The sequence below is a fragment of the Streptomyces sp. NPDC091376 genome (genome assembly GCF_044757085.1).
Taxonomy (GTDB): Bacteria; Actinomycetota; Actinomycetes; order Streptomycetales; family Streptomycetaceae; genus Streptomyces; species Streptomyces pratisoli.
The window spans coordinates 1-230,686 of the sequence record NZ_JBIVUF010000005.1; the positions used below are offsets into that span (position 1 = coordinate 1).

Genomic DNA, 230,686 nt, shown 5'->3' on the forward strand with positions numbered 1-230,686 from the left:
GGCCGCCGAAGCGCATCGACTCATGGACAGCGGCCAACACACCGGAAAGATCCTGCTGGTCAACGGCTAGAGCCGGCAGGCCGTCCGCCCCTGCTTCCGCGTCTTTCGCGGTGGGCCCGCTGATCACGGGGCTCGGGAATGGGGTGCTTGATCTGGCGACGTCGCAGGTAGCGGCGATTGCGCCGGGAGGAATACGCCTTATCGCCGCCCAGGTGGATCTTGCAGGTCAGGCGCGCCCCGGGAGCGTCCGAGCCCCTCGTCTGGGCGGTGATGCCGGGGCGTGCTTACCTGGCCTTCCTCGGCCTCGCCGCCGCCCTCAGCTGCTACACAAACGACTCGCCCGCCTCACCACATCGGACACGGCCTGAGGCGGCGCCGCGGGGCGCGGGCGCTGAGGTGCGGTGCCAGGGGTCAGCTGCGGCGCCAGGGGTCAGCTGCGGCGCCAGGTGTCGCGGCCCGCCATGCCGAACTGCTTCAGGGCCAGTGCACGGTCCGGGACGACCGCCACGAAGGCGGCGTCCGGTGTTTCCGGGCCGTCGGGCATGAAGTCGTTGAGGTCGTAGTCGAACAGGCCCGTCCACAGCCGGCGCTTGGTGTCGAGGTCCGTGTGGACGGTCGCCGTGCCCCAGATCATCACCCCGTCGCCGCTCTCGTCGACCTGCCAGTGCATCGCGACCGCGGGATTCACCGCGATGTTGCGGGCCTTCACGCTCTTGGTGCTGGTGGAGAACCAGAGCGTGTCGCCCTCCCAGGCCGGGTGGACCGGGACGACGTGCGGTGTGTTGTCCGCGCCCACCGTGGCGATGTGGACCCACGGGGAGAGACGCGCCCCTTCCGCCTTGATCTCGTCGAGCTGCACTGCCGTCCTCCTCGGTCGCCGAAAGAGCACGAGCAGCGTAAACGGCGGGCACCCGGCGAGCCGGGTGCGCCGCGCCCGGGCGCGATCCCCGTACCCACGTGCGGAGCGTGACGGCCGCGGGCTCCACGTCACCGAAAGGGCCCGAGCGGCCCCGTGGATGTGATGCCAGGCATAGGAGCCAGGTCACGTCCTAAGGAGGCTAGTAGCGGCGGGCCGCCCCTCCCCCCGGGAAAAGGGCGCGTGGCGGATGATTCCGGACATTCCTCTTCAGTGGGGGTAGTACGTCACATCTTTGCGCTCCGCTCCAGGCGCCGTTAACCATGGCTGACGTTCCGGGGGAGCAACGCACCGGACCGGTCGGATCCCGTCCCGCCCGATCGTCGCTCTCGCCGAACCGGCCTTCGGTTCGCCCCCACTGATGTCACTCATTGGAGTCCCTCCGTATGACCGCCAACGCTCAGACCAGCACCAGCCGCATCGCCCGCCTTCGCAAGCTCTCCGTCGCAGGCATCGCCACCGCGGGTGCCGCGGCAGCGGCTCTCACGCTGGCCCCCTCGCCCGCCCACGCCGCCGAGCACACCTCGGTGAGCGTCACGGCGGAGAAGGCTGCGGCGGCCGACGCTCCGGCGAAGAAGGCCAAGAAGGCGAAGAAGGACTACGCCGACAACCTCGACGGCTGGATCAACGAGGCCCTGGACATCATGAAGTCCAAGAACATCCCCGGCAGCTACGAGGGCCTGAAGCGCAACATCATGCGCGAGTCCAGCGGCAACCCCAATGCCCAGAACAACTGGGACGTCAACGCCCAGAACGGCACCCCCTCCAAGGGTCTGCTCCAGGTCATCCAGCCGACCTTCGACGCCTACCACGTCAAGGGCACCAAGCACGACCTGACCGACCCGGTCGCCAACATCACCGCCGCGGCCAACTACGCCGCCGACCGGTACGGCTCCATCGACAACGTCGACTCCGCCTACTGACAAGGCACCGGGCAGGCATCCGGACCCGTGACCAGCCCGGGTCCGCTGCCACTTCCCTGAACGCGCACCCGTACGACGCCGGCCTCCGCCGGCGTCGTACTCGTGTTCGGCCAGCCCGTGGCGGGTGCCCCCTTTGCGGTAGCGGCCCAGCAGGGCGATCCGCCGCTGCCCGGAGCGGGAGCCCGCGCGTCAGCACGCGACGGGAGCGATGCACACCGTAGGGCGTCCCGCTCGTGTTGAACGCCGTGCTCGCGGCACAGCTGATCATGCGGCCGTTGTGCTGCAAGGCCGTCGCAATGCCCTCCTCCGGACCTGCTCCGGAGGTGTGGACCAATGGCGTGGACAGGTCGAGACCAGTTGTTCTCCGCGATGTCCCCAACGCCCCCCTGACACGGCACCTGTTGCGCCGCGATGCTGAAGCGCCGATGAGTGCGCAGCAGGCGCACTTGGTCCGCCTTCACCGGAGTTGCCGTGCTGTCAGCTGGATTCACTAGATCTGCGGTCGTCGTGGCGGCGTGTAGCGCCCTGGCGCTGGGCGCCGTCGGGCCGGCCGCCGCCGGGACCGCACCGCCGCCCGAGCCGCTCGCACGGTCGGCGGCCGACATGCTGAGGCCCGTCTCGCCGCCCGCCGCGAGCAATGCGGAGGACACCGGCGCCCGAGGATTCGAGAGCTTCTCCATCGCCGAGGGCGACGGGCTCGAGACCGCCCGCAGCACTCGTCCGCTCGCCCCCGGCGTCGAACTCACCTCGTACGACCGCCTGGAGTCCGACAAGTGGCTGCGGGTCGACGCGCTCTCCGTCGACCTCACCGGCCCCACCAAGGTCGACTACCTCTACCCCGGCAGGGTCGCCGCCCGCAGGACCGTCTCCCAACTCGCCGCCGAGCACGACCCCGGACCGGGCCGCCGCACCGTCGCCGCGATCAACGGTGACTTCTTCGACATCAACCAGACCGGGGCTCCCAGCGGCGTCGCCATCGACGACGGACAGCTCGTCAACTCGCCCGCCACCGGCTACCACCGGGCCGTCGGTTTCGGCCCGGCCGACGCGGGCCGCATCCTGCAGCTCTACTTCGACGGCACGCTGACCCTCCCCGCGGGCGCCCGGCCGCTGGCCGCGCTCAACGCCGCCAACGTTCCCGCGAACGGCATCGGCGCCTACAACGCCCAGTGGGGCGAGGCGGACCGCGCCCTCACCGTCGACGGAGCACAGCGCACCGCCGAGGTGACCGTCGTGGACGGGAAGGTGGCCACCGCGGCCGCCGCGCCCGGCAAGGGACCGGTCCCGGCCGGTACGACCGTGCTCGTCGGCCGGGACACCGGGGCCGACGCGCTCGCCGCGCTCGCCGTGGGCGACCCGGTCACCATGGAGTACCGCCCGCGCGCCGGCACCGGAGACGTGCCGCGGACCGCCATCGGCGCCAACGAACTCCTCGTCGTCGACGGCAAGCCGGTCGACCACGAGGGCGGCGGCAACAACACGGCGGCCCCGCGCACGGCCGTCGGCTTCTCGCAGGACGGCAGCAGGATGCATGTCCTCAGCGTGGACGGCCGCCAGGCCGACAGCGGTGGTACCACCCTGACCGAACTCGCCCTCATGATGCAGCGCGCGGGCGCGTACAACGCCATCAACCTCGACGGCGGCGGCTCCTCGACGCTCGTCGCCCGTGAGCCGGGCAGCGACTCGACGCAGGTGGAGAACAGCCCCTCCGACGGCACCGAACGGACCGTCCCCAACGGTCTCGCCTTCACCGCCCCCGACGGCAGCGGACGGCTCAAGGGCTACTGGGTCGAGACGGCGACGGACCCCGGCTCCGCGCCGACCGCCGACCCGGTCAGGGGCGGCCACCCCGAGCGGGTCTTCCCCGGACTCAGCCGCCGTCTCACCGCGGCCGGATACGACGAGACCTACGGTCCGGCGCAGGGGACGCCGCTCTGGTACGCGGAGAACCCCCTGGTCGGGCGCGTCGGCCACGACGGGGTGTTCACCGCACGGCACAGCGGCGGCACGAAGGTCACCGCCCGGCGCGGCAGCGCCCGCGGCAGCGTCCGGTTGACCGTCCTCGACGAGCTCGACCGGATCAGTACCTCCACCCGGCGGGTCGGTCTCGCCGATGCGCAGGCGTCGGGGCGCTTCGGCGTCATCGGCTTCGACGCGCACGGCACCAGCGCGCCCGTCGAGCCGAGCGACGTCGAACTCGACTACGACCACGCCCTGTTCGCCATCACGGCCGACACCGGCGGCGGCTTCACCGTGAAGGCCCGCACCACACAGGCCGCGGCCGGCCAGGTCAAGGCGACGGTCGCGGGCAGGAGCACGGTCCTCGCCGTCACCGTCGGGCTCGCCGAACAGCAGGAGGCGACCTTCGACGACGCCGACCGCTGGACGTTCAGCGCGGCCCGCGCCTCCGGATCCGTCGCGCCGGTGGCGGACGGACACACCGGCACCGGTCTCGAGATCAGCTACGACTTCACCCAGTCCACCGCCACCCGCGCCGCGTACGCCAACCCGCCCGGGCAGCAGATACCCGTCGACGGCCAGCCGCAGTCGTTCGGAATGTGGATCAAGGGCGACGGGAACGGCGCCTGGCCGACCCTGCACCTGAAGGACTCGGCGGGTTCCGACCAACTGCTGCGCGGGCCCTACATCACCTGGACCGGGTGGAAGTACGTCGAGTTCGCCGTCCCCGCCGGTGTCTCCTACCCGCTGACCGGCTACCGCTTCTACCTCGCCGAGACCGCGGCCGCCCGCTCGTACACCGGAAAGATCGTCATCGACGACCTGACGGCGAAGGTGCCGCCCGCGGTCGAGCTGCCGGACGAGCCGGCGTACCGCGACCCGCTCATCGGCACGGCCGCCGGGGCCGAGGGCAGGGACCGGCGGTTCGCCGTGATGTCGGACGCCCAGTTCGTCGCGCGCAGCCCGGGCAGCCCGATCGTCGCGCAGGCCAGGCGCACCCTGCGGGAGATCAAGGCCGCCCGTCCGGACTTCCTCGTCATCAACGGCGACCTCGTCGACGAGGGCTCTCCCGCGGACCTCGCCTTCGCCCGCACGATCCTGCAGGAGGAGCTGGGCGACGAGCTGCCCTGGTACTACGTGCCCGGCAACCACGAGGTGATGGGCGGGAAGATCGACAACTGCGTGGCCGAATTCGGCCCCGCCCAGCGGACGTTCGACCATGAGGGGACCCGCTTCATCACGCTCGACACCTCCAGCCTCGGCCTACGGGGCGGTGGGTTCGCGCAGATCAAGGAGCTCCGCCGGCAGCTGGACTCGGCTGCCGCGGACCCGCGGATCGGCTCCGTGATGGTCATCCAGCACGTGCCGCCGCGCGATCCGACGCCGCAGAAGGGCAGCCAGCTCGGCGACCGCAAGGAGGCCGCGATGCTGGAGAGCTGGCTCGCCGGCTTCCGCCGTACGACGGGGAAGGGCGTGGGGCTCATCGGCAGCCACGTCGGCACCTTCCACGCCGAGCACGTGGACGGCGTCCCGTACCTGATCAACGGCAACTCCGGTAAGAACCCGGCCACTCCGGCGGACGAGGGCGGCTTCACCGGCTGGTCGCTCGTCGGCTTCGACCGGGTGTCGGAGGTCCAGCAGGCCGCCGCGCGTCGGCAGCCGTGGCGCGGCGGCCCCGACTGGCTGACCGTACAGACCCGGGCCCACGTCGACGGTCTGACGCTCATCGCCCCGGCGGCGTTGCCCGCCGGGCAGAGCACCGCCGTCACGGCCACGGTCGTCCAGGGCGAGGGCACCGCAGCGCGGGAGGTGCCGGTGGGCTTTCCGCTGAGCGCCGACTGGAGCGGTTCGCCGAACGTGTACGTGGGGGACCCCGACCGGGCCAGGCCGTGGCACATCGCCGCGTACGACCCGGCGACGGGCAGGCTCACCGGTCTGCGGCCGGGCACGGGCACGCTCGCCGTGACCGTCAACGGCGCCGGGGCCGAGGCCCGCCTCGCCGTGGCCCGCCGGGGCGCGGGCCTGGCACCGGCCGCGTAACCCTGCGCATCCGGCCCCTGGGGGACCCGGGCCCGTCCCAGCGGACGGACCCGGGTCCCGCTGTGCGCGCGCCGGAAATCCGGATGACCGGAAGTGGCCGCTCTCCGTACTCTCGGCCCCATGAACCCCGCACACCTGCTCAATGTCGTCGATGTCGAGGCGACGTGCTGGGAGGGACAGCCACCGCCCGGAGCGGTCAGCGAGATCATCGAGATCGGGCTGACCGTGGTCGATCTGCACACGCGTGAGCGGGTGGCCCGGCACCGGATACTCGTACGGCCCGCGCGGTCCGAGGTCAGCGCCTTCTGCACCGAGCTGACCGGTCTCTGCGGGGCCGAGGTGGACACCGGCGTCGGGTTCGCCGAAGCCTGCCGGACCCTGGCCGCCGATCACGGTGCCGGGGCGCGCCCGTGGGCCAGTTGGGGCGACTACGACCGTCATCAGTTCACCCGGCAGTGCGCTGCGACGGGCACGGCGTACCCCTTCGGGCACCGGCACACCAACGCGAAGGCCGTCTTCACCGACTCCCACGGCCTCCGTAAGCGACCCGGGATGGCCCAGGCCCTCCGCATCGCCGGGCTTCCCTTGGAGGGCCGCCACCACAGCGGTGAGGACGACGCCTGGAACATCGCGGCGCTGGTGCTGTCGCTGGCGGACCGCGGCGACTGGCCGGCGTAGCGGGTCCGCCGCGCGACGGGCCAGGTGCTTCAACAAGATGACTACTCATGTTGTTGAGTACCCTGAGGGCATCGGAAGGACGGACGGGAGGCGGTGTCATGGCACTGCGGCACGCAGTGCTGGCGGCCCTGCTCGACGGGGAGTCCAGCGGGTACCAGCTGGCCAGGTCGTTCGATCTGGGCATGGCGAACTTCTGGCACGCACTGCCCCAGCAGCTCTATCTGGAGCTGACCAAACTGGAGAAGGACGGCCTCGTCGAAGGCCGTCGGGTCATCCAGGAATCACGCCCGCCGAAGCGGCTGTTCACCCTCACCGAAGCGGGGCTGGCCGAACTGGCGCGGTTCGCCGAGGCCGCCGCCAAGCCGTCCTTCATCCGCGACGACCTGATGGTCAAGGTGCAGGCCGTGGACCACGGACCCGTGGAGCCGGTGCTCGAACAGCTCGACGAGCGGGCCGCCATGGCCGCCGCCAAGATCGACATCTTCGAGCGGTTCCTGCGACGGCTGCGCGGCGACCTCGACGAGGAGACCTTCCTGGCCACCGCGGAACGCGTCGGACCGTATCTGACGTGTCTGCGGGGCCTGCGCTTCGAGGAGGAGACAGCCGCCTGGTGCGCGAGGACGGCCGGCGCCCTGCGGGTACGCAGCGGTCTCGCCCGGGGCGGCCCGCGACCGTGACGTGCCGCCCCGGGCGGCGTCGAGGACCGGGTGCCCCGGATCTGGCGTCGAGGACCGGGTGCCCCGGAACCAGGCGGTGAGTGGCGGGTGTTGAGGGCCCGGGGGTGGCCGGGTCCCGGGGTCAGGACAGCTTCTTGAGGACCTCGGTCGCGACCGCCGTGGAGGAAGCCGGGTTCTGACCGGAGACCAGGTTGCGGTCGACGACGACGTTCGGGGCCCACGGCTCGCCCTCCTGGACCTGCACGCCGGCGTCGGTCAGCCGGTCCTGGAGCAGCCACTTCGCCTTGTCGGCGAAGCCGGCCCCGGTCTCCTCAGCGTTGGTGAACGCGGCGACCCGGTAGCCGGCGAAGGCGTTGGAGCCGTCGGCGTGGGCCGCGGCGAGCAGCGCGGACGAGGCGTGGCAGACGACGGCGAGCGGCTTCCCGGAGCCGAGGGCGTCGATCAGCAGCCGGCCGGATCCCGCGTCGGTGGAGAGGTCCTCCATGGGGCCGTGGCCGCCCGGGTAGAGGACGGCCGCGTAGTCGTCGAGGTTCACCTCCGCCAGCTCGATCGGGTGCTGGAGGGCGGTGAACGCGTCGAGGGCCGCGGCGGTCCTTTCCGCACCCTCCCGGCCGCCGTTGACCTCCGGGGCGAGGCTGCCCTTGTCCACGGTCGGGACGACACCGCCGGGCGTGGCGACGACGATCTCGTGGCCCGCCGCCGTGAAGGCCTCGTACGGGACGACGGCCTCCTCGGCCCAGAATCCGGTGGGGTGCTCGGTGCCGTCGGCGAGCGTCCAGTGGTCGGCGCCGGTCATCACGAAGAGGATCTTCGACATGGGTGGTTTCTCCGAAGGGAGGGGAGGGGCGGTGGGTGACGACAGGACGGTAGACCGCCTCAGTCATAGGTATCCAATGAGGATGTCGATGCCGGCCATAGCCTTTCCGATGGGTCTCGAGGGCGGGCAAGGGCTAGGGTTCCGGTGTGAGCCAGGAGGAATCCGATGCCGGCGCGCCGGGTCCCGGCGCCGCACCCGCCCCGCACGCCGATCTGAATCTGCTGCGTACCTTCCTCGCCGTGTACCGCTCCGGGTCCTTCACCGCAGCCGCGCAGCTGCTGGGGTTGTCGCAGCCCACCGTGACCACCCAGATGCGCGCCCTGGAGCGGCAGTCGGGACGTGAGCTGTTCGAGCGGCTGCCGCGCGGGGTCGCCCCGACGTCCGTCGCCGACGAACTCGCGGCCCGGATCGCCGCGCCTCTCGACGCGCTCGCCGCCGCCACCGGGCACGGCACCCCCGAGGGCGGGCGTCCCGCCGAGCCGGTCCATGTCGCGGGCCCGGCGGAACTGCTCTGCGTCCGGGTGCTGCCGGCGCTTGCGGCCCTCGTCGCCGACGGGGTGCGCCTGCGCGTCACCATGGGCCTGACCGACGCACTGCTCGACGAGCTGCGCGCGGGCCGCCACGATCTGGTCGTCGCGACCAGAAGACCGCGCGGGCGGACCCTCGCCGCGGCTCCCCTCATGGACGAGGAGTTCGTCCTGGTCGCGGCCCCCGTGTGGGCGGAGCGGGTCGCCGGACGCATGGCCACCGACGGGCCCGCCGCACTGCACCCCGTGCCGCTGGTCAACTACGCCGAGGACCTGCCCATCGCCCGGCGGTACTGGCGGCATGTCTTCGGCAGGCGCCTGGCCTGTCGGGCCGCCGTCACCGTCCCCGATCTGCGCGGCGTACTCGCCGCCGTCACGGCGGGCGCCGGCTTCGCCGTGCTGCCCCGCTACCTCTGTCCGGACGAACTCGCCTCGGGCCGTCTCGTGCTCCTCCACGATCCCGACGAACCGCCGATCAACACCTGCTACCTCGTTCAGCGCCCGGGGACCTCGGACAACCCGCACGTCGCACGGGTGCGTGACCGGCTGCTCCAGGCCGGCCGCGACTGGTAGGGGCGCGAGGTCTCCCGTACGCCGTCGACGTCCCGGGCCACGGCCGTCACGGAGCGCCTTGCTCCGCGCCCCGGAAGGTGCGCCGGTAGGTCAGCGGGGACACGCCGATGGACGCGTGCAGATGCTGGCGCAGGGACGTACCGGTGGCGAAGCCCACCCGGCCGGCGATCTCGTCCACGGGCATGTCGCTGGCTTCGAGCAGGTGCCTGGCCCGGGCGACGCGCTGCTGGGTCAGCCAGCGCCCGGGGCTCATGCCCACCTCGTCCTGGAAGCGGCGGGCGAAGGTGCGCAGGCTCATCCGCGCGTGGCCGGCGAGGCCGGCCAGGGACAGCGGCTCGTGCAGGTTCTCCAGTGCCCACTGCCGTGTCGCGGCGGTACTGGTCGAGGACGGCTCGGGCACCGGCTGTTCGATGTACTGGGCCTGACCGCCGTCCCGCCAGGGCGGGACCACGCACATCCGTGCCACCTGGTTGGCCACCTCGCTGCCGTGGTCACGGCGCAGGAGGTGCAGGCACACGTCGACACCGGACGCGGCACCGGCGGAGGTCAGCACGTCCCCGTCGTCGATGAAGAGGACGTCCGCGTCGAGCGCCACCTGTGGGAACCAGCGGTGGAAGATCTCCGCGAGCGCCCAGTGGGTCGTCGCCGGGCGTCCGTCCAGCAGGCCGGCGGCGGCGAGGACGAACGCGCCGGTGCAGATGGACACGATGCGGGTGCCGGGCCGCAGCGACGCCAGGGCGGCGGCGACCGCGGGCGGGAGCGTCTCCGTGATGAATGACGTGTCGAACGGAGGGAGCACCACGGTGTCCGCCTCGGCCAGGACCTCCGGTCCGTGCTCCACGGTGATCGAGAAGTCGGAGCTGGTCCGCACGGTGCGCCGCTCGTCGGCCGTGCAGGTCCGCACCTCGTACCGCCCGCCGGCGGAACCGAAGACGCGGTTCGCGATGCCCAGCTCGAAGGGGTAGACCCCGTCGAGAGCCAGCACGACGACACGATGCACACGACCCATGGCACGATCCTATCGGAAGTTGGCAATCGTGCCATGGTCCGGAACGGCGGAGTGACGGACGCTGGAGACATGAGCGAGACGACGAACACCACAACATCCCCGGTCACCATGCGCGCCATCAGCCAGGACGAGTACGGATCCCCGGAGGTGCTCAGGGAAGTGCGGCTCCCCAGGCCCGCTCCCGGACCGAGCCAGATCCTGGTCGCCGTGCGTGCGGCCGGCGTCAACCCCACCGACTGGAAGCACCGCGCGAGCGGCATGTTCCTCAACCGCCTGCCCCTCGTCCTCGGTTGGGACGTCTCCGGCGTCGTCGAGGCCGTCGGCTACGGCGTCACCCTCTTCAAGCCTGGCGACGAGGTCTTCGGCATGCTCCCCTATCCCTACGGGGTCGGCGCGCACGCCGAGTTCGTGACGGGGCCCGCGCGCGCCTTCACGCACAAGCCGGCCGCCGTCGACCACGTCCAGGCCGGGGCGCTGCCGCTCGCCGCGCTCACCGCCCGTCAGGCGATCGTCGACACCGCCGACGTCCGGCCCGGGCAGCGGGTCCTCATCCACGCGGCCGCCGGGGGAGTGGGCCATCTCGCCGTGCAGATCGCCAAGTCCCTGGGCGCGTACGTGATCGGCACCGCCAGTGCGCCCAAGCACGACTTCCTGCGCTCGCTCGGCGCGGACGAGGTGATCGACTACCGCACCACCGACTTCGTCGACGCCGTACAGGACATCGACATGGTGCTGGACCCGCTGTCCGGCGAGACCCGCGCCCGCTCGCTCGACGTGCTGCGCCCCGGTGGCGTCCTCGTGTCGCTGCTGCCCGGGGACGCCCCGGACGAGGCGGAGCGGGCGGCCCGCCTCGGAGTACGCGTCGAGACCCTCCTGGTCGAGGCCGACCACGCGGGCATGCGCGCCGTCGCCGAACTCGTCGAGGCAGGACGGCTCCGCGCCCACATCGAGGCGACGTTCCCCCTCGCGGAAGCCGCGAAGGCGCACGCCCTGGGCGAGACGGACCGGACCACGGGCAAGATCGTTCTGGTGGTCGAGTAACAGGTCGGCCCCTGACCGCCCCGATCAGGCACCGGGAGCCGGGGTGACGGACGCCGGGACGGCCGCCCCGCAGGTGGCGTCCGTCGCGTCCCGGCCGGGTGCGTCGGGCTCGTGTTCGTCACGGCCGGGTTCGTCATCGGCGCCTTGGTCGGGGTCGCGGCCGGGGTCGCGGTCCGGGTCGGGGTCGGCGTCGGGGGCGCGGTCGCGGTCCGGGTCGCGGTCGGGGTCGGGTGCGTCGCGGCCGGGCTCGGCCGCGTACTGCGCCGCCTGGGTGCGGAACATGGACGCGTACCGCCCGCCCGCCGCGATCAGTTCGTCGTGGGAACCGTGCTCGATCAGCCGGCCCTCGTGGAGGACATGGATCGTGTCGGCATGGCGGACCCCGGACATGCGGTGCGTCACCAGCACGATGGCCCGGCGCGGGCCCGCCAGCCTCCGGATCCGCTCGAAGGCGGCGATCTCCGCCTCGGGATCGAGCGCGGAGGTCGGCTCGTCGACGATCAGGACGCCGTCCGCCCGGCAGTGGTGGGTTCGGAAGTGGGTGCGGGCGAGGCCGATCTTCTGCCATTCGCCGCCCGAGATCTCCGACGCCCCGCGGAACATGCGGGCCAGTAGGGTCCCCAGGCCGTGCGGCAGCCGGCCGACGACCGACGACGCGCCCGCGTACCGCACCGACTCCGCCAACTCCTCCTCGGAGGCGTCCCGGTAGGGGCGCCCGATGCGGATGTTCATCGCGGCGGTCATCGGCCAGCGCTCGAAGTCCTGGGTCAGCAGGGCGACCCGGTCGAACAGCTGGGCGCGGTCGAGGCCGGCCATGTCGACGCCGGCCCAGTGGACGGTGCCGCTCTTGGGCAGCAGCAGTCCGGCGAGGACCTTGATCAGGGTGCTCTTGCCCGATCCGTTCTCGCCGACCACGGCCGTCACGGATCCCATGGGGATCGTCAGCGACACCCCGTCCAGGGCGGGCGTGTCACGGTCGGGATAGCGGTACGTGACACCGTCCATGCGGATCTCGCCGACCCGGTCGGGCACGTCGAGCCCGCCCTCCGGAATGGCGTACCTGCCCGCCTCCTCCAGGAAACGGTCGTGGTCGTGGACGTACAGCGCCTCCTCATGGAGCTGGTTGACGTTCATGACCAGCGCGCCGAGGTTCGCCGACCCCGAGCGCACCGCGATCACGGCCGTGCCGGCCACCGCCAGCTCCATGTGCCCGGCCACGATCAGCCAGACCATCACCCCGTACGTGCACACCATCGCGAGCCCGGACATGCCGGCCGCCAACAGCTCGGTCAGGGCCTTGTTCGTGGCCAGCCGCTTCTGCTCCTCCTCGGCGCTCTCGGCCATGTCCCGGTAACGGTCGAGCAGGAACCGGCCCACGGTGTGGATACGGACCTCCTGCGCCGCGGTGCGCGAGGTGAGCAGGCTGCCGAGCAGCCGGCCGGCCCGTAGGTGCTCGACCCACGCCATCACCGAGACATAGCGCTCCTGGGCCACCCGCATGGCGCCCCAGCCGCGCGGGGCCGCGATCAGCAGCAGCATCGGCAGCAGCGCCGGGTGGAGCACCGTCAGCACCCCGCCGGCCGCGACCAGCGAGATGGTGCCGTTCATCGCGGCCACACAGGCACCGATCATGCGGCGCGCGGAGGCGGCACCGTACTGGGCGACATCGATGAGCCGGCGGAACTCGGGGTCCTCGATGGCCTCCAGCTCCACCGCCGCTGCCGCCGCCAGGTACTCGGTCGTGGCCAGCCGCTCGACCAGCGGCTCCAGCCGGCCGGCCTGTGACGTGGACCAGCAGGCGAGCCCCGCATTGACCACCGCGACCACGCCCACGGTGATCAGCGCGGGCAACGCGGCGTGCAGCCGTTCGACCGGTGTGCCGCCGCCCAGCAGCGCGTACATCACCGCGTTCACCGCGAGCAGCCCCACCGCCGCGGCGACGCCCTGACCCACCTCGCTCACCGCGACCGCGACCAGCGCCGGCCGGTCGGCCCGCCAGGCCCTGCGCAGGGTGCCGCCGACCAGCCGTGGCATCGCGCGCACCGCGGACAGCATCGTCAGATCCAGCCAGGCGCGCTCATGCTCCGCCCAGCCCAGGTCGTAGCGCAGCGGCCCGCCGAACAGCTCCCGCTCGCTCGCCGAGACCGTGGCCTCGGACATCCTCACCCGCCGGAACATCTTCATCCCTGACCCCCTCCCGTGAGCCCATGGATACCCACCCTCCGCGTCAGGTCCCCCGTTCACGCCCGCGCACCCGGCACATACGCATGCGCCTCCCGGTGAACGGCGTCGGCCCACGGCACGTATAGACGAGCGGACCCGGGCCGCTTCCCGGGTCCCGCACAGCTGGTGACACCGTGTCAGTACGACCTTGGGGCCGCGGATGAGGCACGCACGACGCAACCTTCAGCGGATCGCGCGGCTGGCGGCCGTCGGCGGGCTGGTCTGCGGCTCGTTGATGGTCTCCGACGCCATGGCGGGCGAAACACCGGCGCCGCCGCCGGGCGCCGGCGGCACCACGCGGGCCGGCGATGCCACGGCGAGCCTCGTGGAGCGGCTCGGCAGCGCCCGTACCGCGGGCAACTGGACGGGGGCCGACGGCCGTCCCGTCGTCGCCGTGACCGACACGGACGCGGCGGCCGAGGTGCGCCGGGCCGGGGCGGACGCCAAGGTCGTACGCCACAGCATGGACCGGCTCCGCTCGGCCACCGAGACCCTGCGCGAGGCACCCCGGGTGAGCGGCACCGCGTGGTCGATGGACTACGCGTCCAACGAGGTCGTGGTGCACGCCGACACCACCGTCTCCGCCGCCGACTGGACACGCCTGTCGTCGGTCGCCGAGGGCATCGGCGGCTTCGTCCGCATGGAAAGGACCGAGGGGACCTTCACGACCCGGATCAACGGCGCCGCCCCGTTGTTCGGAGGCAACAGCCGCTGCTCCGCCGGCTTCAACGTCACCGACGGCCGCGCCTCGTTCATCCTCACGGCCGGGCACTGCGGTGGCGTCGGCACCACCTGGTTCGAGGACCGCGGGCGGGACGACAGGGTCGGCACCACCATCGCCGCCAGCTTTCCCGGCGACGACTTCTCCCTCGTGAAGTACGAGGACGGCCGGGCCCCCGAACCGGCCGGCGACGCGGGCATCGTGGCGATCGGCGACGGACGCGGCGTACGGATCACCGGAGCGGCCGACCCCGACGTCGGCCAGCAGGTCTTCCGCAGCGGCAGCACCACGGGACTGCGCACCGGGCGGGTCACGGCGCTCAACGCGACGGTCAACTACCCGGAGGGCACGGTCACCGGACTGATCGAGACCACGGTCTGCGCGGAACCCGGCGACAGCGGGGGCCCGTTGTTCGCGCAGGGGCTGGCGCTCGGAGTCACCTCGGGCGGCAACGGGGACTGCACCACGGGAGGCATCACCTACTTCCAGCCGGTGACCAGCGCGATGACGGCGCTCGGGGTGAGCCTGGCCGGACAGGCCGCCGCCGGCGGGGGCGGCGACGGCGCGGGCCCGGAGCAGACAGGCCCGTCGGCTCCCGCCGCCCAGGCGCCCCCACCGGGTGCGGAATCGGGAACCGGAGCGGGAGCGGGAGGAGCGCCCGGAGGCGCCGCGTCGCCGGGAGGCGCGGGCGGACCGGGGATCGTCACCGAGCTCGCCGAGGGCCTCGGGCCGCTCGGCGCGGTCGCCCCGGGCCTCGCCGTCATCGGTACGAGCCTGGTCCTGCTGCTGATCAGCCGCTGGATCCAGTCGGCCCAGGGCCGCAGGAACTACCGCGAGTTCTACTCGCAGACCTGGGCCTGACCCCTGCTCACCCGACGCCGGCGCCCCGCCCGGTGACACCCGCGCCCCGCCCGCTGTGACGAGCATCACCGATGGGTCGCGCTTCTTCAGGGGCACCGGCGGGCGGTACGTTCCCCGCCATGACTGACGATCTTGCGTACGCGGGTGTCGCCGGACAGGCCGCGGCCATCCGCGCGGGCGACGTGTCCGCCCGCGAACTCACCGGGCTGCTGCTCGCACGCATCGAGCAGCACGGCGGCAGCCTCAACGCGTTCACCGTCGTCATGGCCGAGGAGGCGCTGGCCGAGGCCGCCCGCCGGGACGCCACCGCGCCGCAGGACCGGGGCCCGCTGCACGGAGTGCCGGTCGCCATCAAGGAGGAGAACGACGTCGAGGGCCGGGTGACGACCTTCGGCACCGCCGCCAACACCCGGCCCGCGCCCGCCGACAGCGAGGTCGTACGCAGGCTCCGTGCAGCCGGTGCGGTCGTCATCGGCAAGACGAACATGCCCGAGTTCGGCCTGTTCCCGTTCACCGAGTCGGCGGCGCACGGCAGCACCCACAACCCGTGGTCCGCCGAGCACTCGCCCGGCGGCTCCAGCGGCGGCTCGGCGGCCGCGGTCGCCGCCGGTCTGGTACCGGCCGCCCTCGGCGGGGACGGCGGCGGCTCGATCCGCATCCCGGCCGCCTGCTGCGGCCTGTTCGGGCTGAAGCCCACCCGGGGGCGCGTCACCACCTCCCCGCATCCGCACCTGTGGTGGGGGCTCGGCGTACTCGGTCCGCTGACGCGCTCCGTCATGGACTGCGCCCTCGTCCACGACGCGATCCGCGGCCCGGCCGAGGGGGACATGTTCCGGGCCGGCGAGCCGGCCACCTCGTTCACGGCGGCAGCGGCCGCCGAACCCCCGCGGCTGAGGATCGGCTGGTCCACCAAGCCCGCCGCGCTCGGAGTACGGCCCGCACCCGAGGTCGTCAAGGCCGTCACCGACACGGCGGCGCTGCTCGCGCGACTGGGGCACCAGGTCGAGGAGATCGACCCCCACTACCCCGACCCGACCGCGGCGTTCGTGCCCCAGTGGTTCGCCGGGCTGCGCACCGAGGCGTTCGCGATGGACGACTACAGCCGTCTGGAGCGCCGTACCCGTGAGACGGTCCGCCTCGGCGCCTGGGCCCGTCCCGGGGTCACCCGGTGGGCCATGGCCCGGGGCGAGCGGACCGCCGTCAGGGCGAACCGGGTCTTCGAGCACGTCGACGTACTGCTCACGCCGACGATCGCGGGCCTCCCGCCCAGGAGCGGACGGCTGAGCGGCACCGGAACGGTCCGGGCCGCGCTGCGGGCGATGCCGATGATCGCGTACTGCGCGCTGTGGAACGTCACGGGCAACCCCGCGGCCTCGGTCCCGGCCGGGTTCACGGACGACCGACTGCCGCTCGCCGTGCAGCTCGTGGGCCGCCGCGACGACGAGACGACCCTGCTCTCCCTGGCCGCCCAGCTGGAGACGGCCCGCCCCTGGGCCGGCCACACGCCCATGGCCCAGTAGGGCTTCGCCAGTCGTGTCCGGCCCGTCCCGCTCCCGGACGGAGCCGGACGCGCGGTGCCCGGAACGGCTGCCTCCAGGCCTCTCGTCCGCAGACCGGCGTTCACAGGACGTTGCCGGCCCGGCAATCCGCCCTGCCTAGCCTCCCGACGGCGCGATCCCGGCGGCCGTCCGGCCCGCCGGCACAGGACACGACTCGGTGGAGAAACCGTGGAACGTCGTAACTTCCTGCGTGGAGCAGTCATCGGGACCTCGGCAGCGGCCTTCGGCGGCTCGCTGTGGCGGGGCGCTGCCCACGCCGATCCGGCCCAGCCGGGCACCGGGCCCTACGGACCGCTCGGCGCCGCGGACGCCAACGGCATCGAACTGCCCGGCGGGTTCACCAGCCGGGTGATCGCCCGCTCCGGGCAGAGCGTCCCCGGCACCTCGTACAGCTGGCACTCCGCCCCCGACGGCGGGGCCTGTTACGCCGACGGCACGGGCTGGATCTACGTGTCCAACTCGGAACTGCCCCTGATCGGCGGGGCGAGCGCGGTGAGGTTCAACTCCTCCGGTACGGTCACCGGCGCCTACCGCATCCTCAGCGGCACCAACTCCAACTGCGCGGGCGGCGCCACCCCGTGGCAGACGTGGCTGTCCTGCGAGGAGGTCGGCCGGGGCTACGTCCACGAGACGGACCCGTGGGGGGCCAAGGGCGCCGTCCGGCGATCCGCGATGGGCCGCTTCAAGCACGAGGCGGCCGCCTGCGACCCGCAGCGCCAGGTCGTCTACCTCACCGAGGACGAGACCGACGGCTGCTTCTACCGCTTCCGCCCCAACGCCTGGGGCGACCTGTCCGGCGGCACCCTCGAAGTGCTCGTCGGTGACACGGCCGCCACCTCGGGGCCGGTGAGCTGGGCCGTCGTTCCCGACCCGGACGGCTCGCCCACCACACGCAGCCAGGTGGCCGGTGCCAAGCGGTTCAACGGTGGCGAAGGCTGCCACTACGCCGACGGCATCTGCTACTTCACCACCAAGGGCGACAACCGCGTGTGGGCCTACGACGCCGCGGCATCGACCATCGCCCTCGTCTACGACGACTCACTGGTCCCGGACGGCGCCGCCCCGCTCACCGGCGTGGACAACGTCACCGTCGCCTCCGCCGGCGACATGTTCGTGGCCGAGGACGGCGGCAACATGGAGATGTGCATCATCACGGCCGCCGGCACGGTGTCCCCGTTCCTGCGGATCAACGGCCAGTCCGGCTCGGAGATCACCGGCCCCGCGTTCTCGCCCGACGGGGGCCGGCTGTACTTCTCCAGCCAGCGCGGCACCAGCGGCAACACCCTGGGCGGCGGCATCACCTACGAGGTCACCGGGCCGTTCCGCGGCTGACCCGGAGCAGGGGCCACGTTGGTGGACCTCGCACCACCGTGGCCCCGGCGACCGGGCCGTCCTCGCCCAGCATCGTCTCCGGTTCGGCGTGCCGGGCGCCCCCACGCCCCCGCCCCCGGAGCGGCGGAGGCACGATGCGAGGCAGGCATGGTGAGAACGGACCAGTATGCGGTGACCGCGGCCCACGCGGCCCCGGAGCGCCCCGCATAGCGTGACGTCCATGCCCATGCAGCCATGGTTCTCCGACGCCAAGCTCGGAATCTTCCTCCACTACGGCATCTACGCGGTCGACGGGGTACCCGAGTCCTGGTCCTTCTTCCGGGGCGACGTCCCGCACGACCGGTACATGAAGCAGCTCGACGGCTTCACCGCGTCGCGCTACGACCCCGGCGCGTGGGCGGACCTGTTCGCCCGCGCCGGGGCACGGTACGCCGTGCTGACCGCACGTCACCACGACGGCGTCGCCCTGTGGGACACCGCGCACGGCGAGCTGGACGTCGTACGGCGCACGCCGGCCGGCCGCGACCTCCTCGGCCCGTACGCCGCGGCCCTGCGGGAGCGGGGCCTCAAGGTCGGCCTGTACTACTCGCACTCGGACTGGAACCACCCGGACTACGCGAGCGTGGTCCACCCCGAGCCGCCCAACGAGGACGTGCGGACCAACCGTTTCGTGGTTCCGGCGGACGGCGTCGAGGACCCCGGGGCCTGGTCCCGCTTCCTCGCCTACCGCAAGGGGCAGGTCGCCGAACTCGTCGACCGTTTCCGCCCGGACCTGCTGTGGTTCGACGGGGAGTGGGAGCGCAGCGAGGAGCAGTGGCGGATGGGGGAGCTCGCACGGCAGATCCTCGCGGGCAACCCGCAGACCGTGCTCAACGCGCGCATGCTCAGCCACGGCGACTACGCCACTCCCGAGCAGGGCGTGCCGCTGCTGCCGCCGGACGGGCCGTGGGAGCTGTGCCTGACCGTCAACGACTCCTGGGGCTTCCAGCACCAGGACCACAACCACAAGTCGGTGCGGCAGCTGGTGCGCTACTTCACCGAGACGATCGGCGCGGGCGGCAATCTGCTCCTCGACGTCGGCCCGCGCGAGGACGGCACGATCCCGGCCGAGCAGGTCGAGCGGCTCGAAGGGCTCGGGGCCTGGATCGCCCGGCACGAGGAGGCCGTGTACGGCACGGTCGCCGGGCTGCCGGCCGGCCACCACTACGGTCCGAGCACCCTGTCCGCCGACCGCCGCACGCTGTATCTGGTCTGCTTCGACACCCCGCGCGAGTCGGTCTCCCTGCGCGGACTGCGCAACCGGGTGGGACGGGTACGGGTGGTGGGCACCGGCACGGAACTGGCGCACCGTGTCACCGGCGGGCTCGGTGACGTACCCGGTGTGCTGTGGATCGACGCTCCGCAAGCCGGTGACGTCGACGAACAGGCCACCGTGCTGGCCGTCGAACTCGACGGCGAGCTCGACCTCTACCGGGGCACCGGCCGCGACTGAGGACGGCACCGGCCTGGGTGCCGGGAAGCCGGCTGTCCGGTCCGGGGGCCGGGAGCCGGGAGCCGGGTGCCGGGGTCCGGATCAGCCGCCGGCGCGGATCGCGCGCGGGGACGCGCCGAGTTCGCGCCGGCACGCCTTGTTGAACGCCTGCAGGTCCGCCACGCCGACGGCCGCCGCGATCGCGGGAATGGACAGCGTCGACTCACACAGCAGATGCCGGGCCCGTTCCATCCTGCGGCGGCGGATGTAGCCCACGACCGTGCCGCCGGTCTCGGCACGGAACAGCCGGATGAGGTGGTTGTGCGACACCCTGGCCGCCCGGGCCACGTCGGTCACCGTGAGCCGCCCGGCGAGATTCGACTCGATGTACGCGATGGCCGCCGCGGCGGACGCGTGCGGCCGGGGAGCGCCCACGGCGGGCTCGGCCAGTTCCGCGACCCGCCACAGCGCGCCCCACACCTCGGCGTCCGCACGGCGAGGACGGCGCGGAGCGATGGCGATGGCGCCCTGCAGCAGTTCCGACAGCACCGGGGTCAGCGCCCCCGCGTCCTGCAGCACGGGAACCTCCCGCACCTCACCGGTGCCGGGCAGGTCCAGATGCACATACAGATGCTCGGATCTGCCGCGGTAGCGGTAGCGCACCACGGCCCCGGGCGGAACGAGACCGACGTGGCCCGGCCGGATCGTGTGGACGGCGCCGTCGACGGTGAGTTCGGCGGTGTACCGGTACAGATGCAGCTGCCACAGGCCGGGGAGCCGGAACACATCGACATCGCTCGCGGTCCCGTGCACCCCGACCCCGAGCGCCACCACCCTCGGCGGCTCGTCCAGCCGTACCGCCACGGCCCGCCCCGGCACCGTCCAATGACTCTCCGTCACGTGGAGAATCTACCAGTCCGGGGCCGGGGCGGGCCGTGCCGATGTGAGCCCTACGCCAGGGGCTCGATCCAGATGTTGCGGTACCGCACCTTGTTGCCGTGGTCCTGAAGCCGGATCGCCCCGGCCGTGGGCCCCTCGGGCGCGCCCGCGCCGGTCGGTCCGGTGACGGCGACGTCGTCGTGGACCTTCGTGCCGTTCCACACCACCGTGACGCGGGCGTCCTCGGCCTTGGCCCCGTCGCCGTCGAAGCGGGCCGCGCGGAAGTCGATGTCGTAGGTCTGCCAGGTCCCCGGCGCTCTGGCGGCGTTGACGTCCGCGGCCTTCTGTTTGTAGATCGCGGCCGCTTCGTCGTCGGCGGGGGTGACGTCGCCGTAGGAGTCCAGCACCTGGATCTCGTAGCGCTCCTGCAGGTACACCCCGCTGTTGGCGCGGTCCTGGCCCGTCACGTCCGGCGGAAGCTCCGGCAGCCAGAACTCGACGTGCAGTCTGAAGTCGCCGAAGGCCGCCTTGGTGCGGAGGTCACCGCAGCAGACCTCCATCCCGCCCGCGGTCAGCGGCCACTGTGCGGGGCGGCCGTCGCTCTGCTGCCAGCTCGCCCGGTCCGCTCCGTCGAACAGGACGACACGGCTGCCGTGCGGATGGACGGTGATGAGATCGAGGTTGACGTGTCCGGTGTCGCCGGCGTCGTATCTGTAGGTGATGGTGTTCGGCCCGGCACGCAGCGGCAGTTGCTCGGTCCTGGTCGACCAGGCGTGCCAGTCGCCGGTGCTCAGCAGACTCGTCTGCCCGGTCCTGCGGCCGTTGACGTACACGCTGAGGGTCTTGGTGCCGGTGAACGGATGCGGTCCGTTGGCGTAGCGCAGGCCGATGTCGTACGTCCCCTTCCTCCCGGCGACGACCTTGAAGGTGGTGGCCGCCCCCTCGGTCCCGTAGGCGTCGACGAAGCCGCTGCCCGAGTACCCGGGGTGGTCCGTGTCGGTGCCCGCGCCGCCGCTGAGCGTCGCCTCCTCCGCCTCGTGGAGCGTCGTCGGAGGCTGCTTGCCGAGCATGGAGTTCAGCGTGTACCAGGCCTCGGTGCTCCACAGCGTCTCACCGCCGACGGAGCTGAAGGGACGGGGCGAGCGCACGTGCACCACCCGCCCGGGCTTCAGGCCGACGATGTCGAGCGTGACCTTCTTGCGGTCGGCGGACAGGGTGGCCGCCCGCACGGCGAGCGTCTCCTCGTCCACCTTGGGGCCGCCGTAGGAGGGGGTCGGGACATAGCGCCACTGCTCGACCCGGTAGTGCGTGGCCAGTTCCTTCGCCGTCTCCTCGGAGAGCGGCTGGGTGTACTCCAGCTCGAAGCCGTTCGGCTTCGCGCGCATGGCCAGGATGTCGAAGGTGTTGGCGCCGTTGGGGGTCAGCTTCTGCAGGCCGTAGGTGAGCTTGCCCTCCTGGCCCCAGTTGCCGCCGGCGCCGAGGCCGCCCGCGTAGATCGCGCCGTCCGGACCCAGGCTGATCCGGTTGACGCCCGCTTCGAGGCCCTGGGTGTGCCGGAAGACCGCACCCTGGTACTCGCCCTTGACCTTCTCCAGGTAGGCGCGCTGCAGTCCGCCGTAGGTCACGTCGCCGAACACCATCTGCCCGGCGAAGGGGCCCTTGGTCAGCCGGAGCGGTGTGCTGGGCGAGTTGGCTATCTCGTTCTGCGGCAGCCAGAGCACCGGCTGGGTCACCGGCTCGGAGTCGAAGGGCCCGTCCGGATCGGTGTGGTGGTTGAAGAACCGGCCCTGCTTGATGTGCACCAGCTTGGAGGAGGGCAGCCAGCCACCCTGGTTGTCGGTCACGAAGATGTCGCCGTCGGGACCCCAGCCGATGCCGTTGGGCGTACGCAGACCGCCCGCGACGTACGACACCTTGCCGGTCTGCCGGTTCACCTTGATCGTGGTGCCGCGGTTCGGAGCGGGCTGCGGATCCGTCGTCGCGCCGCCGTAGTCGATCGCCACCGACAGATTCAGGTAGAAGTACCCGTCCCGGTAGAGCAGGCCGAAGGCGAACTCATGGAAGTTGCCGCCGAACGGCCAGGTGGCGACCGTCCTGCGGGTGTCGGTGACATCGTCCCCGTCGGTGTCCCTCAGCTCCGTCAGCTCGTGCTTCTGGGAGACGTAGATCGCCCCGTCGACGACCTTGACGCCCATCGGCTCCTTGAGCCCACTCGCCACCTTGTTGGCGGTCACCTTGTCCGGGCCGGTGGTCCCCGTGACATTGCTCAGGAGATGGACCTCGCCCGCCGTGTTGTCCGTACCGCCCCAGGTCGTCACGGCCAGTCGCCCGTCGGCGAGCCAGTCCATCGCGGTGATCTGCGGCTCGAAACCGCTCGGACGCAGCTCGGTCAGGGTGTAGTTCGGATGCACCGCGGTCAGGGGAAGACCGTCACCGGGGGAGTCGGTGCCGCCCTCGCACTCCTTGCGGCCGGGGGCCGTCACCCGTACGACTCCGGCGTCGGTGCTCAGCACGGAGTTCGGCACGACGGCGAAGTCGGCGGCGCCCGGCGGCTTCCAGGCCAGGGTGATCTGCTGGCCGCCGGTACGGTCGAAGTGATCGATGCGCAGCGAGTGATGACCTGCCGTCAGCTCGACGGTGCCGTCCTTGGGCTCCGCTCCGTGCAGGCCGTCGTGATCGATGACCCGCTTGCCGTCGATCAGCAGCCGTGAGCCGTCGTCGCTGGTCAGCCGGAAGGCGTAGGCGCCGTCCCGGGGGACGGTGATGTTGCCGCTCACCTGCGACACGAAGTGGTCGCCGACACCGAAGTCGGCGTCCGAACTCCAGTCGATCGTGGGCATCAGCCTGTCGACGTTCGGCGTCTGTCCCGGCTTGAGATCGCAGATCTCGCTCAACGGGGCCCGCACATCGAAGACGCGCAGAGTGACCCCGGGCTCCTGCGGAGGCAGGTCGTCGAAGGACGCGCGGGGCGCTTGAGCGGCGGCCGGCGAGGACAACACGCAGCCGGCGAGCAGCGAGGCGATGACGATGCCGCTCACGCGTCCGCGAAGCGTACGAAATCGGTGGAAGCCGCGAAGCCGGCGATACGGGCGTGGATTCATGCATCCTCCTGGTGCTCCCGGCGCGGGGGAGCACGTGACGGTGGTGGACGTGGACCACAGCGCGGGGCGATCGGTACGGACCGATCCGGAGGCCGCCGGACGAGCGCGTGCAGAAACCGACGCTCCGACGATTGCGACGCACACCCTAGGAGACTTTTTCCGGCGGTGTCCATACTTCGTCATCACCAAGTACAAAGTTCAGTGCGGTCGGACGGAAGGAAACGGGCTGGAGCGCCAACTACCCTCCTGATACAGGCAAGTCGACGCCCTGCGGCAGGGAGGGCGCCCCGCGCATCCCGAACCGATTCGGACGGTTCCGGTTCCGGGGTCCCGGGCATCTGGGGGGAATGACCGACTCCGCTCTGCATTCCGCGTCGCCGCCGCTCCCGTCCCCCGCCCGTTCCCGCCGCGCGCTGTTCGCCGGATCGGTCGGCAACTTCGTCGAGTGGTACGAGTTCGGCGTCTACGGCTACTTCGCCACCGTCATCGCCGCCAACTTCTTCACCCCCGAGGGCGGCAGCGACGTCGAGGCGCTCGTCAAGACGTACGCGTCGTTCGCGCTGGCGTTCTTCTTCCGCCCGATCGGAGCCGTGCTCTTCGGCCGGATCGGCGACCGCCTCGGCAGACGGCCCACCCTCATCCTGGTCATCGGGCTGATGACGCTCGCCACCACCCTCATCGGTCTGCTGCCCACCTACGCCACCGCAGGCGCGGCGGCGCCCTGGTTGCTGACCCTGCTGCGCGTGCTCCAAGGGCTGTCCGCGGGCGGTGAGTTCGCCGGCGCCGTGTCGCTCATGACGGAGTTCGCACCGCCGGGCCGGCGCGGGCTCTACGGCTCCTGGCAGTCCTTCACCGTCGCCCTCGGGCTGCTCGGCGGCGCCGGGGCGGCGGCACTGCTCGCGACGCTGCTCTCCGACGCCGCGCTCAACGACTGGGGCTGGCGAGTCCCGTTCCTGCTGACGCTGCCGCTCGGCCTGGTCGCGCTGTGGCTGCGGCTCCGGCTGGAGGAAACACCCAGCTTCCGCCGGGCCGAGGCGGAGGCCGCACCCGCTCCGCCGCCACGCCGGAAGGAACTCGCCGGCGCCATCGTGCTGGGCGCCGGGCGCATCATGGGCTGGGCGGCCGCCGGGTACACGTTCCTCGTCGTCCTGCCGTCGTATCTGCAGTCGACGCTGGGCGCGACGTTCCGGGAGGCACTGATCGCCACCGTTCTCGCGAACCTGGGCTTCGCCGCCTCGATCATCCCCGCCGGACTCCTCAGCGACCGGATCGGCCGGCGCGCCGTCATGCTCACCGGGGCCGTACTCGTCGTGCTGCTCGCGCTGCCGCTGCTGAACCTGCTCCAGGACACCGGCGCCTCCACCGCCGCCAAGGGCGGCGCGGTACTGGTCGCCGGGGCCGTCGTCGGACTGATCGCGGGGCCGGGGCCCGCCATGCTCGCCGAGATGTTCCCGACGAAGGTCCGCTGCACCGGCCTGGGCGTGGCCTACGCCCTCGCCAACGCGGTGTTCTCCGGCTGCGCCGGACTCGTTATCACCGAGCTCATCAAGCGCACCGGCAACGCCGACATCCCGGCCTACTACGCGGCGGGAGCCTGCGCCGTCAGCGTGTTCGCCCTGCTGACACTGCGCGGCGACGACCACCGCAGGCCGCTGCGATGAGGGTCGTCGGGCTGATGTCGGGTACGTCGTACGACGCGATCGACGCCGCGGCCGCCGATCTGGTCCTCGAGGACGGCACCCTGGTCCTCACCCCGCTCGGCATGGTCAGCGAGCCGTACTCCGACGAACTGCGGTCCGCGCTCGCCGGGGCGCTGCCGCCCGCGAGAACCACCCTGGCGGAGGTGTGCCGGCTGGACACGCTCATCGGGCGGGCCTTCGCGGACGTCGCCGTACGCGCCGACCGGGAACTCTGCCGGGGCCGGGCCGAGCTGATCGCCTCGCACGGCCAGACCGTCTTCCACTGGACCGAGAACGGCCGGGTGCACGGCACGCTGCAGCTCGGGCAGCCCGCGTGGATCGCCGAGGCATGCGGCCGCCCCGTCGTCTCCGACTTCAGGCCCCGGGACATCGCGGCGAACGGCCAGGGCGCACCGCTGGTGAGCCTGGTCGACCTGATGTGGCTGCGCGGCCGGCCGGGTGTGCCCGCCGCGCTGAACATCGGGGGCATCGCCAACCTCACCGTGCTGCCCGCCGGGGACGGCGATGCCGTCGCGTTCGACACCGGGCCCGGCAACGCGCTCATCGACGCCGCGGTCCACGAACTGACGGCGGGCCGGCTCGCCTACGACGCCGGCGGCGCGCTCGCGGCCGGCGGCCGCGTCCACGAGCCGCTGCTGCTGAGGCTGCTGGAGGAGCCGTACTACCGCATGCCCGCGCCCAGAACGACGGGCAAGGAACTCTTCCACCGCGACTACCTCCGGTCGGCGCTCGCGGGATTCGGCGGGCTCGCCGACCGGGACGTCGTCGCCACGCTCACCCGGTTGACGGCACGGACCGTCGCCGACGCGGCCCGGCCGCTCGGCGCGACCGAGCTGATCGCCTCGGGCGGCGGCACCAGGAACCCCGTACTGATGGAGATGCTGCGCGACGAACTGGCCGGCGTCCCGCTGCGGACGTCCGACGCGCTCGGTCTGCCCGCGGCCGCGAAGGAGGCGTACGCGTTCGCCGTCCTGGGCTGCCTCACCCTCCACGGTCTCCCGGGCAACGAGCCCTCCTGCACCGGGGCGCGGGGAGCGCGCGTGCTCGGCTCGATCACCCCGGGGCGCCAACCGCTCCGGCTTCCCCCGGTGCCGGCACGCGCCCCTCGCGCACTCGTCGTCGCGCCGGGCCCGGCCGTAGCGAACCCGGCGGCCGCGACGGACCACGGGAGCGCGTCCCGGCGGCCGGGCAGCCTCGGCGCCCGCCCTGCGGATCCGGCCGGGCGACCCGATCCGAGGGGGCGGCCCTAACGGCCGTGCGTTGCACTGGTCCCGGCCGCCGGGAGGATGCGAAGCTTTCGACTCAGACACTGCCGCCGCTCACCGACGGGTTGATGCCCCTATGAGACTTCGCCGACTGGTCGTCCTCAGGCATGCGAAGTCGGCCTGGCCGCCCGACGTGGACGACCGCGACCGGCCGCTGGCCGAGCGCGGACTGCGCGACGCGCCCGCGGCCGGACGCTGGCTCCGGGACGCCGACTGCGTCCCGGACCTCGTCCTGTGCTCTCCCGCCGTCCGGACCCGCCAGACCTGGGACCTCGTGGCCGAGCAGCTCCCGACCAGCCCTCCGGTCCGCCACGACCCCCGCCTCTACGGCGCCGACGCCGGCGAACTCCTCGCCGTCGTACGCGAAACGCCCGACACCGTGGCCACCTTGCTGCTGGTCGGCCACAACCCCGCCGTCCAGGACCTGGTGCTCCAGCTGACCGCGGAGGCCCTGGGCGACGCCCTCGACCGGACCCGGGAGAAGTTCCCGACCTCCGCCATCGCCGTCCTCACCCAGCAACGGTCGTGGCCGGAGGCCGCTGCGGGAGGCTCCCTGCTCACCGACGTCGCGGTGCCGCGCGGCGCGGGGACGTGACGACACCGCGGAAGCGCCGTTGCCGTACCGCTCGACTCCAGCACCGGTGGCACGTGAAGAGGGCGGGCGCCGAACGCGCCCGTGACCGTGCAAGGGTCTGCCGGCCCGCCCCGCATCCGCGGTCACGGTCGCTCGAACGCCTGCAGCACCCCGCCGAGCGCGAAGCACAGCGCGCCCAGCAGTGTTCCCCAGTTGGCGATGCCCGCGTTCACCAGGCTGCCGGTGGCGGGCAGGGTGAAGTCGGCCAGGGCCGAGACCATGAACAGCGCGGATCCGAGCTGGTTGACGGCCACGATCCACCAGCCGAGGTCGTGCACGCGGATGCGCGGACGGCCGTGGGACACCTCGACCAGGGCGAGATGCCCGGAGATGAGGAACAGCAGACAGCCGATCATGTCGGGGGCCCAGATGAGCCGGTTCGTCTGCTGCGTGGTGAGCCCGTGGAGGAACGAGTCCAGCAGGTTGACACCGAACACGAGCGTGCCGGCGAAGAGCACGAAGGTGCTGAGCCAGTCGATCCGGATCGGCTCGTAGCTCCACCATCGCCAGTGACCCGACCGCAGCGTGCTCGATGTGCTGCCCGGACGGGGCGCGTTGACCGTCTGGAGCAGTGAGGCGTAGCCGCCGGTGTTGAAGAACAGACCTCCGGCGAAGTAGACCGCGGCACTCGTCGTCGGGCTGTACGACCCGATGGCGAGGGCGGCGCCGAGTGCGAACAGCGAACCGCCGATCGTGAAGGCCGCGGCGGCCGTGGTGTTGAGCCTGCGCAGCCGGTCGAGCGTGGGGCTGTCCGCCGGCCGGGCGACGGCCGACGCGTCCTTGGTGGTCCGGACGGTGAGCGCGCCGCGTTTGCGGACGGCCCGCGACTCCCAGACCGCGATGCCGCCCTCGGCCAGGCGCCACGTCCGTCGTGTCGTGAACGGTCCCGCGCCTTCGGCGATCTCTTCGACGTGACCCACGCGGACCAGCGTACTGATCCCGGTGCCCGGAATGTTCCATGATGTGGGTAAGAGGCTGTGTCGCCGTCTTCGCCCCCAGGGATCGGATCTCTCCCTGCTCAAATGTCCAAGCGGACTTGGACGTTCTGCGCCCCTTCGGCGAGAAACATTGACCTGGGACACCAGCGCTGGATTGGATCGGCAGGCAGAGATCGCAGGATAGAGGTCCGATGACTGTGCCATGTAATCCCACTCCGACGGGAGTTGCAGTGCCGCGTAGACGATCCTCCTCCCGGCTTCTGGGCGCCGTCGCGGCGGCTCTGCTGATGCTGACCGGGCCGGTGCCGGCCGCCCGGGCGTCGGCCGAGACGGACGTCGCGCGCCCCGCCGCCCCGCCTGCCGCCGCCTCCACGGCCGCCGCGCCCCTCACCGTTCCGGCACTCACCGACTGGACCCCCAAGGAAGGCACGTACGCCTTCGGCCGGGGCGCCCGGCTGGTCGTCGACCCGCGCGACGGGGAAGCCCGTCGCGTCGCGACCACGCTCAGCGGCGACCTCCGCGCCGCCGGCCACGGCACCGTGCCGGTCGTGAACGGCGGCGCACGACCCGGTGACATCGTCATCGACGTCGAACCCGCGCGGAAGCGGAGCCTCGGCCGCGAAGGGTACGAGTTCACGGCGGGCCGCGAGGTCGCCATCACCGGCGCCACCGGCACCGGCGCCTTCTACGGCACCCGCACCCTGCTCCAACTCCTCGCCTCCGGCGACCGGATACCCGCCGGACGCACCGTGGACGTACCGCGGTACGCGGAGCGCGGCGTGGGAGTGTGCGCCTGCTACATCCACATCACGCCCGACTGGCTGGAGAACCTCGTACGCGACATGGCGTACAACAAGCTCAACCAGCTGCTCCTCGAACTCAAGGTGAAGAGCGACAAGCACCCCGAGGCCAACACCTGGGGCTACTACACCAAGGACGAGATCCGCAGGCTCGTCGCGCTCGGCGAGAAGTACCACGTCACGGTGATCCCCGAGATCAACTCCCCGGGGCACATGGACCCGTGGATCGAGAACCGCCCGGACCTCCAGCTCACCGACAGCGACGGCAAGCCCCAGCCGTCGCGGCTCGACGTGACCGCCCCCGAGGCGTTCGCGTACTACACCTCGCTGATCGACGAGTACGCCGAGGTCTTCCCCGCCGGCTCCTGGCACATGGGCGCCGACGAGTACATGCTCGGCTCGGACTTCGCCAAGTACCCGCACATCCTCGAATACGCACGGCAGAAGTACGGTCCGGACGCCACACCGCAGGACGCCTTCATCGACTTCGTCAACCGCGTCCACGACTACGCCGCCACCAAGGGCAAGCGCCTGCGCATCTGGAACGACGGACTGACCGGTGACCACACCGTGCCCGTCAGGGCCGGTACGACGGTGGAGCACTGGCTCAACGTGCGCACGAAGCCCAGCGAGCTCATCGCCCAGGGGTATCCGCTGCTCAACGCCTCGTACTCGCTCTACCTCGTCCGTGGCGGCTTCCACATGAACACCAGGTCGCTGTACGAGCAGCGGTGGGACCCCCGCAGCTTCGAGGGCGAGAAGGTCGCGAGCGGCGACGGCATCACCGGAGCGAAGATCAGCCTCTGGCCGGACAACGGCCGCGGCAACACCGAGAACGAGGTCGCCGCCGGCATGTACCTGCCGCTGCGCTACATCGCCCAGACGACCTGGGGAGTCCCCGGCCCCGACGCGACCTACGCCGGCTTCACCGCCCGCGCCCAGGCCGTCGGCCATGCGCCGGGGCACCGCGACTTGACCCGGCTGGCCGTCGCCGAGGGCACGTACACCCTCAGCGACAGCGAGGGCAGGACCGACCCCGCGGGGCGGGAGATCCGCCGCACCGCCGACGGCTACGCCACGCTCAGGTCCACGACCGGCGGCCTGTGCGCCGAGACGCGCAGCGGCAGGCTCACCCTGAACACCCCGCTGCAGCCCGGCACCCCGGTGACCGAGGAGACCTGCGACCCCGCGAACACCCTGCAGCGCTGGCAGCTCACCGCGGTCCCGGGCGGCTACACGCTCACCAACGCCATCACCCGGATGGCCGTTCACGTCACCGAGGACGGCCGCCTGCTCCAGTACCCGCCCGACCAGAAGCGGCCCGCCGTCTGGCGTCTCGCCCCGCACTGATCACGGAGGTCCTCCGCACATGGCCATCAGCAGACGCCTCTTCGTCGGCGCCGTCACCGCGTCGAGCACCTCGTACGCCCTCACGGCCGCGCACGCGACCCCCGCACCCACGGCGGCGCACGCGACCCCGGCGAACGCCGCCCAGGGGGCGGCGGCACCCGTGGAGCCGTACTACCGCATCCCCGTCAGCGCCGGGGACACCCCCGGGCAACTGGTCGCCAAGGCCGCCCGGGTCCGTCCCACCGAGCGGCAGATCGCGTGGCAGCGCCTGGAGCGGACCGCGTTCCTCCACTTCGGTGTCAACACCTTCACCGGACTCGAATGGGGGACCGGCGACGAGGACCCGGACGTCTTCCAGCCGGTCGGCCTGGACACCGACCAGTGGGCCAGGGCGCTGCGCGACGGCGGCTTCACGCTCGCCATCCTCACCGTCAAGCACCACGACGGCTTCGTGCTCTACCCCTCCCGCTACACCCGCCACAGCGTCGTCTCCAGCACCTGGGAGGACGGCCGCGGCGACGTACTGCGCTCCTTCGCCGACTCCATGCGGCGGCACGGCATCAAGGTCGGCGTCTACGTCTCCCCGGCCGACGAGAACCAGTACCTCCACGGTGTGTACGCCAACGGCAGCGCCCGCACCACCCACACCGTCCCCGCCCTCACCGACGGCGACGAGCGGGCGGGCAAGGACCTGCGCACCTTCGAGCTCGAGGCCACCGACTACGGCGCCCATATGCTCAACCAGCTCTACGAGGTGCTCACCGAGTACGGACCCGTCGACGAGGTGTGGTTCGACGGGGCCCAGGGCCGTATCCCGCCGGACAAGGTGGAACGCTACGACTGGGACAGCTGGTACGAGCTGATCCGCACCCTCGCGCCGGATGCCTCCATCGCCGTGTCGGGCCCCGACGTCCGCTGGGTCGGGAGCGAAGGGGGACTCGCGCGGGAGGACGAGTGGAGCGTCGTCCCGGTCAAGGAGAAGGACTACGGCCGCACCGACTACGCGCTCCACTACGAAGCCGCCGACCAGGGCAGCCGCGAGGCGCTGCTGGAGGCGCAGCCGATCGCCCAGTACGTGCAGTGGTGGCCCGCCGAATGCGATGTGTCCATCAGGCCCGGCTGGTTCTACCACGCCGACCAGCAGCCCAAGACGGTGGAGCAGCTGACGGACATCTGGTTCCGCTCCGTCGGCAGGAACTCCGTGCTCCTGCTGAACATCCCACCGGACCAGCAGGGAAGGCTGCCCGACGCGGACGTCACGGTCCTGCGCGAGTTCCGCGAGCGCACCGGGCGCGAGCTGCCCGAGGACCTGGCCGAGGGACGGCGGACCTGGGGTGACGGCAGCAGGACCGCCCGAGCCGTCGACGGCGACCCGGACACGGCGTGGACCGCTCCCGCGCCGTCCCGGGGGACGCTCACCGTCGACCTCGGCCGTGAGCGGGCCGTGGACCGGATACGCCTCGCGGAGGACGTACGGCACGGCCAGCAGGTCGAGTCGGCGGTCGTGGAGGCGCGCACCGCGGACGGCTGGGAACGGATCGCCGCCGTCGGCACCATCGGCGCGAGCCGGATCCTCGTGCTGCCCGCTCCGGTGACGGCCCGTCAGTGGCGGCTGCGGATCGACGGCTCCCGCAGCGCCGCCCGGATCGCCGCGTTCGAGCTCCACCGCTCGCGCGTCTGAGTGCCACCGTGGGTGCCGGCCGGCGATCGTGGCCGGCACCCACGGTGTGTCCGCGTCGCGGCCCGTCAGGGAGGTGGCCGGTCAGGGAGTGGCCCGCGGGCAGCCCGTGAACTCGACTCGACGAGTGGCGGCGGGTGGCGCCGGTACCCGGCGACACGCGGAATGCCGGGCGCCGTCCGGTACGGATCATCGTGGGAACGAAGGACCACACTGGACCCCGGCCGCCGGGCGGGCGGCCGGAACGGAGGGCGGCACGGCGATGAGCTCCCCACTGCCGGACAGGGGGCACGAACGGTCGCACGACCCCGGTCTGCGGAACCTGACCCGGATCACCCTGCGGCCGATCGCGTCGCCGATGCCGCTCGGCTTCTACACCGTGGCGATCGCCTCGACGATCACCGCCTGTCTCCAGCTCGGCGTGTTCGACCCGGGCGACCGCCGGGCGGTCGCGCTGACCATCGTGCCCGCCTTCTTGCTGCAACTCCTCGTGAGCGTCTTCGCGCTGGGCGCGAGGGACGTCATCGCCGCCACCGTGATGGCCAGCTTCGCCGGTCACTGGCTCGCCAACTCCCTCGTGCTGTCGGCGGCTCCACCGGGCGGGCCGGTCGTCCTCGGCGTGCTCAATCTGGTCTTCGCCGTCTTCGCCGTTCTCATGGTCACGGTCATGGGCCGCCGCCGGGCCGTGTGGCTGGTCCTGGTCGTCGCGACACCCTGGTTCGCCTTCTCGGGCGCGTACGGAATCGTCCAGGCCGCATGGCTCGGTCGGGTGGCCGGCTCGATCGGTCTGGTGCTCGCGGTCGTCGCGATGTACACGGCGTACGCGCTCATGCTGGAGGAACTGCGCGGCAAGGAGATCCTCCCCGTCGGACGGCACGGGCAGGCCCACACGGCCGTCGAGGGCGACCTCGCGGACCAGTTGCGCGACCTGGAGCGCCAGGCGGGAGTGCGCCGCACGCTCTGACGCGGAAAGCCGCGACGGAGTGCCGGACTTCCGGCCGGACGGCCGTTCGCGCGAGCGTTAGGAAAGTTTCCTAACCAACCTCTTGACGGTGCGTCGGCTCGTTCACGAAGCTGTGGTGCCATCGCCCCTCACGGTCTCCGTCCCCCCTCCGTCCCCCTCATCGGGAGGCCCCTGTGCGTTTCCGTTCCCGTCTGCTCGGCGCGGCAGGCGCGGCACTGACGGCAGCCGCCGCGGTGCTCGTCGCACCCGGCTCCGCCCAGGCCGCCAATCTGCTGCTCAATCCCGGTTTCGAGACCGGCTCGCTGTCCGGCTGGTCGTGCACCGGCGGGCTGGGCTCCGTGGTCGGCTCGCCCGTGCACGCCGGTACCAAGGCGCTGGCCGGCGCCGCCGGTTCGAGCGACAACGCCCGATGCACCCAGACCGTGTCCGTCCAGCCGAACACCGCGTACACCCTCTCCGGCTGGGTGCGCGGCAACTACGTCTACCTCGGTGTCACCGGCGGACCATCCGTCTGGACGCCGTCGGCGGCCGCGTACACGAAGCTCAGCGTGTCCTTCACGACCGGCTCCACGCAGACCAGCGCCGAGATCCACCTCAACGGCTGGTACGGGCAAGGCACCTATTACGCCGACGACATCTCCCTGGACGGGCCCGGTGGCCCGGTCGGCGACACCCAGCCGCCGTCCGTTCCCGCGAACCCCCGCTCCACGGCGAAGACCGCCGGCAGCGTGAGCCTCGCCTGGGACGCCGCCACCGACAACACCGCCGTCACCGGCTACGACGTCTACCGGGGTTCGTCCCTGGCGGCCACCGTGTCCGGTACGAGTGCCACCGTCGGCGGCCTGGCCGCCTCCACCGCCTACACGTTCACGGTCCGGGCCCGCGACGCCGCGGGCAACACCAGCGGGGCGTCCGCCCCGGTGAACGTCACGACCGACGCCGGCCCGGTCACACCCGGCGTCAACGTGCCCTTCGGGAGTCACTCGTTCCCGTACGCCGTGGGCACCATCAAGGTCTCCGGAAACCAGGCGGCCAACGACTCCAAGGTCGTGGCGTACTACCAGCAGTGGAAGAACGCCTTCCTCAGATCGAACTGCGGCAACGGCTGGTCGGCCATCGCCTCGCCCGACGCCGACCACCCCTATGTCGCCGAGGGCCAGGGCTACGGTCTGACCATCCTGGCCACGATGGCGGGCGCCGACCCGGACGCACGCACCTCGTTCGACCGCGTGCTGAAGTACGTCCTCGACCACCCCTCGGCCATCGACCCCGATCTGCACGCCGCCGAACAGAACAGCAGCTGCCAGAGCGTCAACGGCGGTGACTCCGCCACCGACGGCGACCTGGAGATCGCCTACGCGCTGCTGCTCGCCGACAAGCAGTGGGGCAGCACCACGGGCACCTACGACTACAAGGCGCTCGCGGTGAAGCGCATCAACGCCATCAAGCGCAGCGAGATCGTCTCCGCCACCGGCCTGACCAACCTGGGCGACTGGTCCTCCGGCGGCTACGACGCCATCAGCCGCACCTCCGACTGGCTGCCCGGGCACTTCCGCGCCTTCAGAAAGGCCACCGGAGACGCCTCCTGGGACACCGTCCGGGACAAGCACCAGACCCTCATCGCCCATCTCCAGTCCCAGTACGCCCCGTCCACCGGCCTGCTCCCGGACTTCGTGGAGAACACCACCACCAGCCCCAGGCCCCCGGCCGGCCAGGTGCTGGAATCACCGCTCGACGGCACCTACAACTGGAACGCCTGCCGCGACCCGTGGCGCATCGGTGTGGACGCGCTGACGAGCGGTGACAGCCGTTCGCTCGCCGCCGTCCGCAAGATGAACACGTGGATCAAGCAGTCGACCGGCGGCAACCCCGACAACATCCGGCAGGGCTACCGGCTCGACGGCACCGTCACCACGTCCGGCTCCTCCGTCGCCTTCATCGCTCCCTTCGCCGTGGCCGCCGCCACCGACGCGGGCAGCCAGGCGTGGCTGGACGCCCTGTGGAACAAGCTCAACGCGACCCCGCTCGACGCGGGCAGCTACTACGGCTCCAGCATCCAGCTCCAGGTGATGATCGCCGTCACCGGCAACCACTGGCTCGCCTGACCGGCGGGCAAGGACCGCCCGGGCCCCGTGGTCGCCCGGCTCCCGCCGTACGGCGGGAGCCGGGCTTCCGGCCGTCAGGAGCGGAACGGGTTGCGCAGATACGTCAGGTCCAGTTCACCGGTGTCGTCGAAGTACGTGGACACCAGCAGCGCCGGATCGGTGACGATCGCCCCCGCCTGGAGCGCGCTGCCGTCGTTGCCGTCGTCCCAGGCCCACGGCGCGTGCGCCGCGTCGTCCTTGCCGTTGTCGCCGCGGAACGTGCCCCAGGACGCGTAGGTCTCGGCGTTGCTCCGCCGTTCCCACAGGCTGCCGGCGCCGGCCAGGTCGACGAGCCCGTACGTCGCGTTGCGGTCGTTGCCGCCCGCCGGTACGGCGCCCGCGCCGCGGCTCGGGCGGTAGACGATGCCGTCGCCGCCCGGGAACTGGGCCCCGTCCCAGGCGTAGGCCCCGTGACCGCGGGCCTCCTGGAAGCTCGTCGGGTGCTCGCTCCCGTCGAAGCTCTGCATCACCAGGGTGGCGTCGATGTTCTCCTGGCCGTCGGTGAAGGGGCTGCCCGGCGGCGTGTAGGAGTAGAAGTTGTCGTGGGCGAGCGTGACGACGGCCTCCAGCTTGCCGTACTCGCTGCCGTCCTTGCGCACGACCTCCAACTGCCCCTCCATGTCGTTCTCGTGCGAGAACACGTTCAGCGGGGAGTCCTTCCAGTCCCGGGGGTGGAAGAAGGCGTACGTCAGGTACCAGTGGGTGCTGGTCTCGGACACCGCGTAGTAGACCGTGCCCTTGAGCCCGCCGGCCTGGGCATCGAGGTTGTCCCAGTTGTCGAGCGCGTTCCAGTTGCCGTCATAGTCGACGGGGGCGAGATAGTCCGCCCGGTAGTTCGACGATGAGCTGTCCTGGTAGTGAACGGGCGCCCAGCGGTAGGCGAGTTCGGGATCGCCGGGCGCGGCGTGTGCGGGCGCCGGTGCGAGGAGCACAGCGGCGAGGGCGGCAGCGGACACCGTCGTGAGAGCGGTTCTCCAGCGTGACATGGACACCTCCGGGATGCGGGGACGATCCGTATCCTGGAGGGCGGTTCGCCGAGGCGGCACCGGACGTGGTGAGTGTTCACCCACGCCCCTCCCGCCACGGACCCACCGGTCGTCGCCAGTTCACCCGAGCGGCCGAACTCGCGCGGTGCGTGGGCGGCGAACACCGCACCGGCCTCTACGGTGTGCCATCGGAAGGTGCGGGTGGTGCGTGGTGGCTTCGGGGCGGCAGGACGCGAGAACGACTCAGGACATGGCGGTCACCGCTGCCCGCGCGGGTGACATCGCCGCCGCACGGCTCAAGGAACGCATCTACGCGACCATCACCCTGACCGCCGTCGTCGTGGCCCTCTCCGAGACGGACCATCCCGAGCACCTCGAATCGGCACTCACCGTCGCGGTGACGGCGCTCGGGGTCTGGCTGGCCACGCTGGTCGCCGACGAGCAGTCCCACCGGGCGCTGACCCGGCGCAGCGCGACCTGGGCGGAGATCCGCACGGCCCTGCACGTCTCCAGCCCGCTGCTCCTCACGGCTGTGGGACCGCTGGTGCTGATCGGTGTCTCGGCGCTCGGCGCCCTGGAACTGGAGACCGCACTGCTGATCAGTGCCGGGGTGGAAGTGGCCACCCTGTTCCTGTGGGGCTGGCGGACCGGACTGCGCATGGGCAACGGTCCGCTGAGCGCCCTGATCTCGGGCCTGGTCGACACCGTGATCGGCGTCGGGGTCGTGGCCGTGAAGATCCTGGCAGGCCATTGAGTGTCATATGCGTTGAATCCGGGCGTGGGTACCTGCCGCGGCCCCCTCACCAGCGAGGAAGGTCACAGCCGTCGCCTCTGCTGCTCATCCGTACGACTGGCCTAGCATCCGAGCATGACGGTTCTGCCTGATGACGGGCTTACGCTCGCCGCCGAGTTCCCTGACGCCACCCATGAGCAGTGGCAGCGCCTTGTCGAGGGTGTGCTGCGCAAATCGGGCAAGGACGTGTCGGGTGCGGCGGCCGAAGAGGCGCTGGCGACAGCACTGGACGACGGGCTCGTGGCGAGCCCCCTCTACACCGCGCGGGACTCCGCCCCCGACGCCGGATATCCGGGCTTCGCCCCGTATGTACGCGGCAGCCGGCCCGTCGGCGGCTGGGACGTACGCCAGCGGCACGAGCGACCGGAACCCGCCCGCACCAACGAGGCCCTGCTCGCGGACCTGGAGAACGGTGTCACCTCGGTGTGGCTCGCGGTGGGCGGGACCGGGATCCCGGTGACGGGCCTCGCCCAGGCCCTGGACGGCGTCTACCTCGACCTGGCACCCGTCGTGCTCGACGCGGGTGAGGAGACCGGAGCCGCCGCCCGCGAACTGCTGCGCCTCTACGACGAACGCGGCGTCTCCCGTGACGCCGCGCGCGGCAACCTCGGCGCGGACCCCCTGGGACTCGCCGCCCGTACCGGTCGACCCGCCGACACGGCCACCGCCGTCGAGCTGGCCGGACTGTGCCACGAGGAGTACCCGGGACTGCGCGCGCTGACCGTGGACGCGCTGCCGTACCACGAGGCCGGAGCCTCCGCCGCCCAGGAACTGGGCGTCTCGCTCGCGACCGGAGTCGCTTGTCTGCGCACCCTGACCGCGGCAGGACTCACGGTCGAGGCCGCCTGCCGGCAGCTGGAGTTCCGGTACGCGGCGACCGCCGACCAGTTCCTCACCGTCGCCAAACTGCGGGCGGCGCGCCGGCTGTGGGCCCGGGTCGCCGAGGTGTCCGGTGCCGGCGCCGGGGACGCCGGAGCGCAGCGCCAGCACGCCGTGACCTCGTCGGTGATGATGACCCGGCGCGACCCGTACGTGAACATGCTGCGCACCACGATCGCCTGCCTCGGCGCGGGCGTCGGCGGGGCCGACGCCGTGACCGTGCTGCCCTTCGACCACGAACTGGGCCTCCCGGACGCCTTCGCCCGCCGCATCGCGCGCAACACCTCCTCGATCCTGCTGGAGGAGTCGCATCTGGGCCGGGTCGCCGACCCCGCCGGCGGCTCCTGGTACGTGGAGCGGCTGACCGACGAACTCGCCCACTCCGCCTGGGCGTTCTTCCAGGAACTGGAGCGAGCGGGCGGCCAGGAGCAGGCACTGCGCTCCGGACTGGTCGGTGACCGGCTCGCCGCCACCTGGCAGGAGCGCAAGCGAAGGCTCGCGGGGCGCCGTGAACCCGTCACCGGCGTCAGCGAGTTCCCCCATCTGGCCGAGAAGCCCGTCGAGCGTGAGCCCGCCCCCGAGGCGCCGCGGCACGACGGCGGACTGCCGCGCGTCCGCCGCGACGAGGACTACGAGGCGCTGCGTGCCCGCTCCGACGCGCACCTGGCCGCCACCGGCGCCCGTCCGCGTGTCTTCCTCGCCGCCCTCGGCCCCGTCTCGGCCCACACGGCACGCGTCGCGTTCGCCTCGAACCTCTTCCAGGCGGGCGGGGTCGAGCCGGTGCACGACCCGGTCACCGTGGACGCGGTCACCGCGGCCGACGCCTTCGCCCGCAGCGGCGCGACCGTCGCCTGCCTCTGCTCCAGCGACGCGCTGTACGAGGAGCACGCCGAGGAGGTCGCCAAGGCCCTCAGGGCGGCCGGTGCCCAGCAGGTCTTCCTCGCCGGCAGGCCCGGCGAGCACCCCGGCGTCGACACCTACGTCTTCGCGGGCTGCGACGCCGTGAGCGTCCTGTCCTCCGTCCTCGACCGCATGGGAGTGGCCCCGTGACGCAGATCCCCGACTTCTCCGAGGTCGCACTCGGCACGGGCGGCGAGCCCGCCGGGGCGACGGAGGAGCAGTGGCGCGCCGCCGTGAAGGAGTCGACCGGAAGCAGCGTCGACGACCTGCTGTGGGAGACCCCGGAAGGCATCGGCGTCAAACCCCTCTACACCGGCCGTGACACGGAGGGCCTCGACTTCCTCGGCACCTACCCGGGTGTGGCCCCGTATCTGCGCGGCCCCTACCCGACGATGTACGTCAACCAGCCGTGGACGATCCGCCAGTACGCGGGCTTCTCCACCGCCGAGGAGTCCAACGCCTTCTACCGGCGCAACCTCGCCGCCGGACAGAAGGGCCTGTCGGTCGCCTTCGACCTGCCCACCCACCGCGGCTACGACAGCGACCACCCGCGCGTCACCGGCGACGTCGGCATGGCGGGCGTCGCCATCGACTCCATCTACGACATGCGGCAGCTCTTCGACGGCATCCCGCTGGACCGGATGACCGTGTCGATGACGATGAACGGCGCCGTGCTGCCCGTGCTCGCGCTGTACATCGTGGCGGCGGAGGAACAGGGCGTACCGCCGGAGAAGCTGGCCGGGACCATCCAGAACGACATCCTCAAGGAGTTCATGGTCCGCAACACCTACATCTATCCGCCGAGCCCCTCGATGCGGATCATCTCCGACATCTTCGCCTTCACCTCGCAGAAGATGCCGCGCTACAACTCCATCTCCATCTCCGGCTACCACATCCAGGAGGCCGGTGCGACGGCCGACCTGGAGCTGGCGTACACGCTCGCCGACGGTGTGGAGTACCTGCGGGCCGGGCGGGACGCGGGCCTGGACGTGGACGCCTTCGCGCCCCGGCTGTCGTTCTTCTGGGCGATCGGCATGAACTTCTTCATGGAGATCGCCAAGATGCGTGCGGCCCGGCTGCTGTGGGCCAAGCTGGTCCGGCAGTTCGACCCGAAGAACGCCAAGTCGCTGTCGCTGCGCACCCATTCGCAGACCTCCGGCTGGTCGCTCACCGCGCAGGACGTCTTCAACAACGTCACACGCACCTGCGTGGAGGCGATGGCCGCGACCCAGGGCCACACCCAGTCGCTGCACACCAACGCCCTCGACGAGGCGCTCGCCCTGCCGACGGACTTCTCCGCGCGCATCGCCCGCAACACCCAGCTCCTGCTCCAGCAGGAGTCGGGCACCTGCCGGGTCATCGACCCGTGGGGCGGCAGCGCGTACGTCGAGAAGCTCACGTACGACCTCGCCCGCAAGGCGTGGCAGCACATCCAGGAGGTCGAGGCGGCCGGCGGCATGGCCCAGGCCATCGACGCCGGCATCCCCAAGCTGCGCGTGGAGGAGGCCGCCGCCCGCACCCAGGCCCGTATCGACTCCGGACGGCAGCCCGTCATCGGCGTCAACAAGTACCGGGTCGCCAGCGACGAGCAGATCGACGTCCTCAAGGTCGACAACTCCTCGGTGCGCGCCCAGCAGATCGCGAAGCTGCGCAGGCTGCGCGAGGAACGCGACGAGAACGCCTGCCAGGACGCACTGCGCGCGCTGACCGCGGGCGCGGAGGGAACGGGCAACCTGCTGGAGCTCGCGGTGAACGCGGCCCGGGCCAAGGCCACCGTCGGCGAGATCTCGGACGCCCTGGAGAAGGTGTACGGCCGGCACGCGAGCCAGATCCGTACGATCTCCGGCGTGTACCGCAACGAGGCAGGGGAGTCGCCGTCCGTGGAACGCACCAGGGGCCTGGTGGAGCGCTTCGAGGAGGCCGAGGGCCGCCGTCCGCGCATCCTCGTCGCCAAGATGGGCCAGGACGGTCACGACCGCGGCCAGAAGGTCATCGCCACCGCCTTCGCCGACCTCGGCTTCGACGTGGACGTCGGCCCGCTGTTCCAGACGCCGGCCGAGGTGGCCCGGCAGGCGGTGGAGGCGGACGTGCACGTCGTCGGCGTCTCCTCGCTCGCGGCAGGCCATCTGACCCTCGTCCCGGCGCTGCGCGAGCAGCTCGCGGAGGAGGGCCGCGACGACATCATGATCGTCGTGGGCGGGGTGATCCCGCCTCAGGACGTGCCCACCCTGCTGGAGATGGGCGCCGCGGCGGTCTTCCCGCCCGGCACCGTCATCCCCGACGCCGCCCACGACCTGGTCGAGCGCCTCGCCGCGGCGCTGGGCCACGACGGGCTGTAGCCGCGGATGGCCATCGACCTCGACAGCTACGTGAAGGGCGTACTCGACGGGAAGCGGGCCTACGTCGCCCGCGCCATCACCCTCGTCGAGTCCACCCGCCCCGACCACCGGGCCCTGGCCCAGCGGCTCCTGACGGAGTTGCTTCCGCACAGCGGCGACGCACGGCGGATCGGGATCAGCGGGGTGCCCGGGGTGGGCAAGTCCACCTTCATCGACGCCTTCGGCACCATGCTGACCGGGCTCGGCCACCGGGTGGCGGTGCTCGCCGTCGACCCGTCCTCCAGCCGCACCGGCGGCTCCATCCTCGGCGACAAGACGAGGATGGAGCGCCTCGCGGTGGACCCGTCGGCCTTCGTGCGGCCCTCGCCGTCGGCGGGCACCCTCGGCGGCGTGGCGAAGGCGACGCGCGAGTCCATGGTCGTGATGGAGGCGGCCGGTCACGACGTCGTCCTGGTGGAGACCGTCGGCGTCGGCCAGTCCGAGACGGCCGTCGCGGGCATGGTCGACTCGTTCCTGCTGCTCACCCTCGCCCGCACCGGCGACCAGCTCCAGGGCATCAAGAAGGGCGTCCTGGAACTGGCCGACGTCATCGCGGTCAACAAGGCCGACGGCCCGCACGAGCGCGACGCACGCGCTGCCGCCCGTGAACTCGCGGGCGCGCTGCGGCTGATGACCCCGGCGGATGCGGCCTGGACCCCGCCCGTGCTGAGCTGCAGTGCCCGGGAGTCCAGCGGACTCGACACCGTCTGGGACCGCCTGGAGCAGCACCGCGCCCTGCTCGACGCGGGCGGCAGGCTCGCCGCCAAGCGCCGTGACCAGCAGGTCGAATGGGCCTGGGCGATGGTCCAGGACGAACTCCTTGGGCGGCTGCGTGCCCATCCCGCCGTACGCGCGCTCGGCCCCGGCCTCGAACAGCAGGTGCGTGACGGCGCGCTGACCGCCGCGCTCGCCGCCGAACGCATCCTGGAGGCGTTCGGCCGCGACGGCTGACGACGCACCGGGAGGCGCGGGGGGCCCGCGTCAGCGCGCGAGTGCCAGCATCGCCAGCCGGCGCCAGCTCAGCCGAGGACGGGAGCGCGGCACCCCGGGCCGGTGGCGCGGCACCCGCACCCGCAGCGCCCGCGGCCGGACGGTGCAGCGTACGGGTACGGGCAGGGTGAGCGCCTCGCCGTCCACGCCCACCTGCACCTCCGGCGCGTCGGCGTCCACGACGACCTCGCGGGCGGTGAGCAGCGTGAAGCCGGGCGAGCGCTCGCCGCGCAGCAGGTCCGCCGCCTGCGCGGCGCTGTCCACGGTGACACCCACGATGCCCAGGACGCCCCTGTCCAGACGGTCCCGGCGCGCGACCGACGCCCGGTCACCAGCCCGGTAGGGGTTGTTGCTCACCAGCACGGCCTGCGGTGAGCCGATCGTGACATCCGCCGCCCGCACGGTCAGCCGCGGCCCTGCTCGGTGCGTCAGCACGTCAGGGAACAGCTGAAGGACGGTGCCGACCTTGTCGTCGCGGTACGCGTCGCTCTGCACGACCAGTGCGTAGGCCCCGAACGACGCGTTGTTGACGAAGACCCGGTCACCGATGACCCCGAGATCGACCGTCAGTTCGACCCCGTCGGTCAGGGCGTCCAGCGCCGCCGAGGGATCCTCCCGGTCGAGCCCGAGATCGAGGGCGAAGTGGTTCCGGGTCCCGGCCGGGACCACCAGGAACGGGACCCCGTGCTCCGCGGCGACCCCGGCGACCAGCGCCTGGGTGCCGTCCCCTCCGGCCACCCCGAGCAGATCCGCACCCTCGGCGACGGCCTCGCGGGCGAGCGCCGCGACATCGCTCGGACGGTCCGGATCCAGCATGAACACCCGCGCCCCCGCGCCCTCCGCCTTCTCCCGCAGTCCGAAGCGCTCCACCTTGCCCCCGCCGGAACGGGGATTCATGATCAGGAACGGCCGTGCGGCCCGTCTCGCCGCGACCACGGGCTGAGTCGTCCGCCTGGCGTCGACGGCCAGCGCCTCCCAGCCGGAGCCCACCGCGACCGTTCCCAGGAAGAGGCACAGCACCAGCAGCCACAGCATTCCCGAGCGGATCTGCAGCAGGATCACCACCACCGGGGCGGCCACCGCCAGGACCGCTGCGCAGACGCGCACCGCTCCCCGCCGGGTCAGCGCCCACCACAGCCCCGCGGCGCTCACGACGGTCCCGGCGACCACCTGCACCACCAGCGCGAGGCCCCCGAGCCCGGAAGCGACCAGCAGAACCACCACCGCGGCGGCCGCCAGGATCGCCAGCCGCGCGCACCAGCGCTGGATACGGACCGTGTGTGCCTTCGCGCCGACGCCGTTCATGACACCTCCGGTCCTGACCTTCCTACCGCCATTGCACAACCGCACGGGGCGGCGCGCCTCCCCGCCGGGCGCCGCCGGGGGCGCGTCACCGCGCCGATGGCGATCATGGAAGGCCGCTGGGATCATGAGGGCTGACAACGGACGGCACGGCGGTGGAACGCATGGCCGAGGACGCCCAGCTGCATCCCAGCGGTGACCCGCTGCTTGCCGCGAAGTTCGCGGTACCCGTCGTACCCCCTGCCTTCGTGGCGCGAAAGCGTCTCCTCGACCGGCTCACGGAGGCCACCCAGGGCCCTCTGACCGTGGTCACCGGCCCGGCGGGCGCGGGCAAGACCAGCCTCGCCGCCTCATGGTGGAACGAGGACCTGGCACCCGGCCCCGTCGTGTGGCTCACCCTGGAGAACGACGACCACGCACCCGGTGTGTTCTGGGCCTACGTCCTCGGCGCGTTCCGCTACCACCGGGTGCCGTTGCCCGACGGCGTCGGCAGCCCGTCCAGCGCCGACAACGTCGACCACTCGCTCATCGTGCGCCTCGCTTCGGCGCTGGCCGAACTGCCCGGCCCCGTCGTCCTCGTACTCGACGGGCTCGAGCACACGGCCGCCCACGACGTCGCCGCGGAGCTGGACTTCGTCCTCGCCCACGCCGGACCGCAGCTGCGCCTCGTCCTCCTCGGCCGGGTCGATCCCGCGCTCCCGCTGCACCGCTACCGCGCGGAGGCCCGTATCTGCGAGATCCGCGGCTCCGAACTGGCCTTCACCCCGCGCGAGACGGACCGGCTGCTGCGCTGCCACGGACTGCAGCCCTCCAGGGAAAGCGTGGCCGCACTGACGGAGCGGACCCAGGGCTGGGCCGCCGGCCTGCGACTGTGTGCCCTTGCCATGCAACGGACCGAGGACGCGGAGCAGTTCGCCCAGTCCTTCGCGGCCTCGCAGAACGCCGTCGCCGACTATCTGATGGCCGAGGTCCTGGCCGTCCAGCCCGACACCACCCAGGATCTGCTCATCCGGACCAGCATCCTCTCCCACGTGCATCCGGAACTCGCCGACGCCCTCACCGGACGCGCCGACGGGGAGCTGATCCTCGGCCGGCTCGTCCGCGAGAACGCGTTCGTCGAGCCCATCGGCGACACCGCCTGGTACCGCTGCCACCCCCTGTTCGCGGAGGTCCTCCGCGCCCATCTGCGCAGCCGCAGCCCCGAACTGGGCGCACCCCTGCACCGTGAGGCGGCGCACTGGCTCGACCGGCACGACCGGCTGACCGACGCGCTCGAACACGCCGCCGCCGCGGACGCGTGGACGTACGCGGCGGGCCTCCTCGTCGACCGGCTCGCCGCCGCACGGCTGCTCACCGGCCCGGACAGCCACCGGCTCGAACGGCTGTTCCGCACCATGCCGGACGGGCTGCCCGGCACCGCACCCGCCCTCGCCGCGGCCGCGTGCGCCCTCGCCCGCGGCGACACCGTCGCGAGCCGCAAGCACCTCGCGGGCGCCGGCGAGAACGGTGACGCGACCCCCGAGAGCCGGTTGACCGGGGCACTGCTGCGGCTCCTCACCGACGGCGGGACGCGTCGGCCCGCCCAGGAGACGCCCGACCTCGGCCGTGAGGTGCGCGTCCTCATGGAGCAGGTGGACCGGGACACGCTGGCGCGGCATCCCGAGATCGAGGCGCTCCGCCGCTACGGCCTGGCCCGCGCACACCTCGGCGCGGGCCGCCGCGCCGAGGCACGGGAGGCGTTCACCGCGGCGCTGGCAGCCGCCACGGACGAACAGACCTGGACGGTCCGCCACCACTGCCTGGGAGCCCTTGCCCTGACCGAGGCCGTCGACGGGATGCTGCGCGAGGCCGAGGCGCACGCCCGGGAGGGGCTCCGGGCCGCCGACGAGCACGGCATCCCCGTCGGCCACCGCACCGGACTGTGCCATCTCGCGCTCGCCGTCGTCGCCTGCGACCGTGGCGACCTCACGGGCGCCGGCCGGTATCTCGGCGCGGCGGTCGGGTCCGGCGCACCGGCCTGGGACGCGCTGGGCGCCGCCGAGGCCGCGGTGCTTCGCTCCCGGCTCGAACTCGCCCACGGGCGTACGGCGGCGGCCCTGAGCGAGCTCGACGACGCACCCGTCTCCGCCGGCGGCGCGCCGTTCGCCGAGGGCGAGGCCGCGGGCCGCGTCGCCGTGGCCCGCTCCGCCGTCCACCTCGCCCGCGGCGATCCACCCGCGGCCCTCGGCGCGTTGCGCCGGGCACCACGGACGGGTCCCGCGCACGCGGTCGCCTCCGCGGCCGCCCATCTCGCGGCAGCGGACACCGAGCAGGCCCGCCGGCTGCTCGCCGCGCTCGGCCACGGCGAGGGCGACGGCGCCGGGGAGGGCGACGGCGCCGGCGATGTCTGCCCTGCCGTGCGGGTCCGGGCGCTGCTCGTCGAGGCACAGGCCGCGGCGGCAGAGGACGACAACGCACAGGCCGTGGCGCTCCTCGGCAGGGCCCTGGACACCGCGCGCCCGCAGCAGCTGCGCGCCCCGTTCACGGAACGCGGCCCATGGCTGCGGCATCTGCTCGCACGTACACCCGAACTCGCCGACGCGCACGCCTGGCTCACCGGCCGTCCCGGCGCCGCGGACGGGCGGCGCGGACCGGGCACCGCGGGCGCGTCGCCCGCCGGGCCGCCGCTGCTGGTCGAGCGCCTCAGCAGACGGGAGCTCGACGTCCTGCGGTGCGCCGCACAGCTGATGTCGACCGACGAGATCGCGGCGGACCTGTTCCTGTCCGTCAACACGGTCAAGACGCATCTGAAGAGCGTGTACCGCAAGTTGTCCGTCTCCCGCCGCAGCGAAGCGGTGCGGCGCGCCAGGGACGCCGGCCTCCTGTGACGCCACGCCCCTCGGGCCGTGCCCGGGGCCACCGCCGCCAGGTCGGCGACCAGGTCACCTCATCCGGGTGATGTGCCGACGGCCGTCCGCACCGGACGATGTGTGCACAGCCCCTAGCGCACGGGGAAGTGTCCGCATGCGATACGAGTTCCGCGTCTCCGGTCAGCTGTCCCCGGCCGTCGCCGGTGCGTTTCCCGAACTGGACGAAGCGACGGTGCCGCAGGAGACCGTCCTGTACGGTCCTGTCACCGACGAGGCACACCTGTACGGGCTGCTCGTCCGTTTCCAGGACCTCGGACTGCACGTCGTGGAACTGCGCCGGCTCCCCGACTGACCCGGCCCGGCTCCCCGACTGACCCGGCCCGGCTCCCTGACTGCCCCGGCCTGCGGCCCGGCTCCCGCGCTCCCGGTCCGTCAACCCGTCCGCCGTCAGGCGGCTTCGTCGGCGCCGGCCGTACGCTCCCGCAGCCGCGGATCCCGCTCCGACGCCCTCGCGTACCAGGCCCCGTACCGCTCGCTCAGCCGCACGGCCGTCACCCCGTGCAGCAGCACGCTCAGGGCCACGGTGACGGCGACGACCCGGCCGGGGAGCGACGCCTCGGGTCCGTACTCCTTGACCACGAGCAGTCCCAGGACCAGCGACGCCAGGCCCCGCGGTCCGAACCATCCCACGTACGCCACCGTGGGCAGCCGCAGCCCGCTCCCGACGAGGGCGAGCGCCACCGGCACCATCCGTACGACGGTCAGGCTCAGCAGCGCGTAGACGACGGTCCGCCAGTCCAGGTGCCCCAGCGCAGGCCCCAGCAGCACGGCACCGAACACGAGGAAACTCATGCCCGCGAGCAGCGAGGCGACGTTCTCGGCGAACTCGTGGCTCCGGTCGCCGCCCAGGTCCTCCGCCGACGAACCACGGCGCAGGAACACGGCGAAGGCGATCCCGCCGCACCAGGCGGCGATGAACCCGCTCCCGCCGACGAGGACCGCCAGCCCGTACGACGCCAGGGTGGTGGCCAGGACCAGCAGCTGGCGCCCCTCCCGGCCCACCCAGCCGGCGGAGCGCGCCAGATGCAGCAGCCGGCCGGCCACGGCGCCGGCGCCGAGTCCGAGCAGCGCGCTGAGCACCAGCGAACGCCAGAAGATGCCGGCGAGGCCCTCCTCATGGGCGGCCGTCCCCGGCAGCGCCGCGAGAAGGAGGAGGAACACCGGCAGGATGATGCCGTCGCCGACGCCGCACTCGGCGTTGAGACCGTTGCGTACGACCGGCGGCACCCGCGGCGAGGCGATGGCGGTCCGGCACACCGCCGCGTCGGTGGGCGTCAGGATCGTCGCGACGAGCGCCAGTTCCCACAAGGTCAGCCCGGGCAGCAGGGGCCAGGCCAGCAGCCATCCCGCCGCGATGGTCAGCGGCAGGCCGATCAGGAGCAGCCGCAGCGGCAGAAAGCGTCCGCGGTGCAGCTGCCTCCCACGCAGCTGCAGGGCGTCGGTGAAGAGGACCAGGGCGAGCGCCGCCTCGACCAGGACGAGGACCGGGCCCGCGTCGTGCGCCAGACCGAAGAGATCGAGGCCCGCAGGGCCGATGAGCACTCCGCAGCCGGTGAACAACAGCGGCCCGGTGAGCGCCGTGGTGGAGATCCGCCGCGACACCAGCGCGTAGCCGGCCGTGACCGTCGCCACCGCGACCCCGGTCAGGGCGCTCCCTCCGCTCACGTACCCCTCACCCACCCGACCTGTGGCATCACGGACCGGTTCATCGTCGGTCACACCGTCACGGCCGCCCGGCACCGACACGACGGGACGGCGCCTGCCCCCGGCACGGCCACCGATTCACCCGTGCGGGGTGAGGGAACCGCGCGCGGGCCGTCCCACACTGACGGCGAGCGGACGCCCGGCGTCCGATGGGAACGGCAGGAGGACTGCGATGGACGGCACTGTCTACCTCGCGTACGACTATCCGGTTCTGGGCGCGTTCTGGACCGTGATGTGGATCTTCCTCTGGGTGATGTGGCTGGTGCTGCTCTTCCGGGTGATCATGGACATCTTCCGTGACCACGACATGAGCGGCTGGGCCAAGGCGGCCTGGCTGCTGTTCGTGCTGCTGATCCCGTTCCTCGGCGTGCTGGTCTACGTGATCGTGCGCGGCAAGGAGATGGGCAAGCGCGAGATCCAGCAGGCGCAGCAACAGCAGGAAGCCTTCAACTCCTACATCCGGCAGACCGCCAAGGGCTCCAGCACGGGCGAGGAGCTGGCCCGGCTCTCCGAACTCAAGGCCAAGGGTGACCTGAGCGAGGCCGAGTTCCAGCGGGCGAAGGAAAAGCTCCTGAGCTGACAGGAGCTGAACATCGGCACGAGGGGACATCATGACCGATTCGACCCAGACGACCGGCACGACCGGCACGACGACCAAGCGGGCACCCGCCACGGGCGGCCACCCGGTCCTGGCCGCAGGACTGGCGACCTTCGCCGCGGTGATACTGATCATCGCCGGATTCCTCGATCTGTTCCGGGGCATCATGGGCATCGCCCACGACGATCTCTTCGTCGCGGCGCGAGGCTACGTCTTCCGCTTCGACCTCACCGCATGGGGCTGGCTCCATCTGATCTTCGGAGTCCTCGCCATCGTGGCGGGGTTCGCCCTCTTCAAGGCCGCCCTGTGGGCCCGGATCCTCGGCATCGTCCTCGCGGGCATCCTGGTGATCGTCAACTTCCTGTCCCTGCCGTACTACCCGCTCTGGTCCCTGATCTCGATCGCGCTCTACATCGCCGTCATCTGGGCCCTGTGCGTCGTACGGCCGGACGATCTCTGACCGGACGACCTCTGACCGGACGGGCCCGGCCGGGGCCGTGCACCGACCGCCGTACCCGAACAGGCGTGCCCGCCGCGCGCGGGCACCGCCCCGGGGCTGCAATGGACAGGTGACGGCGACTCCCGACGACTGTCTCGCACGCAACGACTGGATCTGCGGTGAGTACCTCTCCACCCGCCGCGAGATCCTCTGGGACGCGGTCCTCCAGCACCTCCAGCTGACCTTCGTCTCCGTCGCCGTCGGCCTGCTCCTCGCCGTACCGCTCGCCGTCGCCGCCCGCCGTTGGCGCTGGGCCGCCGGGTCCGTCCTCGGCGTGACGACGATCCTCTACACGATCCCGTCGCTGGCGATGTTCTCGCTGCTGCTCCCGCTGTACGGGCTGTCCGCGTCGCTCGTCATCGCCGGACTCGTCCTCTACTCGCTCACCCTGCTGGTACGCAACATCCTCGCGGGGCTGCGGTCCGTCCCCGAGGAGACCCGGCAGGCCGCACGCGGCATGGGATACGGGCCCGTGCGCCTGCTGCTCACCGTGGAGATGCCGCTCGCCCTGCCCGCCGCGATGGCCGGGCTGCGGATCGCGACGGTCTCCGCCGTCTCGCTCGTGACCATCGGCGCCATCGTCGGGTACGGCGGGCTGGGCAACCTCATCTACTCCGGGATGAACACCTTCTTCAAGGCCCAGGTGCTGACCGCCTCGGTGCTCTGCGTGATCATCGCGGTGGCCGCCGACCTCGTACTCCTCGGCGTCCAGCGGCTGCTCACCCCGTGGCTGCGGCAGTCCCGCGGGGCCGCCGCGTGAACACGCTCGCGCAGGCGTGGGACTGGCTCACCGACCCCGCCAACTGGTCCGGCGACAACGGGGTGTGGAACCGGCTCGGCGAGCACCTGTACCTCACCGTGGTCTGCCTGCTCATCAGCTGTGCGATCGCGCTGCCCGTCGCCCTCGTCCTCGGCCACCTCGGCAGGGGCGGCGCGCTCGCCGTGAACGTCTCCAACGTCGGCCGGGCCGTGCCGACCTTCGCGGTCCTGGTCCTGCTGCTGCTCAGCCCCATCGGTTCCTACGGCGACTGGCCGACGATCATCGCGCTCGTGCTGTTCGCCGTGCCGCCGCTGCTGACCAACGCGTACGTCGGCATGCGCGGGGTCGACCGGGACGTCGTCAGGGCCGCCCGCGGGATGGGCATGACCGGCAGCCAGATGCTGTTCCGGGTGGAAGGCCCCCTCGCGATGCCGCTGATCCTCACCGGGGTACGGATCGCCGCCGTCCAGCTCGTCGCCACCACGACCATCGCCGCGCTCGCCGGCGGCGGCGGGCTCGGCCGCATCATCACCGCGGGCTTCAATCTCGCCTCGACCCCGCAGGTGGTCGCCGGCGCGGTGCTCGTCGCCGTGCTCGCGCTGCTCGTGGAAGGGATCTTCGTGGCCGTGGAACGGCTGGCGCCGGCACGGGCGCGGGGGAGGGCGGCATGAGGCGGCTCCCGGCACTCCTCGCCCTCTTCGCCGTGACCGTGCTGACGCCGGCCGCGTGCACCACCGGGCCGTCGCTGGAGGACCAGGGCCGGGTGACCGCCTCGCCCGGCGACAGCAGGCATCTGACGATCGGCTCGGCCGGTTTCACCGAGAGCGACCTGCTCGCCCGGATGTACTCACTGCTCCTCGAACACGCCGGGTACCACACGAAGATCATCTCCGTCACCAACCGAGAGATCTACGAACCCGCCCTGGAGAGCGGCCAGATCGACGTCGTCCCCGAATACGCGGCCACCTTCGCGGACTGGCTGAACGCCAAGGCCCACGGCCCCGACGCGCCCGCCGTCGGCTCGCCCGACCTGGGCGCCACCATGACCGCGCTGCGTTCCCTCGCCGGCGCGCGCGGGCTCACCGTCCTCGACTCGGGCAGGGCCGTCGACCAGAACGCCTTCGCCGTCACCGGGCGGTTCGCCCGCGCCCACGGTCTGAGGACCCTCAGCGACCTCGGCCGATCGGGGCTGCCCGTACGCCTCGCCGCCGGTGACGAATGCGTCCAGCGGCCCTACTGCGCTCCCGGGCTGAAGAAGACGTACGGCATCCGTATCACTGGGATCGACCCCAAGGGCGTGGGAACCACCCAGGCCAAGCAGGCGGTGCAGTCGGGTCAGGACCAGATGGTCCTGACGACGACCACGGACGCCACCCTCGACGAGTTCGGGCTGGTGCTCCTCGAGGACGACAAGCGGCTGCAGAACGCCGACCACATCGTCCCCGTCGTCAACCGCGCACGCGCGGGCGGCCCCGGCGTCACCAAGGTCCTGGACCGGCTCAACTCCGTCCTGACGACGGCCGACCTCGCCCGGCTCAACGAAGAGGTGGACATCAGGCGCAGACTGCCCGACGACGTCGCGAGGGAGTACCTGGAGTCCAAGGGACTGCTGCCGCGGTGAAGCCGGCCTCAGGCGTCGGCCACCGAGTCGAACTCCACCTCGTCCCGCGGCACGCCCTGCGCCTCCGCGTCCACCGAACGGCGCAGTGCCTCATGAAGCTTCGCCGGGGTCAGCACACCGACGAAGCGTGCCCCGTCGACCACCGCGACCCATCCGGCGTCGTGCTGCAGCATCTCACTGAAGGCCTGCTTCAGCGGGGCGCCGAGCGGGACCCATGCCTCCATCCGACGGGCCCGGTCACCGACCGTGCCCCGTTCCCCGGCGACGGACAGGGAGTCGGCCGAGACCCAGCCGTGCAGATCGCCCGCGGCGCTCAGCACCACGGCCCAGCGGGCGTCCTGCGCCCGCAGCCGGCCGGCCGCCGCCGCGGCGGGCTCGTCGAGGCGCGCCACCGGTGGTTCCTCCAGGTCGTCCGCCTCGATCGTGGTCACCGACAGCCGTTTCAGACCGCGGTCCGCGCCCACGAACCGTGCCACGTAGTCGGTCGCCGGGGTGCCGAGCACCGCGCCCGGGGTGTCGAACTGTTCGATGCGGCCCTGCCCGTACACCGCGATACGGTCGCCCAGCCGCACCGCCTCCTCGATGTCATGGGTGACGAGCAGCACGGTCTTGCGCACTGTCGCCTGGAGGTTCAGGAACTCGTTCTGCAGCCGCTCCCGCACCACCGGGTCGACCGCGCCGAACGGCTCGTCCATCAGCAGCACCGGCGGGTCGGCCGCGAGCGCCCTGGCCACTCCCACGCGCTGGCGCTGGCCGCCCGACAGCTGCGCCGGATAGCGCGAGCCGTAGGTCTTTGGATCCAGCCCCACCAGATCGAGCAGCTCGGCGGCGCGGGCCCGGGCCCGCGCCTTCCGCCAGCCGATCAGGGAAGGCACGGTCGCCGTGTTGTCGAGGACCGTCCGGTGCGGGAAGAGACCGACCTGCTGGATGACGTAGCCGATGCGGCGGCGCAGCTTGACCGGATCGGTGCCGGAGATGTCCTCGCCGTCGACGAGGATGCGACCGGAGGTGGGCTCGATCAGCCGGTTGACCATCATCATCGTGGTCGTCTTGCCGCAGCCGGACGGGCCGACGAGCGTGACCAGCTCTCCCTCGCCGACCTCGAAGGACAGGCCGTCCACGGCGGTCGTCCCGTCCGGGTAGACCTTGGCCACGTCCTCGAACCGGATCATGGCTCCACGCTAGGCGCGCGGTGCCGGGGCCGCACACGGGCCGGGGTGGGCAAGGACGGGCCGGGACGCACGCGGGCCCACACGGCCGGGACAGATCCCGGCCGGCTCATCGCGGCCGCCCTCGGTGCGACCCCGCCGCGCCCATGTGATGCACTGGGCTGGCGAGGGAGCACCACCAGGGACACGCACCACCAGGGACACCGAGCAGGAAGAGAGCAGGAGCCGCATTGACCAGCTACCGGCAGCCCGGCCTGGTCCTCACGGACCGCCACTTCACCGTTCCGCTCGATCACGCCGACCCCACCGGGGAGCAGATCGGGCTCTACGGCCGTGAGATCGTCTCCAGCACCCGCGCCGGTGCCGATCTGCCCTGGCTGGTGTATCTGGAGGGCGGGCCCGGCTTCGGGGCGCGGCGCTTCCCCGGCAAGCAGGCCTGGCTGGGACGTGCGGTACAGGAATTCCGCGTACTGCTGCTCGACCAGCGCGGCACCGGGCTGTCCACCCCCGCCAACCGGCAGACCCTTCCGCTGCGCGGCGGGCCCGAGGAGCAAGCCCGCTACCTCGCCCACTTCCGCGCCGACAGCATCGTCCGGGACTGCGAGGCGGTCCGGGCACAGCTGACGGGCGGGGCGCGCTGGACGGTTCTCGGCCAGAGCTTCGGCGGTTTCTGCGCCACGCACTATCTCTCGACCGCGCCGGAGGGCCTCAAGGCGGTCCTCATCACGGGCGGGCTGCCCGCGCTCGACGCCCGCGCCGAGGACGTGTACCGGGCCGCGTACCCCCGCATCCAGCGCAAGAACGAGGCCCACTACGCCCGCTACCCGCAGGACGTCGAACGCGCCCGCCGGATCGCCGAGCACCTCGCCCGCCGGCGGACCGTCCTGCCCGGCGGCTACGTCCTCACCCCCGAGGCATTCCAGTCCCTCGGGATCCAGCTCGGCACCGGCGACGGCAGCCACCAGCTGCACTACCTGCTGGAGAACGCGTTCGTCCGCACGGCGGACGGCGACGAACTCTCCGACACGTTCCAGCAGGGCGTCCTCGCCGCACTGTCGTACGCCGCGCATCCCCTGTACGCCGTGCTGCACGAGGCGATCTACGCCCAGGGCGAGGCGCCCACGGCATGGGCGGCCGAGCGGGTCCGGGCCGATTTCCCGCAGTTCGACGCGGAGAAGACGCTCGCGGGCGACGGTCCGCTGCTCTTCACCGGCGAGTCCGTCCACCCCTGGCACTTCGAGACGGACCCGGCACTGCGCCCGCTGCGTGAGGCCGCCGAAGTGCTCGCCGCCCGCACCGACTGGCCCGGGCTGTACGACACGGAACGCCTCGCGGCCAACGAGGTCCCGGTCGCCGCGGCCGTCTACCACGACGACATGTACGTCGACACCGCCCACTCCCTCGCGACGGCGCGCGCCATCCGGGGACTGCGCACCTGGGTCACCGACGAGTACGAGCACGACGGTGTACGTGCCTCCGGCTCCCGCGTCCTCGACCGGCTGCTCGCCCTGGTCCGCGACGAGGTGTGACGCGGGCGCGCGGCACCGCCCCGGCTACGCTGCCCGTATGACGGATCCTCAGCTCGAACCGATGCCGGACGACTGGGAGCGCGCCCTCGCCGTGGTCGCCCACCCCGACGACCTCGAATACGGCTGCTCCGCGGCCGTCGCCTGCTGGACCGACGCGGGCAAGGACGTCACGTACCTGCTGGCCAGCAGGGGCGAAGCCGGCATCGACACGATCGCTCCCGTCGAATGCGGGCCACTGCGCGAGCGTGAGCAGCGGGCGAGCGCGGCGGTCGTCGGCGTGTCCGCGGTGGAGTTCCTCGGCCACCGGGACGGAGTGATCGAGTACGGCCCCGCGCTGCGCCGCGACATCGCCGCCGCGATCCGCCGGCACCGCCCGGAACTGGTCATCACACTCAACCACCGCGACACCTGGGGCCCCGCGGTCGGCGGCTGGTGGAACACACCGGACCACCGTGCCGTCGGCAGGGCCACCCTGGACGCCGCGGGCGACGCCGGCAACCGGTGGATCTTCCCCGAACTCCTCACCGAGCAGGGCCTCCAGCCGTGGAACGGGGTGCGCTGGGTGGCGGTCGCGAGCTCGTCGACACCGACCCACGCCGTGGACGCGACGTCCGGACTGGAGCGCTCCGTCCGGTCCCTGATGGAGCACCACACCTATCTGGAGGTGCTGACGGACAAGGACCCGGAGGACTACTGCAGGGAGTTCCTGACCGGCAACGTCCGTCAGCTCGCCCCTCGTTTCGGAGGCCTGCCCGCGGTCGGATTCGAGCTCTTCCCCCGCCAGTAGCACGACACGGCCGTCGTCCGCGGCGGGCGGGGCGCGGGCGCCGTTTGCCCGCGGGGTCCCCGGGTAACCGCCGCGAGAGCGTCCTCGGCGAGGGGAACGATGCGATGAGCGACACGGGTACGTCTTCGACCGGGACCATCACCACCAAGGTTCCCGCCAGGCTGGACCGGCTGCCCTGGTCCCGGTGGCACTGGACGATCGTCATCGGGCTCGGCACCGTCTGGATCCTCGACGGGCTCGAAGTCACCGTCGTCGGCAACGTCGCCGGCCGGCTCGCCGAGGACGGCAGCGGACTGGCCATCACCGACGCCCAGGTGACCGGGGTCGCGGCCGCGCTGTACGTGGCGGGCGCCTGCGCCGGAGCGCTGTTCTTCGGATGGCTCACCGACCGGTACGGGCGCAAGAAGCTCTTCCTCATCACGCTCGCCGTCTACCTGGCGGCCACCGCCCTGACCGCCGTGTCGACCTCGGCCTGGTGGTTCTTCCTGTTCCGCTTCCTCACCGGCTTCGGCATCGGCGGCGAGTACGCGGCCATCAACTCCGCGATCGACGAACTCATCCCCAGCCGGTACCGGGGCCGTGTCGACCTCATCATCAACGGCAGCTTCTGGCTCGGTGCCATGGCGGGCGCGCTGCTGTCCGTCCTCGCCCTGAACACCGACATCTTCCCCAAGGACATCGGCTGGCGGCTGACCTTCGCCCTCGGCGTCGTCCTCGGCCTCGTCATCCTCCTCGTACGCCGCAACGTCCCCGAGAGCCCTCGCTGGATGTTCATCCACGGCAAGGACCGGGAGGCGGAGGAACTCGTCACCAGGGTCGAGCGAGAGGTCGAGGCGGAGACCGGGAAGCCGCTGCCCGAGCCGGAGACGTCGATCACCATCGCCCAGCGGCACAGCATCGGCTTCGGGACCATCGCCGAGACCGTCTTCCGCTCGTACCCGAAGCGCGCCGTGCTCGGACTCTCGCTGTTCATCGGGCAGGCGTTCCTCTACAACGCCATCACCTTCGGCTTCGCGTCGATCCTGATCACCTTCTTCGACGTGCCCACGGGCGTGACCGGCTACTACTTCACGGTCATCGCCTTCGGCAACTTCCTCGGCCCGCTGGTCCTCGGTCCGCTGTTCGACACCGTCGGGCGCAGGCCGATGATCGCGGGCACGTACATCGGCTCCGGCGTCCTGCTGTTCGCCACCGCCTGGCTGTTCGACGCCGGACGGCTGAACGCGGTGACGATGACGGCGTGCTGGTGCGTGGTGCTGTTCTTCGCCTCGGCCGGAGCCAGTTCCGCGTACCTCACCGTGAGCGAGATCTTCCCCATGGAGACCCGGGCCATGGCGATCGCGTTCTTCTACGCCGTCGGCACGGCGGCGGGCGGGATCTCGGGGCCGCTGATGTTCTCCGAGCTGACGTCCAGCGGGGTGGTCGGCGACACCGTGCTGGCGTTCTGCGTCGGCGCGGCGCTGATGACGGCGGCCGGGCTGGTCGCACTGTTCCTCGCGGTGAGGGCCGAGGGCCGGTCCCTGGAGTCCATCGCCACCCCGCTCTCCGCCCAGGCGGCCCTGCGCCCGACGGCGGCCCCCGCGACCACCCCGCCGGGCCGGGCCGGCACCGGGCGGGACTGAGTTTCACACCTGGGCCGGCAGCCGGGCCCCGCGCGGTCCGAGCGGCCCCCGCACCGGGATGCGGCCCCGGGCGACCGGCCCGGAGACCGCGTCCTCCGCCGGGAGGACCAGCAGTCGGGTCGTCCCGCGCGTGCGGTCGGTGGCGTACGTCGGCCGGGGGGCGTGGACGTCTGCCGGGTCATCGGTGGGCGGCCGGAGCCGTCAGAACGCCTACGCGGCCGAGGCGGTCAGCCGCTCAGACATGTGCGAGTCATGCAGGAAGGAGTTGGACGACTCCCACCCACGGGAAGTCGCCCGTCCTCTGAGTCGCGCGAACGCTCCAGCGTCCTGCGGGCACAGGAATCTGGGCCTGCTCCGGTAGTCCTCCCCGGTCCGGGTACTCCACGGTGAGGTCCACTCCGGCTACGGCGGAGTCCAGGAGTACCGCCGATCCATCCGTCTCCCACACCCCGCAGTCTTCCCAGTCGGTGGCGGGGTCGTCCAAGACGGCCCTCGCGGCCTCGAGGAGCTCGGCGTCCGAATCAGCGGCGAGCGAGCGCACGAAGACATTCTGCTCGGAGAGGTAGCAGGTCGTGGCCGGCTCGTCGGCCAGCACCAACCCCGAGGCTTCGGCGCCAACGCCGATGATCCCCGCCAAGCTCTCCACATCACACGCGCGGTCGTAGTCGTCGGGAACGTCAGTCCCGCCGACGATGATCCCGCCTTCCGTGCAGCCACCCCACTGGTCCACGGCAGAGGCCGGGATGACGATCAACGGGCCGCCCATCGACGCCACCCAAGCGAGGTCGGCGTGGAGGTGTCGAGAGTTGTTGCGAGATGCGGTCATGTGATCAGTCTGCCCTGTCGACTGACAGTGCCTGAGGCGCGATGCCGCACCGACGAGCACGTGTGTGACTGGTCGAGAGATGTGTCACCCGCGTCAGCCCGGCGAGCCGCCATCATGTTGCGACGGTCATTCCGGATCGCGGCGGCGCCCTTGCCGCCTGGCGTCGGCGGCTGCCCCGTCCTCGTGGGCTCCGTCGGTCCCCGCACCGTCCTGCGCCGCGTCCGCGTCCGGCTTGAGGGCACGTACGAGCAGCACTCCGGCGACGATCACGGCGATGCCGAGCCAGGTCGGCCCCGAGCCGAGGGAGAGCATGAGGATGCCCACGGGTACGAGATAGCCGGCCAGCGGAATCATCAGGGCGCCCACCGAGGTCGGGCTGCCGCGGGTCGCCGTGCCGCCGGCGATCCGTTCCCGTACGACACCGGGGTACCACTCGGTGAAGCGCAGCGCGACGATGATCGCCCCGATCTGGATGAGCCAGTTCGTCCAGATGTTGTCGCTGTCGCGGAGCACGAGGTCCCCGTAGAGGCCGGAGACCGCCGCCACGAGGAAGGCGAGTCCCCACACGGCGGTGATCACGTAGTTGGTGTGCATGAACCCGCGGGTGTGCCACAGCTCGCGGGGCACCTGCTCGCGTGCGTACTGCACGGTGAACGGCACGCGGACCGCCATCGAGCCGAAGGCGATGGCCACGAGTGCGAAGTTGGAGAGTTCGCCGGAGTAGGTCTCCAGCCACCGGAGGGTGCCGTCCGAAGCCACCGCCCCGACGATCGCGAGGGCCGCGAAGAAGGCGACGTCGGCAACCTCGAGGATCTTCAGCGACGTGCCCGGGCGCCGCAGCCGGTCGAGGACGAGCAGCATCACGGCGATCGCGAGGGCGATGCCGACGGAGAACTCGAACCGGCCGGGACCGACCAGGACCGAGAAGACGATCCACGGGAGCATTCCCACGATGGGGTTGTCGAGGAAGCCGGCGAGTCGGCTTCCCGCCTCGGTGCCTGCGCCGGCGTTCATGAACACGCCCTTCCGGAGACGGCCTACTGTCCAGACTGCGCCCTGACGTGCCGCCGCGCGAGGCGGGCCCCGGCGGACGACGCCGCCCGACGGCGTCTGTGGGACGCGGCCGAATCGTGGCCGGTCCGGCGGTTCACAGAAGGGCAAGCGACCGCTTAGTATGCGCTGCGAGCAGTCGTACGCCCCTACACACCGCGGAGGCCCCGAATGCAGGCATGGCGAGTGCACCGGAACGGCGAGCCGAGCGAGGTGATGCGCCTCGAAGAGGTCGACCGGCCGGAGCCCGGCGAGGGCCAGGTCCTGCTGAAGGTGCGGGCCGCGAACATCAACTTCCCCGACGCCCTGCTGTGCCGCGGCCACTACCAGGTGACGCCGCCGCTGCCCTTCACCCCGGGCGTGGAGATCTGCGGGGAGACCGAGGACGGACGCCGCGTCATCGCCAACCCGGCTCTGCCGCACGGCGGACTCGCCGAGTACGTCGTGGCCGACGAGGCCGCTCTGCTGCCCGCGCCCGAGGCGCTGGACGACGCCGAGGCCGCCGCCCTGCACATCGGTTACCAGACCGGGTGGTTCGGGCTGCACCGCCGGGCGAACCTCCAGGAGGGCGAGACCCTCCTGGTGCACGCGGCGTCGGGCGGAGTCGGCAGCGCGGCCGTGCAGCTCGGCAAGGCCGCGGGCGCCCGCGTCATCGGCGTCGTCGGCGGACCGGACAAGGCCGTCGTCGCCCGTGAGCTGGGCTGCGACGTCGTGCTCGACCGGCGCTCCGACGACATCGTCGCCGGCGTCAAGGAGGCCACCGGCGGCCGTGGCGCCGACGTCGTCTACGACCCCGTCGGCGGCGACGCCTACGCCAAGTCCGCCAAGTGCGTGGCCTTCGAGGGCCGCATCGTGATCGTCGGCTTCGCGAGCGGCGCCATCCCCAGCCCCGCGCTCAACCACGCCCTGGTGAAGAACTACTCGATCGTCGGGCTGCACTGGGGGCTCTACAACCAGAGGGACCCGCGGGCCGTACTGCGCTGTCACGAGACCCTGACCGAGTACGCCGCCAAGGGCCTGATCAAGCCGCTCATCAGCGACCGGGTCGCCTTCGGGGACGCCGCCGACGCCGTCCAGCGCGTCGCCGACGGGTCCACGACCGGCCGGCTGGTCGTCCTTCCGGAAGGAGCCGCGGCATGACCGACGCCGCCGAACTGCGCACGCGCACCCGCGCGCTGCTGGCCGCGCACCCGCCCGCCGAGACCGGCCGCACCGACTTCCTCAAGGCCCGTTTCGACGCCGGACTCGCCTGGGTGCACTACCCCGTGGGGCTCGGCGGCCTCGACGCGGCACGCTCGCTGCAGGCCGTCGTCGACGCCGAACTGGAGGCCGCGGGCGCCCCGGACAACGACCCCCGCCGGATCGGCATCGGCCTCGGCATGGCCGCGCCCACGATCCTCGCGTACGGCACCGGAGAGCAGAAGCGGCGTTTCCTGCGGCCGCTGTGGGTGGGCGAGGAGGTGTGGTGCCAGCTGTTCAGCGAGCCCGGCGCGGGCTCCGACCTGGCCGCACTCGGCACCCGCGCGGTGCGGGACGGCGACGACTGGGTCGTCGACGGCCAGAAGGTGTGGACCTCCAGCGCCCACCTCGCCCGCTGGGCCATCCTCATCGCCCGCACCGACCCGGACGCGCCCAAGCACCGCGGCATCACCTACTTCCTCTGCGACATGACCGATCCGGGTGTCGAGGTCAGGCCGCTGCGCCAGATCACCGGCGAGGCCGAGTTCAACGAGGTCTTCCTCACCGGCGTCCGCATCCCCGACGCCCACCGTCTCGGCCCGGTCGGCGACGGCTGGCAGGTCGCCAGGACCACGCTGATGAACGAGCGCGTCTCCATCGGCGGCATGCGGCTGCCGCGCGAGGGCGGAATGATCGGGCCCGTCGCCCGGACCTGGCGCGACCGGCCCGAACTGCGCACCCACGACCTCCACCAGCGCCTGCTCACCCTCTGGGTGGACGCCGAGGTCGCCCGGCTCACCGGTGAACGGCTCCGCCAGCAGCTCGCCGCCGGCCAGCCGGGACCCGAGGGGTCCGGGATGAAGCTCGCCTTCGCTCGGCTCAACCAGGAGATCAGCGGGCTGGAGGTGGAACTGCGCGGCGACGAGGGCCTGTTGTACGACGACTGGACCATGCGCCGCCCGGAGCTGGTCGACTTCACCGGCCGCGACGCCGGCTACCGCTATCTGCGCTCCAAGGGCAACTCGATCGAGGGCGGCACGAGCGAAGTGCTGCTGAACATCGTCGCCGAACGCGTGCTCGGGCTGCCCGCCGAGCCGCGCAACGACAAGGACGTCGCCTGGAAGGACCTCGCGCGATGAGCACACAGCCCGACCTTCTTTACTCCGAGGCCGAGGACGACCTGAGGGCCGCCGTACGCTCGCTGCTCACCGACCGCTCCGACCACACCGCCGCCCTGGCACGCGCCGAGTCGGGGGCACCGTACGACGAAGGACTGTGGCAGTCCCTCGCCGCCGGTATCGGCGCCGCGGGGCTCCTCGTCCCCGAGGAGCTCGGCGGCCAGGGAGCCGGTCACCGTGAGGCCGCGGTCGTGCTGGAGGAGCTCGGCAGAGCCGTCGCCCCGGCGCCGTACCTCACCAGCTCCGTCATCGCGACCGAGACGCTCCTCGCCCTCGACGTCGAGGACGCCGATGTCGCCGAGCTGATCAAGGGACTGGCCACCGGCCGGACCGCCGCGGTGCTCGCCGTCCCGCTCTCCGCCTCCGCCGGCGCGGACCTCCCCGACGGCGGAGGCGCGCGCGGAGTGGCGGACGCCGCTGCCGCCGACGTCCTGCTGGTCCTGCGGCCGGACGGGCTCCACGCCGTCGAGCGCGGCGACGCCACGGTCGAGCCCCTCGTCCCGCTCGACCTCACCCGGCCCCTCGCCTCCGTCAGCACCGCCGAAGGCACGGGCATCCGCCTCGCCGACGCGCGGACGGCACGCACCGCCGTACGCCGCGGCCTGCTGGCCGGGGCCGGACTGCTCGCCTCGGAACAACTGGGCGTCGCCGAGTGGTGCCTGGAGGAGACCGTCCGCTACACGCGTGAACGGCACCAGTTCAACCGGCCCGTGGGCTCGTTCCAGGCGCTGAAGCACCGGATGGCACAGCTGTGGCTGGACGTCGCGGGCGCCCGCGCCGCCGCCAGGAACGCCGCCGACGCGCTCGCCGCCGCAAGCGCCGAGGCACCCCTCGCGGTCGCCGTCGCCCAGGCCCACTGCTCCCGGGTCGCCGTGCACGCCGCCGAGGAGTGCGTCCAGTTGCACGCCGGTATCGGTATGACCTGGGAGCATCCCGCACACCTGCGTCTCAAGCGGGCCAAGGCGGACGAGATCGCGCTCGGCACGCCGGGCCGCCACAAGGAGGTGCTGGCGGAACTCGTCTCGCTGCCCGCCCCTCGATGAGCGGGTAAGGGGCAGTGAACTGCCCACCCCTTTACATGCTGTTTAATTGCGTACCGTTCGCAACAACAGTTGATCTTCAGTAGGGGTGTGGGATCCATGACCGCCCGTTCGATACGCGGCACGGCCGCCGCGACCCTGGCCACCATCGTGGCCACCACCGCGGCGGCCTGCTCGAACCCGGGCAGCGCCGGACCGGGGGCCGCCAAGGACTCCGCCGTCGTCGGCATCGCGTACGAACCGGAGAGCCTCAGCCCGCTCCTGGGCTACGGCAAGGACGGCAACTCCAAGATCTTCGACGGGCTGCTCGCCTTCGACGGGGCGATGAGGCTGAAGCCCGCGCTCGCCGTCGCGCTGCCCGAGGTCGCCGACGACGGCCTGACGTACACGTACCGGCTCCGCAAGGGCGTCACCTTCAGCGACGGGAAGCCGTTCACGGCGAAGGACGTCGTCTTCACCTACCGGACGATCCTCGACAAGAAGACCAACAACCCCAACAAGACGGAGCTCGACGCGCTCAAGGACGTCAGGGCCGTCGGGGACGACACCGTCGTCTTCACCCTCAAGTACCCGTACGCGCCCTTCGCCGAGCGCACCGTCCTCGGCATCGCGCCCGAGCACGTCGCCGCGAAGCAGGACGTCAACTCCGGCCCCTTCACGACCCGCCCCATCGGCACCGGGCCCTACGTCCTCACCGGGTGGTCCCGGGGCGAGAAGCTCAGCTTCAAGGCCAACCCCGGCCACTGGGGCGGAGCGCCCGCGGTGAAGAGGTTCACCATGGCCATCATCAAGGACGACGACGTACGCGCCACCCGGTTGCGGGCCGGCGACCTCGACGGCGCCATCCTGCCGCCCAACCTCGCCAAGGGCTTCAACGCCGACGGGAGCAGGAAGACGTACGAGGCGACGACGTACGACTACCGGACGGTGACCCTCCCGACCCACAACGAGGTCGCCGGCGACACGGCCGTACGCCGGGCCCTCGACATCGCCGTCGACCGGGGAACGATGGTCGACAAGATCCTCGAAGGGGCCGGAACGCCCGCCTACGGACCCGTGCCGACCTCAAGCGCATGGTTCGCGAAGGGCACCGAACGCCGCCACGACCTCGCAGGCGCGAAGAAGATCCTCGACGAGGCCGGCTGGAAGCCCGGCCCGGACGGAATCCGCGTCAGGAACGGCGTCCGCGCCACCTTCCCGCTGTGGTATCGCTCCGGCGACAAGCTGCGTCAGGACCTCGCCCTCGCCTACGCCTCCGACGCCAGGAAGGCCGGCATCGACATCAGGACCCAGGCCGGCACCTGGGAGGTCATCGAGCCACGGATGAAGGACGACGCCGTCCTCGCGGGCGGCGGCTCGCCGGGCGACCCCGACTTCGACCAGTACCTGCTGCTGAAGTCCACCCTCGGCGGCGACGGCTTCAACAACATGGCCCGGTACGACAACCCCGCCGTCGACCGGGCCCTCGAAGCGGGCCGCAGGACCGACGACAAGGCCGCGCGGAAGGCCGCCTACGACACGATCCAGCGCGAGCTCGCGAAGAACCCCGGCTACACCTTCCTCACCCACATCGACCATGTGTACGTCGTCGCCGACCGCTGGGACGGGCTGTCCACCCAGGTCGAACCGCACGACCACGGGCTCGCCTCCGGCCCGTGGTGGAACGTCGAGGACTGGAAGCCGAAGAAGTGACCCGCCGCCCGAGGGGACTTCCCTGGGCGGCGATGGCCCGGATGACGGGACGGCGGGCGCTGTCCGCCGTCCCCGTCCTGCTGGCCGTGACCTTCGCCGTCTTCGCCGTCGCCGCGGCCTCCCCCTTCGACCCGGTCAAGGCGTACACCGGCACCGCCGGACTCACCGCCTCCCAGGAGAACCTCGACCAGATCCGCGCCAACCTCGGCGTCGACCAGCCGCTCCTCTCCCGCTGGTGGCACTGGCTGACCTCGGCGCTCGCCGGTGACCTCGGCGACTCCAGCGTGCTGCGCCGGCCCGTCGCCGAGGTCATCGGTGAACGCCTCGCCTGGTCCGCGCTGCTCGCCGCCGCGGCCTTCGCGCTCGCGATCCTGCTCGGCACCGCCCTCGGCGTGGCGGCCGCCCGCCGCCGGGGCGGACCGCTCGACCGCGCGGTCGGCTCCGCCGCGTACATCCTGGAAGCCGCACCCGCCTTCTGGCTCGGGCTGCTCGCCATCTGGTTCTTCGCGCTGGAACTCGGCGTGCTCCCGGCCGGCGGCCTCACCGACACCGCCGACGACACCGTGACCCCCGGCCAGGTCGCCACCCACCTGGTGCTGCCCGCCGCCGTGCTCGGCATCTCCCAACTGCCCTGGTTCTTCCTCTACGTACGCCAGGGAGTCGGCGACGCGCTCGACGAGGACCCGGTACGCGGCGCCCGTGCCCGCGGTCTCGGCGAACTCACCGTCCTGCTCGGCCACGCGCTGCGCTCCGGCATGCTGCCGATGCTCACCCTGATCGGCTCCCGGATCCCCGAACTCATCACCGGCGCCCTGCTCGTCGAGACGGTCTTCAGCTGGCCCGGTATCGCCGCCGCGACCGTTCAGGCCGCCACCTCCGTCGACTTCCCGCTGCTCGCCGCGCTCACCGTCCTGGCGACGGCCGCGGTGCTCTTCGGGAACCTGCTCTCCGATCTGCTGTACGGGCTCGCCGACCCGAGGGTGGGCTTCGATGGCTGAACTCGCATGGCGCTCACGCGGCCGGACCCGGCGCTCCACGCGCACGGTACGGGTCCTGGCCTCGGCCGCGATCGTCACGGCCGTCGTCCTGGCCGTCCTCGTCGTACCGCCGCTCGTCCGGCTCGACGAGCAGGCCGTCGACTTGTCGATGAAGCTGCAACCGCCGTCCTGGGAACATCCATTCGGCACCGACGACGTGGGCCGTGACCTGCTGCTGCGCTGCGTCTACGGACTGCGGGTCTCCCTGCTCGTCGGTCTGGTCGCCGCGATCGTCGCCACCGTCGTCGGCACCGCCGTCGGCGCGGCGGCCGCGGCGCTCGGCGGCTGGACCGACCGCCTCGTGATGCGCGTCGTCGACGCCTTCGCGTCCGTGCCGCATCTGCTCCTCGGCATCTTCATCGTGGCCATGTTCCGGCCGGGGGTGTGGCCCGTGATCGTGTCGGTGGCGCTCACGCACTGGCTCTCGACCGCCCGCATCGTCCGCGCGGAGGTGCTGTCGCTGCGCGCGCGGCCGTTCGTCGACGCGGCGATCTCCGGTGGCGCGTCACGGTGGCGGGTCACCGTACGCCATCTGCTGCCGGGGGTCCTGCCCCAGGCGGGCCTCGCCGCCGTCCTGATGGTGCCGCACGCCATGTGGCACGAGTCGGCGCTGTCGTTCCTCGGCCTCGGCCTGCCCACCCATCAGGCCAGCCTCGGCAACCTCGTCCAGACCGCGCGGGGCTCGCTGCTCGCCGGCGACTGGTGGCCGACGCTCTTCCCCGGCCTCTTCCTGATCGTCCCGACCCTCGCCGTCGCCGGTCTCGCCGCCGCCTGGCGTGACCGGTTGAGCCCGCGCCGCCGATCGGAGCTGATGCTGTGACCGTCCTGTCCGTGCGCGGGCTGTCCGTGCGCTTCCGGATGCGCGGCGGACGGCACGTCGCCGCCGTCACCGACGCGTCCTTCGACCTCGCGGCGGGGGAGTGCCTGGCACTGGTGGGGGAGAGCGGCTGTGGCAAGTCGGTGCTCGCCTCGGCGCTGCTGGGGCTGCTGCCCGGCAACGCGGAGACGGCCGGGTCCGCCGTCGTCGACGGCATCGACGTCCTCGCGGCGGACGAACGCACCCTCGCGCGTACGGTACGGGGCCGGCGCATCGGGCTCGTACCGCAGAGCCCCGCCGCGCATCTGACGCCCGTACGGACGGTACGCGCCCAGCTGGAGGAGACGCTCCGGGCGCTCACCGGCACGCGGAGGAAGGAGCTCCCGGCCGCCACCGAGGCCGCGGCCGCGCGGGCGGCCTTCCCGCCAGGACACCTCGACGCGTACCCGCACGAGCTGTCCGGCGGGCTCGCCCAGCGCGCCGCGACCGCGATGGCGCTCATCGGCGACGCCCCGCTGCTGCTCGCCGACGAACCCACCACCGGGCTGGACCGGGACCTCGTCGACCGCACCGTCGACGAACTGCGGCGCCACGCCGACGACGGCCGGGCGCTGCTCATGATCACCCACGATCTCGCCGCGGCCGAGCGGATCGCCGACCGCGTCGCCGTGATGTACGCCGGCCGCATCGTCGAACTCGCGGACGCCCCCGCGCTCTTCGGCCGGCCGGGCCCCCGCCATCCGTACACCCGGGGCCTCCTCGACGCCCTGCCCGAACGCGACTTCACTCCTGTCCCGGGCCTGCCGCCCGCCCTCGACGCACTCCCCGCCGGCTGCGCCTTCGCGCCCCGCTGCCCCCGGACGACCGGTGCCTGCGGGACCACACCGCTCCTCACCGCCGGCCTGGCCTGCCACCACCCGGTGACCCTCGTGGAGAGACGCCATGCTTGAACTCGACCGCATCACCGCCGGATACGACCGCCGCGCCCCCGTCGTCCGGGACGTGTCCCTGAGCGTCGCGCCCGGCGAGGCCGTCGGACTGCTCGGGCCGAGCGGATGCGGGAAGTCCACGCTGGCGCGGGTCGCCGCGCTGCTGCACCGGCCGGACGCGGGCCGGGTCGTGCTCGACGGCGAGGAGGTCCGCGGATGGCGGCACCGCGCGCCGCGGGGCCTGCGCACCGCGATCGGGGTGGTGTTCCAGCAGCCGAGGATGTCCGCGGACCCCCGGCTGCGGCTGCGCGACCTGATCGCCGAGCCCCTGCGCGCCACCGGCCGCCGTACCGAGGCCGCCGGCCGGGTGAGCGAACTGGCCGCCGCCGTGGGGCTCACGGACGACCTCCTGACCCGCCGCCCCCACGAGGTCAGCGACGGACAGCTCCAACGGGCCTGCCTCGCCCGCGCTCTCGTGCTGCGCCCGCGCTGGCTGGTCTGCGACGAGATGACCGCGATGCTCGACGCGTCCACCACCGCGGCCCTCGTCGGGGTCGTCGAGGACTACCGCACGACGACCGGCGCGGGCCTCCTCGCCGTCGGCCACGACCGCACCCTCCTGGAGCGCTGGTGCGACCGTACGGCCGACTGGGCCGAGCCCGCACCCACCGCTGCCGCACGCGTACCGGTCCACCTCGCCCGAACAGGGCCCCGGTTGAGCGCCGGATGACGGATGGCCGAACTCTTACCCGCGTCCTGCCCGCGGGAGGGGGACGGCACGGATACTCGCCATGTCCTCGCACTCCCGCCCGCACCACAGAGCCCGGAGGCACCATGGCCCGCACCACCCGTCGCCGTGCCGTCACCACCCTCGCCGCCGCCTTCGCCGGAGCCGTCTCCGTCGCCACGGGCTCCGTACCCGCCCAGGCTTCCGGACACCCCGGCGCGGTACGACCGTTGCGGCGGGCGCACGCCCACAACGACTACCTCCACGCCCGCCCCCTGCACGACGCGCTGGACCACGGCTTCACCAGCCTGGAGGCCGACGTCTTCCTGGTCGACGGGCAGCTGCTCGTCGCCCATGAGCCGGCGCAGCTCGACCCCACCCGCACGCTCGCCCGGCTCTACCTCGATCCGCTGCTGGCCCGGGTCAGGGCCAACCACGGCTGTGTGTACCGCGGTTACCACCGGCCGGTGCAGCTCCTCATCGACCTCAAGAACGACGGCGCGAACGCCTACCTCGAACTCCACCGCCAACTCCGCGACCACCGGCGCATCCTGACCACCTTCGCCCACGGAGCCGTTCGCCCCGGCGCCGTCACCCCCGTCATCTCCGGCGACCGTGCCGCCCGCGCCCCCATGGAGGCACAGCGCGTCCGCCACGCCTTCTACGACGGACGTCTCGACGATCTCGCCGCCCCCGCCCCGGCACCCGCCTCCTTCATCCCGCTGATATCCAGCAACTGGACCCACAGCTTCACCTGGCAGGGCGACGGCCCGTTCCCCGACGCCGAGCGGGCGCGGCTGAACTCCATCGTCTCCACCGCCCACGCCCGCGGTCAGCGCATCCGGTTCTGGGCCACACCCGACGCCCCGGGCCCCGCCCGCGACGCCCTGTGGACCGAACTGCTCGCCGCCCACGTCGACCACATCAACACCGACGACCTCGCGGGCCTGCGGCAATTCCTGCGTGCCTACGACCGATGAGCCACCATCGGTAACCCCCTGGTCAACAACCGATTTGACGACCACCCGATCGGCGGACACGCCATTCGTCCGTCCGGCGCCTCCACTCCGCCACACTGGCGCCCGAATGCCGCACACTCCGGGTGCGGCGGAGGGAGGCCGGCCATGGCAATTTCGATCTCGGTGGTGCTTCTGCTGCTCGTCCTCGCGGTGATCTTCCTCCGCAACGGCGGGCTGAAGCTCTCGCACGCGCTGGTGTGCGCCCTGCTCGGGTTCTTCCTCGCGGGCACGAGCATGGCGCCCACCATCCAGGACGGGGTTTCCGCCACCGCCGAGGTGGTCGGCAAGCTCAAGCCCTGACCCGCCGCCCCGCGCCGCTCCCGCAGCCCGGGGCTGCGGGCGACAGGGCGCCTCTCCCGGCGTTCAATGGAACGTATGCATGCCGCGAAGGCCGTGCGACCGAGCCGCAGCCGCTCACTCGCCGTAGCGGGCCTGGCCGTACTGCTCACCGCGGCAACGGCCCTGGCCTCGGGTGCCGCCGACCCGGTCCCCTCGCCCAGCCCCACGCCGCCTCCGACGGAAGCCGCCCCGAAGCCACCCCCGGACCAGCCGCCGCCGCTGCTCACACAGGCCGATGTGGACCGCGCCGTCGCCCGCCTCGACGGCGTCGTGAAGGACCTGATGAAGCGGACCGGCGTACCCGGAACCGCCGTAGGTGTCGTGTACAAGGACCGGGTGGTGTACCTGAAGGGTTTCGGCAAGCGGCACGTCGGCGAACGCGCGGCCGTCGGTCCCGACACGGTCTTCCAGCTGGCGTCGCTGTCGAAGCCGGTCAGCTCCACCGTCGTCGCCGGGGCCACCGGCGACGACACCGCCGTCTGGGACGAGCCGGTCGCCGCGCATCTGCCCGGCTTCGCCCTGAAGGACCCCTGGGTGAGCCGCCACGCCACCGTCACGGACCTCATGTCCCACCGCAGCGGACTGCCGGACCACGCCGGAGACCTGCTGGAGGACCTCGGCTACGACCAGGCGTACATTCTCGGCCATCTGCGCCACGAGCCCCTCGCCCCGTTCCGCGCGAGCTACGCCTACACCAACTTCGGGTTCACCGCGGGCGCGGAGGCCGTCGCCCGCGCCAAGGGCGTCAGCTGGCAGAAACTCAGCGAGGACACGCTCTTCGGCCCCGCCGGCATGAACTCCACCAGCACCACCTTCGCCGACTACGCCAAGGCCCGGAACAAGGCCGTCGGGCATGTGAGGAACGCCGACGGCACCTGGCAGGCGAAGTTCGTCCGGGACGCGGACGCACAGGCACCGGCCGGCGGCGTCAGCTCCACCGCGTCCGACATGACGCGATGGCTGCGGCTCCAGCTCGCCGACGGCAGGCTCGACGGCCGGCAGATCGTCGACGCCGAGAACCTGGAGCACACCCATCTGCCGGAGATCGTCTCGCAGCCACCGACCTCCCCGGCGGGCCGCACCGGCTTCTACGGCCTGGGCTGGAACGTCGGATACGACGACCGCGGCCGGCTCCGGCTCAGTCACTCCGGCGCCTTCGACCTCGGCGCCAACACCAATGTGACCATGCTCCCCGGGGAACAACTCGGCATCATCGTCCTCACCAACGGCCGCCCGGTGGGCCTGGCCGACTCCGTCGCCGAGGACTTCTTCGACACCGCCGAGTACGGGAAGCCCACCCGGGACTGGCTCCCGCTCATCGCCGCCCTCTACGCGCAGGAGGACCGGGCAGCGGTCTCTCCCACCGACTATGCCGAGCCGCCCGCCGTCCGCGAAGCGGCACGCCCCGACAGCGCGTACACCGGGACGTACGACAACGCGTACTACGGAAAGGCCGTGGTCACCACGGACGAGGACGGGCTCGTCCTCGAACTCGGCCCCGCGCCGAAGCGGTACCGCCTCAGCCACTACGACGGCGATACCTTCAGCTTCGCCACCACCGGGGAGAACGCGGTCGGCCGGACCGGCGTCACCTTCACCTTCGGGGAGGGCAAGACCGCGGACAGGCTCCGCGTCGAGTACCTCGACGAGACGGGCCTCGGCACCTTCACACGCCGCTGAACCGCTGAACCGTTCAACCGCTGAACTGGTGAACCGCTGAACCGCCGACCGAGCAGTGGCTCCGGGACCCATGGCACGTTGTTGCACGGTCATGAAGGACCCATGAAACCCCTCGCGTCTCCATGGACACTTCACGAAGTCGGCTCTAGCGTCGGACCGTGGCGTAACTGACGAATCGTCAACAAGGAGCGGCATTGTCCCGACGAGCGCTCTCCCGCGCACTGGCCCTGATCCTGGGCGTGGCCGTGTACGCCGTCACCGTACCGGCCCCCTCCGCACAGGCCGACGAGATCCCCAAGGCCCCCGGCCACCGCCTCGTGAGCGCCTACGAGGGAGCGCCCGCCGCCGCCCGCCCCGTTCCGGGCACGCCTTCGCCGCAGCATCCGTATCTCGCGCCCAACGGCCGCAGCGGCATGCACGCGGACGCGGCCGGCAGCGGCACCCACCCCTTCCCCGGCCCGCTCGGCGACCAGCCGACCGTGACCAGCGAGCAGATCGCCCCGCTCGGCGGCGAATGCGCCACCGCCACCTTCGACTCGGCCGGCCGCCTCGTCACCGTCTGCGGCACGTTCTCCGGCTTCCTGCTGAAACTCCTCGATCCGCGCAGCCTGGACACGCTCGCCGAGTACCAGCTGCCGCAACGCCCCTCAACGGTCGAGGCCATCACCCGCCTCGACTTCTCGAAGATCTTCAAGGACACCTCGGGCGGCGCCTACTTCTACCTCGACGACCAGGACCGGGCCGTGCTCGCCGACTCACGCGGACACCTCCTGCGCGTGGCGCACCAGCGGTCGCCGGACGGCTCCTGGCTGTTCGTGGTCGAGGACGACTGGGACCTGACGCCGTACGTCCCGCACGACTGCGTCAGCTGGACCAACCTCCACCCCAGCGGCGTCTGCGACCCCGTCACCTCCGTGATGCCCGACTGGCAGGGCCGCATCTGGTGGGTCACCCGGCTCGGCCGCGTCGGCACCGTCGACCCGGAGACCTCGGCCGTCCGCTCGGTGCGGCTGGCGGGCGAGGAGATCCAGAACTCCTTCTCGGTCGCGCAGGACGGCGTCTCGATCGTCTCCGACCACGCCCTCTACAGCTTCGCCGCCGCGTCGGACGGCACCCCGCGCATCCAGTGGCGCCAGACGTACGACCGCGGCACCGGCACCAAGCCCGGGTCCGTCAACCAGGGTTCGGGCACCACACCGGACCTCTTCGGCGACGGCGACCGCTACGTCGCGATCACCGACAACGCCGACGACCGGATGCACGTCCTCGTCATGCGGCGAGGCACGGACGTCCCGGCGCAGCGGCGGCTCGTCTGCAAGGTCCCCGTCTTCGGCTCGGGCGCCTCGACGACCGACAACTCCCTCATCAGCTGGGGGAACAGCCTCGTCGTGGAGAACAACTACGGCTACGAGAACCCCCTGTCGCTCACCTTGGGCCGCAGCGTCGTCGGCGGCGCCACCCGCATCGACGTACGCGAGGACGGCAGCGGCTGCGACACCGTCTGGGAGAGCGACGTCCGCTCACCCTCCACCGTGCCCAAACTGTCCACCGCGAACGGGCTGCTCTACTTCTACGAGAAGAGGCCCCACCGCCTCGGCATCGACGCCTGGTACCTGACCGCCGTCGACTTCCGCACCGGGCAGCGCCGCTGGAGCCGTCTCACCGGCACGGGAGCGCGGTACGACAACAACTGGGCGCCCATCACCATCGGTCCCGACGGCACGGCGTACGTGGGCGTCTTCAACGGCATCGTCGCCGTCCGGGACCGGCAGGCCCCGGGCGACGGGGGCTGAGCGGGGGCCCGAACCGCGGATGCCCGGGGCCGGATCAGGGTGGGCCCCGGGCATCCGCCCGCACATCAGGTGATGTTCGGCATCTCGCCCTCGGTCGTCGTGACGTCGATGACGGCGAACGCCGCGCCCTGCGGGTCGACGACGGCCGCGAATCTGCCGAAGGGGCTGCTCATCGGCCCGAACACCGGCTTGCCGCCCAGCTTCTGCGCGGTCGCCACCGCGGCGTCGCAGTCGGGGACGGTGAAGTACACCTGGATGTAGGAGGGGACCTCCGGCGGGAAGTCCTCGTCGGACATCTTCATGCGGCCCAGTACGGGGTCCGCGCCGAGATCGAAGAGCTTGAAGTCGATGCGCTCGTCCTCCAGCTTCTTCGCGCCGTAGCCGAAGACCGCGGGGAAGAACGCGTCGGACTTCTCGGGCTCACGCGTGAACACCTCGGCCCAGCAGAAGGCACCGGGCACGTTCGTCGCCTGGAAGCCTTCGTGCGTGCCGGACTGCCACAGGCCGAACGTGACTCCGGCGGGGTCCCGGGCGATGCACATGGTCCCGAAGTCACCGACCGCCATGGGCTCCATCAGCACGGTGCCACCGCTGCGCCGGATCTTCTCGGCGGTGGCGGCGGCGTCCGGCGACGCCAGGTAGAGACACCACTGCGAGTGGGCGTCCTGCCCCGGCATGGGCGGGACCACGGCGGCGACCGCCTTGCCGTCCACGTACGCCTCCGTGTAGTCGCCGTACTCCGACGCGTTCTCGCCGAAGGTCCAGCCCAGGACCTCGCCGTAGAAGGTCTTCGCGCCCTCCACGTCGGTGAACATCGCGTCGGCCCAGATCGGGGCGCCCTCGGGTGCTGCAGCCATGACGATGACTCTTTCTGCTGTCCGGTGGGAGGTCCTACGGGCAACGCTAGTCAGCGCGCCCCCGTCGCGCGCGGTGACGCCGCTGCTCACACGCGGGAGAAGACCCCGATGCCGTTCGGCACCGGCCGCTCCGCCCCGCCGCTCGGATGGTTACGCACCGTGATCGAGCCGGCTCCGGGAGCCCGGGTGACCAGCGTCGACGAACCTCCGCCGTCCAGACTGAACGCGTCGGCCGACCCGGCCTGCCGCATCACGGCGGCCAGCTCGGAGATCGTCAGCCCGGTCCGGAACTCCGGGGCGCCGTCCAGCGCGAGCAGCAGGAGCGTGCGCCCCTCGTCGGCGATCCCGGCCGCCGAGCGCACCGCGGCCGTGTCGGCGTCGAGCCCGGGCAGCGGCGCTCCGCCCCGCAGGACCGGATAGCCGCCCACCGCGAACCGGTACGGCTGTCCCGAGCGTGCCTCGACGAGCCGGTGCCGGATCGTCACGGCGTCACCGACACGCAGCTTCCGCAGCTCCACCGCCCCCGCCTCCCGGCCGACCAGCACTTCGGTGTCCGCGGCGATGGGACCGCCGCCCGGGGTGGCGGCGGCCGAGACGACACGTCCGCCGCGCACGGTCACCTCGTGCGTCACCGTGCTGCACGGCGCCGCCCGGTCGGTGTCCGTACCGCAGGTCGCACGGACCCGCGACACCGAGCCCCAGTCGGAGGTGAACGCCCCGACCGAACCCACGGGCAGCGCGTACTGGTTGAGTCCGCCGAGGGCCAGCTGCCCGCCCGGCGTGCGCAGACCGCCGTCGAGGGCCAGCCTGCCGAGTCGTGCCCGGTGCTCGCCGTCCACGCCGATCACCTCACGCGTGGAGGTACCGGGCGGCAGCACCGGACCGAACCGCTGCCCGTCGGGGACGGCCGCCTTGAGATCGTGGCCGTCCGCGATCGCGGGCCCCACCGAGGCTCCCGTCGCCTGGACTCCGGGATGCTGGGTCTCGGTGATGTTGAAGAAGTCGCCGTTCACCCCGCCGACCGCGCCCCTGCCGCCGGCCATCGTGGACAGCGTGGCCCGCGCACCGACCACGCCCGGATACAGCAGGCCGACCGCAACCCGCGGATCGTTCAGGTCCACCGACAGCAGATGGGCCCTCGTGGGGCCCTTCGACGCCGCGATGTCGAACTGCCGGTACCGGACTCCCGGCGCGAGCCTCGTCCAGGCTCTCTCCCCGGCCGCCGCCGGGGCGGCGGCCACGAGCCCGGTGGCGGCCAGGACGCCCCAGGCCACCAGCAGGCCGAGCACCGTACGGAACCGAGCATGACGTGCCGTCACTGCGCCCCCAACTGTCCGGTCGACTCTCCCGATTCACCGCAGAGTTGACCAGACGCGGGAGGGCTACGAGCCGACCAGCCGCGAACGGATCAGAAATCGCACCCCTTCGGGTGCCTCGAGCGAGAATCCGCTGCCACGGCCCTCGACGACGTCGACGATAAGGCGGGTGTGCCGCCACGCCTCGTACTGGCTCGCCGACATCCAGAAGGACACCGGCTCGGTCACTCCTTCGACCGACAGCCGCGCCAGCAGCACATCCGAACCGCCGGTCCTGAACTCGCCCTCCGGATAGCACATCGGCGCACTGCCGTCACAGCAGCCACCCGACTGATGGAACATCAGCGGACCGTGGACGGCCCGCAGCCGCCGCAACAGCTCGGCGGCCGCGGGGGTGAGCTCGACGGGCGGAGATCCGTTCGGGTCCACCATCGGAACCCCCTCTCGGCGTGTCGGTGCCTCAGCCAACACCGCGCAACGTTGCGAGGCGGTTGCATGCCCCGTCCCTCGCGTGCAGCCGGCCGCGGGGTACGTCCCCGACGCGGGCCGTCAGCCCTCCAGGCGCTCCAACAACCCCGGCAGACCGGCGAAGGAATCCACGACGTGGTCCGGCGAACCCGACGCGGCCCGGTGCGTTTCGGGGAGGTACTTCCCCGTCCTCACCAGAACGCCGGCGAGTCCGTGGCGCTGGGCGGCGAGCACGTCGGACTCGATGTCGTCGCCCACCATGAGGGTTTCCGAGGCATCGGCACCGAGATGGGCCAGGGCCGCGGCGAAGAAGGGGCCCGCGGGCTTCCCCGTCACCTCGGCCTCGACACCCGCCGCCCGCTCCAGGCCCGGCAGGAAGGCGCCCGAGTCGAGCTCGAGCCCCGCCCCCGTACGCCAGTACAGATTGCGGTGCATGGCCACCAGACGGGCGCCCCGCTGGAGATGGGCGAAGGCGCGGTTGAGTGCCGCGTACCCGAACTCCGGGCCCGCGCCACCGATGACGACCACGTCGGCGACACCCTCCTCGTCCGGGCCCATGAGGGTGACACCCGCGAAGTCCTCCCCGATGTCGCCGCTGTTGAGCAGCAGGCAACGCGCCCCGGGGAAACGCTCGGTGAGGTACGCGGCGGTCGCGACGGGAGCGGTGAGGACGTCCTCGGCGGTGACCGGGAAGCCGGCCTCGGCCAGCGCCGTCGCGATGGAGTTCCGCGTGCGTGAGGTGGTGTTGGTGAGCAGCGCCAGGCGAAGGCCCCGCTCCCGCAGTCGCTCCAGCGCCGTGACCGCGCCCGGAAGGGGCTCCCAGGACACCGTGAGCACACCGTCGATATCGATCAGGACCGCGCCGACCCGCTGCATGAGGTGACGGTACCGAGGGCCGGTGGGAGGACCAAGCAGATCCGCCGCGCCCGGCCCGCGACCGGCCCCCGCCCGGCCTGGGGCCGGGCATGCGTCCGCGGTGTGAGCCCGGCTCGGGACACGGGCTCACACCGCGGGTCTCAGGTGCCGACCCGGCCGTCCGTCACGGCGCGGGGTCGAGCACGACCGGCAGCTCCACGAGGCCGCGGAAGGCCGGGAACGGGACCTCCATCCACTTCGGCCCCGCCGAGGGGTCGGCCGGCGCGATCCTCGGGAACCGGCTGAACAGACCGGTGAGGGCCAGTTGCATCTCCAGCCGGGCCAGCGGCGCGCCCAGGCAGTAGTGACTGCCGTGGCCGAACCCCAGATGCGCGCTCTGCGCGTTCCCCGGTCGTGTCACGTCGAACTCGTCCGGGGAGTCGAACTTCAGCGGGTCGCGGTTGGCCGAAAGGAGCGCGATCTGCACGAGGGCGCCCTTCGGGATCCGCGTACCGCTGATCTCCAGGTCCTCGGTCGCGAACCGGAACGTCGCGCTCTCCACCGAGCCGTCGTAGCGCACCAGCTCGTCCACGGCGGGTCCGACCAGCTCCGGGTTCTCCTGCACGGCTCGCAGCTGTGCGGGATTGGCCAGGAAGTGGTACACGGCGTTGCCGATGAGGTACGCGGTCGTCTTGTGGCCCGCGAACATCAGCAGGAACGCCGTCGAGACCAGCTCGTTCTCCGTGAGGCCGCCGTCCTTGTCCTGAGCCTCGGTGAGCGCGCTGAGCAGGTCCTCGCCCGGGCTCCTGCGCTTGCGCGCGATGAGCTCCGTGAAGTAGGCGTGGAGATCCTCCTCCGCCTTCTGCTGGGCCCGCTTGGACTCCTCGCTGAAGCCCGTCTGCGCCACCGTGGTGGACAGCCGCTGCATCACGGACCGCTCCTCGGGCGGTACGCCGAGCAGCTCGCAGATCACGGTGATCGGCAGCGGGAACGCGAACGCGGGCAGCAGGTCCACCGGCTCCCCGGTCGGGCATGCGTCGAGCAGCTTCCCGACGATGTCCTGGATCTTCGGCCGCAGCGCCTCCACACGGCGCGGCGTGAACTCGGAGTTGACGAGCTTGCGCAGCCGCGTGTGCTTGGGCGCGTCGGAGTTGAGCATGTTGTCGTCCAGCGCCACCGACGAGTCACCGAAGATCCTCCGGTAGGCGTCCATGGCCCCGTACATGTCCTTGCTCAGCCGCGGATCGGACAGGGCGGCCCTGGCGTCCTCGTACCGTGTGATCAGGTACGTCTCGATGCCGTGCGGCGGTTTCATCGGGCATACGGGCGCGGTGTCCCGTAGGTGTGCGTAGACCGGGTGCGGGTTCCGCCGGAACTCGGCGGTGCACTGCTCGGCCGCGGCGACGGGGTTCTGCGTGGTGGTCACGGACGGCTCCTGAGGTCGAAGAGGGCCTCGGCGTTGCCGCCGAGGATGCGCTGCTGCGACGCCTTGTCCACAGGCAGCTTCTCGATCATGCGGATGAGGTCTTCCAGCGGTGCGGACATCGGCGGCGAGTCGCTGCCGAAGAGCATCCGCTCGGGCCCCAGGACCTCCGCGTTGAGACTCAGGTGCGCCGGGCTGAACGGGCTGGTGTCGACGTACATGCGCTGCAGTGCGGCGCCGGGGTCGGCCGACCGCGGGCTCGACGGCGGGGGACCGCCCGCCGGAGCGGCGGGCCGCCCCGACGGCGCTCCCGACGGAGGGCCTGAGGGCGCCCCCGAGGGCGCGCCCCCGCCCCAGTGACGGGGGCGCGCCGCCGTCTGCAGGCGCTCCGGCAGCAGCGCCATCGCGCCGCCGCCGGTGGCGCCGATCAGCCGCAGACCGGGGTACCTGTCCAGCCATCCCGCGAACGCGATCATGGCCATGGCCGTGCCGACATCGCCGAACCGGCCGATCTGCTCGACGAAGCCGATGTCGTCGACCTGCTCCGTGCCGATGGGTTCGGCCGGGGCGTGGACCATGACCGGCACTCCCGCCTCGGCGGCCATCGCGAAGAAGGAGTCGGACCGCGGCGAGCCGAGCAGCTCGCCATGGACGCTGGAGGGGGTGATCAGGCCGACGAAGGCAGGGTCGGACAGGGTCTCCCTCACCCCCTCCAGATGATCGTCGTCGCCGAACGGGTTGGCGTAGACGTATCCGCGCAACTGGTCGGGGAACGAGGCGATCAGCCCCGACATCCAGGCGTGGAAGCCGCGGAGCCGGTCACGCGGCTGCTTGAAGTTGTCCACGCCCGGGACCCGTGCCATCGCGCCGGCGCCCACCGGGCTGCCGATGATGGTGAGGTCGATCCCGGCCTGGGCCCGTGCGGCGAGCATGCCGTCCACGTCGGTCAGGCTGGGGGGCATGGGGAAGCGTTCGGCCGCCTCCGGTGGGGACAGATGTCCGTGGATGTCGATGATCATGTGTGGCTTCCCGGTTTCGGTGTGAGGGCGCGGGTGACCGCGGCACAGTCCTCGTCGCCGAGTCCTTGCTCGGTGGCGCGGACGTGGGTCTCCGCCGCCGCGGCGGCGAGCGGCAGACGCAGTCCGGCCGCCTCTGCCTGCTCAGAGGCGAGCATGAGGTCCTTCGCCATCAGGCGCAGCCGGAAGTCCGGCTCGTCGAAGCGCCCGGTGGCCAGGCGCCTGGACTTGAACGCCATGACCGGGGAGGCGAAGCCGCTGCCCGCGATCGTCTTGAGAACGAGCCGCTTGTCGAGACCGGAGGCGGCCGCCAGTTCGGCGGCCTCGGCCAGGGCCTGCACCTCTATACCCATGAGCAGGTTGAGGAGCAGTTTCATCCGCATGCCGGAACCGAGTGCGCCCAGATGGACGACCTCCTTGCCCAGCATCTCCAGCAGCGGCCGGCCGGCGGTGAACACCCGCTCCTCGCCGCCGACGAACAGCCGCAGCTCGCCGTCGCGGGCGTGCTCCCGGTTGCCGAGCATGCCCACGTCCATGACGGAGGGCGCGTTCCCGGCGATGCGGACGACCTCCTCGGGGGCGACGGTGCTGGCGCAGATCAGGGCGCCGGGGTAGTCGCCCCTGGCCAGGACCCCGTCAGGGCCGCGCAGTACGGTGCCGAGGGCGTCGCCGTCGGCGACGGTGCAGATCGCGGCGCTCGTTCCCTCGACGGCTTCGCTCGGACGGGCCGCGGCGAAGGCGCCGGCCCTGGCGAGCGGTTCTGTCCGCTCGGGGGTACGGTTCCAGACCCGTACCTGAATGCCCTGGTCGAGAAGGCGGGTGGCAAGGCCCGTGCCCATCGTGCCGAGGCCGAGGACGGCGACGGGGCCGTTGGTGGTGCGCGTCATGACGTCTCCTTCACGGTCTCCTTGACGACCCGGAACCGCAGCGACTGCGTCGAGTCGACCCATTTGCGAAGCGGGGCCACCAGTGCGCGGTGGTCCTCACTCTGCTGCCAGGCGAAGAAGTGTTCGGGAGTCTCCCATTCGCTGGTGATGACCCACTGGCGGGAGTCGTCAACGGGCTCTCCCAGCCTCTCGATGATGTGACCGGGAGTTCCGGCGACGGATTTCCGGAGCTTCTCGTACATCTCCAGGAATCCTTGCTCGCCGCCCTCGATCACACGGACCGCGAAAACCACGGACAACCTTTCGGCCATCTGGCCGTTCTGCACAGTGCCCATGTCTCCTCCTGATGGTGAGATCTGGCAGGACACGCTTTCTAAGGACTCATGGCGCCAGTAGCCACGCAACTCCAATGGGTGCACGACCCAGTGGGGACAAGGGCTTTCCCTTACTGGTTAGACCGTCCGAGTGAGTACGGAAGGCCCCCTGGGCGGGGCGGATTTGAGCTGGGCCGAACGTGCTTACGGGTGCGGGGGACGGCCCGTCGATCGAGGCCCTTCAGGCGATCGGAACCCGGTTGTAAGCCGTTGGGGGCACATTCCCCGGCGCATCGGGAGGACACGTTCCCGCGCATGCGACGACGTGATCAAGAGGGCGTATGAACTGCTTACCGCTCGTGGTGTACAGGCGCGGGCATTCGGCAGTTCCTCGACCACTCCCGGGAGTCGTAGATGTCCGTAGCCGCATCCCCAGGAGGGCCGGATCCCGCGCTCGGCAGGGCGCGCTCCGTTCCCCGGACCCGGACGCTGTCCCGGTCCCGGGGCTACGTGTCCTGGCTCCTCGGAGCGCTCCTGGTCCTGGGGCCGGTCCCGGCGGCGGTGGCGGCCCCCGCCGACCCGAAGCCGACGACGACCGGACCGACGAGGGCCGAGGCGACGACGGCCGAGAAGAAGGCGGCCGAGAAGAAGGCGGCCAAGACGGACGCGTCCAAGGCGGACGCTGCCACGACGACGAAGCCGAGCGCGGAGAAGCCGAGCGCGAAGAAGCCGAAGCCGCGGCCCAAGGCCGCCGCGCTTCCCCTCGACTGCTCGGGCAACACCATCTACGCCCTGCAGAACGGCGCCAGCGCCTCGGACGCCGGCACCCTGCTCGCCCTCAACGCGAGCACCCTCGCCGGTCCCACACCCACCGTGACGGCGACCGTCGTCAGCAAGATCCCCCAGGGCGGCATGACCAACGCCCTCGGGATCCTCCCGGGCGGAACCGGCGCGTATCTCGTCAACCGCACCGGCAACGCGTCGTCCATCGTCGTCCACGGGTACGACGCCGCGAGCGGCACCTGGACCAAGTACGCCGGGACCACCCCCGGTGACGGCGTCGTGGTGGTGGCCGGCGCGATCGACCCGGCCAGCCGCATCTACTACTACGCCGCCCTCGGCACCGGCACGACGACCACCCCGGGCAAGGTCTCCGTCTACGGTTTCAACACCCAGACGAACACCGCGATCCCCGGCGTGATCGCCACCTTCGACCTGCCCATCACCAGCCGGTTCAGCGCCAACGGGGACATCGCCTTCGACGCGTCCGGCAACCTCTACATCGTCACCTCGGCGAACAGCTCCAACAACGCGGCCATCGGCGTCGTGCCCGGACCGCTCCCCACCACCGGCTCCGCCACCGGGGTCGCGCTGACCGACACGCTGCTGACCACCATCAACAACCCCCAGCAGCGTCAGTACAACGGGATCGCCTTCAACAACAACGGCGAACTCTTCATCGAGTTCAGCTCACCCGCACCGTCCACCGCGACCTTCCTGCAGGCCGTGAACCCCAACAACGGCGCGCTCATCGGTCAGGCGAAGCAGCTTTCGGACACCACCTTCGCCTCCGTGGACCTCGGTGCCTGCTCGACCAATCCGACGCTGACGCTCCAGAAGAACATCGCCGGCCGGTTCGCCACGTCGACCACCTCGAACGACCAGTTCGAACTGTCGATCACCGGCGGCGGCATCAGCAGCGGCAACACGGCCACCACCACCGGCAACACCACCGGCGTCCAGTCACCGGCCGCCGGACCCGTCATCGGCGTCGCGAACACGACGTACACGCTGACCGAGACCGCCGTGTCCGGCGGCAGCCTCGACAACTACACGTCGACCTACGCCTGTGTCGACACGGCCAACGCCGACGCACCCGTCACCTCGGGCACGGCCACCTCGTTCGAACTGCACTTCCCCGCCACCCAGCAGGGGGCGAACAGTCCCCGCATCCTGTGCACCTTCACCAACACACCCGAACCGGCGGCCCCTTCGCTGACGTTGGCGAAGTCGGTGGAGCCGGTGTCGGTGACCGCGGCGGGGCAGGTGGTGACGTACCGGCATGTGGTGACGAACACGGGCAATGTGACGTTGTCGGGTGTGGCGGTGAGCGAGACGGTGTTCTCGGGGACTGGTACGGATCCTGAGGTGTCGTGTCCGGGGACGTCGCTGGCTCCGGGGCAGTCGATGGAGTGCACGGCGACGTACAGCGTCACGCAGGCGGATGTGAACGCGGGGGAGATCGAGAACACGGCCGAGGCGACGGGCACTCCGCCGTCGGGCCCGGCGGTGACGGACACCGCGAGCGCGTCCGTGACCGCCCAGCAGACCCCGGTGCTGTCACTGGTGAAGACCGTCGTCGGGGACGGCGGCCCCTTCCGTTCCGGCGAGATCCTCACGTATTCGTACCTGGTGCACAACACGGGCAATGTGACACTGTCCGCCGTCGACGTGCGCGACACCGTGTTCACGGGGTCGGGCCCGGACCCGGAGATCTCGTGCCCCGACACGGTCCTGGCTCCCGGTGAGTCCGTGACCTGTACGGCGACGTACACGGTGACGCAGGCGGACGTCGACGCGGGCGAGATCGAGAACACGGCGGTGGCGACGGGCACTCCGCCGAGCGGTTCTGCGGTGGACTCGAACGAGTCGTCGGCGATCTTCACCCCGCAGCGGAATCCGGCCCTGTCGCTCGTGAAGTCGGCGACCCCGCCGGCCGTGACCGCGGCGGGCCAGCAGGTGAACTACTCGCTGGTGGTGACCAACACGGGCAACCTGACGCTGTCCGCCGTGGGGGTCACCGAGTCCGCGTTCAGCGGTACCGGCCCGGCGCCGCAGATCTCCTGTCCCGGTACGGCTCTCGTCCCGGGCCAGTCGATGACGTGCACCGCCCCTTACACGGTGACGCAGGCGGACATCGACGCCGGGGAGGTCGAGAACACGGCCGTCGCGACCGGCACCCCGCCCACGGGACCCGCCGTCACGGCAACGTCGGACGAGACCGTCACCGCCGACAGGAATCCTTCGCTGATGCTGGCGAAGTCGGTGGAGCCGGTGTCGGTGACCGCGGCGGGGCAGGTGGTGACGTACCGGCATGTGGTGACGAACACGGGCAATGTGACGTTGTCGGGTGTGGCGGTGAGCGAGACGGTGTTCTCGGGGACTGGTACGGATCCTGAGGTGTCGTGTCCGGGGACGTCGCTGGCTCCGGGGCAGTCGATGGAGTGCACGGCGACGTACAGCGTCACGCAGGCGGATGTGAACGCGGGGGAGATCGAGAACACGGCCGAGGCGACGGGCACTCCGCCGTCGGGCCCGGCGGTGACGGACACCGCGAGCGCGTCCGTGACCGCCCAGCAGACCCCGTCGATCTCGCTGGTGAAGACCGTCGTCGGGGACGAGGGGCCGTTCCGGGTCGGTGAGGTGCTGACCTACACCTTCGTCGTCACCAACACCGGCAATGTGCCGCTCACCGCCGTGAACGTGACCGACATCGCGTTCTCCGGCTCGGGACCGGCGCCGGAGGCGTCGTGCCCGGGCACGGCACTCGGCCCGGGTGTCTCGATGACCTGCACGGCGACCTACACCCTGACCCAGGCCGATGTCGACTCCGGCTCGGTGACGAACACGGCACGTGCGACGGGCACTCCGCCCTCCGGGCCTCCCGAGTCGAGCCAGTCCTCCGCTCTCTTCACCCCTCAGGTGAATCCGGCCCTCGCACTGACGAAGTCGGCCGAACCGGAGATCGCGACCGCCGTGGGGCAGCTCGTCTCCTACGACTTCGAGGTGACCAACACAGGGAATGTGACGCTGAGCCAGGTCGAGGTGACCGAGACGGCGTTCTCCGGGTCGGGACCGGCTCCCCAGATCTCCTGCCCGGGCGGATCGCTCGCCCCGGGAGCGTCGGCGCAGTGCACCGCGTCCTACGTCGTCACCCAGGCCGACTTCAACGCGGGCTCGGTGACCAACACCGCACATGCGACGGCCGTGCCACCGAGCGGCCCCGCGGTGACGACGCCCCCGGCCAGTGCGACCGTCACGATGGAACAGGCTCCGGCCCTGACCCTGGTGAAGTCCGCCTCGCCCACCGAGGTGACGGACGCCGGGCAGGAAGTGGACTACTCGCTGCTGGTCACCAACACCGGCAATGTGACGCTGACCGCCGTGGACGTGGCCGAGACCGCGTTCACGGGATCGGGGGCCAACCCGGCGGTGTCCTGCCCGCGCACCACGCTGGCGCCGGGGGAGTCGATGCGGTGCACGGCGACGTACACCGTCACCCAGGCCGACATCAACGCCGGCGCGGTGACGAACGGAGCGCTCGCCACGGGCACCCCGCCGACCGGTCCCGCGGTGACGGCCACCGCCACGGACACCGTGACCGCTCATCAGGTTCCCGCGCTGTCGCTGGTGAAGACGGTGGCGGGGGACGGCGGTCCGTTCCGCTCGGGTGAGGTGCTGACGTATTCGTACCTGGTGCGCAACACGGGCAATGTGACGCTGTCCGCCGTGGACGTGTCGGACATCGCCTTCTCGGGTTCCGGCACGGCCCCGGAGATCGAGTGCCCGGACGGCGCGCTGGCCCCTGGTGCGTCGGTGACGTGCACGGCGACGTACACGGTGACGCAGGCGGACGTCGACGCGGGGCAGATCGAGAACACGGCGGTGGCGACGGGTACGGTGCCGGGCGGTTCGTCCGTGGACTCGAACGAGTCCTCGGCGGTCTTCACCCCGCGACGCAACCCGGCGCTGTCGCTGCTGAAGTCGGCCTCACCTCCCGTCGTGACCGCTGCCGGCCAGCGGGTGGACTACTCGCTGCTGGTCACCAACACGGGGAACGTGACGCTGTCCGACGTGGACGTGGCCGAGACCGCGTTCAGCGGTTCCGGCTCCGCTCCCGAGGTCTCGTGCCCCGACACGACCCTCACCCCCGGTGAATCGATGACCTGCACGGCCGAATACACGGTGACGCAGGCCGACGTGAACGCCGGAGTCGTCGAGAACACGGCCGTCGCGACGGGTACCCCGCCCACCGGTCCCGCCGTCACGGCCACGTCGAACGAGACCGTCACCGCCGACCGGCTTCCCGCCCTGGCGCTGGTGAAGACCGCGACCCCCTCCGTGGTGACGGCCCCGGGTCAGCGCGTGGACTACCGCTTCGTGGTCACGAACACGGGGAACGTGACGCTGTCCGCCGTGGACGTGTCGGAAACGGCGTTCACCGGATCGGGAGCGGCGCCGCAGGCGGACTGCCCCGAGGGCGGGCTGGCCCCGGGGCAGTCGAAGACGTGCACCGCCTCGTACACCCTCACCCAGGCGGATGTGACCGCCGGAGCGCTGACGAACGCGGCTCTCGCCACCGGGACCCCGCCCACCGGGCCCCCGGTGACGGCCACCGCGAGCCAGACGGTGATCAGCACGTTCGCCCTGATCGCGGACCTGACCGTGGCGAAGACGGCATCCCCGGCCACGGTGACCCGTCCCGGCAAGACCGTGGACTACACCTTCGTGGTGACGAACACGGGGAACGTCGCACTGGCGAACGTGACGGTGAACGAGACCGCGTTCACCGGATCCGGCCCACGGCCCGACATCTCGTGCCCCGGCACCGCCCTCGCGCCGGGTGAGCGGATGACCTGCACGGCGGACTACGAGGTCACCAAGGAGGACATCCGCGCGGGCTCCGTGAGGAACACGGTCACGGCCACCGGCACACCGGCCGGCCTTCCCCCGGTGACCTCGCAGCCGTCGAGCGCCACGGTGACCACCTCCGGGCATCACGGTGCGGTGCTGAAGCTGAAGAAGTCGGCCTCACCGAGCAAGGTCACCCGGCCCGGCAAGCGGGTCGAGTACCGCTTCGTCGTCGAGAACACCGGCACGCAGGCCCTGACCGATGTGCGGGTGGACGAGACGGAGTTCACCGGGAAGGGCCGCGATCCCGAGGTCTCCTGCCCCGGCACCTCCCTCGCGCCGGGTGAGCGGATGACCTGCACGGCGTCCTACGAGGTCACCAAGGGCGACATCCGGGCGGGCTCGGTGAAGAACACGGCCACCGCGACGGGCACGCTGCCCGGAGGCTCCGAGGTGACGTCGAACCGGTCGAGCGCCAAGGTGACCACGTCGAAGGGCCACGGCGACCACGACCACGATTCCCACGACGACGATTCCCACGACAAGAAGCGGCCCGACCACCACCGGCCTTGACACCACGGCCTGACCACCACCGGCACGGACAAGGGCCGGGTCCTCGACACACGTCGAGGACCCGGCCCTTGTCCGTCCCGTCGCGGCCCGGGCGGCCTGACACGGCGGCGAAGACGCCGTGTCAGGGCCGGGCCCGTCAGCCGTTCAGCGCCGCCGTCACCACGGACCGGGCCTCCTCCTGTACCTGCGTCAGGTGTTCGGCCCCGAGGAAGGACTCGGCGTACACCTTGTACACGTCCTCGGTGCCCGAAGGGCGTGCGGCGAACCAGGCGTTGGCCGTGGTCACCTTGATGCCGCCGATGGCCGCACCGTTGCCCGGAGCGTGCGTGAGCACGGAGGTGATCGGTTCTCCGGCGAGGGTGTCGGCCGTCACCTGATCGGCGGAGAGACGGCCCAGTACCGCCTTCTCCTCGCGGGTCGCGGGGGCGTCGAGGCGCGCGTACGCGGGCGCGCCGAACCGGTCGGTGAGAGACGCGTAGTGCTCGCTCGGCGTCCGCCCGGTCACGGCCAGCATCTCCGAGGCGAGCAGGGCCAGCAGGATGCCGTCCTTGTCGGTGGTCCACACCGAGCCGTCACGGCGCAGGAAGGACGCCCCGGCGGACTCCTCGCCGCCGAAGCCGATGGTGCCGTCGGCCAGCCCGTCCACGAACCACTTGAAACCGACCGGTACTTCGACCAGTTCACGGCCGAGGTCGGCCGCCACCCGGTCGATCATCCCGGACGACACCAGCGTCTTGCCGATGCCGGTTCCGGCCGGCCACCGGTCCCGGTGGTCGAAGAGATAGGCGATGGCGGTGGCGAGGTAGTGGTTGGGGTTCATCAGCCCGCCGTCGGGGGTGACGATGCCGTGCCGGTCGGCGTCGGCGTCGTTGCCCGTGGCCACCTGGAAGCGATCGCGCCCCTCGATCAGCGACGCCATCGCGTACGGGGAGGAGCAGTCCATCCGGATCTTGCCGTCCCAGTCCAGCGTCATGAACCGCCAGGTGGGGTCGGTGTGCGGGTTGACGACGGTCAGATCGAGGCGGTGCTCCTCGGCGATGCGGCCCCAGTACGCGACGGACGCGCCTCCCAGCGGATCGGCGCCGATGCGCACTCCCGCGGCCCGCACGACGTCCAGGTCCAGCACGGACGGCAGGTCGCGCACATAGGCGCCGAGGAAGTCGTACCTCCCGGTGGTCGGCGCGGCCAGCGCCCGGCTCCAGGGCAGCCGCCGTACGTCCTTCAGCCCGCCGGTGATGATCTGGTTGGCACGCTCCTGGATCCAGCCGGTGGCCTCGGAGCCGGCGGGCCCGCCGTTCGGGGGGTTGTACTTGAACCCGCCGTCGGCCGGCGGATTGTGCGAGGGCGTGACCACCACGCCGTCGGCCTGGCCGGAGTCGCGCCCGCGGTTGTGCGCGAGGATGGCGTGCGATACGGCCGGGGTGGGGGTGTAGCCGTCGGCGGCGTCGATGAGCAGGGTGACCCCGTTGGCCGCGAAGACCTCCACGGCGGTCACCCGGGCGGGCTCGGAGAGCGCGTGGCTGTCGGCGCCGAGGAACAGCGGCCCGTCGGTGCCCTGTTGGGCTCGGTACTCGCAGATCGCCTGGCTGGTCGCGGCGATGTGGTCCTCGTTGAAGGCGGTGGCGAGGGAGGACCCCCGGTGTCCCGACGTGCCGAAGGCGACACGCTGGGCGGGGTCGGCCGGATCGGGGTGCAGGGCGTAGTACGCGGTCACCAGCCGAGCCACATCGATGAGGTCCTCCGGCCGGGCCGGCTGTCCCGCGCGCTCGTTCGGCATGCGCCCACTCCTTCGCGTCACTCGGTGCGATCAGTGCACGAGTCATGATCGCCTGTCGGTCGTGTTTCGTCCGGTTGCCCCTCCGCGGGACCCTCCGGTGAAGCCTCCAGGCAGACATGCCCACCGTGGGCACGTACACCCGTGGCGGGTGGCGGTTCTCCCGGGCCGGCCGCCGGCCCCGGGACCGGTCAGGCGCTCTCGTCCGTCGCCCGCAACTGCGAGGTATTCAAGGGTTGTTGTGAGAACTGGTGGAGCACGGGGCGTTGACCAGTGCGCATGCGGCTGCCAGACTCGCGGGGCGGTAATTGGTTTAGACCACCTCCGTTATCCGTGTGTGCCCATTGGAGACACCATGAGAACGAGCAGGATCGCGTGGGGCGCCCCGCTCGCGGCCGCGTTCACCGCCGCCGCCCTCGGGCTGGGCGACCTGACACCGCCGTCCGACGTCGCGCCACTTCCCGTCGCCTCGGCCCTTCCCGCCGTCGTACCCACTCCGCAGTCCCTGGCCCGTGCCGGCGAGGACATCGTTGTCACCCGCCGGGTCGTCCTCGTCGCCGACGAGGACACCGACCCAGCTGCCCGCGCCCGTCTCGTCGAGGTCCTCAAGGCCCACGGCGCGGCACGCGTCGACGTCACCGCCCCCCTCAAGTCCGCCCCGGCCTCCTCGCGGGATCTCACCGTGCTGCTGGGACCGGCGTCCCGGCCGGACATCGCCGCGGCTCTGGGCGCCACGCGCGCCCCGGCACAGGCCGAGGGCCATGCGATCCGGGTGGGCGCCGGCCGGCACGCTCCCGGCGTGGTGGCCCTCGGAGGCCATGACGCCGCCGGGCAGTTCTACGCGGTGCAGACCCTGCGCCAGCTCTTCCGTCCCGCCACGGGACCCCGCTGGAAGATTGCCGGCGTCCGCGTCAGCGACCATCCCTCCATGGCCCTGCGCGGGACGATCGAGGGCTTCTACGGGCAGCCCTGGACCCACCAGGAGCGCCTGGACCAGATGGACTTCTACGGCGACGTGAAGGCCAACACCTATGTTTACGCGCCCAAGGACGACCCGTACCACCGCGGCAAGTGGCGGGACCCGTACCCGGCGGACAAGCGATACGAACTCGGCGAACTCGTGCGCCGCGCCGGTGAGAACCACGTCCGGTTCACCTTCGCCGTCTCTCCCGGCGAGTCGATCTGCTACTCCGACCCCGCCGACCGCGAGGCGCTCAAGGCCAAGCTCCAGGCCCTGTACGACCTCGGCACCCGTGCGTTCTCCATCCCGCTGGACGACATCAGCTACACCAAGTGGAACTGCGAGGGCGACGCCACGAAGTTCGGCGCCCCCGGGCGTGCGGCCGCCGCCGCGGCACAGGTCGATCTGCTCAACGACGTCCAGCGGAACTTCATCGCCACCCACGAGGGCGCCCAGCCCCTCCAGATGGTGCCCACCGAGTACGGCGACCTGACCGACACCGCGTACAAGCAGACCATGCGGGCCGAACTCGCCCCCGAGGTCGTGGTGATGTGGACCGGCACCGACGTCGTCCCGCCCAGCATCACCAACGCACAGGCGGACGCGGCGTCCACGCTCTTCGGCCGCAAGGTGTTCGTCTGGGACAACTATCCGGTCAACGACTTCGGCAACACCAGCGGCCGACTGCTGCTCGCCCCGTACGACAAGCGCGAGGCCGGTCTGTCCGAGCATCTGAGCGGCATCGTCGCCAACCCGATGAACCAGCCGTACGCGAGCAAGGTCGCCGTCTTCGGCGCCGCCGACTTCGCCTGGAACGACCGCGCGTACCGGGCGGCTTCCAATCGGTCGCGGGCGATGTCCTATCTCGCGGGCGGTGACCGCAGGGCGACCGAGGCCCTGCTCGTCCTCGGCGACCTCGAACATCTCGCGCCCACCTTCGGCTCCACCCCCTGGCAGAGCCAGGCACCGCGGCTCGCCGCCGAGGTCTCGGACTTCTGGGCCGCCTGGGACGGCGCCGACCGGGACAAGGCGATCCGTTCGCTGCGCGGCTACGCACAGGAGATCCAGCGTGCGCCGGCCGTCATCCGCGGCGGCGCGGTGCAGCGGGGGTTCGTCGCCGACGCCGGCGCCTGGCTCGACGCCACCGAGCTGTGGGGCCGGGCGGCGGTGAGGATGATCGACGCCCTCGCCGCCAGGAACGACGGCGACAAGGGCCGGGCCGACAGCCTGGTGGCCGAGTCCCGCGCGCTCCAGAGCCGGGCCAGGGCCGTACGGACCGTCCCGGCCCGCAACACCTGGGGCGAGGTCCAGCCCAAGGTCGGGGACGGCGTTCTCGACGCGTTCCTGGCGCAGGCCGACGTACGGATCAGCCTGTGGGACGTCGCCGGAGGCGGCCACAACCTCGCCCTCGCCGGTACCGCCACCGCGTCCGGTGTGGAGCAGGACCTCGACCGGTTCGCGGCGGCCAAGGTCAACGACGGCGACCCCGGCAGCCGCTGGGCGTCCGGATACAGCGACGACTCCTGGGTGCAGATCGAGCTGCCGGCCCCGGCGCGTGTCGCCGCGGTCACCCTCGCGTGGGAGTCCGCCTGCGCGTCGGAGTACGCCGTGCAGACGTCGACCGACGGGACCGCCTGGACGACCGTCGCCACCGAACGTCCGGAGTCCTGCGGCAACGACGTCGTGCGACTGCCCTCCGGGAGTGAGCCGGTCCGCTACGTCCGGATGCAGGGAGTCAGGCGCGCGACGACCTGGGGCTATTCGATCTACGAGTTCGGCGTCCACGGCGCCGTCGATCCGGGTGATCGTGGCCGGTGACGGAGCCGGGTGATCCGGCCGGATGATCAACGTGCCGGTGGCCGTCGACCCGCGGGTCGGGCACGGCCACCGGCCGGAGCGCGTCATGAAGAGCCAGAGCGCATCATGAAGAGATGGCGAAGGCGACGATCCTGACCGTCGACGACGATCCAGGGGTCTCCCGGGCCATCGCCCGCGACCTGCGGCGCCAGTACGGCGACCGGTTCCGGGTCCTGCGCGCGCCCTCGGGTGACGAGGCCCTCGAAGCCCTGCGCGAGCTGAAGCTGCGCGGTGACCCGGTGGCCGTGATGATCGCCGACTACCGCATGCCCGCGATGAACGGCGTGCAGTTCCTCGAAGCGGCCATGGACCTGTTCCCCCGGGCGCGGCGGGTGCTGCTGACCGCGTACGCCGACACGGGGGCGGCCATCGACGCGATCAACGTGGTGGACCTCGACCACTACCTCCTCAAGCCCTGGAGCCCACCGGAGGAGAACCTCTACCCCGTCCTCGACACCCTGCTGGACCTGTGGGACACGGCCCCCGACCCGGACGCTCCCGAGACCCGCCTCGTCGGCCATCGCTGGTCGGCGCCCTCCTTCGCCGTGCGGGAGTTCCTCGCGCGCAATCTCGTTCCCTACCGGTGGATCGCCGCCGACGAGCCCGAGGGCACGGAACTGCTCGAAGCGGCCGGCCTGACCGCCGCGGACGTCCCGCTGGTGATCACCACCGACGGGAAGGCGCTGCACGCCCCCACCGAGGCGGAACTGGCCGAACGGGTCGGCCTGAACACCAGCCCCGCGTCCGACTTCTACGACGTCGTCGTCATCGGGGCGGGCCCGGCGGGCCTGGGAGCCGCCGTCTACGCCGCCTCGGAGGGCCTGCGCACCGTGCTCGTCGAGCGCAGCGCGACCGGCGGACAGGCGGGCCAGAGCAGCCGCATCGAGAACTACCTGGGCTTCCCCGACGGGGTGTCCGGAGCGCAGCTGACCGACCGGGCGCGCCGGCAGGCCGCACGCTTCGGTGCCGAGATCCTGAGCGCGACCGAAGTGGTGGCCCTGGAGGCGGCGGGAGCGGGACGCGTGCTGCGTTTCGCCGACGACACCTCCATCGGCGCGCACACCGTCGTCCTGGCCACGGGTGTCTCCTACCGCCGCCTCGCCGGGGCGCACCTGGACTCCTTCAAGGGCGCGGGCGTCTTCTACGGATCCGCCTCCTTCGAAGCCGCCAACTGCCGGGGCGACGACGTGTACATCGTGGGCGGCGCCAACTCGGCGGGCCAGGCCGCCGTCTACTTCTCGCGCTACGCGGGGGCCGTCCATCTGGTGATCCGCGGCCCGGACGTCGCCCGGTCGATGTCCCACTACCTGATCCAGCAGATCCAGGCCGTCCCCAACATCCGCATCCGCACCTGCACCGAGGTGATGGCCGGCGACGGCTCGGATCACCTGGAGAAGCTGACCCTGCGCGACAACCGCACCGGAACCGTCAGCACCGTCGACGCCTCCTGGCTGTTCGTGTTCATCGGCGCCGAGCCGCAGACGGACTGGCTGGACGGCCTGGTGGCGCGCGACGGCCGCGGATTCGTCCTCACCGGACCGGATCTGCCCGCGGCGAGCAGCCGGTCGCCCCGGTGGCCGCTGACGCGCGCTCCGTACCATCTCGAAACCAGCGTCCCCGGAGTGTTCGCCGCGGGGGACGTACGCGCCGAGTCGGTCAAGCGGGTCGCCTCGGCGGTGGGTGAGGGAGCGATGGCCGTCACCCTCGTACACCGCTACCTGGAGGCGCAATGACCGCCTCGACGTCCCGGAGCGCGCTGAGCCCGGACGAACTGCGCACCCTCTTCCTCTTCGAGGCGCTCGACGACGAGAAGCTGTCCTGGCTCGCCGAGCGCGGACGGGTCGAGGTGCGGGACGCGTCGACCGATGTGTACACGCAAGGCGAGAGCGCGACCTGCTTCTTCGTGCTGCTGAGGGGCGCGGTCGCGCTCAGCCGCCATATCCACGGCGACGACATCGAACTCAGCCGGACGGACCAGCGGGGCGCCTACGGGGGCGCCACCCAGGCCTATCTCGGCGACCGGGTGGACCAGGTCTACTCCCACTCGATGCGCGCGATCACCGACGCGGAGTTCTTCGTACTCCCCGCGGCGGAGTTCGCCACCGCGCTGCGCACCTGGTTCCCCATGGCCCTGCACCTCCTGGAAGGGCTGTTCCTGGGGACACGCGCCATCGACGTGATCGTCGGCGAGCGCGAACGGCTCCTGGCGCTCGGTTCGCTCACCGCCGGGCTGACCCACGAACTCAACAACCCCGCCGCCGCGGCCGTCCGGGCCACCGACACCCTGCGTGACCGGGTGGCCAGGATGCGGCACAAACTGGCGCTGGTCGCGGACGGCCGGATCGACGGCACACGCCTCCATGAGCTGGTGGAGATGCAGGACGCCGCGGTGCGGCGGACGCTCCAGGCACGGAAGCTGTCGGCGATCGAGGCGGCGGACGCCGAGGACGAACTCGGCGACTGGCTGGAGAACGCCGGTCTGGACAACGCCTGGGACATCGCTCCCGTCCTGGTCTCCGGCGGCATCGACCCCGCCTGGCTGGACGAGGCCACCGAGGGGCTCACGGACGAGAACCGCCTCGCGGCCGTGGGCTGGCTCAGCTACACCGTGGACACCGAGCTGCTCATGGGGGAGATCGAGGACGCGGTCCGGCGCATCTCGGGACTGGTCGACGCGGCACGGCAGTACTCCCAACTCGACCGCGCCGCGCAGCAGCCCGTGGACATGCACGAACTCCTCGACGCCACCCTGGTGATGTTCCGGGCGAAGATCCCCGGCGGTGTCCAGGTGGTGAAGACGTACGACCAGGACATGCCGCACGTCCTCGCCTACGGTGCGGAGCTCAACCAGGTGTGGACCAACCTGATCGACAACGCGCTCGCCGCCATGGGCGACAGCGGTACCCTCACGCTCGCCACCTGGCACGACGAGGACTGTGTGCACGTAGAGGTGCGGGACACCGGGACGGGGATCGACCCCGAGGTCCGGCCACGGATCTTCGAACCGTTCTTCAGCACCAAACCGGTGGGCGAGGGCACCGGGCTGGGACTGGACATCTCCTACCGGATCGTCGTCGACAAGCACGGCGGAGACATCCGCGTCGAATCCCGCCCCGGCGACACACGCTTCCGCGTCTCCCTGCCCCTCGCCCGGCACGCGGCCGCCGAACCGTCCTGAGAGCCGAGAAGCCCACACATGGCGATCACCTGCGCGTGGCGCGAGCCTGGGGAGGAGGGCCCTTCGGCGAGCACCGGCGGCCGGAGCCCCGACAGCAACCGAAATCGACGACCGAGAGCGATCGAGGAGCGGCGCCATGGCGGACGACCGGATTCCCGGGATCGACCCCACCTCGCACCCCAGCGGCGACGGCTGTGCCGAGTGCCTGGCGGGTGACGGGCCGGGCTGGTGGATGCATCTGCGGCGGTGCGCCGAGTGCGGGCACATCGGCTGCTGCGACTCGTCCCCGTCCCAGCACGGCACCCGCCACGCGGTCGCATCGAGCCACCCGTTCCTCACCAGCTTCGAACCGGGCGAGAACTGGTTCTGGAACGCGCAGACCGAGGAGTACTTCGAGGACGGCCCCAAGCTCGCCGGCCCCGACTGCCACCCGCTCTCCCAGCCCACTCCCGGACCGGCGGGCGCCGTCCCGCCCGACTGGGAGCGGCACCTGCACTGACACTGACACGGTGTGTTCCACGCGGAGGTGACGTCGCCATGGCCCGGCCGATCATCGTGGGGGTCGACAGATCTCCGGAGAGTGTCGCCGCCCTGGAGTGGGCGGCCGAGGAGGCACAGCTGCGCGGAAGGCCCCTCCAGGTGCTGCACGCGTGGGCGTGGCACCCGCTGCCTCCGGCGTCCGTGCCGGCCGGCACCAGCGAGCACGAGTGGGCCGAGGGGGTGCTGAACGAGGCTCTGGAGCATGTTTCCGGGATCTTTCCCGGGCTCCCGGTGGAGGGGGAGCTGGTGTCGGGGGCCGCGCGGGACATGCTCGTGGCGGCCTCGTCGAGGGCGGAGATGCTGGTGATCGGATCCCGTGGCATCGGGACGCTGACCGGCTTCCTCGTGGGTTCCGTGGGCCTCGCCACCGTTGCCCGTGCGGAGCGACCGGTGACGCTCGTCCGCCCGGCCGCCGGCGCGGGCGCGGCGGAGACCGCCGGTGGCGGGGCGCCGCCCGTCGTCGTCGGGCTGGACGCGGCCCATCATGTCGACCCGCTGATCGAGTTCGCCTTCGAGAGCGCCAGGGTCCGCGGTCTCGCCCTTCGGTTCGTGTACGCCTTCAGTGCCCCGACCATCCATGAGCGCCTGGCCGGTGACCTCGAATCGCCCTACGGCCATGTGCTCAGGCAGGAGCGGGAGCAGGCGCTGGAGGCCGCGCTGAGCGGCTGGCGCCACAAGTACCCGGAGGTCGCGGTGGCCGAGGCGGCCGTACCGGGCAAACCGGCCAGGGTGCTCCTCGAAGCCGCGCGGGAAGCCCGCCTGCTGATGCTCGGGCGGCCGCGGCGCCCCGGCCGTCCGGGGACGCACGTGGGCCCGGTCGTCCATGCGGCGCTGCACCACGCCCCGTGCCCCGTGACTGTGGTACCCCACGACTGATCCACGCTGCGCGCCTGTCACTGTGGTGCCCCACGATTCATCCGGACTTCGCGCCCGGCGGGAATGGAGCGCCGGTCCGCGTTGTCGAAGACTCCGGGGGTGTCGGGAGTGCTGGGCCGGTAGGGGGCCGGCGAGGGGCTGGGAGAGGGGCAGCATGCTGGAGGCGGTGGGCCTTTCGGCCGCCGAGACCGAGGTGTACGGCGCGCTCGTCGTCGCCGTCACGTCGTCGGCACGGGAGATGTCCGCGACGACGGGCCAGGACGAGAGGAGCGCGGAACGGCTGCTTCTCGCGCTGGAGGAAAGGGGCCTGGCCCGCGGGGTGGAGGACAGCCCGGGGCGTTACGCGGCCAACCCGCCCGATGTGGCGCTCCTGCCGCTGCTGGATCGTCGCGCGGACGACCTCGACAAGGCCCGCGCCGCGGTGAACGAGCTCATGGAGAACTACCGCCGTAGCGCCTGGAGCCGTGACGCCGGCGAGGTGATCGAGATCATCAGCGGGGCCGGGGCGCTGCGCCAGCGACTGCGGCAGGTGCAGGACAGTGCCCGCCACGAGCTGCTGTGGTTCTGCAAGGCGCAGTACGTCGCGATGCCGTCCGGCACGAATCGCTCGGAGTTCGACGCACTGGCCCGGGGGGTGGGCTACCGCGTGCTGTACGAGCAGGCGTTCTTCGACGACTCCGGCTCGGTTGACAACGTCGTCAGGGCCGTGCGCGCCGGGGAGGCCGCCCGCGCGGTGCCCGCGCTGCCGCTGCGGATGGCGATCGCCGACCGGAGTCTGGCCATCTGCCCCCTGGCGCCGGACGGTCCGGCAGGCAATCCGCGTGACGTGAGCACGGCCGTCGTCCGCGGCAGCAGCCTGGTGGAGGCGCTCGTCGCCCTGTTCGAGCGCTACTGGGAGGTCGGCGCCCCGCTGCGGGTGACCCCGGAGGGCCAGATCGGCGGGACCGTTCTGTCGGCGGACTCAGCCGCGCTGACCCCGGAGGACCAGCACCTGTTGTCGCTGATGGTCGCCGGCATCACCGACGATTCGATCGCCGGGCAGCTCGGCGTCAGCAAACGCACCGTCCAGCGGCGCATCCAGGGTCTGATGAACCTCGCCGGTGTCGCCACCCGGATGCAGCTCGGCTGGCATGCCGCGCGCCGCAACTGGCTCTGAGCATGCGAGATGCGGCCGGCGAATCCGCCGGCCGCACCCCTCCGGGCGGCTCCGTGATCTCCCGCCCCCACGCGGGTGATCACGTCACCCACGCCGCCCGGGGCCTTCGGCTACCGCACGCCGAACGCGCGGACCACCGTCTGGTCGACGTCGTTGCCGCTGCCGTCCCAGGCCTTGACGCGCAGGGAGACGGAGTCCGCGTGGCGGAGCACGGAACGGTCCAGCCGCACGTCGTACGTCCCGTTCCCGTTTCCGATCTTCGAGACCGGCACCTGGACCCAGTGCGCGCCGTCGTCCGTCGACGCCCAGACGCGCATGCCCGCGATGCGCGCGCCCGTCCAGCCGTCCTGATGACGCGCCGTCACCCGGAACTTCGCCGACGACGAGCCGTCGATCTCGTTGCGGATGTCGACCGGTACGTCGTAGTCGAGCATGACCAGCGGCATCAGCTCCCGCTCGCCCGCCGCGGGCGGCGCCGACCGGAACGACCACGAGGTGTCGGTCCGCGTCGAGTTCGCCCAGGAGGGCGAGGTGCGGGAGGTCTCCAGCCGCAGCCGGTAGGAGCCCTTGTCGGACCCGGCGGGGAAGGCGCCCCACGGCCGGGCCTGGTCCGCGACCTCGGTGCCGTCGCGGTAGAGCCGGGTGCGTACCGTGTCGGTCTCGTCGTCACCGGCGAAGGCGTAGTGCCCGTCGCCGTCGGCGAACTCCGCGAGCCGCAGGTCGAAGGTGTCGGCCGCCCGCACCGAGCGGAAGCCCGGGTTCCCGGCCGGTGCCGTCGGCCGGACCACCGATCCGTACCAGTCCTCGCGCAGCCGCTGACCGGCGGCGTACTGGTGCAGCCCGCTCGTCATCCCGCCGCCGAGGGAACCCCAGGTGTTCCATGGGGGCTTGTGCGTGACCCTCTCGAGCCACACGGTGTCGCCCGCGCTGACCGTCTCCGTCCGGGTGGACGGCAGCTTCACGTGTGCCTGGGCGTCCAGCGAGAACGACGTGCCCTGCCAGGGACGCCAGGCGAAACGCTGCTCGCCGGTCCAGCTCTCGGCACCCGGCCGGTGGTAGCGGGCCTCGACCGTCGCCGTCGGAGTGTCGGTCACCTGGTAGGAGAGCCGGGACCGCACCGCTTCCTTCTCGACGAGCGCCAGGTCGTAGAGGTACGGGCTGGAGGACGTTCCCGACAGCTCCAGCGTCGTCTCCCGGTGTCCCTGCCGCTTCAGCCATGCCGCGAGTGCCTCGCCCTGCTCCTGCGGGACGCGCATGGTGATGAGCGGGTCGCGCTCGCCTCTCGGGTCCCACGGCTGCCACACGGGCCCCGGGAACTCGTTGATGATCATCAGGGCCGCGGCCCCGGTCTTCGCCACGGCCGCCACCTGGTCGGGGAACGCGCCGGTGGTGCGCATCAGGACCGCTTTGCCGCGCAGGTTCTTGCCCGGCAGCGACTCGGGCTCGACGAGGACGAGGGGCAGCCTGCGGGTGCCGTCCACAGCAGGCGAGTAGTTGAACAGCACCGGGTTCAGCTCGGGAGCCCCCGTCCCTGGGACCCGGGCCATCAGCCGGGGCGCGACCATCCGCCACCGGGAGTAGAACTCGAAGGTCCCCTTCGCGGCCCGGGCGGTCGGAGTGGCGAACACCGTGCGGACCGAGTCGAACTCCACCGTCGTGCTGGCGATCTTCCGGGTGCCGACGGCCCGGTACGCCCCGAAGTGGATCATTCCCTGCTGTTCGGACGCCTTGGGCGTACGGACCTCGATCGGCTTCGCCGTACGGGCGTCGAGGACGACCTCCATGTCCCGGTCGAGCTTCAGCTCGGGCCGCAGCACCTGGGTGAGGTTCCAGCCCTTGACCGTGTCGCCCGGCACCAGCGCCTTGAGGAAGTAGGTGTCGGCCGGGAGCGTCACCTCGACCGTGCCGTCCCGGGTGAACGCGAACAGGTCGTAGCGGTGGTCGGAGCCGTACATCTCGAGGACCGGCACCGCCGCGGGGAGACCTTCACGGTCGGTGAAACGCAGCGTCAGCTTCCGCATCGCGCCCCTGACCGTCATCGAGACAGCCGTGTGCACGGCGGCCGTGCCGTCGTCCGGAGTCGCCGTCAGATAGCCGGAGTAGCGGCCCAGCGGCAATCCGGCGGCGCGAGCGGTCACCGGCACCCGCACCGTCTCGCCCGGGGCGACGGTGACCGACGACGAGCCCGCCGTGAAGGCGCCCGTCGGCGCGGCCGTACCGTCGTGGTCCTTGACCTGCAGCGACAGCGCCAGCCGCACCGGCAGCTCCGAGACGTTCGTGTACGAGACGTCCCGCGTCACACCGGCGCCGTCGGGCTCCTGGATACCGAGGTTCACCGTGCCGGTGGCGACGACACCGCGGCCGAAGGCCCCGGCCACGTCCAGCCGGCCGCCGCCCTGCTCGTCCACGCCCTGACCCGCGACCGTCTTCGACGAGCCCACGAGCGCGTTCTTGATGGCCTCCGGCGTCCACGCCGGGTGGCGCTGCGCCAGCAGCGCGGCCGCACCGGCGACATGCGGAGTCGCCATCGACGTTCCCGACGCGGCGGTGTAGAGATCGCTCTCCGGGCTGCCCATGAGCGTGCCCGCCGCCCGTGCCGCGACGATGCCGACACCCGGCGCCGTCAGGTCGGGCTTGACCGCGTCGGCCGCGCCGACGGGGCCGCGGCTGGAGAAGTCGGCGAGCGAGTCGTCACGGTCTACGGCGCCCACGGTCAGGGCGCTCGGGGCCGTGCCGGGCGAGCCGACCGTCTGCGTGCCCGGGCCCTCGTTGCCCGCCGCGACGACGAACAGGGCGCCGGTCTCCTCGGTCAGCGCCTCCACGGCCGTGACCAGCGGATCGTCGTCGGACGCCGGGCCGCCGAGGCTCATGTTGACCACGCGTGCGCCCGAGCGGGCCGCCCACTCCATGCCGGCCAGCACGTCGGAGTACGAGCCCGAACCGGTGTCGTCCAGCACCTTGCCGATCACCAGATCGGCATCGGGCGCGACGCCCTTGCGGGTGCCGTTCGCCCCGGCGCCCGAACCGGCGATCGTCGCCGCCACATGGGTGCCGTGGCCGACGAGGTCGCGCGTGCTGTCACTCGCGCTGAAGTTGCGTGTCTCGCCCACCCGGCCCGCGAGGTCGGGATGGGCGGTGTCGATGCCCGTGTCCAGAACGGCGACCTTGACGCCCTTGCCGGTCACGCCGGTCTTCCAGACCTCGGGGGCGCCCACCTGCGCCACGCTGCGTTCGAGCGAGACCTTCACCTTGCGGTCGAGCCAGATCTTCTCCAGGCCGCCGGCCAGCCGGGGCGCGGTCGAGCCGGTACGGGCCTTCTGTGCACCGCGCGCGCCCGCCGCCTGCGAGTCCTCGTCCGGTGTGCCCCTGACGGCCTTCCAGAAGTCGTCGAGTTCACCCTTCGCCGCGTCGACCGCGACACCGTCGACGCTGTCGAGCACCCGCCGGCGTTCCACCCCGGCCGGCGCCTGCTGCGCGGAGAGCCGGGCCGACGCGCCGTAACGCAGCAGCAGCGGCAGCCGCTTGGCGTGGGAGTCGTCGTATCCCTGCTCGATCAGGCCGGTGACGTCGAAGAGCGCGGCGTCCAGCTGCCCGGAGGACAGGTACGGGACGGCGTTCACCGGGGTGACATGGATCCGGCCGTCGACCTCACGGGTGCTGAAGCCTCCGTTCCGGCGGCCAGGTGCCGGAAGGACACTGGCCACTTGGCGGCCGTCCGCGTAGCGGCTGACCGTGACACGGTCCCCGGTGATCAGTGTGACCGTGTGGACGGAGGAACGCTGGTCTCCCGACGGCGCGGCTCGGCCCGGTCGGGGCTGCTGCGCGGCGCCGGGTGCGGCCGTGCCCACCAGGACGGCCGTGAGGGCGGCGATCGCCACCGAGCGGTGGCGCGGCGAGCTCGTGGCGAGCCGCAGCCATCTGTTCGTTGATCTCATGGACGGAAAGAGTGGCGGCGCGGGAGCGGCCAGTCAGCCACTGGTGCCTGTCCACCCCGCGCCAAGTCACCTTTACGCCATGTCGACGGACACCTCCTACGAACCGACCCTGCGTTTGTTCCACACGTCGAAGCCGACCGCCGCCAGCAGCACCAGCCCCTTGATCACCTGCTGGTAGTCCGTGCCGACGCCGACCAGCGACATGCCGTTGTTCAGCACGCCCAGCACCAGCCCACCGATGACCGCGCCCAGCACGGTGCCGACCCCGCCGCTCATCGAGGCTCCGCCGATGAACGCCGCCGCGATGGCTTCGAGTTCGAAGTTCACGCCCGCCTGCGGGACGCCGGCGTTCAGCCGGGCCGCGTACACGACTCCGGCCAGGGCGGCGAGCATGCCCATGTTCATGAAGACGAGGAAGGTGACCCGCCTGTCCTTGACACCGGAGAGCTTCGCCGCGGCCTGGTTGCCACCGAGCGCGTAGACGTGGCGGCCCACGACCGCGTTGCGCATCACGAAACCGAAGCCGATGAGCAGCGCGGCGAGCAGCAGGAGGACCACGGGCACGCCCCGGTAGCTGGCGAGGGTGAGCGTGAAGGCGAGGACGGCGGCGGCCATCGCCACGCATTTGGTGAGGAACAGCGAGCGTGGCAGGACGTCGAGTTCGTAGCTCTGCTGCCGTCGGCGGTCGCGTACCTCCTGGGCCACGGCGAAGACGATCAGCGCCAGCCCGAGCAGCAGCGTCAGATTGTGGTAGTTGGTCTGCGGACCGACCTCCGGGAGATAGCCGGTGGAGATCTCCTGGAAGCCCTCGGGGAAGGGGCCGAGGGAGCGCGACCCGAGCAGGATCTGCGTACCGCCCCTGAAGAGCAGCATCCCCGCCAGTGTCACGATGAACGACGGGATGCCGACGTACGCGATCCAGAACCCCTGCCAGGCGCCGGCGGCCGCCCCGATCGCGAGCGCGATCACCAGGGCGAGCACCCACGGGACGTCGTGCTCGACCATCATCACCGCGCACGCGGCCGAGACGAACGCCGCCAGCGAGCCGACCGACAGATCGATGTGACCGGAGATGATGACGATCATCATCCCGATGGCGAGGACCAGGATGTAGCTGTTCTGGAGGACCAGATTGGTGACGTTGTTCGGCTGGAGCAGCACGCCGTCGGTCCAGATCGCGAAGAGCGCGACGATCAGCGCGAGCGCGATGAGCATGCCGTACTGGCGCATGTTGCGGCGCATCGCGTCCAGCAGCAGGCCGGCGATCGCGGTCCTTCCCGGTGCCTCGGAAGGGGGCGCGCCGTGCGGAGTCTCGGTGGTGACCGGGCCCATTTCTGTTACCTCTTGTCCATGGTCATATGGCGCATCAGCACTTCCTGGGTGGCCTCGGCCCGGGGGATCTCACCGGTGAGGCGGCCGGCGGCCATGGTGTAGATGCGATCGCACATCCCGAGCAGCTCGGGCAGTTCGGAGGAGATGAAGACGACGGCCTTGCCCTCGGCGGCGAGCCGGTCGATGACCGTGTAGATCTCGTACTTCGCCCCGACGTCGATGCCGCGCGTCGGCTCGTCGAGGATCAGCACATCGGGCCCCGCGAAGATCCATTTACTGAGGACGACCTTCTGCTGATTGCCGCCGGAGAGCCGGCCGACCTGCTCGAAGACGGTCGGGGCCTTGATGTTCATGGTGCGGCGGTAGGACTCGGCGACCCGGGTCTCCTCGTGCTCGTCGACGACACCACGCCGGGACACCTTGGGCAGCGCGCTCATGGTGATGTTCCGGCCGATGGTGTCGATGAGGTTGAGGCCGTAGTGCTTGCGGTCCTCCGTGACGTACGCGATGCCGTGTCCGACCGCCTCGGGGACGGTCCGGGTACGGATCTCCCGGCCGTCCTTGAGGACGGTGCCGCTGACGCCCCGTCCGTAGGAGCGTCCGAAGACGCTCATCGCGAGTTCGGTGCGGCCCGCGCCCATCAGTCCCGCGATCCCGACGATCTCGCCCCGCCGGACCTGGACCGAGACACCGTCGACGACCTTGCGCTGCTGGTCGATGGGGTGGTGCACGGTCCAGTCGCGGACTTCGAGCGCCGGATGCGCCCCGGTGTCACCCTCGTACGGAGTCCGCTCGGGGAAGCGGTGGTCGAGATCGCGCCCGACCATGCCCCGGATGATCCGGTCCTCGGTCGTCGAGTCGGCGCGCACGTCCAGGGTCTCCACGGTGCGGCCGTCCCGGAGGATCGTCACGGAGTCCGCGACCCGCGCGATCTCGTTGAGCTTGTGCGAGATGATGATCGAGGTGATGCCCTGATGCTTCAGCTCCAGGATGAGACCGAGGAGTTTCGCCGAGTCCCCGTCGTTGAGCGCGGCGGTCGGCTCGTCGAGGATCAGCAGCTTCACCTCCTTCGAGAGCGCCTTCGCGATCTCCACGAGCTGCTGTTTGCCGACGCCGATGTCGGCGACCCGCGTCTGCGGATGCTCGTTCAGCCCGACCCGCTTGAGCAGTGCCGCCGCGTGCTTCAGTGTCTCGTTCCAGCTGATCACCCCGCGCCGTGCGTGCTCGTTGCCGAGAAAGATGTTCTCGGCGATCGACAGATAGGGGACCAGGGCGAGTTCCTGGTGGATGATGACGATGCCGCGCCGCTCGCTCGCGCGGATGTCCTTGAAGGCGCAAGCCTCGCCCCGGAAGCGGATCTCGCCCTCGTAACTGCCGTGCGGATGCACACCGCTGAGGACCTTCATCAGGGTCGACTTGCCCGCGCCGTTCTCCCCGCAGACGGCGTGGACCTCGCCCTCGGCGACGGTGAGGGTGACGTCGGAGAGCGCCCGGACCCCGGGGAAGGTCTTGACGATCGAGCGCATCTCCAGGACGGGCGCAGTCACTTCAGGTCACTCGCCTCGATGTAGCCCGAATCGACCAGGACCGACTGGTAGTTGGTCTTGTCGACGCTGACCGGGTCGAGGAGGAAGGACGGCACGACCTTGATCTCGTTGTTGTAGGTCGTGGTGTCGTTGACCTCGGGCTTCTTGTCGTTCAGCACGGCGTCGGCCATCTGCACGGCCTGCTTGGCCAGCGCCCGGGTGTCCTTGTAGACCGTCTGCGTCTGCTGGCCCGCGATGATCGACTTCACGGACGCGACCTCGGCGTCCTGGCCGGTGACCACGGGGTAGGGCTTGGCGGCAGTGCCGTACCCGTCCGACTTCAGCGCGGACAGGATCCCGATCGAGATGCCGTCGTAGGGGGAGAGGACGGCGTCCACGGAATCGGAGCCGTATGCCTTCGTGAGCAGGTCGTCCATGCGCTTCTGGGCGGTGCCGCCGTCCCAGCGCAGGGTGGTGACCTGCTCCAGCTTCGTCTGGCCGCTCCTCACGACGAGCTGCTTGCTGTCGATGTACGGCTTGAGGGTCTTCCACGCGCCCTGGAAGAAGTAGCGGGTGTTGTTGTCGTCGGGCGAGCCGGCGAACAGCTCGATGGTGAACGGCCCCTTCTTCGCCCCGTCCTTCAGCCCGAGCTTGTCGACGATGTACGTGGCCTGGAGGACGCCGACCTTCTCGTTGTCGAAGGAGGCGTAGTAGTCGACGTTCGGCGAGCCGAGGATGAGCCGGTCGTACGAGATCACCTTCACGCCCTGGTCGGCGGCCTGGCGCAGGACGTCGGACAGCGCCCGGCCGTCGATCGCCGCGACCACCAGCACGTCCACACCCTTGGTGATCATGTTCTCGATCTGCGAGACCTGCTGGTCGACGTCGTCCTCGCCGTACTGCAGATCCGTCTTGTAGCCGAGCTTCTCGAACTGCTCGACCATGTTCCTGCCGTCCGCTATCCACCGCTCGGACGACTTGGTCGGCATGGCGATGCCGATCGTGGAGTCCTCGGCGGACTTCTCCTGCTTGCTGCCGCCCGTGCCGCTCTGGCCGCAGGCGGCCAGAGCGAGGACGAGAACGGAGGCGGTGAGGGCGGTGGTCGCGGCTCGGTACGTACGCATGGCGTTCAGTCCTTCTCGGGGAGGGTGACGGGGAATCGGTGGAGCTCGCCGGGCAGGCGGGAGCCGAGCGGGGACATCCCGCCGTCGGCGCCGTGCCGGGCCAGCAGATCGAGGACGAGCCGCCCGCGCCGCACCCGCTCCCGGGCGGTGGCCAGCGCGATGTCGCGCAACTGGGCCCCGTACGGGTAGATGCCGGGGGAGCGGGACAGGCCGAACTTCAGGTAGAGCGGTGCGCCTCGCCGGATCAGCTCGGCCGCCTCGTACATCCGGATGTAGCCGCCGAGGTCGTCGGGGGCCTCGACGTAGAGGTCCATGGGGGCGCGGCTGACCCGGCGGATCTCGGTGAGATGGTCGAGGGTCAGGTCGGAGGGGATGTTGAGGGAGTCGGCGCCGAGCCGTTCGTGGACGGCGTACGAGGCGGGATTGACCGGGCCGATCAGCGCCGACACCTTGAAGGTCGTCTCGGCCGGCACGACGCCCGAGACCCGCAGCCGGTGCAGCGTCCACAGCACGCCCTCGTCGGCGACGAGCAGGCAGCGTACGCCCAGTTCAACGGCGCGCAGGGCGTCCTCGACACAGCCGGCGAGCGCGTCATGGCCACGGGAGCGCAATCCGGCGCCGCCCGAGTCGGTACGGGTCGCGGCGCCGATGTCCCAGGTGCCGCGCGGGCCGGTGAACAGGCAGAGCTCGATGCCGTGTTCGGCGCAGGCTTCCACCATCTCCGTGATCTCGGCGTCCGTGAGCATCCAGACCCCGCTGCCCTGACTGACCCGGTGCACCGGCAGGTCGTGGCGAGCGCTCTCCTCGAGGACGACGGCCAGCGCTTCGGGCCCCTCCACGGACGGGATCTCGGTGCGCCAGGTGCCGCCGTCGGGGAAGGCGTGGGGTGAGGTGTCGGCGGGGTCGTTGTCCGGCGCGGGATGGCCGATCCGGGCGAGCGCGTCGGCGCCGGGGCGGCGCGGGGTGAGGGAGGGGGCTGTCACGGGACTCCTATGTTCGATATCTCGGACATGGTTCGGATCGTCGAGGGGGCGGCGGTACGGAGTCGTCGCAGGCCGCCGTGCCGCGCGGACGGGACGCGCCGCGCGGACGGGACCTACGGGCGCAAGAGCACCTTCCCCGCCTTCGGGTCTCCGCTGCCGACGAGGGCGATGGCCTCGTCGAACCGCTCCAGCGGATACTCGTGCGTGATCAGCGGAGCCGGATCCAGCAGTCCGATGCCGAAGGCACGTACGGCGTCGGCCCAGGCGGACGACGACGCGCCGAAGACGCTCCGTACCGTGAGCTGGCTCAGCGAGAGCCGGACGGGATCGATCCCCGCGGCCCCCGGCGCGAACATCCCGGTCAGGACGACCCGTCCGCCCCGGCGGGCGAGCAGGCACGCGTCCTGTGCGGTGGTCGGCGCGCCCGCCGTCTCCACGACCAGGTCGTACCGTCCGGCGTGTGCCACGGCCTCCTCGGGGGCGCGCGCCTCGTCCGCGCCGAAGCGCAGCGCCTGCTGGGCGCGGGTCTCCCGTGGGTCGATCGCGGTCAGCACGGCGGGGGAGTGCGCGGCGAGGAGCTGCACGGCGAGCAGGCCGAGCGTTCCCGCGCCGACGACCGCGATGCGCTCCCCGGGCCGCGGTGCCCCTGCCCGTACCGCCGCGGCGATCACCGCGGCCGGCTCCAGCAGGGCGGCGGCCCGCAGGTCCGCGTCGTCGGCGAGCGGGTGCAACAGCCGGGCGGGAACGGTGAGATGGTCGGCGAAGGCGCCGGGCAGGGTGAAGCCGGTCTCGTCGTATCCGCTCGTGCAGAGATTGGTGTCGCCCTCGCGGCACCGCTCGCAGACTCCGCACGCGCGGAATCCCTCGGCGACCGTCTTCCGTCCCGCCAGGGCTGGATCGACCCCCTCGCCCACCGCCTCGACCGTTCCGGACCACTCGTGGCCGGGCACCACCGGGTAGCGGACGTAGTCCGCGTCGCGACGGCCCTGGTACACCTCGCGGTCGCTCATGCAGATCCCGGCGGCGGCGACCCGGATCCGCACCTCGCCCCGCCCCGGTTCCCGCCTCTCGCGCCGCACGAACCGGAAGACGCCCGGCTCGTCGACGACGATCGCGCGGCTCACTTCGGCGCCCTCTTCTCCCAGCCGTCGGCCCACAGGTCGAACCGCGCCTGCTGCTGGGGGAACTCGGCCGCGGCGTCCTCGTCGAACTCGACGCCGAGGCCGGGCGCGTGGGAGACCTCGAAGTAGCCGTCCACGACCTGGGGCGCCCCGCGCACCACCTTCTTGATCTCCGCGTCCGCGAAGTCGTTGAAGTGCTCCAGGATCTTGAAGTTCGCTGTGCAGGCGGCGAGTTGAAGCGAGGCGGCGGTCAGGACCGATCCGCCGACGTTGTGCGGGGCGACGAGCACGTAGTGCGTCTCGGCGGTCGCGGCGAGCTTGCGCGCCTCCAGGATGCCGCCGATGTGGCCGACGTCGGGCTGGATGATGTCGGCGGCCTGCGACTCGAACAGCTCGCGGAACTCGATCCGGTCGTGGACGCGCTCCCCGGTCGCGATCGGCATGTCCACCTTGGCGGCGACCTTCTCCAGCGCCTTCAGATTCTCCGGCGGCACCGGTTCCTCGAGCCACGCGGGCCGGAACGGGGCCAGCTCGCGAGCCAGGCGCACGGCCGTCGCGGGTGAGAAGCGGCCGTGCATCTCCAGCATCAGCTCGGTCTCCGGCCCGATGGCGTCACGCACCGCCTCGATCAACGACACGGCGTACCGGGACTGTTCGTGGTCGAGCTCGAAGTGACCCGTTCCGAACGGGTCGATCTTCAGCGCCCGGTAGCCGCGGGCGACGACCTCCTGGGCGGCCTTGTGGTACGCCTCCGGGGTGCGCTCGGTGGTGTACCAGCCGTTCGCGTACGCCTTCACACGGTCCGTGACCCTGCCGCCGAGCAGCTGCCACACCGGTACGCCCAGCGCCTTGCCCTTGATGTCCCAGCAGGCCATCTCCACGACCGCGACACCGGACATCACGATCTCGCCGGCGCGTCCGAAGTCGCCGTACTTCATGCGGCGCACGAGATCCTCGACCGCGAACGGGTCGGAGCCGGCGATGTGGTTGGCCTCGGCCTCGCGGAGATAGCCGACGAGTGCGTCGGTGTGGCCGAGCATGCGGGTCTCGCCGACCCCGGTGAGGCCCTCGTCGGTATGGACGAGGACGTAGGTGAGGTTTCGCCAGGGAGTCCCGACGACATGCGTGCTGATTCCCGTGATACGCAAGGCAGTTGCCCCTCGGGTTGTTCGAAATTTCGTCACACGTTCGAAATCGTGGCGCGACCGTATTCAGGCAGGCGGAGGGGTGTCAATGGTTCACGCAGAAGGTCTGCCGGACCGGGCCGTTGCCCGTCGAACAAAGCTGTGCGTACCCTGTGTTCGCGATACCGGCCACTGGTCGGGGTTTCGAACAAGCGGGGCGGAGGCCGACCATGGGACGACTGGTACCGGCGGTGACCAGAGCACTGGACATCCTCGAGCTGTTCCTCGAAGGCGACGGCACGCTCTCCGCGCCGGACGTCATCCGCAGGCTCCAGCTGCCGCGCACGACCGTGCACGAGCTGCTGACCACCCTCGCCGCCCGCTCCTACGTGGTGCCCGTTCCCGAACAGCCCGGCCGCTACCGCCTCGGCGTCCGCACCTACCAGCTCGGCAGCCGGTACGCGGAACAGCTCGATCTCGCCGCCGAGGGACAGCAGGTCGCCCGGGAGATCGCCGACACCTGCGGCGAGACCGTCCATGTCGCCGTCCTCGAGGACACCGACGTCATCTACATCGCCAAGGTCGACTCCACGCACGCCGTGCGCATGGTCTCGGCGGCGGGCCGGAGACTGCCCGCGCACTGCACCTCGGTCGGCAAGATGCTGCTCGCGAGCCTGCCCGAGCCCGAGCTCGAAAGCCGCTTCGCGGGCCGGGAGTTCACCTCGATGACCCCCAACAGCATCACCGACCCGGACGTGCTGCGCGAAGCCCTCTCCGGCATCCGGGCCCGCGGCATCGCCGTCGAGCACCAGGAGTCCAACCCGGACGTCAGCTGCGTGGCCGCTCCCGTACGCGACAGGGCCGGACGTGTCGTCGCCGCGCTCTCCATCTCCGTACCGATGATCCGCTGGAGCGACGCGCGCGAGTGCGAGCTGGCCGAGCTGGCCGCCAAGGGCGCCGCCGACCTGTCGGTGCGCCTCGGCCACCGGAGCGCCAGATGAAGCCGGTGAGGCCGATGCGGTACGAGGTCGCGGTGCGGGAGCGGGCGTCGCTGGGCGAGGGCCCCACCTGGGACCCGGCGACCGGCCGGATCATCTGGGTCGACATCCTCTCCTCGCGCATCCACACCTACGCCCCGTCGAACGGGCGCCGCACAGTCATGACCGCCGAGCAGCACGTCGGCGCCGCGAAGCCGCGCGCCGGCGGCGGGCTCGTGGTCAACCTCAGGGACGGCGTCGGACTCTACGGCCCCGACGGCGAGCCCTTCCGCTGGCTGGTCCACGATCCGCTGCCCGGCCGCCGCGGCAATGACGCCGCCGTCGCCCCGGACGGATCGCTCTGGGCCGGCACCATGCGCTACGACGAACGCCCGGGCGGCGGAAGCCTCACCCGTGTCGCACCGGACGGCACGGTCACGAGGCAGCTCGCGGACGTGGCCGTCAGCAACGGCACGGGCTGGAGTCCCGACGGCCGGCTGATGTACTACATCGACAGTCCCACCCACCGGATCGACGTCCTGGACCACGACGGCGAACGCGCCCTGAACCGACGGGAGTTCGCCCGCGTCGAGAGCGGCGCCGGATTCCCCGACGGGCTGGCCGTCGACGCCGACGGCTGCGTCTGGGTCGCCCTGTGGGACGGGGCGGCGATCCGCCGCTACACACCGGACGGCGCGCTCGACCGCGTCGTCGAACTGCCCGTACGGCGCCCCACCGCGTGTGCCTTCGGTGGCCCGGAGCTGCGCGATCTCTACGTCACCACGGCCCGCACCGGCCTGGCCCGGCCGCATCCGCTCTCCGGCTCGCTGCTGGTCCTGCCCGCCGCGGGACAAGGGCAGCCCGGCAGGCCCTTCGCCGGCTGAGCGCGGCGCGCGGGCGCGTGCCCCGCGCCGTTCCCCTCAGCCCGGCGGCTCGGTCCGGTCGCGCGGGTGAGTCGTATCTCACCCGGGGGCACGACTTGTCTGTGCAACGAGTTGCATAGAAAGATCTGATCCTGGCGCCCAGCCCTCGACGCCGAGCCGGAAAGGCGGACCCCCCGTGGCCGACCAGCTGCTTTTCAACCCGCGCACCTACGACCCGGAGCACTTCGACCCCGAGACCCGCAGGCTGCTGCGTGCCACCGTCGACTGGTTCGAGGACCGCGGCAAGCGCAGGCTGATCGAGGACTACCGCTCCCGTGCCTGGCTTGCGGACTTCCTGGCCTTCTCCGCCAAGGAGGGGCTGTTCGCGACCTTCCTCACCCCGGCCTCCGCCGCCGAGGGGAACGCGGACAAGCGGTGGGACACCGCCCGCATCGCCGCCCTCAACGAGATCTTCGGCTTCTACGGGCTCGACTACTGGTACGCGTGGCAGGTCACCGTCCTCGGTCTCGGCCCCGTCTGGCAGAGCGAGAACGCCGAGGTCCGCCGCCACGCCGCGGAACTCCTCGCGCAGGGCGAGGTGTTCGCCTTCGGCCTGTCCGAGAAGGCCCACGGCGCCGACATCTACTCCACCGACATGCTGCTGGAGCCCGACGGCCGGGGCGGCTTCCGCGCCCGCGGCTCCAAGTACTACATCGGCAACGGCAACGCCGCGGGCCTCGTCTCCGTCTTCGGCCGCCGCACCGACATCGAGGGCCCGGACGGGTACGTCTTCTTCGCCGCCGACAGCCGGCACCCGGCGTACCACCTCGTGAAGAACGTCGTCGACTCCTCCAAGTACGTCAGCGAGTTCCGCCTCGACGACTACCCCGTCGGCCCCGAGGACGTGCTCCACACCGGCCGCGCCGCCTTCGACGCCGCCCTCAACACCGTCAACGTCGGCAAGTTCAACCTCTGCACCGCCTCCATCGGCATCTGCGAGCACGCGATGTACGAGGCCGTGACCCACGCGCACAACCGGATCCTCTACGGCCGCCCCGTCACCGCCTTCCCCCATGTGCGCCGTGAGCTGACCGACGCGTACGTCCGTCTCGTCGGGATGAAGCTGTTCAGCGACCGCGCCGTGGACTACTTCCGCTCCGCGGGACCCGACGACCGCCGCTATCTGCTGTTCAACCCGATGACGAAGATGAAGGTGACCACGGAGGGCGAGAAGGTCATCGACCTGATGTGGGACGTCATCGCCGCCAAGGGCTTCGAGAAGGACACCTACTTCGCGCAGGCAGCCACCGAGATCCGTGGGCTGCCCAAGCTGGAGGGCACGGTCCACGTCAACCTCGCGCTGATCCTCAAGTTCATGCGCAACCACCTGCTGGACCCCGCCGAGTACGCGCCGGTCCCGACCAGGCTGGACGCGTCCGACGACGCGTTCCTCTTCCAGCAGGGACCGGCCCGCGGGCTGGGTTCCGTACGCTTCCACGACTGGCGCGCCGCCTACGACGCCTACGCGCACGTGCCCAACGTCGCCCGGTTCCGCGAACAGGCCGACGCCCTGTGCGCGTTCGTCACCACCGCCGCCCCGGACGAGGCGCAGAGCCGCGACCTGGACCTCCTCCTGGCCGTGGGCCAGTTGTTCGCGCTCGTCGTCCACGGTCAGCTGATCCTGGAGCAGGCGCACCTGACCGGCTCGGACGAGGATGTGCTGGACGAGCTGTTCGCCGTGCTCGTACGTGACTTCTCCGAGCACGCCGTCGAGCTGCACGGCAAGGACTCGGCCACCGGGGACCAGCAGCGCTGGGCCCTGGCGGCCATCCGGCGTCCGGTCGTCGACGAGGACCGTTCGGCCCGGGTGTGGGAGCGCGTCGAGGCGCTGTCGGGAGCCTACGAGATGGCGCCGTAGCAATACGGCGGCCCGGTCGTCCGCCCGCCCCGACCACGTACCGCGGTATCGCGGTACGTGGTCAGCCGGCGGCGAGGACTTCGTGGGCCGCTCGCTCGCCCGAGCGGACCGCTCCCTCCATCAGCCCGTGCATGAGCGTCGCCGACTCCGTACCGGCCCAGTGGATCCTTCCCGCCGGTTCGCGCAGCGCGCTGCCGTAGTTCGTCAGGGCGCCGGGCGGGAAGTGGGCGACCATCCCGCCCAGCGACCAGGGCTGGTCGGACCAGTCGGTCTCCAGGTACGCGGAGGGCCGGCGCGCCTTGGGACCGAAGCGGTCGGTGAGCGCGCGCAGCCACACCTCCCGCCGCTGCCCGGGATCCAGGCGGCCGAGCCGCACCGCCGCGTCCCCGTAGGCGTAGCTGCTCAGTACGCCTGGGCGTCCCGAACGGGGAGTCTGGTCGATGGTGATGCCGACGGGCGACAGAGGCGCGAGCGTCTGCCCCGACAGCCCCTGGTCCCGCCAGAAGGGTTCGGGGTACGCCGTGATGACCCGGATGATCGCCCCCGGCACCACCCGTTGGCGCAGATGGCTGTGGGCCGCGGGCAGTGGCGGGTCGAACGAGATCCGTCCCGCCAGCGCGGGCGGCGTGGCCACGATGACACGCCGTGCCCGCACCTCGACCGTGTCGGAGACGACCCGGGCATCGGCGGCGCTCCGCCCGATCCGCCGGACCGGGCTGGACAGGCGCACCGCCGCGCCCAGCTGCCCGGCCATCCGGCGGGCCAGCTCGGGAGCCCCGCCGTCCACCAGGTGCGATTCCGTCCTGCGGGAATCGGTGTAGTAGCCGAAGCCACCACCGCCCCGCGCCAGGACGAGTGCGCCCAGCAGCGAGACCTCCGCCGGATCGGCGCAGAACAGCAGGTTCATCGTCGATCTGAGGAGGGTGTGGGCGGTGGCGGAGGGCACGTTGAGCGGGTGGGACAGCCACTGCCCGAGGGTGCGGGCGTCCCACGCCCGTGCGTGCCGCGCCTCCCACGGGGCGTCCGCCGGGAGCCGCCGTGCCATGAGGTTGAGGCGCAGCAACGCCACCCCGAGCGTGGCGAGCGCCGCCGGGCCGGTCTTGGGGACGGTGCCCCGGTAGTGGTGGTTGACCCCGTCGAGGCGCACGATGTGCCGGCCCTCGTCGTACTGGGGATAGACGTCCAGGCCGACCTCCCGGCACAGCTGGAACATGCGCTCCTGGCCCTTGCCCAGCCAGGTGCCGCCCGCGGAGACCACCGTGCCGTCGGGCATCTCCCGGTTCCAGACCCGCCCGCCCACCCGGTCCCGGGCTTCGAGCACCACGACCTCGCGTCCGGCTGCGGTGAGCAGTCGCGCGGCCGCCAGCCCCGCGAGCCCGGCGCCCACGACACACACATCCGCTGTCATCCGCTCCATGACCGACCTCCTCGGTGCAGCATGGCCCGCCGAGGGCCGCCGCACCCGGTGGGTGGACCGGCCGTGCGCGGCCGGGGCCCGTCCGGGTGACCGCCCGACCGGGAACAGTCGACCGGGAACAGTCCCGCACCCCGATGTGGCTCGCACCTGCACGGGACGGACGCCGGGCCGGACGACGGGCCGCGAGGCCCGCCCCCTCGATCGAGCGGAACGCATAATCGCTTCGCCCGATATGATGCCCTTTGTGATCATGTCCGGATGGCTGCGGCGCCGCCGTACCCCCTACGGCACCCGGTGGCAAGCTGCCCGGCTCTCACCGGTGATCCTCACTGTCGTCGTCGCCGGCCTGGCGTTCTCCACCCCGAAGGAGATCGCCTTCAGCCGCCTCCTGCCGGCCGCACCCGCCCTGGCCGCCGCCATGTGGCCCGTGCTCCCCACGATCGTTCTGGGGTTGTTCTGCCTCATGGTCATGATCGGCCTCAGCTTCGTCTACACCGACCTGGGGACGGCCTACACCGGGGCCGCGATCGTCGCCGTCACCGCGGCCGCCGCGTACGCGAGCCATGTCCGGCTCCAGCGGGAGGAGGCGCTCTTCCACATCCGGCTCGTCGCCGACACGGCCCAGAAGGTGCTGCTGCGCCCCCTGCCCCGCCGTATCGCGCACGTGGAGATCGAGTCCCTGTATCTGGCGGCTCAGGAGCAGGCCCGGATCGGCGGCGACTTCTACGAGGCGGCCGACACCCCCTACGGAGTACGGCTCCTCATCGGCGACGTGCGCGGCAAGGGCCTGACGGCGGTGGGCGCGGCCGCGGCGGTGATCAGCTGCTTCCGGGAGGCCGCGTTCGACGAGCCCGACCTGAGGGGCATCGTCCGGCGCCTCGAGATCAGCATCGCCCGCCACAGTGCCGCGTTCCCCGGCCTGGACCTGCCGGAGCGCTTCGCCACCGCTCTGCTCATCGAGATCCCGCGCGGCAGGGGCCACGTCAAACTGCTCAACTGCGGGCATCCCCCGCCACTGCTCGTCCACCGGGGCGAGACCCGCGTGCTGGACCCCACCGCCGCCTCGCCGCCCCTCAATCTGGCGACGCTCATCGGAGCCCACTACTGGGTCGACACCGTCGCCTTCGCCCCCGGCGACCAGCTGCTGCTCTACACCGACGGCATCACGGAGACCCGCGACCGCACGGGCGAGTTCTTCCCGCTGCCGGACTGGATGCGCAGGCAGGACCCGATGCCGCCCCGCGAGCTGATCGAACGGCTGCACCAGGACCTGCGCCACTTCAGCGGCGACAGGCTCGACGACGACATCGCGGCCCTCGCCGTGCGATCCCGGAGCACCCTCCTGTGACGTCCGGCTCAACCCCTACGGCAGGACGGCCGTGGCGGTGCGCACGGAGCGACGCAGACGGGCGGCGTCCTGGCTGGGCGGTGCGCCGAACTGGCGGCGGTACTCCCGGCTGAACTGGGAGGGGTTGTCGTAGCCGACGCGATGACCGACCCCCGTGATGTCGTTCGGGTGGGTGGCGAGCAGCAGCCGGGCCTCCTGCAGCCGGATCTGCTTCTGGAACTGGATGGGGCTCATGGCGGTCACCGCCTGGAAGTTGCGGTAGAAGGCGGAGACGCTCATGCCGGACCGCTGTGCCACGTCCTCGACCCGGAACGGCTGCGTGTAGTGGTCGCGGATCCACCGCACCGCCCGCGCGACATGGCTGAGGCTGCTGTCGGCGAGTCCGAGCTGTCGCACGATGCCGCCCTGCTCGCCGGTGATCAGCCGCCACAGGATCTCGCGTTTGACGAGCGGGGCGAGCACCGCCTGGTCGCGGGGCTCGTCGAGCAGGCGCAGCAGTCGGACCACCGCGTCGAGCAGGGCGTCCGGCGCGTCGCTGACGGCGATGCCGGGCAGCGCGCCGCCACCCGTGCGCGGCACGTCGCCCGGCCCGGACTTCAGCAGCAGCTCCGCGACGTCGGAGGGGTCCAGCGTGAGCCCGAAACCCAGTGCCGGGTGCTCGGTGCTGGCCTCGGTGAAGTGGCCGGTGACCGGCAGGTCGACCGATGCGACGAGATACTGCCCGGCCCGGTACTCGTAGACCCGCTCGCCCAGTGCGAGGCGCTTGGCGCCCTGGGCGACGAGCGCCAGCACCGTTCCGGAGGTCGAGGGCGACGGCGGGTTCGGCTCGTCGACCCTCGAGATGAGCACGCCGTCGATGGCCGTGGTCCAGTCGGGCCGCGCGTGCCGGACCAGAAGGGTGCGGAGCTCGTCGAGGTGCATGCCTCAAGTGCAGCACACACCCGCTCGTCGGCTCCCGGACAGGAGAGGATCGTGCAAGGTCCAGGGAGGCTGCGCGGGCCCGCGAAGGCTGCTGCCGGCCCGCACAGGCCCGCGCCGCTCAGAGAGCCTTGACCGCCGTCTCGAACTCGCTCACGCGCTGGAGCGCGTCGCCGTCCTTTCCGGCGCTCCTTGCCTCGTCGATGCTCCGACCGAACGACGTCACCTGGCCCTGACCGGGCCGTCCACGTCGCGCCCCGTGATTCACCCGTGTGGCGCGTTTGGGTCGACGGTCCGGGTGACCGTGCCGTCTGATGGGTGTGACCGCAACCGCGTTCGAGCGGGAGGTAGCGATGTACACCATGCGCGCCGAGCACCAGACGACGGAGACCGGACCGCGGCTGCTGTGGCACGTGCTCCACCGCGAGGGCCGGGCTCTGTGCGGCCGGGCCATGAGCGCGAACGCGACCGTCACGGCGGACGACAGCTACGACCACGAGGGCTACTGCACCCCCTGCATGGACGCCGTCGCCGCGGCGACGGCGGCGTCCTCCGGCGGCGTACGGCCTGCGGAGCCGAGGGTATGAGCGGGCCGAGGACCGGCGTACATCCTCTGGGTGCCGAGAGCGCAGGGCAGAGCGCCCCCGCCCGGCCCAGGCTCGTCGACCGCTGGCGACAGACGGCGGACCGCAACCTCACCCCCACCAAGCGGTCGCTGATCGTCACATGGGCCTCGTTCGGCACGACCTGGGGCACGGTGCGGCTGATCACCCACGGCATCCGGGGCGGCTGGCTGCCCTGGGGCAACATCTCCGCCGGCGGCCGTCATCTGCACCACTACAACATCGGCATCGCCACCCTCGCAGCCATCGGCCTGATCGCCGTACGCGGTGACGAACGGGCCGTCGGCCACCCCGGGGTCGCCGCTGCCTACGGAGCCGGAACCGCCCTGATCACCGACGAGTTCGCCCTGCTCCTGGACCTGCAGGACGTGTACTGGGCCAAGCAGGGGCGCCTGAGCGTCGACGTCTCCCTGGGCGTTCTCGCCGCGCTCGGCACCTACCTCACCGCCAAGCCTTTCTGGGACGAGATCGCCAAGGTGACGCGCCACCACATCGCCGCCGTCGCCGAGCGGGACCTGGCGTCGGCCACCTGAGCCACCCCCGGAGGGGTGGCTCGGGCGGGGACTCAGGGGCCGGGCGGCCGGGCTGCGGACCGCGTCAGGGGTAGCTCACCAGATTGGCCACGTTGGTGGACGAGTTGGAGGGACCGCCCCGGTCGTTGATCACATGCCGGATCGTGCCGGTCCCGCCGAGTGAGACGGTCACCATGTTGCGGAAGCGCACGTTCGGGTTGTTGGGTGCCTCGATGGCGTGCTCGGCCGCGACACCCGGGTTGACGTTGAAGAAGCAATAGCTGCCGAGCCCGTACGCCTGATGACTGCTGACGGAGTCGGCCACCTTGTAGGCGGTGTAGCCCTGCGTCGAACCGTTCATCCAGGCAGCCTGGTCGGGCGGGTCGTAGGGCATCTCGTTCTGGTAGAAGTACGTGCGCCCGCCGTTGCCGTTCCAGATCGTCTGGTGCTTCTGGAAGTGCTCGACGAACAGTCCGTACATGGAGACGTCGTCACCGTTGACGATCAGGCCGGTGTCCGCCGTGTTGGTGTTCCAGCCGATGCCGGAGCCGTGGTCGCCGCGCCAGATCCACATGTGGTCGCCGATGACATGGTGGCTGTTGACCACCAGGCTCGTGGTGGCCTTGCCGACGGCGGCTCCGCCCACCCGGAAGTACACGTCGTGCAGGGACGTCGGGTCGGCGGCGTGCGAGGCGGAGGCGCCGGCCGGCCCGATCTCCACCAGGGTGCGGGAATTGACCGTGCCCGCGTCGAAGAGGACGCCGGCGATCTTCACCCCGTCGACGTCGGCGACCGTCATGGCCGTCACCCCGTTGTCCGGAACGAACGTGGCGAGACCCAGGCCCAGTACCACCGTGCCGGGCCGCGTCACCCGCAGCGTCTGGTCCAGGTGGTAGACACCCGGTGTGACCAGCAGGTTCTTTCCCTCGGCGAGCGCGGCGTTGATCTGGGCCGCGGTGGCGCCGGCCTTGACCACGAAGAACCGGTCCATGCCGAGCGAGGTTCCCGCGCTGTTCCCGTTCGCCCATGTGGTGGCCGTCGAGTCGGTCCGCAGGGACGGCACGAAGGCCCGGTAGGCGCCGGAGCCGTCGACGTACAGGAACGGCTTCTCACGGACCGTGGGAGTCCGGTCGACGGTCGTGTACGGCGGATTCGGGAAGGTGTTGCCCGGCACGCCCTGGCTGCCGACGAAGACCATGTTCCAGTTGGAGCCCGTCCAGCTGCCGAGCTGTGAGTTGCGGGTCAGCCACTGCTGCTGGGTGCCGGACCGCACCTGACCGTCGATCTTCGAGTCGGCCATGAAGCCGCCGCTCGACCAACCGCCGTCGCTCAGTTCGAGATTGCCGCGCACATGCATCCGCCGGTAGCCGGACGCCTGCGACACCGCCCAGCGGTCCGTGCCGCCCGGGGGGTTGACCGACAGGTTCTCGGCTCCGCGCCAGAAGTTGTGCGTCGCGTTCTGCGGCGGGAACCAGTCGGCCTCGACATGGACCCCTCCGTTGATCGTCACCGAGTCCGGCGACTGGCCCAGGCCCAGGACCTGGGTGTAGAAGCCGACGTTGACATCGTTGTTGTACGCACCGGGCTTGAACAGCACCGCGTAGCGCTGCGAGCCGAACTGATTGGTCTCCTGCTGCTGGAAGATCGAGTTCAGCCGGCTCTGGATCGATGACGACGGCATCGAGGGGTCGAAGACCACCACATGGGGACCGAGGTCCACATCGCCCGGCTGGGTGCTCACCGGCGTCACCTGGAACCGCTGGGCGGCGGTGCCGTTGCAGGTGTACTGCACCAGCTGAACGCTGTCAGCCGTGGACGCGGACGGCACGTCGAGACACTTGCCGCTGTGCCGGTTGACGAAGCGGAACGCGCCACCGCCCTCGTCCACGGGCTGCCACTGCTGGTTGTCGCCGCCGCCGTACGCCCACAGGTGGACGGCGGCGTTGTCGGCGGTGGACACATCGCTCACGTCGACGACCTGGTCGGGGTCGTTGCGGTTGCCGATGCGGACATGACCGTCGGCGGTGGGGGTCAAGCTCCACTGCTGTGCCGTGGTGGTGTTGCAGGTGTACTGCTGCACCGCGGTGCCGTTGGCGGTCGCCGCCGCACGGGCGTCGACGCATTTGCCGCTGCCGGCGTTGACCACGGTGGTCCAGCCGGTGGGTGGTGCGGCCGCCGGCGCCGTGGGTGCGGCGCCGGCGGGGGAGGGAGGCAGCACGACGAGGGCCGTGCAGACGACGGCCGCGGCGGCGAGTGCCGCGGTCAGAGATCGTGGTGCGAGCACGATGACTCCTGTGGGGGGTTGAAGGGGCCGGGAGCGCGCATGCGAGTCGGCGGAGCCGGAGGCGTCCGTGCGCTCAGCGGGGGTTGGCCGCGTGGGTGAGGGTCTCCCAGGCGACGAAGAGGTTGTTCGTACCGGCCGGGCGGTTCCGCTCGGTGAGGGCCTGGGTGTTGGTCATCGCGATGCCCATCCGGCCGTTCAGCGCGTTGAAGCCGACCTCGGTGACCGGGCCGAGGTGGTCGCGGAGGGTCCCGCCGCACAGCCAGCCCGGGGGTGTCTCGCCGAGCTCGTACTTGGCATGGAGGCCGAGCGCGTGGCGCAGTCTCTCCGCGATCTCCGGGTAGAGGTCCTGGCCCTGGATACGGCTGGTCTCGGCGATGTGCGAGATGGCGGAGAGGCCGTAGCCCGTGTGTGTGAGGTCGCGGCAGGTCTCCTGGGAGAGGCCGTTGACGAAGGTGGTCTGGCCCTGCCAGTACCGGACGATCTCGTCGCGGGTGTCGAGGCCGCTGCCGGGTGCCGTCCTCGGCAGGCTGCCGTCGCCGGTGAGGTAGATGTAGGCAGGGACGCGACCGCGGAACTTGCCGACGGCGTTGTCGTACGCGGCGCGGTCCTCCAGGAAGACCGCGATGCCGATCGCGGCCTCGGTCATGCTCAGTTCCCAGTTGCCGTTCGAGTGGGAGCCGCCTGCCACCTCGGGGAGGTAGACGGTGCGCAGCATGGTCCTGAAGCGGTCGATCCGGTCCTGCGGCCAGCCCGTGTAGGTGTAGCGGATGATCTCGGCGGCCCGTGGCCAGGAGGACCCGGCCCAGCCCGTCTGGAGGGGCGCGTTGGAGTTCGTGTGATCCCTGATCACGGCGGACCAGGCGTCCATGATCTCGATCGCCTTCTGGGCGTAGCGGCTGTCACGTGTGACGTACCAGGCCAAGGACAGCGTGTACGCGGCGATGGCGTCCTCGCGTTCGTCCGTGCAGCCGTTGTTGGGGTTCGAGTACGACCCGCACTCCACGACCGCTCGTGGCTTCGGCACGCGGGACAGCGAGGCGTACTTGCTCGCCATCATCTGGTCGAAGGCGCCCTTCCAGGGCTGTGCCCCGGCGTTCACCTTCTCGCGGGTGAAGTCGAGCTGACCGCGGGAGACCAGGACACCGGGGTGGACGAACGTGGCGGGGGCCGCCTCGGCGCGGTCGTTCGTGGGGCCGGCGATCAGCGCGGCCAGGAGGGTGGAGACCAGCAGGGGTACGGCGACTAATGAACTCTTCCTGATGCGCACCGCACCAGGCTTGTTCCGCTTCTTGGGCATGAGATGGACCTTCGTTCAGGTGGATGAACATAGGGGGTTGGTCGATCGGTGAAACTAAAGGTCTGGACCAGAGGCGTCAAGATGGTGCGCGGGTACTTCTGAAGCACTGCCGAAGCCGGCGTGCCAGGCATGTGTTCATCCATGTGAACCTCGGGGCTTCCGGGTTCTCTTCACAACCTGAACCCGCCACCGGCCTCAGGCGGGCCGCCGGGAGCAGGCGAGGGAGTCGAGCGCCACGGAGTCGGCCATGGCCTGCATGCCCTTGTCGTTGGGGTGCAGATGGTCGCCGCCGTCGAAGGACGGGAGCATGCGCTCGGCGTCGTAGGGGCTGCGAAGGACGCGGTCGAAGTCGGTGACGGCGTCGAACTCCCCACTGGTTCTGATGAACTCGTTGACCTGCCGGCGCACCTCCTCGGCTGCCGCGTCCCATTCGTACCAGCCCTTGAACGGGGCGACGGTCGCTCCGACCACGCACGTGCCGGCCGCGTGCGCGCGGTCGATGATCTCGCGGTAGCCGGCGATCATGTCCCGGGCCGTGACACCGGTGTGCGCCTTGATGTCGTTGACGCCCTCGAAGAGGAAGACGGTGCGGACCCCGGGATGGGACAGCACGTCGCGCTGGAGTCTGTTGACGGCGCTCTGCCCGGCGCCGTCGGCCAGGACCTTGTTGCCGGAGATGCCCTCGTTCGCGACGCCCTTGACCGCGGTGGCGTCGCTCGCCCGCAGGCGCCGGGCGAGGTAGTCGGGCCAGCGGCGGTCGAGGTCGGTCGTGGACTGCCAGCCGTCGGTGATGGAGTCGCCGAGGGTGACGACGGCACCGGTCGCCGGCGCCGCGCGTACGGAGACGGCGTCGAGGTAGTACCAGGAGCCCGTCCGCTCGCTCCAGTTGTCGGCGCTCTCCTGCGCCGTGTGGTCGCCGGTGGCGGCGTACGACGTCTGCATCGCCATCCCGTGTCCGGTGGCCGGCCCGCCGGCGGCCGACACGTACAGGCTGATGACGAGGGAGGTCGCGGCCGGGAGCCGCCCGGGGAGCGGGTCGCTCCGGACGGTGTCCCCCGCGGCGACCGTGACCGACCGGTTGCCGCCGAAGGTCAGCTGCCGGTTGCTTCCGGGGACCAGGGCGGCGCCCTCCTTGCGGACGCCGGCGAAGACGCGGCCGAAGGTGACCGGGCGGTCCCCGAAGGCGTTCGAGAGACGGATACGTGCCCCGGTGCCGGCCGCGCTGGTGCGGACGATCAACCGGTAGCTGCGGTCGGGCACGGCCTCGCCCATCCGGTCGGCACCGGCGCCCCAGGTGACGACCTCCTGCGTCGTGGCGGGGGCGGCGACGCCGGGGGCGGTGAACAGCCAGGCAGCGGCGATCACAAGGGCCGTCACGACGGATGCCGTCCGGCGCATACCGGTCACCGCCCCAGGTCGTGCAGCGTGATGGACCGTCCCGGTGCCAGAGTGACCTCCCGGGCGGAATCCCCGTACGAGACCGTGGTCGTACGGCCGCCGACACTGCGGACCGTGACCCTGGTCGGCCGGCCGTCCTGCCACCGGAGGTCCACGACGAAGCCGCCGCGCACGCCGACACCGGTGACCCGTCCGGATGCGGCCCAGGCGGCGGGCAGGGCGGGCAGCAGTTCGAGGTGGCCCGGACGGGAGTGGACCAGCATCTCGATCATCGCGGCCGGTGTGCCGAAGTTGGCGTCGATCTGGAAGATGCCGCGTCCGCGCTCCACCTCGTAGATGTCGAAGAGGTTGGGAGCGGTGCCGTTGCTGCCGCCGATGGAGGGGCGGAGGTTGTTCACGACGAGCTGGTAGGCCTTGTCGGCGTTCTTCAGACGGGCCCAGCACAGGCTGCGCCAGGCGTTGGCCCAGCCGAAGCTCTCCATGCCGCGGGCGGCCAGCAGGGCGGTGGCGCCCTCGACGAGTTCCTCGGGGGTGGAGCCGTCGGGGCGGATCCGGTCGCCGGGGAAGAGCTGGACGAGCGGGGAGAGGTGCCGGTGGGTGGTCTCGCCGAGGTTGTCCGGGGACATCCACTCCTCCAGCCAGCCGGTCTTCGGGCTGACCCGCGGCAGGTACAGCCGCTGCCGCAGGGTCTCCACGGTCTCCGCGTACGCGCCGTCGCGGCCCAGCACGGAGCACGCGGTGCGGTAGTTGTCGAACAGGGTCCGGACGAGTTCCTGGGCGTAGGTGATGCCCTTGGCGTCGAGCGGGCCGTGCTCGGGAGACCAGTCGCTGTCGGCGATGAGGACCTCTTTCGGGGCCCCCGTCTCCGGGTCCTCGACGGTGGTCGTCAGCAGCCGCGCCTCCCAGAACTCGCACGCGCCCCTGAGCATCGGATGGATTCGGGCGAGGTGGGAGCGGCTCTGGGTGAACTCGTAGTGCTCGAACAGCGAGTTGCACAGCCACGCGTTGCCGGCGGGGTGCCACCACCAGCCCATGCCCCCGTGGATGTTGGTGGAGATCGCGACGGTCCAGCCCGCGATCCTGCCGGTCGAGTTGCGGTAGCGGTTGCGGGGGTCGTTGAAGTGTTCGCGGGTGAGCTCTGTCCAGGACGGCAGCTGGGCGAGGCAGTAGTCGGTCAGGGCGTCGAAGCAGTCGGACAGGGCGGTCCGGTCGGCCATCCAGTAGTTCATCTGGAGGTTGACGTCCGTGTGGTAGTCGCTCATCCAGTCGGGGTCGTTGCCGTCCAGCCACAGCCCCTGCAGGTTCAGGGGGAGGCTTCCGCGGGATCCGGCGATCATCAGATAGCGGCCGTACTGCAGGTAGGCGGCCTCGAGTTCGGGGTCGGGGTCGGGGTCCGTGGCGCGAGCCCGGATCCGCTCCCAGGTGTCCATGGCGCGCTGCTGGGCGGTCGAGGTGCCGAGCGAGAGATCCATGCGCGCGAACAGTGCGCGGTGGTCGGCGACATGGGTGTGGAGCAGGGTGGTCGCCGGGTGCCCGGCGGCCCGGAGCACCTTGGTGCGGGCAAGCTTCTGCGGGTCGAGTCCGGGATCGCGGTAGTTCCTTGCCGCGTCGGGCGCGTAGTTGGTGCCGCCGCTGATCACGACGGTGAGGCTCGTGCAGTTCCTGAAGGTGATCCGCGGGCCGTTCACGGCGACGTTGCCGCCGCCGGCGTGGGCCGTGATCGCCGCCCCGTACCGCAGCCCGTTGGGGAAGGCGGCGCCGAAGGACGCGTACCGCCCGGCCGGTGAGCCCGTCGTGGTCTCGCCATGGGTGCCGTCGAGGCTGATGGTGCCGGTGTAGCGACCGCCGCCGCTCTGGGTGAAGTGCAGGACCAGGACGTCGTCGGGCCGGCTGGCGAAGATCTGGCGCCGGTAGGTGACGCCGGAACGGACGTACGAGGCGCTGACCAGGCCCTGACGAAGGTCGAGGGCACGACGGTAGTCGGAGACGGCGGAGATGTCGTGGTCGGGCAGGTCGACGGTCAGCTTCGCCAGGAGCGTGAAGGAGCCGAAGTTCTCGCGGGCGTACGGGAACTGGCCGTCGCCGTCGAGGGTGTCGTTGAGGCCGCCGGTCCAGGTGGTGGCGTCGGTGATGAAGAGGCGCTCCCTGCCGGGGTCGTTGCCGACGAGCGCGCCGAGCCGGCCGTTGCCGATCGGCAGGCCCTGCTCGATCATCGACCCGTCGTCCGCGGGGGCCCGCCACCACAGCGCGGTGGTGTCGTCGTCCGCAGGCACGGTGGACGCGGTGGGCCGCAGCGGTTCGGCGGAGGCGGTGAAGGCGGGCAGTCCGCCGAGGGCCGCGAGCGTGCCGGTCGCGGCGGCGAGGGAGAGCAGGCCACGACGGCTGGGGAGGTGTTCCGGCTGGTCGGTGCGCTGGGTGTCCACGGTGCACTCCGTTCCGGGGGTACGGGCCGATCGGGGGGTAGGGGCCCATCGGGAGGTACGGGGTGTTGCGGGGGTACGAGCCCTTCGAGGGGTACGGGCCGTGCGAGCGGTACGGACAGGCGGGGGTCGCGTCCGGCGCGGGTGCCGGGCGGTGCGGCCGGGGCAGGAGGCGCCGGTGGCCCGGTCCCGAGGACCGGGCCACCGGCAGCCGTTCAGGACGCGTCCGGTACGCGGATCCGGTCGATGTCCGGGGCGTAGCCGTCACCGCTGTCGAAGGTGATGGTGTTGGCACCGGCCTTGAGGGTGAGGGGGAGGCTCACGGTCTCGACGGTTCCCCAGTCCCCGGTGGAGGGGAGCTTGTGGCTGGTGAAGCCGCCGTCGCCCACGGAGATCCGTACGGTACGGGCGTCGCCGCTGACGTAGGCGATGTCGACCACGTACCGCCCGGCCTTGGCGGCGTGGACGCCGTTGATCGCGAGCTTGCCGCCGAGATAGAGGTTGCCGACCTTCTTCCCGCCGGAGCACGAACCGCAGTCGGCGACCGAGGCGTTGCCGCCGAGGGTGTTGCCCGCCGCCTCCGCCTCGTAGGCGGTCTTGGGCTGGGCCGGGCCCTGCGGGGTGACGGTGAACAGCCGGGAGCCGTGGGCGGGCAGTGCCTGGGTGATCCTGTTGTGGTACGTGCCGAGGTTCTCGCGGTTCCACAGGTCGCGGACCTTCGCCTTGCCCGTGAATCCGAACGCGGGCCAGTCGGCGGTCACGGCGGCGGGAGCGTCGCCCAGGTTGAACAGCGCCACGGTGTAGCTGCCGTCGGGGTTCCTCGCGCCCCACACCTGCTGGTCGCCGGCGGGCGTGACCGGCCGGGCCGGGGGCGTGCCGCCCTGGTCGAGCGCGATGACCTCCCGGTTGGTGAGCAGGGAGAGGCCGTACGCGTCGAGGCGGGTGAGGTCGTCGCCGGTGTAGAGCGGCGACTTGGAGATGGCCCACAGCGTCGCGTAGCTCTGCCGCTCGGCCTTGGTGAGTCCGTCCATCTCGCCGTTGCCGACGTTGAGGGAGTCCAGGTCGTTCCAGCCGCCGGGGCCGGCGTGGCGGGTCCAGGCGGGGGCGTCGTCGAAGCGGTCGTCGACCGAGTTCTCCCAGCTGACCAGGGTGTTGCAGTAGCACTCGACGTCGGTGTCGATGCGCCAGCCGTTGGAGTGCTTCTTCCAGTCGGCGACATGACCGATGTCGAGGGACCAGGACAGTTCGAGATGGATGGGGCGCCCGGTGGCGGCGATCGCCTTCTGCCAGGCGGCGACGTCGGCAACGTTGTCGTAGTTCTCGCCGGACTTGAAGGAGCCGGGTCCCACACCGTCGAGCTTGAGGAAGTCGTAGCCCCAGTCGGCGAACATCCGCGCCTGGGAGTCGATGTACTTCTGGGCGCAGGGACGCGAGAAGTCGATCTTGTAGGCGCTGTCCCACCCGTTGGTGGTGCGCAGATCGCCGTGGACGATGTCGGCGGTCGTACAGCCCTCGGCGTTCCAGACCGGGACCTTGCCCTCGCCGTACGCCTCCTTCTCCAGTCCGACGGGGAGGTAGATGCCCGCCTTGAGGCCCTTGGCGTGGATGTGGTCGGCGACGGCCTTCATCCCGCGGGGGAAGCGGACGGGGTCCGCGGCCTGTCGCCCGTACGCGTCGAAGCGGGGCTTCCAGGCCATGTCGCGCCACCAGCCGGCGTCGATGTTGACGTACTCGTAGCCGTAGGCCTTGAGCTTGGCGGCCATCGCGTCGGCCTGCTTGAGGACGTTCTTCTCGGTGAGGTAGCTGTAGTCGCCGTCGGGGTTGAGCCCGGGGTACTTGGAGGACTGCATGCTCCAGCTCGTCCAGCCCATGTACGGCTTGGCCGCGACGCCGGTACTCGTCGTCGTGGGGGAAGCGGGGGCGTTCGCTCCGGCGGGCGCGGGGGCGAGGGTGGTGAGGCCCGCGGCGAGGGCGAGCACGAGCAGTGCCCCCGTGGTGCGGCGGGCAGGGCGTTCGGACACGGCGGAGAGGGGGGATGACCGCATGGGCCGGACCTCCTGGGTCGGGTGACGGGGGTGCGGGGCGGGCGAGCGGGCGGGGGCGTACGACGGGGTGCGGGCCGGGGACGGGAGCCGGGACGGCAGCCGGAGGTGCGAGCAGGGCTGTGACGGGCGGGTCAGCCCTTGCCGGAGCCGATGGTCAGTCCGCTGATGAACTGGCGCTGCAGCGCGAAGTAGACGAGCAGGGTGGGGATCGCGGTCAGCAGCGCACCTGCGGCGATGAGATTGGGGTTGGTGAAGTACTGGCCCTGGAGGTTGGCCAGCGCGGAGGTGATGGGCCGTTTGTCGCCGGACTCGATGAGCGCGAGCGGCCAGAAGAAGTCGTTGTAGATCCAGATCGACTCCAGGGTCGCCAGCGCGGCGAAGGCCGGCCGGCACAGCGGCAGGACGATCTGGAGGAACTGCCGCCATACGGGGGCCCCGTCCACCTGCGCCGCTTCGAGGATCTCCTTGGGGATGGTCTTCATGTAGTTGCTCAGCACGAAGGTGCAGAAGCCGCACTGGTAGGCGACGTGGATGGCGATGATGCCCCAGGCGGAGTTGTAGAGCAGCAGCGAGTCGCTCATCCACGCGGGCAGCGGCACCAGCAGGTACAGGCGGTACAGCGGGGTGATGAGGACCTGGGCCGGCAGCAGGTTCCCGGCGGTGAAGAGCATGAGCAGGGCCAGGTTCCAGCGGAAGTCGAAGCGTGACACGTAGAAGGCGACGGCCGCGGAGAACAGCAGGGTGCCCAGCACCGCGGGAACGGTGATGAGGACGGAGTTCCAGAAGAAGTGCGCCATCCCGGACTGGGCCCAGGCGCCGGTGTAGTTGTCCAGTGAGATCCCGCGGGGCCAGGAGAGGTAGCCGTTGCGGGTCGTGTCGGAGTAGGGCCGCAGTGAGGTGTAGACGGCCCACAACAGCGGCACGAGCCACAGCAGGGCGATGCCGCCGAGCAGCAGATGGCGGCCGGTCTCCCGCCGCGGCGCCGCGGAGCCTCCCGGCGTGCGCGGAGCACGCGGGGCGTCCCCGGTGCGGTGGCGGGGCGGGAGGGTCGTGGTCATCGGTCCTCCTTGCGGAAGTTCTGCACCAGGAAGGTCCCGATGGCGGCCAGCGAGACGGCGAGGAGGACGACGGCGAGGGCGGATCCGTACCCGATGTGACTGGACTCGCCGACGATGTTGTCGGTGATGAGCAGCGACAGCAGCTCCATGCCGGGCTTGCTGCCGACGCCGCCGCCGAGGATGTAGACGACGTCGAAGGCCCGCAGCGACTCCATGGCGGTGACGACGACGATGATGACGTTGACCGGCCGCAGGGCGGGGAAGACCACGCGGAGGAAGGTCTGCCGCTCGCCGGCGCCGTCGAGGGCCGCGGCCTCCTTCAGCGCCGGGTCGAAGCTCTTCAGCCCGGCCAGGTAGAGGATCATGATGTAGCCGGTGTGCCGCCATCCCGAGGCGACGAGGACGGCCCACAGGTTTAGATCGGGATCCCCGAGCCAGTCGATGTGGTGGCCGGGGGCGGCCATGCCGATGATGCCGTTCAGCAGGCCGTTGTCCGGGTTGTAGATGATCTCCCAGATCAGGCCGACGACGGCCGGGGCGAGCACCATGGGCAGGAAGATCGCCGTCTGGTAGACCCTGGTGAAGCGCAACTGCCGGTCGAGCTGGTAGGCGAGGAAGATGCCGAACGGCGTGGGCAGCAGGACGGAGAACAGCAGCCAGATCACGTTGTGCTGCACGGCGGGCCAGAACGGCGGGTAGTTCCCGAAGATCTCCCGGTAGTTGTCCAGGCCGGTCCAGCGGATGTCGGACAGGGCGATGCCGTCCCAGCTGGTGAACGACAGGCCGATGGAGGCCAGGGCGGGCAGCCAGACGAAGACCAGCAGGGCGATCGTCGGAATGCCGATGATCACCGCGAGGAACAGCCGGTCGCCCGCGCCGATCCTGCGGGGCCGCGGGCGGCGCCCGGCACCCGGTGAAGGCCGCGGTGCCGGCGGTCGCGTGGGGGAGTGGGACGGCACGGGGGGTGCGGAAGTCACGGTCGGTCCGGTCCCGGTCAGGCGGTGAAGAAGCGCGAGCGCTGGGACTCGATCTTCTTCAGCAGGGCGGAGCCGTCGTCGGGGTGGCCGAGCCACTCGGTCAGGCCGGGCAGGACGACCGTGGACACGAAGCCGGGGTCGCTGTCGCGGTCGCCGAACTGGGTGATGTGCTTGGCGGAGGCGATGAGTTCGGCGGACTTCTTCTGCAGGTCGTTGTACGAGCCGGTGCCCGCGTTCCGGTGGACGGCGACGTTGCTGGGGTCGACGGCCATGTAGTGGTTCTCCGCCTGCGCGCTGCCCAGGAACTCCAGGAAGCGCTTGGCGCCCTCCTCGTTCTTCGGCCTGCGGCTGAGCATGAAGCCGTCGGTGGGGGCCTCGACGGTGTCCTGGCCGTGGGCGGGGTCGATCTCGGGGAAGGGGAAGAAGTCGATGTCGGCGCGCAGCGTTTCGTCGGTGATCTGCTGGCCGAGGAAGAGCCCGATGACCGCCATGCCCGACTTCTTGTCGAGCAGCGACTGGGCGGCGTCCTGCCAGGAGCGGCCGCCGCCGCCCTTCTGGTAGTACGGCGCGAGCTGTCGCCAGTGGTCGAGCGTGGCGGTGGCGCGCCGGTCGGTCCAGGAGACCTCGCCGCGCATGAGGGACATGTGGAACTCGTATCCGTTCGTGCGCAGGTTGAGGTAGTCGAAGGCGCCGAGGATGCTCCAGCTGTCGCCGCCGCCGTAGCCGGAGGCGATCGGCGAGAGGCCGTCCTTCTGCATCTGCCGGGCGAGGGCGGTGAACTCGTTCCATGTGCGGGGTATCGCGTAACCCCGCTCCTTGAACAGGCTCTTGCGGTAGAAGACGGCCCATGGGTAGTTGTAGAGCGGCACGAAGTAGTACGTGCCGTCCTCGCCGCGCGACAGTTGCCGGGTGGCCTCGCTGAAGCCGGAGCCGATCTTCTCCCACACGTCGTCGAGGGGGCTGCACAGCTTCTTCTTGGCGAAGTACTGCATGCGGTAGCCCGCGAACCAGGTGAACACGTCGTCCGGCGTGCCCTGGAGGTAGTTGGAGATGCTCTTCTGGAAGGTGTCGTGGTCGACGGTGTTCGTCTTCACCGTCAGGCCGCTCTTCTCGCCGAACGCCTTCGTCACCGCGGCGTAGGCGGACTTCGGTGTGGCGTCCGCGCCGTTGGACCCGAAGGTCACGGTCTTCGGGTCGGCCGCCGCGCCCGGTCCGCAGGCGGTCAGCAGGGGCGCGGCCAGGGCGCCGGCACCGACGCCCAACAGCCCGCCCACCACACCGCGGCGTCCGGGCCCGGCGGTGGCCGGCGCCGGTGAAGGATTGCGGCTCTGCAGCGTCATCGCTACTCCTTGTGCGTGTCTGATCTGATGAAGGACTGGATGGCGGTGGCCGCGGCCCCGCGCGCCCACTCCTCGAAGGGCAGCGGACGTGTCCTGACGTCGCATCGCCCGGCGGTGCCGAAGGCGGATGCGGCGAACGCGTCGCGGATCTGCTCGGCGAACAGGTCGTAGGCGGCGAGTCCCTCGCCGGAGATGATCACGCGCTCGGGTCCGAGGAGATTGACCACGGAACCGATCGCACGTCCGATGGCCTCGCCCGCCCGGGCATACACCTCCCTCGCCCCGGGGTCGCCGCGGTGGGCGAGCGCCAGGGCCTCGGCCGCGTCCGCCACCGGTGTCCCGGTGGCGGTCCGTACGTCGCGGACGATCGCCGAGTCGGCCGCGATCGCCTCCACACAGCCGCGGTTGCCGCAGTGGCACTGCGGGCCCGCCGGGTCGAGGGACAGATGCCCGATCTCGCCGGCCACCCCGTGCGCACCGGAGACGACCCGCCCGCCCACGACGAGGCCGCAGCCGATGCCGGCGCCGACCGTCACCAGGGCGAAGTCGGAAAGACCAACTCCCGCCCCGAACCACTGCTCGGCCACGGTCAGCGCGCGTACGTCGTTGTCGACGGTGACCGGCAGTCCGGTGGTCATGGCGACCAGTTCGGCCAGCGGGATCTCCCGCCACTCCAGGAACGGCGAGTACCGCACCATCCCCGCGGCCCGGTCCACGTCGCCCGACACCGCGACGCCCACTCCGCGCACCGGCACACCGAACCCCTCGGCCTCGGCGAGCAGTTCCTGTACGAGACCGGTCATCTCGGCGAGCACGGCCTTGGGTTCGCGGTCGCCGAGCGGTACGTGCCGGGCGACGCGGATCCGGCAGCACAGATCGCTGAGGACGGCGATGATCTCGTCGCCGGTCACCTTGAGCCCGATGAACAGGGCCCGGCCGCCGTCCACCCGGAGCGGGTTCGCCGGCCGTCCCAGCGCGGTCCGTGACTCCTCGTCGACGTCCTCCACCAGGTATCCGGCCTCGATCAGCGGCCGGACCGCCTTGGTCACGGCCGCCGGGGACAGGCACGCGCGTTGTGCGATCTCCGCCCGGGTCAGCGGACCGTGGGACAGCACGATGGTGAAGATCTGAGGGGCGGCCGGCGTATGGGCCGGGAACAGCTCCGGGCGAGGGGTCGGGCGCATGGCGGGGAACCTACGGTCCATTCTTTTCTGCTGTCAATGAAAGAAGCAGGATTCATCGGAAGTTCGAGTTCGCGGCGCTCCGCACCATCAAACAGCAGATGTGCATGGGGCATTGACAGGTGATCCAAGGAGGACTTGGGTGGCGTCTGCACGCGGTACCGCTCTCCCACGTGAGGATCCATGACGGTCGTCTCCCACGCCCCGGACACCGGGCTCTGGCTGCTGAACACCCCGCACACCTCGTACGCGCTGCGGATCGACGAGTCCGGGGCTCCCTGTCACGTGGCCTGGGGCCCGCGGCTGGATCTGGAGCAGGCTGCGGAACTGGCCGCTCCGCCCCCGCCGCCGCACAGCAGCTTCGAAGGCCGGCCGGGGGTGGGCGAGGAACTGCCCGTCGACGGAGGCGCTCGCTTCGGCCCGCCGTCACTTCAGGTCCGCTTCGCCGACGGCACCCGCGGATTCGAATGGCAGCCGGAGGGCCATCGGCTCACCGAGCCGGCCCCCGGAGTGCACGAACTCGAACTGTCCTTTCGCGACCGGGCCCATCCGCTGCGGGTGGCGCTCCGCTACCGGGTCCACGATGACAGCGACGTCATCGAGCGCCGGCTGGTCCTGCGCAACGACGCGGACGCCGCGGTGGAGGTGCTGCGCGCCGATTCGGCGGCCTGGTCACTGCCGGCGCTGCCGGGATACCGGCTCAGCCATGTCACCGGCCAGTGGTCGGCGGAGACTCAGCTGCGCCGGGAACCACTGCCGCACGGCGAGACCGTTCTGACCAGCCGCCGGGGCATCACCAGTCATCACGCCAACCCGTGGGTGATGGTGGACGACGGTTCGGCCACCGAGACCCACGGGCGGGTGTGGAGCGCGGCACTGGCCTGGAGCGGCAGCTGGCGGATCACCGTGCAGCGCACGCCCGACGGCCGGGCCGGGCTCACCGGGGGAGCGGGCCACGACGGTGTCGCCCTGCCGCTGGGCCCGGGCGAGGAGTTCACCACCCCCGTCTTCGCGGGGCTGTACGCCGAGGGCGGCTTCGGCGAGGCCAGCCGCGCCTGGCACGCGTACACCCTGGCCCACGTACTGCCGCACCCCGAAGAGCAGGCGCCGGTGCTCTACAACTCGTGGGAGGCCACCGGATTCGACGTCGACGAGGAGAGCCAGCTGGCGCTCGCCGCGCGGGCGGCCTCCCTCGGCGTCGAGCTGTACGTACTGGACGACGGCTGGTTCGGCGCGCGCCGCAGCGACCGGGCGGGACTAGGCGACTGGACCGCGTCCGCCGACCGCTTCCCCCGCGGGCTCGGGCCGCTGGTCAAGGAGGTCCACCGGCTCGGCATGCGGTTCGGCCTGTGGGTGGAGCCGGAGATGGTCAACCCGGACAGCGACCTGTACCGCGAGCACCCCGACTGGGTCCTGCACACACCCGGCCGTGCCCGTACGGAACTGCGCAACCAACTGGTGCTCAACCTCGCGCGCCCGGACGTCGCCGACTTCACCTACGACTGGCTGACCCGGCTGGTGGGCGACGAGGGCATCGACTTCCTGAAGTGGGACATGAACCGCGCCTTCAGCGAGGCCGGCTGGGCTGACCGGGAGAACGGCTCCGACCTGCTGTGGACGCGCTACGTGCACCAGCTCTACGGGATCATCGACCGGCTCCGCGCCGACCACCCCGGCCTGCGCGTCGAAGCGTGCAGCGGAGGCGGCGGCCGGGTCGATCTCGGCATCCTCTCGCGCACGGACCAGGCATGGGTGTCGGACAACACGGACGCGCCGGACAGGATCTCCATCCAGCACGGCTTCGGCCAGATCTACCCGGCCCGGACCATGGCGGCCTGGGTCACCGACGTGCCGAACCAGCTGACGAGCCGCAGCGTGCCCCTGCGGTTCCGGTTCCATGTCGCGATGGCCGGGCTGCTGGCCATCGGCGGAGACCTCAACGCCTGGTCGCCCGACGACATGGCCGAGGCCGCCGGCCTGGTCGCCGAGTACAAGACGGTACGGCACCTCGTGCAGCACGGAGCTCTCCACCGGATCGGCGAGCCCGGCGGCGAGGGGCCGACGGTGGTGCAGTACACCGCGCCGGACTCCGGCGAGGCCCTGCTGCTGGCGTGGCGGGCCAACGAACGCCACGGCAGCCCTCGTGTCCCGGTCCGCCCGGGCGGACTGGACCCGGCCGCGCGCTATCGCGACACCCGCACCGGGGCGGTGCACCACGGGGCGGTTCTCGCGGGATACGGACTGATGCTGGAGCTGCCGGCGGGGGACTGGTCGAGCACGTCGGTCCATCTGGTGCGGGACCGGGCGTAGCGACCGCCCCGCGGCCGGGTGGACCCGGCACGGTGAGGCCGAGGGAGCTCGGCCGAGTGCCGTTGCGCCCGGCCGGGGCGGTTGCGCCCGGAGCTCGCGACATGCATCACAATCTCCCGGCGCCGGGACGGTCGCGGAGGCCGTCGTTCTGCCTCGACAACAGTGGTTTCGCAACCCAGAGCCACCGACCGCTCGCGGTCCGTACGGCACGTGTTTGTGTCTATGGTCGATCTCCGGCCGTCCGATATTCCGATATCGGCGGCCTTTGTCCTTGCAGTCGACCGAGAGGCAGGCGAGCGGAACCTTGCCGAGTGCCACCTTCCACGCACCGATCCGGAACAAGGTCCCCCGGCAGAGCCGGGGCACCGTCACGACCGCCACCGTCACCGACCCCGCGCTCGTCAAGCGCGCTGTGAAGGCGGCCGCGCTCGGCAACGCGATGGAGTGGTTCGACTTCGGCGTCTACAGCTACCTCGCCGTGACGCTGGGCAAGGTCTTCTTCCCCTCCGGCAATCCCACCGCCCAGCTGCTGTCCACCTTCGGCGCCTTCGCCGCGGCTTTCCTCGTCCGCCCGCTCGGCGGCATGGTCTTCGGCCCGCTCGGCGACCGCATCGGCCGCCAGAAGGTGCTCGCCGTCACCATGATCATGATGGCCGTCGGCACCCTCGCCATCGGCCTGATCCCGTCGTACGCGGCGATCGGCGTGGGCGCGCCGATCCTGCTGCTCGCGGCCCGGCTGGTGCAGGGCTTCTCGACGGGCGGCGAGTACGCGGGCGCGACGACGTTCATCGCCGAGTACGCGCCCGACCGGAAGCGAGGCTTCCTCGGCAGCTGGCTGGAGTTCGGCACGCTCGCCGGCTACATCGCCGGTGCGGGTCTGGTCACGCTGATGACCGCTCTGCTGTCGTCCGAGGACCTGCTGTCCTGGGGCTGGCGCATTCCCTTCCTGATCGCGGGCCCGATGGGCGTCATCGGTCTCTACATGCGGACGAAGCTGGAGGAGACCCCGGCGTTCGCCGCCGAGCTGGAGAAGGCCGCGCGTGAGGAGCGCGAGCGGCCGAAGGTCCCGCTGCGCGACATGATCACGGGGCAGTGGAAGGGCCTGCTGCTGTGCATGGGCCTCGTCCTGATCTTCAACGTCACGGACTACATGCTGCTGTCCTACATGCCGAGCTATCTGACGAGCGAGCTGCACTACGACGAGACCCACGGCCTGCTGGTCGTGCTCGGTGTCATGGTGCTGATGATGATCGTCCAGCCGTTCGCCGGCGCGCTGTCGGACCGTGTCGGCCGCCGCCCGGTGATCGCCGCCGGCTGTGCGGGCTTCTTCTTCCTCTCCGTCCCCGCGCTGCTGCTGATCCGCCAGGGCAGCCTCTTCGCCATCGCGCTCGGCATGGGCGCGCTGGGCCTGCTCCTGGTCTGCTTCACCGCGGCGATGCCCTCGGCCCTGCCGGCCCTCTTCCCCACCCGCGTCCGCTACGGCTCCCTGTCCATCGGCTTCAACGTCTCGGTCTCGCTCTTCGGCGGTACGACGCCGCTGGTGGTCACGGCCCTCATCGGCGCGACGGGCGACGTGATGATGCCGGCCTACTACATGATGGCCGCGGCGATCATCGGTGGCGTGGCGGTGTGGTTCATGGCGGAGTCCGCAGGTCGGCCGCTGCCCGGGTCGCCTCCCGCCGTGGAGACGCAGGCGGAGGCGCGGGCCGTCCGGGCGGCGTAGCCGGGCCGGGCGCGTGGCGCCTGCGACCGCGATGTGATCGGCTCAGGAGTAGCAGGAGCAGGGAGGGAGCAGAACCGGTTCCCGCGGTTCCTTGAGGCCGAGAAGTGCGCGGGGCGAAGGAGGACGCGATGTCGGAGCAGTCAAGAGGCGATGACGTATACCAACCGGAGCATTCGGATGTGAAGAACCCGCCGGTCGACGATCTCGACCTGGAGAACGTGCTCGACGAGCAGGACCTGGACGGCATTCTCGACGAGGGCTATTCGCCGCCGGAGCGACCGCTGGGCGTGGAGAGCTACGGCACCACGGGAGCGGAGCAGATGCGGGGCGCCTCCCTGGCGGACCGGCTGGCCCAGGAGACGCCGGAGGTGGAGCCGCCCGAAGGGGACGGCATCGGTGATCTGCCGACCGACGGTGAACCCGTGGACGACGAGGCCGGGGATGCCCGCACCGGCAGGCTCCGCCCCGAGGTGGACGGCACGGGTGGCACCGTCGACATCCTCGCTCACGACGTCGGCATCGACGGCGGGGCGGCGTCCGCGGAGGAGGCGGCCATGCACACCATCGCGGACGAGGAGGAGGGCGAGGTGGAGGACCTTCAGTGACCTCCAGTGACCTCCACCGGCCCCCGGTGAGCAGGGCCGTCGCCGCGATCGCCGGGTCACGCGCGGCGGCACGACGCTCTCCCGGAGACCGTTTTTAAGTTAATTAGCAATTAATATTGACAGCTTTCGAGGGCGCGGCCACAGTTTCCGCCGTGGCGCCGCCGCCCCGGCGTGATCCCGGGTGGGGCTGCCACGTGGACCCCAACTTCTCGGGAGAATTCAGTGGCTTCGCATCGTGCAGGGTTGGCGCGGGTGCGGCGTACCACGGTGGTGCTCGGCGCCGTGGTGCTGGTCGGGTCGGCAGTACCCGCGGCAGGCGCCGCGGACGACCAGGGCGCGCCGCAGTACTACGACAGCGGCCTCGCCCCCACGCCGTACATGGGATGGAACACCTACTACGGGCTCGGCGCCCCCACGGAGGACCAGGTCAGGAAGGTCGCCGACCACCTCGTCAGCAGCGGGCTGCGCGACAGCGGCTACGACATCGTCTGGCTGGACGGCGGTTGGCAGGCGGACGAGCCGCGCGACCCGGTGACGGGCCGGCTCGTGGCCCACCCCGCCCGCTTCCCCTCCGGGATCCCCGCGCTGGTGACGTACCTTCACCAGCGCGGTCTCAAGGCCGGTATCTACACCGACGCGGGCGCGTACGACGGCGGCAAGTGGTGCGGTCTGGGCAGCCGCGGCCACTACGACGAGGATGCCCGCCAGTTCGCCGGGTGGAAGGTCGACGCCATCAAGGTGGACTTCCTCTGCGGCATCGGGGCGGGGCTCGACCCGGGCCCCGCCTTCAAGGAGTTCGGCGACGCCGTCGCCAAGTCCGGCAGGAAGATGCTGCTCAACCTGTGCAATCCGCTCACCGACGACTGGGGCATGCCGCACACCCCCGAGCAGGACGCGCACAACGCCTTCGTCTACGGGCCCACCACCGCCGACTCCTGGCGCACCGGAACCGACATCGCCTGGGGAACCCCGACGGCGGGCGAGTGGCCCAACGTCCTGCGCAACATGGACGCCAACGCCTGGCACCCCGAGGCCCAGGGGCCGGGGCGCTACAACGACCCGGACTACCTCATCCCGATGCGCAAGCTCGCCGAGGGCGGCTACGAACTGACGGAGGAGGAGTCCACCACGCAGTTCGTGATGTGGGCCGAGATGGCCTCGCCACTGATCATCGGCAGTGACCCGCGCACCCTGCCGAAGTCGATGATCGACACCCTGCGCAACCCCGAGATCATCGCCGTGAACCAGGACCCGCTCGCCATCCAGGGCGTGCGCGTCGCGACCGACACCGCAGGCGACGTCTACAGCAAGGTGCTGAAGGGGGCGGGCAAGCGGGCCGTCGTCCTGCTCAACCGCTCCGACCAGGCGCAGGAGCGCACCGTGCGGTTCTCCGACGCCGGGCTGACCGGCCCCGTCGCGGTCCGCGACCTGCGGGCCCGTGCCTCGCGCGGGACGCACACCGGCTCGTACACGGTGCGCGTCCCCGCGCACGGAACCGCCTTCCTGAAGCTGACGGGCACGGACGACGCCCCCGGTACGCAGCTGCCAGGCCGCGCCTCGGCGAGCCCCGCGCTGGTGCGCGACGGGGACACGCTGACGGTCTTCGCCCGGGGTACGGACGGGAGCCTGCGCGCGCAGAGCGCACGGGGCGGTGACTGGTCCAAGGCCAGGACCACCGAACTGGGCGGCCCGACCCACGGCCGCATCCTCGGCCAGCCCGCCGCGTACGCCTCTGCGGGCGGCAGGATCGACGTCTTCGTCCGCGGCACCGACGACACCGCCTACCGGCGGGTCTACGCGGACGGGCGCTGGGGACGCTGGCAGAGTCTCGGAGGGACGCTGACGGACGCGCCGACCGCCGCCTTCGCCGGCCCCGACGAGTGGACGCTGTTCGCCCGCGGCGCGGACGGGCGCGTGTGGTCACGCGGCCCCGCCTCCGGCTGGACCTCCCTGGACGCGCCGCAGGACCGGCCCTTCTACGGACGCCCGTCGGCCGTGACCGACGACGCCGGACGACTGCACCTGGCGGTGCGCACCGCCGACGACGCCGTGTGGTCGCGGACCCGTGACACGTCCGGCACCTGGTCCGACTGGACGGCGCTCGGCGGCACGACCAGCGGCAGCCCGACCCTGGTGGCCTCGGGCGGCACGGTGCGCCTGTACGCGCGGGCCGGTGACTACACGCTCTGGCAGCGCAGCTGGACCGCTGCGGACGGCTGGGCGGGCTGGACCAAGAACACCGCGTTCGTCAGCGGTGCCTTCGACGGCGCGCTCGGTGCCGTCGCCGGGCCGGACGGCGGCGTGCTCGCCGCCTTCCGCGGGGTGGACGGTCGCGTCCACCAGAGCGCGCTCTGAGCCGCGCCCGCGCTGCTCGACCCGCTCCGCTCCACCAGCTGCGATCGCTCCATCCCGGTGTGCTCCGGGCCTTGCCGGGCCCGGAGCACACCCTCCGGAAGATAAATTAGTAATTATTCTTGACGGCGCGTGGATCTCGGGACAGGCTGTGCCTGCCGCACCCAGAGCCGGGCCGTCAGGGGGCCTCAGCTCCGTTTCGTGGGCACTTAGGGAGTGCACAGATGACCGCCTTCAACGCCACCCGCCGCAGGTTCCTCGCAGGAGCAGGTGCAGTCGGCGCGGGCGCGCTGCTCAGCAGCTGCGTCACCCAGAGCCCGTCCGCCACCGGAGGAAAGTCCGGCGGCCCGGTGACCCTGCAGTCCAACCTCTCCTCCCCGCAGGCCAAGACCGCGATGCAGGCGGTCGTCGCCGCCTTCGACAAGCGCGGCGGCGCCGGGGCACAGCTCAACACCGTCGCGGCGGAGACCTTCCGCACCCAGCTGCCGACCTACCTCACCTCTGCCAACCCGCCGGACGTCTACACCTGGTACCCCGGCTCCGTCGCCGAGTCGTACGCGAAGAAGGACCTGCTGCTCGGCCTCGACGACATCTGGGCCGGACCCGAGTTCGCCGGCTACTCCGACGCGCTGAAGAGGCTGTGCACCTCGGCCTCCAGCGGCACGAAGGTCTTCGTGCCCACCACCTACTACTGGTGGGGGATGTTCTACCGGAAGTCCAACTTCGCCAAGTGGGGCGTCGAGGAGCCCAGGACCTGGGACGAGTTCCTCGACCTGTGCGACAAGCTCAAGAGCAAGGGCGTCGCACCGATCGGCCTCGGCGCCGGCGGCGACACCCCGTGGGTCGCCTCCACCTGGTTCGACTACCTCGACATCCGTGTCAACGGCGCCACGTACCACCGCGAACTCCTCGCCGGAAAGCACCGATTCGACGACCCCGAGGTCCGCAGGGTCTTCGACCGCTGGGACGAGGCGCGCCCGTTCTTCGACCCGAACGGCACGGCGATCCCCTTCCAGGACGCCACCACCGCTCTCCTCCAGGGTCGAACGGGCATGATGCTGATCGGCACCTTCTTCGCCGACGCGGCACCCAAGGACGCCCTGGGCGACCTGGACTTCTTCCAGTTCCCGATCATCGACCCGAAGATCCCGGTCGCCGAGGAGGCGCCCGCCGACGGCTACTTCGCCAGCGCCCGCACCAGGCGCGCAGACGGCGTCAAGGAGCTGCTGCGCTACCTGGCCACCGCCGAGTCGCAGGAGCTCTACATCAAGAACTCCTCGGGCACCGTTCTGCCCACCCACCCCGACGCCAAGGACGCGGGAACCCCGCTGGTCCTCAAGGGCCGCAAGCTCATCGAGAGCGCCACCGATCTCACCCAGTTCTTCAACCGCGACTCCAGCGACGCCCTCCAGCCGACCGCCGACACGGCGCTGGTCCACTACTTGGCCAAGCCGAAGCAGATCGGTTCCATCCTCACCACCTGGCAGCGCGGCGCAGAGAAGATCTGGAGCCAGTGACCATGGCGCTGATCGGCTCCGCACGACGGTCGAGGGCCACCCGGGTGCCCCCGGTGGTCCTGGCCTTCGTGCTCGTCCCGCTGCTCGCCGAGGCGTTCTGGGTCTTCTGGCCGGCCCTGCAGGGCTTCTACCTGTCGCTGACGTCCTGGGACGGCCTGAGCGCACCCGCCTTCGTCGGCCTCGGCAACTTCAGCGAGATGGCGCACGACGCGGTCTTCCGCACCGCCCTGGTCAACACGGTGCTGTGGCTGCTGCTCTTCGGCGGGCTCTCCGCCGCCCTCGGCCTCGGTGCCGCGCTGCTGCTCCAGCAGGAGCGGCGCGGCATCGGGTTCTACCGGGCGGCGCTCTTCCTGCCGGTGGTCTTCTCGCTGGTCGCCACCGCGCTGGTGTGGCAGGCGATGTACCAGCCGGACGGTCTGATCAACAACGTGCTGTCGGCCGTGGGTCTCGGCGGCTGGCGGCACGCGTGGCTCGCCGACCAGGACACCGCCTTCTACGCGGTGATCGTGCCCGCGCTGTGGCGACAGGTCGGCTACGTCATGGTGCTCTACCTCGCCGGCCTCAAGGGAATCGATCCCGTGCTGTACGAGGCGGCCAAGGTCGACGGCGCGGGCCGCCTGCAGCAGTTCCGCCACATCACCCTGCCGCAGCTGCGCAGCGTCAACGCGGTCGTCCTGTCGGTCATCGTCATCGACTCCCTGCGCTCGTTCGACGTCGTCTGGGCGCTGACCCGCGGCGGCCCGTACCACTCCTCCGAACTGCTGAGCACCTACATGTACTCCACCGCGTTCCAGTCCCTGCGCCTCGGATACGGCTCCGCGCTCGCCGTCGTCATCTTCGTGCTCGCCTTCGGCGTCATCGCGAGCTACCTCGTGCGTGCCTTCCGGGAGGCCGACCGATGACCGTCACCCACGCCTCCGCACCCGTCGGCAAGAGCTCCGGAAACGATCCCGCCACCGGCTCCGCCGGCCCGGGGCCGCACCCCCGCCGGCCCGCCCTCGGCAGCCGCGCCCTGCGCACCGCCGGCTTCCACCTCACGGCGGGCACGCTGTCCGCGCTGTGGCTGCTGCCGATCGCCCTCGTCCTGGTCACCAGCACCCGCACCTTCGACGACATCGCCGCCCACGGCGTCGGCAGCCTGCCGCACTCCTTCACCCTGGACGGCTTCCGCCAGGCATGGGTCGACGGCGGCCAGCAACAGGCCCTCATCAACAGCATGCTCGTCACCGTTCCCACCGTGCTGCTCTCGCTCGGCCTCGCCTCCATGGCGGCCTTCGCGCTCAGCCGCTACGACCTGCCGCTGCGGCGAGCCCTGCTGCTGCTCATGCTCGGCGGCAATCTGCTGCCCCCGCAGATCCTGCTGATCCCGGTCTCCAAGCTCAGCGAAGTGATGGGCATCCACGACCAGTTGTACGCCCTGATCGGGGTGCAGGTCGGCTTCGGCGTCGGCTTCTACGTCTTCGTCCTGCACGGCTTCATGCGGGCGATCCCCGACGAGATCCAGCAGGCCGCCGTCATCGACGGCGCGAGCCCCTGGCAGATCTACCGGCGGATCATCCTGCCACTGGCCCGCCCGGCACTCGCCGCACTCAGCGCGCTGTCGTTCACCTGGATCTTCAACGACCTGCTGTGGGCCATCACGGTGCTCCGCACCGACACACAGATGCCGATCACCGCGTCCCTCCTCGGCCTGCAGGGCCAGTACGTGTCCATGTGGAACGTGATCGCCGCAGGGTCGGTGATCGCCGCCGCCCCCACCGTCGCCGTCTTCCTCCGCTTCCAGCGCCACTTCGTCGCCGGACTGAACCTCGGAGCCGTCAAGTGACCCCGCACGACCGGTGGCTGCTGCGCACCGACACCACCACCTACGCCGTCACCCTCGGCCCGGACGGCCACTGGGCCGAGCTCGCCGCCTGGGGCCCGCACGGCGCCGAGGCGGGCCCCTCGCCGATGGACCGGTCGCGGCGCACCCACTTCCTCACCCCCGCCGACGCCGCACCGGCCGAGTACATCCCGTACGGGCTGCGCCCCTTCACCGGCGCCGATCTGATCGCCCAGCACCCGGGCGGCGAACGCGGCAGCTGGTGGAGGTTCACCGGCGCCGCGCCGGACGGCGACCGCGCACTGCGCCTGGACTTCGGCGACGACGTCCTCGGCCTGCGGACGACCCTGTGCTACGAGACCGTTCCCGGCACCGACGTCGTCCTTCGCTGGACGGAGCTGACCTGCACCGGGGACAGCGAGCTGCGCCTGGAACGCTTCGACTCCGCAGCCGTCAACGTGCCCGTCCAGGCGGGTGCCCGGCTGACGTACCTGGCAGGACAGTGGTCGCAGGAGTTCCAGCTGCGGGATGTGGAACTGGCGCGCGGACGCTTCGAGATGGAGAGCACCCAGGGCTCCGCCGGTCACGCGTACGCCCCATGGCTCGCGATCCAGGACTCCGCCGCCCCCGCCGAGGGCGCCACCCCCACCTACGGCATCGCCCTGGAATGGTCCGGCAACTGGCGCATCACCGCCGACGCCGAGCCCGGCGGATCCGTACGGATCCGCGCCGGGCGGGTGCCGCACGAGGGCGCCGTCCGCCTCGCCCCCGGCACCACCCTCACCACGCCCCGACTGGCCTGCGCCTTCAGTCCCGACGGCCTCGACGGACTGGCCCGCGTGTGGCACCGCTACGAGCGCCGGCTCACCGGCGGGCGCATGGACCGGCCCCGCAAGGTCCTCTACAACTCCTGGGAGGCCACCGGCTTCGACGTCGACGCCGCCGGGCAGCTGGAGCTGGCCAAGACGGCCGCGGAGCTGGGCGCCGAACTGTTCGTCGTCGACGACGGCTGGTTCACCGGACGCCACGACGACACCGGCGGCCTCGGCGACTGGGAGCCGGACCCGGCCGGCTTCCCCGGCGGACTCGACCACTTCGTCGACCAGGTCAGGGCGCTCGGCATGGACTTCGGCCTGTGGGTCGAACCCGAAGCGGTCAGCCCGCGCTCGCGGCTCCACGCCGAACACCCCGAATGGGCCTACCGGATCGAGGGCCGACCCGCCACGCTCGTGCGCAACCAGCTCCTCCTCGACCTCGGCCGCACGGACGTCCAGGAGTTCGTCATCGGCACCCTCGACCGGCTGCTCTCCTCCCACTCCATCAGCTACCTCAAGTGGGACATGAACCGGCCGCCCACCGAACGCGGCCGTCCCGGTCACCCGGCCGGCACCGACCCGGAACGCCACGACCTCGACGCCGCCCATGTCGCCGGCTACCTGCGCGTCCTGGACCACCTGCGCAGCGCCCACTCCCACGTCACCGTCGAAGGCTGCGCCGGCGGCGGCGCGCGCATCGAACACGCCACCCTCGCCCGTACCGACGTGGTGTGGCCGAGCGACAACACCGCGCCCATGGACCGGCTGCGCATCCAGTACGGCTACCTCCACGCCCACGCCCCGCACACCATGAGTTCCTGGGTCACCGACGCTCCCGGCATCTTCGACCCGCGGCCCCGCTCCCTCGCCTTCCGCTTCGTCGGCTCCCTCGCCGGCGTGCTGGGAATCGGCGCCGACCTCCGCGACTGGACGCCGGAGCAGCGCGCCGAGGCCGCCCGATGGATCGCCCGCTACAAGGACGTCCGCGACGTCGTCCACCACGGCGAGGTCCATCTGCTCGGCAGCCCCGACGACCCGACCTGCGGCATCCAGTACGAGGAACCGGGCGGCCACCGGCTGGTGGTGACCGCCTGGAACACCGGCCCGCTCGACGGCGCGCCGCTGGTTCCCGGCCCGGCCGCCCGGCTGCGGCTGCGCGGCCTCGACCCGGGCGTGGCGTACACCGACCAGGACTCCGGGACCCGCTACGGCGGCGCGTATCTGCTCCACTCGGGGCTGCCGTTCGCCTGGACCGCCGCACACGACGCGGAGTTGGTCGTCCTGGCCCGGCAGTGACGACAACGGAAGAATCCGAGCACGCACCACCTCCCGACAGGAGACGACCCACCCCATGAACCCAGCGGCTCGCTTCACCCACCGCGTCGCCGTCGTCACCGGCGCCGCATCCGGCATAGGTGCGGCCACCGCGGCACGCCTCGCCGCCGAGGGCGCGGCCGTCGTGCTCGCCGACATCGCCGCCGACCGCGGCGAGGAGACCGCCGCGCGGCTGCGCAAGGACGGCGCGCGCGCCCTCTTCGTCGCCGCCGACACCGCACGCGAGGACGACTGGCGGCGGGTGATGACCGCCGCCCACACCTTCGGGCCCGTGGGCGTCCTGGTCAGCAACGCGTTCACGGTGGAGGTGGCGCCCGCCCACGACACGAGCCTCGCCTCCTGGGAACGGCAGCTGTCGGTCAACCTCACCGGCGCCTTCCTCGGCTTCAAGGCGGCACTGCCCGACCTCCGCGACAACCGGGGCGCCGTGGTGCTCGTCTCCTCCGTCCACGCCCACCGGGGCATCCCCGGGCACCCCGCGTACGCGGCGAGCAAGGGGGCCCTGCTGTCGCTGTGCGGCCAGCTCGCCGCCGAGTACGGACCGGACGTACGCGTCAACGCCGTGCTGCCCGGCCCGATCCTCACCGGCGCGTGGGACCGGGTGCCGCGGGACGACCGTGAACGCAGCATCGCCGAAACCGCGGCCCGCCGCTTCGGCACCCCCGAGGAGGCGGCCGCGGCCGTCGCCTTCCTCGCCGCCGACGAAGCCTCGTACATCACCGGATCGAGCCTGCTCGTGGACGGCGGCTGGAGCGTCGTCAAGGCTTCCGCCTGACGGACCGACAGCGCCGGCCACCGACCGACCAGCAAGAAAGGCAAACACATGACGCCATACGCGCGCCGCGGGGTGCACGGCCAGACCGTGGAGACCCTCGCCCGCCGGGTGCTCAGCGGCGAGATCCCCGAGGGAGCGACGCTCGACATGGCAGCCCTGCAGAGCGAACTGGACGTCAGCCTGACGGCCCTGCGTGAATCGCTGAAGGTGCTCGCCGCCAAGGGCATGGTCGACGCCCGGCAGAAGCGCGGCACCTTCGTCCGCCCCCGATCCGACTGGAACCTGCTCGACGCCGACGTCCTGCGCTGGCAGTTCTCCGAGAGCAGCGGCACCGGCGCCGACCCGGCGCTGCTGCGCAACCTCGGCGAGGTCCGCGGCATCATCGAACCCGCCGCCGTGCGGCTGGCCGCTGCCCGCCGCACCGACGCCGACCTCGAGGCACTGGAGGCGGCACTGGCCGCCATGGGCCAGGAAGGCGGCGCGAGCCACGCCGTCGAGTCCGACCTCGCCTTCCACCGCGCACTCCTCGCGGCCACCCACAACGAACTGCTGGAACGCATGGAGATGGTCATCGAGTCGGGCCTGGCCCAGCGCGACCGGCTCGTGCACAGCGCCCCGCACAGCGGGGACCCCGTACCCAGCCACCGGGCCGTCCTCGACGCCGTACGGGACCGGGATCCGGACGCCGCCGAGCAGGCCATGTGTGCCCTGCTCGACCAGGCGATGCGCGACCTCGACAAGGTCAGCGGCCCGCACGGGAGAGGGGACGAGGGCGAGGACGCGGCCGCGGACGGTGCTGCCGGGGACACGGGTGGCACTGCCCGGGAGACGGGCGGCACTGCCGGAGCCGACGAGGAGAAGGACGGCCGGGCAAAGTGAAGATCGAGCGCGTCGAGACCTTCCTCGTCCCGCCCCGCTGGCTGTTCTGCCGGATCGAGACCGACGACGGTGTCGTCGGCTGGGGCGAACCCGTGGTCGAGGGCCGGGCCGAAGTCGTACGGGCGGCCGTCGATGTCCTGTCGGAGTACCTGGTGGGCCAGGACCCGCTGCGCATCCAGGACCACTGGCAGGTGCTGACCAAGGGCGGCTTCTACCGTGGCGGGCCCGTGCTCTCCAGCGCCGTGGCAGGCATCGACCAGGCCCTGTGGGACATCGCGGGCCGCACCCTCGGCGTACCGGTGCACACCCTGCTCGGCGGGCCCGTCCGTGACACGGTCCGCGTGTACGCCTGGGTCGGCGGCGACGAACCCGCCCAGATCAAGGACGAGATCACCGCCCAGGCCGAGGCGGGCTTCACCGCCGTCAAGATGAACGCCGCCGGGCGCACCGCACCGCTCACCAGCCCCGCCGAGACCGCCGCGGTCGTCGAACGGGTCGCGGCGGCACGCGAGGCCCTCGGTCCGTACCGTGACGTCGCGATCGACTTCCACGGCCGGTTCAGCGCCGCCAACGCGCGCCGCGTGCTCCACGAGATCGCCCCGCTGCACCCGCTGTTCGTCGAGGAGCCCGTCCTGCCCGACCAGGCTCGTCTGCTCCCGGGGCTGGTGTCGGCCTCGTCCGTCCCGCTCGCCACCGGTGAACGGCTCTACGGGCGCGCCGACTTCCTCCCCGCACTGACCGCGGGCATCGCCGTCGCCCAGCCCGACCTGTCGCACGCCGGCGGGATCTCGGAGGTCACCCGGATCGCCTCGCTCGCCGAGACCTTCGGGGCCCAGCTCGCGCCGCACTGCCCCCTCGGCCCGATCGCGCTGGCCGCGAGCCTCCAGGTCGCCTTCGCCACGCCCAACTTCCTGATCCAGGAGCAGAGCCGCGGCATCCACTACAACAAGGAGGCCGACCTGCTGTCCTACCTCGTCGACACCGAACCCTTCCGCTTCGTCGCCGGCCAGGCGCACCGCACCCCACTGCCCGGACTCGGCATCGCCGTCGACGAGGACGCGGTTCGCGCGGCCGACCGCTCCGGCCACGCCTGGCGCAACCCCGTCTGGCGGCACGCCGACGGCTCCTTCGCCGAATGGTGAGCCCCGCCGTGAACGCCGCGGCGAGCCCGGGGGAGCGCGGCACCCGGCTTCCGTTGTCCGTCGTCACCGACCCGGAACGCGGCGGCCGCTGGACCTCGCTGACCGCCGGCGGCCGCGAATGGCTCTGGCACCGCGACGAGCCGCGCCGCGCCCGCGTCCAGCCCGGCGACGCCTTCGCCGACGCCGGGGGACTGGAGGAGTGCGTACCCACGGTGCGCGGGCTCCCCGACCACGGGGACGCCTGGTCACGGCGGTGGCGTCGGGACGGGGACCTGGACGTCGTGGAGTGCCCCGACTTCCGCCTGGCCCGTCGTATCCGCGACGACGCCGGCGCGGCCGTCGCCGACTACACGCTCACCGCCGAGCCGGGTTACCGCTTCGTGTGGGCCGCCCACGCCCTGCTCGACCTGTCCCCGGCCGCCCGGATCGGCATCGACGGCCCCGCCGTGACCCGGCTCCACCCGGACGAGGGCGCGCGGTGGGTCACCGGCGCCTGGCCCCGCGTCGACGGCATCGCGCTGGACCGGCTCGGCCCGGACGACGGGACCGCCGTGGGCGCCGTCGTCCTCACCGCGCGGGTCTGCGTGCACGACGGCTCCGACACCCTGCACATGTCCGTGGAGGCCGACGGCCCGCCGGTGTCCGTCGCCCTGTGGCGAAACCTCGGTGGCTTCCCCCGGGACGCGCCGTACCGCTCCGTCGGTGTCGAGCCGATGCTCGGCCGCGTCTTCGACCGCACGGCGGCCGAGGACGGGGACACGGCCGTCGTCCCCGCGTCCGGCGAAGCCGCCTGGCGGCTCACCGTCACCGTGACCCGTCGCGCTACTGAGCATGGCGCCGCCGACCACCGCGCCACTGACCACTGCGCCGCCAACCACCGCACCACCCGCTGAACACACCACCACCAGAAGGGACGTCGGATGGACCTGCTCGCCGCGCTGCGCGCCCACCGGCTGCTCGCCATCGTCCGCGGCAGCGACCCGGACGCGGCGCTGAACACCGTCCTCACCCTCGCCGAGGAGGGCGTCGCCCTCATCGAGGTCTCCCTCACCGGACGCGACGCGCTCGACGTCATCGCCCGGGCACGCGCCGCCCTCGGCCCGGACGCGCTCCTCGGCGCGGGCACCGTCCTCACCGCCGACGACGCACGGGAAGCCCACAAGGCCGGAGCCGCCTTCCTCGTCACCCCCGCGGTCAGCGACGGCATAGCCACCGGCCGGGAACTCGGACTCCCGGTGCTCGCGGGCGTGATGACCCCCACCGACGTCCTCCAGGCACTCCGGCTCGGCGCCGACGCCCTCAAGCTCTTCCCGGCCGGCAGCGCCGGCGGCCCCGGGTATCTGCGCGACCTGCGCGGCCCCTTCCCCGACGTGCCCTTCGTGCCCGTCGGGGGAGTGGACGCCGGGGCGGCCTCGGCATACCTGCGAGCCGGCGCCACGGCCGTCGGTGTCGGCTCCCCGCTGACCGGCGACGCCGCCTCGGGAGGCAGCCTCGCCGCCCTGCGCGCGCGGGCCCGTGAGTTCCTGGACGTCGTCCGTCCGCAGGCCCGCCCGTGACCGCGCCCACGGTCCTCGCGACCGACCGCCTCGAACTCGGCGAGGGCATCCGCTGGACGGACGGCCGGGCCGTACTGACCGACATCCTCACCGGCCGGCTCCTGTCCGCTCCCGACGACCCCGCCGCACCGCACCGGCTGATCGCCCAACTGCCCTGCCCGCTGGGCGCGGTGGCCCCGGTCGAGGGCCGGGCCGGCCACTGGATCGCGGCGGCGGGCACCGGTATCTGCCGCATCGACGACGCCGGGCGAGCCGACTGGATCGCCCGCCCCGAGGACGACGCTCCGGTGCCGATGCGGATGAACGACGGCGTCGCCGACCCGCACGGCCGCTTCTGGGCGGGCAGCATGGCGTACGAGGCGACCGAGGACGCGGGATCCCTCTACCGCGTCGACCGCGACGGCGGCGTCACCCGCGTGCTGCGGGACATCACGGTGCCCAACGGCCCGGCCTTCAGCCACGACGGCACCCTCATGTATCTCGCCGACAGCGCCCGGGGCATCATCCGGCGCTACCCCGTCGACCCGGCCACCGGCGACCTGGGCGCGCCCGAACGCTTCGTCACCTTCGGCACGGGCAGCCCCGACGGCATGACGACCGACTCCGGGGGCGGCCTCTGGACCGCCGTCTGGGGCGTCGGACAGGCTCACCGCTACCACCCCGACGGCACTCTCGACCGGATCGTGGAGCTGCCCGCCGCCCAGCCCGCCGGGTTGTGCCTCGGCGGCCCCGACGGGCGCACCCTCCTCGTCACCAGTGCCCGCATCGGCCTGCCCCGGCCGCGGCCGCTGGACGGCGCCGTCTTCGCGTTCCGCGTGGACGTACCCGGAGCGGCGGCCGCGCCGTACCGCCCGGCGGACACCACGGACCCGGACCGCGCGTACTCCGGCGCCGGGGACTCCGCCGCCACCGGGGCCCGCGCGGCCGGAACCTGCGCGGCGACCGGGGACCTCCTGCCGTGACCGGGGACACCGAGGCCATGGCGCACGCCTACGACAGCGCGCACGCCACCGACACCGTGCACCCGGTCCAGGCCGTCGACAGCGCCGACAGTGCCGACAGCGTTGAGGAGCCCGCCATGAGCGCTCTCTTGCCACTGCGCCCCGGCCCCGTGGTCTGCGTCGGCGAGACCATGGCCGCCCTCGTCCCCGAACCCCTCGGACCGCTGGAGGACGCCGACCTGCTCCGCGCGGACATCGCGGGCGCCGAGTCCAACGTCGCCCTCTACCTCGCCGACCACGGCATTCCCGCCCGATGGGTCTCCGCGGTCGGCGACGACCCCTTCGGCCGTCGCGTCCGCGACCGGGTCGCCGCGGGCGGAGTCGACGTCAGCGGCGTCCGTACTGACCCCGAACGGCCCACCGGACTGCTCCTCAAGGACCCGGGCGAGCACGGCACCCGCGTCCACTACCACCGCCGCGGCTCCGCGGCCTCCGCCCTCACCCCCGACCTGCTCGACGACCCGGCCCTCGCGGGCGCCGCACTCCTCCACCTCAGCGGCATCACCCCGGCCCTGTCGCCCGGTTGCCACGCCCTCGTCGAGCGGGCGCTGCGGCCCGACCGCCCCTGTCCCGTCAGCTTCGACGTCAACCACCGCCCCGGCCTGTGGACCGGTCGCCGCGCCGCCGACGTCCTGCGGTCGCTCGCCGACCGGGCCGACGTCGTCCTCGTCGGCCTGGATGAGGCCCAGACCCTGTGGGGAGAGGCGGTGACCGACGCCCTCGCGGTCCGCGAACTCCTCCCCGGTCCCGGGATCCTCGTCGTCAAGGACGGCGCCAGGGAGGCCACTGCCTTCGTCGGCACGGACACCCACACCGTGCCCGCCCTCACCGCCCGCGTCGCCGAACCGGTCGGTGCCGGCGACGCCTTCGCCGCCGGATTCCTCAGCGGCCTGCTGCGCGACCTGTCCGCGGAACAGGCCCTGCGTCTCGGTCATCTGACGGCCGCCTCCGCCCTCCGGGTCGCCGCGGACCACGGACCCCTTCCGGCCCCCGCGGTGCTCACGAGGCTGCTCGCCGCCGACGACGAGACCTGGCGCGCCGCCAGGATCGACTGACCTCCCGGGCTGCCCGTACCCGAGGGGCAGCACCCCGGCCCACCCCGGCCCACGGGCAACTGCGGTCATCGTGCGGGCTGTTCCGCGGTGCGGCTCCACCGACATGACACAGGTGCCGGGCGCAGTCCCGTACGAGCAGCGGACCGCAGGCCGTCGTCGGCGCGACGACGACGGGCGGTCACCCGGACCGCTTCCCCGGCGGGCGCGATGGTGGCGCCGTCGGCCCACCTCCGTGCGACCGGAGGAGGAACGTCCTCCGCCGCCTCCGTCGGGGCTCCTCCACCCGCCCGCCAGGACATGCCGTGGCGATCACGACGACCGCCCCGACCAGCACCGCGGGAAGCACCGGCGCCCACAGCGGCGCGAAGCGCAGCAGCAGGGCCCCGGCCGTGGCTCCGACCAACAGGGCGCCCAAGCGCGCCGCGCCGTCGGCGACCCCGGCGAGGCGGGGCGGCCTGCCCGTCGTCAGACTGCGGACGACGGTGGTCAACGTACCGGTCAGGTACGTGGTCGACGCACCACGCACACCGGAGCCGATGGTGATCGCACTCTGCATCCCCATCGCCGCCGCGGCAGCGGCGAGAAGCAACGCGGCGGTGTACGGGCCCGGGTCGCCGCCGGTGGCCGGCCATCCACCGGCCACGCAGGCCAGGAGCGCCAGTTCCGCCGCCACGAGCAGACTGGTTCGCCGATCCCAGCCGGCGCTGCGTCGGGCCTGCCCGGCGCTGCCCGCCGCCACGCCCACGGCGTAGCCTCCGACGGCGACCGCCGCGCTCACCAGGAGCTGACCGTCGGGGGTCGCGATGCCTCGGCCCAACTGCACCAGGTTGCCCGTGACGACGCTGGCGAACGCGCCTCCGAGCCGGATGACGCACACCGCGTCGAGGCATCCGGCCGCCGCGGTCAGCACCAGGAGGAGCCGCAGGACGAGCCGCTGCGGCAGGCTCACGTCCGGCCGGCCCGCCCTCGCCCGGCCGCTCCACGGGTGCATCCGGCTCCTTGTCCCTTCACGCCGCCAGGACAGCACTGTAAGACCGTGGGGCGTTCCCATGGCCGAGGCCGGGATGCCTATCCTCGCCCGGTACGGCAAACGAAGGACAGGTGCACATGGCGGACGGCGGCAGGACGGGCTCAGCGGACGGCGGCAGGGCGGGTTCAAGGGACGCGGACAGCACCTCGCGCGCGTCGGGGTCGGCGTCGGGCTCGGGGGCTGCGTCGGCCTCGCTCAGCGCGCTGGCGCGGGACGCGGTACGACAGCGCATCGTCGACCGGCGCTACCCCCAGGGTTCGCGCCTCGTGGAACGCGAGGTCGCCGAAGAGCTCGGCATGTCCCGCGTGCCGGTGCGCGAGGCGCTGCGCGCGCTGGTCGCCGAGGGGCTGCTGGAGCTGCTGCCGCACAGCGGCGTGCGGGTGCGCCGCCTGGAGCGGATCGACGTGGAGCATCTCTACGAGGTGTGGGAACCGCTGGCCGTCCAGGCCTCGCGGCTCGCGGCGCGGGCTGCGTCCGGCGATCCGGAGGGCGTCGCGAACCTGGAATCCACCCTTCGCCGTGCGGAGCACGCGGCTGCGGAGGACGAAGGGACCCGCGAGGTGGCGGCCCACACGGCGTTCCACGAGGGTGTCGTGGCGATGACGGGCAATCCGCTCCTCGCCCGCACCATGGAGCAGCTGAGCTGGCAGCTTCAGCTGCTGTTCGGTCTGCGGGAGGAGCCCGCGCAGATGCGGGCCCAGCACACGGAGATGTTCCGGCACATCGCGGCGGGCGATGGGGAGGCCGCGGCGGCGAGCACGCTGCTGCATGTGCGCGACAGCAGGTCGGTGGCTCTGCGTTCCCTCTTCGGGAACAAGGACTGAGCCTCTTTGTATACCAACTAGAGTCGGGCGACCCTCTCGGCAATCCCCTCGGCGACCAACTGGAGGGAATCCGCGCAGCTCCTACCGTCGCATCCCTCGACTCCTTGCTCGCTGCCGGATGCTTGGTATACAAAGTGGAGGGTCGTCGTCCCCGACCGCCAGGAGCGTCCATGTGCGTCGCAGCCACACCGCCGCCCTCCAGCAAGCTCACCCGCCGCGGGATACTCGCCGGTGCGGCCGCGCTCGCCGGCACGGTGGCGGCCGTCACCCCCGCCTCGGCGGACCCGCGAGGCGGGCCGGCAGGCGGCCGGGGCGAGGACCGCTGGCCGCGCGGCGGAAACCTGGTCGTCGAGGGCGGTACGGTCCTCGATCCCGCGACCGGCGAGGTCATCGAGGACGCCGTCGTCGTCATCAAGGGCGGGGTGGTCGGCGCGGTGGGCGCGCGCGGAAGGGTCGCCACGCCCCAGGGCGTGACGGTCCTCGACGCTCACGGCCGATGGCTCCTGCCCGGCCTCGTCGACGCCCACATTCACCTCAGCACCGCCGCCGAGGCCCGTGACGCGGTCCGCCAAGGCGCGACCAGCGCCCGCAGCGGGTCGACGAACTTCTACCAGGACATCGCCGTACGGGAACTGGCCCGTCACTCCCCGGCTCTCGCGCCCCGCGTCAAGGCCGCAGGCGTCTTCGTCACCCCCGACCTCGGCGACACCGTGCTGGCCGACCCGGACCTCACCCCACTCGCCCGCCTCGACGACGGCGTGCGCTCCGCCGAGGCGCTGCGCCGGGTCGTGGCGGTGAACCTCGCGCGCGGGGCCGACGTCATCAAGACGCGGGTCAACGAGCGCGCGGGACTTCCCGAGCAGGACCCGTTGGCCCAGGTGTACTCGCACGAGCAGCTGTCCGAGATCGTCGCCGCCGCCCGCCGGGGTGGCAAGGGCGTCCTGTGCCACAGCTACAGCGAGAAGGGCTGCCATGACGCCGTGACGGCGGGCATCCGCTCCCTGGAGCACGGGGCGTTCGTCGGCGAGCGCACGCTGTACGAAATGCGCCGCAGGGCCACGTACTTCACCCCGACACTCACCGCGATCGCGGCCCTGGCCGAGTCGCCGGACCCGGTGCTGGCCGAGCGCGGCCGCACCTACCTGCCCGTCCTCGAGCGGGCGGTACTCGCCGCCCATGAGCTGGGCGTGCCGATCGCCGCCGGCACCGATTCGTCCGGCGGGAGGATCCGGCCCATCGGCCGTGAGGTGGAACTCATGCGCGCCGCCGGGCTGCCGGCGCTCGACGCGATCCGTACGGCCACGACCGGCGCGGCACGGCTGCTCGGCCTGGAGCGCACGGTCGGCCGTCTCGCGCGAGGCTACGCGGGCGACGTGATCGTCGTGGACGGCGATCCGCTGGCGGACGTGACCGTGCTCAAGCGCCCGATCCGGGTCGTCCGCGCGGGTATCGCCCTCTGACCGCGACCGCGACCGCGACCGCGACCGCGACCGCGACGGCTGCGGCCGCCACCCGTACGCCCTGCTCGTGGGGGCCCGGCACTTCATGAAGGCCCGCCACTGAAGGCCCCGGCACCCCATGAAGGCCAGCCATCGCATGCGCCACCCCAGGACACGTGGCCCTGCGAACGCCCGGCGCCCTGAGAACCACCACCCCCTGAAGCCTCCAAGGACGCCCCCGTACGTCCTCCTCGTCATCCCGTCCTCCGTCCTGACCGCCGAAGGAGTCACCATGCACCCGTCCCCGAGTTCCTCCAGCGCCCTGTCCCGCCGCAGCGTCCTCGCCGGCGCCGCGGCCCTCGCCGGAACCACCGCCACGGCGGCCGGTGTCGCCGCCCCCGCGCAGGCCGCTCCCACCGCGGGCCGGGACGGCGACCGGCACGGCGGACGTCCCGCCAGGACGGTCGTCTTCCGCAACGTGCGCCCGTTCGGCGCCCGGACGCCTGTGGACCTCGTGGTCGAGGGAGGCAGGATCACGGACCGCCCGGCGCCGAAGGACGCCGTTGTCGTCGACGGCCAGGGCCGGGTCGCGCTGCCGTCGCTCGTGGACGCGCACATCCACCCGGACAAGACGACGTGGGGCGGATCGTGGGTGACGCGCCGGCCCGCGAGCGGTATCGCCGACTACGTCGCCCAGGACGTGGAGCTGTTCCACAGCCGGCGGCGTTCCGTCGCGGAACGCGCCCACGGCCTGATGGCGCACGCCGTGACACGCGGCACCCGCGCGATGCGCGCCCATGCGGACGTCGCCCCGGCCTACGACCTGGCAGGCGTCGAGGGCGTGGCCACCGCACGGAAACGCCTGCGCCACGCGCTCGACGTCCAGATCGTGGCGTTCCCGCAGCACGGTGTCGTCCGCACCCCCGGTACGGCGGAACTGCTCGAAGAGGCGGCGCGTACGGGAGCCGTCGACATGATCGGAGGCATCGACCCGATCGGCTTCGACCAAGCGCTCGACGAGCAGCTCGACCTGGTGTTCGGCATCGCGGACCGGCACGGCGTCGGGGTCGACATCCACCTCCACGACCGGGGGGAGAAGGGCCTCACGGCACTGCGCGGCATCATCGACCGCACACGGGCCCTGTCCCTCAACGGCAAGGTCACCGTCAGCCACGTCTTCTGCCTCCCCGGCCTCACCGGACGTGAACTCGACTCCGTGGCAGCGGAACTGGGCGACCTCGGCATCTCCCTGACCACCGTGGCGCCGTCCGACTCGCTGGTCCTGCCGATCGCCCGGCTGCGCGAACACGGTGTGCACGTCGGGCTCGGCTCCGACGGCGTACGCGACTCGTGGAGCCCGTTCGGCAACGCGGACATGCTGCACCGCGCCCACCTCCTCGGGTGGGTCACGGACGTCCGCCTCGACGAGGAGCTGACGGACTGCTACCGCGTGGCCGCCCACGGCGGCGCGGACGTGATGGCCCTGCCGCACGCGGACTTCGCACCGGGGGCCCCGGCCGACTTCGTCCTCGTACGCGCCGAGTGCCTGCCCCAGGTGGTCGTGGACACACCTCTGCGGGAACTGGTGGTGCACGGCGGCGTGGTCGTCGCCCGGGACGGCGAGCTGGTCGGACGGGAGTAGCCCGCCGGCGGACCACGACCCTCCGCGACAGGACACCGCGGCTCCGGGGAGCCGCGGTCTGCTGCCCATCCATGACGGCCGCGAACTCGCCGGGAAAGGGCAGAGCGCCGCTTCCCTGCCGCTTTTCCGATGAGCCCATGAAAAGGACGTGGATGGGACGGAGTTTCTGCCCGGTCGTTGTGCGTCGTTGAATTTCAGCGAGGCCGAGCCGGGGCATGATGGCGTTCCGTAAATGCTCGTCGCCGTCCAGCGTGACACGTCGTCATGGAGAGAGCCGAGATGCATTCGCGCGTCACGTGGAGTTGGTCCGCCGCCGGATTCCTTCTGGCCGCCCTCGTCCTGATGCCGGCCTGCGTGCCGGCTCCGGGAGGCGGCACGCACGCCCACCGGTCGCCGTCCCCGACCGGCCTCGCCACGGTCTCTCCGTCGCCCGCCGTGACCGGGCCCGTCTCGGCGGAACTGCGGGATCCGGCTCAGGTGGTGAGCAGGGACGGTCTGCTGCGGACGCGCATCGTGGTCGAGCGGAAGAAGGTCGACCTGGCGGGCCGCCCCTTGTGGGCTCTGACCTACAACGGCCAGTACATGCCGCCCACGTTGCGTCTCAAGCCCGGCGACCGCATGGAGATCACGTTCGACAACAGGCTCGACAAGCAGACCAATCTCCATGTGCACGGGATGCACGTCTCGCCGGCCGGGAACTCGGACAACGTCTTCCTGGCGATCGAGCCGGGCAAGACCTTCCAGTACTCCTACCGGTTCCCGAAGAGCCTCGAACCGGGCACGTACTGGTATCACCCCCACCCGCACCTGCTCTCGGCGGCGCAGACCGCGGGAGGCATGTCCGGCATCATCGTGGTCGACGGGCTCGACGAGTATCTCCCGCCGTCCCTGCGCAACATCACCGAGCACGTTGTCGCGTTGAAGGACTTCCAGATCGTCGGCGATCAGATCAAGACCCAGAACCTGAAGATCGGCGCGCCGACCACACGGACCGTCAACGGCCAGCTGAATCCCCGGATCCGTATCCGTCCCGGTGAGACCCAGTTGTGGCGGCTCGCCAACATCGGCGCCAACATCTTCTACAAGGTCGCCCTGCCGGGCACGAAGTTCCACGTGGTGGCCCAGGACGGATATCCGGTGAACAAGGTCTACTCGGCCGACTCCATCGTCATTCCCGCGGGCGCCCGTTACGACGTGCTCGTCCAGGGCGGACCCGCGGGCACCCGGGAGCTGCAGACGCTCCCGTACAACACCGGCAAGGCGGGGAACCAGTTCCCGCAGGCGACCCTGGCGACCGTCGCGTCCGCGGGCGAACCGATGACCGCCGAGCCCATGCCGACGACGTTCGGGCCCACCGACGACCTGGCCACGGCACCCGTCGCGGGCCGCCAGACGATCACGTACACGGAGAACGCCGCCGGTACGCAGTTCTTCATCAACGGCAAGCAGTTCGACCACAACCGGGTCGACTTCCGGGTCAAACTGAACACGGTCGAGGAATGGACCATCAGGAACAACACCGACGAGGTGCATTCGTTCCACGTCCACACCAACGATTTCCAGGTGATGAGCATCAACGGCAGGCCGCGGACCAATTACGGCCTTCAGGACACCGTCGACGTCCCGCCGCGCGGCACCATGGTCATCAGGTCCCGCTTCCTGGACTACCCCGGAAGGACCGTGCTCCACTGCCACATCCTCAATCACGAGGATCTCGGCATGATGTCGGTACTGCAGATCGACAAGTAGGAACCGACAAGAGCGGCGGCCGCCCCTGGTCGGGGAACGGCGCCTGTCGCGTTCCGCCGAATTCCGATTTCCCGCCGACGGGACAACCATGGTCCCGTAGGCGAACAAGCGAGGACACCGAGAGAGGCCAGGCCATGCGTGCGTCGCTCATTCAGCTTTCCGTGGAGGCGTCCGAGACCGCGGAGGAGCGCAGAAGGCGGGCCGCCGCCCTCGTCCTCGAAAGGGCGGGCGACGACCTGGTGATGCTCCCGGAGATGTGGACGGTCGGAGCCTGGGACTACGACGCGTGGGCAGACGGCGCGGAAGGAGTGGACGGGCCGACGGCCGAGGCCATGTCCGCCGCGGCACGCACGGCTGGAGTATGGCTCCACGCCGGATCGATCCTCGAACGCGACAGTGACGGAACCCTCTACAACACCGCGCTCGTCTTCGACCGCGACGGCGCGCTGCGCGGCCGCTACCGGAAGATCCACCGGTACGGCTTCGACACGGGGGAGGCGGTCGTCCTCGGGGCCGGAAAGGAGATCGTCACCGTTGCGACGGACTTCGGAATGCTCGGCCTGGCCATCTGCTACGACCTGCGGTTCCCGGAACTCTTCCGGTCCCTGATCGATGCGGGGGCGGAGATCGTGGCCGTGCCGGCGGCGTGGCCGGCGGAGCGGCTGGAGCACCTGCGGCTCTTCGCGCGCACCAGGGCGGTGGAGGAGCAGGTCTTCCTCCTCGCGTGCGTGGCCACGGGCGAGCACTGCGGAGTGCGCCAGGCCGGGCACAGCATGATCGTCAATCCCTGGGGCGACGTGCTCGCCGGTACGGGAGACGGGGAGGGGATCGTGACGGGAGAGTTCGACATGAAGGATGTCGCGGCCTTCCGCACCCGCCTGCCGGTGCTCCGTGACCGCGTGCTGGCCGTCGCGGCACCACGGACGCGCTGAGCGGCCCCTGGGCGGGCCGGCTCCCGCCCACGCCCCTGCGCCCCGCCGATGCTCTCGCGGCGCGTGCCTGGCCGAGGGCCGCCGCTGTACGGTCACGGTCGTGAACGGATACGCGGCTGTCTACGAGGTGGTGCGCAACCCCCGCCGCAGCCCTGCCGGCGTGACCGGGCAGGAACACATCGGGACCGTCCACGCGGCGGAGACGGACGACTCGGGGGAACAGCCCGGCCCGGCCACACTCTGCGGCCTGTCAACCGCGGCCATACCGCAGGTGCCCGGCGACCGGCCCACCGAACGGGCGGAGACCTGGTGGCCGCCTGTCAGCGCCATCGTCATCTGCGCGGAATGCGACATGGAGACGTAGGGCATGTCCGATGGGTCGGCGAGCCTGCCGTGCCTCGTCGGTCGACTGCACTGACTCAGTTGACCGGCTCGACTCAGCGAGGGCTCATCAGGGGCGGCGGCCGCGTGCCGGACGGCCGAGTCGACAATCGGCCCTTCGTGGCCCGAGCCACGACCACGTAGGCCCGAGGAGCCGGTGTGCCCGCGCGCCTTCGTGAACCATCGGGTTGCGTGCCGCGTCCTCCTGATGCGCGGCTCGTGCCGGGCGGGCGCTGTGCGAGGGAGAGCAGGGGACGGATGACGGGTGAAACGATCGGTATCGGGCTGGCTGTATTGGTGGGCCTGGTGGGTCTGTGGGCCAGTGCGCGGGAGGCACGGCTGCAGATGAGGCTGAGCCGCCACGGGCTGCGCGCTGAGGGGGTGGTGGTGGACCAGGAGCATCAGCCCGGGGACGACTCTTCGACGCCCGTCATCGAGTTCACCGACCGGCAGGGCCGGCCCGTCAGGTTCCGGCCTCCCACGACGGCGACGGGGCTGGACCGCGGAACCCGTGTACCGGTCGCCTACCTGCCTGAAAGGCCGAAAAGCGCACGAGTGTTCACCTGGAAGTACCGCCTGCATGAGATCGTCGGCCTGTTCTTCGGAGCCATGATCTTCCTCGGCGTCGCGGCCGGGTGCCTGCTCACGGGCTGAGCTTGTTCTCCCCGTCACCGCGGTCACGGCCGGGTACTACGCCGCCCCGAGCTGCCGGCTCGTCGCCTCACGGGCGGGCTGGCCTCGTAGTCGATCCTCGGGACGCTGCCTCGCTGAACACCACGCGGGACAGCGCGGTCAGGCGTACGGCGAGGGGCGCGTCTGCAGGCGCCAGATGACGTCGATGCCCGACTCGCCCGGGGCCGTAGGCCCTTCCGGCACTCGCACGCGCTCGATCTCGAGGAAACCCAAGCGCCGGGCGACGGCTCCGCTCGCGTGATTGGCCGCGTCGTGATGGATCTCGATGCGATCGATGCCGGGCATCCGGCGTCCCGCGTTCACAGCGGCAGCGACGGCCGTGGTGGCCAATCCCTTCCCCGTCCAGGAGTGGTGGAGCCAGTAGCCGATCTCCAGCCCACCGGGTCCGATCCGGCGCATCAGACTGCAGCTGCCGATCGCCACACCGCCCGAGGTGATCGCGTAGTGGTACGCCTGCCCCGAAGCCCACTCCTCCTCGCTCCGGGTCAGAAACTCCTTGCCCTGCTGCCGGTCATGGGTGGCCGCGAAGGGCATCCAGGGGAGCAAGTGATCACGTGACTCGGTGATCAACCGATGCAGTATCTCGATATCCTGCACACGCCAACGGCGCAGCTCCACGTTGTCGGAGCGGAGTATCTCCCCGGGCTGTTCCATGTTCAGGATCCTGACGGAGCCAGGTCCGCCCGACAACGCAATTTCCGCACGCATCTCTTCGGCGAGCTCGTCGTCGGGGTCGGCATCCAGCCAGCGGCGGATGTTGAGCCACTGCGCCGCGACGTACCGGTCCCAGCTGTCCTGATCGACAAGGACCCTCATACGATGCGGACAGCCGGAGCAGCACTCCTCGGACTCACGGCGGCGGGCTCCCGTGTCATGATCGCGCGACCGCGACACTCTCAGGGGCCCAGCCGGTGGAAGGACGACAACATGGTGGCCGAGTTGGCTCCGGGCACGGCCGAGCCGGCCCGCGCGCGCATCCCCGACACCGTGGCCGGGGGAACGACCATCCTGCTCAACGGCACGTCCAGCTCCGGCAAGTCCAGCATCGCCCAGGCACTCCTCGACCTTCTCGACGGCACGTGGTTCCACATGCCCGTGGACGCCTTCCACGCCATGCGCTGCAACCGACCCATAGCCGACGAGGACCTCCAGGCCGAGATCGACCGCACATCCAAGGGCTTCCACCGCGCGGTCGCCGGGATGGCCGCAGGTGGCAACAACGTGATCGTGGACTACCCACTCAGCCGCCGCTGGCGGCTGCTGGACCTCCTCGATCTGCTCGTGCTCGAAGACACCGCCCTGATCGCGGTCCGCTGTCCGCTGCCCGAGCTGCAGCGCCGTGAGCGCGAGCGTGGCGACCGACAGCTGGGACTCGCTGCCATGCAGTACGACGAGGTGCACTCCCACGCACTGCACGACGCCGACGTGGACACCAGCCTCCTCTCCCCGGAGCAATGCGCCCTCCGCATCCGTGACTTCCTGTCGGACCGGCCGCGTCCCACCGCCCTCGAACGGCTTCGGATGACACTGCGATCCTCCGACTGACCTCTCAGCGCATGCGGCAGGAGGATGGCGCGGCGTCTGCTTACGTGACACCCTGACGACCGTGATCATCAGGGTGAGTGAGGCACGCATCCGTCCTGAACGGTTCGAGGCGTTCCGCGACATGATCGTCTCTGCGGTACGCGAGTTTCCCAGTCGTTACCCAGGGCTGGTGGACCACGAGGTACTGCTCGCGCCGCCTGATTCGCTGCTGTACGTCAGTCGCTGGCGCAGCGAAGAGGACTTGGTCGGCTACGCCGGCGAGCACTGGCGTGACCAGCCCGTGGTCCTGCCCGGCGAGGACGAGTACCTCGTTGCACCACTTCAGGTCCGGCACTTCACGCTTGCGCCTCTCGGCTAGGAGCGTGGGCCAGTAAACAACTCCTGGGATGCCGCGCCTCGTGGTGAAGTGCGGCTGCTGAGCGCTGCTCTTGAAAGGCGTGGCTGCCGGGCAGTCGTGATGCGAAAATCAGTCCGCAACTTGATCCACATCCGCGTCCCGGAGGTCTGCATGGACGTCGCCTCGCTGCTGCCGTTGACCACGGCCCGGTTGTCGCTGCGTCTGTTCAATCCCGGCGACGCCGACGACCTGTACGCCTACCAGAGCCTGCCGAGCGTGGCGCGCTACTTGTACCGGCCGGCGCACACGCGTGAGCGCAGCGAGCAGGTTGCCGCCGAGCGCGCGGCGCAGACGGCCTGGCGCGCTGACGGGGACAAGCTGGCGCTCGCTGTCTGCCGACGCGATGAGCCCGGCGTCCTTGGCGAGGTGAGCCTCGCCCTGGCCGATGCCCGCGCCGCCCAGGCCGAGATCGGCTGGACCCTCGACCCAGGTCACCAGGGGCACGGCTACGCGACCGAGGCGGCCGCGGCGCTGGCCGGGTTTGCCTTCGACATGCTGGGCGTGCACCGGCTTTACGCACGGCTGGATGTGGAGAACACCGGGTCTGTGCGGGTCTGTGAGCGCCTCGGGATGCGCCGGGAGGCGCACCTGGTCGAGAACGACCTCGACGGGGATCGCTGGGGCAGCGAGTACATCTACGCGGCGCTGTCCGCGGATCTTGGCAGTCGATCAGGCGATTGAGCTCGACGCCGCCTCCTGTTCGTGATCTTCCATATGGGAGCATCCTGGTATATCTGGTGGGGATGGCCTGTTCGAGGTGGATCCGGCGGCGGTGGTGAAGCCGGAGACCGCGCCGACGGTGGCGGTGAAGAAGACCTTCCGGACCTTCGTCCCCGATCAGGTCCTGCTGCTGCCGCCGTCGCTGGAGGACTGGCTGCCCGAGAACCACCTGGCCCGGTTCGTCGCCGACCTGGTCGACGAGGTGCTTGACCTCGGGCCGATCCTGGCCGACTACACCGAAAAGCGCGGCTACCCGCCCTACGATCCCCGGCTGATGGTGCGTCTGCTGATCTACGGTTACACCACCGGCGTCTGCTCCTCCCGGGCCATCGAGCGCCGCCTGGGACGACGTCACGTTCCGGTTCCTGGCCGCCGGCCAGGAACCGAACTACGCCGGGTACTGCTCCGAGACCAACCTTGAGGCTGCGCGAGAGCGCCAACTCGCCTGCGGCACCGACACGTTCATGGCCACCGGCCGACTCGCCCACAACGGCCAAGTCCCGCCCGCACCCCGCGGACGCATTCCCAAGGACGCCACCCTCAAGGAACGCATGGCCCGCAAGCTGCGGACCAAGCCCGGCAAGGCCGCCTACAGCCGCCGCAAGGCCATCGTCGAACCCGTCTTCGGACAGATCATGACCTGCCAGAACGGCCGCCAGCTCCTCCTGCGCGGCGAAGACGGAGCCCGAGGAGAGTGGCGCCTGCTGGCCGCCTGCCACAACCTCCGCAAGATCTTCCGACGCGCCGGGACCTCCGGACTCGCCGCCCTGGCCAGCTGACCAATCGGGCCTCCCGGGCCCGTCACCAGCCCGATACGGGCCCAACTCCCGACGGCCACGCCCCCGACTGCGCCTCACCAGCGGCGGCGAGGCGGCCAGGACCGATCCCATCGACCAAAGCCTCCAGCCACTTGCCCGTTACAGAGACACGCTCCTAGCGAGTGATCCGCGTTCGGATCACGAGTTCCGAAACACCCCGGCAAGCGACCGGATCAACCACCGGAGGCGGTGGCTGATCCGCTCCTCCTCAAGGGCACCGACAGACGCCGGTCAGGCAGGCGTGCTCCAGCGCTGGTTCGCCCCGCCGTGGCAGTCCCAGACGATCAGCCTCGTACCGTCCGCGGTGCCGCCGTCCGCCGCGTCCAGGCACCGGCCCGTCTGCGGATTGACCAGCGCGCCGCCGCTGCGCTGCCACTGCTGCGCGGCCGAGCCGTCGCAGCTCCTGAGCTGGACGTCGCCGCCGCTCACCGCCATGCACTTGAAGAGCGCACGCACCGTGCCGTCGCCCGCGAGCACCCAGTTCTGGTGATTGACGTCGCCGCACGTCCACAGCTCCAGCGGGGTGCCGTCCGCGCTGCTGCCTCCGGTGATGTCGACGCACTTGCCACCGGTGCTGGTGATCGAGCCCGACGAGGAGTTGCCGATCCCGTCCTCCTGGACGCTGCCGCCCGAGACCTGGGTCACCTTCGCGTACGAGCTGCAGGTGCTGCTCGTCGACGTCCCGCTGACAGCCGCCGTGACCGTGCCGCCGCCGGTGCTCGTGCCGGTGGGCAGGTCGTAGCGGGCCCTGGAGTACGGCTCGTCCCGGCAGGTCGCCGCGTCGTTGTTCCAGTCGAAGTACTCGACCCAGTCGACCATTCCACCGGCGTTGATCCCCGCGCCGGCGCCGACCTGGAGGCTCCCCAGGACGAAGGACGTGCCGGCCGTGGTGTCGGTGACGGTGGCCTGGTACCAGCCGTCCGGAGTGCCGGGGGAGACGCGGAAGGTGTAGCGGTGTCCCGCGGTGAACGCCTGGTTGTAGCGGCAGGTGTAGCCGGAGCCGGTCTCGTCGAAGGTCTGGCAGTAGGTGCCGGCGGAGCCCGGCCGCGCCGCGGTCGCGTCCCACAGCGAGAACAGGAACATGCCGCTGCCGGTACGCCAGCGCTGCTGTCCGATGTATCCGCCCACTCCGCTGCTGAAGCCGAACTGGTGTGCCCAGAAGACATTGCCGCGGCCGGGGTCGGCCTCGACCGTCGTGGCGAAGGTGACGTCGGTCAGGGTGCTGGTCCCCGCCGGGAAGGCGTAGTTGGTGTAGCTGCCGGGGGTCGCCCCGCTCGCCGAGGCGGGGGCGGCGAGTCCCAGGCAGGCGGCGACGGCGAGAACGGCGCTCACACAGAGCGTTCTGGCACGGAGCATGTGCGCTTCCTCCTTGATGGCGATGTGCATGACATTGCCTAAGCGGAAGCGTGGGGTCCTGCGACACCGGTACGGGATGGACTTTCCACCCGGGCAGATGGATTCTTCGGGTCCGGCGTCGAGTCACGCCGACAGTTCAGGGTCGGCGGACCGGAGGGGCGCTGCCAAGACCGTGGGCTGGGTCACTACGGAGACGGACTCGGTGAGGAGCCGGTGCACAGGGCAGCGGCCGGCGGCCGCCAACAGCCTTTCTGTCTGCTCTTGTTCGAGGTCACCGACCAGTCGGATGCTCCTGAAGATCTGCTGTCGCGGGCCGTTGGGGGGATCGACCCGCACCTCCACGTCGACACTCCGCAGCTGGAACCCGTGCCGGTCCGCATACGCCCGGACGGCCATGGAGGTGCACGACCCGAGCGCCGCCAGCACCATCTCCGTGGGAGTGGGAGCCGCGTCCGTGCCGAAGGGCTCCGACGCGTCCGCGGTCAGCCGGTGGGGACCCACCTCGATGGTGCGGACCAGCTGTTGACCTTCACGTACTGAAACGGGGCGTGCGCTCATCGGCCGACCTCTCTCAAGCGGCCGCTCACGGCCCGCTGATCATCCTGTTACAGATAAGACAGAGAAGGTCGCTTCCCTGTGACACCCGCCCCGTTTCCCGGCGCACTCCTGGGGGCTTCTGGCGGAGCCATGGATTCACATTCCGGGCGGGTGTCACAGCGTGTTGTGCCGCACGGACTCTATGGCAAAAGCGTCCTGCCCTCGGCTGAAGGGATCAGTTGTTCATGGACGCCACATAGTGGGACAGCTTGGTCGGATTCAGCACCCACATGAGCCGGTCGATACCCTTGTCCGACGATTCGATGGAGAGAAGGGCCACGGGGTTCTCGCCATGCAGGACGAGAACAGCGGGTTGGCTGTTGGCCTCCACCCATCGAATGCTGGTTTCGGGCCAGAAGCGCGGTGCGAAGGCGGCAAGGTACTTGGAAACATGGGCACGTCCGACGACCGGGATCTTCGATGCCCCGCGCACTCCTCCACCGTCGGCGTAGCTGACGACATCGGTGGCGAGAAGCTCTTCCAGCTGTGACAGATTCCCCGTCTGCGCCGCCGAGACGAATGCCTCCATCAGCCGCCGGTGATCAGCTTGGCTGACGGGCTCCCTGTGCTCGTCGGCCAGGTGCTTCCGGGCACGGCTCACCAGTTGGCGGCAGTTGGCCTCGCTCGTCTCCAGAATGGTCGCGACCTGCTTGTACGGGTAGTCGAACGCTTCCCTCAGGATGTACGCGGCTCGTTCCGTCGGGTTGAGCCTTTCGAGGAGAAAGAGCACCGCGAGTTCGAGCGCTTCCTTCTTCTCGGCGCCGACGTACGGATCCGTGCTCGTATCGATCGGTTCCGGGAGCCAGGGCCCGATGTACGCTTCACGCCGCACCCTGGCCGACTGGGCGAAGTTGATCGCCAGACGTGTGGTGATCGTGGTCAGGAAGGCTGCCGGTTCACGAATGTCGGTGCGGTCGGCATTCTGCCATCGTAGCCAGGCTTCCTGGACGATGTCCTCGGCTTCCACCGCGCTACCGAGCATTCGGTAGGCGATGCCGAAAAGCTGTGGGCGCGCTGCGGTGAACTCCCTCGCGGCCTGGTCGAGCGAGGATGTGCCGTTCCCAGCGTGCATGGTTTCCCTTTCGGCCTCTGGGTTCATCATGCTACAAACCGCGAAACGGCACAGTTTCTACGATCACGGGATCCCCGACGCGGCTGATTGCCTTCGATTCCCAGGGGCACGCGGGCACACTGTTGTCGATCGCGGAAGGCTGGAGCCGGGTGGTGGGCGATGGGGACTCGCCCCGCGATCGTTGTGGAACCTTCCCACACATGACCCCGCGGCCTGCGGGGACGGAACGCAGGGTGACTCCCTGTACGGCCTGCTGCCGTACAGGGAGTCACCCTCGACGCAACGTACGTTCCACGATGGTTCGTTCAGGTATGCCTGACCGTCAGTCAGTCCGCCTGTCCCTCTGTCCGTCTCCGCGCCGATGGTCGGGGGGCGCGGAGACGGACGTCCCACCCCTGATGGGTGGGTGTCTCCGGTTATCCGAACTGGCCGGGCTGGTAGTCACCGGCGGGCTGCTGGTTGATGACGTTGATGCGGTTGTAGGCGTTGATGACGGCGATGAGGGAGATCAGGGCGGCGAGCTGGTCCTCGTCGTAGTGCTTGGTGGCGTTCGCCCAGGCCTCGTCCGTGACGCCACCGGCGGCGTCCGCGATGCGGGTGCCCTGCTCCGCCAGCTCCAGCGCGGCACGCTCGGCGTCGGTGAAGACCTTGGCCTCACGCCAGACCGCGACCAGGTTGAGGCGCAGCGAGGTCTCGCCGGCGGCGGCCGCGTCCTTGGTGTGCATGTCGGTGCAGAAGCCGCAGCCATTGATCTGGCTGGCCCGGATCTTCACCAGCTCCTGCGTCGCAACGGGCAGCGTCGAGTCCGAGACCACTTTGCTCGCCGAGTTGATGTGCTTCAGGATCTTGCCTGCAACGGGGTTACCGAAGTAGTTGAGACGGGCGTCCATGATGAACCTCCTAGGGCGTACTGCGGTTACGCACTATTGACGGGACAGCCCGGCAAGCTGTGACAGGAGGTCGATGTGACCTGGGTCACATCGACTGTCCCGCCTTCTCGGATCGGTGTGAACGGCGACCTCGGACCCGTGACCCGGACCCCCTGACCCGTGACCCGGACCCTCTGACCCGGACCCTGTCGGTCGTGATCACACCGTTCGGCGACCGATGTGATCCATCACCTGAGGTCACAGCCGTGTCCCGGCGTCCTGGGAACGCAACGACAGGTGGCCTGCGCGGAGACGGCGTAGTCTTTCCAGATATCCGGCCGTGCCGTCGAGAGTATGGGCGCGGACGACGATCACCGGTGCCTGATTTACGCGACGAGGCAGCTCCGGGCCACACAAGCTGATCCCGGTATCTGTGGCACGGCTGGCTGATCGGCTCTGCGCATCGGCTCCGAGACCGGAGGTGACGTGATGCCGAACAACGAACCGGCGGGAAACTCCCCGGGAGGACAGGGTCAGCGATCCGAGGCCTGGAAGACCGCGGTCACCGTGATTCAGGAGGCCAAGCCGCCCTCCCTTCCGGAGGGAGCACATGCCATGACTCTCCTCGTCGAGTTTCCCCCCGGAGACCCTGGCACCCCTCCCCACCGCCACTTCGGACCGGCCTTCGGCTACGTCCTGGAAGGCGAGATGCTGTTCGAGCTGGAGGGCGAACCCGAGCGGGTGATCCGCGCCGGGGAGGCGTTTTGGGAGCCCGGCGGCGACGTGATCCACTACCAGGACGGCAACAACCGTACGGACGTGCCGAGTCGGTTCATCGTCACGATGATGTGCGAGCCGGACAAACCCATGCTCGTCCTCGTCGACGAGGACGAGTTGGAGCAACGCAAGGACAGGCGGGCTCCACGCCCCTCCTGAACGGCGCGCACTGCTGCCGGTGTTGTTCTGTGCCTCGTCCGCTTCCCTGCCGACGAGTTCCGCGAGTTCCGTACCGCGAGCGTAAGGGCTCCGTACCGCGAGCGTCAGTCTGCGCACCGCAGGTGTCAGGACGAGCTGCGTACTGCGAGCTGAGTGGGAAGCGTGATGTGCTGTCGCGGTTCGCCGGGATGGGCGATCTCGTCGAGAAGAAGGCGGGCGATCGTGCCCCCGATCTCCTCGACCGGCTGACGCACGCTGGTCATGGCGGGGTGCGCGTAGCGAGCGATGTAGGAGTCGTCAAAGCCGACGACGGCCACATCGTCGGGAATCCGTCGCCCCTGCCGACGCAGCTCCAGCATGGCGCCGGCGGCCATGACGTCCGACGCGGCGAACACGGAGTCGAGGTTTGGATTGCGTTCGAGAAGTGAACGCATGGCGAGCCTGCCGCCTTCCTCCGTGAAGTCGGCCGTGACAATGAGGCGCTCGTCGGCAGCCAGTCCGGCCTCGCCCCGAGCGTCCTTCCACCCCTGGAGCCGGCTGCGGCCGACGTCCATGTCGAGGGGACCCGTGATGGTGGCGGTCGTGGTTCGACCACGGGAGACGAGGTGCCGGACGGCTTCCCTCGCGCCCCCCACGTTGTCGGCGCACGCGTGGCTCAGGGACTCCTCGGGGCCGCGTCGCCCGGCCAGCACCGTGGGCAGTCCGAGGTTCTCCAGGATGCCGGGCAGTGGGTCGTGCTCGTGCACGGAGACCAGCAGCACACCGTCGACCCTCCGCTCCGCCACACTGTCCGTGAGCTGGTCACGCTCTTCCCTGTCACGGACGAGCACGAGCTGGAGCTGTGTCCTGGTGGTCGTCAGGACGGTGCTCACACCGCGGATGACGGCGGAGAAGTAGGGTTCCGCGCCCAGTCTGCTCTCGGATTCCGGGATCACCAGCGCTATCGAGTTGGTACGCCGTGTCACCAGGCCGCGGGCGACCGAGTTCGGTACGTAGTTGAGCTCGGCGATGGCCGCGAGGACCGCTTCCCTGGCCTCGTCACTGACCAGTGTGGAGCCGTTGATGACACGTGAAACCGTGGTACGTCCCACCCCGGCACGCGCGGCCACGGTTTTGATGGTCGGCCGATGCTGTGCCCCCATGCGCCTCTCCTCGTTCACCCCGGCCCTGCGAGCCGCTCGCCAGCGCATTGTGCCAGATGTCCACACGAACGGGACCGGTGCCGGCGCAGCTTCGACAACATCTGTTGGCAACAAAGTGGTTTCACGTTCTTGACACAAGGCTTGTTCAAGAGTCAATCTTCCGTCGTCGGGTGGGAACGTTCCCACCGCGTTTGGGCACGTTCCCATTCTCTGCTTCGGGTCGACCGGCAGGACGGTTGGCCCGTACTCCGGTGCGTCTGCGCCGCCTGGGAGGACACACACATGAAGAGCACCCGGAAGCTGTTGCGTACGAGAGGCACCGCCGTCATATCGGCAGTGGCAGCTCTTGGTCTTCTCTCCGCATGCGGCGGTGGTGACGCCGGTGGGACCGGTGGAGGCGTCAAGGACGGCAAGACCACCATCACCATGGGGCTGTTCGGCGTCATGGGGTTCAAGGAGACGGGACTCCTTGATGAGTACATGAAGAAGAACCCGAACGTGCGGATCGAGGCCGACGTCGCGGGTGACGAGCAGACCTACTACACCGCTCTGCAGACGCACTTGGCTGCCGGCAGCGGCCTGAAGGACATCCAGGGCATCGAGATCGGACGCGCCAAGGAACTCGTCGACACCCAGGCCGACAAGTTCGTCGACCTGTCCGAGGTGCCGGGCACCGACCACTTCCTGCCGTGGAAGCTGAGCCAGGTCACGGGCAAGGACGGCAAGGTCATCGGGCTCGGCACGGACATCGGCCCCATGGCCGTCTGCTACCGCAAGGACCTCTTCGAGCAGGCGGGACTGCCGACCGACCGCGAGCAGGTCGCCAAGCTGTGGGACGGCGACTGGGCCAAGTACGTCGCGGCCGGCAAGCAGTTCAAGGCCGGCTTCAAGGGCGACAAGGTCGCCTTCACCGACAGCGCCAGCGGGCTGTTCAACGCGATGATCTACGGCAGCTCCCAGCAGTTCTACGACAAGGACGGGAAGCTGATCTACAAGGACAGCCCCGTCGTCACCGGTGCCTGGGACCTGGCCTCCGGGGCCGCGACCTCGGGCCTGACCGCGAAGCTGCGGCAGTTCCAGCCCGGCTGGGACCCCGGCCTCGCGAACGGCACGTTCGCGACCACGGTGTGCCCGGCGTGGATGCTCGCCCACATCAGCGAGAAGGCGGGCCCGCAGAACAAGGGCAAGTGGGACGTCGCCAAGGCACCGAAGGGCGCCAACTGGGGCGGTTCCTTCCTCGGCGTCATGGAGAAGAGCCCGGTCAAGGAAGAGGCCAAGAAGCTCGTCGCCTGGCTCACCGCTCCTGAGCAGCAGGCCCGCCTCTTCGAGAAGATCGGCAACTTCCCCTCCTCGCAGAAGGCGTTGGAGGCACCCGAGGTGGCGAACGCCGAGTCCGAGTACTTCAGCGGCGCTTCCATCGGCCGGATCTTCGGCGCCGCCGCGCAGGAGATCCCCGACGAGCAGGTGCTGGGCCGCAAGGACGGAACGATCAAGGACATCTTCTCCCAGGGACTGAGCCTGATCGAGTCCCAGGGCCAGAGCCCCGACAAGGCCTGGAAGACCACCGACGAGCGCATCCAGAAGGCCGTCGGCTGACGTCCCCCGACGCCCCGGCGGCCACATGCGCACGACCACGTGCGTGACGGCCGCCGGGGTGTGCCCAGCCCGCCCACGTTCCACGTAAGGACCCCTGGTGGCCACTCAGACCTCGACCGCGGCGGCCGGCGAACAGCCCACCGAAGAGCCCGCCGGCCCTGACCGACCCACCCACGGGGGCCGGCAGAGACGACGGACCGGCCGACGGAGCACACTGCTCCACCGCCTGGACCTGAAGGGCGCGCCCTACGCCTTCATCGTCCCCTTCTTCGTCATCTTCGCCGCCTTCAGCTTCTACCCGCTCCTCTATACGGCCTGGATCTCGCTCCACCGCGTCGAGCTCGCCTCCATGGACCTCATGGAATGGGTCGCGTTCGACAACTATGTCGGCCTGGTACAGGACGAGCGTTTCTGGAACGCCCTGTCCAACACCATCACCATCGGAGTGCTCTCCAGCGTCCCGCAGCTGTTCATGGCGCTCGGGCTGGCTCACCTCCTGAACTACCGGCTGCGCGGATCGACGTTCTTCCGGGTGGCGGCCCTGACGCCGTACGCGACATCGGTGGGTGCCGCGGCGCTCGTCTTCACCATGCTCTTCGAGCGTGACTTCGGCATGATCAACTGGATTCTGAGCCTGGTGGGCGTCGACAACGTCGACTGGGAGGGCAACAAGTGGGCCGCGCAGATCGCGATCTCCACGATCGTCATCTGGCGCTGGACCGGCTACAACGCCCTGTTGTACCTCGCCGCCATGCAGGCGATCCCGCGCGACCGTTACGAGGCCGCGGCGATCGACGGAGCCTCGCGCTGGCAGCAGTTCCTGAAGGTCACCATTCCCGGTATCCGGCCCACCATCGTCTTCACGATCGTGCTGTCCACGATCGGCTCCACCCAGCTCTTCGGCGAACCCCTGATCTTCGGCCAGGGACCGAACGGCATCACTGGAGGAGCGGACAACCAGTACCAGACCCTCGGACTGCTGCTCTACGAGGAGGGCTGGAAGAACTACCAGATGGGCCGCGCGGCCACGGTGGCCTGGGCGATGTTCCTGCTGCTCATCCTCGTCTTCGCCCTCCAGCGCCTGCTCAAGCGGCGCTCTTCGCGCCCGTCCTGACCAGGAGATGCACACCATGACCACCGACACGCTCCCGGCCCGCAAGGACGCGCCGCGGACCTCGCCCGGCAGTCGCCGCGGCCTCCGGCTGCCGAAGGGGCTCCGCGCCGGCCGGCAGCACCACGCGGGCCCCGCCACGTACGTCCTGCTCACCGTCGCGGCGGTGTTCTCGCTCTTCCCGCTCTACTGGACGATGGTTGCGGCCTCGACCGACAACACCCGTGTCACGCAGACGCCGCCGCCTTTTCTGCCAGGTCCGCACCTGTTCGAGAACCTCGGGAAGGCCTGGCAGGACGCCGCACTGGGCAAGGCCATGCTGAACAGCCTGATCGTGGCCGGCACCATCGCCGTGTCCACCGTCCTGTTCGCCACGCTCGCCGGCTTCGCCTTCGCCAAGCTGCGCTTCAAGGGCCGCAACGTCCTGCTCATGCTGGTCATCGGGACGATGATGGTGCCGCCGCAACTCGCGGTCGTGCCGCTCTTCATGATGATGACCGACCTGGGCTGGGGCCAGAAGCTGCCCGCCGTCATCTTCCCGACCCTGGTCAGCGCGGTAGGCGTCTTCTTCATGCGCCAGTACCTGGCCGACGCGCTACCCGACGAACTCGTCGAAGCCGGCCGCGTGGACGGCGCGCATTCGCTCCGTATCTTCTGGAGCATCGTCCTGCCGGTCGCCCGGCCCGCGATGGCGGTCCTGTTCATGATCACGTTCGTCCACGCCTGGAACGACTTCTTCTGGCCGTTCATCGTGCTGGACATGACCAACCCGACGGTCCCCGTCGCCCTCACCCAACTCAGCGCAGGGTATGTCCGCGACCAGTCGCTGATCATGGCCGGCGCCCTGCTCGGCACCCTCCCGCTGCTCGCGATGTTCGTCGTCTTCGGACGCCAGATCGTCGGCGGCATCATGCAGGGAGCGGTCAAGGGCTAGGTCGCGTCCGACCCATCCCGCCTGGTGCGTGACGCCCGCCGGCACCCCGTGCACCCGCTCCCATCTCCGTGTCACCCATTGACTGACTGCACTTCCGGAAGGACCCTCGTGGATATCGCTGCTGGACACGTCGTGCCCCGGACCGAGGCCCCCGCGGGACTCGCGTTCCCCTCGTCGTTCACCTGGGGCACCGCCACCGCCGCCTACCAGATCGAGGGCGCCGCCACCCTGGACGGACGCACCCCCTCCATCTGGGACACCTACTCCCGCACTCCGGGCAAGGTGCGCAACGGCGACACCGGCGACATCGCCACCGACCACTACCACCGGTGGCGCGAGGACGTCGCCATCATGGCCGACCTCGGTGTGGGCGCCTACCGCTTCTCCATCGGCTGGCCCCGCATCCAGCCGACCGGCCGCGGTCCCAGCGTGCAGAAGGGACTCGACTTCTACCGCAGGCTCGCGGACGAACTCCTGGAGAAGAACATCCAGCCCGTCGCGACCCTCTACCACTGGGACCTGCCGCAGGAGTTGGAGGACGCGGGCGGCTGGCCCGAGCGCGCCACCGCGGAGCGCTTCGCCGAGTACGCGGGCCTGGCGGCCGTAGCGCTGGGCGACCGGGTGCGGACATGGATCACGCTGAACGAGCCCTGGTGCAGCGCCTTCCTCGGTTACGCCTCCGGGGTCCACGCGCCCGGACGCACCGACCCCGTGGCCGCGCTGCGTGCGGCACACCACCTCAACCTCGGCCACGGCAGGGCCGTCCAGGCCCTTCGCGCGAACCTTCCGGCCGACGCGCAGGTCTCCGTCACTCTCAACATCCACCATGTGAGGCCGCGTTCCGGCGACGAGCGGGACGTCGACGCCGCACGCCGGATCGACGCCCTCGCCAATCGCGTCTTCACGGGCCCGATGCTCGACGGCGCGTACCCGGAGGACCTGCTGCGGGACACCGCGTCCCTCACGGACTGGTCCTTCGTCCAGGACGGTGACATCAAGGAGATCCGGCAGCCGCTCGACTTCCTGGGCGTCAACTACTACACACCGACCCTCGTTTCGGGCGGTGCCCCGGAGTCCAGCCACGGGTCCGACGGCCACGGAAACAGCACGCACAGCCCCTGGCCGGCAGCCGACGACGTGTCGTTCCACCTGCCCCCGGGCTCCACCACCGCGATGGGCTGGGCCGTCGACCCCACGGGTCTGTACGACCTGCTGCTGCGGCTCAAGGGCGACTTCCCGGACCTGCCGCTCATGATCACCGAGAACGGCGCCGCCTTCGACGACTACGTCAACCCGCAGGGCGAGGTGAACGACCCCGACCGGATCGCCTATCTTCAGGGCCACCTCGCGGCCGTGCACGACGCGATCGAGGCCGGCGTCGACGTCCGCGGCTACTTCCTGTGGTCCCTCCTCGACAACTTCGAATGGGGCTACGGGTACAGCAAGCGCTTCGGCGCGGTCTACGTCGACTACCCGACCGGCAAGCGCACTCCCAAGGCCAGCGCCCGCTGGTACGCGGAGGTCGCGCGCACGGGCGTGGTGACCGCTCCTGACGCGACCGCTGACGCGACGAAGGGCTGAGCGGCTGGGCACGGTCCTCCGGGCCGACGAGCGTGGTGTCATGCGGCTCGCCGGCCCGCAGGCCGTTCCTCCGCACACACGCACACGCACACGCCCATGCACACGCACACGCACACGCACACCGAAGCACCGCCGGCCCACCGGCGGTGCTTCGGTGTGCTCACTCGCCGGGGTAGCGGACTCCGACGAGCGCGCGGACCCGGTCGAGCGTGCTCATTACGTCCAGGCTGCCGCGCAGCGGAACGAGCGCGGACTCGGTCCGCTTCTCGCGCAGGCACCGCATGACTTCCAGGGCCTGGTGGCCGTAGCCGTTGCCCACTTGGGGCTCCGCCTCGACGACCCGCGGCTCACGCCCGTCGCGGTGAAGCACCAGCCTTCGAGGGTTGTAGAAGTCTGCCGGGAACTCGATCCGGCCCTCGGTGCCGTGCACCACGGCACCGGTGGCACTGCCGAACGCGAGGGAGCAGGAGAGAACGGCCACAGGCCCGCTGTCGTACCCCAGCACCATGGCCGTGGTCTCGTCCACACCCTGGTCGTTCAGATGCGCCCAGGCCGAGACGTGGTCCGGAGGGCCCAGGAAGAGATGGGCGAACGCGACGGGATAGGTGCCGAGATCCAGCAGCGCCCCGCCGCCGGCGGCCGGGTCGCGCAGTCTGCTTCCCGGGACGGCCGGCACGCGCGCGGAGAAGTCGGCGTGCACGGAGGTGACGTGACCGATCAGGCCGTCGCCGATCATCTCCCGGGCGTGGCGGACCAGCGGATTGACGAAGGTCCACATGCCTTCCATCAGGAAGAGCGAGCGTCGCTCGGCAGCGGCGATCATCGACGCGGTCTGGGACCGGTTGAGCGCGAAGGGCTTCTCGCACAGGACGGCCTTGCCGCCTTCGAGGCAGAGGGTGGTCGCGTCGAGATGGTGGGCGTGCGGCGTGGCGATGTAGACGACGTCGACGTCAGGATCGTCCGCGAGGTCCTGCCAGCTGCCGTACGCGCGGGGGATCGCGAACCGGTCGGCGAAGGCCTGCGCGGCCTGCTGCGAGCGGGAGCCGACGGCTACGACGTCCGCTCCGGGTACCGTGCGGAGATCCTCGGTGAAGGCTGCGGCCATCGGGCCCGTCGCGAGGATTCCCCATCTGATGGAGCGGTCGAGCACGTGCGGTCCTCCTGAGGCGACACCGTGGGGATGGGAACGTTCCCATCGTTGTGCAAGGCTCACGCGCGGAGTCGTCCATGTCAAGGACACGGCCTGTCCTTCGGTGTGACTCCTTGTGATGCCACTCCCGAAGGGTCCGGTCGGTCGGGTCGGTCGGGTCGGTCGGGTCGGGCGGTCGGTCGGAGGCGGTGGGGCGGTCGGGCGGCAGTGTTGCGCGCCGACCCGGACGGAGTGCGGGGACCTGTCGAGCGAAAGCGGTACCGGCGGTCCTGCCCAGGGCGGATCCCACCCCGCCGTCTATTTCTCTCGCGAGCGAGATATGCTGAATTCTGGTATTGATCCGGTGCTCTGCGACGGTGAGCATCCCGGCGAGCCACCACGTGTCCTTCGTGTAGGGCGTCCCCGGCCGCAGGTCACACCGTGTGTCCTGCCCGGGTTGCTTTCGTGCCCGTGTGGCCCCCGGCCTCGCCGTCATCCTCGCTGTCAATGCCGCGCACCCGTTGTGACGCGCCTTTGCCCATGCGGTGCACACAATCGATTCCTGCCCCGCCTGGAGGCCCCACGATGGACACTGCTGACGAGGCCGCACGCGGCCTGACCGACATCGAAGGATTCCTGTACTGGGAAGCCCACCGCCGTAGCGCCCACCACCGTGCGGCTGAGTTCGTCGCACGGGTGACCGGGCTGAGTGAGGGGCAGAAAGCCGAGATCGAGTGGTGGTACGTGGAGGAGCAGATCCGCGTTTCCCGCAGGATGACGCAGCACATGGCCGCCCACTTCACAGCGGTGGAGAAACACCATGCCAAGCGCTATGCACAGCTGCGCCGGGGTGTGTACGGCGCGACGACGCTCATCGCCCTGTCGATGCTCAGCCTGTGCATCGCGGTGATCCTTGGCACCGCCGGCTGACCGGGCAGACCTGGGCCCGGCGGACCGGAGCCGGGCAGTACCCGCGGCGGTGCGGCACGCCGCAGCACTTCACGGCCGACAGCAGACGGCCGTGGCAGGCGAGCACATGGCGGAATCGGCTGCCGCGACTGCCCTGAGCCGGTTCACGGCGCCGTTTCCAGGCTGAGGAGCATCTTCCGCAGAGCGCCGGCAACGGCAGCCCGTTCCTCGGGTTCCAGCACGGACAGGAGTTCTCGCTCCAGGGCCAGTTGGGCCTCGATGAGACCGTCGAAGTCCTCCCGCCCTTGCTCCGTCAGGCTGACCAGTGAGCACCGCCGATCGTCGGGCGACGTCGTGCGGTTGATCCAGCCCGCACGTTCGAGGCGGTTGAGGCGCCCGCTGAGTCCGGCGGAGGAGACGATCAAGGACTGCCTGAGCTGTCCGGGCGTCAGCGCATGGGGTGGCTCTGCCCGGCGCAGTGTCTGCAGTACGTCGAGGTCCCCCACGTTGGCGACGGCCCTGCCGTCCCTGTGTCGCAGCTGGTCCGCGAACCGCTCCTCCGCCAGGCGTGCCGCACGAAGCAGTCGCCCGATCACGGCACTCGACGAGACGTCCAGTTCTGGCAGCCACCGACTCCATTGCGCCAGCATGGCGTCCACGCTGTCGCCGCTGCCGCTGCCGCTGCCGCTGCCGCTGCCGGGGTCTGGATCGGGATCGAAGTCTGTATGCATGCTGTGTTCAGTGTAAGGCGGGGTGCCGTCGGACAACCTGTTCTGCGCGGGATCACCGGCCACGGGCTCGCGTCGCGCATTCGTGTCTCCGGGCCGCATCGGGTCGTCATGCCGCCCCACCTGCCGTTTCCCCGGTGACACCGCGCTCAGCGCGAAGATGTACCACTGTTTGACAACATGCTCGTCGGCGGCTGTGGTGACAGGCGATCGGGAGAAACGTTGTGTTAGTCTTTCACAGCGTCTTGGACACCGTACGCACTGCCGTGAGGGGGTGTCCGAAGCGCGATGCACCTGCCCACCTAGAGTCGGGCAGGTGGAGTGTTCCGGGCGCCACAGGATCCCCCGCCGGTGGCGCCCGGAGCCAGGCACGCAGAGCCGTGCGTCCCGCCGGGCTAGGAACGGACGGCGCGGTAGAGGCCCCGGCCGGTCCGGCGGATACGGGAAGCGCCGACCAGACGATCGAGGGTGCTCCGGACCGCGTTGATGCTCCCGCTGTCGGCGTCGCGGCCGAGGGCCGCGGCCACGTCGCGGGCACGCACATCCGCGTCGCCGACCGTGGCGAAGTACTCCACGATCTGCTCGGTCAGCCGGCCGTACGTGCTGTGGCGCTCGGCGTCGGCTGCTGCTGCGTTGGGCCTCGCTGCGCTCTTCCGGCTCTCGGACCGCTGAACCTGCGTTCCGGTCTTCGCCTGCGTACCGGTCTTCGACGCGACCTTCGCGGACCTGGAGGAGGACATGTCGGTCTGCGGTACCACGGGCGCCGACGCCCGGTCCGGCCCGGCGGCCGTGGAACCCGTGGCACCCGCAGAGCCCCCCGCGGCCGCGCCGGCTGTGTCGAGCGCCAAGGCCTTGAGGGCACCAAGGGCCCGCTGGACGGAGTCGAGGTGCGCGACGACCGCGGCCAGCTCCCTTTCCAGGGCCTGCTTCTGGACCTCGAGGCGGTTCAGGTCCACCTGGAGACTTTCAGCGGTGATCTCAATGTTATGAGCCGCGCGGGTTACAGAGACCATGTGTTCCTCTCATCCTCAACGTTTCTTGTTGCATCCCTGCCGACTCACCTGCTGTGTTCCTCGGCCCGGGCGCCGGGATGGGTACCCCTGCCATCATATGCAGGAGCGCACCCCGAACCACAGATGACGTAGGCAGACCACACGTGTGCCGAAGAGCGCGGGTGGCACCGAACAGTGGAGACGCGAAAGCACGATGCTGTCGCCGGGTAGCGTGCCGACGACTCGCGGTGGCCGTCCTGTCGGCCGGAGACCGCATGGTGCGGGGGACCACTTCCAAGGAGTCGCCGCCGCGGAGTCGGCCGCCTGGTCCCCTCACCGCGCGTCGGCGCCCGACTTCACACTGTTTACGCATCGCTGACGCACCTTGGCACGGCAGAGCTGTCACAGAACGGGGCCGGTCCCGGTCAAAGATCCGGATGCGTTTGGAGCAGCGGGCGATGGGGGGACATCACGAAGCCGCATGATCGCGCCACTCGACAGCGCGAGGAATGGAGACAGCAGGATCATGCATCGTGAGACGCCTTGCGCTGAGGGTTCCCTGGACCGGGCCGTTTCCGTCTTCGTGGAGCTCCGTCCACGCCTCTTCGGCATCGCATACCGCGTGCTCGGAAGCGCGGTCGAGGCCGAGGACGTGGTGCAGGAAGTGTGGCTGCGGTGGCAGAGGACTGATCGTTCGGCAGTGCTGAGCCCAGTGGCGTTTCTGTCGAGAACCACCACTCGGCTGGCCATCAATGTGGCCCAGTCCGCCCGTGTGCGCCGTGAGACGTACATAGGCCCGTGGCTGCCCGAGCCCATCGACACGAGCACCGACCCGGAGGTGGGTGCTCAGCGGGCGGAGGCTCTGGAGCTGGCCCTGCTCCTCGTGCTGGAGAGGCTGAATCCCAACGAACGGGCCGCCTACGTCCTGCGAGAGGCCTTCGACTACGACTACGCCGAGATCGCCGACATCCTTCAACTCAGCCTTGTCAACGTGCGGAAGATCGTGAGCCGGGCCCGCAAGCATCTCACCGCCGACCAGCGGGAGACCGTGGACACGGTGGAGCACCGACGGCTTCTCGAAGCCTTCCTCTCGGCGGCACGAACGGGAAACGTCGCCTCCCTGGAGGCTCTCCTCGTGCCGGATGCCGTCAGTCTGTCCGACGGCAACGGCCATGTGGGCGCTGCTCGCGTCCAGGTTCTGGGCCGCGCACGCGTGGCGAACCTGGCGACCGCCAATCCGAGGTTCTGGAGCGGGGCGGACATCCGGAGTGTGCAGGCCAATGGACGGTCCGCAATGATGATCCACCGGGACGGTCTGCCCACGACCTTCGTGACGATAGCGGCCTCGAAAGACGGCATTCACACGCTGATGTGGGTGTTCAATCCGAGCAAGATCGCCGCGTTCCTCGGCTCACGCTCACGTTCCACGTCGGCCCTCCGCCTGGAGAGGAATGCGGCGTAGCCTCGCCGTGGACACTGCCCTCGCGCAGGGCGTTGAGCCCGTGGACAGTGCCCTCGCTCAGGGCGATGGGCAGCAGGCGCGGACCCTCCGAGGGATCGCGTCGACCAGGACCGTGTCCGGTACGGATCACGGGTACGTCCTCCGGCCGGCTTGGTTCCAGGAACGGAGCTTGTCCGGGTTGAGCACGGCCCACACCTGCACGACATGACGGCCGGCGATGTCGAGGCTGATGACCGCGGCCACCTGGTGGTCGTAGCGCACCACGAGACCGGTCAGCCCGTTGACCGACTGGGCGTGCAGTGTGGTGCGCGGTCGTCGGGCCAGCAGTGTCAGTAGGCTTCGCGCGACCCGCCTGTTGCCGTGGACCGGCTTGACCAGGGCCCGGATCTTGCCGCCGCCGTCGAAGAAGGCCGTGGCATCGGGGGCCATCAAGGACGTGAGGAAGACCGCGTCCTCCCTCACGCACGCCTCCCGGACCGCATGGACCACCGCGTCATGCTGCTGCGATGTCGTTGGCCGCGTGCGTCCGGCTTGAAGACTGCCGAGCGCGCGGTCGGCCGGCTCGGTGTTCTCCGACACCGGCTGCCCCACCACGCGGGGGAGCACATCCGGCGTCACTCCGAAGACGTCATTGAGAACGAACGCCGCGCGCTCGGCAGGAGACAGGGAATCCACCGCATACAGCAGCACCTCACTGATCTCCTCCGCGAGCGTCTCGTCGGCCTCCTGCTCGCCCGCAGGGGCCTCCCGGCCACTGGGCAGCGCCAGCCGGGCCAGACAGATGCCGCCGGCGACGTTCGCGAGCCACGCACGTGGCGCCGTGATCTGCGCCCGCACCTGATCGGACAGCGCGTACCACCGCCGATAGGCCTCATCAGTGACGCACTCGGCCTCACTGCTGCTGCCCAGCATCCACGTGACGACATCCAGGAGATGCTGCCGCTCATCGAGGAGCTCCGCGATCGGCACTCCGTCTTCGGGCTGGTCCATACGGCATTCTCCCTCTGGCACGGCACCACACAACGCAGCCGCCGCTTCGATCGACCTCATCGCATTTCACGAAGGTTGAAGCAGGCCCGGCGCCCCGTCGGCAGGATGCTTCTCGCCGCGTCTCCGTGCTGGGAGAAGGCGGAGCGGCCGGCGACGGTGCGGTCCTTGTACAACGACTCTCTTGTTCCGTGCGTTCGACAATTGAGACCGGACAGACGTGCAACTTGTGACATCGGCCTGACCCACGCGTACAGCAGCCACCCGAGCGAGCCACGGCCACGCCGGGCCGGGACCTGCACGAGAACCGCTGCGGCGGCATCGAGGCCTGCCGAAGCTCAAAACGTGGGGCCCATGGGCACCGAACGGAGATCGGATCACACCCGACCGGACGGGCCATGTGTCACACGAACCACGGCCACTCGGTCTCATATGTGAAAGATGTGTTTCGTGCGCCCCCAGGCCGCTGCGTTCATATGCCGGTCTGGGGGCTGCCTTACGTTCCTTCGACGAGGAGCATTCTGTGGACTGGCGTGAAATGGCGACCTGCCGAGGTGAAGACCCAGAGCTGTTCTTCCCGATAGGCCATAGCAACAGCAGCGCGATCGTGATCCAGGTGGACGAGGCGAAAGCCGTGTGCCGTCGCTGCCCCGTCATGGAGCAGTGTCTGGACTGGGCCGTCAAGGCGGGTCCGGTGGAGGGGGTATGGGGCGGCACCACGGAGAGGGAACGCCGTGCCATCAGCCAGAGCCGGATGCGCCAACTCCGGAGCAGGATGCGCGCCGCGTCGTGACCTGACCTGACCTGAGGGATATCCCGTTGTGGGGGCCATGAGCAGGGCCGTAGGGTCCCTGCATGTCCCTACGTGTTCGTATGCGTCAAGCCCTCCCGGAAGCGATGCGCGCCCGCGACAAAGCCGCGGTGAGCGCGCTGCGCGCGACGCTCGCCGCACTGGACAATGCGGAGGCTGTGCCCGTGGACGAAGCGGGCACGCGGGCCGTGGCGCTCGAGCACGCACCGGTCGGTGCCGGTGCCACCGACGTGGCGCGACGTGAGCTGAGCGAACGCAGTGTGGCGGACATCGTGCGCGCCGAGGCGAACGAACGACTGCACGTCGCGGCGGAGTTGACGTCACCGGCTCACGCTGACCGAGTCGCGCGGCTCCGCGCGGAGGCCTCTGTGCTGCTTCGCTTCCTCGACGGCAACGGGTCCTCGTAGACGGACCGTGAGCAAACCCACTCGACAGATCACGGAACCACACTGGACCACTGGTGTTCCGAGTCGGTCGAGCGGTGCGTCAACCGCTTGAACCAGTGGCGCAGCATCGCCACCCGCTATGAGAAGACCGCGACCATCTACCTGGCCGGACTCCCCTCCGCGGGCATCCTTCTCTGGTCCGCGAGTTGAAGCCGTTCCTATGACGAGACGGTCTCTTCACAGCACAATCGCAGCTGTGCCTGCAGGTCCGGAACGGCCGCCGCGTCGCAGGACATGACGACCACGAGCCTGCTGAGGTCGATGCCCTCGGGCCGCTGTGTGCAGGACCATCGCTGTCCTGCCCGCAGAAGGGACCTGAAGAGCAGCCTCCGGCCGGCGGCATCGCCCGAGAGCGCCTTGTCCGCGGCCTGGACGATCAGCACGTAGCGGTCCGCGGGCAGCCACTTCAGATCGCTCAGACAGTCGGAGAGGGCATCCCAGTTCCACCCGAAGTAGTCAGGCAGCCTCAGTCCGTCGTAGAACTGCTGGAAGACGGCGTCCGTGTCGCGCATCTCTCGGCCGTCGAGACGCGCTACGTACGTCGTGCCGGTCATGGGAAGCAGCAGATCGACAGGCAGGGCGCCTTGCTCGGGAACGACGTGCACCCAGGGCACGGTGTGCACCGCCACCTCCCCCTCCCGTGATCCAGGGCTTCCACCGCCGTCAGAGCCGACGACGGCAGCGAGCTGCAAGTCTAGATCCAAACGACGGCCTTGGTGCATTGATCACGAGCGTTGTGGCACTCGTGGGTCAGGCTCCTGCCGTGTCTCCGGAGATCGTTCGAGGGGATGTCCGGAGACACGGCAGGTGGGGTCAGTCCCAGACCAGGTTGAGGGAGCGTTCGAAGTTGACGTATCCGGCGCGGGCGAAGGACTTCGCCATGGGGACGTTGCCGAGGTCTGTCGATGCCCTGATCCGGTCGACGCCCTCGGCGGCCAGGATGCGGGTGCCCTCGGCCAGGATCTCGTCGATGTAGGCGTTGCCGCGGTGTTCGGGCAGGACACCGATGTACGCGATGATCGGGTGGTAGTTGTTGCGGGCCGGGACCACGAAGCCCACCGGATCGCCACCGTCGGCGAGTTCGGCGATGCGCCACCACTCCTGCGGGCTCGTGAACCTGGCGAACTCTCCGTCGTAGTGCCGTTCCGCCGCCTCGCGCGGGCTCAGACCGGACGCCAGTTGCGCCTGGCTGTGGGCGTCGAGGGTGCCCTCCATGACCGGGGCCATCAGGGCGAGGAGGTCCTCACGGTCGGCCACCGGGCGGAAGACGAGACGCCCCTTGGACTCCGGGAGCAGGGACGACGGGGTCCACTGCAGCCGCAGCCGCTCGACCAGCAGCCGTGCGCCCGTGCTCTCCAGCACGCGCGTGCGGGATTCGACCACCTCGCGGGCTGCGGGGTCCTCGTGCCAGTCGGGCGGGACGAAGCGGCCGTACCCCGGCAGCGTTTCGCCGGCGGGGAAGACAGCCGCCGTCGCCGTCTTGAACAGCCGCAGGCCGATCTCGTCGCGGTCGGCCTGCGGCAGCGTGTCGTCGACGTCGAAGAAGTCGAACTGCAGCGGAACGTCACCCCCCGGGGTCGTCCACCAGGCGAGCCGCGCGAGGAGACGGTCGCCGTCCAGGGCCACCCAGGCCCACTCGGGGCGGCGGCTGCCGCCGGCGAAGTCGTCGGTCAGTTCGTGGTCGAGGACGTAGGAGAGCCGGCAGAAGAGATCGATCTCCTCGGGGCCGGTCAGAGGTCGGTAGCTCACCGATGTCAGAGTCAAGTCAACTCCTGTGAAGGGGGACAGCGCTCCCGACCTGGGTGTCGTACTGCTCAGGCACGCCGGGTGCCGGGGCAGAGGGCGTCGAGGGCTGCGTGCTGTGACCAAAGCTTTCGCGGGTACTACGAAAGGACGATGCTGTCCCCAACCTGCACCAGCCCTGGGGCCGCGACTATCGCCAAGGCATCCAGGCGGGTGTCGTGCGCTCTGGCGATGGCTCGCAGCACCAGCGGCGAGTGCGGCAGATCCCCCTGTGCCTCGTTGGTCATGACGCACCGCTCGCTGGATCGCACAAAGTCGACGCAGAGGGTGTCACCGATCCGCGCCTTGTTCCCGAACCACTCGTCCTCGACGAAGGGAGGCGTGCCAGGAGGAGTGCGAACCAGGAGATTCGGCCGGAAACGTCGCTCGTCCACAGGAACTCCGGGGACCGCCGAGCACACCCAATCGAGGGTGGCAGTCGTCAAGACGCTCACCGGGAGCTGGTCGAAGTGCGAGGTGACGCCCTCTCGCGCTATGGCGACGTCATCGCGGCCAAGGTAGCTGCGAAGAAAGGCCGAAGGGTCAAGGACAGCGGCGCCTCGCGGGTCCAACAGCTCCGGCCTGTCGATGCTGTCGGCGTAGCGTGAACGCAGATGCAGCAGGCCGGGCATCCTGCGGAAGCGACGCGTGTTCTTCCCCGAGCCGAGCTTTCCCTCGGCGTCACGCACCGCGAAGAGACGGTCTCCGAGCAACCCCCTCGCGTCAACGTCCACCCGCTGCAGCAACTCACCACCGGTCGACTTGATCGGATACCGCCAGATCCGTTCGATCACGCCCGCCACTTCCGTCATCCGAGAGAAGCTACAGGAGCCCCGTCGCGCCCACTTTCGATACAGGCCCTGACGCGTGTCGCAGAACGCCGGCGGCTGCTCGGCCCATAGGTGCCGCGGACCGGTTGTGGATCGTGGACGGCACCTTGATCCCGGTCCGTGACCGGAAGCTCGGTGCCTCGAGGCGCGGCGACGGTCTGCACCATACCGTCCGAGCCGTCGCCCACATGCACAACCTCGCCCTTGCCGCATGATCAGGAGACAGATGACCGGGCCCCGCCCCTGCCAGAACACCGACTTCTGCAACACGCTTCAGGCGGCCGGGTTCCTTCGCGGTGCAATGGTGGCGTTGGGCAGTGCCGGAGCCGGGAGTGGGTCTCCGTCGTATCCCTCGACCCGGCCGAATCGGTCGGATCCCTGCTGCCACTCGTCCCGCGCCTGAACGATGTCGTCGTGCGTGCGGCCGATGAAGTTCCACCACATGACGATCTCTTCCTGGAACGGCGGCCCGCCCAGCAGTACCACCCGCGCCGGCTGCGGGGAGGCGTTGGTCAGGGAGAGCGTCCTGAGCCCGGATGCGACGTAGCCGAGTTCGGCTGGTGCAAGGGGTGTTCCGTTGAAACGCACGTTGCCGGTGTCGACGATGACACCGTGCTCGAACTCCTCGTCGACGGTGAGGTGCACCGTGCTGTCCGGCTCGATGGAGAGCTCGGCGCCGAGCAGGGGTGTGAAGGTGGGAACAGGGGACGTGTCACCCGCGAGGGAGCCGAGGAACACTCGTGCCGCGCCGCCGTCCAGGGGGACCAGGCCGGGGACGTGGTGCTGGAAGTTCGCCGCCGCGTGGCGATGCGCCTGGGGGAGGGCGATCCACAGCTGCATGCCGTGCAACCGCGTTGTCCGTGGCGTCGACACCTCGGAGTGGCTGATGCCGAATCCGCCCGTCATGAGGTTCAGTTCACCGGGCCTGACGAGGGCGTGGATGCCGAGGCTGTCGCGATGCTCGATCTCACCACTGAAAAGCCAGCTCACCGTCTGCAGTCCGATGTGCGGGTGGGGCGCCACCCGCATCCCCCCGGTCTGATCCACGTCGTCCGGGCCGTAGTGATCAGCGAAGCACCAGGCGCCGATGAGCGTTCGTGCCCGCTGAGGCAACGTGCGCCGTACGGTCATCGCGCGCGGGCCGCCGAGCGGTACCTCGCGCGCGGTGAGGATCTCGACACCACGCTCGGAGAGGTGCGCACCTGCCTGCACAAGCTCGTCGGGGTGTGTCTCCATGTTGCTCAAAGGACGCGTCCTCTACTCGTGACGTTGTGGTGGGGAAGGATTGGTGACGGTAGGAACTCGGCGGGGAAGGAATCGCAGGGAACGAAGCGGCAGAGTGGCGATCGGGCGCCTGAGCTATTCCGTGCGCTCTCCGCCTGCGCGTTCTTCACCGTGGAGCCGGAGCAGCGCGCCGGACACGGCCCGTATCCGCTCGTCGAGCTCCGCGAGCGCCTGGCGAAGCTCGATGACTCGGGTCTCGAGCTCGGTGGCTTCGGCGGCCAGCGACACCACGGTGGTCGTGAAAGCGAGTCGGTTCTCAGAAGCTAGGGTCATCACGCGTCCTCCTTCGGCAGTAGCCGGAAGAAATCTGGTGGACATGTCAGAGGCCATGGCGGTACGTCTGACATGCCTGCGGCCGTCCCATCGTCAGGCAGCGTCTGCACGGTCGAATTGAACTGCCGAGATGCCGAGGATCAGCTTCACCTTGTCGCTGATCAGGACACCGCCCGTTTCGAGCCCCGCGTTCCAGGAGAGACCCCAGTCGGAGCGCTGCAGGGTGGCCGTGCCCTCGAAGCCGACACGCTTCTTCCCGTAGGCGTCCCGGCCGGCACCACCGAACTCGAAGTCGATGAGGATCGGCAGTTCGATGTCCTTGATCCTCAGGTCCCCGGACATGCGGAGCTGGTCGTCATCGGTGCGGACGATCCCGGTGGAGCGGAAGGTCATCAGCGGGAACAGATCGGCATCGAGGAAGTCGGGGCCGACGACATGCGCGTCCCGGTCGCGCACACCCGTGTCGAGACTGCCGGTCTGGACACTCACATACGCCTCGGACCGATGGGGCCGGGATCCGTCGAGCTTGAGGACCCCTTCGAAATCGGTGAACGCTCCGCGCACATTCGTGATCATGGCGTGCCGGACGGAGAAGCCGATCGTGCTGTGGGCGGGATCGATGCTGTAGATCCCGGTCAGCGTCTCGTAGGGGTAGATGCTGGACAGGGTGGCTTCCCTATGGTTCTTGAGCATGGCGAGCCGGTTCCTTCGTGCGGTGGATATGAGGTGGCCGGAAGCCGGCACAGCTGTCCGGAAACCGGAGTCGAGCGCGGGGGGTGATGCTCGCTCCGAAGCCGTGCCGGCCACGGGCACCGAGGCCCCGGCGCAGGGGACTTGCCGTGCGCAAGGGGCAGTGTGAGCCCTCGACCGCGGCGCGGTGGCGGCCCCCGCCGGTGGGCAGGGGCCACCGCCGGGGCCTACTGCTGCCGCGCGAGCCAGTCGGTGAAGCGGGTCTCGGCAAGGCGAGCGTCCGGGCCGGGAAGGAGACTGCTCTCCTCGAGCGGGGAACCGAAGTACAGGGCCCGCGGGTCCGCCACGACGGTACGCGGGTCGTTGCCGGCGGCGAGACCGGTGCGGATGAACTCCTCGAACGCGAACTCATCGGGACCGGCAACCTCGACCACGCCGTTGACGGGCGTGCCGACGGCCGCGCGGCCCACGGCCGCGGCCACGTCGTCGGAGAAGATGGGCTGGATCTTCGCGGTGGGGACCCGCACGGTGTCGCCTTCGGTCCCCGCGTCCGCGATGCCCTTCATGAACTCGAAGAACTGCGTGGCGTGGACGATGGAGTACGGGATCCCCGAGGCCTTGATGAGCTCCTCCTGGACCAGCTTGGCGCGGAAGTAGCCGCTCTCCGGGAGCCGTTCGGTGCCGACGACCGAGAGCGCGACATGGTGGGTCACGGCGGCGTCGCCCTCCGCCTTGAGGAGGTTGGCGGTCGAGGTACGGAAGAACTCCATCACGGCATCGTCCGCGAACGAGGGGGAGTTCGACACGTCGACCACGACCGAGGCACCCTGCAAAACCTCCGCCAGGCCCTCACCCGTCAGTGTGTTGACGCCGGTATTGGGTGAGGCAGGTACCGCCTCGTGGCCGTGTTCTTCGAGCTTGCCGACCAGCTTCGAACCGATGAGGCCGGTTCCGCCTATCACTACAACCTTCATGCTCGGGATCCTCTCGGGAGGTTCTCCATCTGTGCCGCGGGCGCCGTTGGTGAGCTGCCCGTGCGCATCGGTCAATGTTGTCTGCCATAGGTCTGACAGGACGGTCGCCGCGTTTGTGACAGCGAGCCGGCCCGGATCCGGAGATCTCCTCGACGGGGCGGGCGAGCCCAGGACGGTGCCATCGTGGTGCACCGTGCATGTCCGCTTGGGAGCACATGGATGTGCGCCTGCAGGCGGCCACGGTGGCACACGCCTGCAGGCGCACGGTGCGGGAAGGCAAGCCCGGCAGGCTACCGGCTACTCGACGAGCTTTCCTTCGGCCGAGACCTCTTCCATCAGCGAGGAGATCTCGTCCGGGACGGGGGCGATGCTTTCGCGGGTGATCCCCGTGCTCGGGGACCACACGAGGTTGACCTGGAGTTCGGGGTCCATGGCCGGGTAGTCGCTGCGGTTGTGGCAGCCGCGGGTCTCACGACGTTCGAGTGCCGCTTCGAGGGTGGCCCGGGCAGCCAGGGCGGCCGACTTCAGGTCGAAGGCGTGCGCGAGGTCCTGGTAGCCGGCGATGTCGGGATGGATGCCGACGTCCTTCATCCGCTCCTCGATCGCGGCGAGCTCCGTCAGCCCGGCGCGCAGCCCTTCCTCGTCGCGTACGACACCCGCGTGCTCGGTCATGGTGTTGCGGATGGCGCGCTGAAGCGCGCGGACGTTCTCCGGCCCGTCGGCCGCGAGCAGGCCGTCGACCTCCGCACGGGCCTCGGCCACCGCCGAAGCCGACCGCGGCTGCGCGGTCAGCGACTCCGAGTAGGCGGCGGCCGCCCGGCCGGTGATGCGGCCGTACACCAGCAGCTCGATGAGGCTGTTGCCGCCGAGCCGGTTGGCGCCGTGCAGGCCGCTCGACGCCTCGCCGATGGCGTAGAGGCCGCGTACGTCGGTGCTGTGGTCCTCGGGCCGTACCCAGACCCCGCCCATCGAGTAGTGCGCCGTGGGCGCGACCTCGATCGGCTCGCGGGTGATGTCCAGCATCTGCAGGTCCAGGAGCGTCTGATACACCCGGGGGAGCCGGTTCATGATCGTCTGCCGGGGGAGGTGGGAGACGTCGAGCCACACCCCGCCCTTGTCGGTGCCGCGCCCTTCCTTGATCTCCGTGTAGGAGGCGAGCGCGACGCGGTCACGGGTGGAGAGCTCCATGCGCTCGGGGTCGTATTTCGCCATGAAACGTTCGCCGAGCCCGTTGCGCAGGATGCCGCCCTCACCTCGTGCCGCCTCGCTGACGAGGGTGCCTGCCGCGTTCTCCGGCTCGATGATTCCCGAGGGATGGAACTGGACCAGCTCCGGGTCGCGCAGCCGGGCCCCGGCCTCGACGGCCAGCCGGAACGAGTCACCGGTGTTCTCGTCGCGTCGCGAGGAGGTGCGCCGCCAGATGCGGGTGTGGCCGCCGGCCGCGAGGATGACGGCGTCGGCGTGGATGAGGTAGCGCTTCCCGTTCGTGAGGTCGAAGCCGTAGGCCCCGAACACGGCACCGTCGTGGACCAGGAGACGGGTGATGTAGACGCTGTCCAGCATGGGAATGTCGAGCTGGTTCGCGCGTCTGATGAGCGTGCGCTGGATCTCCAGGCCGGTGTAGTCGCCGGCGAAGGCGGTGCGCCGGAACTTGTGCGCGCCGAAGAACCGCTGAGAGATTCGGCCGTCCTCTTCCCTGGCGAAGGCCATACCGAAGCGCTCCAGGTCGTCGATGCCCCGGGCGGCGCCCTGGGTGACGATCTCGGCGGTGCGGGGATCGGAGAGCAGGTAGCTCTCCTTGAGCGTGTCCGCGGCGTGCTGCTGCCAGCTGTCCTCGGGGTCCATCGTGGCCAGGGCGGCGTTGATTCCCCCGGCGGCGAGGGCCGTGTGCGCGTCCTCCTTGGGGCGCTTGCCGACGGCGAGGACGTCGATCCCGGCCTCGGCCAGCTCGATCGCCGCCCGTAGGCCCGCTCCACCGGTTCCGATCACCAGCACCATGGTGGAGAGACGCTGTTCGGTGATAGCCACGATTACTCCCGATCGATCGACTTGGTCATCAATGAATACGACCGTGCGATCGAGCTGATTGTGACAGCGAGGTCACGGGCTTCCCGCCGCAGGACGGTCGTGACGAGGCAAGGGCGCGGCAGAGCGCTGCCGGGCGCCGCCGGGCGCCGCGGGTTCGCTTCGCCGGTGCTGCGAGGCGCTCTGCGCGGCGCCTGCTCCGCAGGGTGCGCCGATACGAGGGTGAGAGGCCACGATGACCTGCGATGTCGTCGCCCCTCACCCTCGTGGGCGGGCCCTCAGGGGAGGAGGCTGTCCAGGGGAACATCGGGATCGCAGAGGCGGGCGTCGTCGAGATCGGCGCCGGAAAGGATCAAGGAACGGATCGAGTCGATGACGTCCCACACGTTGACGCTCATCCCCGCGAGGATGCGGCTGCCCTTCATCCAGAACGCGATGAACTCCCGCTCCGCGACATCGCCGCGGAAGATCACGCGGTCGTAGCCGCCCGGTTCGGTGTATCCCACGTACTCCATCCCGAGGTCGTACTGATCGGTGTAGAAGTACGGAAGCCTGTCGTAGGCGGCGTCCTCGTCGAGCATGCTCAGCGCGGCTGTCTCCGGCTGGTTCAAGGCGTTGGCCCAGTGCTCGACGCGGATGTGACGTTCGAGCAGCGGGTGGTAGGCGTTGGCGACGTCACCGGCGGCGTAGATGTCGGCCACCGAGGTCCGCAGGTGCTCGTCGGTGACGATGCCGTTCCGTACGTCCAGGCCCGCCTCCTCCGCGAGGCGCACGTTCGGTGTGATGCCGACGCCCACGACCACGGCGTCCGCGGCGAGGTGGCTGCCGTCGGCGAGGGTCACACCGTCCACGCGGCCGTCCGTTCCGGTGATGCTCTCGACCTGCGTGTCGGGGCGCAGAACCACCCCGTGATCCTTGTGCAGGCCGGCGAACACCTCCGCGGCCTCGCGCCCGAGCACCTTCAGCAGCGGCAGCTCCGAGTGCTCCAGCACCGTCACCTCCGCACCGGCCATCCGGGCCGCGGCGGCGGTCTCGAGGCCGATCCAGCCGCCGCCGACGACGACGATCTTCGCCCCCTTGGTGAAGACCTCCTTGAGCCGTTCGCTCTGTTCCACGCGCCGCAGATACAGAACGTTGTCGAGATCCGCTCCGGGAACGGACAGCAGGCGCGGAGACGAACCGGTCGCCAGGAGCAGCTTGGCGTACGGCACACGACGACCGTCGTCCAGCTCCACCTCCTTGGCCCGCGGATCGACAGCCTTCACGCTCGTGCCCAGGAGCAGATCGACCTCGTGCTCCGAGTACCAGTCCTCGGGGTGCACGAAGATCGAGTCGCGCTCCTCCTTGCCCAACAGGTAGCCCTTGGAAAGCGGCGGTCGGATGTACGGCCGTTCCTGCTCGTTGCCGATGATGAGGAGCGGGCCGCGGTGGCCGTGCTCGCGCAGCGCCTCCACCGCCTTGCCGGCGGCCAGACCGCCTCCGACGACCACGAAAGTGTTCACAGGGGACATGATGTTCCTCACCTCGGATGTCGCATTTTGCGCCATGTTATGAGTGTCACCACTCAGACCGAGGGCCCGCGCACCCTGTGACAACGTGCCGTTCAGCCATTGGGACGCTCGGGGCCCGTCCGGCGGATCCTGCCGGACAAGCCCCGGTACCGAGGAGAGCTCAGCGCTTGAGCGTGAAGGTGAAGTCGCCGGACAACTTGCCGCTCAGCCGGACTGCCGAAACGAGATTCCCCTCCCTGATCAGTCTTTCGGCCTCGGCCCGCGAAAGACCGCACCCTTCGGCGATCAGTCGCACCGGCCGGACCGGGATCCGCGCCGCGAAGCGGACCGAGATGTCGATCACCTCGCGGTCCAGGTGATCCGATCCGCCGGTGTCGAGGCGCCAGGCGTTGCGCCAGTCGAGGGCGATGCGATTGCGGCGCCGCACGACCGGATCCTGGAGCAGCTCGGCTGCCAGGCCGGGGTCGTTGGCATGCAGCCGGTCCAGCAGCTCGGGTCGTACGGAGCGCACGTTCATCCGCTCCAGGACCGTGAGCTTGGTGGTTTCCCCGCAAGCGGTGCAGAGCGCGAGGAGCCAGGCGTCGATGACCTTGTGGTTGGCGTTGACGCGAAACTTGCCGTTCGCCCGGAAGCGCTCGGACGCGCACGCGTGGCAACGGCGGAGAACGAGCGGCAGGCAGGTGGGTGTGACCACCCAGTTTTCGAGCAGCACAGAAGTACACCGGTTTCAGTGAGAAGTCCGCAGCAAAAGGCAGCGCGGCGCACATGCGCGACGCGTGACGAATCAGCTCTCGGGAGGTCTCACACGGTGTACAACGGCACGTCCTTGCCTGGGCGAATCGGTTCGGCAGCACGGTAGTGGGGCACAGTGGCGCTGCTCCACCGGTTTTCGCGCGCCTCATCGCCAGGGCGACTCGCCGGCCAACGTGATGGTGGTCGGCGTTCCCTGCACGGCCATCCTCGTGTAGGGGGACAGTGAGTCGGCCTTCTCCAGAAGGGGAGCGGCGATCTCCTGGGGGACGCCGGGCCACTTGACCACCAGGTCGACGTGCAGCGCGTAGCCGCCGTCTCCAGGGTCCCGCCCGAAGGCCACGGTTGCGTCTACGGAGATCGAGGTGGCATCGAGTGCCGCTTGTCGCGCCACGAGGCTCAGGGCTCCGTGGAAGCATGCTGCGACTCCGGCGGCGAACAACTGCTCGGGGTTGGTTCCCTCGCCGTCCCCACCGAGTTCGGCGGGCATGCGCAGGTCGAGGTTCAGAGCGCCGTCTGTCGACTGGGCGATGCCGGAGGCGCGCCCGTGGCCGGCTGCGCCGCCGTTGACGGTCACCGTCGTCGTGTAGATGGGGGAGAAGGACGGCCCGTCGAAGTCCTTGTCGGTGGACAGATCGGGCAACCGGACCGGCTCGGTCACCGCACGACTCCGGCGCTTTCGTGGCCTGCTCGCGCTGTGCTCTTCCCTTGCGCCGCAAGGCGATTCACCTGGCCGTGGGCAGGGCTCACTGTGCCGCTCATGACGATCGTCACGTCATCTGTCCTTCACGTCTCGGAGAATCCTGGGTCTGGGCAACCAGTTGACCGTCGACGCACCGTCCTTGTGACAGCTACGGCCTCGAGCAGCAGGTGCTCTGACCCGTGGCGACGTGGGGCCGACCGGTCGGGTCATCGTCGCCTCGGATCTCGACAGCGACCCCGTCGCCGCCGGTGTGCGTCCGTTCACTGTCCGTTCCTCGCTGAGCAGTACATGCTGGGGACTTTCGGGCCGAAGATCGGGACCTTTGCCGAGCGAAACCGATCGTCGGCCGCAGTGCCATGGAAGGGGGGCGAACGTACGGCGATCCGCCCGACGAACTGCCGAGGAACCTATGAGCAACAACTTCAGGAAGCCGCAGCGAGGCACTGATCCGCAGCGGCCGAAGCAGGAGCCGAAGCGGAAGCCGCAGCAGAAGGCGAAGGTGCCCCCGAAGCAGAAGGCGGCCGCCTTTCGCGAGGCGCAGGATGCGCGGGGCCGTCGGCGCCGGGCGCTGCTCGGGCTCGGCGCTGTCGCTGCCGCGATGGCGATCGGTGTCGTCGTCGGCACCCAGCTGACGGGGCGCACCGCAGAGGCCGAGGAGAGCCTGGCGTCGGGTTCGGAGCGGCCGCCGGCCATTCCTGCCAACACCTCCGGCAAGGACGGCGTCGTGGTTCCCTACGGCGACAAGAACGCCAAAGGCACCCTGACCGTCTACGCGGACATGCGGTGTCCGTACTGCGCGGCTGTCGAGAAGCAGCTCGGCCCCGCTGTCGACACGCTGGTGGCGGAGGGCGCGATCAAGGTCGAGTACAGGATGGCCGCCTTCCTGGACGGGGCGCTCGGCGGCAACGGCTCGCACACCGCGCTGGCCGCTCTCGGCGCAGCGGCGAACGAGAGCCCGCGGAAGTTCTACGAGTATCAGCACGTCCTCTACGCCAACCAGCCTCCGGAGGACAGGGACTCCTTCGCCTCGACCGCCGAACTCGTCGATCTGGCCAAGAAGGTCCCGGGACTGAATTCCGCGACGTTCAACAAGGCGGTCAAGGAGAGGACCTATCTCCCCTGGGCGCAGAAGACCGCTGACCGGTTCCACGACTACGGCATCAGCGGTACGCCGACCTTCGTGGTCGACGGCAAGCAGGTGACCGTGCTGGACGACGAGGGGCACCCGGTGAGCACCAAGGCCTTCGTCGAGGAGGTCAGGAACGCCATCAAGGGATAGAAGGAATCACGGCGGAGTGGTGCTCGGCGAACGGCTCCCGTGACCACCACTCTCACGAGTGGCGTGGAAGTCAGGGCCCGGTCACCGATGACTCAGCACGTTGATCACCCGGCCGTTGGGGTCACGGACGAAGAACCGGCGCACCCCCCACTCCTCGTCCTGCAAGGGGTGCACGATCTCCGCGCCGCTCTCGCGCATCACCGCGTAGGCCGCGTCGACATCGTCCACCTCCACGCTCATGTCGGGCACGACCGTCGCGGACTTGTCCTCGCTCATGAAGGTGACCTGTGCCGTGGGATGGGAAGGAGAGGCGAGCGTCATGACCCAGCCGAGGTTCATGACCTCCTCGAACCCCAGGAGGCCGTAGAAGTCGCGGCTCTCCTCCATGGCCTGCGATCGGATGTCGGGCATGACGCGGCGGATGGCCATAGGTGACTCCTCCTGACATGTGACAGCACACGTGGTCCTGATCGTCACCGGATTGTCCCCGGAGGTGCTGCGGCGTGCCCGTCGCGACGCGTCTGGGCAGGCGCGGTCACCTCTTCCGATCGAGTGGTCGAGCCCTGTGCCGGCTCGTGCAGCCGGTCGAGTCGAGCGCGGTGGGCCCCGGTCAGCTGCAGATGTTCCGCAGCGAGGTTCTCCTCCAGGTGGTCGATCCGGGCCGTGCCCGGAATCGGGAGGACGACCGGTGAACGGCCGAGCAGCCAGGCGAGCGCAACCTGCGTGGGAGTGGCGTCGAGTTCGGCCGCCACGGCGGCGACCTCGGCCATCGCCCCCGATTCCCCCCGGGCGACCGGGCGCCACGGCAGGAACGCGACTCCTGCCGCTTCACAGGCCGCGAGCACCGGGTCGTGCTCGCGGTCGAGCAGGTTGTAGCGGTTCTGGACGCTCGCGATGTCGACAATCTCGCGTGCCTGGTGGAGTTCGTCGACGGTGATCTCGGACAGTCCGATGTGGCCGATGCTGCCCTCGGCCCGCAGATCCCGGAGTGTGCCGATCTGGTCGGCGAGTGGCGTCTCAGGATCGATACGGTGCAGCTGAAGCAGCTCGATGCGTTCGACGCGCAGCCGGCGCAGTGCCTGCTCGACCTGATCGCGCAGAACGGCCGGCCGGCCGTCGGGCTTCCACTCTCCTGCGGGGCCCGATCGGGCCATTCCGATCTTGGTGGTGACGAGGACCTCGTCCGGGTACGGGTGCAGGGCCTCGGCCAGGAGTTCCTCGTTGGCGCCCCCGCCGTACAGATACGCGGTGTCGATCAGAGTGATGCCCAGCTCGACGGCCCGCCGGGCGACCGCGAGCGACGTCTCGCGGGCCCGGTGTGGCTCCGTCGGCAGGTGCATGGCCCCGAACCCGAGTCTCCGTACGTACAGATGCCCGCCGATACGGAACCCGCTCGATGTCATGTGCCGTCTCCCCCCGGTCAACGAGTCACGCTAGCAGGGGAGTTGGACGCACTGCCCGGCCCCGGCAAGGGTCGGGCGGGCGCACCCCGGCGGGACCGGTGTCAGACGGCGTCGAGACCCTCGGCCGCGAAGATCTCCTTGGCCTCGGCGACTTGGGCGGCCGTCGGGGCAGGGGTGTCGCGGAGGGTGAACTCCATGTTGAGGGCCTGCCACTTCGACTGGCCCAGCTGGTGGAAGGGGAGGACGTCGACACGGGAGACGTTGCCGAGACCCCCGGCGAAGGCGGCGACTCCTTCGATGTCGGCGGGGTCGTCGGTGAGTCCCGGGACGAGTACGAAGCGGACGTGGACCTCCTGACCGAGGTCGGCGAGCCGCCGGGCGAAGGCCAAGGTCGGCTCGACGCTGCGGCCGGCCACCTTCCTGTACGTGTCCGGGTCCCAGGACTTGATGTCGAGCAGGACCAGATCGGTGTCGCGCAGCAGCGCGTCGCTCGCGCGGGAGCCGAGGAAGCCCGAGGTGTCCAAGGCGGTGTGCAGTCCCAGCTCGTGCTTCATACGGTGCAGGAGCTCGCCGGTGAAGACCGGCTGGAGGAGCGGTTCGCCACCGGAGACGGTCGCGCCGCCGCCGGATGCCGCGATGAAGCGGGTGTACTTGCTCGCCTCCGCGATCATGTCGTCGGCCGAGGTCCGCCTGCCGTCGCCCATCCGCCACGTGTCGGGGTTGTGGCAGTACAGGCAGCGCAGCGGGCAGCCGGCGAGGAAGGTGACGAAGCGGGTCCCGGGGCCGTCGACACCGGTCGACAGATCCCAGGAGTGCACGGATCCCTCGCTGGTCCGTCTGGTCGCCGCGGCAGCCGGCGTCCGCGCGGAACGGGCGGCCGTAGCGTCGACGGGAATGGTCGGGCCGACGGCAAGGGTGGGGCTGACGGCAAGGGTGGGGCCGAGGGGTACGGTCACGGCTGGTGCTCCGAGGTGATGGGTGCTGAGCGGCCCCCTTCAGGGGGCCGAGGCCGGGAGCCGCACGGCTCCCAGCCGTTCACAGCGAGTCGTGGAAGGTGCGGTTCAGTACGTCGAGCTGCTGTTCCCGGGTGAGCCGGACGAAGTTGACCGCGTAGCCGCTGACCCGGATGGTCAGCTGCGGGTACTTCTCCGGGTGCTCCATCGCGTCCTCGAGCACGTCGCGACTGAGCACGTTGACGTTCATGTGGAAGCCGTCGACGGCCATGTAGCCGTCGAGGACCCCCGCCAGGTTGCCGATTCGCTCCTCGGGACCGCGGCCCAGACCGTCCGGAGTGACCGTGCTGGTCAGGGAGATACCGTCCTCCGCGCTCTCGTACGGGATCTTGCTGACCGACAGGGCCGAGGCGACGTAGCCGTGTCGGTCACGTCCGTTCATCGGGTTGGCGCCGGGCGAGAACGGAGCGCCGGCGCGGCGGCCGTCGGGCGTGTTCCCGGTCTTCTTGCCGTAGACCACGTTCGAGGTGATCGTCAGCACGGACTGGGTGTGCTCCGCGTCCCGATAGGTCGGCTGCTCCCGCAGCCTCCGCATGAACTCCTCGACCAGCCACACCGCGATCCCGTCGGCCCGGTCGTCGCAGTTGCCGTACGCCGGGAAGTCTCCCTCGACGGTGTAGTCGGTGGCGAGGCCCGTCGCGTCACGGTGGACGGTGACCTTGGCGTACCTGATCGCGGACAGAGAGTCGGCGGCCACCGACAGGCCGGCGATGCCGCAGGCCATGGTGCGGCGCACGTCGCGGTCGTGAAGAGCCATCTCGATGCGCTCGTAGGCGTACTTGTCGTGCATGTAGTGGATGACGTTCAGAGCGTGCACGTACACCTCCGCGAGCCAGCGCATCTGTGCGACGAGCTTCGGCAGCAGCTCGTTGTAGTCGAGGACCTCGGAGGTGAGGGCGCCGGTGCACGGGCCGACCTGGGCGCCGGACCTCTCGTCCCGGCCCCCGTTGATCGCGTAGAGCAGGGCCTTGGCGAGATTCACCCGGGCGCCGAAGAACTGCATCTGCTTGCCCACGGGCATGGCGGAGACGCAGCAGGCGATGGCGGTGTCGTCGCCGAACCGGGGACGCATGAGCTCGTCCGACTCGTACTGCACCGCCGACGTGTCGATGGAGACCCTGGCGCAGAACTCCTTGAAGCCCTGTGGCAGCCGGGGCGACCAGAAGACCGTCATGTTCGGCTCCGGGGCCGGGCCGAGGTTGTAGAGAGTCTGCAGGTAGCGAAAGGACGTCCTGGTGACGAGCGGACGGCCGTCGTCGCCCATTCCGGCGATCGACTCGGTGACCCAGGTCGGGTCACCGGAGAACAGCTCGTCGTACTCGGGGGTGCGCAGGAAGCGGACGATGCGCAGCTTGACGATGAAGTCGTCGATCAGCTCCTGGGCCTGCTCCTCGGTGAGCCGGCCCGCCCGGAGGTCACGGTCGAGGTAGACGTCGACGAACGTGGAGGTGCGGCCCAGCGACATGGCGGCGCCGTTCTGCTCCTTCACGGCGGCCAGGTAGGCGAAGTACAGCCACTGGATGGCTTCGCGGCCGGTGGTGGCCGGGCCGGAGATGTCGTAACCGTAGGAGGCGGCCATCTCCTTGAGTTCACCCAGGGCACGGATCTGCTCGGCGAGTTCTTCGCGCAGCCGGATCGTCTCCTCCAGCGAGCGCGTGCTCGCCGACAGGGAGTCGAGACCCTCCTTCTCCTGCCGCTTGAAGGCGATGAGACGGTCGACGCCGTAGAGCGCGACCCGGCGGTAGTCGCCGATGATGCGTCCGCGGCCGTACGCGTCCGGAAGGCCGGTGACGATGCCGGCCTTGCGGGCGGCGCGGATCTCAGCGGTGTAGGCGTCGAAGACACCGGCGTTGTGGGTCTTGCGGTACTCCGTGAAGACCTTCTCCAGCTCCGGCGAGACCGGGTAGCCGTAGGTGTCCAGCGAACCGGCGACCATCCGCCAACCGCCGTAGGGCATGATCGCGCGCTTGAGCGGGGCGTCCGTCTGCAGGCCGACGATCAGCTCCTTGGCGCGGTCGATGTAGCCGGGCGCGTGCGCGGTGATGGTCGACGGAAGGTCGTACGCGACGTCGTGGACGCCCCTTTCGAGTTCCTCGGGGAACTTGTCGGTGATGGCCTTCCACACGGCCGTGGTGCGCTCGGTGGGGCCGCTGAGGAAGGAGCCGTCGCCCTCGTACGGCGTGTAGTTCCGCTGGATGAAGTCGCGGACGTCGATCGCGTCGCGCCACAGGCCGCCCTGGAAGCCTGACCAGGCCTCGGGACTCAGGACTGCGTTCGCAGGAGTGGCGGTCATGGCCTCTCCCCACCTTCCGGGTTGTGTTCTGTCCGATGACCGCCCGTGACGAGGTTCGACCGGGCGGGAGTCGGCTTGCGCGAGGGGTCGGATGCCGGTCAGCTCGGGGATTCCGCGCCCTTGCGGGCGTAGAACCACCAGGTGATCGCGATGCACGTCACGTAGAAGGCCACGAAGCCCCACATCGCGCTGGTCACCGCGAAGTTGGCGAACAGCGCCGGGATGAAGAAGAAGCCGTACGCGGCGATGCCGGCGGTGAAGCCGGTGACGGCCCCGGACTCCGTCTCGGTCTGCTTCAGGGCCCTGGCGTACTCCGGCGTGCCCTCGGTCAGGCCCTTCAGATGCTGGTTGCGGAAGATCACCGGGATCTGCCGGAACGTCGAGCCGTTGCCGATGCCGGAGGCGAGGAACGCGACGAGGAAGCAGCCGAAGAACCCCGCGAAGTTGCCGCCGTCCCCGCCGCTCGGCAGGAAGGTGATCACACCGATGATCGAGGCCGCCATGCCGACGAAGGACAGGATGGTGACCCGCGCGCCGCCGAGCTTGTCGGCGATCCAGCCGCCCGCCCAGCGGGCGAGGGCGCCGAGGGCCGGGCCGATCCAGGCGTAGGTGGCCACCGAGTAGTCCGGGAAGGTGGTCTTGATCAGCATCGGCAGGGCCGCGGCGAAACCGATGAACGAACCGAAGGTGCCGATGTACAGCCAGGTCATCAGCCAGTTGTGCTTGCGGCGGAAGATGACCCGCTGCCGCCGGAAGGAGGTGGCGGCCGTCTTGAGGTTGTTCTGGCCGAACCAGGCGACCGCGGCCAGGACGATCAGCACGGGGATCCACAGGAACGCGGCGTTCTGGAGGTAGACCTCGCCGCCCGTCCTCGCGTCGTGCCGGCCCGAGCCGATGGCGAACACCGAGCTGGTGATGACGATGGGGGTGAGCAACTGGACGACGGAGACGCCGAGGTTGCCGAGGCCGCCGTTGATGCCGGCGGCGTTGCCCTTCTCACGCTTGGGGAAGAAGAAGCCGATGTTGGCGAGCGCGGACGAGAAGTTGGCGCCGCCGACGCCGCACAGGGCAGCGATCACGGCCATGGTGGTGAACGACGTCGAAGTGTCCTGGATGGCCACGCCCAGCCAGAGCAGGGGCACGATCAGGACGAGCGTGGACAGCGCCGTGAAGGTGCGCTGACCGAACTTCGGTCCCAGGAAGGTGTAGCAGATCCGGGCCGTACCGCCGGTGAGGCCGGGGATCGCGGTCAGCCAGAACAGCTGTGACGTGCTGTAGGCGAAGCCGACGTCCGCGAGGTTGGTGGCGGTGACGCTCCACACCTGCCACACCACGAAGGCGACGAGCAGCGCGGGAACCGCGATCCACAGGTTGCGCCGGGCGACGCGCCTGCCGATCGAGTTCCAGAAGAGCTCGTTCTCGGGCTCCCAGTCGGTGATGTCACGGCCGGGCCGGTACTGGGCCGGGTCGAACGACCGCCGTGTGACGACGGTCGCTTCCTGCACGGCTGACATGGCTGTCCCTGGTGGTGAGAGGGGAAGTGCTTACCTCTCCAGGCTTCTCCTTGAAGAAAGAGGAGGTCAGAGGCCATGGTCAGCAATGAGGACCGCCCTAGGTCCCGTCGTCCGGCGGACTTCCGCCACGGGGCCGATGGGCCACCTGGTCCGCCGAGCAGGGCAGTCCCCGCGCGCCGATCGTGCGGCACAGGTCCGGCGCGCCGACAAGGCAGGGCAGTCCCGGCGTACCGATCGGGCAGGGCAGTCCCGGCGTACCGATCCGGCGGCGCACTCCCGGCGCTCAGAGCCTGACGAGGCCTTCGCAGAGGACGAGAACACCGATGGCGGCGATCACCACGGCCATCACACCGGCGGCCTGCTGCTCCAGCCACCCCCTGGCGCTGGTCAGTGGGGCGAGGACCCGCTCGCCCAGCAGCGCCTGGAGCACCACCGGCAGGGCCACGGTGCTGGCGGCGCAGACGGTGAACACCACGAAGGGCACCACGCCGCTCGTGGTGGAGGACGCGGCCGACCCGATCGCGAGGCCGGCGGCCGCGGAGAGCAGAAGGATCTTCGGGTTGGCCACCGACAGCAGCACTCCGAGCCGGAACGCCTTGGCCGGGCTCGCATCGGCGAGAAGGCGCATCCAGCCCGGCGCCGGCCTGCCGTGTCTCGTGAGCCATTGCCGGAGCCCGAGGAGGATCAGGAACGTGCCCACCCCCACTCTTGCCCAGGCGACCCAGGTGTGTCCCTCCGAGGGGCGCTGGACGACGGAGGCCAGGGCGGCGCACGCGCCCGCGGGCATGACGATCCCGATCACCCAGCCGGCCAGAAAGGCACTGCTGGTCGCTCGTGGCCGGGGCGTGAACTGCATGAAGAGTGCGGGGATGAGGGTGAACGGCGACACGGCGATCACCAACGCGAAGAACACGACCTCACCGAATGCCACCGGCACCGCCTTCTGCCGCATTCGCCGAATGTGCGTGCACGAACAGTCGCCTCGTCTTGAGAAGGTCGTCTTGAGAAGGTCCGCCAGTGCCGAGATCGAGGGCTCCGGGTGGGGGCCCTGGCGACTCCCCGAGAATGCCACACGGCTCGGCGCATCCGGCGGCACCCGAGGAACAGGCCGTGTTGCTCACCGCCCGCCTCCCACGGCCTCTGCCGCGCCCGTTTCCACGGCTTGTGACGCGCTCGTTCCCCGCGCATCGTTCGTGAGTTCGACGCGGCGTCATACTGGCAGTTCGATCATCTGGGGGAAGGCGGAGCATGCACACCGGACCGACAGCGAACGGCCACAGCCGACTCGCCGCGGAGACGCTGCCCGCAGGGCTGACCCACGGGCCCAGCCGGGAGTACCTGGTCGAGCGCGGGCTGCCCGGGACCGCCGCCGACCTCGACTTCACCGCCCTGCGCGGCGGCCGACTCGAGCCGTTCACGACCCGCGCCGGCCTGCCGATCGGCGACGGACGGCTGTGGGTCCTCGGTACGACCGACTACTGCGGCAGCCGCGTGGTGCTCGACGGCATGACCGGTGCGGTGCTGCTGGCCGACGCAGGCGCGCAGGGCCCGGCGGCGGAACCGGTGCACGACCCTCTCGCCTCCTCGCTGCCCGCCCTGGCGGAGCTGATCGGTACCTGTGAGTGGGTGTCGGAGAGCGCACGGCGCACCGACGCGTACGACGGGCGCCGCGGTCCCGATGTGATGGCCGACGTGATCGAGGCCGCCGCGGTGCGGCTGCGCGGCGCCGATCCCGAACTGTTCGCCGCCGACGCCGCTCCCGCGCACTGGCGCACCTGTCTGCTGGTCCGCTCCCTGGCCTGGGGCGCCCGGCCCGGATCGGCGGACGCGCTGGCGTACACCTTCGGACCGGACCTGGTCCGCGACCTCGCGCGGCTGGACGGCGACGGCAGGGTGCGCCACTACCGCCCGGAGGAGTTGCCGGAGCAGCTCACCCACGAGCCGACCCGGCGACTGCTCACCGAGGTCGGACTGCCCCTCGCCGGTGAGCTGTTCAGCGTCGGCGACGAGCCGCTGCGCACCATGGCCGAGGCACATCCCGACACCTTCGCGGACACGGACACGGACACGGGCATGGGCCGGGGCCACCAGAATGGCTTCCTCGCCGTCGGCTGGTGGCCGCACGACCTCAGGGTCGCCCTCGACGGTGCCACCGGCCGCCTCGAGTTGCCGGAGTGGTACGGCGAGGGCGAGCCTGCGGCCTATCTGAACCGGGACCTGTCCGCGCTGCTGTACGCCTGGTGGATCTACGAGCGGCTGCGCAGGGAGTGGTACCGCTGGGACAACGGCGCCGCCGCGGACACCTGGCGGGTGTTCGACCCGTTCGCGCTGCTGAGCAGCCGGGTCGACGCGATGGTGGAGGCGGTGGACCCGGAGGCGTTCCGGACCCCGGCCCACTCGTGGCGGATGCTCGCCGAGGATCCGTACACGGGCGGGCTCCTGTCCCACTGAACCGGGTGCGATCAGACCCGGAAGACAGAACCGACGCGAATCGAATACGCGGCGCTCACGCAAGCGGCGTGTGACCGGCCGGCACCGCCTCGTCGGGCGAGACCGTTTCGGGCGGCGTTCCGTCGCCGAACGGCCGTCCGCCCAGCGCTGCCCGGTCGTGCGGCGTCAGCCAGTTCGACAGGTCCGGTCCCACCGGCACGATCCCGGTCGGATTGATGTCGCGGTGCACCATGTAGTAGTGCCGCTTGATGTGGTCGAAGTCGACCGTGTCACCGAACCCGGGCGTCTGGAACAGGTCCCGCGCGTACGCCCACAGCACCGGCATCTCGGACAGCTTCTGCCGGTTGCACTTGAAGTGGCCGTGGTAAACGGCGTCGAAGCGCACCAGCGTGGTGAACAGCCGCACGTCCGCCTCGGTGATCGTGTCGCCGACGAGGTAGCGGGATCCTTCGAGCTGCCGCGACAGCAGATCGAGCCGGTTGAACAGACGCTCGTACGCCGCGGCGTACGACTCCTGCGATCCGGAGAACCCGGCCCGGTACACGCCGTTGTTCACGTCCCCGTAGACCGTCTCGTTCACCGCGTCGATCTCCGGCCGCAGCGAGGGAGGGTAGAGCGCCGGCGCCCCTTCGCGGTGGTACGCCGTCCACTCCAGAGACATGTCGATGGTGATCTGCGCGTAGTCGTTGGTCACCACTTCGCCGGTCGGTACGTCGACGATCGCCGGCACCGTGATGCCTCGGTCGTAACCGGGATCGCGGGCGAGGAACGCCTCCTGGAGCCGCTCGATGCCGAGCACCGGGTCACGGCCGCCCGGGTCCAGGTCGAACGTCCAGCTGCGCTGGTCGTGCGTGGGCCCGGCGATGGCCATGGGCAGTGCCTGCTCCAGCCCGAGGAGCCGCCGCACGATCACCGCCCGGCTCGCCCACGGACAGGCGCGGCTGACCACCAGACGGTAGCGGCCGGGCTCCACGGGAAAGCCGTCGCGCCCGTCGGCGGTGATCCGGGTGGTGAGGTACCGGCTGTCCCTCGCGTACTCTCCGCCGCGTTTCACATAGCTCACAGCATCGCCCTACCCAGGGTCGTTCCGCTTACCCGGGAACCACGGCAACGAACGCCGTCAGCCCGGCCGGGCCGCGGTGTCAGTCGGAGGCGGACCACACATCGAGGCCGCCGCCGCGCCACTCCACGAACGCCGGGTCCCCAAGATCGATCGTGTCGGGATCGAGCCCTGCCCGGCGCATGAACCCGACGACGTCTCGGGGGCTGTGCGCCTGGCCCATGACCAGGCCGTCGACGCGCACCCGCCGGGAGCCCTGGTCATCCGGTGGGTAGACGATCACGAGCCGAGGGTTCACGTTTCAAGCGTCCCTCCGGACCCCTTTTCACGCATCCGGATGACGACCGTGAGCAGCCGGGCGGCCGAGGCTGTGCCTCGCCATGTACATCGCCGACCTCAGAGGTGCGGGGTGCTGCTCCGTTCCTGGCACTGGGGCTGCTCCGGTCCTGCGCCCGCAGCACGGTGGGCGCAGGACCGGAGCGCGGCTGCGGACGGCTCCTGGGGTGGGGGCTGCGGCGTCAGTCCTCCTTGCGGCCGACCAGGGCGGGCGGGATCGACGCGACGGCCCGGGCCGCGTCATGACGACCGGCGCCGGAGTGTGTAGCGCGGCCGGCGACGGTGAGCTTCAGGGTCTGCTCGGCGGCGGTCCGGCCGTCACCGACCGAGCCGCCGGTGGTGTCCGACCAGGCACGGGTGGGCGTGGTCTCGGCGAGCCGGTCAGGGGACCCCGACATTCCGAGAACCAGCCCGCTGTAGCGGTTGACCAGGCGGAACGTTCCCGTGGACCGGCCGTCGGCGGTCGAGTTGGCGATGACGAACCACTGCTGGCCCACGGTGGGCCTGCCCGCGGGCGCCGCGGTCACCGTCGGCCTGGCGGCCCAGGCGCGGCCGGCGTTCTTGGTGGAGTCGACGCCGAGCAGTTCCCGGCTGTGGGCGTTGGCGATGCGGTACGAGCCGTCGCCGTTGGAGGTGAAGACCCAACGGCTGAGAGCGGAACCGTCCCCCGCGGGCCGCGAGGTGGTGGCCCGGCTGCCGGCGGTCTGCGCGAGGACGCGCCCGGTGCCGTTGCCGATGGTGTAGGCCGCGCCGGACGTGACCGGGGCGGCCGGGGCGCTGCTGTGGACCGTGGTCTCGTAGTACTCGTTGTCGGAGGTGCCGGAGCAGAACCACGAGCAGTAGCTGCGGAACGTCTTGCCGACGATGGTGGAGCCGGTCCTGTTCACCGAGTCGAGCATCCAGCGGTACCAGGATCCCGACCGGTAGTCGCCGGAGTCGCCGATGAGCTTCCACTTCTGGGTGGCGAGGTTGTCGGTGACGTAGAAGCGCTGCGCCTCCGAGCGGTCCTGATTGACCGCCTCGGGCTCACCGAAGTACAGCCCGAGATGGGCGTTGTAGACGACGCTCATGGTCAGCAGGTCGGACTTGGCGGGCAGTTTGCCCGCGGCCCGCTGCTCCGCGACGGTGCCGGGGGTGGCCGGGTCGTAGTCGTTCTCGACGGGGGTGTAGCCCGTGGTGTTGTCGGCGTCGACCGGCTCCATGTTGCTCTCCAGGCCGCCGACTCCGGGCTGGGACCAGGAGCCGTCGTACCACTTCTTCCAGGAGCCGGGTGCCATCTTGCCGGACATCGGTGCGCGGGCGACGTGCGCCCGGCTGCCGTCCGTCCAGCCGCCCGGGACACCGCCCTTCGGGATCGCCCGGGAGTTGTAGTAGACGTAGAAGTAGCCGGAGGCGGTGTCCACGAACAGCCGCGCGTCGCCGTTGCCGTAGTGGTAAGTGTCGTGGGGGAACGCCGCGTTGTCGCCTCGCTCGGTGCTGTACGGCGACGTGAGGACGTGGGCCTTGATCGTCCAGGTCCTGCCCCGGTCCTTGGAGACGGCGTAGTCGATCGCGTCGTAGTGCAGGCCGTCCCCGAAGGGCTGCGGGGTGAACTCGTTGTGGACGAGCCCGTACCAGTGGCCGGTGTCGGGGTCCACCCACACGCCCATCAGGTCGCAGTAGTTCTTCTGCGAGTAGTGCGAGGTGTCGGGGGCGTACGTGGACTCGCGGCCGGTGGGGCTGTTGTTGCACCGCCAGGTGGTGTCGTCGTTCCGGTCCTGTGCGTTGGCGGGATTCACCGCGTCGCTGATGGCGGCGTCGCGCTCGGCGGTGTCGAAGTCCTTGCCGCTGTAGAAGGACCACTTGCGGGGGTCGTTCCGGGCGTACAGCGCGTGGGTGGACTGGTAGTAGAACGTGCCGTTCTTGTCGATGTAGGTGGCGGCAGGGGTGTCGTCCGGATTGGCCCACGGGCCCTTGGCCCCGATGGTGACGCTGTACGTGGGGGAGTGCGGCGATGCGGACGCGGGGCGGGATGCGGACGCGGATGCCGGTACCGCCGCCATGGTGCCGGCCAGTACTGCGGCCGTCGCGGCCAGCGCACCGGCGGTCCTCGTTCTGCGACGAACTGCCACGGGTACTCCTCTTTGGGTGGGCCGCTTGATGAGCGGCCTGCGGATCGATGCCATCGGCGGCGCCGCCGGGTTCCGGGGCCGCCTGGTCAGCGCGTACGCACGGGGCGGTACGAACGGTGCGTCCGGGACGGGGTGTTGACGATCTGGTAATTAGTTTCAGTAGAATCCGAATTATTTGAAGTACTGTCAAGGCTTTCAACAACCGGTATTGGGCACGGAGTTGACCCGGCGAAGGCGCCGTACGCGACAGCCCGGGCAGGCGGGCGGTTCACCATTCGAAGACCGCCCAGCCGCGGTGCGGCAGGGACGTCTCCAGCTCCAGCAGGCCACCGGCGGTGGCTTGGACAGCGGCTGGAGCCGGCTCGGCCAGCGGTGCGAGCAGGGTGGCCCGTACGTCGTCGGGAGCCGCCGGCAGGCGGATGTGCGGGTGGGCCGCATCGGCGCTGCCGTTGACCACCGCGAGCCGGTGGGCGTCGCCGGATCGTGACGCGTGCGGGATCAGGTGGGGTGCGCCGCTCACCAGCGGCAGCCGGGGGCTGTCGCCCTCCAGGAAGCGGACTGCCGCGTGGACCAGCCGTTGGCCCTCGTCACTGCGGGCCAGTTCCGCGGGCGCCGTCGCGGCCAGTACCACCACACGTCCACCGAGTGCGTTGACGAAGTGGCAGCGTCCCGCGCCCCAGGCGAGGCCGTCCGGCGTGTGGATTCCCGTGACGACGTGGGCGCCCGTCAGCGGTTCGAGCCGGGCGAGCGCCGGCTGGACATCGACGCTCAGGAGCGCGCCTTCGTCCGCCGAGGCCTCCGCCGCCACCCGCTCGACGGCGTACGGTCCTGGCTCCACCCACTCCTCGCGGGAGACCAGTCGCCCGGCGCGCACGCCCAGCAGTTCGGCGAATCCGCGATGGGTCAGGACGGTCGCGGCCACGCCGTCCAGCAAGAGCCCGCCACGCAGCAGGTCGCGGAGCTCGTCGTCGCTGAAGGTGTGGGCAAGCCGACCGAACAGGGCCTGGACCGGGGCGGGTTGGGCGGTGACCGGGACTCCGTAGCCGAGGAGGAAGTCCGCGGTCCGTCCGGGGTGTGCCGTCAGCTCCTCCAGTCCGCCGGTCACGGTCGGCAGCCGGGTGGCGGTGTCCTGCCGCCACGGCAGTCCGACACCGAGGGGGACGGCCTGCTCCGGGCGGCGTTCGGCCAGCCAGTCGAGCGCCGGCCGGGCGCGGCGCAGCAGCCGGTCGATGCGAGGGAAGTTCTCGGCTCGCTCGGCGTGGGTGGGATGCACGTTCAGGAGCAGTGCGTCGGCCCCCGACAGCTGGGCGGTGACCATCTCCGACCACGTCTGGGTGTCCGACTTCGACCATGAGGTGTGCGGCCAGTTCTCGATCTCGGGTTCGCAGGCCACGTGCTGCGGGCGCAGCGGGCGCTGCGCCTCCAGGGACCAGATCGCGGATGTCAGGCTCTGTGCCGGGGCGTCGGAGTAGGGCGCGAAATGCGGCCGATGGGTCACGCGGGACCCGACCGAGAGTGTGGTGAACAGGGCGTCCCAGTCCCGTCCTTCCACGGAGTGCAGCGCAGGATGCGAGCTCATCAGCCCCAGGTGCGACCTGCCGCCGGACCGCTCACGGACCACTTGCGCCAGTCCCTCGGCGACTTCGAGCTGAGCCGTGCGCCACACCTGCTGAAGCAGCGTCCGCCAGGGATGCGGCGGGCCGGGCGCGGTGACGGCCGCGACCACCTGCTCCCGGGTGACCGGCTCGCCCACGAGACGGGCCAGACGCTCCAGCATCAGCGGCTCGAAGCCGCCGCCCCAGTCCAGTGGATCGTGGTTGTGGAAGCGGAAGTCGTCCTCCACCCACAGCACCCGGAAGCCCAGTCCGGCGAAGAGGCCGTAGTGCGCGTACAGCCAATCGCGCCACCGCGGGCAGGCGAACGACGCCTGGGCCGCCGCGGACCTCCCGGTCGGCGAGACCATGGGCGCGAAGCCGAGCGTGCCGACCCGGCCCCGGTCGGCGTGCCCGACGGTGACCCAGGGATTGAGGCTGACGTCCAGGCCGGCGTCGGTCAGCACCCTGCGGGCCCGGGCCACCGCCGCGAGCCACAGGGCCTCTTCCTCGCCGGCGAGGTGGCCGGTGTGCTCCTGCTCGGCTCCGAGCAGGAGCACCACTTCGTCGACCCCGTTCTCCCGGCACATCGTGGCCAGGGCGTTCGCCCGCTCGGCCACGTCGTCACCGGGGCGCAGCTGGAAGCGCAGGTGATATCGCGCGCGGCGGGCGTCCGGGCTCACTTGAGGCCTCCTGCGGCCGGTCCGGAGTGCCGGTCCCACAGTGGCACCGGGGGCGCAGCCGCGGCGCGGCCGGAGCCGTCCGGTGAGTGCCCTGGGTGCGCCTTCCGTGCGTGGGCCGGGTGATCGTCCCTGGTGGCGCGCGGTTCGTCGAGGCCTTCGGCGGGAGCTTGCAGCGCGCCTGTGGCGAAGCTCTGCTCCCGCCCATGGGCCGCCGTCGTCGGACACGGAGCGGCCTTCGGTCCTGCGGAGCCGGACCCGCCGTCGTCGGACGAGCACTCCACCGCCGTCACACTCATCGGGGGCAACTCCACAGACATCTCCTCTGTCGTCATTAGTTCGGCTAGAATCTAAACTTATTAGCGGCTCGTCAACAGATGGGGAGCGAGTACTTCCGGAACCTGCCGAGGACCTGCCGAGGACCGTCTGGAGCACCGGCCGAGCATCTGCCGCGTACCGGCCGAGGGCTCAAGGAGCCGGCGAGGTGCCCCTCCCCGTGCCTGCGGCAACCGCGTAGCTTGAGGGGAACCGCGCCGACGGAACAGGAGCAGGCCTGGTGAAGGCAGATCTACGCGCAGCGGGCGTACGTGACTTGGGCAGACAGGGGCCGCCCCGCGCGAGCGACCGCGCCTCGCTGCGCCGGTCCAACCTCGGCCTGGTGCTTCGCCTGTTGCGCGATGCCGGGCCGCGGCCCCGCACCCAGATCGCGGACGAGACCGGCCTGCCCAAGGCCACCATCACCAACCTGGTGGCAGAGTTGGTGGAACGCGGCCTGGTGCGCGAGGGTGAGGCCGAGCGCCACGGCTCCGTCGGCCGGCCGGGCCGCACCGTGGAGATCGACGGCCGCACGATCTGCGGCATCGGTGTGGAGATCAACGTCGACTACCTCAGCCTGATCGCCTTCGACCTGCGCAGCGACGTCATCGCCGAGCGGCATACCCCGCTCGACGCCCGCGGCAGCCAGCCCGACGCCGTGCTGGACCGTATGGCGGAGGCGATCGGCGAGACGTGCGACGCGCTGCGGGCGCGGTGGATCCACCCCGTGGCGGTGACCATCGCGGCCCCCGGCGTGATCGGCATGGACACCGGTGTGGTCTCCTACGCGTCCAACATCGGCTGGCGGGACGTCGCCGTCACCGAAGGCCTGCGCACACGGCTCGGGCCCAAGGCGCCGCCGCTCCGGCTGGAGAACGACGCCAAACTGGGCGCCATCGCCGAGTACCTGGTCGCCGCCGCGTCCGACATCCACGACCTGATCTACGTGACAGGCGAGACGGGCGTCGGCGGCGGGATCATCTCCGACGGCCGACTGCTGCGCGGATCGGCCGGATTCGCCGGCGAGATCGGCCACATGCCCCTGGACCCGGGCGGGCAGCCGTGCGGCTGCGGCCGTCAGGGCTGCTGGGAGACCATGGTCGGCCTGGCGGCCCTGCTGCGGCTCGCCGCCGCGCCCGACGACCCAGTGCACGACCCCACCGTCGACCTGGAACACCGGCTGGCCGAGCTGCGTCGTCGCGCCGACGCCGGCGACCTGGCCACCCGTGCGGCACTGGACCGGATCGCCGACGGCCTCGCGCTGGGGCTCGCGCTCCTGGCGGATGTCCTCAACCCCCGGGCCATCGTCCTCGGCGGCTACTTCGCCCACTTCGGTGACTACCTCGTCGACCGCGTGCGCGGCGAGCTGTCGGCCCGCGTCATGGCTCACGAGGCCGGCCGCTGCGAAGTCATGCTGTCCACCCTGGGGTTCAGCGCTGCGGCACGCGGAGGCGCCTACATGGCGCTCGACAGCGTCTACCAGGATCCGAGCGGAGTCTCGGCGGTCTCCGGGGTCTGAGCCCGAGGAGCGGACGGGGCGGGCGCCCAGCCGGATGCTGCCCGGCCCGACGCCCCTTCCCCGCCCACGTCCGGTTCCGCGGGGCCGCGGCTCGGCTACCGCCTCGATCCCCACGGGAGCATCGCCGTACGCCTCACCGCGTGCCTGAACCGAGCGCTGTCGGCGCGGACCTGATCCCGCCCCGGAGGCCGAGGCCGTAAGGAGGTGTGAGGATGGTGTCGGGTGGCACCCGTGGGCATCGGAGGCTCCATGACCAGGCAGAACGAGAGTCCCGACACGTCAGGTACGTCAGGTACGCCGGGCACGCCGAGTAAGCCGGGCATGCGGTGCCTCGTGACGGGAGCGACGGGTTACATCGGTGGACGACTGGTGCCCGAGCTGCTGGAGGCGGGGCACGAGGTGCGCTGCATGGCCCGGTCACCCGACAACCTTCGTGACCATCCCTGGGCAGGGCGCGTCGAGACCGTGCGCGGGGACGTCACCGACGCGGCTTCGGTCCGCGCCGCCCTCAGCGGCATCGACATCGCCTACTACCTCGTCCACGCGCTCGGCTCCGGGCGGGACTTCGAGGACACGGACCGCGAGGCGGCCCGGGACTTCGCCGAGGAGGCCGGCGCCGCCGGCGTGCGGCGCGTGGTCTACCTGGGCGGGCTGACTCCCGCCGGAGTGCCGGAGCGCGAACTCTCCCCCCACCTGCGCTCCCGCGCCGAGGTCGGCGAGATCTTCCTCCGTGCGGAGGTGCCGGCGACGGTGCTACGGGCCGCCGTGATCATCGGCTCCGGCTCCGCCTCCTTCGAGATGCTGCGTTACCTCACCGAGCGCCTGCCGGTCATGGTCACCCCCAGCTGGCTGAGCACCCGCATCCAGCCGATCGCCGTCCGGGACGTGCTGCGCTACCTGGTGGGCAGTGCCCGCATGCCCGACGACGTGAACCGTGCCTTCGACATCGGCGGTCCGGACGTCATGACCTACGAGCGGATGATGCACCGCTACGCGGCGGTGGCCGGCCTGCCGCGGCGCCTCATCCTGCGCGTACCGATGCTCACCCCACGGCTGTCGAGCCTCTGGATCGGTCTGGTCACACCGGTTCCCCCGTCCCTCGCCCGTCCGCTGGCCGAATCGTTGCGGCACGAAGTCGTCTGCGGCGAACACGACATCGCCGCGTACGTACCCGACCCGCCGGGTGCGCCGCTCGGCTTCGACGTGGCGCTCGACCTGGCCCTGCGGCGCGTACGCGACGCCCAGGTCACCACACGCTGGTCGTCCGCTTCGGTGCCGGGCGCTCCGAGCGACCCCCTCCCCACCGATCCCGACTGGGCCGGCGGGAGCCTGTACACCGACCGGCGCGCGCTCGACGTGGCGGCATCGCCGCAGGCGCTGTGGCGCGTCATCGAGGGGATCGGCGGCGACAACGGCTGGTACTCCTTTCCGCTCGCCTGGGCGGTGCGAGGCTGGCTGGACCGCCTGGTCGGGGGTGTCGGGCTGCGCCGTGGCCGCCGGGACACCGCACATCTGCGCGTCGGGGACTCGCTGGACTTCTGGCGGGTGGAGGCGATCGAGCCGGGACGGCTGCTGCGGCTGCGCGCCGAGATGCGCCTGCCCGGTCTCGCCTGGCTGGAGATGTGCGCCGACGCGGACGGGGAGAGCGACGAAGACGGTAGTGGGGACGGGAGCCCGGACGGTACCGGGAATGCGGACAGGAACGGGGATGCGGACGGGGGCAGCCGGGCCCGCTATCGCCAGCGGGCGCTGTTCCACCCCCACGGTCTGCTCGGGCACCTCTACTGGTGGAGCGTGTCGCCGTTCCACGCCGTCGTGTTCGGCGGCATGGCCCGCAACATCGCCCGGGCTGCCGCGTCCCCGGCCCGAGGCGCGCGACGATAGCCGCACAGAACCACGCCGGCCTTGCGCATCCGGCTGAGCCGCGACTGCGGAAGTGCGGGTGCGGCAAGGCTCGTTCCCTGGGAGCCTCATGAGTACCGCGGTCGTCCTGTTCACCTCCGACCTGCGTCTGCACGACCATCCGCCGCTGCGTGCCGCCCTCAGCGCGTGCGACCGGGTCGTGCCGCTGTTCGTACGGGACGACGGCATCAAGGCCGCGGGGTTCTGCTCGCCGAACCGGGACGCGTTCCTCGCCGACTGCCTGGCCGATCTCGACACCGGGCTGCGGGATCGTGGCGGACGCCTCGTCGTCCGCTCCGGTGGCGTCGTCGACCAGGTGTGCGCGGTGGCGCGCGAGGCGGACGCCGACGAACTGCACATGGCCGCCGGGGTCACGGCCTACGCCCACGCCCGCGAGGCGAGGCTGCGTTCGGCCCTGGGGCGGGAGGGCCGCCGGGTACACGTGCACGACGCCGTGATCACCGCGCTGCCGCCCGGGGCCGTCGTTCCCGCGGGTTCCGATCACTTCGCCGTCTTCACCCCGTACTTCAGGCGCTGGTCGCAGGAGGAGCTGCGCGGCACGCTCACCGCACCGCGGGCCATCCCGGTACCCGAGTCGGTCCGCTCGGAGGCGGTGCCCTCGCGCAAGGACGTCAAGGGCGTCTCCGAAGGCCTCGCCGCCGGTGGCGAGCGCGAGGGACGCCGGCGACTGAGCGCGTGGCTGCGGCACGGCATCGTGCGGTACGACGAGAGGCACGACGATCTGGCCGGTGACGCGACGTCGAGGCTCTCGCCGCATCTGCACTTCGGCACGGTCTCGGCAGCCGAATCCGTGCACCGTGCCCGCCGTGCGGGCGGACCGGGGGCCGAGGCGTTCGTACGGCAGGTGTGCTGGCGCGACTTCCACCACCAGGTGCTCGCCGCCCGGCCTGCGGCCGCCACCGACGACTACCGTGACCGGCACGACCGCTGGCGCTGCGAGGACGAGGCCGGGGACGAGATCGAGGCGTGGAAGGGCGGGCAGACCGGCTATCCAGTGATCGACGCCGCCATGCGCCAGTTGCGCCACGAGGGCTGGATGCACAACCGGGGCAGGCTGCTGACCGCGAGCTTCCTGACCAAGACGCTGTACGTCGACTGGCGTGTCGGGGCCGCGCATTTCCTGGAGTTCCTGGTCGACGGCGACGTCGCGAACAATCAGCTCAACTGGCAGTGGGTGGCCGGTACGGGCACCGACACCCGGCCCAACCGGGTGCTCAACCCCGTGCGCCAGGGCCGGCGTCACGACCCGGACGGTGCCTACGTCCGTCGCTGGGTGCCCGAGCTCGCCGGGCTCGAAGGCGCGGCCGTGCACGAGCCCTGGAAGCTGCAGGACCGGGAGCGTGCACGGCTCGACTACCCGGAGCCTCTCGTCGACCTCGCCCACGGACTGGCACGGTTCAAGGAAGGCCGCGGCGCCGGCTGAACGCCTCGCACGACTCCCTCCTGGCCCGCGGCGCTCGGACGCTGCGCGGCCCCGACATGAATGCCGGTCCGTCATGTGTGCCGGTCCGTCGTGCGTCCCGGTCCGTCGTGCGTCCCGGACCGTCATGACTGCCGGACCGATGTACGCACCGGACCCGCGGATCAGGGCAGCGGCGGCACATGGAGGCGGTACACGGCGAAGGCGCGGCCGATCACCGGCTGGGCCACGTTGCGTACGCGGACGCCGCCCGCCGTCATGCCGTGCTCCACGCCCCGATGAGCGTGCCCGTGCACCGCGAGGTCCGCGCCCGACCCGTCGATCGCCTCGGCGAGCAGATAGCTGCCGAGGAAGGGGTGGATCTCGGGTGGCTCCCCGGCGAGTGTGTCGGGCACGGGCGAGAAGTGAGTGAGTGCGATCCGCACCTGGCTGCCCCGCGCCGCGAGGTCGTCGAGCGCCTGGCCGAGGCCGGCAGCGCAGCGACGGGAGTAGCGGACGAACTCCTTCATCACCGGTTCACCGAACTCGCCCGCACTACGGCCGGTGTAGCCTCCGCCGAAGCCCTTGGTGCCGGCGATGCCGACGCTCGTGCCGCGCACGTCGATGATGGTGCCGTCTCCCTCCAGGACGGCGACCCCGGCCGCGGCCAGGACGGACGTCACCTCGGTCTCCTGGTCGCTGTGGTAGTCGTGGTTGCCGAGCACGCCGACGACGGGGACCGGCAGCCCCTTCAGTTCCCCTGCGACGACCTCGGCCTCCGCGACCGTGCCGTGACGGGTGAGATCTCCCGCGAGGAGCAGCATGTCGGCGCAGTCGCCGAGAGTGTCGAAGGCCGGACGCAGCAGGCCCCGGCAGTCCTCGCCCAGATGGATGTCGCCGACAGCCGCAACGCGGATCATGGCAACTCCTCGCCGCTGTCCGGAGGTTCGGCGGAGACGATCACGAGGTCGGGGCGTACCGGGGTCTCACCGAGTTCCTCCGCGGCGATGCGCAGGATCTCGTCCCGGCGCACGGCCGTCGCGACCGTTCCCGAGAGCAGTACCGCACCGCCCCGCTCCTCGACGCGTATGCCCAGCTCGGCGACGTCGTCCCCGGCGAGACGCTCGCGCAGTCGCGCGATGCGGTACTCGCCTCCTTCCGCCCCTGTGGTGTTCATGTCGCGCCTTTCCGCGGCACGAACGGCTCGATGACCCCCAGCCGTTCCAGCAGGCACAGGAACGCCTCCGCGAACGGCTCGTCCCGGTGCTCGGCCCGCACCATGCCCCAGTCGATGCGCTCGCGCAGCGTGCGGGCGATCGTCAGGACGGGGCCGAAGTCGCAGTGCTGCTCGGTCAGGGCGGCGAGCCGGCTGCTCAGCAGGTCGTACGGGGCCAGGACCGGCATCCGCACCGAGTCGACCGGGAGCACGGTCGCCCGCTCCAGCAGCTCGTCGGTCACCTGACGGTGCGACAGCTCGAAGATCAGGTCGATCTGCTCGCCGCCCGCACGGGCCTTGACCAGCCAGTCCTCCGGCGCGGCCACGATCTCGATGCCGCCGTCGCCCAGCGTCTCGACCACCTCGTCGACGTCCTCGCGCCTGATGCAGAAGTCCGTGTCGTGCTGCAGCACCGCCGGAACACCGTGCGCATGCGCGGCCACACTGCCCGCCAGCGCGAAGGGGCAGCCCGCCTCCTTGAGCAGCGCCGCCACCTGCTTGGTGGTCTCCAGGATGGCCTGCGTATGGTCCTTGGGCAGGTCGTCCGCGGCGCCGTGCGCCTGAGCATGGGTGGCACCGTGCGCCGTACTGCCGCCGGCAGCGCGTGCCGGACCGCCGGCAGCACCCGCGAGATGCGGCCGCCCGGCCTCGTCGCGGGCCGCCTCTGACGTATGAGCCATCACGATCACCTACTCAATCCGGCGCCGGAGGTCCGCCCGCCGCAGATGCGGATGCGGCTACCGTGCACGGCGCCTACCCGTTCAAGGGCAGAACACCGCGATCCGGGGTACACGAGAGACATGAGTGGCACAGCGACCGCAGCGACCGATGAGCGGGGGCCGTCGCTGCCGCAGGCACGGGGAACCCTGTCGGAAGCCGTCATCGAGCGTCTCGCGGCAGGAGCGGCGCTTCCGCCGGACGGGACGGACGGAGCCGACCCCTACGGCGACGATCTGCAGCTCGCGCTCTACGTCTGCTACGAGCTGCACTACCGAGGGTTCGCCGGGGTCGACCCGGCCCTGGAGTGGGATCCGGACCTGCTGCGCCTGCGGCGGGCGCTGGAAGACGTCTTCCTCACCACGCTGCGCGAGCAGGCAGAACGTCACACGACCGTGGACGAGGCGCTGGCCGGGCTTCTCGTGGAGCCGGTGCACGGCAGCGGCGTCTCGCACTTCCTGCGGGACGAGGGGGAGCCGTGGCAGCTGCGGGACTACGCGGCACTGCGTTCGCTGTACCACCTCAAGGAGGCCGACCCGCACGCCTGGGTGCTGCCCCGGCTGTGGGGAACGGCCAAGGCCGGGATGGCGGCCGTGGAGTTCGACGAGTACGGCGGGGGCCGGGCGGAGCGTATCCACGCGCGCCTCTTCGCCGACCTGATGACGGACCTGGGCCTGGACACGACGTACGGCCGCTATCTCGACGCGGCTCCGGCCCAGGTGCTGGCCACGGTGAACCTCATGTCGCTCTTCGGGCTGCACCGGGCCCTGCGCGGCTGCCTGGTCGGCCACTTCGCCACGGTCGAGATCACGTCCTCACCAGGATCGGCACGCCTCGCCGCCGCCATGCGGCGTCTGGGCGCCGGGCCCGCCGCGCAGCACTTCTACGACGAGCACGTCGAGGCGGACGCGGTCCACGAGCAGGTCGTGCGGCACGAGGTCGTCGCGGGTCTGCTGGGGGAGGAGCCGCAGCTCGAGGCCGACGTGGCCCTCGGGGTCGACGCCACCGTCCATCTGGAGGACCGTCTCGCGAAGCACGTACTGGGCGCTTGGCGCACCGGTCGTAGCGCGCTCAGGGACGGGCATCAGCCCGGACCGGAAGGACGCCGGACGGGACGAGAGAGTGGTGGTCATCCGTGATGAACGAACCTCGTGACGCGGCGTACGAACCCCGTGGCGTACCGTGTGCGTCCCGTGACGCCCCGCGCCGTATCAGGATGGGTACCGATGGGCCCCTGCTCGTCGAGGGCCCGGTCGACATCGTGATGGAGGACGGAACGACCGTCACCTCGGACCGCTTCTGCGTCGCGCTGTGCACCTGTCGGCGGAGCAGGCGCTTCCCGTGGTGCGACACCAGCCACCGACGGCGCGTACGCGAGTGAGCGACGCCGCCGGGCGCGGGCGACAGACGTAACAGGCCGGCAGCCGCGACATGCCGGCAGATGTGGTGGATGGTCCGGCGCGCAGGGGTTCCCTGCCTGTCACACGGCGAGAGGTGCCGTGTCCATGCCCGCCCGCGCGTGCATCCCTTCCAGGCACTCGCGGAGCGCGTCCTCGGCCGTGTGCCGTGGCTCCCAGTCCAGTGTGGCGCGCGCCCGCGAGCAGTCCATCAGAGGCAGGCGCAGCACGGCGTCGAGCAGGTCGGGAGAGGCGGGTGCCAGCCGCAGTCGCCAGGCGGCCGACAGTGCGACGCGCAGCGGTGGCAGCGGCGTCCTGAGCGGCCGGGCGTCCAGGACGCGGGCGAGGGCGGCGGCGTCCAGCGGTGGGTCCGCGGCGAGGTTGAACGCACCGTGGACCGGACGCATGACGGCCTCCACGTACGCGGCCGCTGCGTCGTCGGTGTGCAGGGCCTGGAACCTCAATCCGGGCAGGTCGGGAACGGCGGGTACGAGCGAGTGCCGCACCAGTTGCGGATGCAGCAGGGGACCCGCGAAGAGCCGCCGCTGCTGGGAGGCCGACTCGCGCTTGAACAGGAATCCCGGACGCATGCGGACGACCCGGATGCCGGGATGGCTGAGTGCGAAGGCGTCCAGATACCGCTCCAGGTAGGCCTTCTCCCGGCAGTACGCCGCCCGTGGCCAGCCATGGGTCGGCCAGGACTCGTCGACCAGACGGTCCTTGGGGCCGGGGGAGTACGCGCCGACGGAGGAGGCGTGGACCACCACGGGCACCCCCGCCTCGGCGGCCGCCTCGAAGACCCGGATGCTGCCGAGCACGTTCGTGTGCCAGGTCGCCACCGGGTCATGGGTGGGCTGGAACCGCCAGGCGAGGTGAACGATCGCGTCCGCACCTCGGAAGTGGGGCACGAGTGCGGTTCCGCCAGGGGCGATGTCCGCGGCGACCCAGGCCGTCCCTTCGGGACGCCAGGCGGGGAGTCTGCGGGCCAGGCCGGTGACCGCCACCCCGTCCCGGCGCTCGGCGAAGGCACGCATCACACTCGTTCCGACGTTGCCGGTCGCCCCCACCACGACCACCCTCGGTCCGCCGGCACCGTCCGTCGGGCTCCGCGTCATACCGTTCATGTCGGCCACCTTTCGTCGGAGGCTGCACGGGCGGTCGGTGACCGGCTCTCGCGGCCCACACCAGAAGAGCCAGGGCGTGTGCCCGGGGAGAGGCGGCTATCAGCAGTGCGACGACCGCGGTCGCGACCGGGGTGGCCCCCGCCCGGCCTCGGGCGCGCGGGGTCGTCATCGCCCGTCCTGGTCCTCTTCCTCTTCTTCCTCGTACTCGTCTTCGTCTTCGTCCAGGTCCCCGTCCTCGCCCTCGTAGGGTTCCTGCTCCTCGTCGTACTCGTCCACTTCCTCCCCTTCTTCCTCGCCGTCCGCTTCCGCTTCCTCTTCCTCCATGGCCTCTTCGTGGGTACGGACGACTTCGCCGTCGCGGATTTCGCCGCGCCATCCTTCGGGTTCCTCTTCGGCGAAGGTGACGTACCGCTGGAAGAGCTTGAAGTCGAGTCGCAGTCGTCGGCCTTGGGCGCGCCAGAGATTGCCCGTCTTCTCGAAGAACCCCGAAGGGTAGTACTCGACGACGAGGACGATGCGCGTGAGATCGGACGTCACCTCGTGGAAACTGACACAGCCCCTCGTGGTGCCCTTTGATCCTTCGGAAGTCCACAGGATGCGCTCGTCCGGCACCTGCTCCTGAACGGTGGCCTTCCAACTGCGCGACGAGGGACCGACCTTGGCCTTCCAGTCGCTGTGTACCTCGTCCTCCTTGGACACGCTGCGGACGCCCTTGGCGAAGTCGCTGAACGCCTCGTACTGCGTCCAGTAGTCGTACGCCATGCGGACCGGGACGCCGACGTCGAGGACTTCCACCATGTTCATCGACTTGCCACCGCCGGACTTGCCGGACTTCCCGCCACCCCCTCCGATCAAGTCCTGTGCCTTGCCCACCACGTTGTCCTTCATGCCTTTCAGCTTGCTGCCGACGAGGGACTTCACGATCCCGCCCCCCGGGAGACCGGGAAGCGGGCCGCCGTTCTCGGCGGAGTCGAGCAGCTGGTCGGTGACGTCCGACAACTTGTCACCGGCCTTGTCCGCAAGGCTCTCGATCTGGGCACCGAGGTAGTCCATGAGCTCGTCACGCAGCAGGTCCATTCCTGAGCCGCCCCCGCCGCCCGAGGTGCGATCTGTCTTGGCCATGGCTCTACCTCCGCCGTCCGGCGGTCTTTCCGGCAGACGACTTCCGTGTCGTCGTCTTCTTCGCGGCCGTCTTGCGCGCTGTGGTCTTCTTCGCTGCGGCCTTCTTTGCCGGTGCCTTCTTGGCGGGCGCCTTCTTCGCCGTTGTCTTCCTCGCCGCCGTCTTCTTGGCAGGTGCCTTCTTCGCTGCCGCCTTCTTTGCCGTGGTCTTCCTGGCGGCGGTCCTGTCCGTCGCGGATTTCTTGGCGGGTGCGCGCCTTTCCGCGGCCTTCTTGGCGGGGGCCTTCTTCGCCGCGGCTTTCTTCGCCGGTGCCTTCTTCGCCGGTTCTCCTCGCGACCTCTCGGCAGCCCTCTTCCGCGGAGCGGGCCTCCCGCCGCCTCTCGCCGCTCGGCGGCGCGGTGGCGGCTTTTCCTCCGGCTCTTCCTCTTCCTCGGGTTCTTCCTCTTCTTCTTCCTCCTCCTCAGGTTCCTCTTCTTCCTCTTCCTCGGGCTCCTCCTCCTCGTACTCCTCCTCGGGCTCCTCTTCTTCCTCCTCCTCGGGTTCCTCCTCGTACTCGTCCTCGTACTCGTCTTCGCCTTCCTCTTCCTCGCCCTTCTCCCCGAGACGCAGGGTGCGCTCATGGAGCGAGTCGGCCAGATCGGCCAGCCGGCGGTCCGCCGTGGCCGCGATGGCCTTGCGGCCCGCGTCGAGAAGCTCGCCACGTATCTGTTCGTTCAGATCGGCGACTTGTGGCACGTCCTTCAGCCGGCGCAGGCCTTCCGTGGCCAGCTGCTGCGGATCGAGTCCGAAGCGGCGCCCCGCGAGATACGAAGCCATGGCGAAAGCGAGCCGCCCCTTCTTCGTGCGCCCGAGCACATAACCACCCGCGACCGCGGCCGCGAGGGCGATCTTGGTCGTGTCATTCATGAACTGATCCCTCCGCAAAGGGCGTTGGGAATGCGGGACTCCGCAGCACAGGGAGAGTACCCAGGCGGATGACAGATATGTCCCTATATGATGAGATTGTATGTTCGTGCGTGGAATATGGCGCCCGCTCCGCACATCGGAGACGACCATGGCCCCTGCAGAACCCGCCCGACGGCGGCGCAAGAGCAAGGCCGCATCGGTCATGCGCTCCGCGGCGGAACAACTGGAGCAATTGCTCGGCCGGCCGCCCGAGTCGGTCTCGGCCATCAAGCCGACCGAGGACGGGTGGGAGGCCCATGTGGAGGTCCTGGAGCTGGAGAGGATTCCCGAGACGACGAGTGTGATGGGCAGCTACCGGGTGGTCCTGGACGAGGACGGCGACCTGGTGTCCTACGAGCGGATACGCAGATACACCCGAGGACAGATCGACCGCAGGGTCTGAGCAGGGCCGGGTCGATGAAGGGAGGCGCCATGACCGTGGTGCCGCAAGGCGGCGGTGGCAGCGTTTCCAGGGCTGGTGGCGGCGGCAGCAGCAGTCTCTACGACGTCCTGGAGCTCATCCTTGATCGCGGACTCGTCATCGACGTCTTCGTGCGTGTGTCGCTCGTCGGGATCGAGATCCTGAAGATCGACGCCCGCATTGTCGTGGCCAGCGTCGACACGTACCTGCGCTTCGCCGAGGCGTGCAACCGCCTGGACCTCGAGAGCGGCGGCAAGGCTCCTGCGCAGCTCACCGACCTCGTCGGCGACACCGTCGAGAGCGGCGCCCGCGGTAAGTCCAAAGGCGCGCTCACCGGAGCGGTGGAAGCCGTGACGGACTCCCTCAAGGGCGGTCAGCAGGACGATGACGCCGACGAGGAGCAGGAGGACGAGGAGACGGAGGACGACGCCCGCGAGCCGCGCCGCCGGAAGGAGCGCGAGCCTGCGGAGAGGCCACGTCGCACATCCCCCCGTCGTACGTCCCGCCGCGCGAGGGAACGCGAGGAGGAGTGACCATGGCCGTATACGTCTACTCCATCGCCGCCAAGGAGCATCCACTCAGGATCGACGAAGTCACCGGGGTGGGGGATCCGCCCTCCAAGCTGCGCACCGTGACCGCGAGCTCACTCACGGCCGTGGTCAGTGACGCACCCGATGACCTGCGACCCAAACGCCGCGATCTCACCGCGCACCAGGAGGTCCAGAACCGGCTCATGGCCGACGGCACGGTGCTGCCCCTGAGGTTCGGGCTCACGGCCGCGGACGACGAAGCCGTCCGGAGCGCACTGGAAGCGCGGGCTGGGGAGTACGCGGACCGCCTCCGTGCGCTGGAGGACTGCGCCGAGTACCACCTCAAGGTCAAACAGGACGAGGAGTCGCTGCTCCGGCAGATACTGGAGGAGTCGAGCACGGCCCGTGAGCTCAACGACTCGATCCGCAACGGTTCGGCGGGCCCGGATGTGTCCGTGGCGCTCGGCGAGCTGGTGGCGGGCGAGGTGGAGGCGCGCCACGCGGCACTGGCCGCCGGAGTCGTCGAGGCGCTGCGTCCCTTCGCCCGGGACCACGAGGTCTCCCGGCCGACCGGTGAGGACTTCCTCAGCGTCTCCTTCCTGGTGGCTCAGGACCACGACGAGGGCTTCCTCACCACCGAACTGAGTCTCGCCAACCAGATGGGGGAGGACTTCGAATTCCGGCTCAACGGGCCGCTTCCCCCCTACAGCTTCGTCTGAGCTCCGGACCGAAGTCGCCCGGAGCGGAAGGTGATCCCATGGGTCTGTTCACAGAGATCGTGCTTCTGCCGCTGGCGCCGGTACGCGGTGTCGGCTGGGTGATGGAGCGCGTCCTGGAGGCTGCCGAGGACGAGTACTACGACCCCGCCCCCGTCCAGCGTGAGCTTGCCGAGCTCGAGGCACGGCTGCTGGCCGGCGAGATCGACGAGGAGACGTTCGACCGCAGGGAGGACGAACTCCTCGACAAGCTGGCGGAGATCAGGGAGTTCCGGGAGGAAGGCCGGGGCCGCTACCGTGACTGACCCGATCGCCAACAGGCTCGGCTCGTACCCCAGCAGGGCGGCGCCGCCGTACGGGCAGGGCTCCTCCGCCAACCTGGCCGACATCCTGGAACGGGTGCTGGACAAGGGCATCGTCATCGCCGGCGACATCCAGATCAATCTGCTCGACATCGAGTTGCTGACCATCAAACTCCGGCTGCTCGTCGCCTCCGTCGACAAGGCCAAGGAGATGGGCATCGACTGGTGGGAGCACGATCCCGCACTGTCCTCGCGCAGCCGCGGAGAGAGCTCGCTCGCGGAGGAGAACCGGCGGCTCCGGGCCGAGATCGACGCGCTGCGCCAGGGCGAGGCACTGCCCAGCGGCTCCCGGCGGCGTGGCACCGAGGACGAGGAAGCCCCGGGCGTCGCACGAGGTGCACCTGCGGAAGAGCCGGAACCGGTGACGGAGGAGGAACCCAGGCCCGCCCGCCGTACGAGGAGGGCGCGCGATGACTGAGCGTGTCACGTATGTGTACGCCGTGGCCCGGGACGCGGACGGACTGGGCGGCACCGTCGAGGGACTCACCGGCGTGGGCGGCGCTCCCGTACGTCTGCTGCCTCTCGCAGAGGGCGGCGTGCTGGTGCTGGTGGTGAGCCCGGTGCCCGGCGAGGACTTCCAGGAGGACGCACTCAAGCGGCATCTCGAAGACCTGACATGGCTGGAGTCGGTCGCCCGCGCCCACCACGGGGTCGTCGAGGCGCTGTCCGCCGACACCGCGGTCCTTCCTCTGCGTCTGGCGACGGTGTACCTCGACGACGAGCGGGCGCACGGCGCCCTCGCGGCCCAGGGCGACTTCTTCGCGGAACGGCTGGCGCACCTCGCCGCGCATGTGGAGTGGGGGGTCAAGATCTACGTGGAACCGTCGGCCGCTCCCGCGCCGGAAGAAGCGGAGCCGGCCGAGGGGCTCAGCCCGGGACGCGCGTACCTGCGCACGCGCAGGGCACAGCGGACGGTCCGTGACACCGCATATGAGGCTGCGCAGACCGCGGCCGAGCGGGTCGAGGCGGCAGGGCGACGGTACGCCGCCGACCGCGCCCGGCACCGGCCGCAGCAGGGTGAACTGGCCACCGGGCCGGGCGAGAACGTCGTCAACGACGCGTATCTCGTGCCCCGTGAACACGCCGAGGAGTTCCGTGCCGACGCGGGTCGCGCCGCCGACGGTCTCGAAGGGGTGCGCGTCGAACTCACCGGTCCCTGGGCGCCGTACTCCTTCGCCACACCGCCCGAGGTCTCCGCCGGTCACGAGCGGGGCGCGGGCCCGTGACGGCGCAGGAGCCCGGCTGGCAGGGCCATGGCCCAGGGTTTCCCGGGGTGCCGGAGGTGCCGGTGCGGACGGGGGTTTCGGGGGCGACGGCGACCACGGGGTCTGCTGAGCCACTGCCGCAGCGGCAGGTGGCACTGATCGACCTGCTGGACAGGTTGCTCAGCGGTGGTGTCGTCCTCACCGGCGACGTGGTGCTCTCCATCGCCGACATCGATCTCGTGCGCGTCTCCCTGCGCGCCCTCATCGTGTCCGTCCGATCCGCGCAGGGAGACCACGACGACGACCGAGGCCACGATGGCCACTGAGGACGAGGACGGCAGGACCCGTCGCCTCGACGAGGTGGCGGAGGCCGCCGCCCGCGCCTTCCGGCTGCTGCCCGCAGCCCCCCAGGACCTGCCGGGGCCCGGCGGCGGCCCGGATGCGGCCCCCGCCCGCAGGATCAGCGCCGACCCCGACACCGTGGAGAGGGACCTGGTCAGGCTGGTGCTGACCCTGGTCGAACTGCTGCGGCAACTGATGGAGCGGCAGGCGCTGCACCGCGTGGACCAGGGTGACCTCACGGAAGCGGAGGAGGAGCGGCTGGGGGCGACCCTGATGGTCCTGCACGACCGCATGGTCGGTCTGTGCGCCCAGTACGGGCTGACGATGGAGGACCTCAACCTCGACCTCGGCCCCTTGGGCACGCTGCTTCCACCGGCCGACTGACCGGCGCGAGCCCGGCCGCCTCTGGCCGGCCCGGGCCCGGCGTCGGCTAGATCCGGCCCTCTGCGAGGACCGCCCTGGCCGCCGTGCGGTGCAGCGCGTCAACCGTCTCCATCTGGTCCTTTGCCCGGTCCGCGAGTTCCTGGAGCCGTGTGGTGTCGATCGGGCCCGGGACCGGCGCGGCGGCCATCAGCGCGGTCCAGAGCAGGTACTTGCCCTGGATGCCCATGCGCAGGGTCTCCAGCTCCACCATGGTGCTCAGCCCCGAGCGGCGCCGGACGCGGCCGTTGAGCTTCAAGCGGGCGATCTTCTCCGCGACCCAGCCGCCGCAGGTCTTGTACTGCTGCGGGGCGATCCCGAGAGACTCCATGAGGGCCAGGAGGCTGCGGCGGTCGTCTGCGATGTCCTCGGCCAGGCGCCGCAGCTCCGGGGCGCGGCCCGACGAGTCGTGCGCCCGTGCGATACGCCGGGACAGCTCGGCCCCCGTGGTGGCGCCGGCCAGGTGGTCGTCGAGATAGATGCGAAGTGCCTTGTCGTGCACGGTGACCTCTCCGATCCGGCCGGAGGCCACGTCTTCACGCCTCTGGACCGATGTGTTCCGGATTACCTCCGACATTCCCTCCGCCATTCCTTCCGCCGCCGCGAACCGGCCTCACCTTCCCCGTGGCCCGTCCCTCGTTCGGACCCGGGAGCGCGGTGCAGAGGTGCGCCGCACCCGGCGCCCGGACGCGGACGTCCCTACCCGGCGGTGGCTCCCGTGGCGGACCCCCGCCGCGCCCCGCGATCGATCCTCGCAAGAAGGGGAAGGCGTCCAGGAGAGCCAAGGAGATCAGGTCCTTGGCGGCCGTGACCCGAGGAGAACGCCATGCCTGCCGGATCCAGTCCCAAGCGGGAACGCCAGTACGAGCACATCAAGGACAGCGCCCAGAAGCGCGGTGAGTCCGCCTCGCGCGCCAAGGAGATCGCCGCTCGCACGGTGAACAAGGAGCGGGCCCGCTCCGGCGAGTCCAGGACCGCGAGCAGGACCTCCACGCAGGACCCCAAGTCCGCCTCCCAGCGAGGCGGCGAGCGCTCCCACAAGGGTGCACAGGGGCCCACGAAGGACCAGCTCTACGAGGAGGCGAAGAAGAAGAACATCGAGGGGCGCTCGTCGATGAACAAGGACGAACTGCGCCGTGCCCTGGGTCGCTGAGGCTCATCGCGAGGATCGGTCCTGCCGCGGGAGCCCGTCACAGGTTTGCGGACCTCTTCGGGAGGTATGCGCATGAAGTAACGCAATCTACTCCGATCGAGGAGCTGATCAGGGTGGCTGAGGGCAAGAAGATTCGTGGCAAGGCCCAGGAAGCGACGGGCAAGGCCAAGGAGAAGGTCGGGCGCGCGACGGGCAGTGACGACTTGCGCCTCAAAGGAGCCGGTGACCAGGCGGCCGGCAAGGCCAAGCAGGCCGCAGGAGAGGTCGAGGACGTCGTGAAGGGCACGGTGGAGGAGACCAAGGGAAAGGTTCGTCGCCACAAGTGACGGCTCGTCATCGTGCGTAACGGAACACGGCCGGGGCGGGAACGACTCTCCCGCCCCGGCCGTTGCGCGTGCGCTTAGGACCGCTCCGTGCTGGTCCCGTCCAGGGCTCCTCCACCGCCGGCTCGCAGGTGGCAAGCGGCAGGTGGCAGGTGTGGTGCACGGCGTGCGGGGCAGACGGATGCCCGAAGGCCGGGACCTCGCCGGGCAAGGCTGGAAGGGTCGGACAGCCGGAGAAGCCCTGCAACGGCCCCGGCGGCCGAGCCGGAGCCGAGCCTCCTGCTCCTGGCGGTTCCGGGCAGGCCCGCAGAGGAAGGCGGAGGACATGGACATACTCATCGCCGGCCAGGCAAGCCTCGTCACCGGAGCCGCGATCGCCGCGAGCAATCCGGTGCTCGGCGGTGTAGGACCGTTCATCGCGGGGCTCGTGATCGTGGCGGTACTCATCGGAGTCATCCCGTGGGCCGTACGCCGCCGCCGGTCGCAGCCGCGGCCACCCCGGCCGGAGGAGCAGCCGACGGCGCCCCCAGACCGCACGCACATCGAGCAGCGGCGAGAGGCGGACGACGAGGCCTTCCCGGACGACGGTTCGCGGCTCACCCCGCACCAGTTGAAGCCCCACAGCACCCGTCCCGCGTCCGGTCGGCAGCGTGCGCGCGAAGACGAGGGTGGCGCCTAGGGGTGCGGTGGACTCCACGGATGAGCGAGGCCCGCCATCCCGAAGTGCCGGACCATTGCCGGTCCTTCGTCGGTCGGCCCGATCAGCCACATGCCATGGCGCCACGGTTGCGCGAGGTGCCGTGAGGCGGCTGGTGCAGGAGGCCGGTGCAGGCGGCCGGCAGTGAGACCGGCCCGCCCGGACGGATCCGGAGGAGAACATGAGCGACGCCCCGAGCGCACACGACTCGTCGTGCCGGACGGTCGCCACCGCGCGAACGCCGCGGGGGAGCGGTGTGCCTTCCCCGGCCGCGCTGGTGAGGCCGTGGGGTGTCTATCGCCCGCAGGGTGACTCCCAGCTGTTGCGCGAGGCCCTCGAAAGAGCAGCCATGCCCGCGGGCGCCCGCGTTCTCGACGTGTGCACCGGCACGGGCCTGATCGCCCTGACCGCGGCTCGGCTCGGCGCCTCGGACGTGTGGGCGGTGGACACCTCGTACCGCGCCGTGATCGCCGCCCGCTGCAACGCGTGGCTGCACCGGCTCCGCGTACACGTCCTGCGCGGTGACTTCCGCGACCGTGCGGCGGGGCACCGCTTCGACATGGTCACCGCCAACCCGCCCTATGTGCCGTGCCCGGACGGCACTGCCCGGTCCCCCGGCCCCGAGCGCACCGTCGACGCGGGCCCGGACGGGCGGCTCCACCTCGACGACCTGTGCGCGGTGGCTCCCGAACTGCTGGCCGAGAACGGATCGTTGCTGGTGGTCCAGTCCGCACTGTCCCGGCCCGACCTGACCCTCCAGCAGCTGGACCGGGCCGGCCTGAAGGTCTCGGTGGTCGCCCGGCGCACCCAGCCCTTCGGCCCCGTACTGAACTCGCGTGCCCCATGGCTGGAGGAACGAGGGCTGATCGCCCCGGGCCAGCGAACGGAGGAACTGATCGTCGTCCGCGCCGACCGTGTACCGCGACCCTGGAGGTAGGCACCGGAGTCCGTCGAGAGCCGAGGCGGCGCATGGCGAACGTGGCGGTGGCGGCGACCCGGGCGCGCGGCGTGGCCGGATCAGTCCGGGGCCGGTGTGACGGCCCGATCGAGCACCGGAGGGCCCGGTTCGCGACGCCCGGCTCACGTCAGGGACGCCCGGGCGCCGACCATGAGGTCGGCCGCCACCGCCACGGCCATCGCCGCCGGCGCGGGCGGACGGCGATACGCGGGACCGCGCGTTCTCGCCCGCCGTCCGCGACCGGGACGTCGCGAGGGCTCAGGACCGCAGGAAGTCCGCCAGGCCTTGCAGCAGCCTGTCCACGTCCGAGGCGTCGTTGTACGGCGCGAGGCCGACGCGGAGGCCGCCGGTGTCGCCCAGTCCGAGCCGGCGGGAGGCTTCGATGGCGTAGAAGGAGCCGGCGGGAGCGTGGACGCCGCGGGCCGCCAGGTAGCGGTAGGCGTCCGTCGTGTCGCGGTCGTCGAAGGTCAGGAGCATGGTCGGGGTGCGGTCGGCGGCGCGCGAGTGCACGGTGATCCCCGCGAGCTCCGACAGACCCTTGCCGATCTGTGCCTTGAGCCCTTCCTCGTGGTCCTCGAGGGCGGCGAAGCCGGCGGTCAGCCGCTCCCGGCGCGTCCCCGTCGCGTCGGCGTCGAGACCGGCGAGGAAGTCGACAGCGGCTCGCGTGCCCGCCAGGAACTCGTAGGGCAGAGTGCCGAGTTCGAAGCGTTCGGGGACCGCGTCGCTCGACGGCAGCAGCTTGTCCGGGCGGAGCGTCTCCAGGAGCGCGGGCCGGGCGGCGAGGACGCCGTGGTGAGGGCCGAGGAACTTGTACGGGGAGCAGGTGTAGAAGTCCGCGCCGAGCTGTTCGACGTCGACCAGCGAGTGGGCGGTGCGGTGGACGCCGTCTACGTACAGCAGGGCCCCGGCCTCGTGGACGAGGTGGGAGATCTCGGCGATCGGGGGCCGGGTGCCGATCAGGTTCGACGCCGCGGTGACGGCGACCAGCCGGGTCCGCTCCGAGAGTACGGCGCGGATGTCCTCGACGGTGATCTCGCTGGTCGACGGGTCGAAGTCGGCCCATCGGACGGTCGCTCCGACCTGCTCGGCGGCCTGGACCCAGGGGCGGATGTTGGAGTCGTGGTCGAGTCGCGTGACGACGACCTCGTCCCCGGGCGACCAGGTCTTGGCGAGGGCGCGGGAGAAGTCGTAGGCGAGCTGGGTGGCGCTGCGGCCGAAGACGATTCCGGCGGGCTCGGCGGCCAGCAGGTCCGCCATGGCCCGGCGGCACTCGGTGACGATGGCCGCCGCGTTGCGTTCCCCCGCGATCTCCTGGCCCCGGTTCGACAGGGGACTGGCGAGGGCATCGGAGATGGCCTGGATGACGGGCCGGGGAGTCTGTGTGCCTCCGGGCCCGTCGAAGTGGGCGATACCTGCGGCCAGGGCCGGGAACTGTGCACGGACGCCGGTGACGTCGTAGCTCACGAGGTCCTCCTGTCGAGGGGGAGGCGGTGGTGTCTGCGGGGCGGATCGTTCGGTCGGGGCATGCTGCTCAGAGCATGTTGCTCCCGGCCGGGACGGGCAAGTGCGCTTCGTGAGTCCCTCGCCGCCGGCAGGCGGAATCGCGCCCCGGGGAACCGCTCACGTACACGACCGGCCGTCCGCCCGACGCGCCCCACGAGCTACCTTCACCCCCGTTGCCGCCACCCACTCGGTATCGATGCCGTGCCGCACTTCTGGCGTGAATGTGAGCCGCGCACGCCGGCGGGAGTCCGGGAGTCGCTGCGGGTCGTGAGCAGCGCTCGGGGCTCGGGGGAGGGCCGGCCGGTCAGGGCTGCCCCGGGGACGCCTCGCCCGGTGACCGCTGCCGGCCCCGGCATGAGGGAGCCCCGCCGCGACGGGGGAGCGCGGCGGGGCCTGAGGCTCAGGTGCCCGGTGGAGGGCGGATCATGCGTCCCGGTTCCCGGTTCCCGGTTCCCGGTCGCCGGTCAGCTCCTGGCCGACGCCTCCAGCACGAAGACGGGAATCACCCGGTCCGTCTTCTCCTGGTACTCGGCGTACGGCGGATACGCGGCGACCGCGCGCTCCCACCACGCGGCCTTCTCGTCCCCGGTGACCTCACGGGCCGTCATGTCCTGGCGCACGGGGCCGTCCTGGAGTTCCACGTGTGGGTCGGCCTTGATGTTGAAGTACCAGACCGGGTGACTTGGCATGCCGCCCTTCGAGGCCACTACCGCGTACCGTCCCTCGTGCTCCACACGCATCAGCGGGCTCTTGCGGATCTTGCCGCTCTTCGCGCCGCGCGTCGTGAGAACGATGACGGGCAGTCCCGTGTCCATGAGCGTCGTGCCCTCGGTGCCGCCCGAGCTCTCGTACAGCTCGACCTGTTCGCGTACCCACTGCTCCGGACTCGGCTCGTACTCGCCTTCAAGAGGCATCGCGTTCCATCCCATCGTCGGCTACGGATGATGCTGCGCAGTTCAGCACACGCACCGCGCGGATTCATCCTCACCACACCGCCGAGCACATGTCCTGCCCGGCCTCCGGGGGCAGTTGGTGGGGCGGACGGTCACCGGCTCTTGGGGGTCCCGGTCCAGCGCTGCCACCAGTGGCGGCGCCTCGGATGGACGGCGCGGCCGAGACGCCTGCCGAGGACGAGATAGCCGAGCAGCGCGCCGGTCACGTTCAGGATGACGTCGTCGATGTCGAAGGCCCGTCCGGTGACCAGGGATCCCTGGACGAGTTCGACCAGCGTCATCGTCACGCCCGTCACCACCAGCACGCGCAGGAACCCACGCGCTTGCGGCAGCAGGACCGGCAGCAGCACACCGAAGGGGACGCCGAGCAGAACGTTGCCGCCGAGCTGCTTGACGGTGTCGCGGAACGCGGGCTGTGACAGATAGTCACGGATGGACGCGCCAGGGCGGAGATTGCTGTGCGTCAGCGGCTCGGAGGCCACGGAGGGCTCCAGAGTCAGCCGGGCGAGCGCGACGCTGAAGACCGCCGTCGCCACGAACGCCAGTAGGACGGCCGCCACCCGCAGGACAGGCGCCATGGGTGCCGCGATCTTGTCGGATTCGTTCCGTGCCATCGGTGCCCCTAACCAAGCCGTCCGGTGTGCCCGACGGTTACCCGGTCCGCGGATGCGCATACCTGCGATCTCGCCGCCCCGGCAGCGGGGCCGCCGGCAACAGGCGGATCGGATGCCCTTCGGAACCCTGAGACGGCGAGCGCGGTCCTGCGCCCCTTCGCCCGGCCCGGCGGCGCGGCGCCGTCACCGGAGCGCATCGCCGAGTTCCGCGCCCTGCGCGCGACTGTCATGGACTCGCTTCCGCGCCGGACGGCGACGGAGCGGCCGACAGCCGGGCGGATCTGACCGAACGTGCCTCATCGGTCACGCTGTGGCAGAGATCGCCGCAGCCGGGGAGCGCGCGGCGGAAGCAGGTGGACGGCGATCCCGTCGCCGTCGGTGGGATCACGCGGGCCGTGGCGCACTTCATGACTGCGGGCACGCGCCCCCCGCATCCCTGCCTGGGCCGACGAGCGCGCGACGTCAGCGCAGCGCGACCTGGCCCGCGAGGACCGTACGCATGACGCGTTCGACCGTCTCCTGGTTCTCACCGACCGGGGCCACGTAGTCGATGACGCCGCGCGCGGCAGCCTCCCCGAGCGTGCGGGTGATCACCCACGCGGCGAGATACTGCGACGCCAGGCAGCCGCCCGCCGTGGCGATGTTCCCCTCGGTGTGGAAGGGCGCGTCCAGCACCTTGACATCGCGCGCTTCGACGAACGGCCGGCTCGCCATGTCCGTGCAGGCAGGCATGTCGCCCAGCAAGCCCAGCCGCGCGAGCACCAGCGCGCCCGAGCACTGCGAGCCGATCAGCTGCCGCGAAGGGTCGAGCCGCAGCATCGAGATCAGCCGGTCGTCGGCGACCACCTCGCGGGTCTTCAGCCCGCTGCCGATCAGGACGACGTCGGCCTCGGTCACGAACTCCATCGGGCGCTGTCCGTTCACCTCGACGCCGCTCCTCGACGTGACCACCGGCGTCGGCGTCGTGATGAACGCTTCCAGGCCGTCCTGTCGGCATCGGTTGATCAGCCCGGAGGCGATGAAGCTGTCGAGCTCGTTGAACCCGTCAAAGGTGACCACTGCTACCTGCATCACAATTCCCCATTCGAAGGTCGGCCACGAATGAGTCAGTCTCCTGGCGGGCCATGCTCAAGACCCGGGCCAATCGGCAGCCAGTGGTTTGCCGGCCGCCGCTGATCTTGCCCACGACCGGGGAAGCGGCTCGGTCGCCCGCCACCAGTCGGTGACGAGGTCGGAATGTGACGTCCATGGCACGCGGCACGTCGTGATCGTCCGGTCCCGCACAGGGGCAGGCCCGATCCGGGACGTCCGGCCGGGGCTGGGACACGCCCGGCCCGGGACATCCGGCCGCGGCTGGGACACGCCCGATCTGGGACGTCCGGTCGAGGCTTGGGGTGCCTCCCCGTCTGTCGTGGCCGTGGGCCGGCGTCGGGGCGGCGTCGTGGGCCTGGGCGACGTCACTCGCGCCGTGCCACCAGGCGGTACGCGTTGCACAGTCCGAGTCTCCGTGCGAAGGGAGCGATCATCCGGTCCGCGAGCGTCGCCAGCACCAGAGCCGGGACGCCGGCCAGCAGGGCCGAGGTGCGCAGCGCGCGGTGCGACCGGCCCGGCCGGGCGGGCAGCCAGGGCAGATCGTCACGCGGAGCCGCCTCGTCGAGCGCCAGCCAGACCGCGGCCACCAGGTCCACCGGCTCGTGCGCGGAGCGGTGTTGCTCCGCCACGACCGTGAAGCCCAGCTCGGACAGGGCCCGACGGAGGTTCGCCACCGGCACGAGGTGGAGGTGCTGGGGCTGCAGCCACGGGAGCCACCAGCGCCCGAGCAGCCTCGCGTAGCGACTGTCCGGGTCCGGTACCTCCACCACCAGACGGCCGCCGGGACGCAGCGCCGTGCGGGCCGCCTCCAGCTCGCGCAGCGGCTCGGTGCTGTGCTCCAGGTAGTGGAACATGCTCACGACGTCGTAACTCCCGGCGAACCCCGGTGCCAGTTCGGTGAAAGCGCCCCGGAGACCGCGTTCCACCCGCCCCTCCAGCTCGGCCAGTTCGGCGCCCGCGGAGCGGTCGAGCCCGTCGAACACCACGTCCGGCAGGACCGCTCTCGCCACCTCACAGAAATGCCCGTGACCGGTGCCGACGTCGAGCCACCGCTTGGCCTCGCCCAGATACGGCAGCACGGACTCCGCCCGGCGGCGGTAGGACTTCGTGCGCCCGCCGAACATCCCGTCGAGCTGCTGCTCGCCCAGGCCGTCGTAGAAGTCGCGATAGTAGAAGTCCAGCCCCCGGGCGTTGAGACGGGGGTTCTGGAACAGATGCCGGCAGGCGTGGCACCGGTCGATACGGAAGGCTCCGGGCTTGTGCTGGATCAGGTCGGGCAACCGCAGGTGGCCGCCGATCCGCGCCGAACCGCACCACGGGCAGTCGTGCCGCATCGGTTCGAAGAACACCGAAGGGCCGTCGGCCAGTTCGGCCAGGTAGGCGGGGCGCAGCGCGGCCACGACCTCGTGCCGTGGCCGGGACCGCGGAGAGCGCTCGGAGCCTGGATTCACCGCGTTCATACGTCGTTCTCCTCACGGGCCGGCAGTTCGGGGCGGTGCGCACGGGCGGCCTGACGCTCGGAACGGTCCACATGCGCCGGGCGTACGGACCGGTCCGCACGAGGTACGGAAGGGTCCGCACGGTTCATGCGGTCCGCTCGCCCGGTACGGTCCGGCTGCTCGGGGTGCCCCGCCTGGTCCCGCCGTGCGGGCCCGTCCGCGCGGGCCAGCCGTTCGAGATGGTCCGCGGCGGCAGCGGCCCCGCCCGCCGCACGGAACACACCTCCGATGGACCGGGCGGCGGCCCGGTGGTGCGGCGTGCACAGTACGGTGTCCAGCGCCGCCCCGATCCGGGACGCGTCGGCCCGGCCGAAGCGGATCCGGACTCCGGCGCCCGCCTCGGCGACCTGCGCCGCGATGACCGGTTGGTCGTCCCGGATCGGTGCGACGACCAGCGGAACACCGTGCCACAGCGCCTCGCACACCGTGTTGTGACCGGCGTGGCAGACGACCGCGTCCACCTTCTCCAGCAGCGCGAGCTGCGGTACTTCGGGCACCGCGAGCAGATCCTTGTCCATGTGGCCGGTGTCGCCGTGGACGTCGCCGTCGCCCCCGACGGCCCGGTGGTCGCCGGTGCCGTCCGAGGCGAGCACACCCTCCGGGTCCACCACCACACCCTGCAGCCGGTCCGCGCGTGCGCGCAGCGCCCGGGCGGACTCGGTGAGGAACCGCGCACCCGCATCCGTGTTGGCCGTGCCGAGCGTGACCAGGACGGTCGCCCGCCCCGGGTCCAGCCAGTCCCACGGGAAGCCCGCGGGCGACGGGCGGTCGGACAGCGAGGGGCCCACCCAGCGGATCCGGTCGCCGCCGCGGGCGGGCGTCCCGGCCAGCTCCTCCGTGGTGAAGGCGAGCGCCAGATGCGGGGAGAACCGCGGATCGCAGATGCTGCCCGGATCGCCCACCCGCTGCCGTAGTTCGCGTACCAGGGCCTCGTTCCACGCCGCGACCTTCGGCATCGTGGCCAGTACGTCGGCGAACTCCGCCGACGTCGTCGCCGACGTCGCCCACCTCACCCCGAGCCGTTCCGCGACCAGCCCAC

General features: G+C 71.0%; 194 protein-coding genes and 4 pseudogenes (1 of these 198 cut by a window edge). 111 read left to right on the top strand and 87 right to left on the bottom strand.

Annotated features, from left to right (window positions below; translation table 11 throughout):
- Positions 1–62: 62 nt before the first annotated feature.
- Together ACIQMR_RS12280 and ACIQMR_RS12285 are read right to left on the bottom strand one after the other, a co-directional pair.
- Positions 63–285 (bottom strand): annotated as a pseudogene (locus ACIQMR_RS12280) (IS5/IS1182 family transposase); the annotation flags it as partial.
- A gap of 145 nt (positions 286–430) precedes the next feature.
- Positions 431–859 carry a pyridoxamine 5'-phosphate oxidase family protein gene (locus ACIQMR_RS12285; RefSeq protein ID WP_401385343.1) on the bottom strand — a complete coding sequence of 143 codons (429 nt, stop codon included), beginning with the start codon at positions 857–859 and terminating at the stop codon, positions 431–433.
- Between the two features lie 443 nt (positions 860–1,302).
- Here ACIQMR_RS12285 and ACIQMR_RS12290 point away from each other — a divergent pair, with 443 nt between their 5' ends.
- The 4 genes from ACIQMR_RS12290 to ACIQMR_RS12305 all read left to right on the top strand — a co-directional run bounded on the left by ACIQMR_RS12290 (position 1,303) and on the right by ACIQMR_RS12305 (position 7,193).
- On the top strand, positions 1,303–1,839 hold the full coding sequence (locus ACIQMR_RS12290) for a transglycosylase SLT domain-containing protein (RefSeq protein ID WP_401385344.1): 537 nt from the start codon (positions 1,303–1,305) through the stop codon (positions 1,837–1,839).
- A gap of 507 nt (positions 1,840–2,346) precedes the next feature.
- A complete protein-coding gene (locus tag ACIQMR_RS12295) occupies positions 2,347–5,838 on the top strand; it encodes a phosphodiester glycosidase family protein (protein WP_401385345.1) in 3,492 nt (1,163 codons plus the stop codon).
- Between the two features lie 120 nt (positions 5,839–5,958).
- Positions 5,959–6,516, top strand: a complete 558-nt coding sequence (locus tag ACIQMR_RS12300) for an exonuclease domain-containing protein (protein WP_401385346.1) — start codon at positions 5,959–5,961, stop codon at positions 6,514–6,516.
- A gap of 98 nt (positions 6,517–6,614) precedes the next feature.
- Positions 6,615–7,193: a PadR family transcriptional regulator gene (locus tag ACIQMR_RS12305; RefSeq protein ID WP_401385347.1), complete on the top strand. Its 579-nt coding sequence runs from the start codon at positions 6,615–6,617 to the stop codon at positions 7,191–7,193.
- Between the two features lie 121 nt (positions 7,194–7,314).
- On the opposite strand, the gene ACIQMR_RS12310 is transcribed toward ACIQMR_RS12305, so the two are convergent.
- Positions 7,315–8,010 carry a type 1 glutamine amidotransferase domain-containing protein gene (locus tag ACIQMR_RS12310; protein WP_401385348.1) on the bottom strand — a complete coding sequence of 232 codons (696 nt, stop codon included), beginning with the start codon at positions 8,008–8,010 and terminating at the stop codon, positions 7,315–7,317.
- A gap of 146 nt (positions 8,011–8,156) precedes the next feature.
- Here ACIQMR_RS12310 and ACIQMR_RS12315 point away from each other — a divergent pair, with 146 nt between their 5' ends.
- A complete protein-coding gene (locus ACIQMR_RS12315; RefSeq protein WP_401385349.1) occupies positions 8,157–9,110 on the top strand; it encodes a LysR family transcriptional regulator in 954 nt (317 codons plus the stop codon).
- A gap of 46 nt (positions 9,111–9,156) precedes the next feature.
- Here ACIQMR_RS12315 and ACIQMR_RS12320 read toward each other — a convergent pair whose 3' ends face one another.
- Positions 9,157–10,119, bottom strand: a complete 963-nt coding sequence (locus ACIQMR_RS12320; RefSeq protein WP_401385350.1) for a GlxA family transcriptional regulator — start codon at positions 10,117–10,119, stop codon at positions 9,157–9,159.
- 108 nt (positions 10,120–10,227) lie between these two features.
- Here ACIQMR_RS12320 and ACIQMR_RS12325 point away from each other — a divergent pair, with 108 nt between their 5' ends.
- Positions 10,228–11,160 carry an NADP-dependent oxidoreductase gene (locus ACIQMR_RS12325; RefSeq protein ID WP_401385725.1) on the top strand — a complete coding sequence of 311 codons (933 nt, stop codon included), beginning with the start codon at positions 10,228–10,230 and terminating at the stop codon, positions 11,158–11,160.
- 24 nt (positions 11,161–11,184) lie between these two features.
- Here ACIQMR_RS12325 and ACIQMR_RS12330 read toward each other — a convergent pair whose 3' ends face one another.
- Positions 11,185–13,344, bottom strand: coding sequence for an ABC transporter ATP-binding protein (locus ACIQMR_RS12330; protein WP_401385351.1), 2,160 nt, complete (start codon positions 13,342–13,344; stop codon positions 11,185–11,187).
- A gap of 199 nt (positions 13,345–13,543) precedes the next feature.
- Between ACIQMR_RS12330 and ACIQMR_RS12335 the strand changes: the two genes are divergently transcribed.
- The 4 genes from ACIQMR_RS12335 to ACIQMR_RS12350 all read left to right on the top strand — a co-directional run bounded on the left by ACIQMR_RS12335 (position 13,544) and on the right by ACIQMR_RS12350 (position 19,348).
- A complete protein-coding gene (locus tag ACIQMR_RS12335; RefSeq protein ID WP_401385352.1) occupies positions 13,544–14,965 on the top strand; it encodes a S1 family peptidase in 1,422 nt (473 codons plus the stop codon).
- A gap of 119 nt (positions 14,966–15,084) precedes the next feature.
- A complete protein-coding gene (locus ACIQMR_RS12340; protein ID WP_401385353.1) occupies positions 15,085–16,485 on the top strand; it encodes an amidase in 1,401 nt (466 codons plus the stop codon).
- 207 nt (positions 16,486–16,692) lie between these two features.
- Positions 16,693–17,856 (top strand): alkaline phosphatase PhoX, encoded by a 1,164-nt coding sequence (locus ACIQMR_RS12345; RefSeq protein WP_401385354.1) that lies wholly within the window; start codon positions 16,693–16,695, stop codon positions 17,854–17,856.
- Positions 17,857–18,076: 220 nt separating this feature from the next.
- Complete coding sequence (locus ACIQMR_RS12350; protein WP_401385355.1) at positions 18,077–19,348, top strand: alpha-L-fucosidase; 1,272 nt, start codon at positions 18,077–18,079, stop codon at positions 19,346–19,348.
- Positions 19,349–19,429: 81 nt separating this feature from the next.
- Here ACIQMR_RS12350 and ACIQMR_RS12355 read toward each other — a convergent pair whose 3' ends face one another.
- Positions 19,430–20,227, bottom strand: a complete 798-nt coding sequence (locus tag ACIQMR_RS12355; protein WP_401385356.1) for a helix-turn-helix transcriptional regulator — start codon at positions 20,225–20,227, stop codon at positions 19,430–19,432.
- 50 nt (positions 20,228–20,277) lie between these two features.
- Positions 20,278–23,307, bottom strand: a complete 3,030-nt coding sequence (locus ACIQMR_RS12360) for a family 16 glycoside hydrolase (protein ID WP_401385357.1) — start codon at positions 23,305–23,307, stop codon at positions 20,278–20,280.
- Positions 23,308–23,654: 347 nt separating this feature from the next.
- Here ACIQMR_RS12360 and ACIQMR_RS12365 point away from each other — a divergent pair, with 347 nt between their 5' ends.
- The 3 genes from ACIQMR_RS12365 (at position 23,655) to ACIQMR_RS12375 (ending at position 26,867) form a co-directional block, all read left to right on the top strand.
- The gene (locus ACIQMR_RS12365) at positions 23,655–24,968 is read left to right on the top strand and encodes an MFS transporter (protein WP_401385358.1); all 1,314 of its coding nucleotides are present in this window, start codon (positions 23,655–23,657) and stop codon (positions 24,966–24,968) included.
- A complete protein-coding gene (locus ACIQMR_RS12370; protein ID WP_401385359.1) occupies positions 24,965–26,257 on the top strand; it encodes an anhydro-N-acetylmuramic acid kinase in 1,293 nt (430 codons plus the stop codon). The genes ACIQMR_RS12365 and ACIQMR_RS12370 overlap by 4 nt, the downstream gene beginning before the upstream one ends.
- 91 nt (positions 26,258–26,348) lie before the next feature.
- Positions 26,349–26,867, top strand: coding sequence for a SixA phosphatase family protein (locus ACIQMR_RS12375; RefSeq protein WP_401385360.1), 519 nt, complete (start codon positions 26,349–26,351; stop codon positions 26,865–26,867).
- Positions 26,868–26,989: 122 nt separating this feature from the next.
- On the opposite strand, the gene ACIQMR_RS12380 is transcribed toward ACIQMR_RS12375, so the two are convergent.
- Positions 26,990–27,826: a hypothetical protein gene (locus ACIQMR_RS12380; RefSeq protein ID WP_401385361.1), complete on the bottom strand. Its 837-nt coding sequence runs from the start codon at positions 27,824–27,826 to the stop codon at positions 26,990–26,992.
- A 305-nt stretch (positions 27,827–28,131) separates the two neighbouring features.
- Between ACIQMR_RS12380 and ACIQMR_RS12385 the strand changes: the two genes are divergently transcribed.
- The 4 genes from ACIQMR_RS12385 to ACIQMR_RS12400 all read left to right on the top strand — a co-directional run bounded on the left by ACIQMR_RS12385 (position 28,132) and on the right by ACIQMR_RS12400 (position 34,741).
- Positions 28,132–29,994: a family 20 glycosylhydrolase gene (locus tag ACIQMR_RS12385; RefSeq protein ID WP_401385727.1), complete on the top strand. Its 1,863-nt coding sequence runs from the start codon at positions 28,132–28,134 to the stop codon at positions 29,992–29,994.
- Between the two features lie 19 nt (positions 29,995–30,013).
- Positions 30,014–31,675, top strand: coding sequence for an alpha-L-fucosidase (locus ACIQMR_RS12390; RefSeq protein WP_401385362.1), 1,662 nt, complete (start codon positions 30,014–30,016; stop codon positions 31,673–31,675).
- Between the two features lie 259 nt (positions 31,676–31,934).
- Positions 31,935–32,636 carry a hypothetical protein gene (locus ACIQMR_RS12395; RefSeq protein WP_401385363.1) on the top strand — a complete coding sequence of 234 codons (702 nt, stop codon included), beginning with the start codon at positions 31,935–31,937 and terminating at the stop codon, positions 32,634–32,636.
- Between the two features lie 173 nt (positions 32,637–32,809).
- Positions 32,810–34,741, top strand: a complete 1,932-nt coding sequence (locus tag ACIQMR_RS12400; protein ID WP_401385364.1) for a glycosyl hydrolase family 8 — start codon at positions 32,810–32,812, stop codon at positions 34,739–34,741.
- Between the two features lie 74 nt (positions 34,742–34,815).
- Here ACIQMR_RS12400 and ACIQMR_RS12405 read toward each other — a convergent pair whose 3' ends face one another.
- Positions 34,816–35,766 (bottom strand): hypothetical protein, encoded by a 951-nt coding sequence (locus ACIQMR_RS12405; RefSeq protein WP_401385365.1) that lies wholly within the window; start codon positions 35,764–35,766, stop codon positions 34,816–34,818.
- A gap of 250 nt (positions 35,767–36,016) precedes the next feature.
- On the opposite strand from ACIQMR_RS12405, the gene ACIQMR_RS12410 reads away from it, so the two are divergent.
- From ACIQMR_RS12410 to meaB, 4 genes are all read left to right on the top strand, one after another.
- Positions 36,017–36,520, top strand: a complete 504-nt coding sequence (locus ACIQMR_RS12410) for a hypothetical protein (protein WP_401385366.1) — start codon at positions 36,017–36,019, stop codon at positions 36,518–36,520.
- Between the two features lie 114 nt (positions 36,521–36,634).
- On the top strand, positions 36,635–38,488 hold the full coding sequence (locus ACIQMR_RS12415; RefSeq protein WP_401385367.1) for a methylmalonyl-CoA mutase family protein: 1,854 nt from the start codon (positions 36,635–36,637) through the stop codon (positions 38,486–38,488).
- Entirely contained in the window at positions 38,485–40,677 is a 2,193-nt protein-coding gene (gene scpA / locus ACIQMR_RS12420; protein ID WP_401385368.1) for a methylmalonyl-CoA mutase, read from the top strand. The genes ACIQMR_RS12415 and scpA overlap by 4 nt, the downstream gene beginning before the upstream one ends.
- A 6-nt stretch (positions 40,678–40,683) precedes the next feature.
- Entirely contained in the window at positions 40,684–41,667 is a 984-nt protein-coding gene (meaB, locus tag ACIQMR_RS12425) for a methylmalonyl Co-A mutase-associated GTPase MeaB (RefSeq protein WP_401385369.1), read from the top strand.
- Positions 41,668–41,697: 30 nt separating this feature from the next.
- Here meaB and ACIQMR_RS12430 read toward each other — a convergent pair whose 3' ends face one another.
- Positions 41,698–43,011, bottom strand: coding sequence for a diacylglycerol/lipid kinase family protein (locus ACIQMR_RS12430; protein WP_401385370.1), 1,314 nt, complete (start codon positions 43,009–43,011; stop codon positions 41,698–41,700).
- 161 nt (positions 43,012–43,172) lie between these two features.
- Between ACIQMR_RS12430 and ACIQMR_RS12435 the strand changes: the two genes are divergently transcribed.
- Both ACIQMR_RS12435 and ACIQMR_RS12440 read left to right on the top strand, forming a co-directional pair.
- Positions 43,173–45,875: a LuxR C-terminal-related transcriptional regulator gene (locus ACIQMR_RS12435; protein ID WP_401385371.1), complete on the top strand. Its 2,703-nt coding sequence runs from the start codon at positions 43,173–43,175 to the stop codon at positions 45,873–45,875.
- Between the two features lie 136 nt (positions 45,876–46,011).
- Positions 46,012–46,209: a hypothetical protein gene (locus ACIQMR_RS12440; protein ID WP_266385258.1), complete on the top strand. Its 198-nt coding sequence runs from the start codon at positions 46,012–46,014 to the stop codon at positions 46,207–46,209.
- Positions 46,210–46,304: 95 nt separating this feature from the next.
- On the opposite strand, the gene ACIQMR_RS12445 is transcribed toward ACIQMR_RS12440, so the two are convergent.
- Positions 46,305–47,582 (bottom strand): cation:proton antiporter, encoded by a 1,278-nt coding sequence (locus ACIQMR_RS12445; RefSeq protein WP_401385372.1) that lies wholly within the window; start codon positions 47,580–47,582, stop codon positions 46,305–46,307.
- 211 nt (positions 47,583–47,793) lie between these two features.
- Between ACIQMR_RS12445 and ACIQMR_RS12450 the strand changes: the two genes are divergently transcribed.
- The 5 genes from ACIQMR_RS12450 (at position 47,794) to ACIQMR_RS12470 (ending at position 51,099) form a co-directional block, all read left to right on the top strand.
- Positions 47,794–48,201 (top strand): SHOCT domain-containing protein, encoded by a 408-nt coding sequence (locus ACIQMR_RS12450; RefSeq protein WP_401385373.1) that lies wholly within the window; start codon positions 47,794–47,796, stop codon positions 48,199–48,201.
- A gap of 31 nt (positions 48,202–48,232) precedes the next feature.
- On the top strand, positions 48,233–48,679 hold the full coding sequence (locus ACIQMR_RS12455; RefSeq protein WP_401385374.1) for a hypothetical protein: 447 nt from the start codon (positions 48,233–48,235) through the stop codon (positions 48,677–48,679).
- 109 nt (positions 48,680–48,788) lie between these two features.
- Positions 48,789–49,478 (top strand): ABC transporter permease, encoded by a 690-nt coding sequence (locus tag ACIQMR_RS12460; RefSeq protein WP_401385375.1) that lies wholly within the window; start codon positions 48,789–48,791, stop codon positions 49,476–49,478.
- Complete coding sequence (locus ACIQMR_RS12465; protein ID WP_401385376.1) at positions 49,475–50,149, top strand: ABC transporter permease; 675 nt, start codon at positions 49,475–49,477, stop codon at positions 50,147–50,149. The genes ACIQMR_RS12460 and ACIQMR_RS12465 overlap by 4 nt, the downstream gene beginning before the upstream one ends.
- Positions 50,146–51,099: an ABC transporter substrate-binding protein gene (locus tag ACIQMR_RS12470; RefSeq protein ID WP_401385377.1), complete on the top strand. Its 954-nt coding sequence runs from the start codon at positions 50,146–50,148 to the stop codon at positions 51,097–51,099. The genes ACIQMR_RS12465 and ACIQMR_RS12470 overlap by 4 nt, the downstream gene beginning before the upstream one ends.
- Before the next feature lie 8 nt (positions 51,100–51,107).
- Here ACIQMR_RS12470 and ACIQMR_RS12475 read toward each other — a convergent pair whose 3' ends face one another.
- Positions 51,108–52,271 carry an ABC transporter ATP-binding protein gene (locus ACIQMR_RS12475; RefSeq protein ID WP_401385378.1) on the bottom strand — a complete coding sequence of 388 codons (1,164 nt, stop codon included), beginning with the start codon at positions 52,269–52,271 and terminating at the stop codon, positions 51,108–51,110.
- A gap of 227 nt (positions 52,272–52,498) precedes the next feature.
- On the opposite strand from ACIQMR_RS12475, the gene ACIQMR_RS12480 reads away from it, so the two are divergent.
- From ACIQMR_RS12480 to ACIQMR_RS12490, 3 genes are all read left to right on the top strand, one after another.
- On the top strand, positions 52,499–53,797 hold the full coding sequence (locus ACIQMR_RS12480) for an alpha/beta fold hydrolase (protein ID WP_401385379.1): 1,299 nt from the start codon (positions 52,499–52,501) through the stop codon (positions 53,795–53,797).
- 37 nt (positions 53,798–53,834) lie between these two features.
- Positions 53,835–54,584 carry a PIG-L deacetylase family protein gene (locus tag ACIQMR_RS12485; RefSeq protein ID WP_401385380.1) on the top strand — a complete coding sequence of 250 codons (750 nt, stop codon included), beginning with the start codon at positions 53,835–53,837 and terminating at the stop codon, positions 54,582–54,584.
- A gap of 104 nt (positions 54,585–54,688) precedes the next feature.
- On the top strand, positions 54,689–56,206 hold the full coding sequence (locus ACIQMR_RS12490; protein ID WP_401385381.1) for an MFS transporter: 1,518 nt from the start codon (positions 54,689–54,691) through the stop codon (positions 56,204–56,206).
- Between the two features lie 250 nt (positions 56,207–56,456).
- Here the strand turns inward: ACIQMR_RS12490 and ACIQMR_RS12495 are convergent, their stop codons facing one another.
- Both ACIQMR_RS12495 and ACIQMR_RS12500 read right to left on the bottom strand, forming a co-directional pair.
- A complete protein-coding gene (locus tag ACIQMR_RS12495; RefSeq protein ID WP_401385382.1) occupies positions 56,457–57,032 on the bottom strand; it encodes an Imm21 family immunity protein in 576 nt (191 codons plus the stop codon).
- A 126-nt stretch (positions 57,033–57,158) separates the two neighbouring features.
- Positions 57,159–58,046, bottom strand: coding sequence for a hypothetical protein (locus tag ACIQMR_RS12500; protein WP_401385383.1), 888 nt, complete (start codon positions 58,044–58,046; stop codon positions 57,159–57,161).
- A gap of 207 nt (positions 58,047–58,253) precedes the next feature.
- Here ACIQMR_RS12500 and ACIQMR_RS12505 point away from each other — a divergent pair, with 207 nt between their 5' ends.
- The 12 genes from ACIQMR_RS12505 (at position 58,254) to ACIQMR_RS12560 (ending at position 71,512) form a co-directional block, all read left to right on the top strand.
- Positions 58,254–59,222 (top strand): NADPH:quinone oxidoreductase family protein, encoded by a 969-nt coding sequence (locus ACIQMR_RS12505; protein ID WP_401385384.1) that lies wholly within the window; start codon positions 58,254–58,256, stop codon positions 59,220–59,222.
- Complete coding sequence (locus ACIQMR_RS12510) at positions 59,219–60,400, top strand: acyl-CoA dehydrogenase family protein (RefSeq protein ID WP_401385385.1); 1,182 nt, start codon at positions 59,219–59,221, stop codon at positions 60,398–60,400. The genes ACIQMR_RS12505 and ACIQMR_RS12510 overlap by 4 nt, the downstream gene beginning before the upstream one ends.
- Complete coding sequence (locus ACIQMR_RS12515; RefSeq protein WP_401385386.1) at positions 60,397–61,482, top strand: acyl-CoA dehydrogenase family protein; 1,086 nt, start codon at positions 60,397–60,399, stop codon at positions 61,480–61,482. Before ACIQMR_RS12510 ends, ACIQMR_RS12515 begins: the two co-directional genes overlap by 4 nt.
- A gap of 96 nt (positions 61,483–61,578) precedes the next feature.
- Positions 61,579–63,171 carry an ABC transporter substrate-binding protein gene (locus ACIQMR_RS12520; protein ID WP_401385387.1) on the top strand — a complete coding sequence of 531 codons (1,593 nt, stop codon included), beginning with the start codon at positions 61,579–61,581 and terminating at the stop codon, positions 63,169–63,171.
- 32 nt (positions 63,172–63,203) lie between these two features.
- Positions 63,204–64,169 carry an ABC transporter permease gene (locus tag ACIQMR_RS12525; RefSeq protein WP_401385732.1) on the top strand — a complete coding sequence of 322 codons (966 nt, stop codon included), beginning with the start codon at positions 63,204–63,206 and terminating at the stop codon, positions 64,167–64,169.
- Positions 64,162–65,028, top strand: a complete 867-nt coding sequence (locus tag ACIQMR_RS12530) for an ABC transporter permease (RefSeq protein ID WP_401385388.1) — start codon at positions 64,162–64,164, stop codon at positions 65,026–65,028. The genes ACIQMR_RS12525 and ACIQMR_RS12530 overlap by 8 nt, the downstream gene beginning before the upstream one ends.
- Positions 65,029–65,066: 38 nt before the next feature.
- Positions 65,067–65,975, top strand: coding sequence for an ABC transporter ATP-binding protein (locus ACIQMR_RS12535; RefSeq protein ID WP_401385735.1), 909 nt, complete (start codon positions 65,067–65,069; stop codon positions 65,973–65,975).
- Positions 65,968–66,684, top strand: coding sequence for an ABC transporter ATP-binding protein (locus tag ACIQMR_RS12540; RefSeq protein ID WP_401385389.1), 717 nt, complete (start codon positions 65,968–65,970; stop codon positions 66,682–66,684). Before ACIQMR_RS12535 ends, ACIQMR_RS12540 begins: the two co-directional genes overlap by 8 nt.
- Before the next feature lie 104 nt (positions 66,685–66,788).
- On the top strand, positions 66,789–67,661 hold the full coding sequence (locus ACIQMR_RS12545) for a phosphatidylinositol-specific phospholipase C/glycerophosphodiester phosphodiesterase family protein (protein ID WP_401385390.1): 873 nt from the start codon (positions 66,789–66,791) through the stop codon (positions 67,659–67,661).
- A gap of 144 nt (positions 67,662–67,805) precedes the next feature.
- Positions 67,806–68,000, top strand: a complete 195-nt coding sequence (locus ACIQMR_RS12550) for a hypothetical protein (RefSeq protein ID WP_266385200.1) — start codon at positions 67,806–67,808, stop codon at positions 67,998–68,000.
- Positions 68,001–68,075: 75 nt separating this feature from the next.
- Positions 68,076–69,719, top strand: a complete 1,644-nt coding sequence (locus ACIQMR_RS12555; protein ID WP_401385391.1) for a serine hydrolase — start codon at positions 68,076–68,078, stop codon at positions 69,717–69,719.
- 194 nt (positions 69,720–69,913) lie between these two features.
- Entirely contained in the window at positions 69,914–71,512 is a 1,599-nt protein-coding gene (locus ACIQMR_RS12560; protein WP_401385392.1) for a hypothetical protein, read from the top strand.
- A gap of 65 nt (positions 71,513–71,577) precedes the next feature.
- Here the strand turns inward: ACIQMR_RS12560 and ACIQMR_RS12565 are convergent, their stop codons facing one another.
- The 8 genes from ACIQMR_RS12565 to ACIQMR_RS12600 all read right to left on the bottom strand — a co-directional run bounded on the left by ACIQMR_RS12565 (position 71,578) and on the right by ACIQMR_RS12600 (position 78,669).
- Positions 71,578–72,369, bottom strand: coding sequence for a VOC family protein (locus tag ACIQMR_RS12565; RefSeq protein ID WP_401385393.1), 792 nt, complete (start codon positions 72,367–72,369; stop codon positions 71,578–71,580).
- Positions 72,370–72,455: 86 nt separating this feature from the next.
- On the bottom strand, positions 72,456–73,688 hold the full coding sequence (locus tag ACIQMR_RS12570; protein ID WP_401385394.1) for a phosphodiester glycosidase family protein: 1,233 nt from the start codon (positions 73,686–73,688) through the stop codon (positions 72,456–72,458).
- Between the two features lie 63 nt (positions 73,689–73,751).
- Entirely contained in the window at positions 73,752–74,117 is a 366-nt protein-coding gene (locus ACIQMR_RS12575; RefSeq protein ID WP_266385186.1) for a DUF779 domain-containing protein, read from the bottom strand.
- A 117-nt stretch (positions 74,118–74,234) separates the two neighbouring features.
- A complete protein-coding gene (locus ACIQMR_RS12580) occupies positions 74,235–75,029 on the bottom strand; it encodes an HAD-IIA family hydrolase (RefSeq protein WP_401385395.1) in 795 nt (264 codons plus the stop codon).
- A gap of 163 nt (positions 75,030–75,192) precedes the next feature.
- Positions 75,193–76,434: a cytochrome P450 gene (locus tag ACIQMR_RS12585; RefSeq protein WP_401385396.1), complete on the bottom strand. Its 1,242-nt coding sequence runs from the start codon at positions 76,432–76,434 to the stop codon at positions 75,193–75,195.
- Positions 76,431–77,450, bottom strand: coding sequence for an amidohydrolase family protein (locus ACIQMR_RS12590; RefSeq protein ID WP_401385397.1), 1,020 nt, complete (start codon positions 77,448–77,450; stop codon positions 76,431–76,433). Before ACIQMR_RS12590 ends, ACIQMR_RS12585 begins: the two co-directional genes overlap by 4 nt.
- Positions 77,447–78,334, bottom strand: coding sequence for an NAD(P)-dependent oxidoreductase (locus ACIQMR_RS12595; protein ID WP_401385398.1), 888 nt, complete (start codon positions 78,332–78,334; stop codon positions 77,447–77,449). Before ACIQMR_RS12595 ends, ACIQMR_RS12590 begins: the two co-directional genes overlap by 4 nt.
- A complete protein-coding gene (locus ACIQMR_RS12600) occupies positions 78,331–78,669 on the bottom strand; it encodes an antibiotic biosynthesis monooxygenase (protein ID WP_266385176.1) in 339 nt (112 codons plus the stop codon). The genes ACIQMR_RS12595 and ACIQMR_RS12600 overlap by 4 nt, the downstream gene beginning before the upstream one ends.
- Positions 78,670–79,062: 393 nt before the next feature.
- Between ACIQMR_RS12600 and ACIQMR_RS12605 the strand changes: the two genes are divergently transcribed.
- Entirely contained in the window at positions 79,063–84,852 is a 5,790-nt protein-coding gene (locus ACIQMR_RS12605; RefSeq protein WP_401385399.1) for a hypothetical protein, read from the top strand.
- A gap of 136 nt (positions 84,853–84,988) precedes the next feature.
- On the opposite strand, the gene pgm is transcribed toward ACIQMR_RS12605, so the two are convergent.
- Positions 84,989–86,629 carry a phosphoglucomutase (alpha-D-glucose-1,6-bisphosphate-dependent) gene (gene pgm, locus ACIQMR_RS12610; protein ID WP_401385400.1) on the bottom strand — a complete coding sequence of 547 codons (1,641 nt, stop codon included), beginning with the start codon at positions 86,627–86,629 and terminating at the stop codon, positions 84,989–84,991.
- Between the two features lie 352 nt (positions 86,630–86,981).
- On the opposite strand from pgm, the gene ACIQMR_RS12615 reads away from it, so the two are divergent.
- From ACIQMR_RS12615 to ACIQMR_RS12640, 6 genes are all read left to right on the top strand, one after another.
- A complete protein-coding gene (locus tag ACIQMR_RS12615) occupies positions 86,982–89,405 on the top strand; it encodes a beta-N-acetylglucosaminidase domain-containing protein (protein WP_401385401.1) in 2,424 nt (807 codons plus the stop codon).
- Positions 89,406–89,518: 113 nt separating this feature from the next.
- Positions 89,519–91,177: an FAD-dependent oxidoreductase gene (locus ACIQMR_RS12620; RefSeq protein WP_401385402.1), complete on the top strand. Its 1,659-nt coding sequence runs from the start codon at positions 89,519–89,521 to the stop codon at positions 91,175–91,177.
- On the top strand, positions 91,174–92,622 hold the full coding sequence (locus ACIQMR_RS12625) for an ATP-binding protein (protein WP_401385403.1): 1,449 nt from the start codon (positions 91,174–91,176) through the stop codon (positions 92,620–92,622). The genes ACIQMR_RS12620 and ACIQMR_RS12625 overlap by 4 nt, the downstream gene beginning before the upstream one ends.
- A 136-nt stretch (positions 92,623–92,758) precedes the next feature.
- The gene (locus ACIQMR_RS12630; protein ID WP_401385404.1) at positions 92,759–93,121 is read left to right on the top strand and encodes a UBP-type zinc finger domain-containing protein; all 363 of its coding nucleotides are present in this window, start codon (positions 92,759–92,761) and stop codon (positions 93,119–93,121) included.
- Between the two features lie 38 nt (positions 93,122–93,159).
- Positions 93,160–94,038: a universal stress protein gene (locus ACIQMR_RS12635; RefSeq protein WP_401385405.1), complete on the top strand. Its 879-nt coding sequence runs from the start codon at positions 93,160–93,162 to the stop codon at positions 94,036–94,038.
- 154 nt (positions 94,039–94,192) lie between these two features.
- Entirely contained in the window at positions 94,193–95,194 is a 1,002-nt protein-coding gene (locus ACIQMR_RS12640) for a helix-turn-helix domain-containing protein (RefSeq protein WP_401385406.1), read from the top strand.
- Between the two features lie 110 nt (positions 95,195–95,304).
- Here ACIQMR_RS12640 and ACIQMR_RS12645 read toward each other — a convergent pair whose 3' ends face one another.
- The 7 genes from ACIQMR_RS12645 to ACIQMR_RS12675 all read right to left on the bottom strand — a co-directional run bounded on the left by ACIQMR_RS12645 (position 95,305) and on the right by ACIQMR_RS12675 (position 106,363).
- A complete protein-coding gene (locus ACIQMR_RS12645; RefSeq protein WP_401385407.1) occupies positions 95,305–99,129 on the bottom strand; it encodes a S8 family serine peptidase in 3,825 nt (1,274 codons plus the stop codon).
- 96 nt (positions 99,130–99,225) lie between these two features.
- Positions 99,226–100,461, bottom strand: coding sequence for a multiple monosaccharide ABC transporter permease (gene mmsB, locus ACIQMR_RS12650; protein WP_401385408.1), 1,236 nt, complete (start codon positions 100,459–100,461; stop codon positions 99,226–99,228).
- Between the two features lie 5 nt (positions 100,462–100,466).
- Positions 100,467–102,008: a multiple monosaccharide ABC transporter ATP-binding protein gene (mmsA, locus tag ACIQMR_RS12655; protein ID WP_401385409.1), complete on the bottom strand. Its 1,542-nt coding sequence runs from the start codon at positions 102,006–102,008 to the stop codon at positions 100,467–100,469.
- Positions 102,005–103,111: a multiple monosaccharide ABC transporter substrate-binding protein gene (chvE, locus tag ACIQMR_RS12660; protein WP_401385410.1), complete on the bottom strand. Its 1,107-nt coding sequence runs from the start codon at positions 103,109–103,111 to the stop codon at positions 102,005–102,007. The genes mmsA and chvE overlap by 4 nt, the downstream gene beginning before the upstream one ends.
- Positions 103,112–103,116: 5 nt before the next feature.
- The gene (locus ACIQMR_RS12665) at positions 103,117–104,094 is read right to left on the bottom strand and encodes a hypothetical protein (protein WP_401385411.1); all 978 of its coding nucleotides are present in this window, start codon (positions 104,092–104,094) and stop codon (positions 103,117–103,119) included.
- A gap of 113 nt (positions 104,095–104,207) precedes the next feature.
- On the bottom strand, positions 104,208–105,218 hold the full coding sequence (locus tag ACIQMR_RS12670) for a zinc-binding dehydrogenase (RefSeq protein WP_401385412.1): 1,011 nt from the start codon (positions 105,216–105,218) through the stop codon (positions 104,208–104,210).
- Positions 105,215–106,363 carry a mandelate racemase/muconate lactonizing enzyme family protein gene (locus tag ACIQMR_RS12675; protein ID WP_401385413.1) on the bottom strand — a complete coding sequence of 383 codons (1,149 nt, stop codon included), beginning with the start codon at positions 106,361–106,363 and terminating at the stop codon, positions 105,215–105,217. The genes ACIQMR_RS12670 and ACIQMR_RS12675 overlap by 4 nt, the downstream gene beginning before the upstream one ends.
- A gap of 206 nt (positions 106,364–106,569) precedes the next feature.
- Here ACIQMR_RS12675 and ACIQMR_RS12680 point away from each other — a divergent pair, with 206 nt between their 5' ends.
- The 3 genes from ACIQMR_RS12680 (at position 106,570) to ACIQMR_RS12690 (ending at position 110,097) form a co-directional block, all read left to right on the top strand.
- Positions 106,570–107,340 (top strand): IclR family transcriptional regulator, encoded by a 771-nt coding sequence (locus ACIQMR_RS12680; protein WP_401385414.1) that lies wholly within the window; start codon positions 106,570–106,572, stop codon positions 107,338–107,340.
- Positions 107,337–108,200 carry an SMP-30/gluconolactonase/LRE family protein gene (locus tag ACIQMR_RS12685; RefSeq protein ID WP_401385415.1) on the top strand — a complete coding sequence of 288 codons (864 nt, stop codon included), beginning with the start codon at positions 107,337–107,339 and terminating at the stop codon, positions 108,198–108,200. Before ACIQMR_RS12680 ends, ACIQMR_RS12685 begins: the two co-directional genes overlap by 4 nt.
- Before the next feature lie 175 nt (positions 108,201–108,375).
- Positions 108,376–110,097: an acyl-CoA dehydrogenase family protein gene (locus ACIQMR_RS12690; protein ID WP_401385416.1), complete on the top strand. Its 1,722-nt coding sequence runs from the start codon at positions 108,376–108,378 to the stop codon at positions 110,095–110,097.
- 61 nt (positions 110,098–110,158) lie between these two features.
- Here ACIQMR_RS12690 and ACIQMR_RS12695 read toward each other — a convergent pair whose 3' ends face one another.
- Positions 110,159–111,514: a flavin monoamine oxidase family protein gene (locus tag ACIQMR_RS12695; RefSeq protein WP_401385417.1), complete on the bottom strand. Its 1,356-nt coding sequence runs from the start codon at positions 111,512–111,514 to the stop codon at positions 110,159–110,161.
- 244 nt (positions 111,515–111,758) lie between these two features.
- Here ACIQMR_RS12695 and ACIQMR_RS12700 point away from each other — a divergent pair, with 244 nt between their 5' ends.
- Complete coding sequence (locus ACIQMR_RS12700) at positions 111,759–112,862, top strand: PP2C family protein-serine/threonine phosphatase (protein WP_401385418.1); 1,104 nt, start codon at positions 111,759–111,761, stop codon at positions 112,860–112,862.
- Between the two features lie 15 nt (positions 112,863–112,877).
- On the opposite strand, the gene ACIQMR_RS12705 is transcribed toward ACIQMR_RS12700, so the two are convergent.
- On the bottom strand, positions 112,878–113,783 hold the full coding sequence (locus ACIQMR_RS12705) for an AraC family transcriptional regulator N-terminal domain-containing protein (protein ID WP_401385419.1): 906 nt from the start codon (positions 113,781–113,783) through the stop codon (positions 112,878–112,880).
- 311 nt (positions 113,784–114,094) lie between these two features.
- Here ACIQMR_RS12705 and ACIQMR_RS12710 point away from each other — a divergent pair, with 311 nt between their 5' ends.
- Positions 114,095–114,367, top strand: coding sequence for a hypothetical protein (locus ACIQMR_RS12710; protein WP_401385420.1), 273 nt, complete (start codon positions 114,095–114,097; stop codon positions 114,365–114,367).
- Entirely contained in the window at positions 114,364–114,936 is a 573-nt protein-coding gene (locus ACIQMR_RS12715; protein ID WP_401385421.1) for a hypothetical protein, read from the top strand. Before ACIQMR_RS12710 ends, ACIQMR_RS12715 begins: the two co-directional genes overlap by 4 nt.
- Before the next feature lie 64 nt (positions 114,937–115,000).
- On the opposite strand, the gene ACIQMR_RS12720 is transcribed toward ACIQMR_RS12715, so the two are convergent.
- From ACIQMR_RS12720 to ACIQMR_RS12760, 9 genes are all read right to left on the bottom strand, one after another.
- Entirely contained in the window at positions 115,001–117,199 is a 2,199-nt protein-coding gene (locus tag ACIQMR_RS12720) for an RICIN domain-containing protein (RefSeq protein WP_401385422.1), read from the bottom strand.
- A gap of 73 nt (positions 117,200–117,272) precedes the next feature.
- Positions 117,273–118,496: an alginate lyase family protein gene (locus tag ACIQMR_RS12725; protein ID WP_401385423.1), complete on the bottom strand. Its 1,224-nt coding sequence runs from the start codon at positions 118,494–118,496 to the stop codon at positions 117,273–117,275.
- 195 nt (positions 118,497–118,691) lie between these two features.
- On the bottom strand, positions 118,692–119,894 hold the full coding sequence (locus tag ACIQMR_RS12730; RefSeq protein ID WP_401385424.1) for an SGNH/GDSL hydrolase family protein: 1,203 nt from the start codon (positions 119,892–119,894) through the stop codon (positions 118,692–118,694).
- A gap of 5 nt (positions 119,895–119,899) precedes the next feature.
- A complete protein-coding gene (locus ACIQMR_RS12735) occupies positions 119,900–122,317 on the bottom strand; it encodes a glycosyl hydrolase family 95 catalytic domain-containing protein (RefSeq protein WP_401385425.1) in 2,418 nt (805 codons plus the stop codon).
- A gap of 212 nt (positions 122,318–122,529) precedes the next feature.
- On the bottom strand, positions 122,530–124,359 hold the full coding sequence (locus ACIQMR_RS12740) for an alpha-galactosidase D (protein WP_401385426.1): 1,830 nt from the start codon (positions 124,357–124,359) through the stop codon (positions 122,530–122,532).
- 131 nt (positions 124,360–124,490) lie between these two features.
- Positions 124,491–125,417, bottom strand: a complete 927-nt coding sequence (locus tag ACIQMR_RS12745) for a carbohydrate ABC transporter permease (RefSeq protein ID WP_401385427.1) — start codon at positions 125,415–125,417, stop codon at positions 124,491–124,493.
- Positions 125,414–126,394 carry a carbohydrate ABC transporter permease gene (locus ACIQMR_RS12750; protein WP_401385428.1) on the bottom strand — a complete coding sequence of 327 codons (981 nt, stop codon included), beginning with the start codon at positions 126,392–126,394 and terminating at the stop codon, positions 125,414–125,416. The genes ACIQMR_RS12745 and ACIQMR_RS12750 overlap by 4 nt, the downstream gene beginning before the upstream one ends.
- A 17-nt stretch (positions 126,395–126,411) precedes the next feature.
- Positions 126,412–127,734: an ABC transporter substrate-binding protein gene (locus ACIQMR_RS12755; protein WP_401385429.1), complete on the bottom strand. Its 1,323-nt coding sequence runs from the start codon at positions 127,732–127,734 to the stop codon at positions 126,412–126,414.
- A 2-nt stretch (positions 127,735–127,736) separates the two neighbouring features.
- On the bottom strand, positions 127,737–128,918 hold the full coding sequence (locus ACIQMR_RS12760) for an ROK family protein (protein WP_401385430.1): 1,182 nt from the start codon (positions 128,916–128,918) through the stop codon (positions 127,737–127,739).
- Between the two features lie 180 nt (positions 128,919–129,098).
- Here ACIQMR_RS12760 and ACIQMR_RS12765 point away from each other — a divergent pair, with 180 nt between their 5' ends.
- The 15 genes from ACIQMR_RS12765 to ACIQMR_RS12835 all read left to right on the top strand — a co-directional run bounded on the left by ACIQMR_RS12765 (position 129,099) and on the right by ACIQMR_RS12835 (position 147,802).
- Complete coding sequence (locus ACIQMR_RS12765; protein WP_401385431.1) at positions 129,099–131,225, top strand: alpha-galactosidase; 2,127 nt, start codon at positions 129,099–129,101, stop codon at positions 131,223–131,225.
- A gap of 331 nt (positions 131,226–131,556) precedes the next feature.
- Positions 131,557–132,948, top strand: coding sequence for a glycine betaine/L-proline transporter ProP (gene proP, locus ACIQMR_RS12770; protein WP_401385737.1), 1,392 nt, complete (start codon positions 131,557–131,559; stop codon positions 132,946–132,948).
- Positions 132,949–133,076: 128 nt separating this feature from the next.
- Positions 133,077–133,553, top strand: a complete 477-nt coding sequence (locus ACIQMR_RS12775; protein ID WP_401385432.1) for a DUF5709 domain-containing protein — start codon at positions 133,077–133,079, stop codon at positions 133,551–133,553.
- A gap of 252 nt (positions 133,554–133,805) precedes the next feature.
- Positions 133,806–135,908 (top strand): glycoside hydrolase family 27 protein, encoded by a 2,103-nt coding sequence (locus ACIQMR_RS12780; protein ID WP_401385433.1) that lies wholly within the window; start codon positions 133,806–133,808, stop codon positions 135,906–135,908.
- Positions 135,909–136,129: 221 nt separating this feature from the next.
- A complete protein-coding gene (locus tag ACIQMR_RS12785; protein WP_401385434.1) occupies positions 136,130–137,422 on the top strand; it encodes an ABC transporter substrate-binding protein in 1,293 nt (430 codons plus the stop codon).
- A gap of 2 nt (positions 137,423–137,424) precedes the next feature.
- Complete coding sequence (locus ACIQMR_RS12790; protein ID WP_401385435.1) at positions 137,425–138,324, top strand: carbohydrate ABC transporter permease; 900 nt, start codon at positions 137,425–137,427, stop codon at positions 138,322–138,324.
- Positions 138,321–139,247: a carbohydrate ABC transporter permease gene (locus ACIQMR_RS12795; RefSeq protein WP_401385436.1), complete on the top strand. Its 927-nt coding sequence runs from the start codon at positions 138,321–138,323 to the stop codon at positions 139,245–139,247. Before ACIQMR_RS12790 ends, ACIQMR_RS12795 begins: the two co-directional genes overlap by 4 nt.
- Positions 139,244–141,355, top strand: coding sequence for an alpha-galactosidase (locus tag ACIQMR_RS12800; RefSeq protein WP_401385437.1), 2,112 nt, complete (start codon positions 139,244–139,246; stop codon positions 141,353–141,355). Before ACIQMR_RS12795 ends, ACIQMR_RS12800 begins: the two co-directional genes overlap by 4 nt.
- Positions 141,356–141,410: 55 nt before the next feature.
- Positions 141,411–142,169: an SDR family NAD(P)-dependent oxidoreductase gene (locus ACIQMR_RS12805; protein ID WP_401385438.1), complete on the top strand. Its 759-nt coding sequence runs from the start codon at positions 141,411–141,413 to the stop codon at positions 142,167–142,169.
- Positions 142,170–142,217: 48 nt separating this feature from the next.
- Entirely contained in the window at positions 142,218–143,048 is an 831-nt protein-coding gene (locus tag ACIQMR_RS12810) for a FadR/GntR family transcriptional regulator (protein ID WP_401385439.1), read from the top strand.
- Positions 143,045–144,190, top strand: coding sequence for a galactonate dehydratase (gene dgoD, locus ACIQMR_RS12815; protein WP_401385440.1), 1,146 nt, complete (start codon positions 143,045–143,047; stop codon positions 144,188–144,190). Before ACIQMR_RS12810 ends, dgoD begins: the two co-directional genes overlap by 4 nt.
- Entirely contained in the window at positions 144,184–145,083 is a 900-nt protein-coding gene (locus tag ACIQMR_RS12820; RefSeq protein ID WP_401385441.1) for a hypothetical protein, read from the top strand. The genes dgoD and ACIQMR_RS12820 overlap by 7 nt, the downstream gene beginning before the upstream one ends.
- 27 nt (positions 145,084–145,110) lie before the next feature.
- Complete coding sequence (locus ACIQMR_RS12825; RefSeq protein WP_401385442.1) at positions 145,111–145,746, top strand: bifunctional 4-hydroxy-2-oxoglutarate aldolase/2-dehydro-3-deoxy-phosphogluconate aldolase; 636 nt, start codon at positions 145,111–145,113, stop codon at positions 145,744–145,746.
- A complete protein-coding gene (locus ACIQMR_RS12830; RefSeq protein ID WP_401385443.1) occupies positions 145,743–146,708 on the top strand; it encodes an SMP-30/gluconolactonase/LRE family protein in 966 nt (321 codons plus the stop codon). The genes ACIQMR_RS12825 and ACIQMR_RS12830 overlap by 4 nt, the downstream gene beginning before the upstream one ends.
- Positions 146,709–146,824: 116 nt before the next feature.
- Complete coding sequence (locus tag ACIQMR_RS12835; protein ID WP_401385740.1) at positions 146,825–147,802, top strand: sugar kinase; 978 nt, start codon at positions 146,825–146,827, stop codon at positions 147,800–147,802.
- Positions 147,803–147,980: 178 nt separating this feature from the next.
- Here the strand turns inward: ACIQMR_RS12835 and ACIQMR_RS12840 are convergent, their stop codons facing one another.
- Positions 147,981–148,793: a YoaK family protein gene (locus tag ACIQMR_RS12840; protein WP_401385444.1), complete on the bottom strand. Its 813-nt coding sequence runs from the start codon at positions 148,791–148,793 to the stop codon at positions 147,981–147,983.
- Between the two features lie 116 nt (positions 148,794–148,909).
- Between ACIQMR_RS12840 and ACIQMR_RS12845 the strand changes: the two genes are divergently transcribed.
- The 7 genes from ACIQMR_RS12845 (at position 148,910) to ACIQMR_RS12875 (ending at position 156,453) form a co-directional block, all read left to right on the top strand.
- On the top strand, positions 148,910–149,656 hold the full coding sequence (locus ACIQMR_RS12845) for a GntR family transcriptional regulator (RefSeq protein WP_401385445.1): 747 nt from the start codon (positions 148,910–148,912) through the stop codon (positions 149,654–149,656).
- 170 nt (positions 149,657–149,826) lie between these two features.
- Positions 149,827–151,116 (top strand): amidohydrolase family protein, encoded by a 1,290-nt coding sequence (locus tag ACIQMR_RS12850; RefSeq protein WP_401385446.1) that lies wholly within the window; start codon positions 149,827–149,829, stop codon positions 151,114–151,116.
- Between the two features lie 271 nt (positions 151,117–151,387).
- Complete coding sequence (locus ACIQMR_RS12855) at positions 151,388–152,737, top strand: amidohydrolase (protein WP_401385447.1); 1,350 nt, start codon at positions 151,388–151,390, stop codon at positions 152,735–152,737.
- Positions 152,738–153,016: 279 nt separating this feature from the next.
- Positions 153,017–154,486 (top strand): multicopper oxidase family protein, encoded by a 1,470-nt coding sequence (locus ACIQMR_RS12860; RefSeq protein ID WP_401385448.1) that lies wholly within the window; start codon positions 153,017–153,019, stop codon positions 154,484–154,486.
- A gap of 134 nt (positions 154,487–154,620) precedes the next feature.
- Positions 154,621–155,418 (top strand): nitrilase-related carbon-nitrogen hydrolase, encoded by a 798-nt coding sequence (locus tag ACIQMR_RS12865; RefSeq protein WP_401385449.1) that lies wholly within the window; start codon positions 154,621–154,623, stop codon positions 155,416–155,418.
- 100 nt (positions 155,419–155,518) lie between these two features.
- On the top strand, positions 155,519–155,782 hold the full coding sequence (locus tag ACIQMR_RS12870) for a hypothetical protein (RefSeq protein ID WP_401385450.1): 264 nt from the start codon (positions 155,519–155,521) through the stop codon (positions 155,780–155,782).
- Between the two features lie 275 nt (positions 155,783–156,057).
- A complete protein-coding gene (locus ACIQMR_RS12875; protein WP_401385451.1) occupies positions 156,058–156,453 on the top strand; it encodes a DUF3592 domain-containing protein in 396 nt (131 codons plus the stop codon).
- 138 nt (positions 156,454–156,591) lie between these two features.
- On the opposite strand, the gene ACIQMR_RS12880 is transcribed toward ACIQMR_RS12875, so the two are convergent.
- Both ACIQMR_RS12880 and ACIQMR_RS12885 read right to left on the bottom strand, forming a co-directional pair.
- Positions 156,592–157,200: a GNAT family N-acetyltransferase gene (locus ACIQMR_RS12880; RefSeq protein WP_401385743.1), complete on the bottom strand. Its 609-nt coding sequence runs from the start codon at positions 157,198–157,200 to the stop codon at positions 156,592–156,594.
- A pseudogene (locus ACIQMR_RS12885) lies at positions 157,186–157,302 on the bottom strand (SAM-dependent methyltransferase); the annotation flags it as partial. The pseudogene ACIQMR_RS12885 and the gene ACIQMR_RS12880, both read right to left, overlap by 15 nt.
- A gap of 117 nt (positions 157,303–157,419) precedes the next feature.
- Here ACIQMR_RS12885 and ACIQMR_RS12890 point away from each other — a divergent pair.
- The 4 genes and pseudogenes from ACIQMR_RS12890 (at position 157,420) to ACIQMR_RS12905 (ending at position 159,933) form a co-directional block, all read left to right on the top strand.
- Entirely contained in the window at positions 157,420–158,037 is a 618-nt protein-coding gene (locus tag ACIQMR_RS12890; RefSeq protein WP_401385452.1) for an AAA family ATPase, read from the top strand.
- A 61-nt stretch (positions 158,038–158,098) separates the two neighbouring features.
- Positions 158,099–158,395 (top strand): antibiotic biosynthesis monooxygenase family protein, encoded by a 297-nt coding sequence (locus tag ACIQMR_RS12895; RefSeq protein WP_401385453.1) that lies wholly within the window; start codon positions 158,099–158,101, stop codon positions 158,393–158,395.
- Between the two features lie 150 nt (positions 158,396–158,545).
- Positions 158,546–159,115 carry a GNAT family N-acetyltransferase gene (locus ACIQMR_RS12900; protein ID WP_401385454.1) on the top strand — a complete coding sequence of 190 codons (570 nt, stop codon included), beginning with the start codon at positions 158,546–158,548 and terminating at the stop codon, positions 159,113–159,115.
- 67 nt (positions 159,116–159,182) lie between these two features.
- A pseudogene (locus ACIQMR_RS12905) lies at positions 159,183–159,933 on the top strand (transposase).
- A gap of 270 nt (positions 159,934–160,203) precedes the next feature.
- Here the strand turns inward: ACIQMR_RS12905 and ACIQMR_RS12910 are convergent.
- The 4 genes from ACIQMR_RS12910 to ACIQMR_RS12925 all read right to left on the bottom strand — a co-directional run bounded on the left by ACIQMR_RS12910 (position 160,204) and on the right by ACIQMR_RS12925 (position 163,887).
- Positions 160,204–161,328, bottom strand: coding sequence for a ricin-type beta-trefoil lectin domain protein (locus tag ACIQMR_RS12910; RefSeq protein WP_401385455.1), 1,125 nt, complete (start codon positions 161,326–161,328; stop codon positions 160,204–160,206).
- 123 nt (positions 161,329–161,451) lie between these two features.
- A complete protein-coding gene (locus tag ACIQMR_RS12915) occupies positions 161,452–161,886 on the bottom strand; it encodes an OsmC family protein (protein ID WP_401385456.1) in 435 nt (144 codons plus the stop codon).
- Positions 161,887–162,100: 214 nt separating this feature from the next.
- The gene (locus ACIQMR_RS12920; RefSeq protein WP_401385746.1) at positions 162,101–162,997 is read right to left on the bottom strand and encodes an RNA polymerase sigma-70 factor; all 897 of its coding nucleotides are present in this window, start codon (positions 162,995–162,997) and stop codon (positions 162,101–162,103) included.
- A gap of 416 nt (positions 162,998–163,413) precedes the next feature.
- Positions 163,414–163,887, bottom strand: coding sequence for a carboxymuconolactone decarboxylase family protein (locus tag ACIQMR_RS12925; RefSeq protein WP_401385457.1), 474 nt, complete (start codon positions 163,885–163,887; stop codon positions 163,414–163,416).
- Between the two features lie 468 nt (positions 163,888–164,355).
- On the opposite strand from ACIQMR_RS12925, the gene ACIQMR_RS12930 reads away from it, so the two are divergent.
- A complete protein-coding gene (locus ACIQMR_RS12930) occupies positions 164,356–164,802 on the top strand; it encodes a cupin domain-containing protein (RefSeq protein ID WP_401385458.1) in 447 nt (148 codons plus the stop codon).
- Between the two features lie 125 nt (positions 164,803–164,927).
- Here the strand turns inward: ACIQMR_RS12930 and ACIQMR_RS12935 are convergent, their stop codons facing one another.
- Positions 164,928–165,944 carry a LacI family DNA-binding transcriptional regulator gene (locus tag ACIQMR_RS12935; RefSeq protein WP_401385459.1) on the bottom strand — a complete coding sequence of 339 codons (1,017 nt, stop codon included), beginning with the start codon at positions 165,942–165,944 and terminating at the stop codon, positions 164,928–164,930.
- Positions 165,945–166,226: 282 nt separating this feature from the next.
- On the opposite strand from ACIQMR_RS12935, the gene ACIQMR_RS12940 reads away from it, so the two are divergent.
- The 4 genes from ACIQMR_RS12940 (at position 166,227) to ACIQMR_RS12955 (ending at position 171,166) form a co-directional block, all read left to right on the top strand.
- Complete coding sequence (locus ACIQMR_RS12940) at positions 166,227–167,540, top strand: ABC transporter substrate-binding protein (protein ID WP_401385460.1); 1,314 nt, start codon at positions 166,227–166,229, stop codon at positions 167,538–167,540.
- Positions 167,541–167,637: 97 nt separating this feature from the next.
- Entirely contained in the window at positions 167,638–168,654 is a 1,017-nt protein-coding gene (locus ACIQMR_RS12945; RefSeq protein ID WP_401385461.1) for a carbohydrate ABC transporter permease, read from the top strand.
- Between the two features lie 16 nt (positions 168,655–168,670).
- Positions 168,671–169,585, top strand: a complete 915-nt coding sequence (locus tag ACIQMR_RS12950) for a carbohydrate ABC transporter permease (protein WP_401385462.1) — start codon at positions 168,671–168,673, stop codon at positions 169,583–169,585.
- Positions 169,586–169,699: 114 nt separating this feature from the next.
- Positions 169,700–171,166: a GH1 family beta-glucosidase gene (locus ACIQMR_RS12955; protein WP_401385749.1), complete on the top strand. Its 1,467-nt coding sequence runs from the start codon at positions 169,700–169,702 to the stop codon at positions 171,164–171,166.
- Between the two features lie 160 nt (positions 171,167–171,326).
- Here ACIQMR_RS12955 and ACIQMR_RS12960 read toward each other — a convergent pair whose 3' ends face one another.
- Positions 171,327–172,316: a Gfo/Idh/MocA family protein gene (locus tag ACIQMR_RS12960; RefSeq protein WP_401385463.1), complete on the bottom strand. Its 990-nt coding sequence runs from the start codon at positions 172,314–172,316 to the stop codon at positions 171,327–171,329.
- 564 nt (positions 172,317–172,880) lie between these two features.
- Between ACIQMR_RS12960 and ACIQMR_RS12965 the strand changes: the two genes are divergently transcribed.
- The gene (locus tag ACIQMR_RS12965; protein WP_401385464.1) at positions 172,881–173,225 is read left to right on the top strand and encodes a hypothetical protein; all 345 of its coding nucleotides are present in this window, start codon (positions 172,881–172,883) and stop codon (positions 173,223–173,225) included.
- Between the two features lie 143 nt (positions 173,226–173,368).
- Here the strand turns inward: ACIQMR_RS12965 and ACIQMR_RS12970 are convergent, their stop codons facing one another.
- A complete protein-coding gene (locus tag ACIQMR_RS12970; protein WP_401385465.1) occupies positions 173,369–173,935 on the bottom strand; it encodes a MarR family winged helix-turn-helix transcriptional regulator in 567 nt (188 codons plus the stop codon).
- Between the two features lie 392 nt (positions 173,936–174,327).
- On the bottom strand, positions 174,328–174,945 hold the full coding sequence (locus tag ACIQMR_RS12975) for a hypothetical protein (protein ID WP_401385466.1): 618 nt from the start codon (positions 174,943–174,945) through the stop codon (positions 174,328–174,330).
- A 505-nt stretch (positions 174,946–175,450) separates the two neighbouring features.
- Here ACIQMR_RS12975 and ACIQMR_RS12980 point away from each other — a divergent pair.
- Positions 175,451–176,386: an RNA polymerase sigma-70 factor gene (locus ACIQMR_RS12980; RefSeq protein WP_401385752.1), complete on the top strand. Its 936-nt coding sequence runs from the start codon at positions 175,451–175,453 to the stop codon at positions 176,384–176,386.
- A 126-nt stretch (positions 176,387–176,512) separates the two neighbouring features.
- On the opposite strand, the gene ACIQMR_RS12985 is transcribed toward ACIQMR_RS12980, so the two are convergent.
- Positions 176,513–177,376 carry an RNA polymerase subunit sigma gene (locus ACIQMR_RS12985; RefSeq protein ID WP_401385467.1) on the bottom strand — a complete coding sequence of 288 codons (864 nt, stop codon included), beginning with the start codon at positions 177,374–177,376 and terminating at the stop codon, positions 176,513–176,515.
- A 520-nt stretch (positions 177,377–177,896) separates the two neighbouring features.
- Between ACIQMR_RS12985 and ACIQMR_RS12990 the strand changes: the two genes are divergently transcribed.
- Entirely contained in the window at positions 177,897–178,166 is a 270-nt protein-coding gene (locus ACIQMR_RS12990) for a WhiB family transcriptional regulator (RefSeq protein WP_401385468.1), read from the top strand.
- Positions 178,167–178,270: 104 nt separating this feature from the next.
- Positions 178,271–178,591, top strand: a complete 321-nt coding sequence (locus tag ACIQMR_RS12995; RefSeq protein ID WP_401385754.1) for a hypothetical protein — start codon at positions 178,271–178,273, stop codon at positions 178,589–178,591.
- Positions 178,592–178,788: 197 nt separating this feature from the next.
- Here ACIQMR_RS12995 and ACIQMR_RS13000 read toward each other — a convergent pair whose 3' ends face one another.
- From ACIQMR_RS13000 to ACIQMR_RS13010, 3 genes are all read right to left on the bottom strand, one after another.
- The gene (locus ACIQMR_RS13000) at positions 178,789–179,259 is read right to left on the bottom strand and encodes a barstar family protein (RefSeq protein ID WP_401385469.1); all 471 of its coding nucleotides are present in this window, start codon (positions 179,257–179,259) and stop codon (positions 178,789–178,791) included.
- 184 nt (positions 179,260–179,443) lie between these two features.
- Entirely contained in the window at positions 179,444–180,379 is a 936-nt protein-coding gene (locus ACIQMR_RS13005; RefSeq protein ID WP_401385470.1) for a GNAT family N-acetyltransferase, read from the bottom strand.
- Between the two features lie 134 nt (positions 180,380–180,513).
- Positions 180,514–181,224, bottom strand: a complete 711-nt coding sequence (locus ACIQMR_RS13010; protein ID WP_401385471.1) for an MOSC domain-containing protein — start codon at positions 181,222–181,224, stop codon at positions 180,514–180,516.
- 74 nt (positions 181,225–181,298) lie between these two features.
- On the opposite strand from ACIQMR_RS13010, the pseudogene ACIQMR_RS13015 reads away from it, so the two are divergent.
- Positions 181,299–181,391 (top strand): annotated as a pseudogene (locus tag ACIQMR_RS13015) (IS5/IS1182 family transposase); the annotation flags it as partial.
- Between the two features lie 124 nt (positions 181,392–181,515).
- On the opposite strand, the gene ACIQMR_RS13020 reads toward ACIQMR_RS13015, so the two are convergent.
- From ACIQMR_RS13020 to ACIQMR_RS13055, 8 genes are all read right to left on the bottom strand, one after another.
- Positions 181,516–182,487: a pirin family protein gene (locus ACIQMR_RS13020; RefSeq protein WP_401385472.1), complete on the bottom strand. Its 972-nt coding sequence runs from the start codon at positions 182,485–182,487 to the stop codon at positions 181,516–181,518.
- A gap of 114 nt (positions 182,488–182,601) precedes the next feature.
- Positions 182,602–182,799, bottom strand: a complete 198-nt coding sequence (locus tag ACIQMR_RS13025) for a hypothetical protein (RefSeq protein WP_401385473.1) — start codon at positions 182,797–182,799, stop codon at positions 182,602–182,604.
- Between the two features lie 93 nt (positions 182,800–182,892).
- Positions 182,893–183,492: a YceI family protein gene (locus tag ACIQMR_RS13030; protein WP_401385474.1), complete on the bottom strand. Its 600-nt coding sequence runs from the start codon at positions 183,490–183,492 to the stop codon at positions 182,893–182,895.
- Between the two features lie 224 nt (positions 183,493–183,716).
- Positions 183,717–184,463, bottom strand: a complete 747-nt coding sequence (locus ACIQMR_RS13035; protein WP_401385475.1) for an SDR family oxidoreductase — start codon at positions 184,461–184,463, stop codon at positions 183,717–183,719.
- Between the two features lie 297 nt (positions 184,464–184,760).
- Entirely contained in the window at positions 184,761–186,461 is a 1,701-nt protein-coding gene (locus ACIQMR_RS13040) for an L-aspartate oxidase (protein WP_401385756.1), read from the bottom strand.
- A 305-nt stretch (positions 186,462–186,766) separates the two neighbouring features.
- Positions 186,767–187,999: an NAD(P)/FAD-dependent oxidoreductase gene (locus tag ACIQMR_RS13045; protein WP_401385476.1), complete on the bottom strand. Its 1,233-nt coding sequence runs from the start codon at positions 187,997–187,999 to the stop codon at positions 186,767–186,769.
- Between the two features lie 160 nt (positions 188,000–188,159).
- Positions 188,160–188,708, bottom strand: coding sequence for a DUF1062 domain-containing protein (locus ACIQMR_RS13050; RefSeq protein WP_401385759.1), 549 nt, complete (start codon positions 188,706–188,708; stop codon positions 188,160–188,162).
- Between the two features lie 189 nt (positions 188,709–188,897).
- Entirely contained in the window at positions 188,898–189,410 is a 513-nt protein-coding gene (locus ACIQMR_RS13055; RefSeq protein ID WP_401385477.1) for an Ohr family peroxiredoxin, read from the bottom strand.
- A gap of 451 nt (positions 189,411–189,861) precedes the next feature.
- Between ACIQMR_RS13055 and ACIQMR_RS13060 the strand changes: the two genes are divergently transcribed.
- Positions 189,862–190,731 (top strand): thioredoxin domain-containing protein, encoded by an 870-nt coding sequence (locus ACIQMR_RS13060; protein WP_401385478.1) that lies wholly within the window; start codon positions 189,862–189,864, stop codon positions 190,729–190,731.
- 81 nt (positions 190,732–190,812) lie between these two features.
- Here the strand turns inward: ACIQMR_RS13060 and ACIQMR_RS13065 are convergent, their stop codons facing one another.
- The 6 genes from ACIQMR_RS13065 to ACIQMR_RS13090 all read right to left on the bottom strand — a co-directional run bounded on the left by ACIQMR_RS13065 (position 190,813) and on the right by ACIQMR_RS13090 (position 197,906).
- Positions 190,813–191,160: a VOC family protein gene (locus ACIQMR_RS13065; RefSeq protein ID WP_266385023.1), complete on the bottom strand. Its 348-nt coding sequence runs from the start codon at positions 191,158–191,160 to the stop codon at positions 190,813–190,815.
- 44 nt (positions 191,161–191,204) lie between these two features.
- Positions 191,205–192,134, bottom strand: a complete 930-nt coding sequence (locus ACIQMR_RS13070) for an aldo/keto reductase (RefSeq protein ID WP_401385479.1) — start codon at positions 192,132–192,134, stop codon at positions 191,205–191,207.
- A 101-nt stretch (positions 192,135–192,235) separates the two neighbouring features.
- Positions 192,236–193,030 carry a pyruvate formate-lyase-activating protein gene (gene pflA, locus ACIQMR_RS13075; RefSeq protein WP_401385762.1) on the bottom strand — a complete coding sequence of 265 codons (795 nt, stop codon included), beginning with the start codon at positions 193,028–193,030 and terminating at the stop codon, positions 192,236–192,238.
- A 139-nt stretch (positions 193,031–193,169) separates the two neighbouring features.
- A complete protein-coding gene (gene pflB / locus ACIQMR_RS13080; protein WP_401385480.1) occupies positions 193,170–195,440 on the bottom strand; it encodes a formate C-acetyltransferase in 2,271 nt (756 codons plus the stop codon).
- A gap of 98 nt (positions 195,441–195,538) precedes the next feature.
- Positions 195,539–196,954, bottom strand: a complete 1,416-nt coding sequence (locus tag ACIQMR_RS13085; RefSeq protein ID WP_401385481.1) for a NarK family nitrate/nitrite MFS transporter — start codon at positions 196,952–196,954, stop codon at positions 195,539–195,541.
- 283 nt (positions 196,955–197,237) lie between these two features.
- Positions 197,238–197,906: a GAP family protein gene (locus tag ACIQMR_RS13090; protein WP_401385482.1), complete on the bottom strand. Its 669-nt coding sequence runs from the start codon at positions 197,904–197,906 to the stop codon at positions 197,238–197,240.
- 296 nt (positions 197,907–198,202) lie between these two features.
- Between ACIQMR_RS13090 and ACIQMR_RS13095 the strand changes: the two genes are divergently transcribed.
- Positions 198,203–199,405, top strand: coding sequence for an SUKH-4 family immunity protein (locus tag ACIQMR_RS13095; RefSeq protein ID WP_401385483.1), 1,203 nt, complete (start codon positions 198,203–198,205; stop codon positions 199,403–199,405).
- A gap of 55 nt (positions 199,406–199,460) precedes the next feature.
- Here the strand turns inward: ACIQMR_RS13095 and ACIQMR_RS13100 are convergent, their stop codons facing one another.
- The 4 genes from ACIQMR_RS13100 to ACIQMR_RS13115 all read right to left on the bottom strand — a co-directional run bounded on the left by ACIQMR_RS13100 (position 199,461) and on the right by ACIQMR_RS13115 (position 205,187).
- Entirely contained in the window at positions 199,461–200,459 is a 999-nt protein-coding gene (locus ACIQMR_RS13100; protein WP_401385765.1) for a glutathione S-transferase family protein, read from the bottom strand.
- 88 nt (positions 200,460–200,547) lie between these two features.
- Positions 200,548–200,763, bottom strand: coding sequence for a hypothetical protein (locus ACIQMR_RS13105; RefSeq protein ID WP_401385484.1), 216 nt, complete (start codon positions 200,761–200,763; stop codon positions 200,548–200,550).
- 220 nt (positions 200,764–200,983) lie between these two features.
- Positions 200,984–202,912: an RICIN domain-containing protein gene (locus ACIQMR_RS13110; RefSeq protein WP_401385485.1), complete on the bottom strand. Its 1,929-nt coding sequence runs from the start codon at positions 202,910–202,912 to the stop codon at positions 200,984–200,986.
- Between the two features lie 268 nt (positions 202,913–203,180).
- Positions 203,181–205,187 (bottom strand): hypothetical protein, encoded by a 2,007-nt coding sequence (locus tag ACIQMR_RS13115; protein WP_401385486.1) that lies wholly within the window; start codon positions 205,185–205,187, stop codon positions 203,181–203,183.
- 553 nt (positions 205,188–205,740) lie between these two features.
- Here ACIQMR_RS13115 and ACIQMR_RS13120 point away from each other — a divergent pair.
- The 3 genes from ACIQMR_RS13120 (at position 205,741) to ACIQMR_RS13130 (ending at position 210,364) form a co-directional block, all read left to right on the top strand.
- Positions 205,741–207,018, top strand: coding sequence for an ROK family protein (locus tag ACIQMR_RS13120; protein WP_401385487.1), 1,278 nt, complete (start codon positions 205,741–205,743; stop codon positions 207,016–207,018).
- Positions 207,019–207,339: 321 nt separating this feature from the next.
- Entirely contained in the window at positions 207,340–208,902 is a 1,563-nt protein-coding gene (locus ACIQMR_RS13125; protein WP_401385768.1) for an SDR family oxidoreductase, read from the top strand.
- Between the two features lie 88 nt (positions 208,903–208,990).
- Positions 208,991–210,364, top strand: a complete 1,374-nt coding sequence (locus ACIQMR_RS13130; RefSeq protein WP_401385488.1) for a cryptochrome/photolyase family protein — start codon at positions 208,991–208,993, stop codon at positions 210,362–210,364.
- 161 nt (positions 210,365–210,525) lie between these two features.
- Here ACIQMR_RS13130 and ACIQMR_RS13135 read toward each other — a convergent pair whose 3' ends face one another.
- The 3 genes from ACIQMR_RS13135 to ACIQMR_RS13145 are packed head-to-tail and all read right to left on the bottom strand — an operon-like array spanning position 210,526 to position 212,236.
- Complete coding sequence (locus ACIQMR_RS13135; protein ID WP_401385489.1) at positions 210,526–211,260, bottom strand: metallophosphoesterase; 735 nt, start codon at positions 211,258–211,260, stop codon at positions 210,526–210,528.
- Complete coding sequence (locus ACIQMR_RS13140) at positions 211,257–211,517, bottom strand: BON domain-containing protein (protein WP_401385490.1); 261 nt, start codon at positions 211,515–211,517, stop codon at positions 211,257–211,259. The genes ACIQMR_RS13135 and ACIQMR_RS13140 overlap by 4 nt, the downstream gene beginning before the upstream one ends.
- Positions 211,514–212,236, bottom strand: coding sequence for a nucleotidyltransferase family protein (locus tag ACIQMR_RS13145; protein WP_401385491.1), 723 nt, complete (start codon positions 212,234–212,236; stop codon positions 211,514–211,516). Before ACIQMR_RS13145 ends, ACIQMR_RS13140 begins: the two co-directional genes overlap by 4 nt.
- 120 nt (positions 212,237–212,356) lie before the next feature.
- On the opposite strand from ACIQMR_RS13145, the gene ACIQMR_RS13150 reads away from it, so the two are divergent.
- Both ACIQMR_RS13150 and ACIQMR_RS13155 read left to right on the top strand, forming a co-directional pair.
- Positions 212,357–213,412: an iron-containing redox enzyme family protein gene (locus tag ACIQMR_RS13150; protein WP_401385492.1), complete on the top strand. Its 1,056-nt coding sequence runs from the start codon at positions 212,357–212,359 to the stop codon at positions 213,410–213,412.
- 77 nt (positions 213,413–213,489) lie between these two features.
- Positions 213,490–213,654 carry a CDGSH iron-sulfur domain-containing protein gene (locus tag ACIQMR_RS13155; RefSeq protein ID WP_401385493.1) on the top strand — a complete coding sequence of 55 codons (165 nt, stop codon included), beginning with the start codon at positions 213,490–213,492 and terminating at the stop codon, positions 213,652–213,654.
- 99 nt (positions 213,655–213,753) lie between these two features.
- On the opposite strand, the gene ACIQMR_RS13160 is transcribed toward ACIQMR_RS13155, so the two are convergent.
- From ACIQMR_RS13160 to ACIQMR_RS13170, 3 genes are all read right to left on the bottom strand, one after another.
- Entirely contained in the window at positions 213,754–214,794 is a 1,041-nt protein-coding gene (locus ACIQMR_RS13160) for an NAD-dependent epimerase/dehydratase family protein (protein WP_401385494.1), read from the bottom strand.
- Between the two features lie 165 nt (positions 214,795–214,959).
- Complete coding sequence (locus ACIQMR_RS13165; protein WP_401385495.1) at positions 214,960–215,916, bottom strand: SRPBCC family protein; 957 nt, start codon at positions 215,914–215,916, stop codon at positions 214,960–214,962.
- A 4-nt stretch (positions 215,917–215,920) separates the two neighbouring features.
- Entirely contained in the window at positions 215,921–216,820 is a 900-nt protein-coding gene (locus ACIQMR_RS13170) for a histone H1-like repetitive region-containing protein (protein WP_401385496.1), read from the bottom strand.
- A gap of 148 nt (positions 216,821–216,968) precedes the next feature.
- On the opposite strand from ACIQMR_RS13170, the gene ACIQMR_RS13175 reads away from it, so the two are divergent.
- From ACIQMR_RS13175 to ACIQMR_RS13210, 8 genes are all read left to right on the top strand, one after another.
- Positions 216,969–217,262 carry a gas vesicle protein gene (locus ACIQMR_RS13175; RefSeq protein WP_401385497.1) on the top strand — a complete coding sequence of 98 codons (294 nt, stop codon included), beginning with the start codon at positions 216,969–216,971 and terminating at the stop codon, positions 217,260–217,262.
- A 29-nt stretch (positions 217,263–217,291) separates the two neighbouring features.
- Positions 217,292–217,813: a gas vesicle structural protein GvpA gene (locus ACIQMR_RS13180; RefSeq protein ID WP_401385498.1), complete on the top strand. Its 522-nt coding sequence runs from the start codon at positions 217,292–217,294 to the stop codon at positions 217,811–217,813.
- Positions 217,814–217,815: 2 nt separating this feature from the next.
- A complete protein-coding gene (locus ACIQMR_RS13185; protein ID WP_401385499.1) occupies positions 217,816–218,529 on the top strand; it encodes a GvpL/GvpF family gas vesicle protein in 714 nt (237 codons plus the stop codon).
- 38 nt (positions 218,530–218,567) lie between these two features.
- Positions 218,568–218,831, top strand: a complete 264-nt coding sequence (locus ACIQMR_RS13190; RefSeq protein ID WP_401385500.1) for a gas vesicle protein GvpG — start codon at positions 218,568–218,570, stop codon at positions 218,829–218,831.
- Positions 218,824–219,306 carry a gas vesicle protein gene (locus ACIQMR_RS13195; protein ID WP_401385501.1) on the top strand — a complete coding sequence of 161 codons (483 nt, stop codon included), beginning with the start codon at positions 218,824–218,826 and terminating at the stop codon, positions 219,304–219,306. Before ACIQMR_RS13190 ends, ACIQMR_RS13195 begins: the two co-directional genes overlap by 8 nt.
- Positions 219,299–220,114 (top strand): GvpL/GvpF family gas vesicle protein, encoded by an 816-nt coding sequence (locus ACIQMR_RS13200; protein ID WP_401385502.1) that lies wholly within the window; start codon positions 219,299–219,301, stop codon positions 220,112–220,114. Before ACIQMR_RS13195 ends, ACIQMR_RS13200 begins: the two co-directional genes overlap by 8 nt.
- A 62-nt stretch (positions 220,115–220,176) precedes the next feature.
- Entirely contained in the window at positions 220,177–220,419 is a 243-nt protein-coding gene (locus ACIQMR_RS13205) for a gas vesicle protein (protein WP_401385503.1), read from the top strand.
- Positions 220,409–220,819 carry a gas vesicle protein K gene (locus tag ACIQMR_RS13210; protein ID WP_401385504.1) on the top strand — a complete coding sequence of 137 codons (411 nt, stop codon included), beginning with the start codon at positions 220,409–220,411 and terminating at the stop codon, positions 220,817–220,819. The genes ACIQMR_RS13205 and ACIQMR_RS13210 overlap by 11 nt, the downstream gene beginning before the upstream one ends.
- Before the next feature lie 46 nt (positions 220,820–220,865).
- Here ACIQMR_RS13210 and ACIQMR_RS13215 read toward each other — a convergent pair whose 3' ends face one another.
- The gene (locus ACIQMR_RS13215) at positions 220,866–221,432 is read right to left on the bottom strand and encodes a hypothetical protein (protein WP_401385505.1); all 567 of its coding nucleotides are present in this window, start codon (positions 221,430–221,432) and stop codon (positions 220,866–220,868) included.
- A gap of 249 nt (positions 221,433–221,681) precedes the next feature.
- Between ACIQMR_RS13215 and ACIQMR_RS13220 the strand changes: the two genes are divergently transcribed.
- From ACIQMR_RS13220 to ACIQMR_RS13235, 4 genes are all read left to right on the top strand, one after another.
- Positions 221,682–222,008, top strand: coding sequence for a plasmid stabilization protein (locus ACIQMR_RS13220; RefSeq protein ID WP_266384948.1), 327 nt, complete (start codon positions 221,682–221,684; stop codon positions 222,006–222,008).
- A gap of 113 nt (positions 222,009–222,121) precedes the next feature.
- Positions 222,122–222,334: a CsbD family protein gene (locus ACIQMR_RS13225; RefSeq protein WP_401385506.1), complete on the top strand. Its 213-nt coding sequence runs from the start codon at positions 222,122–222,124 to the stop codon at positions 222,332–222,334.
- Between the two features lie 322 nt (positions 222,335–222,656).
- A complete protein-coding gene (locus tag ACIQMR_RS13230) occupies positions 222,657–223,010 on the top strand; it encodes a DUF6479 family protein (RefSeq protein WP_401385507.1) in 354 nt (117 codons plus the stop codon).
- A gap of 199 nt (positions 223,011–223,209) precedes the next feature.
- Positions 223,210–223,965, top strand: a complete 756-nt coding sequence (locus ACIQMR_RS13235) for a HemK2/MTQ2 family protein methyltransferase (RefSeq protein ID WP_401385508.1) — start codon at positions 223,210–223,212, stop codon at positions 223,963–223,965.
- A gap of 279 nt (positions 223,966–224,244) precedes the next feature.
- On the opposite strand, the gene ACIQMR_RS13240 is transcribed toward ACIQMR_RS13235, so the two are convergent.
- From ACIQMR_RS13240 to ACIQMR_RS13265, 6 genes are all read right to left on the bottom strand, one after another.
- On the bottom strand, positions 224,245–225,450 hold the full coding sequence (locus ACIQMR_RS13240; RefSeq protein WP_401385509.1) for a cysteine desulfurase-like protein: 1,206 nt from the start codon (positions 225,448–225,450) through the stop codon (positions 224,245–224,247).
- A gap of 503 nt (positions 225,451–225,953) precedes the next feature.
- Complete coding sequence (locus tag ACIQMR_RS13245; RefSeq protein WP_401385510.1) at positions 225,954–226,403, bottom strand: nitroreductase family deazaflavin-dependent oxidoreductase; 450 nt, start codon at positions 226,401–226,403, stop codon at positions 225,954–225,956.
- 131 nt (positions 226,404–226,534) lie between these two features.
- Positions 226,535–227,056, bottom strand: a complete 522-nt coding sequence (locus ACIQMR_RS13250) for a VanZ family protein (RefSeq protein WP_401385511.1) — start codon at positions 227,054–227,056, stop codon at positions 226,535–226,537.
- 462 nt (positions 227,057–227,518) lie between these two features.
- Positions 227,519–228,127 (bottom strand): DJ-1/PfpI family protein, encoded by a 609-nt coding sequence (locus ACIQMR_RS13255; RefSeq protein ID WP_401385512.1) that lies wholly within the window; start codon positions 228,125–228,127, stop codon positions 227,519–227,521.
- Between the two features lie 386 nt (positions 228,128–228,513).
- On the bottom strand, positions 228,514–229,608 hold the full coding sequence (locus ACIQMR_RS13260) for a class I SAM-dependent methyltransferase (protein ID WP_401385513.1): 1,095 nt from the start codon (positions 229,606–229,608) through the stop codon (positions 228,514–228,516).
- Positions 229,605–230,686 carry the 3' portion of a glycosyltransferase gene (locus tag ACIQMR_RS13265; protein ID WP_401385514.1) on the bottom strand. 346 nt of this gene lie beyond the right edge of the window, so 1,082 of the gene's 1,428 nt are visible here — the last part of the coding sequence; the start codon falls outside the window, past its right edge — the gene reads right to left on this strand; it ends in the stop codon at positions 229,605–229,607. Before ACIQMR_RS13265 ends, ACIQMR_RS13260 begins: the two co-directional genes overlap by 4 nt.

Bases quoted from the DNA above. Each gene is read 5' to 3' on its own strand.
- ACIQMR_RS12860 (WP_401385448.1), top strand. From the start codon at position 153,017: ATGCATTCGCGCGTCACGTGGAGTTGGTCCGCCGCCGGATTCCTTCTG.
- ACIQMR_RS12695 (WP_401385417.1), bottom strand. From the start codon at position 111,514: ATGGAGCGGATGACAGCGGATGTGTGTGTCGTGGGCGCCGGGCTCGCG.
- ACIQMR_RS12595 (WP_401385398.1), bottom strand. From the start codon at position 78,334: ATGACGCGCACCACCAACGGCCCCGTCGCCGTCCTCGGCCTCGGCACG.
- ACIQMR_RS12865 (WP_401385449.1), top strand. From the start codon at position 154,621: ATGCGTGCGTCGCTCATTCAGCTTTCCGTGGAGGCGTCCGAGACCGCG.
- ACIQMR_RS13010 (WP_401385471.1), bottom strand. From the start codon at position 181,224: ATGACGGAAGTGGCGGGCGTGATCGAACGGATCTGGCGGTATCCGATC.
- ACIQMR_RS12620 (WP_401385402.1), top strand. From the start codon at position 89,519: ATGGCGAAGGCGACGATCCTGACCGTCGACGACGATCCAGGGGTCTCC.
- ACIQMR_RS12875 (WP_401385451.1), top strand. From the start codon at position 156,058: ATGACGGGTGAAACGATCGGTATCGGGCTGGCTGTATTGGTGGGCCTG.
- ACIQMR_RS12920 (WP_401385746.1), bottom strand. From the start codon at position 162,997: ATGCACGCTGGGAACGGCACATCCTCGCTCGACCAGGCCGCGAGGGAG.
- ACIQMR_RS12615 (WP_401385401.1), top strand. From the start codon at position 86,982: ATGAGAACGAGCAGGATCGCGTGGGGCGCCCCGCTCGCGGCCGCGTTC.
- ACIQMR_RS13175 (WP_401385497.1), top strand. From the start codon at position 216,969: ATGGCCCCTGCAGAACCCGCCCGACGGCGGCGCAAGAGCAAGGCCGCA.
- ACIQMR_RS13170 (WP_401385496.1), bottom strand. From the start codon at position 216,820: ATGAATGACACGACCAAGATCGCCCTCGCGGCCGCGGTCGCGGGTGGT.
- ACIQMR_RS12985 (WP_401385467.1), bottom strand. From the start codon at position 177,376: ATGGACCAGCCCGAAGACGGAGTGCCGATCGCGGAGCTCCTCGATGAG.
- ACIQMR_RS13165 (WP_401385495.1), bottom strand. From the start codon at position 215,916: ATGGCCAAGACAGATCGCACCTCGGGCGGCGGGGGCGGCTCAGGAATG.
- ACIQMR_RS12565 (WP_401385393.1), bottom strand. From the start codon at position 72,369: ATGGCTGCAGCACCCGAGGGCGCCCCGATCTGGGCCGACGCGATGTTC.
- ACIQMR_RS13030 (WP_401385474.1), bottom strand. From the start codon at position 183,492: ATGCTCAAGAACCATAGGGAAGCCACCCTGTCCAGCATCTACCCCTAC.
- ACIQMR_RS12470 (WP_401385377.1), top strand. From the start codon at position 50,146: ATGAGGCGGCTCCCGGCACTCCTCGCCCTCTTCGCCGTGACCGTGCTG.
- ACIQMR_RS13035 (WP_401385475.1), bottom strand. From the start codon at position 184,463: ATGAAGGTTGTAGTGATAGGCGGAACCGGCCTCATCGGTTCGAAGCTG.
- ACIQMR_RS13260 (WP_401385513.1), bottom strand. From the start codon at position 229,608: ATGAACGCGGTGAATCCAGGCTCCGAGCGCTCTCCGCGGTCCCGGCCA.
- ACIQMR_RS12680 (WP_401385414.1), top strand. From the start codon at position 106,570: ATGGGACGACTGGTACCGGCGGTGACCAGAGCACTGGACATCCTCGAG.
- ACIQMR_RS12545 (WP_401385390.1), top strand. From the start codon at position 66,789: ATGGCCCGCACCACCCGTCGCCGTGCCGTCACCACCCTCGCCGCCGCC.
- ACIQMR_RS12335 (WP_401385352.1), top strand. From the start codon at position 13,544: ATGAGGCACGCACGACGCAACCTTCAGCGGATCGCGCGGCTGGCGGCC.
- ACIQMR_RS12580 (WP_401385395.1), bottom strand. From the start codon at position 75,029: ATGCAGCGGGTCGGCGCGGTCCTGATCGATATCGACGGTGTGCTCACG.
- meaB (WP_401385369.1), top strand. From the start codon at position 40,684: ATGGCCATCGACCTCGACAGCTACGTGAAGGGCGTACTCGACGGGAAG.
- ACIQMR_RS12325 (WP_401385725.1), top strand. From the start codon at position 10,228: ATGCGCGCCATCAGCCAGGACGAGTACGGATCCCCGGAGGTGCTCAGG.
- ACIQMR_RS12300 (WP_401385346.1), top strand. From the start codon at position 5,959: ATGAACCCCGCACACCTGCTCAATGTCGTCGATGTCGAGGCGACGTGC.
- ACIQMR_RS13255 (WP_401385512.1), bottom strand. From the start codon at position 228,127: ATGCAGGTAGCAGTGGTCACCTTTGACGGGTTCAACGAGCTCGACAGC.
- ACIQMR_RS12370 (WP_401385359.1), top strand. From the start codon at position 24,965: ATGAGGGTCGTCGGGCTGATGTCGGGTACGTCGTACGACGCGATCGAC.
- ACIQMR_RS12430 (WP_401385370.1), bottom strand. From the start codon at position 43,011: ATGAACGGCGTCGGCGCGAAGGCACACACGGTCCGTATCCAGCGCTGG.
- ACIQMR_RS13065 (WP_266385023.1), bottom strand. From the start codon at position 191,160: ATGGCCATCCGCCGCGTCATGCCCGACATCCGATCGCAGGCCATGGAG.
- pgm (WP_401385400.1), bottom strand. From the start codon at position 86,629: ATGCCGAACGAGCGCGCGGGACAGCCGGCCCGGCCGGAGGACCTCATC.
- ACIQMR_RS13215 (WP_401385505.1), bottom strand. From the start codon at position 221,432: ATGTCGGAGGTAATCCGGAACACATCGGTCCAGAGGCGTGAAGACGTG.
- ACIQMR_RS12605 (WP_401385399.1), top strand. From the start codon at position 79,063: ATGTCCGTAGCCGCATCCCCAGGAGGGCCGGATCCCGCGCTCGGCAGG.
- ACIQMR_RS13135 (WP_401385489.1), bottom strand. From the start codon at position 211,260: ATGATCCGCGTTGCGGCTGTCGGCGACATCCATCTGGGCGAGGACTGC.
- ACIQMR_RS12880 (WP_401385743.1), bottom strand. From the start codon at position 157,200: ATGCGTGCGGAAATTGCGTTGTCGGGCGGACCTGGCTCCGTCAGGATC.
- ACIQMR_RS12705 (WP_401385419.1), bottom strand. From the start codon at position 113,783: ATGCACCTCGACGAGCTCCGCACCCTTCTGGTCCGGCACGCGCGGCCC.
- ACIQMR_RS12995 (WP_401385754.1), top strand. From the start codon at position 178,271: ATGCGCGCCCGCGACAAAGCCGCGGTGAGCGCGCTGCGCGCGACGCTC.
- ACIQMR_RS13150 (WP_401385492.1), top strand. From the start codon at position 212,357: ATGAGTGGCACAGCGACCGCAGCGACCGATGAGCGGGGGCCGTCGCTG.
- ACIQMR_RS13130 (WP_401385488.1), top strand. From the start codon at position 208,991: ATGAGTACCGCGGTCGTCCTGTTCACCTCCGACCTGCGTCTGCACGAC.
- ACIQMR_RS12390 (WP_401385362.1), top strand. From the start codon at position 30,014: ATGGCCATCAGCAGACGCCTCTTCGTCGGCGCCGTCACCGCGTCGAGC.
- ACIQMR_RS13230 (WP_401385507.1), top strand. From the start codon at position 222,657: ATGGACATACTCATCGCCGGCCAGGCAAGCCTCGTCACCGGAGCCGCG.
- ACIQMR_RS12730 (WP_401385424.1), bottom strand. From the start codon at position 119,894: ATGCGCCGGACGGCATCCGTCGTGACGGCCCTTGTGATCGCCGCTGCC.
- ACIQMR_RS12290 (WP_401385344.1), top strand. From the start codon at position 1,303: ATGACCGCCAACGCTCAGACCAGCACCAGCCGCATCGCCCGCCTTCGC.
- ACIQMR_RS13190 (WP_401385500.1), top strand. From the start codon at position 218,568: ATGGGTCTGTTCACAGAGATCGTGCTTCTGCCGCTGGCGCCGGTACGC.
- ACIQMR_RS12550 (WP_266385200.1), top strand. From the start codon at position 67,806: ATGGCAATTTCGATCTCGGTGGTGCTTCTGCTGCTCGTCCTCGCGGTG.
- ACIQMR_RS12755 (WP_401385429.1), bottom strand. From the start codon at position 127,734: ATGACGCTGCAGAGCCGCAATCCTTCACCGGCGCCGGCCACCGCCGGG.
- ACIQMR_RS13160 (WP_401385494.1), bottom strand. From the start codon at position 214,794: ATGAACGGTATGACGCGGAGCCCGACGGACGGTGCCGGCGGACCGAGG.
- ACIQMR_RS12450 (WP_401385373.1), top strand. From the start codon at position 47,794: ATGGACGGCACTGTCTACCTCGCGTACGACTATCCGGTTCTGGGCGCG.
- ACIQMR_RS12375 (WP_401385360.1), top strand. From the start codon at position 26,349: ATGAGACTTCGCCGACTGGTCGTCCTCAGGCATGCGAAGTCGGCCTGG.
- ACIQMR_RS12455 (WP_401385374.1), top strand. From the start codon at position 48,233: ATGACCGATTCGACCCAGACGACCGGCACGACCGGCACGACGACCAAG.
- ACIQMR_RS13250 (WP_401385511.1), bottom strand. From the start codon at position 227,056: ATGGCACGGAACGAATCCGACAAGATCGCGGCACCCATGGCGCCTGTC.
- ACIQMR_RS12745 (WP_401385427.1), bottom strand. From the start codon at position 125,417: ATGACCACGACCCTCCCGCCCCGCCACCGCACCGGGGACGCCCCGCGT.
- ACIQMR_RS13210 (WP_401385504.1), top strand. From the start codon at position 220,409: ATGGCCACTGAGGACGAGGACGGCAGGACCCGTCGCCTCGACGAGGTG.
- ACIQMR_RS13155 (WP_401385493.1), top strand. From the start codon at position 213,490: ATGGGTACCGATGGGCCCCTGCTCGTCGAGGGCCCGGTCGACATCGTG.
- ACIQMR_RS12975 (WP_401385466.1), bottom strand. From the start codon at position 174,945: ATGGTCTCTGTAACCCGCGCGGCTCATAACATTGAGATCACCGCTGAA.
- ACIQMR_RS12820 (WP_401385441.1), top strand. From the start codon at position 144,184: ATGGTGAGCCCCGCCGTGAACGCCGCGGCGAGCCCGGGGGAGCGCGGC.
- ACIQMR_RS12850 (WP_401385446.1), top strand. From the start codon at position 149,827: ATGTGCGTCGCAGCCACACCGCCGCCCTCCAGCAAGCTCACCCGCCGC.
- ACIQMR_RS12965 (WP_401385464.1), top strand. From the start codon at position 172,881: ATGGACACTGCTGACGAGGCCGCACGCGGCCTGACCGACATCGAAGGA.
- ACIQMR_RS13200 (WP_401385502.1), top strand. From the start codon at position 219,299: ATGACTGAGCGTGTCACGTATGTGTACGCCGTGGCCCGGGACGCGGAC.
- ACIQMR_RS13180 (WP_401385498.1), top strand. From the start codon at position 217,292: ATGACCGTGGTGCCGCAAGGCGGCGGTGGCAGCGTTTCCAGGGCTGGT.
- ACIQMR_RS12635 (WP_401385405.1), top strand. From the start codon at position 93,160: ATGGCCCGGCCGATCATCGTGGGGGTCGACAGATCTCCGGAGAGTGTC.
- ACIQMR_RS13235 (WP_401385508.1), top strand. From the start codon at position 223,210: ATGAGCGACGCCCCGAGCGCACACGACTCGTCGTGCCGGACGGTCGCC.
- ACIQMR_RS12495 (WP_401385382.1), bottom strand. From the start codon at position 57,032: ATGACCGCATCTCGCAACAACTCTCGACACCTCCACGCCGACCTCGCT.
- ACIQMR_RS12740 (WP_401385426.1), bottom strand. From the start codon at position 124,359: ATGCGGTCATCCCCCCTCTCCGCCGTGTCCGAACGCCCTGCCCGCCGC.
- ACIQMR_RS12510 (WP_401385385.1), top strand. From the start codon at position 59,219: ATGACCGACGCCGCCGAACTGCGCACGCGCACCCGCGCGCTGCTGGCC.
- ACIQMR_RS13085 (WP_401385481.1), bottom strand. From the start codon at position 196,954: ATGTCAGCCGTGCAGGAAGCGACCGTCGTCACACGGCGGTCGTTCGAC.
- ACIQMR_RS12645 (WP_401385407.1), bottom strand. From the start codon at position 99,129: ATGAGATCAACGAACAGATGGCTGCGGCTCGCCACGAGCTCGCCGCGC.
- ACIQMR_RS13220 (WP_266384948.1), top strand. From the start codon at position 221,682: ATGCCTGCCGGATCCAGTCCCAAGCGGGAACGCCAGTACGAGCACATC.
- ACIQMR_RS12805 (WP_401385438.1), top strand. From the start codon at position 141,411: ATGAACCCAGCGGCTCGCTTCACCCACCGCGTCGCCGTCGTCACCGGC.
- ACIQMR_RS12840 (WP_401385444.1), bottom strand. From the start codon at position 148,793: ATGCACCCGTGGAGCGGCCGGGCGAGGGCGGGCCGGCCGGACGTGAGC.
- ACIQMR_RS12910 (WP_401385455.1), bottom strand. From the start codon at position 161,328: ATGCTCCGTGCCAGAACGCTCTGTGTGAGCGCCGTTCTCGCCGTCGCC.
- chvE (WP_401385410.1), bottom strand. From the start codon at position 103,111: ATGCGTACGTACCGAGCCGCGACCACCGCCCTCACCGCCTCCGTTCTC.
- ACIQMR_RS13140 (WP_401385490.1), bottom strand. From the start codon at position 211,517: ATGAACACCACAGGGGCGGAAGGAGGCGAGTACCGCATCGCGCGACTG.
- ACIQMR_RS12500 (WP_401385383.1), bottom strand. From the start codon at position 58,046: ATGAACGCCGGCGCAGGCACCGAGGCGGGAAGCCGACTCGCCGGCTTC.
- ACIQMR_RS12835 (WP_401385740.1), top strand. From the start codon at position 146,825: ATGAGCGCTCTCTTGCCACTGCGCCCCGGCCCCGTGGTCTGCGTCGGC.
- ACIQMR_RS13060 (WP_401385478.1), top strand. From the start codon at position 189,862: ATGAGCAACAACTTCAGGAAGCCGCAGCGAGGCACTGATCCGCAGCGG.
- ACIQMR_RS12760 (WP_401385430.1), bottom strand. From the start codon at position 128,918: ATGCGCCCGACCCCTCGCCCGGAGCTGTTCCCGGCCCATACGCCGGCC.
- ACIQMR_RS12890 (WP_401385452.1), top strand. From the start codon at position 157,420: ATGGTGGCCGAGTTGGCTCCGGGCACGGCCGAGCCGGCCCGCGCGCGC.
- ACIQMR_RS12640 (WP_401385406.1), top strand. From the start codon at position 94,193: ATGCTGGAGGCGGTGGGCCTTTCGGCCGCCGAGACCGAGGTGTACGGC.
- ACIQMR_RS12350 (WP_401385355.1), top strand. From the start codon at position 18,077: ATGCCCATGCAGCCATGGTTCTCCGACGCCAAGCTCGGAATCTTCCTC.
- ACIQMR_RS12340 (WP_401385353.1), top strand. From the start codon at position 15,085: ATGACTGACGATCTTGCGTACGCGGGTGTCGCCGGACAGGCCGCGGCC.
- ACIQMR_RS12360 (WP_401385357.1), bottom strand. From the start codon at position 23,307: ATGAATCCACGCCCGTATCGCCGGCTTCGCGGCTTCCACCGATTTCGT.
- ACIQMR_RS12305 (WP_401385347.1), top strand. From the start codon at position 6,615: ATGGCACTGCGGCACGCAGTGCTGGCGGCCCTGCTCGACGGGGAGTCC.
- ACIQMR_RS12715 (WP_401385421.1), top strand. From the start codon at position 114,364: ATGAGCGGGCCGAGGACCGGCGTACATCCTCTGGGTGCCGAGAGCGCA.
- ACIQMR_RS12765 (WP_401385431.1), top strand. From the start codon at position 129,099: ATGACGGTCGTCTCCCACGCCCCGGACACCGGGCTCTGGCTGCTGAAC.
- ACIQMR_RS12915 (WP_401385456.1), bottom strand. From the start codon at position 161,886: ATGAGCGCACGCCCCGTTTCAGTACGTGAAGGTCAACAGCTGGTCCGC.
- ACIQMR_RS12810 (WP_401385439.1), top strand. From the start codon at position 142,218: ATGACGCCATACGCGCGCCGCGGGGTGCACGGCCAGACCGTGGAGACC.
- ACIQMR_RS12520 (WP_401385387.1), top strand. From the start codon at position 61,579: ATGACCGCCCGTTCGATACGCGGCACGGCCGCCGCGACCCTGGCCACC.
- ACIQMR_RS12415 (WP_401385367.1), top strand. From the start codon at position 36,635: ATGACGGTTCTGCCTGATGACGGGCTTACGCTCGCCGCCGAGTTCCCT.
- ACIQMR_RS12435 (WP_401385371.1), top strand. From the start codon at position 43,173: ATGGCCGAGGACGCCCAGCTGCATCCCAGCGGTGACCCGCTGCTTGCC.
- pflB (WP_401385480.1), bottom strand. From the start codon at position 195,440: ATGACCGCCACTCCTGCGAACGCAGTCCTGAGTCCCGAGGCCTGGTCA.
- ACIQMR_RS12710 (WP_401385420.1), top strand. From the start codon at position 114,095: ATGGGTGTGACCGCAACCGCGTTCGAGCGGGAGGTAGCGATGTACACC.
- ACIQMR_RS12555 (WP_401385391.1), top strand. From the start codon at position 68,076: ATGCATGCCGCGAAGGCCGTGCGACCGAGCCGCAGCCGCTCACTCGCC.
- ACIQMR_RS12970 (WP_401385465.1), bottom strand. From the start codon at position 173,935: ATGCATACAGACTTCGATCCCGATCCAGACCCCGGCAGCGGCAGCGGC.
- ACIQMR_RS12320 (WP_401385350.1), bottom strand. From the start codon at position 10,119: ATGGGTCGTGTGCATCGTGTCGTCGTGCTGGCTCTCGACGGGGTCTAC.
- ACIQMR_RS13040 (WP_401385756.1), bottom strand. From the start codon at position 186,461: ATGGTGCTGGTGATCGGAACCGGTGGAGCGGGCCTACGGGCGGCGATC.
- ACIQMR_RS12625 (WP_401385403.1), top strand. From the start codon at position 91,174: ATGACCGCCTCGACGTCCCGGAGCGCGCTGAGCCCGGACGAACTGCGC.
- ACIQMR_RS13245 (WP_401385510.1), bottom strand. From the start codon at position 226,403: ATGCCTCTTGAAGGCGAGTACGAGCCGAGTCCGGAGCAGTGGGTACGC.
- ACIQMR_RS12600 (WP_266385176.1), bottom strand. From the start codon at position 78,669: ATGGGCACTGTGCAGAACGGCCAGATGGCCGAAAGGTTGTCCGTGGTT.
- ACIQMR_RS12310 (WP_401385348.1), bottom strand. From the start codon at position 8,010: ATGTCGAAGATCCTCTTCGTGATGACCGGCGCCGACCACTGGACGCTC.
- ACIQMR_RS12410 (WP_401385366.1), top strand. From the start codon at position 36,017: ATGGCGGTCACCGCTGCCCGCGCGGGTGACATCGCCGCCGCACGGCTC.
- ACIQMR_RS13070 (WP_401385479.1), bottom strand. From the start codon at position 192,134: ATGACATCGAGCGGGTTCCGTATCGGCGGGCATCTGTACGTACGGAGA.
- ACIQMR_RS13045 (WP_401385476.1), bottom strand. From the start codon at position 187,999: ATGTCCCCTGTGAACACTTTCGTGGTCGTCGGAGGCGGTCTGGCCGCC.
- ACIQMR_RS12685 (WP_401385415.1), top strand. From the start codon at position 107,337: ATGAAGCCGGTGAGGCCGATGCGGTACGAGGTCGCGGTGCGGGAGCGG.
- ACIQMR_RS12365 (WP_401385358.1), top strand. From the start codon at position 23,655: ATGACCGACTCCGCTCTGCATTCCGCGTCGCCGCCGCTCCCGTCCCCC.
- ACIQMR_RS12535 (WP_401385735.1), top strand. From the start codon at position 65,067: ATGCGCGGCGGACGGCACGTCGCCGCCGTCACCGACGCGTCCTTCGAC.
- ACIQMR_RS12505 (WP_401385384.1), top strand. From the start codon at position 58,254: ATGCAGGCATGGCGAGTGCACCGGAACGGCGAGCCGAGCGAGGTGATG.
- ACIQMR_RS12590 (WP_401385397.1), bottom strand. From the start codon at position 77,450: ATGATCATCGACATCCACGGACATCTGTCCCCACCGGAGGCGGCCGAA.
- ACIQMR_RS12540 (WP_401385389.1), top strand. From the start codon at position 65,968: ATGCTTGAACTCGACCGCATCACCGCCGGATACGACCGCCGCGCCCCC.
- ACIQMR_RS12485 (WP_401385380.1), top strand. From the start codon at position 53,835: ATGACGGATCCTCAGCTCGAACCGATGCCGGACGACTGGGAGCGCGCC.
- ACIQMR_RS12395 (WP_401385363.1), top strand. From the start codon at position 31,935: ATGAGCTCCCCACTGCCGGACAGGGGGCACGAACGGTCGCACGACCCC.
- ACIQMR_RS12950 (WP_401385462.1), top strand. From the start codon at position 168,671: ATGACCACCGACACGCTCCCGGCCCGCAAGGACGCGCCGCGGACCTCG.
- ACIQMR_RS12440 (WP_266385258.1), top strand. From the start codon at position 46,012: ATGCGATACGAGTTCCGCGTCTCCGGTCAGCTGTCCCCGGCCGTCGCC.
- ACIQMR_RS12330 (WP_401385351.1), bottom strand. From the start codon at position 13,344: ATGAAGATGTTCCGGCGGGTGAGGATGTCCGAGGCCACGGTCTCGGCG.
- ACIQMR_RS12515 (WP_401385386.1), top strand. From the start codon at position 60,397: ATGAGCACACAGCCCGACCTTCTTTACTCCGAGGCCGAGGACGACCTG.
- ACIQMR_RS12980 (WP_401385752.1), top strand. From the start codon at position 175,451: ATGCATCGTGAGACGCCTTGCGCTGAGGGTTCCCTGGACCGGGCCGTT.
- ACIQMR_RS12530 (WP_401385388.1), top strand. From the start codon at position 64,162: ATGGCTGAACTCGCATGGCGCTCACGCGGCCGGACCCGGCGCTCCACG.
- ACIQMR_RS12785 (WP_401385434.1), top strand. From the start codon at position 136,130: ATGACCGCCTTCAACGCCACCCGCCGCAGGTTCCTCGCAGGAGCAGGT.
- ACIQMR_RS13025 (WP_401385473.1), bottom strand. From the start codon at position 182,799: ATGACCCTAGCTTCTGAGAACCGACTCGCTTTCACGACCACCGTGGTG.
- ACIQMR_RS12930 (WP_401385458.1), top strand. From the start codon at position 164,356: ATGCCGAACAACGAACCGGCGGGAAACTCCCCGGGAGGACAGGGTCAG.
- mmsB (WP_401385408.1), bottom strand. From the start codon at position 100,461: ATGGGCCCGGTCACCACCGAGACTCCGCACGGCGCGCCCCCTTCCGAG.
- ACIQMR_RS13090 (WP_401385482.1), bottom strand. From the start codon at position 197,906: ATGCGGCAGAAGGCGGTGCCGGTGGCATTCGGTGAGGTCGTGTTCTTC.
- ACIQMR_RS12845 (WP_401385445.1), top strand. From the start codon at position 148,910: ATGGCGGACGGCGGCAGGACGGGCTCAGCGGACGGCGGCAGGGCGGGT.
- ACIQMR_RS13185 (WP_401385499.1), top strand. From the start codon at position 217,816: ATGGCCGTATACGTCTACTCCATCGCCGCCAAGGAGCATCCACTCAGG.
- ACIQMR_RS12935 (WP_401385459.1), bottom strand. From the start codon at position 165,944: ATGGGGGCACAGCATCGGCCGACCATCAAAACCGTGGCCGCGCGTGCC.
- ACIQMR_RS12855 (WP_401385447.1), top strand. From the start codon at position 151,388: ATGCACCCGTCCCCGAGTTCCTCCAGCGCCCTGTCCCGCCGCAGCGTC.
- ACIQMR_RS12630 (WP_401385404.1), top strand. From the start codon at position 92,759: ATGGCGGACGACCGGATTCCCGGGATCGACCCCACCTCGCACCCCAGC.
- ACIQMR_RS12475 (WP_401385378.1), bottom strand. From the start codon at position 52,271: ATGATCCGGTTCGAGGACGTGGCCAAGGTCTACCCGGACGGGACGACC.
- ACIQMR_RS12825 (WP_401385442.1), top strand. From the start codon at position 145,111: ATGGACCTGCTCGCCGCGCTGCGCGCCCACCGGCTGCTCGCCATCGTC.
- ACIQMR_RS12405 (WP_401385365.1), bottom strand. From the start codon at position 35,766: ATGTCACGCTGGAGAACCGCTCTCACGACGGTGTCCGCTGCCGCCCTC.
- ACIQMR_RS13095 (WP_401385483.1), top strand. From the start codon at position 198,203: ATGCACACCGGACCGACAGCGAACGGCCACAGCCGACTCGCCGCGGAG.
- ACIQMR_RS12940 (WP_401385460.1), top strand. From the start codon at position 166,227: ATGAAGAGCACCCGGAAGCTGTTGCGTACGAGAGGCACCGCCGTCATA.
- ACIQMR_RS13125 (WP_401385768.1), top strand. From the start codon at position 207,340: ATGCGGTGCCTCGTGACGGGAGCGACGGGTTACATCGGTGGACGACTG.
- ACIQMR_RS12795 (WP_401385436.1), top strand. From the start codon at position 138,321: ATGACCGTCACCCACGCCTCCGCACCCGTCGGCAAGAGCTCCGGAAAC.
- ACIQMR_RS12385 (WP_401385727.1), top strand. From the start codon at position 28,132: ATGCTGACCGGGCCGGTGCCGGCCGCCCGGGCGTCGGCCGAGACGGAC.
- ACIQMR_RS12490 (WP_401385381.1), top strand. From the start codon at position 54,689: ATGAGCGACACGGGTACGTCTTCGACCGGGACCATCACCACCAAGGTT.
- ACIQMR_RS13145 (WP_401385491.1), bottom strand. From the start codon at position 212,236: ATGGCTCATACGTCAGAGGCGGCCCGCGACGAGGCCGGGCGGCCGCAT.
- ACIQMR_RS12790 (WP_401385435.1), top strand. From the start codon at position 137,425: ATGGCGCTGATCGGCTCCGCACGACGGTCGAGGGCCACCCGGGTGCCC.
- ACIQMR_RS12575 (WP_266385186.1), bottom strand. From the start codon at position 74,117: ATGGTGGACCCGAACGGATCTCCGCCCGTCGAGCTCACCCCCGCGGCC.
- ACIQMR_RS12525 (WP_401385732.1), top strand. From the start codon at position 63,204: ATGGCCCGGATGACGGGACGGCGGGCGCTGTCCGCCGTCCCCGTCCTG.
- ACIQMR_RS12775 (WP_401385432.1), top strand. From the start codon at position 133,077: ATGTCGGAGCAGTCAAGAGGCGATGACGTATACCAACCGGAGCATTCG.
- ACIQMR_RS12900 (WP_401385454.1), top strand. From the start codon at position 158,546: ATGGACGTCGCCTCGCTGCTGCCGTTGACCACGGCCCGGTTGTCGCTG.
- ACIQMR_RS12725 (WP_401385423.1), bottom strand. From the start codon at position 118,496: ATGCCCAAGAAGCGGAACAAGCCTGGTGCGGTGCGCATCAGGAAGAGT.
- ACIQMR_RS12925 (WP_401385457.1), bottom strand. From the start codon at position 163,887: ATGGACGCCCGTCTCAACTACTTCGGTAACCCCGTTGCAGGCAAGATC.